We start from the raw sequence: 230,686 nt of genomic DNA, 5'->3' as shown, positions 1-230,686 counted from the left end.
GAACCTCCATAAAGAATAGAAATTGCATCTGCTTTTTCCTCAGAGAAGATTCGAGAAAGAACCTCGCGACAAAACGCGTGAACTTCTTGTACATCTGCAGTTGAAGCAACTTTACCTGTACCTATTGCCCAAACAGGCTCATAAGCGATAATTACAGAAGCAGTCGCAGGAAGCTGAGCTAGGCCTAGTATCAACTGATTAGATAAAATATCTTTTGTTGTTCCTTTCTCTTTGGCTTCTAAAGTCTCTCCAATACATAACACAGGGACAACTCCCTCACGAGATGCAGCCCCAACTTTAAGAGCAATTGTAGCATCTTCTTCATGAAAGATATGACGACATTCTGAATGTCCTAAAAGTACGTAATCTACATTAAATTCTTTAAGCATAGGCAAGGAAACTTCTCCGGTAAAGGCTCCAGAAGTATCTTGGTGCACATTTTGCGCGCCCAACCAAATAGGATAGTTAGAATTTTTTATTACCTCACTACAAGCACTTAATGCCGTGAATGCTGGAGTAATGCCGATTACAGATGCGGGTAATGTTTCTTTAAGAAGTGGACCTAAGACAGCTATGTACTCTTTAGCTTCTTTAACTGTCTTATACATCTTCCAGTTACCAAAAACATAACTCTTACGTCCCATCTATGTCCTCAATTTGTTACTTAATACTCATATCTCACTATAGACACGGATTCACCGCTCTTGCTAGTTTTCTACTAAGAAGGTACTTTATTTTTAAAATAAATAGAACTTGAAACCTCTCGGCATTCCAGAGCATGACAACCTCATCTTCTCCTCAAGCAGTAACAACTCTTACAGAATCTATAAAGAATCTCCTTGAGTCAAATTTTTGCCATATTGTCGTCAAAGGAGAGTTAAGTAATGTCTCACTACAGCCTAGCGGACATTTATATTTCGGAATTAAAGATAGTAAATCTTTTTTAAATGGGGCTTTTTTCCATTTTAAAAGTAAATATTTCGATCGTCGTCCTAAAGATGGTGATTCTGTAATCATTCATGGAAAACTCACTGTATATGCTCCACGAGGTCAATACCAAATTGTAGCCCATGCTTTAGTGTATGCTGGAGAGGGAGATCTTTTACAAAAATTTGAAGAGACTAAGAAGCGTCTCTCTGCTGAAGGTTATTTTGCTATAGAGAAAAAACAGGCCCTTCCTAACATTCCTAAATGTATTGGGGTGATTACCAGCCCTACGGGGGCAGTAATTCAAGATATTTTACGTATTCTTTCTCGTCGCTGTTATCAATACAAACTTCTTATTTATCCTGTAACAGTCCAAGGAACAACCGCAGCAAAAGAGATTTCTCAAGCTATTGAAGTGATGAATCAAGAACAATTAGCTGATGTTCTTATTTTAGCACGCGGTGGTGGCAGCATAGAAGACCTCTGGGCTTTCAATGAAGAAATCATCGTAAAAGCGATAGATGCTAGCTCGATTCCCATCATTTCTGCTGTCGGTCATGAGACTGACTATACATTATGTGATTTTGCTGCAGATGTCCGTGCTCCCACACCTTCTGCTGCTGCAGAAATTGTTTGTCAAAGTAGCCAACAGCAAATCCAAATATTTAAAAGCTATTTGCACTACCTGAATGCGCATTCCCAACAACTTTTTTCAGGAAAAATAAAACAAATTCAGCAATGGAAGCGTTATTTAGATCACGTAGATTTTTTCCGTTCAGCCCAGCAATCTTTAGATTATCTTTGTTTATCCGTAGAGCGGTCTATACAAACAAAACTTTCACAATGCAAACAGCGCTATACGCAATATACGCGATGGCTGCAAAGTGACATACTTCAACGTCTAACATATCGTCTTCATGATCTTTGGAAAATGATCGTTCAGGCTTTTCACAATCGCCTGCTCGCTTTAAAACATCTGTGCGTGCATATGAAAAAAAATCTTGTTTTTCATAATACGCAGCAGTTTTCTCAAAGATTAGATCCTTGGAAACAACAAATTCATAGGGCTTTATATCAACGCTTAAGATATTTTCATCAATCTTTAGCGCATAAGCAAACACTATTAAAACATTTTAAAATTAAATTATATCAGCAATTTATTAAGGAAAAACAAGCTCTTAATCTTTTAAAGAAACGTTTGATCAGTATTTTTATCAATACTGTTTATGAGCATCGAGAACACTATTTTCGCATTCACGAAAATTTTATACTTTCCCTACACCACCTTGTAGAAAGAAATCGGGAAAAATATCACACAGCCTCTAGACAACTGAGTTCATTAAATCCTAAAAATGTTTTAAAACGTGGTTATGCTATGCTCTTTGACTTTAATGAAAATTTCGCTATTATCTCCGCAAAAAGCTTACACAAACATAGTTGTGTAAGATTGCGACTGCAGGACGGGGAAGCCACTCTTACTGTAACGGATATTCAGAATTTTGAAACTCAAGAGTCCTAAATTATGGAAGAAATTCCCTTTGAAAAGGCTATGGAAAGGTTAGAAGAGATCTTAGATCTTATGAATCAACCTTCAACCTCTTTAGATTCTTCTTTAAAACTTTATGAAGAAGCAGATGCGTTAATGCGCATTTGTGAGTCACGTATTCATAAAGCAGAAGAACGTGTGCGTGAGTTATCAGAAAAGCGAAATGAAGATCTTCTTTCTGAAGAAGAATCTTTCGCACATTAACTGTAGAGTGAGCGATGTCGTCTAAGGATTTAAATTCCATAATTCAAGAACTTCGTTCTCTACAAAATTACTTGGATTCTCTTGACTCTTTGGATGATATTTTAGTTACATATGAAAAAATGTTTTCTCTAATACACGAGAGTTTAGATCGGATTCTAGTCAAAGATCAACAATGTTATATTCTTTCCGCACAGCCTAACGGCATTCTAAAAGATACGTTAGACCAGCCTGTTTTAAAAACATTTTCTATGACTATAAAGCCATGACTTCTCAAAATTTCTCTATTTTAAGTCAGATATCCTCCCCCACAGATCTAAAAAAGCTTTCTTTTGCTGAGCTTTCTCTTCTTGCTGAGCAAATGCGTCATAAAATTATTTCTGTTCTCACCAAAACTGGAGGACATCTTGCTTCTAATTTAGGTATCATTGAATTAACGATAGCTTTGCATTATGTATTCTCGTCTCCTGAGGATAAATTTATCTTTGATGTCGGTCACCAAGCCTATCCTCATAAATTACTTACCGGAAGGAATACTACAGAATTCAATCGGATCCGTCATGATCATGGTTTGAGTGGATTTACCTCTCCTTTTGAAAGTGTTCATGACCTTTTCTTCTCAGGTCATGCAGGTAATGCACTTTCGTTAGCTTTAGGGATGGCAAAGGCTACAGAAAATTCTAGAACTCACATTCTTCCTATTCTTGGTGACGCAGCATTTTCTTGCGGATTAACTTTAGAAGCATTGAATAATATACATCCTGACTTATCTAAATTTATTGTCATTTTAAATGACAATAACATGTCCATCTCTCAGAACGTGGGTGTAATGTCCAAGAGTTTATCTCGCTGGATACACCACCCCAAATTCAGCTTACTTTCTAGAAAACTAGAAAAATGGTTAATCAAGATTCCCCGTTATGGCAATAGTATAGCCAGGCGTTCACACAAAGTATCTACCTGCTTGAAATCTTTCTTTTGCCCGATTCCTATTTTTGAGCAGTTTAACTTAGCCTATATGGGACCTGTAGATGGTCACAACATAAAAAAGTTAATATCTTTATTTCAAACGGTACGTGATTTACCTTTCCCTATTCTTATTCATGTCTGTACAAAAAAAGGTAAAGGCCTAGAAATCGCCCAAGAAAATCCTTCTAAGTACCATGGAGTGAAGGCAAATTTTAATGCTACTGCAGAAGATAAGCTACTTCCTACAGTTAAGCCACAGCTTACCTATCCCGATATCTTTGGAAAAACACTGTGCTCTCTTGGAGAAAGCTCTCCGAATTTACACGTTATTACTCCAGCAATGTCTTTGGGATCACGATTAGAAACGTTTAAAGAAAAATTCCCAGAACGTTTTGTTGATGTTGGTATTGCTGAAGGCCATGCGGTAACATTTTCAGCGGGTATCGCTAAAGCTAATACTCCTGTTATTTGTTCTATTTACTCTACATTCTTACATCGTGCTATGGATAATGTATTCCATGATGTATGTTTACAAAATTTACCAGTAATTTTTGCTATAGATCGTGCAGGTTTAGCTTATGGCGATGGTTGTAGCCATCATGGCATTTACGACTTGAGTTTCCTTCGTGCTATGCCCAATATGATTATTTGTCAGCCAAGGAGTGCAATAGTTTTCCAACAGCTCCTTCAATCTTCACTTCAATGGACACGTCCTTCTGCGATTCGCTATCCTAATATCGCAGCACTTCAAGGTGATCCTATAGCTACGGATGTCGACATGTATCGCGATCCGGGATTGGGAGAAATCCTCAGTCAGGGCGAGGATGTATTAATTGTGGGTCTTGGGCATATGTGTAGCGCTGCCCTATCAATAAAATTGCAGCTACTCGCTCATGGAATTTCTGCAACCGTTGTTGACCCTATATTTATCAAACCTTTTGATAATAATCTCTTTAGCATTCTATTAATGCATCATTCTAAAGTCATCATTATAGAAGAGCACTCTATCCGTGGAGGCCTAGCTTCGGAATTTAATGATTTCCTAGCTACCTACAGCTTTAAAGTCGATATCTTACACTTTGGAATTCCTGATGCTATTTTTTCTCATGGGGATAAAGATAACTTATTAAAAAGGGTGGGATTAGATACCGATAGCATGGTTAAACGTATTCTTACACACTTTAACTTCCGCACAAAAACATTTCCGTCTAACAAACTGAGTATTGTCTAAATACGATTTGCTTAGGAATTATGAAATTCTCTAAATAATCTCTCCACCAATTAACCCATCACGGAAGCTACAAATGTAGTTGTTCCACAACAACGGCTAAAGGGTGATAAATATAGAGTAGGAAGACATTGATCCGCTTGCAACATGATTGGGGATAAAATGGGAAGGCAGGGAATATAATTACGCGTACGCACTTTGGAATAATATAACCAAGTCTCCATGAGAAATTCCTAGAGTATTTATTGAAATATTTATTAGAAACAAAATCTTAAGGGGTCAAACCCTATTCTTCTGTAATCTCGACGGAAGATAGTATCATATTGTGCTTTCTATTTCTTTCTTTTTCGTTAAAAAAACGACTTTATAAAATAAAAAAATCACTAATAAAAAGATAAAATTAAAAGTTTATATACTTAATGTGTATTTTAAATATATAAAGTAAAAACCTTCTTTAAGAAGATCCCGAAGCTGACTTAAGAATGCGGAGATAGAAGATAAAAAAGTTTTAGATAATCATCGAGAGAAAGTGTTTCTGGACGAGTTGTTTCAGAAAATTTTAACTGCTTTAGAGCTTCAAAAACTTGTTCCTTAGGATAAAGATCTTTAAGAGAATTCGCTAAGAGCTTTCTTCTCTGTCCAAAAGCTGCCCGAGTGAGGGAAAAAAATTGTGCATGAAGAGAGGTTTCAAGAGGAAAAGTATCTTTCACTGTCATATGGACAACCGCTGAGGATACCTGAGGTTTGGGCAAAAAACAGCCCGGGCTGACTTTAAAAGCGTAGCGCACGTCAGCAAAAAACTGCAAAAAGATAGTCAATGACCCGTATTCTTTCCCTCCTGGCTGAGCGGTAATACGACGGGCAACTTCATCTTGCATCATCACTGTGACTGTTTTCCATTGGTTAGGAATTTCTAAGAACAATTTCGTTAGCAAAGGTGTTGTGATATGATAAGGGAGGTTCGCAACAACTCTTCCCTTCCCCTGGTAACCTTTGGTTTGCAATTGCGATAACGGATATTTACAAGCGTCTGTAATTTCTAAATCTATAGAAAGTTGCTTTAATGTTTCCTCGAACATGGAATCTTTTTCTAAAGCAATAACACGGGCTCCTTGATTAACAAGAACTTCGGTAAGAGCTCCAAATCCTGGCCCTATTTCTAAAACCCAGTCTCCCGCTTCCACACAAGAAACAGAAAGGATTTTTCTTAAAATATTTCCATCTATTAAAAAGTTCTGCGATAGGCCTTTTTTAGGACGACCATGAACCTGAGCTAAAAATTTAGTAAGTTGTTCTGGAGAACTACGTAACAAGCGATCTCCTAAAGCAATGAAAATAACGGTGGAGCTTCTTCAGAAAGCAATTTAGCAATCATAGAAGAGTCAAAGCCATAACGAGAACGTAATTTTATTTTATACTGGCTCTCTATTGTTTCAGCATAGCTCATAAATAATGTTTGCTTAATCTGCGTCTCCATTTCTTCTAAAGACTGCATTGCCATTGCAGATTTATCAAGAAGCACATAAAGCTTGTATCCAGATTTATGTGCTTTAGGCTGACTACAAATAGTTATAGGATACTCTACACTAGATAATTCTGTTTTATGAGCATCAGAAAGCTCTTTATCATTACGCATAAACTCTTCGGAACAGACAAACTGTCCTCCTTGAGAAAGAGCGAGAGCAGATAAACGCTCTTTATTCCAACTTTTTGTTTCATTTAGCCGTGCACATATCTTATCAGCGATCTGACTTGATAATGATTCTGTAGCCGCTTTAATTGTGACTACACGGTATTTCCATACTGTAGTCTTCGCTGCTTCCTGAGCTAATTGATTGTAGTGTTCGCGAATTTTTCCTGGGGTAACTTTTAACATAACTTTAGAGCGTACCATCATCCCCATTACTCTCTGAGCAATCAATGTACGATTTACTACATTGAATATATCCTCGGGAGTCATATCGAAATGTACGTAAAAATAAGACAAATCTCTACCGAACATCGCTTCAATTTCTTGATTCACAGTGGTAGGATCTACATAAATTTTTTTAGCCTTAGCATCAGCAACCATCAAAAACTCATCAATCACGGACTCTAAGACCACCGGCCACATCGCCGTGTAATATTGTGAACGTGCAGGATAAGAATCTATGAGCTGAGGATAAGAGGAAGCAAAAAGAAGATTTAACTTTTGGATAACATCTAAAGTAGTGACGACATTCTCTTCATCAATTTTAAATAGCACACGATCGTGAATAGCAATTCCTGCAGGATCTTCAGGAACTTTTTCCGAAAGATTTTGATACTCGCGTTGCGTAGGAAGAGGACCCTCGTGTCCCAATAAAAATCCCGGCGAACAAACCAAACCCACCAAAGAGAAAACGCCTAGTGTTTTGTTCTTCATGATTTGCTACTCCCTAATGGTTGACGTGTCTAGGGATTAACTATAAGAAATTAACCAAATTTTGACCACTTCGAGAAAAATCTTCATGCGAAATATATGGAACACAAAGAGTTATTTTGAATTTAGATAAGTGCGAAACTCTTCAATATTAGAAAATTTCCTTCCCATTCCTGATTCTAAAAGATAAATAACTGTGGATGTTTGTCCTTCCTTAGGGATTAGACAGTGTTCATATTCAGGAAGAATCTCTTCTAGAGATTCGCGATCTTTTGCACTCATCCAAACAACAGAAACCTGAGGAAGGAATAACCGTGCAAAGCAAGATAAGACAGCTTCACGATCTTGATCATTAGCTAAAGAAATAAGAATTTTTTGATGATTACGGGAAAAATACGCCTGTGCGGCTAATAAATTTCCCAAAGAAGAAAACTTATGCGTATGCCATCGAGCTTGGGCAATCTGTAAAATATCTTCAGCATAGGTAAGATAATGCTTCTTTTCTGTGAGCATATGCAATTTTATCAATGCTTGGCAAACAAGAGCGTTTCCGGATATTGTCTCTCCATCAGAGAGATTCTCCTGTTTTAAAAGTAGAGCAGCATCCCTACCATCTGTGGTGTAAAATCCCCCACTTTCTGAACGGAAAGACAGGATAACCTCTTTCATAAGATCTTCAGCAAGTAGCAACCATTGTGCACCACAGCCTGTCTCATAAAGGGCAAGAGCTCCTAAAATCACTCCTGCGTAATCTTCCAAACCTCCGGAATATTTAGCATCACCATCGCGCCATCGACGCATTAAGGTGGAATGCTTATATAAATTCTTACAGATAAACTCTCCACATTTCTTCGCTATATCTATATAGGAAGAATCTCCAAGGATTCTCCCTGCGTATGCTAGCGTATAGAGCATCCAGCCGTTTTGAAACGTTAAAGATTGATCATCTTTAAAAGGACGCGCTTTAGTATCTCTATGGAGGCGTAATTTTTCTTTTAGCCTATCGATAACTTCGTGAAATTCTTCAACACTACAGCCGTATTTATCTGCAATTTCTTCAATATCGATATGAGAAGGGATATGTAAGATATTCCTCCCATTACAGAAGCCTTCTCTAGAAATCCCATAATATTCACAAAACAGCTCAGCGTTTTCTCCGAGCACCTCGCGAACTTCCTCTCCTGACCAGGTAGCATATCTCCCTTCAGAAGCTCCCCAATGTTCTCCATGTTCTGAGGTATAAAAAGCTCCCACTTCAGGATTATAAAGCTCAGAAAGAATATAGCGTAAGGTTTGCTTAGCAATTGAGATATATTCAGGTTTTTTAAGACATATGCCCGCATCAAGATAATCAATCACTAAGAAGGCATTATCAATAAGGCGTTTTTCGAAACAGGGAATTAACCACTTATCATCTATAGTATAACAGTAAAATCCCCCACCTAAATGATCGAAAATCCCTCCTTTAGCCATCATATCCAAAGAACGATCTACAAAGAATAAACTTCTGTTATCCTGATATTCCACACCATAGCGTAAGAAAAACTGACTTAATAATGCGGGCGGGGTTTTTGGAAATGCCTTCACTCCTCCATAATGAGGATCAACATCCTTGTATAGTGCCTCTACTGTCTTACGCAGAGTCTCCTCTTCTAACATCTCTTTTCTTGAACATCTTTCTATAAATGAAGCGATTTCAAGGATTTTGTGTGCTTGATGAACAAGAATCTCGCGTTCCTCTGGATCCTGCCACATCAAATTCAGCTTCTCTATCGTTTGTGAAAACGAAGGCACTCCTAATTTTATCTCAGATCCCAAGTAATTCGCTGAGAAAAATGGCAATAGATCAGGAGTTAAAAATACATTCAGAGGCCAAGAAGAAGAATTTTGATGCTCCTCAGAAATAGAAAGCATTTGCGCAAGATCAAAATAAAGGTTAGCCACATGAGGAAGCTCCTCTTTATCTACTTTTACATTAATAAAATGCTCATTTAGCATTGCAGCAACTTCAGGATTCTCGAAACTCTCCTGAAGCATCACCTGACACCATCGTGAGTGTGCACAACCAATGGAAAGGAAAATTGGCTTATCTTGTTCTATAGCGAGATCAAAAGCCTCGCCACCCCATGGATACCAATTCACCGGCGTATGAGCATAAAGAAGCAAATACGGAGATTTTTCACTGATAAGTCTGTTCGTATATAGCGGCTGCGACATGATAAAATAAAAAACCAAAAATCTATAATTCATTTTAAATCAAAAAATCTACTTTTAATATGGTTTTTATACGTTTAATTTATTAAATCGCTTATCTATAAACCCATAATTCTAATTAATTTTATTTTATATTCTCCATATAAATAAAAGAGATTCCTATCTCGTTTATTTTCAACAAACTGCCTTAAGAATCTGTTTTAAGATATAGAAATACAAAAATACAAAAAGATAGCCTGACGATCTTGTTTTTAGTACTTTAGGGGGTATAGAGAAAATTATCGTTGAGCTTGATTTCCTAGCAAGGAATGCCTACACTAGTATGTTCACGGAAGAGTGGCAGAGTGGTCGAATGCATCTGATTCGAAATCAGAAGTTCTCTTACAGGAACCGGGGGTTCGAATCCCTTCTCTTCCGTTTTCTATTTTTTAAATGATTAAAAATTAAGGAAAAGTCTCTAGACTTTGTGTCTTAGAAGGCTTTTCCTTAATTTCTTAAGACTTTATCCTTGGCCCTCAGGACCAATCACATAGGTAAGCAAAGATTGAAAATACTTATCGGAAAGTTGGTTGTGGAACTGTAGCCATTGTAGATTCGCAATATCTGATTTATATCCTTTTATACGTTTTACAGCTGGGCTGTAGTGCATACCTATGAAATAGACATTAGCTTGTTTACAAGCCGCCTCTGCAGAGATTAAGTTGTCTTTATTTGCATCTAAATAGATCACTTGCTGTGGCAGTGTCTCTAAAGTTGCAAATAGAGTAGAAAGAACCTCTTCCATGGTAATTCCGTTAATAAGGCCTCCTGTGAAGAGTACCTGATCTTCTATGAACATAGCATGTTGAGGTCTTCCAAATGTTTTTAGATGTTGCATCCATCCGTCACTACGAGCGGGTAAGCATGATGAAAACCCCAACCCTAAAGAAACCGCAGAACGGAGAAAATGGTTTGCCATGGGTATCGGCAATTGGGAAACTCCCATTACCCAGGCTTCAGAGAGTGATAAAGCAGCTATAGCCTTAGGAACTTCGGGATGAATAAGCTCATAGTCTGTAGCGAAAGACACAGCAATTTTCTCGCCAAAAGCTTTCTCCATAGGATCACAATCCGATTCTTCTTTTTTCAAATTTTCCAGACGTTCTTGAAACCATGCTGTTGTCCCTAACATTTGTTTAGGAAATACGATAGTTTCATCTAATGCTAGTAAAACCAAAGAACCTTTTTTTGCGTATTTATTGATAGCTTGTACGTCAGAAACTTTGATGATACTTGCGTCTAGGGAAAATACGGAAAAGAAAAACGTGATAAAAAACACTACCTTCATAGCAACGCTCTCAAAGAAAAAAATCATCTCATTGTACGGAGCATCTCTTTAGGAGGAAATATCTTTTTATATAAAATCGCCCCTAAAATTTTTATCTATTGAATAAAAATTAAAAGGGCCCCAAGCATCCTCTCAGGGGGACAGAGAGGACACTAAAGGCTTGTTTCAAGTAAATGATGTTAACTCTTTTGATTAAGAGAATCTAGAGATAATTGTGCGATAGCATCTGAGATAACTGTCAACGCCTGTTCTTCTTGAATCTCTACGGCTGCTGAATACGGATATACATAAGAAAATAGAGTTTCCGCAGCAGGATAATACACTATACCAAAAAATGTGATTCCAAAATCAACACACTCTCTGCCTAAAGATTTTATCTCTTCAGGATTATCACTCAAAAATACAATATTTTTTGGTATTTTATTCTCATAAATAAATAATTGCTTCATAGCTTCTGATATCTCTGAAGCTCCACAAAACAAGATTCCCTTCTGCACTAACGCAGAATCACTACACTTCGTTTTCGTTCCCAAGAAAAAATCCTCGGTAGGGAATGCTCGAGAATGTATTTCCAGACCGCAGTCTTTAAGATTTTTTAAGGTTGAAGAAACTCCTTCGATTCCTAATAAAGAAATCCCTAATACAGAACATTGACATTCTGAAAGTATACGGGAAAACTGATCAATAACATTAGCTTCTAAACATTCTTTGCTTGTTAGTGTATCTATAATAATCTGCTCTTCATTGACTCGCTTTTTTGCTTGGAAAAAATCTCCATAACGTTTGGATAGCTTAGTCAACCTATTTTGATACCAACCTGGGGAACCTATATACTTATGTTGAATCACGCTATCTACATTAATACAAAATAACGTTTCCTCACTGCTTTTTTCTAAATGTGCAAAAATATCGCCAAAAGAATACGCCATTGTCATCGCCACAGGCTTTTTCTTTGCAGCTTCAGCTGTAGTCAACATGCCTAAGGTAATAACTGTAACCACAGCACACTTAGGAAGATATTTCAGCAATCTCATTACGATTTACCGCATCCTGGTTATAATAAGGGGAAAAGTCATAGGAATTTTTTGAAATAAAATCAACTAAAAAAAATTTTTATCTAAAGAAAATCTTCTCCTATTCACAACCTAGTTTCAACCATTTTTTCTTCCGTTCTCAAAATACAAATTCTACAGAAAAATTTTCACTTCCCCTCTCCACAACCAAATCAAAGTGTAAAGTATTTTTTTGAAAAATATAGATTTTAAAAAAATTATTTGATAATACTTCTCCCCACTTAAAGTGCTGAGGGTCAGAAACAAGAGATTTTTAGAGATAGGAAATTTCTACGAACTCTTCCCCATGAGTGCTTAAAAAAACAAAAAGGTTCGTTTTTAGTTGTGAATTCAAAAGACAGATTTTGGCTGTTTTTCCTTATGTATTTAGAAAGCTAGCTATGCGTAAGAAATACATCACGGGTGCACAGCTTTGAACAACTTTTAAAAGAGGTGATAATATGTGCTTTCCTGGTTTCCCCAATATTCCTGGTTTTTCATTCACTTTTCAGAGAACAACTGAAAATGAAACTGATGAAAATCAACCTGGTACGAGTAATCAATCCGTGCCGTTAGTTACACAACAACCAACTTCCACGCAATCAAAAAGCAAAACAAAAACAGAAGTAAAAATTTCTTTCGGTGGTGGTAATAATGAAGAAAATGAAGAAGGCGGAGTCGAGGGTACCGCCGCGCAAATTCAAACAATAGTAGAGACAACGCAACACATCATTCATAACCCTCAAGTACAAAAAGGCTGTATGGTCTGTTACGATCACTGCAGTGGTCCATGCATTGATCGTTGTGGATGGTTTGGAAGTTGGTTTTGTGCCTGCTTTAAAGCATGCTGTATTTTAGAAACGCCTATGGATACCAATATTCCTGATATTATGAGAGACATGGATAAGCGATATGGTCCCTTAAGCTTAGCTATGGCTGTACAACATTTAGGTTGGGACGTTCCTGATATGGTGAAACGCGGACATGATGTATCGACGGAAGATGAAAAAAATTTAGAAGATGAATGTAAAAAAGCTAAAAAACAACTTACAGGAAGTTTTAATCAACTTTCTCAACAATGTTTCTATGATAAATCTGTAGATATTCTCGATGATGAAAACCTAGAACACGTTTTACCTACTTTACTTAAAATTATAGGAGATCAAGCTTGGAAAGATCCTAAACATAAACCTAATCCTCCAAAATGCTGGGTTTTAGAACCTGCAGCAAAAACTGATTCAACATCACCCACTTCGGTTCCACTCCAGTTAGATTTGCGTAGACCTTCATTATTCCCTCAATCAGAAATAAATGAAAACTATGATCGAGCCACGGCTACAAAATATGATAAGAAAAAAATGACAAAGTGCCTAGCGAATCTTGATGTACTATCACTTGAAACTGGAGCTGTGGGAACACTAGGAGCAAAGGAAGCTCATCTAGTTATTACAATATTTGAACTCTTTCTCTGTTTAGTTGCTGGTGAACATTCCCCTCTAGTACTCAGTGGTGGCTGTGTCTGCTACGATATAAACAAATTTATCAAACTCTTGATGTTAATTTTGCTTTGCTGCGGTTATGTCCCTGTGGATAAAGATGGGGATACCGTCGTAAAACATGATGATGATACTGATCCATTTGTAAAAATATATAAACGATCTCTATGTAGTTATACCCAAAAACAACAGGCAACTGCACCTGCAACAACCGAAAAGCCACTTGGAGCTGTTGGTGGCGCTATAACACATCAACCAATAGCTTTCCCTCTAGGAACATCGAGAAGTTCTCATATTTCTGTAAGAACAATTGTGTCCACGACTTCAACAACGAGTACAGATGGATCTAGCCGATCACAGAGAAGAACACTTCAACGTCAACATAGCATACATAACCCTGTCGATGATTATCAACCCGGGGATGATGATGATTGGCTAAAGAAAATGATTGATGGTAATGATGATGACGATGATGATGATACCGATATTTTCCAACAGAGAATGCTCATCGGCAGCTCTAATGGTCTAAAGGATATATTTGCTGCCATGCAAAAATTTAACAACGGCATATAGCCTCTCTTTATCAAACTTGTTTAAGTGGTTTCTTGAAATGAGAGACCACTTGAATTCAAAAAAATTTTATATACTTAAAATAATTTCTTGAATAATATGTGCGCACCTAAATGCTTGTTAGCACAGAAAATGAGGATAATCCACGCTTTGGTTTCTTAAAAATTTTCTACAAACTTAGCAATGTATACTCCCTAATTTCATAAGGGTGACGAACTCTTATGAACCCTCTTCAAGACGACTTTAAAAGTGCATAAAGCCATTTAGCATGGGATTAAGAATCATCGATAGTATGAGGATTCTTAGTAAAAAACATTGTTATTTATGGAGTAAATTATGTGCTGCCCTGGGATTAACATGAGCTGCCGCTCAAATCAAGATGCCTACACAGAAGAAACAGTTTCTTTAAATGGGATTACAAAACAACCTGGATCCTCTTCAGAATTTAATTTAAAATTTGGTGATCCTTCATTATTAGATACAATCCGAGCTGCTGGAAATCTTGTTTCAGATGCTTTAAATTCTGAGAGAATTCAACGTACAAGCCAGTTCTGTCAAGATTCTTGCCGACCCTGGTGTGCTGATAATTGTTGGAGTCCTTTCCTATGCTTTTTCGATTGCCTTTGCACTTGTATGATCACCCCTGATGATCAAGTGGGATCTGAAGAAAAATATGACGATTTATTTGGATTCATACAAAATCAAAGAGATGAATTTGGTCCTATTTGCGTTGGTGTCGCAATGAAAAATGGGCCTTGGGATATCTTTAAACTATTAGCAGAGGGTCTTACTTTATCCGCAGAACAGAAATACCAATTCTCTGAGAAATGTAGAGAAGCAAAAGACCAGTTAGGAATATGCTTAAAAGGTGGATCTCAACAAGAACTCTTTAAAGTAGCTAATAACGCACATCAACTCCCCTCGAAAGGATCTACAGAAATAGAAAACGTGAGAAAGTCTTTAGAAGAGTCTATTGATGGCGCTTCTATCCCTTCTATTCCTACATGTTTGATTCTTTATCCTTCTGAAGTTAATGAAGGAGCTTCTAATGATCAAAGATCAGGTTACAATCTTAATATCCAAAGATTGCAGCATCAGCTTAGCCAATTAGAAGTTTTAGATTTAAATTCTGAAGATACTGGTTTCTTAGGATTTCAATCTCGAGCTGTTGTAAATGTTTTACAACTCACTTTGAACAAATATGTAGACGAGGCAAAAAATACTTTTGATTCTCCAGGATTTGGCTTAAATATTGAAGAGGCAAAATACCGTACTTTGCTTCTTCTTTCCCTACTATCTTTAGGATTTGTTCCTTTGGGTGCAGAGCAAGAGCAGCCTACATGCTTAGAGCAACTTCAAAATACAAGTAAGGAACTGCGCACAAAAGATAAAACTGCTCCGAAATCCCCAAGACTCGATACACGATTCTTTGGAACGGAAGTACGAGTCAATGCTGGAGCAACTCTTCCTCTACCTAAGTATGGACAAAGAGTTATTCTCAACGGACGTTTACCTGCAAGTGCTGCTGGAGCATCGTGCGTCGATGGAGTAACACCAGGAGCCAAAAATGGTGCTGAGCTTTGGGATCCTACAAATCCTAAATCTCAAGAAGCCCTCTTGAAAACGGCTAAAAGCATCACAGCTATGACTTCAAGTCTATTTCTAAGATAATTATCAACACACGATTTAGAGGCGGCTTCCTCCGCCTCTTCGATCCAACAAGCCCTTCAACTTATACAGATATTCAATAATCTTGACTATGTGAAAATCTATGAATTTTCACACGACTCTGATCCTTGTATCTATCTTTACAACCCTATTGCTCATCTCACAGATTTTCAATGCCTTATCGAAAAAACTCCTAGCCAAAAAAAATCGCATTTTGAGATTATTTTTTATTTTTTAATCACAAAATACAGGCCATGAACATCTTATGCCCTGTCTTTTACTATAATTTCGGAGAAGAGCTATGTGCTGTCCCATTGGGTGTGGTTGTAAATTTACTGTACAAGAAGGTCACCATTCTGGCCAGCAAGAAAACCAACCATTACAGAATCCTATAACTACACAGCCTGGAGGGAAAGCATCTTTAGAGATTAAGCTCGGTGATGGCAATGATATACTAGACAAAATAAAATGTGCAGGACAGATAGTATCTTCAGTATTAAATGCTGCTAGTACACAACGTGGTGCTGGATATTGTAGGGAACATTGTGGGCCCTGGTGTGATAGCCACTGCCCGAATTGGCTATCTCATTGTTTCCAATGTTTATGCACTTGTATTATAAATCCCAGTGATTCTCAAAGAGCAAATCAAGATCTTTCAAAATTCCTATCAGATATGAAAGACAAGCACGGCACTATTGTTTTAGGGATGGGAATGCAACACAATGGAATAGATTTCCCCTATCTTATGTCTGAAGGGAAAACTTTAAATCAGGATCAAAAAAACAATTTCGATAAACAATGTTCAGAAATAAAAGAGAATCTGAAAAAGCTCTTAATGGGTGGTCTTCAAAAAGAGTTATTCGACACCGCTAATGATTCTAAAAAACTCCCAAAAATAAATGAAAACGACACGATCATGACAAAAAGAGGTTATGGCGATGTCATGAGTGGAATACATCATACACCTCCGTCTATTTGGATTCTCTATGATAATGATGAGAACTCTAAAGATGATTCTAAAGGAGCTGCTGGGGGTTCACAGATTCATTATACTAAGCAGTTAGACTGGACAAAACTCCGTCACCAATTAAATCATCTTAGCGTAGTACAATTAGATAGTGGTGAGAAATTTCCTCTAGGAGGGAAAGAAGGGAAAAAAGCCATAGAGGTATTGCGAAATACCTTGTATTGGCTAACTCAAGGAGCATCATGCTTTGAAAAAGGAGAAACGGGCTACGGTCTCACGATTACTTCTGATAAACTATTGAAATTAATCCTTCTTTCTCTTCTATCATTAGGATACTGCCCTACAGATAAAAAGGGCAAGGTTCCTGGTATAACATATGCGGACTTAGAGAGAATTTCAAAATTCTTACGAGAAAACAGAAATCATAATGAGCATCTATTTGGACCAGGCGACCCTAACGATCCATATGACGATACTGAGGTTGATGGTCAACATCAATCAAGCGGCTCCTCATCTTCGACAGATACGGGAAATAATCAAGATGATGACGATTGGTTCTCCAACAAGCATCAAGACGACCTACTCAAGCTTTCTGGAGGAGTAAATAGCTTAGCCGGAATCCTTGGATAAGGAGTTCAAGACAGATTAAAATAGATAAATAAAATAGGCAAAGTTTTGCCTATTTTATATTTTACAATAAGATTTCTCATTATTCTAGAAAATAGATAGTAGGGATCCCAGCCACCAAATTACAATACCGCTTGTTACGATAAGTCCTGCCCACCAAAGATTTGACCAACTACGAATAGCTTTTTCTGGAGAGTTTCTTCCCCCCATAGATTCTAAATCTAAAAGCATTTCCATATTATGTTCTGAAAACTCTTTAAAGATTTTCATAACATAAGGATGGTCTTGAAGAATACGCTCGCTATCTAATCCTAAATAGGCTGCGTATTTCTTTATAAATCCTTGAGCATAAATTGGAGAAATGAGCTTGCCTAAATAGCCATTTTCTATAGCTTCTAAGCATGAATAACGTATAGATGTTGCTGCTTCCACATCTTTTAAGGATAAGGATTGTTCTTCACGTTTCGTGCGAAATATCTCTCCTAAATGTAAAAGCTCTTTATGAATTTGTTCCGCCATAGAGATTCCTTTGCAGGCACCTTAAATAAAAACCTCTAAATATTTTTAGAGGTTTCCTAATTCTCATTTATAGAAAATGAGAAACTCTCCCCTGTTTTAAGATCCTGCCCACTTGCAGGAATATACAGGATTAACGTTTAATTTGTACTTCGAAATCCGCATATACACTATATATCCTTGTGCTATGTATAGCATAACGATAAATATGCCTAGTAAAACATAAGGATAGGAATTTCTATCCTTGGTACGCCAAGATAATTTGACGCTTTCTTTTTATGTCCACACCGTTTGTTACCCAACTATCTCCTTCTTTACACGGCTTACTCAAAGATCGTCTTGAGGAAAAAGGTTTTACTTTAACACAACCTCAATATACGATTTTTCAAGCACGTTCTCCATCAGTAAGCTGCACTCTTTATACTTCAGGGAAACTTGTTGTACAAGGAAAGGGATCTCAAGAATTTATCGAGTTTTTCCTAGAACCTGAAATCTTACTGACCTTTACCCATAACCGTATAGAAGAAGATCTTCGTCCTCGTATAGGTGTAGATGAATCAGGAAAAGGAGATTTTTTCGGTCCTTTATGCATTGCAGGAGTTTATGCTCATGATGAAGACACGCTAAAGAATCTCTATAAGACAAAAATTCAAGATTCAAAAATGCTCAATGATACACAAATTGTATCATTAGCAAAAACTATTCGTGCGTGCTGTAGCTATGATGTCATGATTCTTTACCCTGAAAAATATAATCAGCTCTATGGGAAGTTTCATAATCTCAATATCCTTTTAGCTTGGGCACATGCTACAGTTATTGATAATCTAGCTCCACACCCCTCGGGCGAAGTGTTTGCTATTTCCGATCAATTTGCATCTTCAGAAAGCGTTTTACTCAATGCTTTGAAAAAGAAAAATACCGATATCTCGGTAATTCAGAAAGTACGCGCAGAACAAGATATCATTGTCGCTGCTGCATCTATACTCGCTCGAGAAGCTTTTGTCACTACAATGACAAAGTTAGAACAACGCTTTTCTATTAAGCTTCCGAAAGGCGCTTCAGCACAGGTAAAGACTGCTGGAAAATCTATCCTCAAAACACATGGAAAAGATGTTTTATCTCTTGTTTGCAAGACACATTTTAAAACGTTTGATGAAATTTGTGACTCTACAACCTCTTAAAAACATAGTGTGGAAAGAACGGCGATTGCTATTGAAATAAAAAATACGCTCATCATTAACTCCTGTGAAAATAAGTAGTAATCTATCCTATGAAAGTATAGTCTAACTTTTATTAAGATAGATCAAAATAGCTAAGACTCATTTCCAAAAACCGGGATAGTATCTCTTCCTCTTCACAAGATATTCTAAGAGATATTTCCTGCAGGAGCTGTAAATAGAGATATGTTGAAGTTGTTATTTCATGTGATGACTCTTGCTGGTCATCTACTCTCCACACCCATCTACATTGTTCATGATGCCTGCGGCGTTGATAAAGAAGCTCGTGATGCCTGTCCCAGGCCACGTCCTTTTTCTCTACAAACGCAATATTTACAAGTAGAAAGTGCTGACTTTAAAAAACTCTCCAATCAATCTCTTGGCTATCGCCAATTTGATGCAACTTTCCTTTGTACTCTTCCCCTAACTCCACAATCGGGAATACTATTTTCTACAGGTTATGTAGGGGCAAATATTCTTTGGGATAATACTCAACCCGTACCTGGGGATCCAAATTCTCTAGGATACTATACTTTCCAAGACAAGTCATATTATAGCTATATTTTGCTATCTGCAGGTGCCTACACACTATCCTTAAGAAATTGGCAATGGTCTGTGGTTCTTTCTAGCCTTATCGATCCAGAAAATATGGAAGCAGGCTACGGGCTATATCAAGCAGTACTTTCTGGAAAATATCAAGCTACGCAACAACTTTCTGTGATTTTTGGTGTAATCAATGAAACAGGCTTGCACCAAGAAAAGGCCTGGCCTTTACTAGGTGCCACCTACAAACCTAATGATAAACTCACGATCAACTGCATCTATCCAGTGAACTTCTCCATAGAATATAACTGCACCTCTGTTTGTGATTTTGGAGCCGCCTATCGCCTAACGCGGTTACGAAAGAAACTTCATTCCAACGATCTTGCTTCTTCGGAAGGTATTTTTGAATACCAAGGCCGTGAAATTGAAGGTAATGTAAGACTCTGCCCTTGGCCAGGAAGCTTTATTAAGCTCTTTTATGGATGGTCTATCGGCAGTGACATTTCTCTAGCAGATAGTCACAATAACAACGTGACAAACCATCCTTTTAAATCTTCTGCCTTCTTTGGTGGATCTGCTGTACTTTCTTTCTGAAGAAAAATAAAAAAAATCTTATGCAGTTATATTGTGTATAATTAGTTTTAGTTAGAATTTAGATTGTACTAAATTTTACAACTATCTAAACTTTTTGCATTCTAATGTATAAGTTCATTTTTAGGTTAAAATGAATTGTCGTGAAGTTTGTAAAAAAAGCTCACAAATTTATTTCGATTGCACATTTCCTGAGAGGGTCCTTGCACGTCGCTGTCAAAATAAAGCACAGCAATATCCGAAAACGGCAATGGCTATTGAGGTAGTGGCATCTGTTATTCTTGGGACAATTAAAATTATTACCTTCCCTTTAGCCACATTCTCGGCTTTAGGATTGATTCCTTTTACCTGCGCATTAAAAGCAATTTCTACAAGAAGTTGCAAACATGCTCTTCCTTATCTGGCAGCATGGTTCATCAGCCTTTTGGTCTCTGCTCTTATTATTGGTGCTATTTTTGGCTTAGTTATGGTCGCTCCCGAGGTCGTCTTCTTTATGATCGGTGTCTGCGGAGCTGTAGGCGCCAGCGCTACGCTTTTAAATATCCATAGGGAATTATTTTCTTTAAGATCTTTACAAATCGAAGAGATTAAAACATCCACGACTTCAGAAGAAACTTCATCTTCCTCCTCATCATCTCTGGACCTCTCTCATCCTAGCCGGAAAGGTTCTTCCGAAGTTACGAACCACAACGTGGAAGCTACTTTAGAAAACGGAAATTCCTAATTTTTTTACTGCTTCCATCCCTACTCTTTCTTGGAAAATCGTTACCTAATGTTTCAATAAACATTAGGGTCTTTACCAAAAATTAACATAATTAAAAAAACAAAACTATCACAACTAAACAACAACAACTTTTATAATATAATTAAGTGGTTATGAAATAACGGTTTTAAAAAAGTTATATTCATATCTAAAACAATATAAAAAAACAGAGCTACGTGCATGAGTAATCCTATAGATCCTTTAGGGCAATCACACCGACCGGTTCCTAAAAGTCAGATACCCACGCCACATACGGGCATCGGAAGTCGTATTCGTACTTCTTCCACAGGATTTTTCGGAAGACTTCTCTCTCTCCCCGATCGCAACCCCAAGATGCGCTATGTGTTCGATATTGGGATTATCGCGATTGCTGTTATTTCCATTATTGGTATTCTTGTTGCCTCTCAGGGACAAGGTCTTTTGTTATTTGGGTTAATCCCCGGGTTTATTTTTGGTGCCCTAGGAGTGACTATGCTCATTTCTGATGTTGCCAATACACCAAGATCTCAGAAAATCGCCGACACTATTACTGCTGTTCTCTTACCATTCATTCTTTTGGGAATAGCTTCAGCATTAATTGCTTCAGCATACTTTACAGCTGGAGGAAGTACCCTTATTCTTGCTAACCCGCAATTCCTTATGGGCTTCATGACCATAGGATTGGCTTTAGTCTCATTGAGCAAGGTCACATTCCAGCATTTTAAAACTGAAGCTTTGATTAAAGCTCAGCAAAAGGTTATTGAAGTTTCCGAGCAATCAATAACCCCAACTACACCTTCCGAAAAAGATGTGAAGCGTGTTTCTCAAGAGAGAAGAAGAGATCATGCTGCAGATGCTAGACGTGAGCGCGAAGATCAAGAAACCCGCACGCATACACGTCAGCGACATATCTCTAGAAGCTCGCAGGGAGTGCTTCAACATAGATCGAGAAACCAAATAGAAGTTGAACAAGCTGATCCCGATTATCTATCTTCGGGTGATGAATTTTCCCCTCAAGCACAAGATGACTTTTCTTTTTTACATGATACCTATAACCCATTCTCATCCGTATATCAACCTCCTCAATCTCTAGAAGATTCCTCCTCTGCCATACAAAATGTCCCTTTAGGTCAACCTGTCTCTGGAGACACTACTACAACAGGCCCCGTCACCTCAACACCTCGTAGAGTATCTCGCATAGGAGCTGCAGGATCATCACGATCTAGAAATAGAAATGAGGATGAAGAAAGACAAGAAAGAGATCAAAGTCAAGGTGATGATGAATCTTCAGATCTAGAGAATTCCGATTCACAACGTAAACAAAGTAGAAAAAAGAAAAGAAAGAAAAGCTAGGTTTCTAAAATTTTTCTAATTAAGGATAAAATAAAAAGGCTCTCTTGATGTTTTTCAACCTCAAAAGAGCCATTTTTCCCTTAGATACTCAACAGCTTACAAAAAACCTCGAGATTTTTCAACTATTATTTATCTAATTCAATAAGTAAAAGTTCATTCACTCTATTTGGAGGGGCTTTTCCTTGAGTGCGTTTCATAATTTGCCCAACTAAAAACCCTAAGGCCTTGGTCTTACCACTCTTATAATCAACAACAGATTGCGAATTAGCCCCTAAAACTTCAGCAATAATCGCAACTAAAGCACTTTCATCTGTCATTGGCAACATTTCAGGATGTTCTTTAAGAATATCTTCAGGACTCTTTTCCGGAGATTCCATCATCATATCGGCAAGATCTTTAGCTATCTTCCCAGTAATCACTCCCTTATCAATAAAATTGACAAGCTGAGCTACGCTGCTAGGAAGAATCCCCGAAAAGGCAAGGTTCTTACCTTGTATTTTACAACGTCCTGCAAATTCCACAGTCACCCAATTAGAAAGAGCTCGATAGTTCTTACATTCTGTAGCGGCTAATTCAAAGAAGTTTGCGATATGCTTATCGCTAATTAAAATAGCGGCGATATCCTCAGCAAGAGCATACTCACGCAAATATCTTTGATATTTGTCATAAGGAAGTTCAGGAAGCGTATCACGTATTTCATTGATATACGCTTCTGTTAACTGCAATACAGGAAGATCCGGTTCTATAAAGTATTTGTAATCCTCAGCTCGCTCTTTAAGACGCATCAATACCGTTTTTTTCTTTTCAGGATCCCAACGGTATGTTGCTCCAGGAATGACAGTTTTTGGATCTTTATTAGGATTTTCTAAATAGGCATCTATCTGTCGGCAGCGTTCTGCTTCTAAAGCTTGCGCCATAAAAGCAAACGAGTTCATATTTTTAATTTCTACCTTATTGCGTAATTCTTCACTACCCCGAGGGCGTACAGAAACGTTCACATCGAAACGCACAGATCCCTCTTCCATATTACAATCAGAAATCCCAATGTAATCTAATAAAGATACAAGAGCTGTAGCGTATGCAACAGCATCGTCTGCACAAAACATACAAGGTTTAGAAACAATTTCTATTAAAGGTACACCGGCCCGGTTGTAGTCTACTCCGGCAAATTCTCCGAAATGTTTTAACATCCCTGCGTCATCTTCAATATGCGCTTGCGCAAGTTCAAAATAACGCTCTTCACCCTGAACAATAGCTTTTACATGTCCCCCTCGCACTATAGGATGCTCAAATTGCGTAATTTGAAAATTCCTAGGACTATCGGGATAAAAATAGGACTTTCTATCGAAACGGCTTAATAAAGCTACTTCACCTTGAACTGCACAACCAAATAAAATAGCCTTTCTTACTGCTTCTTTATTCAATACAGGCAAAGACCCTGGCATTCCTGTACACACAGGAGAGATATTCGTATTAGGTTCATCACCAAAACGATTTCGTGCACAGCTAAATAACTTTGATTTGGTATTTAACTCTACGTGGACTTCAAGACCTATGACGGATTCCCAATCAGCATAAACATCGCTCATTATTTCACCTCTCCATCAAAAAGTTTGTTACATCCTTTAGGATATAAATTCTTAATCCCTGCATGTTCTTGGAAACTATAGCCTACCTGACATACCTGCTGATCTTTCCCTTTCTGACCAATCACCTGAAATCCTAAAGGTAAACCTTCTTTAGAAAACCCTGAAGGGACAGCGATAGCAGGTAAATAGGCTAAATTCATAGCAACAGTATAGATATCTTGTAGATACAAAGAGATGGGATCGAGAATATCCCCATCAGCAAATGCAGGACAAGAACATACCGGCATAGCAATTACATCACATTTTTCATAAGCTGTTTGGAAAGCTTGAATGATTTTCGCACGAATTGCTGTACCTTTTTTATAGTATACGCTTTGACGCTCTGCAGATAACACATAGTTTCCTAACAGGATCCTACGCATAACTTCCTTACCAAAACCTTGAACGCGAGAAATAGTATAGACATCTTCCATACTATGAGCTTCTGGAGAGCGGTATCCATAACGGATACCGTCAAATCTTGCGAGATTCGTAGTAGCCTCTGCAGAAGCTACTATGTAGTATACAGAAACAGCGTGATGTAAAATATCGAGGTCTATATCAACGATCCGGCTGCCCTGACGCTCTAAAATATTCAATGATTCAAAGAAGTTCTCTTTAACATCATCTCTCAAGCCTTCTAAAAATCCCATAGGCACGCCAATCAAACTAGGCACTTCTAAGGATAATGCATCTTGGAAAGATCCTGAGAAAAACTTCTGAGAAGTAGCATCTCTTTCATCTTTACCAGAGAAAACGTCCATAGCTAAAGCCACGTCTTCAACAACGGTCGTTAAAGGGCCTATCTGATCTAATGAGGAACCAAAAGCAACTAAACCATAACGAGACACAGCACCGTATGAAGGCTTAAATCCAACGACGCCACAAAATGCTGCGGGCTGACGTATAGAACCTCCGGTATCAGAACCTAAGGCTATAGGACAAAATCTTGCAGAAACAGCAGCTGCAGATCCTCCGGAAGACCCTCCAGGAACACAAGATAAATCCCAAGGATTTTTTGTTGGATGAAAAGCAGAATACTGAGTCGTAGAGCCCATGGCAAACTCATCCATATTGAGCTTACCTAAAATAATCCCATCTTCAGCTTCTATACGTTCAACTACAGTAGCATCAAAAGGTGCTATATAATTTTCCAAAATCTTAGAAGCACAAGTCGTACGCAATCCCATAATATGGATATTATCTTTTATTCCTATGGGTACACCTGCAAGTTTCCCTAAAGGCTCTCCCCTTGCACGTTTCGCATCCACACTAGCAGCTTTTTCATAAGCTCTTTCCTGGCAAAGAGAAAGAAAGGCTCCTATGCGACTATCTTCCGTTTCTATTCTATTATAAAAATACTCTGCTATCGCTGTAGCTGAAGATTCCCCGCTCACTACAGCATTTCTTAACTCTAAGGCACTCTTTTGATACATATTCCTAAAACCGCGATCTCTACTTAATTACTGTGGGTACTTTTACTAATCCCCCTAAAGATTCGGGGACATTAATAAGAAACTCCTCACGAGAGAAACTTGAGGCGACGACATCTTCTCGTAAATCTTCAGGGCTGATGACATGAGATAAACCAACTTCAGTAACTACATCTGTTACATCCATGGAAATAGATGCCTTCATAATGCCGATGACTTCGTTTAACGAAGTCTCATATTCCTGAATAAGCTCTTCACTTAATTCTAAAGCCGAGCTCTTCGCTAAAAGTAAAATTTCTTCTCTAGTTACATAGGGTTGTGTCATTTCCTAATCCCGATAATTTATTGTAATGAAGCTAATGTCCATTTTGAGTTTTTAATGAAAAAACTTCTTGCTCAACTTAACTCCTTGTATGCAAAAAGTCAATGTCTCCCCAAATGCCTGAAAACAAAAAAAAACTTTATTAAATTATAAAAAAGATTAAAAGATGGAATTAAGTATACATCACTTAGGAGAAAAGCAATGCTAGGCAAACTCGTTCGGGGATTATCCTCTCTTATTGTTGTTCTTTGTGCATTGAACGTAGGAATTATAGGATTAACTCATCATAAAGTAAACCTTATTGCTCGACTATGCGGAGGCGCAAGCGCAACAGCAACACAAATCACTTATATTGTTATTGGAATCGCTGGGATTATTTCTTTAATAAGCTATTGTAGTTGTTGTTCTAAGAAGCATCAAGGTGGAGATTGCTGTACAAAGGGTCATACATCTCATCATTGCGATCCTAAAAATTAGACCTTCTCTTCTCAAAACCTGAGATTTCTTCCTAAAATAATTCTCCTAGTTTTATAGACATCAACGAGAAAATCAAAAGCCACATAAAATAATGTGGCTTTTGATGTTTTTCATTTCCAATACTCAAAGTATTTCCCCTCTTTTTCCTTCTCTGTTGTCTCTTGATTTTTTAATTTCCATTTCCTATTTCGTAAAGGAATCTTCCATATCACCAAAAGAACCTTGTTATGAAGTCTTCCGTTCCTTGGTTGTTAATCTCATCAGCAATTACACTTCCATTATCCTCTATTGTTGCTGCCGAAGAAGCAGTTGTAGAAGTTTCTGAACCAAAAGTTTCTCAATCTCAAAATGGAAACGTAAATTTAGGTCCTAGCGATAATTATCCAGGAACAGGAGGTAATGGATCTGGATTTACTTATAAGGAAACCTCAACTCCCACAGGAACTATCTATACACTGACGGGTGACGTATCGATATCTAATGTAACCGCTACCCAAGCACCGGCTTCCAGCAATCAACCTGAAGTTCAGTCTCAGCCTAAAGTTGAATCTATAGAGAAAAATGGTGCTGAATCCGAAAATGGAAAATCTAATAGCGAAAGTGATAAGGAAAATAAGAACGCAAGTTCAGAAGGAGATTCTTCAACCTCTTCAGGAGAGCGTTCAAGTACAGAACCAAAAATAGAAGAATCATCCAGCGCAGAATCTCCACAACCAAGTACTACAGTTGTTAGCACTGAAAACAATTCTAGCTCTAGTTCTGAATCCACTGAAGTTACATCAAATTCTGGAACTGAAACAGTAACAACATCTCGCGTTTCATCTAGATCACTAAGAGCTGATATTGTCGCCTCAGACGCAAGCAGTTCATCTAGCTCCGATTCTTCAAATCCCAATGGATCTCAAGTCTCTCAGACCCCGACTAAAAGTTGTTTCTCAAATACTGCAGGCCCTCTTACTTTTGTTGGAGCTAGTCATTCCCTCATTTTTGATACTGTAACCATAGAAGCTCAAGGAGCTGCTATTAATAATAGTGCTGGATCAGCTTTAACATTGTCAGGATTTAGTAACTTATCCTTCACTAAATCTACAAACCAGGATCAAACAAAAGCAGACAGTGCTATCTATGTAGGACCTAAAAAATCTGAGGTTCCTGCAAACGGAGGTGTTGGAGTGGTTCCTGGAGCTAGTAGTGTTCCTGGAAATTCTGTGAGTAACAGCGCATCAGAACCAAATGCTGCAGCAAGCCTCTGGATGATATCTTCGGATACCAGTGCATCTGAGAAAGGTAGTTCTGGTGAAAACAGTGTTGCCAGTCCAAAAGCTGCTGAAGAAGCTGCATCTACTCCAGCCATTATCCTTAAAGAAAACGTCAATATCACATTTTCTGGTAACTCCTCTAAAAAAGCTGGTGGAGCTATTAATGTTGACGGTGGTTCAGCAACAATAGAAAATAATACGGGAATATGTACCTTCTCAAATAACAATGCTAAAGAACAAGGTGGTGCTGTATCTGTTACTGGAAATTTCGATATCGCTGGAAACAAAACAGTCGTCTTTTCCGGAAATAAAGCCGAAGTTGTTCCGTCACCTACGGAATCACCTGAAGGAAAAGCTGCAGCAGTTGTTTCAAATCAAGCTCAAACACCAGCGACAGGTACCGGTGGAGCCATTCATTGTTTAGCTGGTGATGCCTCTGTTCCCGCTGCTAAAGCTCCAGAAAAAGTTGTTGCCGCTGCCACAGAAGGAGTCCTTCCTTCTATAAGAGCTGTATCGTTATCAGCAGATAGTCCGGCTCCTAAAGTTGAGAAACAAGCGGATGCCGCTGCAGCCGCTGATCCATGTGTAACCATCTCAGGAAATACTACTGTTACATTTGATAATAATTCCTCTACTGTTAGTGGTGGAGCTATTCATACTAAGAAATTAGTTCTATCTTCTGGTGGCGATATCACCTTCTCTAATAACTCTTCCGGAAAAGGTGGAGCTATCTTCATTACTGATGGTGGAGATATCCGCATTACTGCTGCTACAGGATCAATTACTTTCCAAGGCAATACAGTTACAACAGCTGACCCAATCACTATTCCTGCCAAACCACAAGCAGGAGCCGCAGATTCTGCAGTCGCTAGACCAGTCTCTAGTAATGGTCAAGCTGATGCTCCTCAGGCAAATGCTGTTCAACCTGAGGATGGAAAAATTGTAGCTGCGTTTGCAACTTTTGCTAATGCTCAAGTAGATGCTAAAGCTAAGGCAGATCAAAATCAACCTCAAAAACCCTCCCACAATGCTATTCATTTAGGTAGTGGAGCGACAATTTCACAATTACGTGCTGGAACTGGGCAAACGATTTTCTTCTATGATCCTATTACAACTACCAAACCAGCTGCTGCTAGCGCAGGATCGTCTGGATCATCAGGACCTGCAGGCCCGACTGGAGCTTATGGAATAAGAGCTGCCGCAGTTACTGCTGCTGGAGCAGCTCAAGCTGCAACACCTAAAACTCCTCTAAAAATCAATGCTCCTGATGCACAGGAACCAGCATTAAAAGAAGCTCCTGTTTCTGGAGAAACAAAACAAGCCACTTACAATGGTACTATTGTCTTCTCTGGAGAAAAACTCTCAGCCGAAGATGCTAAAAATCCATTGAATGCAATGAGCGTTATTAATACTGATGTATCTCTTGAAGCAGGAACTCTTGTTTTAAGAAGTGGAGCTGGTCTTCTTGTAGACTCTTTTGTACAGAAAGATGGTTCTTTGATCATTATGGATGGTGGAACATCAATTATAACAAATGTTCCAGCTGTTTCAAATCCTAGTTCTAAGGCTGCTTCAGTACCAACAGTTCCTAATAATGTAGTTCCTGTTGTAAATGCGTCCTCTAAATCAGACCTTAAAATTATATCTGATTTAGTAGCCTCCTCTTTAATCAACTTTAAACCAAGAGGTCCTTCTGCATCTGCGCCTGCTGTATCTAACTCACAAGTACAAAATCCAGACGGGTCAATTACAATTACTAATCTTGCTGTTAATTTAGATTCTCTGAGTGGAGGAAAAGTTATCACTCTTGCCGCTACTGGAACAGGAAATGTTACTTTGACAGGAGATTTGAAATTCCAAGATAGCAGTCAGAATTTCTACGATAATCCGATGTTAAACAAAAACTTCTCAGCAAATATCTTAGATATTTCAACAACTACTGGAGGCAAAGTAAATACTGAAGGTTTCAATATGATCCCTCAAGGTTCTACGAGCTCTAATGTTGGTTATCAAGGAAAGTGGGAAGTTAAGGAAGTTAAAGATGCTAGTGGTAAAGTCTCCTTTGAACTTCAATGGATATCCACAGGTTACACACCCACTCCAAATCGCCGTGCAACTTTAGTGCCTAACAGCTTATGGTGTTCTGCTATTGATATTCGTGCTATTCAACAACTTGTTGAAGTTAGCACCCAAGGCGAAGACTTCCATAAGGGTATATGGATTTCAGGAATCTCTAACTTCTTCCATAGAGACTCCATGAAAGTACAGAAAGGGTTTCGTCATATTAGTTCGGGATATGTTGTGGGCGCAAGCACACAACCGATCACTGATAGGGTTATTGATATTGCTTTCTGTCAGATGTTTGGTAAATCTAAAGATTACCATCTTGCAAAAACTAGATCGCATATCTATGCAGCATCTATCCATACGAAACGTGAAAAGCTAATCAATCACTACAAGCTCTCGAATAAGAAAGGTTCTATCCTTAACAAACTCCCTGAGCAAATGCCTGTAATCTTTGATGCTCAACTTAGCTACAGTTTAAGTCATAACTCTATGACTACAAAACACACTCCCGATCCTTCATCAAAAGGTAAATGGAATAACCACTGCGTAGCTGGAGAACTAGGAAGCTATCTTCCTATAGTTATTGATAATCCATTTATTGAAGAGTTCTCTCCATTCATGAAACTTCATGTTGTCTTCGTACAACAAGAAGACTTCAAAGAAACTAAAGGAGGAGATGCAAATAGGAATTTCCAAAGTGCTCACTTTGTAAATATTTCCCTCCCTATTGGTATGAAGTTTGAGAAAACAAACAAATATAACATTTATAATATCAGCCTTATCTATCAGCCTGATATCTATCGTGATGCTCCAAAATCTAAAGTATTCCTACCCTCTACAGATACTGGGTGGTCTACAGGAGCAACAAACTTAGCTAGACAAGCTTTAATAATTGATGGCTGTAATCATCACCATTTAACAGATAGTTTCGAGGTCTTCTGTCATGGAGCTTTCGAACTACGCGAATCTTCTAGAAATTACAACCTTGACCTAGGAGGTAGGTACAAATTCTAAAACCCCGCTCTCTCTGAAACGACCGGGCCTCTTATCAGAAATGAATAAAACATGTCAAGTCTTTTCTGTATTAGACTTGCTTTCTTTTGTACTAATGAGTATTTAACGAAACTGTTTTTTTCATTTCACCACAAGTGTATAAAATGAGGCCTTCTTTATATAAGATTTTAATATCGTCAACCCTGACGATACCATTATCTTTTCACTTCTCGCAATTGCATGCGGAAGTGGCTTTAACTCAAGAATCTATTCTCGATGCAAATGGAGCATTCAGTCCGCAATCTACAAGCACTGCGGGAGGAACTACTTATAACGTTGAGAGTGATATTTCTATTGTAGATGCAGGACAAACAGCAGCTCTTGCTTCCGCTGCTTTTGTTCAAACTGCAGCTGATCTAACTTTCAAAGGAAACGGACATAGCCTATCCATAGAAAACGTAAACTCTGGAGCAAACCCCGGAGGGATTAACGTTTCTACTGCAGATAAAGTCCTTACTCTAACAGATTTCTCTAAGCTAAGTTTCACAAAATGCCCAGAGGCTACGGTAAATACTGGGAAAGGAGCTGTGAAATCCGGAGGAGCATTAAACTTAGCAAATAATACTAGTGTTCTTTTTGATCAGAACCAATCCGCTGAAGATGGTGGAGCTATTTCTTGCAAAGCTTTTTCTCTAACCGGCTCGAGCAAGGAAATTAGCTTCACCACCAACACGACTGCGAAAAAAGGTGGTGCGATTGCTGCTACGGGAGTTACTAACATCTCAGACAACCAAGGAAAAATCGTATTTTCTGGAAATACTGCTGTTAATTCCGGAGGAGCAGTATATGCAGAAGGCAATACGACTATTGCAGAAAACAGCTCTGTTGTTTTTAACAACAATGCTGTTACTGGAACAACAGATGGTTGCGGTGGTGCTATCCATTGTAGCAAAACAGGTTCGACACCGACCCTTACTATAAGAGATAACAAAGTCTTAATTTTTAAGGAAAATACTTCTGCAGCAAAAGGCGGGGCTATTTATGCAGATAAGCTCTATCTAACTTCTGGTGGTCCTACGTTATTTGCAAATAACAAAGCTACCAATGCATCACCTAAAGGTGGGGCTATTGGTATTGCTGCTAACGGAGAATGTAGTATAACAGCTGAACATGGGGATATTACCTTTGAAAATAACCTCACCTCTACAGCAAATAATGCTACGATAAAAAGAAACGCAATTAACATTGAGGGCAATGGAAAATTCATAAATCTACGTGCTGCTTCCGGGAAAACTATTACCTTCTACGATCCTGTAGTTGTTGAAGGCACTGCTGCTGATCTTCTCACTTTAAACAAAGCTGAAGGTGATAAAGTCTACAATGGTAGAATTATCTTTTCTGGAGAAAAGCATACTCAAGAAGAAGCTGCTGTTGCCGACAACTTAAAGACTATATTCACACAGCCTATTACATTAGCAGCTGGTGAGCTGATTTTAAGAAATGGTGTTGAAGTAGAAGCAAAAACTGTTTCGCAAACAGCGGGTTCTCGAATTCTCATGGATACAGGAACAAAGCTATCCGCGAAAACAGAAGACGTCACCTTGACAAACTTAGCCATCAATCCAAATTCTTTGGATGGAAAAAAATTAGCCGTAGTTGTCGCAGATGCAAATGCTAAAAATGTAACTTTGTCAGGGGCTATTGGTGTTATCGATCCTACCGGGAAGTTTTATGAAGATCATAAGCTAAATGAAGCGTTATCTCTTCAAGGAATACAACTTTCTGCAAAAGGAGCTGTAACAACAACAAACGTACCTAGCACTACTGTAGGAACTCCTGAAAGACATTATGGTTATCAAGGGAACTGGTCCGTTGCTTGGGTAAAAGACACTACATCAAATCCTAAAACGCAAACAGCAGTTTTTAAATGGAATAAAACAGGATACATTCCAAATCCTGAGCGTCGTGCTCCCTTAGTATTAAATAGTCTTTGGGGATCCTTCATGGATGTACGTTCTATTCAGGACGTAATGGAACGTAGCGTAGATAGCATATTAGAGACACGTCGTGGTCTTTGGGTTTCTGGAGTGGGAAATTTCTTCCATAGAGATCAAAGTGCGGCAAATCGTAAATTCCGTCATATCAGCTCCGGATATGTACTAGGTGCAACAACAAACACCTCTAAGGAAGATACTCTTAGCGTAGCTTTCTGTCAGCTATTTGGAAAAGATAAGGACTATCTTGTAGCAAAAAATGCTGCGAATATCTATGCAGGTTCTATCTATTATCAACATGTAAGTAAGTTTGATGATCTAACAAGACTATTTAATGGACCAAACACTTGTTGTTCAGGATTCTCTAAAGAAATCCCTATTTTCTTAGATGCTCAAATTACCTATTGTCACTCCGGCAATAATATGACAACTACCTATACAGACTATCCTGAAGTTAAAGGCTCTTGGGGTAATGATACTGTTGGCGTAGCGTTATCTACTAGCGTGCCCATTCCCATATTTAGTTCTTCTTTCTTTGATAGCTATGCACCATTTGCAAAATTGCAAGTTGTCTATGCTCATCAAGAAGATTTCAAAGAACCTACAAGCGAAGGTCGTGTCTTTGAAAGTAGTGATCTTCTCAATATTTCCGTACCTATCGGTATAAAGTTTGAGAAGCTTGTCTATGGAGAAAGAACAGCTTACGATCTTACATTCGTGTATGTACCCGATGTATATCGTCATAACCCAAGCTGTATAACAGGATTAGCTATTAATGACGTTACTTGGTTAACAACAGCTACGAATCTTGCTAGACAAGCTTTCATAGTTCGTGCAGGTAACCATATCGCCTTAACATCTGGATTTGAGATGTTCAGTCAATTTGGTTTCGAATTGCGAAGCTCTTCAAGAAACTATAACGTAGATCTTGGAGCTAAAGTCTCTTTCTAAAAAGCACCCCCCTGCCCATACCTGGGCAGGGCTTCTTCTTTTCAACACTCTCAATCCCCTTGACTTTTAATTATTTTTATGATCGGTTAATACTATCTCAATTCACCCAGAGCATGAAATATGAAACACCCAGTTTACTGGTTCTTAATATCTTCGGGGTTAATCGCCTCGACCTCATTGAGCTTCGCTCAAGGAGAAAGTCAAACTTTGACCCCTGCAGATAGTTATAATGGAAATGGAACATTTACGCCGAAAACCTCAAGCAATTCAACAAGTACAACCTACACCTGTGAAGGCAACGTGTGCATTGCTAATGCAGGCAATTCCTCAGCTCTAACAAGCAGTTGCTTCACCCAGAGCGCAGGCGACCTCCTATTCATAGGAAACGGCTATTCCCTTTGTTTCGAAGGCATCAACACGACGTCTAAGCCAGCTGCTATTGATGCAAGCGCGTCAAACAAAAAATTATCTGTTAATAATTTTTCATTATTTTCATGCTCTTTCTGCCCTCCAGGATCGAATGGAAAAGGTGCTATTAAAATTGTAGGAAATTCAACTTTTAGCAGTAATTCCGACATATTATTTAATAGAAATTGTTCAACAGATAGCGGTGGAGCTATTAATTGCGGTGAAGAATTAATATTTGAAGGAAATAGAAAACTAATTTTCTCTGAAAATTCATCTTCAACTAGTGGTGGAGCTATTTATACAAAAAAGCTAACACTAACTGCGGAAGGCCTTACTTTATTTTCTAATAATTCAGTTTCTAAAGATAGTGATCCAAAGGGTGGTGCCATCTGTTTAAATGACTCAAGTAGTGAATGTAGTTTAAATGCTGCTCTCGGAGATATTATTTTCGATGGAAACAAAATAATAACAACTGGGAATAGTGCGAAAACGGTCAGAAATTCCATAGATCTAGGTACTGGTGGAAAATTCATGAAATTAAATGCCAAAGAAGGTTTTGGTATTTTCTTCTATGATCCTATTTCTAATGGCGATGCTAATTCTGAAATAGAAATTAATAAAACCGAAAACTCTATTAATTATACAGGTCAAATTGTCTTTTCTGGAGAACGTTTAACTAAAGAAGAAAGACAAGTTGCGGACAATCTCAAATCCACCTTCAAACAAAAAGTAAAAATAGGCTCGGGCTCATTAGTTCTTAAAGATGGTGTAACTTTAGAAGCTAAATCCTTCACACAAACGGGTGGGACTGTAGTGATGGATTTGGGTACTAACCTACAGGCTACAAGCACTTCAGGAGAAGATATCACGCTAACCGATCTCGTCATCAATACCGCCTCATTGGGGGGGGGGGGGGTATCCCTTCACCAGCACAAATTTCAGCCGGTACAACCGACAAAAATGTTACAATCCAATCTATTAATCTAGTCGATTCTGACGGAAACGGCTACGAATATCCTATCTTTTCCACAACACAATCCTTTTCGGCAATAGAAGCTAAAGCAAACGGTTCTGGAACAGCCACAAAACCAACAAACAATCTAACTAACTATGTCCCACCTTCACATTATGGCTATCAAGGGGACTGGACAACAACTTGGAAACAAGGATCAACCACTGCCACACAAACAGCCACATTCGATTGGAAACAAACTGGCTATCTCCCCAATCCGGAGCGTCAAGGTCCACTAGTTCCTAATACATTATGGGGGTCTTCCTCGGATGTACGCGCTATTCAGAATCTTATGGATGTTAGCGTCAACGGTGCTGACTATCAGAGAGGCTTCTGGGTATCAGGATTGGCTAACTTCTTACACAAAAGCGGTACAGAAACAAAACGTAAGTTTCGTCACAATAGTGTCGGGTATCTCTTGGGAGCCTTTGCTCAAACACCCTCCGAAGATATCTTCAGCGCTGCTTTCTGTCAGTTGTTTGGAAAAGATAAAGATTACTTAGCATCTAAAAATAGCTCCAATATCTATGCAGGCTCTATCTACTATCAGCATACTTCCTTCTGGAGCGCTTGGGATAGACTGCTACAAAATACTATCGGTGCGCAAGCTCCGTTAGTCCTTAATGCACAACTCACCTACAGTCATACTTCTAATGATATGAAAACGAATATGACTAAAAAATACGCTCCGCAAAACGTCGTCTACTCAGAGATCAAGGGTGATTGGGGTAACGATTGTTTCGGATTAGAACTTGGCGCTGTTGTGCCTATCGAGTCTCAATACTCTACCCTATTCGATATGTATTCTCCATTCTTGAAGTTCCAGCTTGTTCATGCTCACCAAGAAGACTTTAAAGAAAATAGCAGTACTGAAGGAAGATACTTTGAGAGCAGTAATCTTACGAATCTCTCCATGCCTATTGGAGTTAAGTTCGAAAGATTTTCTGCGAACGATAGTGCTTCTTATAATTTAACTCTGGCCTACTCACCAGACATTGCAAGAAGCAATCCTGACTGTACGACGTCTCTGCTAGTTAGCCCAACTACAGCTGTTTGGTTAACTAAAGCGACAAACTTAGCTAGACAAGCCTTCATTGTCCGTGCTGGAAATTACTTATCTTTCAGTCCAAACTTTGAAATCTTTAGTCAGTTCGGTTTCGAGCTCAGAGGCTCTTCCAGAACCTATAATATAGATCTCGGATCTAAAATCCAGTTCTAACTCACCTCCACCTCCCCTGCCCCCACCACGGGGCAGGGCCTACCAACTCTTTCAATATCATTGACTTTTAAAATTTTTTATGATGGTTTTAGTCTATCTAAACCTATCTATGATCTAAAAATATGAAATATCCAGTTTGTTGGTTCTTATCCTCTGGGTTGATAGCCTCGACCTCTTTATGCTTCTCCGCAGCAACAGAAGAAATCTTAACTTCCGAAAATAGTTTCAACGGAAACGATGGCACGAATGCAACATTCACAACACGATCTACATCCAATAATGAGGGAACTATCTATAGATGTAGTGGAGATATTTGTATTGCCTATGCAGGGAAAGGAACTCCTCTAACAACTAGTTGTTTCACCCAGACTGCGGGAGATCTGACATTTATAGGTAATTGGCGTAAATTATGCTTTGAGAATATTACTACTGATACTGGAAATCCAAAACCTGCTGCTATTGATGTAACAGCTGAAAAAACTCTCCTTATTTCAGGATTTTCTTCTTTCTCATGTTCCTACTGTCCACCATCACAGAAATCAGCTATACAAGCAGCAGGAGCTATTAAATCTGTAGGAGAAGTAAAATTTGAAAATACTTTCAATGTTCTATTTCAAAAGAACCAATCTAAAGAAAACGGTGGAGCAATCAATTGTAAAGCCTTCTCGTTAACAGGCGTCACCGGAACTGCTAATTTTACAGACAATCAATCTGTAAAGAGCGGTGGAGCAATTTACGCAACAGGTACAACTACCATTTCTAGTAATAATAAAGTATTTTTTACGAATAATCATTCCGCAACCAATTGCTCCGGGGGAGCTATTAATTGTAGTGATACTACTAATCATCCAGAATTAAAATTAGAGAATAATAAAAATCTCATATTTTCAGATAATATAACCGAAACTAGCGGCGGAGCAATCTATGCTGATAAGTTAACCATTACGTCCGGCGGTCCTACTCTATTTTCTAATAACTCTGTACATCACACTACCTCACCCAAAGGTGGTGCTATTTGCTTAAAAGATTCTGCAGGAGAATGCAGTCTAAGTGCGAATCTTGGTGATATTACTTTTGTAGGGAATACCATAGTCGCTGATCAAAAACCTACTAGAAATTCTATAGATCTTGGTACTGATGGGAAATTCACTCAACTGAGAGCTAAAGACGGTTTTGGTATTTTTTTCTACGATCCTGTGACATCATCAGGAACACAAGCAACCAGCTTAACTATTAATCAGTCAGAAGGGAATTCAACCTATACTGGAAAAATTGTCTTCTCCGGAGAAAAACTAACTCCTCAAGAAAAACAAGAACCTAAAAATCTAAATTCAACATTAAAACAACCCGTCACATTATCTGCAGGATCATTAATTCTCAAAGATGGTGTAACTTTAGAAGCTAAATCTTTCACACAAACGGGCGGTTCTGTTGTTATGGATTTAGGAACTACATTACAGACTCCGAATGCAGATGGAGACAGTATAACCCTTACTAATCTCTTTATTAATGTTGCTTCGTTAGGCAATGGTGGAGTTGCTACTCCTGCTAAAATTAAAGCAACAACAACCGGAAAGAAAGTTACCATTAATTCGGTTAGCTTTGTTGATGATAATGGTAATGGTTATGACTACCCTATACTTGCCACAAACAAGCCTTTCACAGGTATAGAAATTACTGCAGCTACAGCTAGCACTCCTGATATTCCTGCACAAAATCTGACTAATTATGTTCCCCCAACTCACTATGGCTATCAAGGAAACTGGACAGTGACCTGGGCAGGAACCGGGGATACAAAAACCGCAACATTAATCTGGAACAAAACCGGTTACGCTCCCTCTCCTGAACGTCGAGGAACTTTAGTTCCTAATACGTTATGGGGAGCTTTTTCAGATGTAAGAGCAATTCAAAACCTTATGGAAGTTAATGCAAATGGTTCTAACTATCATAGAGGCTTCTGGGTATCAGGATTAGCAAACTTTTTACATAAAAGTGGTACTGCAACAAAACTTAGATTCCGTCACGATAGTGCTGGATACCTCTTGGGAGTATTTAATCAAACACCTTCGGAAGATATATTTAGTGCTGCATTTGGTCAGTTATTTGGTCGAGATAAGGATTATCTCGTCTCAAAAAATACTGCTAATATCTACACAGGATCTATCTACTATCAGCATATCTCATCCCTTGCTGCTTGGGAGAGATTATTAACCAGAGCTTTAGGTCTACAAGTAGCCTTAATTCTTGATGCTCAACTAACTTATAGTCATGCTTCCAATGAGATAAAAACAAATGCTCCTGGAACTGTTCCTCCTCAAGATACTATTTATTCACAAGTTAAAGGCGATTGGGGTAATGACTGCATTGCAGTAGAGCTTGGAGCTACAGCACCTATCGAATTAGGCTACGCTTTCTTTGATACATATGCTCCGTTTATGAAAGTTCAGTTCGTATATGCTCATCAAGAGGACTTTAAAGAACACAACAATGATAGAGGAAGACATTTTGAAAACAGTCATCTAACAAACGTCTCCTTACCTATAGGAATACGATATGAAAAATCTGCTAAAAACAATCGTTCTTCTTACAATCTAACACTTACTTATATTCCTGATATTGTCAGAAGCAATCCTAATTGCACAACCTCTCTTCTATCCAATCCTACTGGAGCTATTTGGACAACAACAGCAACAAACTTAGCCAGACAAGCTTTTGCTATAAGAGCAGGAAATTATAAGTCTTTTAGCAAGAATTTCGAAATCTTCAGTCAATTTAGTTTCGAACTCAGAGACTCTTCTCGAACCTACAATGTAGATCTTGGATCTAAGATCCAGTTCTAATTTCTCTCATCTTCCCTGCCCTATTCCGGGCAGGGGTTCTCTAAACACTCTATGTAATTCTATTGACTTTTAAATATCTTTGTGATCGTTTTAAGAAATCTCAAATCACCCAGAGCATGAATATATGAAACATCCAGTCTACTGGTTCTTAATATCTTCGGGGTTGATAGCCTCAACTTCTATGAGCTTAGCAACCCCCGTAGAGATAACATTACCCTCATCAGATAGTTATAACGGAAACAACTCACCAAACGCTACATTTACACCTAAAGAGACAGCTAATGCCACTGGAACAAAATATATATGTACCGGGGATGTGTGTATCGCAAATATAAGTACTCCTCAAAACAAAAGTTGTTTCTCAGATAGTCAGGGAGATTTAATTTTTCAAGGAAACAATCATTCGTTATGTTTTGAAAATATAAATACAACAACAAAACCGGCCGCTATTGAAGTGACTACTTCTGCAGGTAAAAATTTATCTGTGACAGGATTTTCTATGTTTTCATGCTCTTTCTGTCCACCTGGAACAACGGGTCAAGGAGCAATTAAATCTACGGGAACTACAACTTTTGACAATGATTCCAAGATTCTTTTTCAACAAAACTGCTCAACAGAAAATGGTGGAGCCATTACTTGCAAAGGTTTAACTCTACAAAACTCATCGAATTCTACATTATTTAGCGGTAACACATCTCAGAAACATGGCGGGGCAATACACTCTGAATCGACAACTAATATTATTAATAACAACAATATAGACTTTAGTAATAACAAAACAATCGGGAGTTCAGATTCTTCAGGTGGAGCTATTTATTGTAGTGAAACTTCTAACAACCCGGAGCTAAAATTCGAAGGTAATGGACAGCTAACTTTCCTAGGAAACTCATCCCAAGTTAGCGGGGGAGCCATTTACGCAAAAAAGCTTATTCTAACATCAGGTGGCCCCACCATATTTGCTAATAATTCTGTAACTGCAACAGCTGATCCTAAAGGTGGTGCCATTTGTTTAGACACTAGTGGTGAATGTAGTTTAACTGCCGATCGCGGAAACATTATCTTTGACGGGAATACTGTAACCACTTCCGGAAACTCAGGATCAAGCAAAAGGAATTCTATAGATTTAAATACAAGTGGGAAATTCACGAGATTGAATGCTAGAGATGGATTTGGTATTTTCTTCTATGATCCGATTGCAAATAACGGGGATACTGCTACTACACTAAATATCAATCAAACAGCCGATTCCATTAGTTATACAGGAAAAATTGTTTTCTCAGGAGAGAAACTATCACAGGAAGAAACCGGTAAGCCGGAAAATCTTTCTTCTTATTTTAAACAGCCTGTGACTTTGTCTTCTGGATCATTTATTCTTAAGGAAGGCGTAACTGTAGAAGCTAAGTCTTTCACCCAGACAACAGGATCTTCTGTCATCATGGACATAGGAACTACTCTACAAACTCCTGACAACGGTGGGGACATCATCAATCTCACAAATCTTTCCATTAACGTGACTTCATTCGGGGGGGGGGGGGTCGGCTCTTCTTCAACTGCTAAAGTCCATTCTCAAACAACAAGTAAAGCTGTTACCGTTACAGCTATAAGCTTCGTTGACAACGATGGTAACGGTTACGAATATCCTGTATTTTCTAAAACTCGAGATTTTGTTTCAGCAGTGACAATTCAAGCAGCAACAGGAACTACACCAACTATACCAGTAGCATCTAATTCTCCAGATCTTCCCCCATCGCATTATGGTTACCAAGGATATTGGACTACAGCTTGGAATAATGGCACTGACACCAAGTCAGCTAATCTAACATGGACACAAACCGGTTACCTCCCCAATCCAGAACGCCAAGGACCCTTAGTTCCTAATACATTATGGGGATCATTCTCGGATGTACGAGCTATTCAAAACCTCATGGATGTTAGTGTCAATGGCGCTGATTACCAAAGAGGCTTCTGGGTATCAGGTCTAGCTAACTTCTTACACAAAAGCGGCACTGCTACGAAACGTAAGTTTCGTCACAATAGTGCTGGATATGTTTTAGGAGCGTTTGTAAAAACACCTTCTGAAGACATCTTTAGTGCTGCTTTCTGCCAATTATTTGGTAAAGATAAAGATTACTTAGTATCTAAAAACAGTTCCAACATCTATGCAGGATCTATCTATTATCAGCATACTTCATTCTGGAGTGCCTGGGATAGACTGCTACAAAATACTATCGGTGCGCAAGCTCCGTTAGTACTCAATGCACAGTTAACTTATAGTCATACGTCTAACGATATGAAGACCAACATGACTCAACGTTATGCTCCTCCAAAAACAACATACTCAGAAATAAAGGGTGATTGGGGTAATGATTGTTTTGGAGTAGAGCTCGGAGCTACTGTGCCTATTGAATCTCAATATTCTTCCTTATTTGATATGTACTCACCATTCTTAAGATTCCAATTGGTTCATGCTCACCAAGAAGATTTTAAAGAAAACAGTAGCACTGAAGGAAGATACTTTGAGAGCAGTAATCTCACAAACCTCTCTATGCCTATCGGCGTGAAGTTTGAGAGATTCTCTGACAATGATAATGCTTCTTACAACTTAACTTTGGCTTATGCTCCGGATCTTGCAAGAAGCAACCCTGATTGTACAACTTCTCTGTTAATTAGCCCAACCACAGCTGTTTGGTTAACTAAAGCTACAAACTTAGCTAGACAAGCTTTCATTGTAAGAGCAGGAAATTATCTTTCCTTATCTTCTAACTTTGAAATCTTCAGTCAGTTCGGTTTCGAACTCAGAGGCTCTTCTCGAACCTACAATGTAGATCTTGGATCTAAGATTCAGTTCTAATTCCATCCACCTCCCCTGTCCCATTCCGGGACAGGGCCTCTCGGAACCCCTCTTCAATCTCCTTGACTTTTAAATATTTTTGTGATCGTTTTAGCCTATCTCAAATCACCCAGAGCATGAAATATGAAACATCCAGTCTACTGGTTCTTAATATCTTCGGGGTTAATTGCCTCGACCTCATTGAGTTTTGCTCAAGTAGAAAATCAAACCCTGTCTTCTAACGATAGTTTTAATGGCAACACTGCGGGTAATGATGTATTTAAACCCAAGGAAACCACAGGTGCAGATGGTACAAACTATACATGCGAGGGTGACGTGTGTATTACTAATGCCGGAAATCCGACAGCTTTAACAAGTAGCTGTTTTTCTCAAACGGCAGGGAACTTATCATTCATAGGCAATGGCCATTCCTTATGTGTTGAGTATATCACCACAGCCTCAAACAAACCTGGTGCCATTGAAACAGTTAATGATAAAACATTATCCGCCTCAGGGTTCTCTATGTTTAACTGCTCTTTTTGCCCCCCAGGAGTGACAGGATCAGGTGCTATTAAATCCGGTGGTGCTGCAACTTTCGATAATGATTTTAATATTCTGTTTAAGAAAAACTGTTCTTCAGCCTCTGGCGGGGCAATTTCTTGTAAAGGACTTACTTTGAAGGGAACTTCAGGAACTGCTAATTTCATAGAAAATAAATCTACAGACAATGGTGGCGCAATAGATGCTTCAGGGGTTAGTTCTATTACAGGCAACTCAGGAACTATTAATTTTTCAGGAAATACTTCTGCAAAACAAGGTGGGGCTATTCATTCAAATTCAACCACCACAATTTCTAATAACAATAGATTAGTTTTTTCAAAGAACTCAACTACAGGAGCTTCTACTTCCTCTGGAGGAGCTATCTATTGCAAGGAAGGTAGCGGTAATGCTTCTGAACTGAAACTAGAAGGTAACTCTCAGTTGATCTTCTCAGAAAATTCATCGACAACTAGCGGTGGAGCTATATTTGCAAAAAAGTTAACAATTACTTCTGGTGGAACAACCATATTCGCAAATAATTCTGTAACCCACACAGCCCCTAAAGGTGGAGCTATTTGTCTAGATGATACAAGCAGCGAGTGTAGTTTAACCGCGAAATCCGGCGATATTATCTTTGACGGTAATACCCTAATCACTACTAACGGAGGAGGTAGTACATCAAAAAGAAACTCTATAGATTTGGGAACTAATGGTAAATTCACAAAATTAAGCGCTAAGGATGGATTTGGTATTTTCTTCTATGATCCTATCGCCAATAATGGAGAAGCTTCTACCACGTTAAACATCAACCAGACAGAAAATTCCACTAACTATAATGGAAGAATTGTTTTCTCAGGCGAAACTCTCTCTACTACAGAAAAAACAATAACAGCTAACCTAACTTCAACATTTAAACAACCTGTTACACTTTCTTCCGGTGCTCTCATTCTTAAAGATGGAGTAACTTTAGAAGCAAAATCCTTCACTCAAACAGACGGTTCTGCTGTTATTATGGATGTAGGCACTACCTTACAAACTCCAACTACTGATGGCCAAACTATTACTTTAACAAATTTATCAGTTAACGTCGCCTCGTTGGGGGGGGGGTTACGCCCTCTTCGACTGCTAAAGTCTATTCTCAAACCGCAAGTCAAGACATTACTGTCACAGCTATAAGCTTTGTTGACGAAGATGGCAACGGTTACGAGTATCCCATATTCTCCAAAACTCGCGATTTTGCAAATACCATAACACTTCAAGCTACTACCGCACCAACAGCACCACAAACTCCTTCCATACCACAAACTCCATCAACCCATTATGGCTATCAAGGAAATTGGACTATTGCTTGGGCTAGTGGAACCAGTAATGATCAGCTAGCCACCCTAACCTGGACAGAAACAGGCTATCTCCCCAACCCTGAACGTCAAGCGCAGTTAGTTCCTAATACCTTATGGGGATCTTTCACGGACATGCGCGCGTTGCATCAACTTATGAGCATAAGCGCTACAGGTTTAGAACACGAACGTGGTCTTTGGGGAGCTGCTATTACAGATTTCTTACACAGAAAAAAAACAACGACAAGCAAGAAATACCGTCACGTTGGTGTTGGCTATGCTGTAGGCGCTAGCGTACAAACACCAACTGAAGATCTATTTTCTTTAGCTTTTTGTCAGCTCTTTGATCATGATAAGGATTATGTAGTATCTAAAAACCGTACACATGTGTATGCGGGTTCTTTGTTCTTTGAACATTTTCATATGCTACATCCTCAAGCCTACTTCATTAAAGCGGGATCGAAATTTCCTTCTTCGTTCTTAGCGAAACTTCCTGAAGATGTTCCTATGATTTTCAACATACTGTTTAGCTACAGCCATGCTGAAAATGATATGAAAACACGCTACACAAAGCGTTATTCTCCTAAACCTCTTACATATCCCGAGGTTAAAGGTAGCTGGGGAACTAATTGCTTCGCTGGTGAAATTAGCGGGAGTTTCCCCATGGAGCTTCCTGATTCCTACATCTTTGAGAGATTTGTTCCTTTCATGAAGGTACAGATGATCTACGGTGAACAGGAGAGCTTCCAAGAACCTACAAGTGAAGGACGTTCTTTTGAAAATAGCCATCTTGTGAACTTAGCTTTACCTATCGGAGTGAAGTTTGAAAATGTATCTTCAAATAACAAAGATACTTTCGATCTTACACTTGCCTATTCTCCAGATGTCTATAGGGATAATCCCCACTGCGCAACTTCTTTAGTTGTTACAGGAGCTGCTTGGGAAACAAAAGCTACCAACTTAGCTCGTCATGCTTTTGTAGTTCGTGCTGCTAATAACTTTACCTATTCAGAACATGTAGAGTTATTTGGACACGGAGGATTCGAACTTCGTGGATCTGCATATAGCTACAACTTTGATCTTGGTGGAAAAGTCCGCTTCTAAGATTTTTAATATTCCCTGCTTAACCTAAGCAGGGAATATCCCCCATATTTTCCACATCACTATATAGCAACTCTTGCTTTATTTTCGGATTTCCCCTATGTCCTGTAGAGCCGCAAAATATGCAGGGAATACTAATGAAAAACTCTATTTATGGGGTTTTACTGTTTTCCTCTTTTGCCTTGTCCATTGCTACCGAACTTCTTGCAGATGCCGATACTGTCAATCTTGCAGCTGGATTCAACGGCTCCTCTAGTGAAACTTTCGATGTAAAACAAACAAATAATGCTGACGGAACTACATACAATCTATCCAGTGCGATTTCGTTCTTAAACGTAAGCAAGTTAAATCCAGCAAATACAAGCTGCTTTGCCAATTCCGCTGGAGACCTTACGTTTACGGGGAATCGTCGTCTTCTCTATTTCGATGATATTATATCAACAGCAAAAGGTGCTGCCATCAGCACTACTGCAGATGCTAAGACTCTTACCATATCGGGATGTTTGAGATTAATTTTCCATGCGTGCCCTAGAGCAGAAATAGGAAATGGAGCGATTTATTCAAATAGCTCCATGTTAATAGAAAGCAATCTTGAAGGAAGCTTTGGATATAATAAATCTTCAGGGAAAGGCGGTGTTATTTGTTGTGAGAAAAGCACAACTGTAGGCGCAACATCACCTACATTAACAATGCAAAATAATGGTGAGCTTCTCTTCTTAGGGAACCTAGCCACATCTTCAGGTGGGGCAATTTATGCAGAAAAAATGCTTCTATCTACCGCAGGCAATACGGTTTTTCAATCTAACGTTACTAAAGATAAGGGCGGAGCTATTGCCATTGCTGCTAACGGAGAAATCAGCCTGTCTGCAGATAATGGCAATCTGACTTTTGAGAGAAATATCATAATCACAAATAATCAAACTATCCGTAATGCTATTCATCTAGAAGACGGAGCAAAGTTTCTTCAGCTACGCGCTGCTAAGAATAGATCCATTTACTTCTATGATCCGATTACTACTACAGGAGATATAGCTGATCGCTTAACTATCAATGCCCCTAACGGAGCTAATCCCTATGAAGGGACAGTTGTATTTTCCTCAGCAACATCTTATGTAGATTCACCTATTTCTAAACTCACCTCATTCTCTCAAGATCTTACACTAGCAGCAGGATCCTTAATTTTAGAAAAAGAAGTAAGCATAAAGGCAAAATCTTTCGAGCAGAATCCACAGTCCCTATTGTTCATGCATCCTGGAACCAAATTAGAGACCGTCAATAATATCTCAATAAAGAATCTTCATTTAGATCTTAAAGATATCGCAAATGCTCCTGCAATACTAACCGCAACTGCTGACGGTGCTGCTATTAATATCCGTGGGCCTGTGGTTATGCACCTCAATGATGAGATTTTTTATAATCAGGAAGCTTTGGCTAACACATTATCTTTTGAATGTTTAAATGTTGGTGCACAACATTTGGACAACATTATTATTGATGATATTCCTGACATTCCTACGATCACAATGGAAACTCATCGTGGATATCAAGGGAAATGGACGCTTTCTTGGGAAGAACAACCTGAAATTGTTATTGGTAACGTTGCATTACAACCTAATAAAAAGATGTCTTTAGTTTGGAAACCTTCTGGTTACATTCCTTTTGTAGGAGGCACAGGAGAGTTTAGCTCATCTTTAGTTCCTAATAGCTTATGGAATCTCTTTTTAGATACACGCTTTGCCCAACAGGCTATAGAAACCAACGCTCAATCATCAGGTAATAACCTTTGGATTTCATCACTCACCAACTCTTTCCGTAAAGGCTCTACTGACAATAACCATGGGTTTCGTCATAAGAGTTCGGGATATATTGCAGGAGGGAAACTACACACTCCTCAAGATGATATATTTAGCATAGGGATCTGTCAGCTATTTGGAAGATCTAAAGATTTTGGATCTGCAAAATCTAAAGATAAATTCTTCTCAGGATCATTATATGCTCAGCACTCGAGATATTTACTTCCTATTGCACGTTTCCTTGCGGGAACATCAACATACAAACCAAGATTCTTATTAAATATCCCTAAGGACTTCCCTATCAACTTTGATGCTCTCATAGGCTATAGCTATGGTAGAAATCATATGACAGTAAAATACTCTGATCGCACACGAACAACAAGTTCATGGAATACCTACGGGTATTCTGCCCAAATTGGAAGTTCTTTACCGTTTGCTTTGGATGTTTCCCATACATTTTTCCAATACATCTCTCCATTTATCAAATTACATTGGATTTATGCACATCAAGTCCAATTTCAAGAACAAGGAATAAAACGACGCTCTTTTAGTAATAGTAATTTAAAAAATCTCTCATTGCCAATTGGTTTAAAAATCCAAGGACAATCACTACATCGTCTCTCTTATGAACTCACTGGGATGTATATTGCCGATCTCTATCGTTGCAATCCTGAGAGTGTGACTTCATTAATATCTGGAGGCTTGCTCCCCTGGACAACAACAGCGACAAATCTTGGTAAACAAGCTGCTCTGTTGCAAGGATCAGGCAACCTCTCCCTTACATCACACATCAATATCTTTGCTCAAGGAACTGTAGAATTTCGCCGTTCCTCCTATAGCTACAACATGGATTTTGGCAGTAGGGTGCATTTTTAACAGTGTAAATCCCTGATATCAGGGATCTACACTCTTAATGACACCTTTGATACCGAATTAATCTGCTTTTTTGAGTAGGCATAACTGCTAAGGTTATGCCCACTCCTAAAAGCAGAAAACATTTTTTCCTATAAAACAACAGGGAATATACTATGAAAAACTCTCTCTACGGGTTTTTAATCTTTTCTTCTTTTACCGCATCTATGGCGTTTGCAGACGCTACCGACTTACCATCTTCGACGAGTTTTGATGGTTCTACAGGAGCTGGACAATTTACTCCGAAAGAAACAACAGCCTCTGGAGGAACTAACTTCACACTCACCGGTGACATAACCATTCAACATGTTAAATCAACAACACCAGCAAATACAAGTTGCTTTAAAAATTCTACAGGGAACATTACCTTCGCAGGAGCAAACTATTCTTTAATATTTGAAGATATCATTTCCACAGCTAAAGGAGCTGCTATCAGTAATAATACTGATGCAAAAACACTTACAATGTCAGGATTTAACATCTTATCCTTTATTGCTGCTCCAAAAGCAACCACAGGAAATGCAGCTATTTATAGTGTGGCATCAACAACTATCAAAGAAAATAAGAAGTTAACTTTTGATACAAACCACTCTATAGCAGCAGGCGGAGCTATCCATTGTGCAAAAACAGGATCAACAGCGGCAACGCTAACTCTTCAGCAAAATGAATCTATGATATTCAAAAACAACTCCTCAGCAACTACAGGAGGAGCTATTCATGCGGAGAAACTCGTCCTTAAAGCTGGCGGAGCTACCCTATTTGAAAATAATCACGCCACGCAAAAAGGCGGGGCAATTTCCATTGCTGGATCTGGAGAGATTAGCCTATCTGCAGATGACGGAAGTATTATCTTTAAAGGAAATACCATTACTGACGCAGGAAATAAGGTAAATAACGCAATTCATGTAGGAGCTAACGGGAAATTTTTAAAACTAGAAGCTAAAGAATCTCAGTCTATTCTATTCTATGATCCTGTGGTTGTTGAAGGAACAGCTGCTGATAATTTAGAAATTAATAAAACTTCAGGAGCAACCACCTACACAGGATCTATAATCTTTTCGGGAAGATATATAGAGAGTCCTCACAAAAGGAGAAAACACATTTCTAAATTCACACAACCTCTGACTCTATCCGCAGGATCTTTGGTTTTAGAAAAAGGTGCGCATTTAGAAGCTAAATCTCTAACACAAACTGCAGGATCTAAAGTTATCTTAGATCAAACGTCAAGTATAGAAACTAAAGAAAATATAGATATTAAAGAACTTTGGCTACGTCTTGATGAGTTCAAAAATCCTACAACAGCAACTATCTCCACAACAGGAAGTGCTCATACTGTCACTGTTAAAGGACCTTTAGGTATTTTTGCAGATCATGAAACCTTCTATGACAATCATGCTCTTGCCTATGACGTAAATCAAGAAGTCCTACAACTCTCTGATAAAGATATATCAAAAATTGCTTTAGTAGACATCCCCCAAGCAGTTAGGAAAAATATCGCTTCGCATCGTGGATATCAAGGCGATTGGACTATAGATTGGAAAACGATTCCAGGTTCTACAAATGCAGGCGTTACAACTTTAGGGACAAAAATAGCAACGATACATTGGAGACCTACAGGCTATATCCCTTTTGGAGGAGCTCAAGAAATCACCACTCCTTTAGTGGTTAACACTCTATGGGGAAATTTCTCAGACATTCGTAATTTAGAAAGAACAGTAGAGTCCTTAGCAACAAATTCTCTATCCTCTGAAGGATTCTGGGCTGCAGGAATTAAAAACTTCCTACATTCTAATAGCTCTGCAAAAAATTATGTCTTCCAACATAACAATGCTGGCTATGTCATTGGTATGAATAAACATACACTATCAGACAATGTATTTTCTGCAGCATTTTCCCAGCTATTTGGTAAGGATAGAGATGACGCTAATGGTCAAGTAGATCATCAAACACTTTCAGGATCTTTTTATGCACATCACGTAGGCTCGCTACCTATGTTGCGCTTCCTTTGTGGGGGATCTACAGATTGCCCTCCTGAACTTCAAGCATCTCCGTCTATCCCTGTTATTGTAAACGCTCAGCTAAGCTATAGCCATAGCAATAACCACCTTATAATAAATCACACAGACACAACGAAAACAACAGGCATGTGGTCTAACTATTCCTTAGCTACAGAACTAGGATCGACATTCATCTATACTCTGAGCAAATGCCCTTCTATACTTAAACACATATCTCCATTTGTTAAACTCCAAGGAGTATATTCTGAACAAAGGAAATTCACAGAAGAAGGACTACGTCGCTGCTTATTCTCGAGTACATATCTAGCTAACCTAGCTCTTCCCCTAGGGATTAAGATCCATGGAGTATGTCCTAGAGAACTCCTCGCCTATGATCTATCCGCTATGTATGTCCATGATGTATTTCGCATCGATCCTGAAAGTATGACACTATTTCTAATTGGAGGCTTGGCTCCTTGGGCTACACAAGCCACCAACTTAGATACCAAAGCTGTGGTCGTTCAAGGTTCTGGAAGATTCGCTGTTAGACCAAACATCGAAATTTTCGCAGAAGGTAACTGTGAACTACGCTCCTCATCTCATAGTTATAACTATGATTTTGGCGCTAAAATACATTTCTAGATCTCCCTTACTTCCTGCTCTTTAAGAGCAGGAAGTCCCCCCTTCTCCCCACAAACTCTCTTTGATAAGCTTGAAATTTTTTATTTTTTTATCTATTTCGCGAGATAGTCCCTCATAACCCAAGATACCTTCATGAAACTCTCTGTTTATGGGTTTTTACTCTCGTCATCCTTGCTATCCACCCACATAGCATTTGCTGAGAATGCCTCAGTATCCCCAGCAGTTCCGCAAAATGTTCCCGCAGCAGGAGCTAGTAAAACCATCACTGAGCTAACTGAAGGTTTCGATGGGTCTGTGAATCCACCAAAAGAATTCACATCGAAAGCAACAAGTAATGCGGCAGGGACAACTTATAGCCTAACTACTGATATTTCTTTCACGAATATTACAACACTTACTCCTACGCCTCCTCCACAACCAGCATCTGGGAGTAAAACTAATGAAGGAAGCTGCTTCAGTAATACTGCTGGAGATTTAACTTTTTCAGGAGCCACTCACTCACTCACATTTGAAAATATCTCCCTAACAGCAAAGGGTGCTGCCATTAGCAACACAGCATCTGGAACAACACTACAGTTAACCAATCTTACTAATCTTACTTTCTCCAATTCTCCAGGATCTTCTGTTTCTACAGGTAAGGGAGCTATTTATTGTGAAGGATCCTCACTTAAAGTAATTAACAACGGAAACGTTACGTTTTCAAATAATCATTCCGAAGAAAATGGTGGAGCAATTTGTTATAAAGCAGCAACCGTTTCTCCACCAGTCTCTCCTCCTCCGCAACCTCAGCCACAGCCACAACCATCTCCCATAACAACTGTAACTACGCCCCCAACAACAATTGCACTACCAAATACTCCTATTCTCTCGTCTTCCACTGCACCAACACAACCTCCCGGAGGTAGTGGGAGTCCTGGTAGCCCTAGTGGTCCTGCTCCAGCCCCCGATGTTCCAGGTTCTGGAGCACAACAAGCAGCTCAAAATACATTCACCTTCGGTGGTAATGATAGTCTAACATTTTCAGGCAATTCGTCTGATAAATGTGGTGGGGCGATCTATGCTCATGATTTAATCATTACCGCTACTGGTCAGACATTATTTACTAATAATACCGCTAAAGAGAAGGGTGGCGCCATTGCTATTGCTGATGGAGGTACAATTTACTTATCAGCAGAGGGGGGCGATATTATCTTTGAGGGAAATACAGCAAAAGACAATACGCCCAATGCTATAGATCTTGGATCTACTGCTAAATTTGGAGATTTATGTGCTTTAAAAGGTCGCTCTATAATCTTCTATGACCCAATTACATCAAACGGTACAGATGTTTCTGATAAATTAATAATCAACGGTCCGGTTACACAGCCTGCTCCCTCTCGCGGAGGTTCTTCAACACCAACTGTGAGATCCGCAGCAGCTGTTCAACCAGTACCTAGACTTTATGAAGGCACTATAGTTTTCTCAGGTAAAAAGCAAAATACATCGAAGACTAAAGCATTAACTAATGCCTCTAGCTTAAAACAACCTGTAGAACTAGCTGCTGGAACACTTGTCCTAGAAGATGGAGCTCTATTTTCTGCAAAATCTTTCTCTCAAAAAGATACTACTTCAACAGTTGTATTAGAACAAAACACGCAATTACAGGTATCCGATTCAATAGATTTGAAAAACCTATGGATAGGAGTTACAAATGTAAATTCACCAGATTTTGCAAGAGTTAGTACTACAGGAAGTACCGGAACTGTCAAAGTTACAGGAGCTATCACACTTGCTGTTTCTGATCCTAAATTTTATGAAAATCCAGATCTTGCTAAACAGCTTAATAAAGAATTCATAAAAATATCAGCACAGGGAAGTGTCACTATTACCGACAGCCCTAACACACCTAATCAAGATATCTCCTCACACCTAGGTTATCAGGGTGTGTGGCAATTGACCTGGGCAGATGTTCCATCTGGAGGCTCAGGTCAACCAACTGAAAAAGTAGCCACCTTAGGTTGGCAACCCCAAGGTTACCTCCCCACTCCTGGAGATACACAAAGCTACACCTCTTTAGTTCCTAATAGCTTGTGGGGAATGGTTTCTGATGTTGCTGCTATCCAACGTTTAATTGAAGGAGAAGCAAATTCCGCACAGGGCAAGGACATCTGGGGTGCAGGATTATCTAACTTCTTAAAAGGTAAGAAAACAGATAAGAATCGCAAGTTCAGAAATTTCAGCTCTGGCTATGCTGTAGGAACAAGCTCTCAATCCCTTCATGGTTTTAAATTCAGCTTTGGTTTTTGCCAGCTATTTGGAAGAGCTAAAGATTACGCAGGTGCAAGGATTCATGAGAAAATTCTTTCAGGATCTTTGTATACACAATATGACACAGAGCTATTACCTATTTTAAAATTCCTTGCAGGAACGTCCGTATTCAGACCAAAAATTTTAAAACAGATAACTGATGATTTTCCAGTAACCTTCCAAGCACAATTTGGTTATTTTTACGGAGACAACTCCATGAAAATAAAATACCTCGATGCTACACAAACAAACAGCTCTTGGGAAAACCATTGTTACTCTGGAGATATTGGTACATCTATAGCTATTCCTATACAGAGTAAAGATGGCATTATCCAAATGGCATCGCCGTTTGTAAAAGTACAAAGTGTCTACGTATATCAAAAAGGATTCCATGAAAAAGGCTTAAGACGTAGAGCTTTTGATCATACCTATTTGACAAATATCTCTATACCTTTAGGGCTGAAAGTTTATGGAGATTCTGTATCTAAAGATCTCCATTACGAACTCTCTGCAGCTTATGTAGGTGATGCTTACCGTCATAATCCTAAAAATACAACAACACCAATTGTAACGAATGTTGTTGCTACACCATGGATAACAACCGCCACAAATCTACAAAGACATGCAGCAAGATTCCAAGGTGCTGGAGATTATGCCCTAACCTCATATATCCAGCTATTTGCTCAAGGAAGTATCGAGCTACGTAAATCTGCAAGAAGCTATCACGCTAATGCAGGTAGCTCTATCCATTTCTAAAGGATTTCCTCTGCTCTATAGGAGCAGGGGAAATATATTCATGAAAAATCTATCTGCTCTAATCCTTTAGATATAAATATCTTTAGAAAAACATCCCCTATTAATCTTGATTAATTTCAGAAATTTTTCTATGTGAGGAAAGGCTTTTTCTCATTTCCCTCCCCTAAGCAAAAAAAACATTCTAAAAATATACTTTTATACCATATGACGCAAAGACCTAACCCATGGATTTTTTGCTGCTGTGCTATGTCCTGTTTGTGTTTTTCACCAGCATACTCTGCTGTGTTAAAAACACTCACCTCTGCTGATAATTTTAACGGCATAAACAATGCGGCTTTTTCTATTAAAGCTTCTGACAATGACGAAGGAACAACCTACATCTTATCCGACAATATTTTAATACAAAATGTCGCCGTTACTAAACCTGAAAATAGTAGCTGTTTTAAAAATACCAAAGGAGACCTAATCTTTAATGGCAATAACCGAAATTTAACCTTCGATAAAATTACCACTACAGCCGAAGGGAAAATGATTTGCAATTCTGCGGGAACCTTCCTTACCTTATCATGCTTCTCCAAGCTTGCGTTTTTAGAATCTAACAACTTAAGAACAGGGAAAAGCGCAATCAGATCTAAAGGATCTTTAATGTTTAGATCCAATGATCAGATCATCTTCTCAGAGTGTTACTCATCAGATAAAGGGGGTGCTATCCATTGTATACCTACTCCAGGATCACGAAACACATGTTCCTTATCATTTCATAGAAATCGCGGGATAACATTTTCTAATAATACATCCGTTCAGGGTGGTGGAGCTATTTATGCTAAACAAATGCGTCTAACCGCTATGGGCCCCACTCTATTTCTTAATAATACAGCTTCAGGAGATGTCAACTCAAGACCCGCCGGGGGCGCTATTGCCATTGCTCCTAATGGAGAGCTTTCTTTATTTGCTGAGGAAGGAGATATTATCTTCGAGGGAAATAGGACAATAAGAGGCGGTCATGGCGGCCATATTGAAAGAAATGCTATTCATTTAGAAAATGATGCATTTATTAGCTATATAGGTGCTGCTGAAGGGAAAATCATTAAATTCTATGATGCTATTACTGCCACGTCTTCTTCTGATGTTCCCCTCCTAATCAATCAAATAACAGGCGGGGCCATCTATAAGGGCACAGTGTTTTTCTCTTCAGGGGCATGTACTCATACTTGTTCTTCACTGGCTTCCATAAATATGTCTAGAATTTTACAGGATGTAATACTAGCAGGAGGCACTCTAGACTTAAGTTCAGGTGCCATTCTTGGAGTTTTGAACTTTATTCAACGTCCTGACACAACATTTATTCTAGACCAAAGTACCATGCTTAGAGTACACGGAAACGCTGAACTTTTAAATATTACTATTCCTGTGAAACTTTCTATTTTAAATCCGAAACCAAAAGATCCGAAAATAAAGTTTCATTCCTTATCATATCGACAACCGGGGCAGATTTTAATTCTATCAGGAGATAAGAAAATATCTCTATCGGGATCTATGAATATCGATATTCAAGATGAAGATTTCTATGAAAATATAGAGTTAGCAAAATCTGTAAAAATTCCCCTAATTAAAATTGAAACTCGTGAATTAGATCTTGCACATACAGAAGTTAATCGTATTAATGTTTCAATGGATCCCTATGGGTATCAAGGATCTTGGAAACTCGAATGGTTAGAACAAGCACCGAAACCAATAAATACACGTTCAAGAACGAATGCAGAAAAAATTGCTCATCTTGTCTGGACACCTAAACATTATCGACCACGTCTGATTGATTCCCAGGGAAATTCCTTAGTCCCCAATAGTCTGTGGAATGCTTTCGTAGATATCCGCGGTATCCATAACCTTATGGACACCGTTTCTGATGGCAGCTTATATCGCAATGGCTTATGGGTTTCAGAAATCTCTAATTATTTCCATAAAGATCATCATAAAGATAACCACGGCTTCCGTCATACCAGCGGAGGCTATGCTTTAGGGCTATCACAACAAACTCCCTCTAAGGATATTTTTAGCATAGGCTTTTTCCAAATGTTCGGGGTTTCTAAAGATGCCTCTTTAGCAAAAAATCGTGAAAATATTCTCGCAGGATCTGCATATTTGCAGCATAGCACACCTATAAAACCTATCCTAAATTGGTCTTTAGGGAACCTGTTTGCTCGTCCTGAATTCTTATCCAAGATTTCTTCAGATCTCCCATTAATTTTAAATCTTCAAGCAACGTACAGCCATAGTAAAAATAAACTCACGATAACACGAAAATCTTCAGAAATTACTCATGGGTATTGGAATACCCATTGTGTAGGTGCTGAACTAGGATCTTCTCTATCCTTTGATTTCCACGAAGAGCATAATATCTTCCATCACATCCTTCCCTTTATGAATCTTCAAGGTGTCTATGCCTATCAAAGGAAATTTAAAGAAGAAGGAGAGAAAAAACATGAAATTACCAGTAGTAAATTAGGAAATGTCTCTCTACCTATCGGTATACGTTTGGAAGGACATAACTCGCGTTGGCCTATTTTCTATTCGACATCTGTAGCCTTCATTGCAGATCTATTCCGACAAAATCCATGTTCTACAATTACCTCCACCTACGCACCTTTTGCTACATGGAAAACTTCAGGAACAAATCTCTCAAGGCAAGCACTAGCAGCGCAATTGTCGATGCATTGTGCAATCTTAGATAACATTACGCTATTTTCAAAATGCTGTGCAGAGATACGCAAATCTTCACAATACTATTTAGGAGATATCGGTAGTCAGTTCTTATTTTAAGACATAACATTTAAAAAGCATGACATCTTAAGAAATTCAGAAAAATTTTTTATAAAAAAATTTCTGAATTTCTTCTATGGCTCAACTTGCAATATTTTCGGAAGAATCTCTCATGTAATGATCATTCTCACAGAGAGAAAATCAATAAAAACTCCCATCTACACAATAGATTATCAAACAATATAAAGCTTTTAATGCTAAGCATTTCATTGAAATGCTTTCCTATCCTATTGATCTTTTAATACTTTTTATTTATTAGCAAAATCAATCTTGTTGCATCCTCTTGAGCAAATGAAAGCGTCTCTCCGTAAGTTTCTAATTTCAACAACGCTAACACTTCCTTGTTCATTCCAAGCCTTTTCTTTGGAAATCGTAGTTCCTAACGGAACTTACGATGGTAACCTTAGAGAAATGTTTCCCTATACGATTACATCAAATGCTGAGGGAACTACGGCGATATTGTCAGGAAATCTGAATCTTTTAAATCTTGACAATTCAATGGTAGCAACACCTTCAAGTTGTTTTTTCAACTCCGTTGGGCCCATGACAATTGTGGGTAAAAACCATAATCTAACATTTACAAACCTGCGCACATCGGTAAACGGTGCTGCCCTAAGCTCTATTCCGGCAACAACTCCCGAATCGTTCCCTTATACGATTACGGGGATGAATACCCTGTCGTTTTCTAACTGCGTAGCCTTAATGGCTCGTACCACTCCTGCAAATACTCCAACGAATCCAAAAGGCGGGGCGTTATACTCCAAAGCTCCTGTATTTCTACAGAATATTCAGAATCTGATATTTAAAAATAATAGCGCTGCAGATAATGGTGGTGCTCTATGGGCACAAGTAGTAGGAATTAGCAATATCAAAAAATCTATGCAATTCCTTAGCAACGTCGGTGCAAACGGCGGAGCTATCGGTGCATCTAAAAGTCTAGATGTTACACAATGCCCTTCTATTCTCTTCAGATCAAACTCTGCTGAGAAACTTGGCGGTGCTATTCATTCGGTTGATCCCACTACAGCAGGAAGTCCTCCTCCTCCAGCAAACGGACCAGTAAATACTGTCGTCAGTTTTTCAGGAAATGGTGCCATACAATTTGACGCGAATAATGCGAAATCCGGTGGAGCTATTTATTCCAAAGGGAACATCAACTTCACAAATAACGCACAATTACTCATGCAGAATAACTCTGCATCTCCTGAAGTTGCTGATAATAATGAAGTATTAGGACAAGGTGGGGCTATTTTCTGTATAAAACAGACTACAACACCTCCTGCTCCCACCTCTCCAGAGTTCACAGGATTAACTATAAGCAATCAAAACGAAATCTTCTTTGCTAATAACTTCGCTGCAACCGCAGGTGGAGCTATTTATGGAGAAAAAGTCAGCATTACCTCTTCAGGAAAAACGGTGTTTACAAACAACATCTCAAAAGATGGTGGTGCCATCTATATCCCCTCTGGAGGAACTCTAAGCTTATCTGCTGATTATGGGGATATGATTTTCTATGAAAATCTAAAAAATGATGGCAGTACTACCACAAGAAATGCCATCAACTTAGAAAAGGGAGCAACCATTACATTATTAGCGGCCTCTGGAGATCATAAACTCTGTTTTTATGATCCTATTGTGACTACACTTCCAGAAACAGCTCCTAACGGCAATAATACTCTAACTATCAACCAAGATAGACAACAGAATACTCCTTTTACTAACTACATCGGAACCGTACTATTCTCTGGAGCCCATGTAACTTCTGCGACGGACACAAAGAATTTTGAGTCAACTATCTATCAAAAAGTGGTTCTAGGTGGCGGGAAACTTGTTTTAGCTGATAAAGCAAACCTATCCGTTGTTTCCTTTGAACAAGAAGCTGATTCTATTCTCTTAATGGATAATGGAACTACCCTAGCAATTACAGAGCATTCTCACACAACTGCTGCTGCCGCGGGAGGTGGTGGAGGTGGTGCTGGAGCAGGCGGTGCCGCAGCTCCCACCAATCAAGATAATGCTAACGGAACCATCTCAATAAAAGATCTCCATATCAACGTTAGTTCTCTTACACAACCCGGTGAAGGAGCTAAAATTGAAACAAAAAATACTGCAGGATCTATTACATTAACAGGCCATATATCCCTAGATGATGTCTCAGGAACTGCTTACGAAAATCACGATCTTTTCAATAAAGATACTATTACTCTCAAAGTGCTTTCTCTTTCTACAGCAGGGGATAATAAAACTACTACAGATGCTCTTACACTCACTCCTAGAGGAGATGCTGAGCCCCAATACGGTTATCAAGGATCTTGGAAACTTACATGGGAAGACGGTACAGGTAGTGATGCCAATAAAAAGAAAACCTTAAAAGCCACTTGGACAAAAACAGGATTCATTCCTAGTCCTGAACGTCAAGCATCTTTAGTTCCTAATAGCTTATGGGGAGCTTTCATAGACCTACGTTCTATGAATGCCCTAGCTACAGCAAGCTGTGATGGCTTTGGCTACGGTAAGGGTTTATGGGTGGCTGGTCTTTCCAATGTCTTCCATCATGATCGCAACAGCGTATCCCATGGTTTCCGACGTATTAGCGGGGGCTACGTTATTGGAGCAAATTCACAAACAATTTCTGATTCTGTATTTGGAGTAGCCTTCTCCCAGGTATTCGGTAAATCTAAAGATTACGTAGTCTCCACAACAAAATCACAAGCTATAGTAGGTAGTGCCTACCTATCCATAAAACATCCGTTAAGCAACACTATCTTCACATCCTTTGCTGCAAGAATTAACTACAGCCATACTAACGAAGATATGAAAACACGCTATACCTTCATGCCTGAAGAAGATGGCAATTGGGATAACAATTGTTGGTTAGGAGAAATAGGTGGAAGCTTACCTATTGTTTTACAAACCACTAAATTACATCTAAATCAATTTGTTCCTTTTGTGAATGTTCAGCTTGGCTATGCTGAACATGGATCCTTTAGAGAAAAACTTGCAGAAGCACGCTCATTCTGTTCGTCTCGTTTGATTAACTTAGCGATTCCTTGTGGATTTAAAATTGATAGGCGTTCCCACTCCCATCCGGATTTTTATAGCTTAGCTATATCCTACGTTCCTGATGTATGGAGAAGGAATCCAGGATGTGACACTTTATTACTTGCAAACGGATTCCGCTGGAAAACACCTGCAACAAATCTAGATAGACATGGTTTATTGATGCAAGGATCCACACATACAGCTGTGAACAATAATATTGAAATCTTTAGCCATGGCAGTTGCGAATTACGTAGATCCTCACGCAACTACAATATAAATGTAGGAAGTAAATTTCGATTCTAAATACTACTAACGATAGGGTTGAGGCATGCCTCTTTCTTTAAGATCTTCTTCTTTTTGCTTTTTGGCTTGCTTATGCAGCTCGGGGTGGGTTTCTGCCCAAACCATAAATCAAGCTAAGCTTACGCCTCCTTTGTATGATATAGGAGAAGCTTTCCACCTGACTTCGAATTGTTTCATTGAAGATGCCTATGGAGCTAAGTTCCCCTCATCTTTCTTAGGATCGAGCACAAACTTCACTATATTCGGAAGAAATCGCTCACTAACATTTGCGCAATGTCATGCTCCTGTAAAAGAAGGTTCATCGTTAATCTCAGCTACAGAAGCACTGACATTGACAAATCTTTCTAAGCTTGTTCTTAACGAAAACGTCTCTACAGGAAAGAATGGCCTTATCTCAGGGAAAAATATCTCAGTCACTTCCTCAAGATCCGTAATAGTTACAAATAACAGAACCCCCTATACTCCTGTAGTTACTAGCGTTACCACTCCTAACGCCTCAACCACAGTAAACTGTTTTTGCGGTTCTGCAATTCGTACAGAGACAAAATTAGATATTACGAAAATTCGTGGTAATATTACCTTTGATAGCAACTCCGGAAACTTCGGAGCAGCTCTCCTTAATGATACGGCAGCCACCTGCAACATTGAGAATAACTCCGCAGCAATCTCTTTCTCTCAAAACTTTGCTGCTTGTGGTGGAGGAGCTATTTATGACGGAACGATTACCTTTAAGAATAACTCCGGACCGATTACCCTAGCGGGAAACACTGCAGCAAATGGATTACTAACAACTACTCCCACTCCTGCTAAAGTTATAGGTGCAGGTTGTGGAGGTGCGATTTGCGCACCAACAAAGTCTGTGAGCTTTGCTAATAATACTGGTGAGTGTGCCATAAATTATAACCTTGCTGAAAAAGACGGCGGGGCAATTTATGCGACTACATGTGATCTTACAACTAGTTCTAATACCTATTTAAATAAAAATGCTGCCAAAGGAAACGGTGGAGCTATCTGTACAAAGGCTCTTACTATAAATTCTAAAGGCCCTATGGTGTTCTTTAACAACAGGGCAGAGAAAGGTGGGGCTATTTATGTTGCTTCTACTGTTGGTGAAACTAATAATCCTCCAAATTCAACGTTAAGTTTAACAGCAAGTTCTGGGGATATGGTCTTTATCGGCAATATGCTCGACAATCGTCCAGGAACACGTAATGCTATCCAAGTTGAAGGAGATGGTAAAATCACCTCTCTTAATGCTACAGGATTATCTAATATAATCTTTCATGATCCTATTACAAATAAGGGTCCCACAACTACAAATCCCACAACTTTAGACACGATTAAAATCAACTCTACTGGCTTTGCTGGATCAGTAAAATTCACTTCAGAGACACTTACCATATCAGAGAAGTTAAACCCAGCAAACTCTACAACTTCCTTATTTGGTAAAGTTGTTATTGAAGACGGTCAACTTGTTGTAACTAACAATGCTACAGTCAATGTTCTTGGTTTAACTGCAGAAACAGGCAGACTAACTTTAGGTTCTGGAGCATCTGTTGGCTTGCTTACAACAACAAATAATCAGCCTACTCCAGAAAACTTTAGCATTAAAAAATTAGGTTTTGATGTTAAGTCTTATCTAAATCCCAATTATACCACCGCCACTGTCACAACATCTAATAGTAAGACAATTACATTAGAAGGTTCTTTAGATGTTGTTTCTGAGGATAACGAAGATCTCTATGATAATCCCTTATTGTTAGCCTCATTGTCTATTCCTATAGCTACCTTCACAAGTAATAACGGTAGCGCTACTGATCCAATAAAAACGAACTTCACCGTAGGAGATCTTGCTGTTTCTCAACATTACGGCTATCAAGGAGTGTGGTCATCTACATGGACAACACCATTACTAGCTCCTACACCTAATGGCGGCATCCCAACAGGAACAAATAATCGTACTCTCTATGTTGTATGGAGACCAGATCCCGCCTACCATGCTCCCTATGTTTTAGATCCTGAACGTCGTGGAGAACTTGTATCCAATACCCTATGGACTTCCTTCTTAGCAACGCAGGCATTCTCAGAAGCTTTAGAAGAAACCTTCCTTTCTGAACACGAAGGTGTTCTTGTTTCTGCAAAAGCTATCGGTAGCTATGTCCGTCATCCTGTACAGAAGACACATGATGGATTTAAAGGAAGATACGGAGGTTATCAAGCCTCTATTGGTATCCATTATCCTGATGATGCTTCTGTAGGCTTAGCTTTTGGTCAGCTTTATGGTCAGGTAAAGAGCAAACCTTACGATGCACAAAGTACAGAACAAATCAGTTTAGTTGCTTTCTTCGGGAAATTCCCCGTTGTTACAGAAAATACTGCAACGAGCATCTCCTGGGAAGCTTCATATGGTTACGCAGTAAACCATATGAAAACAAATTACCTAAACTCCATCACGCAAAGAACCAGAAAGTCTAAGGGACGTTGGCATAACAATACATACTATGCTTCCGTATCTGTAGAACATCCGTTCTTAACATGGTGCACTCTTACACGTAAAGTTGCTCGTGATCTTGAGCTCTCAGGATTTATATCCGCAGAGTTTATGGGTGGTTGGCAAAATGCATTTTCTGAAAAAGGTGCGCTACCACGTAGTTTTTCTAGAGGTCGTGGGCACAACATTACCCTACCTATTGGATTTACTTCCGAATGGTACACACCATTTAAAAAGGCACCTTCAACTCTGACATTAAAACTCGCTTATAAGCCTGATGTCTATAGAGTGAACCCACATAACGTAATCACTATCTTAGCTAACGGTGAGAGTATTCCTATAACGGGAGCACAAATCCCTCGTAATGGATTCTACCTACAGATGCATGACAGTGTAGAACTCTCCCAACACGCTACAGGATTCGTAGATTACGTATTTGATTCGAAAAAATCTTATGCAGGCCATCGCATCACGACAGGACTGCAAGGAAGATTTTAAACACCTACCGAGAGAAATTTTCTTTGCCCTAGGGGAATTTCTCTCTCTTTCTTCTGCTTCATTCAACACTCTTTTAATTCACAAGTTACCCGTAATACCACAGAAAATTTAGCTGTTTTTCTCTAACCTTTTGCTAGCAAAGTAAATATCTTCAGTAGGCACTAGACAAAGATCCAAAAAAACTTTATATAGCGGGAAACCATATCCTCTACGACCTTCTCAGATATGTATTTAGCGCCTCTCTCTTTAGTTTTGTTCCTTTGTTTCTGCTCTTACGGATACGGAAAAGAGCATTCTACAACGGATGATAATTCTTCTCTTTCTCATTTCGACTTTCCTATTCCTATGAGGGAATATTCTCCGATAGACAAACGTTTATCGAGAGATGTCTCTAAAGATCTGTCAATATCGAATTATCTTCAGACGGAATTCTTCTCTGATCAATCTAACAGAGATAAGGGGGGCGCGGTTACCTGCAAATCTCTGAATCTAACGAACAATCTGGGGACCATTTTCTTTGTAGGAAATAGGGCTTTACAAAACGGTGGAGCCGTTTATGCCGTAGAAAATGTTTCAATATCCAAAAACACTAGTGTTGTTTTTTCTAAAAACAACTCTTTAGATTTATTTTCTACACCAATGAATTCTACTTGTTTTGGAGGAGCTGTAGCTACAAAGAACTTCGAAGCTTCTTACAACACGAAATCTTTAGAATTCATTGCCAATAGTGCTAAAATGTATGGCGGAGCCATCTATGCAGAAACAAAATGTGCTTTTTCCAACAACTCTGCTGATATTCTTTTTGAAGGGAATCTCTCTACGTTTATGCCTAGTTTTGGTGGGGCAATTTATACAGCAACTTGTGAAATTACTAATAATTCAGGGAAAATCACTTTTATTAATAATGGAGGACAAGGTGGGGCTATTCAAGCCACCACATCAACAACTATCAAAGATAACACTGGCACAATTATTTTTATGAATAATCGTGCATCTATATCTGGTATGAATCCTTTCACAGCCAATGATGAATATTCCGAAGGCGGAGGTATTCTTAGTTCACAAATTACTATAGAAAACAATACCGGACCTATTTACTTCGATGGGAATATGGCTTCTGCTTACGGAGGAGCACTAGATTATACCAACCTTACCATCAAAAATAATGGCCCTGTATATTTCTTAAATAATAGTGCACATCAAGGGGCTGCTTTATATGTAAAAAACGGTAGCGGCACAACCACTATCTCCGCAGATAATGGAGATATTATTTTTGATAATAACGTTATGAATGAAGGCAATCGTCTTCGCCGGTCCATAAATTATTTTCGGGGTTCTCATACTCTATCCTTAGGAGCTCGCCAAGATTATAAAATATGTCTCTATGATACGATAAATACCTCTAATCTCACGACTTTATCTATCAATCCTGAGGCTTACCATATAGGGGCCGTAGTATTTTCAGGAAAGCATGTACAGCCTGCTTTAGCTAATGACATAGAGAATTTTCAAACCAGCTATACTGGAGAAATCACCCTTAAATACGGCACTCTAGCTATAAAGAGCGGTGCTCAGCTTTCCGCATATAAAATTACACAAAGTGAATCTACCTACCTAGCTCTAGGGAAAAATACTGTTGTTAGAACACAAGAGAAAAGTTCTTCTGATAAAACTAGCGTTTTAGAGCTAAAAAATCTCCTCATTGATCTTCCGGAAGTTTTAAGTCCTCAATCTGAACCTCCGATGATATGGATTTATCCAGATACAAATAATAGTAATTTTACGGAAAATACTACGGCGAAAATCACGATAACAGGCTCTGTGGAGCTTTACGACGGGAAAGAAAAAGATTTTTACGACAGTTTAGATCTCTCTCAACCTATCAATGGTGTAGCTTTGCTACACCTTTCCGAGACTTCTGGCAATCCCATTACAACTACAGATTTGAATATCCAAACGATAAATCCTGGTGAGCACTACGGTTATCAAGGTCTTTGGTCTCCCTATTGGGGAGAAATTACAACAGTAACAAACGATGCTAGTGCAGCTACAGCTAATACTAAACATAGATATCTCTATGCTGATTGGACACCGTTAGGCTACACACCAAATCCTTTATACAAAGGAGATCTTGTTCCTAATCTCCTTTGGCAATCTGCCTACCTTATAGCAAATATTCCCTCATCGATGCCTAAAAGCAATCTCGAAGAAAATATGTTTATCGAGGGAGAAGGATTAGGACTCTATATCCATCAAAAGAATAAACATGGAAATTCAGGATTTTCTTCTCGAGCTTATGGCTATGCCGTAAAAGGGCAAGCAAAATCAGCAACAAATCAGTGCTTCGCTTTATCTTTTGCTCAGGTTATTGAGAAAACTCTAGAAAATCAAACGAATCATAAAAGTAACTCCCACAGCTACCTTGCTAGTCTTTCCTACCATGTGCCTTGGTTTGATGAGTCTTTAATTACATCAGCATCTTTTAGATACTGCTATTCAGATCATCATCTGAAAAACTCTTACAATCATGGACAAGAAAAATCACAAGCTGAGTTCTACAATCACGCTTTATGTGCAGTTTTTGGATGGGCTTTACCCGAATGGTATGCTTTTTCTCATTTTTCAATCACACCATTCATGCAGATGATTGCTCTACAAGTAGAGCAAACAAATATAAAAGAAGTTGGGGATCATGCGCGTACATTTTCTAATCAAAATCCCCTAAGAAATATAGCCTTGCCTATAGGAGGAGAAATCTCCGGTTCTTCTTATTCTAAAATTCCTACAACATGGGAATTAGAATTTTCCTATCGGCCAACAATCTATAGAAATAAACCGAAGGTGCTCACCACTTTACTTGCAAGTAAAGGATCATGGACATCTTCAGCAACCTCCGTAACGAAAAATGCCTTCCATGCTAAGGGAAAATATTCCATTGATCCTTTCCCTAATTTACGTGTTTTCTTGAACTACCAACTCGACCTATCTTCATCTACAACAGCACATTATATACATGCAGGAAGTAGGTGGTTATTTTAATTATGAAGCTTAAAAAGATACTCATGCGCAATCTCTCTCTACGTCTACTTGCTCTGTTTTCTCTAACCTTTATTACTTCCTTAGAAGCTAGAGATCTATCTTTCCCCTTCATTATCCCTTCCTTAGGTCTTCCCTCTTTCCCTGATTCTTTAGAAGCTTATATGGAGGAGACAAATTTATTAGGAAATACACGTGGAGCAACTTCCCTTACTTTAGATGGTTATCAAAAACTCATAGCCTCCGCACAACTAACAATTTCACAAGGCGCTGTTTTAGATTGTCACAACTTAGATATTTGCAATACGCAAGGCCCTATGATCTTTGTAAACAACAGTACACAAAAAGCAGGGGGAACATTTTTTGCAAATAAATTGCAGATATCTGGTAACAATGGCTTTATTCTATTTTCCAATAACTCAGCAAGAAATAGCTCTACCGATATCAACGCTAGTATATTTTCTTTGGCAGGAGCTATACGAGCAGACCAACTTGGAATAACTAATAACAAACAACCTGTTTATTTCTTAATGAACTCCTCAGTTACTGATGGAGGGGCTATACAAACAACAAATACCATCACGTTATCAGATAATAAAGCGCCATGTCTCTTTTATAGTAACTTATCCCTATGGGATACGGGTAGAGGTGGGGCTATACGAACAAATAGTTTCGAAAGCTCGAAGAATACTAAAGACATTTTATTTATTGATAATCGTGCAGGAACAGGTGGAGGAATTGCTTCATACGGTGGTTGTACTTTTTCTAACAATCAAGGAAATATCGTCTTTTCAAATAATGTATCTTCTAATCTAGGCGGAACAAATAATTCTAATGGAGGCGGTATAACAGCTAACTCTTTAGGATTTACTGGAAATTCTGGAAAAATCATTTTCCAAAATAATTCCTCCACAGGATCAGGAGGAGCTGTTCAATGTAGCTCTTTAAATATTAGCGAAAATCATGACATATATTTCCTTGATAATTCTGCAGAAAAAGGCGGAGCTATAAGCAGCGGATCTCTATCTATATCTGCAGATTACGGCAATGTAACTTTCAGCAATAACCTTTGTCTTCCTGTTAGTGGGGATATATATAGAAATGCCATAAATGTAGGAAATAACTCTAAAATAGAGTTAGGAGCGAAATACTCCCGAGCTATTCTTTTTTACGATCCTATAGAACATGACGGTACGGGATCTAGTATAGTCATCAATCCCCATAGCGATCATCAAGGCTGTGTGGTTTTTTCAGGAGCTACTGTCTACGAAGATCTGAAAACAGAGAAGAATCTGTTTTCACAATCTAAAACTAAAGTAGAGCTTAAAAATGGGGTTCTTGCCATCGAAGATGGTGCAGGAATAGCTACCTACCAATTTGAGCAAACCGGTGGCAGGTTATGCCTTGGAAGCGGAGGAACTCTCGCAGCAAAAGAACAAAGTGATAGTGTGAAAACTGCTACAGCGACAATAACAGATCTTGGTCTAAACCTTCCTTCACTACTTTCAGGATCACAACCTGCAAAATTATGGATCTATCCTTCAGCTACAACAACAGCTGGGGCCACAACAACATTTGCAGAAAATACTGCAGCTTCCATCACCCTATCGGGAAATCTTACACTAACTGATGAAGAAGGCAATAACCCCTACGATACTCTAGATCTATCTCAAGGTAGGAATCATATTCCCCTACTCTATCTTTGTGATAATACGGCTTCGAAAATTACTTTAGACAACCTCAATGTCAATGCGATTAATGATACAGAGCATTACGGTTATCAGGGATTATGGGCTTTAAAATGGGAAGCTAAGACAACCGTCACAGACAGTACCTCAGCAGATAAAGCCAATACTAATCATAAATACCTGTATGGAGATTGGACACCAACGCACTACCTCCCTAATCCAAAATACCAAACAGTACTTGTTGCTAATGCTCTTTGGGAGACTTTCTATACAACGATGTCAAGCATGCGCACGTTTCCTGATATCATGGAAATTCCCGCTATCTTTGAACTGCAAGGACAGGGATTGATAACATCGATTCATCAAGACAATCGTCTGAAGAAACCTGGATTCCGCATGGAATCCTCAGGATATGCTGTAGGCACATCTTCAGTAAAAGAAACACAACAGAGAATCTCTTTTTCCTTTGCTCAGCATTTTGCCCATCTTAAAGAAAAGGAATCAGAAAATAAGCTTTCTTCGAAAAACTATGTTGCGGGTATGCAGCTGCGCCTTCCTTGGTTTGATAAGGATGTAATTACAACCACAACATTGATTTATAACTATGGCTCTCACAAAACAAAACACAACTATAGAAAAGAGAACAAAATCTCTCGTGGAGATTTCTATAGCCATAGCTTTGCAGCATCTTTCAACACCACATTTGAGCTAAATCCAATTTATGAAGGTTTTGACTGTGCTCTATTCATAGAAGCTATGGCCTTTAGAGGATCATTATCTAGTTTCTCAGAAATCGGAGATTATGCAAGAAGCTTTGCGGTTATTCATCCACTATATAATGTTACCCTACCTATGGGGATTCTCTGCCAATGGTCACATGATGTACATCTTCTATCCTCTTGGAAACTACAACTTGCCTACCATCCTGTGATCTATAGACACTATCCTGAATTGCGCACTACACTATTAACAAGTAAGGGATCTTGGGAATCCGAAGGTACTCACGTTGCACGTAATGCACTAGCGTTTGCTGTAGGCAATGAAACCTATCTATTCTCAAATCTAAAAGTCTTTTTAGATTACCAAGCGAATTTCTCTTCTTCTACATTCTGCAACTATCTAAAAGCAGGTAGTACCCTAGAATTTTAAGAAATGCCAAACTTGTTATAAGAAAGTATTATCTATCCTAAATGAAAAAAGGGCATGGGATCTCAGAAATCGCTTATGAAGTAAAAGTTAATACTTTCTAAATTCTCATAATAACACAGACATCTACTTCACAAAATACACAATAAAAACATTCATTTAGAAAGAATAAAATATAATCTATGTATTCCCAAAATGTTTGATTATCTGTAGATTATTTAGAGTAAATCCCCCATCTCGATTATACGATACTCTAAATACTACGGGGATTATGTTCGCAATCTACATAAGCCCCGAGAGAATGATATGGGATCTAAATTAACGAAATACTTCACATCTATAAGTCTTACTCTTGCACTGTTTAGCAATGCATATGCTGATGATGCAACTCAAACCTCTACAAATCCAACAACTAAAGAAATCGAAATAAAGACAGATCGCAAAGGGGATTTTGTAGGGAATATCTTTTGGCAATCTACCTACGCTGCAACATCTGGAATGAATGCATCCAGGTTATCTTTAGAATCTCTAAGTGATAAATCCTTTTATTTTGATATTGAAGGTGGTGCTTTAGGTCTCTGTCTTTATCAACAAGATATCGGGGAAAAAGTAGGATTCCATATGGATGGTACAGGATACTATACTGGTATCTCCTTTGGATCTCCTTCCCTTTACAAAATTGGTTTTAAATTTGCTTCCCAGCATACCAATGCTAATGCTAATATTGGTCATAATGAAGTAGCATCAGATTATTTATCCTTAGGAAGTTACTGGGAAATCCATTGTTTTAAAGGGAAATTTATCCTATCAGGAAACTATCTCTATACCCAAGGTCTTCATGAGCTAAACTATACTCATCGTCAACTTTTAGGAGCTTGCTATGGCTCATTCGAAAGTCAAACCGTAGGTAGCGCTCTCTCCTTTTACTTCCCTTTAAAGGCTAGAACAAATGATCGTTTGACTATCATTCCATTTTTCCGCTATCAAGCCTTTATCTCAAAACAAGATAGCTTCACAGAAGACGGTGCTCGCGTACGTACTTTCGTAACACCTGATGATCTTGTTGATGTCAGCCTACCCTTCGGATTGCATAATAAATTAGCCTTCCATGGATGCTGCCCATCCATTTGGGAATTAGAAGTTGCTTATAGACCAACACTCCTAAGAAAAACACCTTTAGTGGGTTCCGTATTAGTAGCAGATAACGGCTCTTGGATTTCTTCACCTACAGATGTGAACTATCATGCTTTTTCTATAAATCTTAAAAATGAAACGCGATTATTCAAACATCTACATATAAACTTTGATTATCAATGTGATATCTCTTCATCTACATGTAGCCATTACATACTGGGTGGAGGGAAACTCTCTTTCTAAAACTATAAAGATAAAGTTTAGGAAGCTCTCAATCTGCTAATTTATTTTTAAAAATAAACGATATTAGAAGGTTTGTTTTACTAAAAACAAACCTTCTTCATTTATAGAATAATATTAAAGAAATAGCCTTATATTCTAACAACAAAAGAAACTGGTACTTATCTTTTTATATCTACAATATCAGCAGTAAATTCGTATAGAAATTCTAGACAAAGATAAAAGAAGTATTTTATAGGAGGGAAAACCATATCATAACTATGTTTTTTTTCAGATATGTCTCTAAAATCTCTTCTTTATTCTCTCATCTTATCGACTTGTGCTCACAGCATTATCTATAGCAACGACATTATGATACCTTCTGAGGGGATCCATAAACAACTTTATTATTTAGATTTTGCATTAACTCTTATAAATCAAGCTCCTTTACAAAAGAATTATGGAGTATTGCGTAGTCCTTCAGAAGACATTGTCATCTCCTATGATAAGCAACCTAAAGTATTTATATGCCAATCTAATGTAGATAATGGTGGTGTGATTAGTTGTAGATCTTGCAATCTTACAAACAATACCCAACCTATTTTCTTTGGAGATAATAGAGCTACCAATAATGGTGGAGCGATTTCCTCTACTGAAAATGTAATTATATCAAAAAATGCTCGTATTATCTTTTACCAAAATAGTGCTTTTAATCAGAAGAATGCTTCCGGGAACAGCGCCGGAGGTGCTGTATATGGGAAAAATTTCGAAGCCTCTTTTAATAATAAAGAGTTTTTTTTCATCTCTAACTTAACTAAAACAAATGGCGGCGCTATTTGTTCTTCAGAAACATGTAAATTTCTCGATAATGCTTCCACGATGCGATTTGATAACAACCGCGGTTATCACATAAATGGACTCGGAGGAGCGATTTATACAAAATCCTGTGAATTTACTCGCAACACTGGAGAAATCCTATTTAACAGCAATAAGGCTGGAAAAGGCGGAGCCATTTACTCTACTACTTCTACAAGTATTACCGACAACTATGCGCCTATTACGTTTTTTAGTAACGCTGCTTGTAACGGTACGTCTAATGCAAATGGAAATGGCGGAGCTATCAATAGTGTCTCACTAATCACGATCAAAAATAACAAACAATCTTTGATATTTGATGGAAACTCAGCTGCTCACGCTGGAGGAGCCCTTTCCTATCAGAATTTAACCATCGAAAATAATGGTCCTGTCTACTTTTTCAATAATACGGCTTGTTGGGGAGGTGCATTTTACGGACAAACAGACAACGGCACTACTAAGATCTCAGCTGATCATGGCAATATAATTTTTGATAACAACATTGCAATAGATAGAGTTGGTGTCTGGAGATCAGCTATGTTTTTCTCCTCTAATCATACCCTATCTTTAGGCGCCACTCAAAATCAACATATTTACCTTTTCGATACAATAGATACTAGAAATTTGACTTCTTTTATCATTAACCCTGAAGCCAAGCATACAGGGGCTGTGGTTTTTTCAGGCGCTAAGGTTCAATCTAACTTATCTACAAACGTTAGAAATGTTCAAACTAGCTATGGTGATGAACTGACAATTAAACATGGTATTATATCTGTAGAAAATGGAGCCAGGCTATCAGTATATAAAATTACATCAGAGGACAATACACATTTTTGTTTGGGCAGAGATGTTACCATTAAAACTCAACAAAAAAGCGACGCAATAAAAGACAGTAATCTACAAATAAAAAATGTTGCCATTCTCCTTACGGAAGTTTTGAACAGCAATAGTCCTCCAACTATTTGGATTTATCCAGGAGGATCATCAGGTAGATACACTGAGAATACCGATGCAAAGATTTCCATATTGGGTTCTTTATCTCTTTGGAATGAATATTATCGTGATCCCTATGATAGCGTGGACCTCTCTCAATCCATAGACAGGGTTCCTCTTCTACATCTCTCTGAAATACCAAACAATTTAATCACAACTAACGATTTTGATATTCACTCAATAAATTCTCACAAACATTATGGTCATCAAGGCATATGGACTCCATATTGGGAAGAAATCATAGTACCATCCATCACAACATCATTAGATACGACAAACTCAAAACATAGGTATCTTTATGCTAATTGGATGCCAACAGGATATACAGTCAATCCTCAACACCGTGCTGATTTGGTGGCAAACACTCTCTGGCAAACAGCCTATAGCGCTACAGCTTTCTATCCTTCATTAATAAACGAGTCTTCCCCGTCTTTTTATTTGCAAGGTCAAGGACTAGGAACGCATAGATATCAAAAAGATAAAGATACAATTTTAGGATTCTCCTCGAGATCTTTAGGGTATAGTGGCGAATGTCTTCTTTCTTCAGAAACTAATTGTAGGTTCTTACTCACATTCTCACAAATAAGTGGGAAGATGAAAGAACACATATCAAAAAATAAAATTGACTCTCATAGCTATCTCTTAGGCTTATCTTTGCAAATGCCCTGGTTTAATGAACACCTTATAACTACAGCTTCTCTAAGCTATTGTTATGGCGATCATCATATGCAAAGTTTTTATACACAAAATAAACAATCCAAAACGGAATTTAGAGATCACGCTCTCAGTGCACGTATAGGCTGCTATCTTCATGAAAAGCTTGCTTTTTTGAATCACTACTTCACACCATTTATTCAACTAAGAGGCGTACGCGTAGAGCAAACGAAAATCAATGAAACTGGAGATTTTCCTAGAAAATTCTCTAATCAACACCCATTGATTGACATAGCTTTGCCTATAGGAATACAAACTTTCTGGCTTTCAGATACCTATTTAGCAAATCTTTGGGAATTCCAACTCGCCTATCAGCCCTCAATCTATAGACAAAAGCCAAAAGTCCTCACAACACTACTGGCAAGTAATGGATCCTGGACAACCTCAGGATCCCCAGTAGCACGTCATAACTTGCATGTTGAAGGAAGAAACTCTATCCATCTATTACACAATATAATTGCTTTCTTGAACTACCAACTGGATCTATCTTCATCCACAACCTCCCATTATGTAAACGCCGGGAGTAGAGTGGTATTTTAACAAATTGAGAACTTGAGAAAACTTACTATGAAACATAAGTTTATTAACAATCTTATTCTTTCCACATCATGGTTGGCTTATTTTTATAGTATAGATGCTAGAGAAATAGTTCTTCCCTATCCCACAACCTCTGTAGAATCTCTATATATCCCCAAATCTATAGAGCTATTGCTACAGAAAACAAACTTAACGGGAAAAACGCACTCCTCGGATTCATTGACATTACAAAATTACCCAGAGATATTTTCTATTTCTCAGATTACCAATGACTCAGCAGGAGCTAGTTTAAGATGTAATAAGCTCTACATTCAAGATACTCAAGGACCAATTATCTTAATTGGCAATATTACTCCACGTTCAGGAGGTGGAATTTATACCGATAATAACTTAGAGATCACGAATAGTGATAAGTCCATTATTTTCTCAAATAATCTAGCTAGAAGCACAGCTGTAGAAGTCCGTTCGAATCATGGCGGCGCAATACACACAAGATACCTTGATATTAAAAACAATAAAGAACCTATCTACTTCCTTAGGAACTCAACTTCCGCAAGTGGTGGGGCAATTATGGCAGCGAAGATCTTTAATCTATCGGACAATAAATCTTCCTGTATTTTTTATGATAATCAATCCTTATCAGATACTGGTCTAGGGGGAGCTTTACGACTAGAACACTTTAATTGCACGAATAACTATGGTGATACGCTATTCGTCAATAATCAATCTGGAACAGGCGGGGCGATCTCTGCAATCTATGATTGTCTGTTCTCAGGTAATCAAGGAAACATCATCTTTAAAAATAATGTAGCCTTTTCAACAGGAAATAATGACATTTCTGGTGGAGCTATAGCAGCAAGAAATGTCACCTTAGAAAATAATACAGGAATTACATCTTTCCATAATAATTCTTCCGCAGTTCACGGAGGTGCTTGCAGATGTGTAAAATTTATAGTTCGCAATAGCAATGATGTCTATTTTACAAATAACTCCTCTCAATTAGGAGGAGCGATAATTGTAATGGATAGTGGCTGCGGTATCGAACTATCCGCAGATAAGGGAAATATTGTTTTCAATAATAACTTATCTATAACCCCGACAGATATAATTCGCAGGAACTCTATATATATAGGAAGTAGTAATTCTAGCATTGTTCGATTTGGAGCAAAACTAGGACACCACATTCTTTTCTATGATCCTATTGAACACGAGTTGCCCACCTCTAATAATATGATCATTAATCCTAATATTGAAGACCAAGGCTGTGTGATCTTTTCAGGGGCTACAGTTAGTGATGCTATTAAGACTGAGAATAATTTATTTTCAAAATGCAAAAACACCATAGAGCTTAAAAACGGAGTACTGGCAATCGAAAATGATGCTGCGCTTGCAACATTTAAATTTATACAAACAGGAGGAATCATTTGTTTAGGAACAGGAGGAACTTTAACAACAAGAGAAAAGGACACCAATAATAAAGCTGCCGATCTTCAACTAAGCAACCTGGGATTAATCCTCCCTCAATTACTTACAAGTAAAGCAAAAGCTGCAAAATTATGGATTTATCCAACAAAAACTACACAAAATTCTACCGACTCTTTTCAAGAAAATACAGCAGCAGCCATCTATGTTTCAGGAGATCTTCTACTGACTAATGAAGAAGGACATAGCCCATATGATGATACGGATCTCTCTAGAGGTATCACGCGAATTCCTCTTCTTTATCTTTGTGATAACGCCACAAAGAAAATTAATATCGACTCTCTAAATATTCATGCTATTAATCAAAAAGCTCATTATGGTTATCAAGGCATATGGTCTACTTACTGGGAAGAATACACAACAACAGCAAATTCCACATCAGCATTAACAGCAAATACTTCTCATCGTATACTTTATGCTGACTGGACACCAACAGGCTATGTTCCCAATCCAAAATATACATCAGCTCTAGTCGCTAATGCCCTTTGGGGATCTGTCTATACTACACTCTCAGGAATGCGCACATTACCTTCTCCAGTAAACGCTCGTTCACATTTTGAATTCGGTGGTCAGGGATTGGGAATGACTATTCATCAACGCAATCGCCTGGGCGTGCGTGGATTCCATATGGAATCTGCAGGCTATGCAGCAACCTCGTCTGCTGTCACAAAGATAAATCATAAAATCTCATTTTCATTCTCCCAACAAATTTCTCATATTAAAGAACGTGCGTCATCTAATAAAATCTCCTCGAAAAACTATTTCGGAGGTATGCAGCTGCGTCTTCCCTGGCTAAATGATAGTTTCGTTACTACAGGGTCACTAGCATATAATTATGGGGACCATACAGCAAAACACTTCTATACAGAAGAAAACAAAGCTTCTGAAGGATATTTCTATAGCCATACACTCGGAGCTTGTCTGAGTTGCATATTACAGCTAAGTCCAACAAATCGAGCATTGTCTGTAGCTCCATTTATAGAAGCTTTAGCTTTTAGAGCTACGCTCTCAAGCTTTATAGAACAGGGAGATTTTCCACGGAAATTTACTGTAAATCAGCCTCTACTTAATGTTACTCTTCCTGTGGGAGTATTTATGCAATGGGTTCGTAATGTACATTTACCAACTCTATGGCAAATACAGATCGCTTATCACCCTGTTATTTACAGAGATTATCCTCAGATATTGGCGACATTAACTGCAAGCAATGGAACATGGCCAATACTTGGAACACCTATTACACGCCATGCTCTCGCTTATAAAATAGGAAATGAAACCAAGATCTTTTCTCATTTGAAAGTCTTTCTCAATTATCAAGGAAATATCTCCTCGTCAACCTTTTGCAACTATCTAAAAGCTGGGAGCACATTAGCATTTTGAAAGAATAGTTTTCTCAAAGAAACACAACAATAATCTATTAAGATAAACTTATTAAGTCTCCTATCTATGGATACCTAGAATTAAGAAAACAAATTGCTCATTAACTCTGAATATCTCTGTTTTATAAAAATCTAGACAATCTTACGTTTCTTCGCGTATAGGGAATGGCATGTGTGGTCTCTGATCTTTATTATCCCAGTATGCGCCCCTACACCTATTCATTTTTATGCTTAATTAGCCTGAGTATTTGCTCACAGAAACTCATCTGTCTTGCCAAAGAAAAGAAAGCATGTTCTTTCCACGAGATCACAGAATCTGGCCATATTTGCCCGTGGTCAAGTCCTTATGGAATTGATCAGGTTCTTAAAACATCCCCCATGTCTCATGGGGAACTACATAATAGCAGTGCTGATATAGATATCTCTGGAAAAAAGTATTTCTGTGTCAATTATCAATACAATAGAGGAAGCGGCGGGGCTGTTACAGCTAGAACGCTAAATATCACAAAGAATATCGGGCCTATAGTATTTCGAGAAAATATCTCCAATGATAATGGAGGAGCTGTATCTTCGACAAATTGCAACATTACCTATAATAAACAAGAGTGTTGTTTTATTAATAACATGGCCAATGTTCTGATTGATCAAGCGAATGCTAAATCTGGTGGAGCGATTAAATGCACGCAACTTGAGATCTCTAATAATACTGGAGTTTGTCAATTTTTAAATAATACAGCTTCCCTTTCAGGAGGAGCAATCTTAGCGGATAACAACGTAAACATTTCTAACAATTACGGCGCAATAATTTTAAGAAATAACAAATGCTTAAAAGAAGAAAGTCAGGGTGGATGTATTTATAGTGCTAATTGCTCTATTACATCTAATTATGCTCCCATAACTTTTATAGATAATCAGGCTGGTTCTACCGGAGCTATATATGTGACCGGAGCGTGTACGATCTCTCATAACTCAGGCATCATTAAGTTCCTTAATAATAGCTCAACGCGCCAAAATAATCCTGCTGGAGGAGGGGCTATTTACTCCACCTCTTGCACGATTACTAATAATCCTAAAGGTGTGATTTTTCAAAATAATGCTTCAAAATGCAATGCAGGTTCTATCTATACTCAAAATCTCACTATCAAAGATAATGGACCCATTCTATTTATAAATAACTCCTCAACATGGGGAGCTGCTATTCAAAATCGTGATAGTGGAAATTTTTATCTTTCAGCAGATTATGGGGATATAATATTTAAAAGAAATTTTTGTCTCAACTCCTCAGGAAGTTATAGAAACGCTCTCCACTCAACTCCCAACTTAAATTTACAAATAGGAGCAAGGCAGGGTTATAGCGTTAAATTTTATGATCCTATTGAAAATGGACATCCTTCATCCACGGTTCTTATATTTAATCCAGAAAATTACCATTTAGGAACTGTTTTATTTTCTGGAGCTGATGTATCTCCAAATAACACCAATCTCTCTGATCTCCAAAGTCAAATGAGAAATACGTGTAAAATTGCTCACGGTGTGCTTGCTGTTGAAGATAAAGCTGCTTTGGCAATTTATAAAATTACACAAGATGAAGGAATCTTACGCCTAGGGAATAGCGCAGTTATTACCACTATAAAAAATGCCGCTAATAATCAACAAACAACGGTTGGCTGTACACTCACAATTACTAAACTTGCCCTAAACCTTCCTTCTATTTTAGCAAAAGGTGCTCAAGCTCCTAAAATCTGGATCTATCCTTCTGTTAGTAGCAATAACTATACAGAAGACGACAATCCCACAATCACTATTTCTGGACCTCTAACCCTATTAAATAGTAATAATGAGGATCCCTACGACTCTTTAAATCTTTCAAGCGGTATTACACGTATCCCATTTCTTTATCTTTGTGATACAACCACCAAGAAAATTACCGTGGATGATCTAAACATTGAAGCCATCAATGATAAACAACATTATGGCCATCAAGGAGTCTGGTCTCCTTATTGGGAAGAATATACAACAACAACAAATCCCTCATCCGCATTAACAGCAAATACACATCATAAATATCTCTATGCTGACTGGACACCTACTGGTTATATTCCTAATCCAGAATATCGTGGTGATCTCGTTGCTAATGCTCTCTGGCAATCCGCATACAACGTAATCACCGGTCTACATAACCTACCCCCCCCCCAAACGCAAGCCGTTTAGGGTTTGCTGGAGGTGGATCAGGGGCGTATGTCTCTCAGAAGACTCGCAACTTAAAACCGGGGTTTGATTTATTCTCTAAGGGTTACTCTGCTCGAGCTTCTCGTTCTACAGAAACAAATCATAACTTTGCATTAAGCTTCTCTCAATTCCATAGTGAAATAAAAGAGTCTAAATCGAAAAACAAAGTCTCTTCCAACTATTACTTTGCTGGAACTCAGCTACAAATCCCCTGGTTTGATGAAAATATCCTCACGTCAGCTTCCTTGGGTTACGCTTATTCACACAGTCGTGTAGAAACAAAAAATCAAACTACAAATACCTCTTCCAAAGGACATTTTCATGGGCATACCCTAGGAAGTGAGCTGTGCTGTATGCTGCCTGAAGGCAAAATCTCAAATTTACAATTTCGACCTTTCATAAAAACCTTAGGCATACATGCTGTTCAAGAAAGCTTTACGGAAACTGGAGAACAAATCCGCAGTTTTGAAACAAAAGATCCTCTAATTAACGTGACCTTACCTTTGGGAATTTATTGCTATACGGAAAATGAAGCAAATTTAAAAACGTGTTGGGAAATCCAACTTGCCTATACTCCAACTATCTACAGACAAAAACCTAAAATCACTACTACACGATTGATAAGTAAAGGTTCGTGGATCACCTCAGGAACTCCTGTGGATCATCATGCCGGATCCCTCTCTATGAAAAACACTACAACTTTATTGAACACCATAAGTTTGAGCATTAACTATCATGGAGATTTCTCAAAATCTACATTGTGTAACTTCCTAAACATAACGAGTGAAATCAAATTTTAGACTTAGAAAATAAGTACCTCTATGAAAATATTGCCTTCTATTCTCTTCAGCACTTATCTTCTGACTTCTTCATTTGCTGGTTTATCACTTGTCTTAGAAGCCTCCTCAAAAAAATCTACATGCCCATTTCAGAGTTTCGGTTACGAGCAACTCCTCTGTCCAGAAATCTTCCCTGATATTCCTGATGAACAAAATACTCTTGAAGGGCTCTCACGTTCAACAGGAACTATCACCGTTGAAAACTACAAGAATATTATCTGTTCTCAGCAACTCTCTAATAAAAGTGGCGGGGTTTTCGATGCTGCGTCAGTAATTTTACGAAACATCACAGACGATATAAAATTTATTTCAAACATAACAGCACAAAAAGGTGGTGCTATCTATACTACAGGCAACTGTAGCATTACTGAAAACTCAGCAAAACAATATTTTATTAGCAACCAATCTATTGCCCCAGCTACTACGAGTTCCTCAACAAACTATGGCGGAGCTATCTGTTGTGGAGGAACTCTTGAATTATCTAAGAATCGTGGAGCTATCTGTTTTGCTTATAATACAGCTAGAATTCGCGGAGGAGCCATCTCATCAGATAGAGATTTTAAGATATCAGGAAATTCCGCTCCTATTTTGTTAATGAACAATTTAGCTTTTCATCTTGTTTACGTAAGCAGCGGCAATAAAACAACTAATGCTCAAGGTGGTGCAATCTATTGTCAAAATTGCGAAATTTCAGACAATTCTGCTCCGGTATGTATCACTTCTAATACCTCTCCTGTTGGAGGTGCCTGTCATGCCACCTCTACCGTCACAATTAAAAATAATTCTGATTTGATTTTCTTCGCGAACAATTCTGGTGTATGTGATCGCCCCCTGGGGGCCATAAGCTCAGGTGGAGCTATTTCTGCTACAACTATAAAAATAGAAGATAATTCCGGGCCTATTTGCTTTAACAATAATATTGTAGATCGCAATGGTGGTGCTTTATGGTGCCAAACTTTAACCATTAAAAATAATAGTTCTGTTCAATTTATCAACAACCGAAGTAAATGGGGCGCTGCCTTTCTAATTAAAAATAATGGGACCTGCGATCTATCCGCAGATAATGGGGATATTATCTTTGATAACAATTGTGGAATTACAGGGAATAATCAACTGTATAGAAACACCATACATTGCACGACAGGAACAACGTTAAAAGTCGGTGCAAGAAAAAATTACTGTGTTAAATTCTATGATCCTATTGAGTGTGTGTATCAATCCCCCTTGGTTTCATTTAATGGCGAAGAATATCATGAGGGAACAATTTTATTATCCGGGGTATTCGTTCCTGATTCTTTCAAGGGAGAAGGAAACTTCATTAGCTATATAAGAAATCCTATAACGATCAAAAAAGGTGTTCTTGCAATCGAAGATCGTGCCGGTCTAGCGGTTTATAAGATCACTCAAGAAAACAGCACTTTAAGACTAGGTAATGGTGCTATTCTCAGGACAAATATACAAGCTACTGCAAATAATCAGAATCAAACTACCGCAGGCTCAGAATTCGCAATCACAAGTCTTGCTTTAAATCTCCCTTCTCTTTTACAAAAAGGTGCTCAGGCTCCAAAAATCTGGATCTATCCTACAAGCACTACAAATAGTGGTAATACTACCTATACTGAAGATAATAATCCTGTCGTTACCCTTTCTGGTCCCTTACAACTATTCAATAGTGATAATGAAGACCCCTATGATTCTTTAGATCTCTCTAGTGGAATTACACGTGTACCCTTCTTATATCTTTGCGATAATGCAACGAAAAAAATTACAGCGACAAACTTAGATATCGAAGCTATTAACAAAGCCAAGCGCTACGGTTATCAAGGAGTCTGGTCTCCTTACTGGGAAGAGTATACAACAACAGCAAATACTACATCGGCAGAAACAACAAATACCTCTCACCGTATACTTTATGCAGATTGGACCCCTACAGGGTACATCCCTAATCCAAAGTATAAAACTCCCCTAATTGCTAATGCTCTTTGGGGATCTGTATACTCAACTCTTTCAGGAATGCGTACTCTCCCTTCTCCAATAGCTAATCCTAATTATTTTGAACTCGGTGGTCAGGGATTACTCATGACTGTCCATCAACGCAATCGCCTAGGAATCTGTGGATTCCATATGGAATCTGCCGGTTATGCGGCAACCTCATCGGCTGCAACAGAGACAAATCACAAAATCTCCTTGGCATTTTCTCAGCAAATGTTGCACATCAAAGAGCATGCAACATCTAATAAAGTCTCGTCGAAAAACTACTTTGGAGGCATACAACTGCGTCTCCCTTGGTTAGAAGATGCTTTGGTCACCACAGGATCTCTAGCCTACAATTACGGAGACCATACAGCAAAGCACTTCTATTCAGACAATAATAAGGATTCTGAAGGGTATTTCTATAGCCATACATTCGGAGCTTCTCTAAATTGCATTCTGAATCTCAGCCCAATTAACAATGCTTTTTCCGTATCGCCATTCATAGAAGCTCTAGCCTTTAGAGCTACGCTGTCAAGCTTTATAGAACAGGGTGATTTTGCACGAAAATTTACTGTGAATAGGCCTTTAGAAACTATCACATTGCCTATCGGAATCGTTATGCAATGGAAACGTGATGTACACTTACCAACAATCTGGCAAGTGCAACTTGCTTATCATCCTGTCGTCTATAGACACTACCCTAAGGTGTTGACAACACTACTAGCAAGTAGTGGAACTTGGCCCTCTCTAGGAACACCAATCACACGCCATGCTCTCGCTTATAAAATAGGAAATGAAACTAAGATCTTCTCTCACTTAAAAATCTTCCTAAATTATCAAGGAGAGTTTTCCTCTTCCACCTTCTCTAATTACCTAAAAGCAGGAAGCGCTTTAACTTTTTAAAAAAATAAGGCTATAAATCTCTTTATAGCCTTTTACCAGCACACCTTGATGTCTTACTGCTTATCCTTACGTTGATCTCTAAAAATTTTTGCCCTCTCTTGTACTAGTCTCATCATCTGCATCATTCTACCACTTCCATAAGGAGTCTCTGGGGGGTTTTGCAAAGGAGGAGGCACAGGCAAAGGACGGTTAGTGTTAGGATCATAAGGTCCCTCAGGTCTAGGAGGTAAAGGACGATTAGCTCGAGGATCAAATATTGGAGGTACAGGAACAGAAGGTAAAGGACCACGATTTGTAGCGCCCTCTGCTCTCATTCTAGTTTCTTCAATTAAATTATCAATTTGTTCTGCAAAAGAAACTGCTCCTACGCCATTTCCAAATCCTGGAGTCACTCCAAGAGCAAATCCTAATTGATCGTCTGGAACCATATAGCCATCATCATAAATCTGATTAAATATCTCAGGCCCAGTTCTTGGAGCATCATAGACATTATCCTGAGTTCCTCTTCTTGATGAGCTTATCGGCGTACCATCAGCACCAGGTCGTGGCATGTCATAAATATTGTTGTCATCGTCACCACGTTTTATGGACATTCTATTTTGAAGACTTGGAAGATCATAAATGTGTTCTTCATCTTTTTTACGACGACTCCCTCTTATCTTATCGTATATAGATCCACCGATGTTACGATTTCTATTTACTCTTGTATAAAGACCTTCGGGATCAGGACGTCCTGCCATATTTTCATAATCTGTATCATTTGGATGATTGTCTGGTAAAACAGGACGCATATCCTCATAGCCAGTATTCCCATATGGCAACCAGCTAGCACCGATTATCTCGTACATCCCTTCACGATCATTAACTCGAGTTCTCACAATTTCATGACCAAGAATTCCTCTAACATCAGTAATATAAACAACCTCAGGTTGTCCATTTACCCAAGCGTTCACCATGGAATCAGGAATTATAAGAGTGCCGGGATCATAGGGATCGTCTGATTCGGTGTGTTTCTGAATAAATCTTGCGACTTCCTCAGCATACTCTTGATCTCCGGGGAGGAAGCTATAATGACCGTGTTTACGAACGCAACAGCGCTTTACAAGCTCTCCAAGAGATCGAAGACCTTTTCTTACTAAACGCGCTAGAGCTACCAAGTTAAGTTTAATAATGGTAAGTATGTTGATAATCCCTTGACGCAACTTCTCAAGAGCAGCTTTAATACGCTCTCTTAATGTAGGTGTTACGCTTTCGGATATTCCTGCGTCAAATTGTAAACGCAGTTTATTAGCTTCTTCTAGTACTCGTTTTGCTTCAGGACTGATATCTCCTAAGATACTATCGGCATCATCGCCCTTTTCTACATCATCTAAAAGCACTTCTTCAAATACACTGGATAAATCTGTATCCATATCTAAAAATACAGCTTCTCCAACGCCATCGTTATACTTTTTAGAAGAAGACCTACTTGTATCAATAGAGTCGTCTAACGGATTGAACCTATCTGTAAGTGAGCTAGCTCCTGCACTCAACATCTCATTAACACGAGCTTGATATGCATCACGGTACTTGGTGAACTCCTTCTGCTCTTTTTTATTGTCCGTTTCGGCAATCATCCGATCATACGTTCTGACCATATCGACTAACTCACCAAGAGTCATACCGGTAACTCCATCGGCAGGGGACTCCTGTTTCCTAGTGGCGTAATCCCACCAACCACGAACACGAGCTGCTAATCCACTAGCACCGGATCTTACTGAGGATGTAGAAGCTCTGGAGCTATCTTCTGTATCAATATCTACTAGACGCCCTACAGGAACTTCATCAGTCACATCCGTAACATCTGTATCTCCAGTATCTACTTCTATTGTTGTGTCTGTAGAATCTATTGAAGAACTATCTTGAGAACTTTGATTCCAATATGCTTGCATTGCTCGAGCTTCAGGAAGACGCACCCCATGCTGTTTATATCCCGGAATGATAGGTGAGGAAATTTCCATAGGCTTTTGAGTTTCTTCACTCTTTTTCCCACCTGTGAATATCCCCTTAACAGCTGACCATATACGAGAAAAGAAGCCAGGTTTTGATGTTCCTTCTGGAGAAATAGATGATCTCTGAGTTTCTTCTACCTCTTCAGGAGTAAGCACTTGAAAACCACTCTCCATGAGCATACGAGTTCTTTCCTCTATTGAGCTATCACTACTCGAGCTGCTTGATCTAGAGTGATTACCATCCCCATAAACTATATTATGGCCTCCGAAACTGGCTGATCCAGATTTTTTATCATCATCATTGCCATGAGGAGGGATTTTTCCTGGCCCACCGCCACCTCCAATTCCGCTTACCCCAGCCATATTCGTGCCTCTTTTATATTAAATCTAAAAAATTAAATTATTATAATTTTAATTTTATCAACTTTTTAAAAATTAACAAAACAAAGACGGCACATTTATTTTTAAATAATAATTAAATATAAAAGGATTACCTATTTACAATAACAAAGAGAGAAAAGAAAAGATCTAGTATATTTTTAACGCAAGTCACAAACAGACAAGAGTTTATTCTTCGAAAGCATCGGCAAACACATCGTCATCTCCAACCTCAAGATCAAAATCATCAAAGTTCGCATCAACAACGAGATCTTCTGTAGAGATTTGTAATTTTCCAGAAATATCATTTAGATAGGTTCTTCGTGAACGTAAACGCTCTCTTAGCATAACTAGCTGATCATAGAGCCATGCCGTAAGCTTTTGTAAATACATAGCAGCTCCAATCGTAACTAACGTTGAACCGATCGCCAATACTCCGGCAATAATCGGAGCTAATGCAGGAATCAGAGTAAGGAGCATGACTCCGACACCTGTAGCAATAAAAATTCCCGCAACGATCACACTATTAACACCACGACCTTTTTCAAAAGCGGTAATTTCTTCACGAATAGCACGATCAGTTTCAAGAATCGTATCTTTCCCAACATGTAGCCAAGCTTTATCAATATCTGCTTTAGGGAGATCCGAAGCATTGGCTATGCGTTTTGCAAATTTTGATTTGGCCCTGGCCTCTTTCCAACGCAGTTTAGCAATGCTTAATCGGGACTTACATTGAAATACATTATAAACCAAACCTGAAGAGGCCATAGGCAATACTGTAGAAGCAACCGAAGAACCTACAGCAGCAATAAGAAGTACTTGCAATGCAGGCAATCCTGCAAATCCTGCAGCAACGACAGCAGCCAACCCCGCAAGGACGAGCAATACAGATAAAGCAAATATCACCTTTTGTCTGGGAGTTAGAGATAAACGTTTATCCACTTCCTCAGCGGTAATTCTCTTATTTTCGAAAATCTCTTCAGGATTCTCAACGGTAGAAACCTTCTCTTCTTCTATCTCAATCTCTTTCCTAGAAATCTCTTCTAACGGCTCTTCAACAAGCTCTTTTACAGCTATATCTTCATTACGAATGTTTTTTAACCCTGTATCGGCAAAAAGCATCTGACCTTTTTGCGCTTCTAAAAAGCTCTTCCATTTCCCAATGCTACTATGCAATAACGTCTGAAGAATTAATCCTATTCCTATAGAAATAAAAGGAGGAGCGAGAACAATCAAAGCTGTAGCAGGTGCTCCCCCCAAAAGAATAGTACCCACGATAGCAAGGGCTACCCCCAAAATCACAAAACCAGTACCTATTACTAAAAGACTTAAGCTGATGCGATGTAGCTTCTTAGCCTCTTGCATAATCTCTATACGCGATAAAGGCTCTCCAGAAGCAGCTTTTTCAGAACGGGAAAACTTTACATATATGTAATGCGTGATACTTGCGAATCCCGACTGGCTGCCTTTAGAATACGCAGCTCCTCCCAGGTTCCCGACGACACCTCCGTACCCTCCAGGAATGAAACTCGCACCTACTTTCATAGCCAATCCTAATCCAGTAAATCCAAGCCCTACACCTGCAGCACTTTTTAACCTCTGCCTCTCTGACATTTTAGGAGCGAAAAGATCCCGAACCTTATTAACCACGTTTTTCATAACTGCAAAGCCACCTAGAGATACCCCAGATAAAGCTAACGCTAATACAATACCTTGAGGAACTCCAGGAGCTAAACATGTCAAAGCCACAACAACGATAACCATAGCTAAGGCAAAGACCATCAATCCCGCTAGCAACCCTACAGAATGAGAAAATCTCCTCTTATCCATAGCTGTATTTTCAATACGCATAGGACGGTGTAGGTGTGCACCTACCGTATTACCCTGAGATACTTGAGGGGAAGCTCCCGCTCTTATAAGCCCGGAACGTCTATGATCATCGCCTGGAACTTTAGAAACTGACATAAATTAAAAAACAAAAAATAAAATTCGTTGTTAATTAATTATAATCACAAATTCAGATATCAAACATTGACCAATTAATTAAATAAAACGCAACAAAATCAATGAAAATTATTTAAATATAATTAAAAAATAAAAACGTCTTATTTTGAAAAGACAACTTGAAAAATTAAAGTTGCTAGAGGGGGAAGCTCTATAGCGATTCCCCAAGGAAAGTCATGATCTATACAGAGTATAGGCAAGCGATTGCCTTTTCCTGAGCCACCAAAACTTATATCATCACTATTAAAGAGCAACTTACATGTTTTAATGCCTTGGCAGTGTAAAACATAGGAAGGAAAATATCCTGAGCTAAAATGGTGAATGCAGAGTAATGCACTACTACGATCCTCTCCTGAAAACCTGTAATAAGAAATTACATTATTTTCGGTATCTTTAAAATCTACCCAGAGGAAAGACTCTTGTTTACCATCTCCTTTCCAAAAGTAGGGAAGATCACAGTATAAAGCGTTCATCTTGGCTACACATTTATGCAAAGATGCGTGATAAGGATTGTCTAATAAATGCCAATCTAGAGGGCTATCGGGAGACCACTCTCTCCATTGGGCAAATTCCCCTCCCATAAATACGAGTTTTTTCCCTGGCTGACATAATTGATAGCTTAGCAACAAACGCATATGGGCAAATTTTGTCCAAGTATCTCCGGAGATTTTTTGTAATAGGCTTCCCTTACCGTGAACAACTTCATCGTGAGAGAGAGGCAGAAGGTATCTTTCATTAAAGGCATACCATAGACTAAATGTCAGATCATTATGATGATAAGAACGGAATAAAGGATCCACTTTGATATAGCGAAACGTATCGTGCATCCATCCTAAATTCCATTTATAATCAAATCCTAAACCTCCAGAATTTACGGATTCTGTAACCTTAGGAAAATCTGTAGACTCTTCGGCAAACGTCAACACTCCAGGAAATTCTCTATGCACTACAGAGTTAAAATGTTTAATAAATTCAATAGCATCAAGATTTTCTTTTCCCCCATAAATATTTGGGGACCACTCACCTTCTTTTCTCCCATAGTCTAAATATAGCATCGAGGTCACAGCATCCACACGTAAACCGTCGATATGCATTTTATCTAGCCAAAACAAAGCACTTCCTAAAAGGAAGTTCACAACCTCACTACAGCGATAATCGAAAGTATAAGTATGCCAATGGGGATGTAAGGGTTCTTTATGATCTACCGATTCATAAAGAGCTTCCCCATCGAAAGAAGCTAAAGCAAAAGAATCTGTAGGAAAATGACCTGGCACCCAATCTAAAATTACGCCAATACCCTCACTATGGAGATGGTCCACAAAAAATTGAAAATCTTGGAAAGATCCATACCGCCACGTAGGTGCATAGTATCCCGTTACCTGATAACCCCAAGACTCATTTAAAGGATGCTCCGTAATTGGCAATAGCTCAACATGCGTATAGTGCATTTCTTTACAATATTGGGCCAATCTCTTCGCTAGTTCTCGATAACCTAGAGGTCTACCATCATCCCATTGCCAAGAGCCCACATGCACCTCGTAAATAGCTAAAGGTTGGTCCTTTGCATTGCTACGGCTTTCCATCCATTCTGTATCGTGCCATGTATAGCGATCGCTATTTACAACTCGTGATGTAACTTGGGGAGGGATATCAAAACCTTTCCCGTAAGGATCAGTTTTGATAAGAATTTCTCCGGAAGGACTAATAATTTCCCACTTATACAGCGTTCCTTCATCAAGACCAGGAATAAATAATTCCCAAACTCCAGAATTAGAAACCTTACGTAAAGGATTAACCAAACCATTCCAATAGTTAAAATCTCCAATTACAGAAACACGTTGTGCATGGGGAGCCCATACAACGAAAAGCACTCCTGAAATTCCTCGAACATCACAAGGAATAGCTCCCATATGCTCATAAATTTTATAGTGTGTACCCTGATGAAATAAAAAGGAGTCCATCTCTCCCCATAAAGGAGAAAAAGCATAGGGATCGTGAGCTAATAAGCCATTTTGATGATAAATACGATAATCATGAGGGAGAGTCCCCTTAGGAGTAGCTAGAGAAAATATTCCTGAATGATGATGTGTAGCATGCTCGATATTTCCTTGAAGCTCCACAGCTACAGAATGTGCTCCAGGTCGAAAAAGAATGATTCTATCTTGTGAAGAACTTTCAGAAATAATCCCTAGAAACTTATGAGGATTACTTTGCCTGCCAGAAATTAATAAGGAAATATCTTCAGAATTTAAAATCCTCTCGACCATCAGGAAACTATCTTACTTATGGAAACAATCCCATAAATACGTAGTTCCTGCTTTTATCTCCATACTTTCTCCTAAGCAAATCTTAGAAGAATTTACTAGCTGCTTCTTTTCCCATTGTCGTAAACGACAATGAGATAATTCTGGAGAGAAACCTAAAAGTAGAGGCGTTGCTTCCTGAGCATACAAACAAACACGACGGATTGTCTTTTTACTCCACTCCAAAGAGAACTTTCCTATTCCCTGAAGATACACATTGACGAACCTCCCACAGGGAAACTCTGGAGGTAAGGAGGGAAGGATTTCTACAATTTCTCGATCACGAAAAATAAAGAGATCACGCAGCATAGCCATGCTATAGACAAGCAATGCAAAAGGAATATTCTCGCGTATAGTTTTTTCAGGAAGCTCATTAAGAATTCCCTGATATTCAGTATCGTATACCCTGGGCAAAAGATTCTCAGAAAACCCTGCGAGATATAAAGAAGATAATGCTGAATAGATCTCCATCTTCTTTCTTGCTTGAATCTTTTCATAAGCATCAACGAATAAGATCCCACTTCCCTTCTTTAAATACTCCTCACCTCTTGAAGAAGCGGGAGTAAGAGAACTAAGTCGTAGCAATAAAGGAAGAACCTCTTTTAGATCCCTGCGATAGCGAATCTTATGTAGATCTGCGTGTTTATATACCCCTAAAGAAAGTAGGGGTTCTGCGGAATCTGCACAGGGTAGATGCCCTTTCAAAGAATCTACCTTTTCCCCGGAAGGAAGAATGTAGTATTTATACTGCTCAGAAGCAACAGTTAAACCTCCACGATGCAAATCTTGGAAAACAGCAAAGCGTTTTAAAGGTCCCTGAGCGTCTACGTAACCTTCATTAAGAAGTTCATGAGAAGCTGAAAATACACGCCATAACGTAGGGAATATCTGAGCATAAAGCTCAGATCCTGGAATAGGCATAAATGTTCCTGGGATCAACGTATAAGGCTTAAAACTCTGAGTTATTTTAATCATACACGTTTTCCTTTAAGTACATCTTCTTCGACAGCATCTATACATACATCTATTAACGTATTCACAGCTACATTACGATCTGCAGGAAAGCCTACCATATCAAAATATGGAGAATGACCGTAGGCTATCCCCTCATCAATTCTTTCAACAAGTACAGAAAGCGTTTCTCCAATACGCTGCGCCATCTCCTTATGGGCAACTTCTTTTGCCACACGAGCAAGGTGCTTCTTTCTTTCATTAATTACAGACTGGGGTAGTTGAGAAGAAAACGTGTAAGCCTTTGTTCGTTCTCTAGGACTGAAAGGGAAAATATGTACTTTGATAAAACCCACATCTTCAATAATCCGTAGGGTATCTTCAAAATCCTGATCTGTCTCACCCGGAAAGCCGACAATGACATCTGTCGTGAAAGCATATTTAGGATCCACAGAACGTAAAGCATCTACACAATCTAAAAAATCACTTCTTGAATATTTGCGATTCATGCGTTTTAAAATCGCATTAGATCCCGATTGCAAAACGAGATGCGAAGAATGGCATGTATGTCTTCCTGAAAGCAAAATATCTCTAAGATCTTCCTGAACATCTTCGGGATCTATAGAAGAAATCCGTATTCTTTCTATACCTTCAATCTCGTCTACCTGACGGATAAGATGTGCTAAAGACTTTCCCTCATCTTGATAATCACCAACGTTAATTCCAGCAATTACAACTTCTCGGTACCCCTGAGAAACTAATCCAGAAATCTCCTCAAGGATTTCCTGAATAGGTCGTGAACGTGATCTACCACGCAAATAAGGAATAATACAATACGAACAAAAGGAATTGCACCCATCCTGAACTTTAATGAAAGCTCGAGATTTCCCCTCAAAACTACGAATACGAAACTCAGGAAGATCTTGAATAGAAGGGAAAATCTTCTCCATTAATTGATGTTTTTCCTTATTGGACACAAGAAGGCATTGCCTTTCTAAAGAATTAAAAAATTCTTTATCAGCTTCTCCTAAACAGCCTGTAACGACTAAGAAAGCATCGGGATTCTGTCTACAAACTTGACGTACAGCATGACGTCCTGAACTCTCTGCAGATCCTGTAACAGCACACGTATTGACAATACATAGGTCACAAGGCACCTCAGGATCGGTAATTTCGCGATAGCCTAAGAAATTCAGCTGATCTCGATAACTTTGAATTTCATATTGATTTACACGACATCCTAAACAAACAAGCTTAAACGTTCCCTTTACTTCTACAACTGTCATAAGTTTCTAGTGAGATCTGAAAAAAATAAGAAAACAGTATTCTAAAGTATCCCTACTTTTACTCACTAATCAAAGATTCTCTTTTTCTTATTAGCCTGTAAAAAACTTCCTAGAAAAATCTAATCTTCTTTTTTCTTTTGAGAAGAACGAGAAATAAACGGTTGGTACTTCTTCTCCAATTCTTTTGGTAAATAACTCTCTACAATTAAAATATCATCTTTACAACGATGTGAAAGTACTAATCCTGCATCATAAAGCTCGGTAAATTTCCCATAGTCTTTATAAGAAAATTTTAATGTTACTTCGGGGCATCCTTCGGTAATAATATCTGTCATTACTTCAAGAAGATTTTGAATCCCTTCTCCTGTTTTTGCAGAAACTAACACAGCACGTGGGGATAATAAACGAAGCTTCGTGGATGCTTTACCATCAGGAAGCTCATCGATCTTATTCAATACTGTAATAATTTTAGGATGATCAATTCCCAATTCTTGTAATATTGCTTTCGTTGTTTCTATATGCTCAAAAGCTAGGGGATGTGAAGCATCGACAACATGAAGTAAAACATCTTCATGTAAAGCAGCTTCTAAAGTGCTTTTAAATGCTGCAACAAGAGTGTGGGGTAATTTACGGATAAATCCTACTGTATCTGTAACGAGAACACGCTGCCCGCTGGGAAGAATACATCTACGAGTTTTAGGATCTAGAGTAGCAAATAGTTTGTCTTCTGCATAGGTTTCTGCAGATGTTAAAAGATTCAATAACGTGCTCTTTCCAGAGTTGGTATAACCAATCAAAGCAAACGAAGGAATTCCGCGTTTTTCCTTAGCCTTACGACGCTCTTTCCTTTGCTTTTCTACGGTTTTAAGATCGGAAGTTAATTTGTGAATTCTTTCACGAATCATCCTTCTATCGAGTTCGATTTGTTTCTCTCCCTCTCCTTTAACAAACCCTCCGCCGCTACTACCTCCTGATTTTTGACGTGATAAGTGACCCCACATTCTTTTTAACCGAGGAAGAAGATAACGCGCACGTGCTAACTCTACTTGAAGTCCTGCTTCTGCTGTAAAAGCACGACTAGCGAAGATCTCTAGTATCAACTCTGTACGATCTAAGACAACAAGACCTAAACGTTTTTCCAGATTTCTCTGCTGTGAAGCTGTGATCTCTTCATCAATTATCAATGTGCCAATAGTAGGAAATTCCTTTAGAATCTCTTCTATTTCTAAAAGCTTACCCTCATTTAAGTATGTTGAAGATGAAGGCATACGTAAAATCCACGAATGCGTATCTAAAACTGTGATATCACAAGATTCAGCGAGAGAAACTAACTCATCACTATGTTCCTGGACATTTTTTTGATCAGCTTTTCCTGTATAACAGGAAACTGCTAAAGCTTGAGAAGGATCTTGCTCTTCTCTAGGAAGAGAAAAACGCCATCCTAAAGCGCTCTCACGACTCTTTTTCTCTTCTTTAGGCTTTTTTTTCATTATCTATCCTTATAAAGACCAGGAAACTTCCATACCATCATAAGCACACACCTTATCAGAATAATCTGCGAGCTCTTTTTGTAAATTATGACTAATATGCGTGATTATTAATTTCTTCGCTCCTACATAAGACGCAAAATCTTCCGCCTGACTCATAGTAAAATGTGCATGTCCACGTCCGTAAAAAGCTGGAGGAGGCTGACTAGGAGAAGCTGATAAAATTAAAGTTTCTACACCAGAAAGATAACTGAAAATTTCCTGATCATATCTATTCATATCGGTAAGATACGCGAGATTTCCAAAACGGTATCCCATAACCTCACAAGATTTCTGATAATAGGAAACGTAAGTATAGGGAAGATCTAAAAATGTATTCTCACCATAGGCTTCATTTAAAATAGTGAAATCTAAAGAAGCGGAAAGAGTGGCATCGCCACCTTGGGGGAAAACAATATACTCACGAGACTTACAGAGATATTTATAAGTGTATGCGGAAAGGACAACAGGAAGGGAACGTTGATGCACCACATACCAAACACGCAAATCGTCAATACCTCCAATATGATCGTAATGAGGGTGGGTAAGGAGTACCCCATCGAGTTTTTGAATGTTATTTTCTAACATCTGTTGTCGAAAATCTGGACCAACATCAATAAGAAAATTCTTCCCTGCCCACTCAATAAGCACTGAAGAACGCAAGCGTCGTACTTGTTTTCCTGCACAAATCTCACAGGAACAAAAGGCAACGGGAATCCCTTCGGGATTTCCTGATCCTAAAAAGGTTAATTTACCTGATGAAAAATCTCCCTTAATCTCTTTCTCCACAGACAATCCTCAGCATATTGGCAAAAAATAAAATTGTAGCTGTCTAGAAAATTAAGAAAAAGAAGAAGCAGATTCAGAAATAGGTAGAGGAATCGCTGGAGGAGGAAGAGAATTGTTAGCTAATATAGGATCCAACAAATGACATGATGGGGGAAAATCTGTAAGCACAACATACTTTTCTGTACCATCTTGAACATGAACAAGTTCACAACGTTCTGTATAATCTTTTGAAAGGCTTAGCCATTCCCTTACACGCGCCCGTGAAAAATAATTAAGAATGGCTCCAACTAAACATAGGATTAAGCCAACACCTAATAAAATGGCTGGGAAACACCAATGATGTAAACCAGGGATTACAGGGGAGGAAACAATCACACCAAGAATAATTCCTGAGAGAAATAACACTCCTCCCCCAAGAAAACTCAATAAAGAGCAGATATCTAGATTACGCACTCGAAAACATACATTGCGCATTTGCTCACGAACAGCAATAGCATCGGCATCTTTAGGATGCAACCCCCACAATGTTGTCAAAGGCCCTGAAGAATATGTCCCCTTAATCGGATGTTCTTTACACCGCAAAATAGGAGCCACACCACTAGGATGACCATCACCACCCACGACAAGGACAGAAACCTCACTGGGTTGCACAACACTCTCACAAGAAGAACAGTAAAAATGCGTGTTAGCATACTGAGCGCTATCCTTGAAACCAGGATAACACGGGAAGGAACCAAACATACACAGCCCCTTAAAATAATCAGGAAGAAAAAATAACAAAAAGAACAGAAAAGATCAAATTATAAGAGTTTATAAAAATATACGAATTAATTTTATATAAGATAAGAAACTTAAGAAATAAAAATCAGAATATAAATTTAAAAAGAAAATTACTATTTAAAAGATAGATAAGAAGAATCTTCTAAACCGAAGATTCTTCTTAACAAAAAACGTTAAAAGTTTTTTTGATCCAAACCCCATTTCTTTTCTAGCTCACGAATGGTTCCGTCTGCTTGTAGCTCATCCAAAACCTTTTGGACTTCCTTTACGTGTTCAGGACGATCTTTCGCAATTCCTAAGCCACAACCTAAAACCCACCAATCTTCAGGAAGATCTATAGTTGTCGTATATAAGTCAGGGAACTCTTTCAATACTACACGAGCAACCGAAGGTTCAAGAACAGCTACGGGAGATTTTTTACAACCAACTTCCATCAGCACTTCTAAAGTACTGTCGAAAGAACGCACACAAACCCCAGGTAAAGATAATAGGTAGTCTTCATGGAAAGTTCCTGTTTGTACGGCAACTGAGGAATATCTAGATAGTGGAAGAACATCTTCTTTCCCTATGGGTTGTTTGGACACAATGGTCAACTCACAAACACCCTCTCCATGATAAGGAATCATAGCAATTTCTTTTTGACGCGATCTGGTAATCGACATTCCCGCTAAAATGGCATCTATACGGTGTTTTTTCAAATTTAGGATTAATGCGTCAAAAGAGAATTCCATGACTTTCAATTGCTTATCTAGCCTTTTGCTAATAGCTTCGGCTAGATCCATATCAAAACCCACAACCTTGCCGTTTTCATCGATAAATTCAAAAGGTGGGTAGGTTGCATTCGTCCCTACTATCCAAATTTTATCCCTCTCAGTAGAAGAACTGCAACCCACTAAGAGTAAACAAAATACACAAAACAAGGCTCGGAGGCAAAAAGTAAACTGTTTCATAAAAACTATGCTAGAATAACTAAAAATATGCTATACTTTACATAGAGAATAATAAATCATCAAACTCGAATATGCTTTTAAATTAATTGACATCGATAGCGAGTAAGTATGTAGTTATATAAAAAAATTCAATTATGAGCTCACCATCCTCCACTCCTCCTTCCTGCCCTCCTCCAGGAAGAAATAATCTTTATCATTTACAAACCAATCCACAAGATCCTTTGTGTATCAGGGCCCTGCGTCTGGTAGCCTATGTATTGCTGCATATTATTACCTTAGGCCTTCTTTTGCTTTTTCACTATTGCTCACACCATGCAATAGAAGAGATCACTACACCCGTTATTCCTGTGCAACCACAGCAATCCCCAACACAATCTCCGGGAGCCTCCCCTACCTCTCCAAGGAGAGGGCCAACACCTCCTCCACAACCAGTAGAGACAACGCCTCCTACAGTTCCACCAGCGGACTCTCTTCCAGCAATACAAGCACCAACTCAACCCGCTACACCTCCAACGATACCACAGCCAGCAGACACAACACCACCTGCTCCAGCACCCATTACGAAAGCTTCTCTGGATCTTCCTCCCACACTGCAGCCAACAGATACCACGCAGCCTCCTACAGTTCCACCAGCGGACTCTCTTCCAGCAATACAAGCACCAACTCAACCCACTACGCCTCCAACGATACCACAGCCGGTAGACACAACACCTCCTACGATTCCACCCGCGGACCCTCTTCCAACAATACCAGCGCCGACAACTCCCCGACCGGTAAAAGGGTTGCCTACTTTAAGCGAGATTTTAGATCGCACGCAAAGGCTAGGGGTCTTACCTCCGGGTGTAGACCGAAAATCCTTAGAAGCTATGGCTAATTTTAATGAACAAGGGTTAGCTCCGAATAGCGCGCGTTTAACTATCACACCAGCGCAAATTCTTAACCCCCTATTCGTAGCTACATATCCTAAACGCATTAAATCGAACTTCGCAAATATAATGAAAAATTGGGCAGACATTATAAAGGAAGACCAAGCAAGTCCTCAGGCTGAAAATACCCAAGTCGCTCATCTATTGTTAAATCAATTAAAGCACTTAGATGCCAACTATTATCTTGTCGATGTCCCAGGAGACGGGAACTGTTTCTACCGTTCTTTCTATATAGGCTGGATATGTTCTTTAAACCGATCTGCCAATCCTCAAGCATTCGAAAACGAGGCTCAACGTATTTTAGGGCTACCTTTTGCGCAATCATCAATAAGGAACCGCTTGTTATCCGAGCAAATGGCTCGAATTATTCACTCATGCCAAGGCTATCAAAGTTTCAAGGATCTTTACGATCATATTCTTCTTTCTCCTTTGCATACGCCCGTGGCTATTTCTTATTTAAAAAATCTTGCTCTTTTCACCATGGATGAAAACCGTATAACAAGTATGGGAGGAGAAGAAAACGTTCGTGCTGTAATCTTAAGTCAGATGACAGAAGCTCCAGAGTTGTTAGCGGATTCTTTAAGGAAGATTATCCAAGTAGAACCATCTAGTCCTATTTTAAATCATATCTTCCGCGGCAATACATTGCCGGTTATAGAAGCTGCAAAACAGGGAGAACTTGCTTTAGAGTTCCTATCGCAATTCCTACTCAATGATCAAGATATTCAACAACTACCCCAGGAACAACAGCAGACAGCCGCGCAATTTCAAGCATCATTAAATAAGCTTATGGATACCATGTCTACCGTCTTAGTTGCTGGAAATTTAACTGAAGCAGATATTGCACCCATAATACAAAATTTCCCTCAAGAAATTCAAGGACACTACCAGAAATTCTCTCGCGCTATTGCTGCAACAAGACCCGACATTCAGCTACCTACACAGCTAATTCTTTTTTCTTTCCTTCTTTCTCATCCTTCGTGTGCAGCAAATAACAATCTATGTTCTGACTTCCTAAGACAAGCGAAAACCGTATTTACAAGCCTTTTGGGAGATAATCAAACCCTAACAGAATTTTTAGGATGGCACGGAGAAAAAGCTGCAGCACTTAACGCAAAGTTGCAAGCCTGCTGGTCTCAGAAACAGGCTGGAAGTCTGATTGAGACTGCCCTTGCTCTCTGTGATGGATTCAAGTCTTCAGGAACCATTGTACAATTAGGTTTCACCTATAGAATCATTGCTAAATTAATGCAAGTTACGCCGCAAACTCTTCCTGAAGCACAGTTAAGAACTACTTTAGACACTATTTTGGATTACATTAACCAAAGTGAGAGTTTAGGAACATCATATCTTGAAATGAGCGCATCCCCAATATTTGCGGGATCAGAACTAGAAGCTTCAGCAAACTCTCAAGATAAGGTATATGCAGAGGGAATAAAGATGTTCTTCTTCCTATTGCAATACCCTTCCTTACTTCAAAATCAAGCTACAGAAAATGCTGCAAAGCAAATTATGTTGCTTTATCACCCGCATCTACAACAAGCGTTGCGAAAGAATACGAATTCTCATCGCGTTTTATCTACAGGAGGAAGTATTTTCGGAACCTTCTGCTGGTCTGGTCCTGTATTTGGAAATGACGTTAATACTCAAACTATTGAAGCAACTCTATCTTTCCTAGTTAGAGACCCTACAGCTCTTTCTCTTTGCCAAAGCATGAGAAACGATTTCTTCCAAACTATGGATTTGGGGAATCCAGCAAAAACCTCCGCCTTACTTCAAGATGTACAGACAAACTATCCTGAGCTATGGGAAAACTTTATTCAGCATCTAGATATAGTAGGGCATAAAACCACTCCTCAAAATGCTAACAGACCGTTCAGTCAAACACTTAGTTCGGACATCTTACTCTATAGCTTCTTGAATACACATCCTCAGATTTTAGATAATAATACAGAATTGACAACCAGATTAACTGCTTATATTACTGAGCAAACAACCCGAATTAAAACGAGTATTGTGGACAACTTTGATCGCTGGGTTGTATTGTTCTGGGCAAACTTTGAGAAAATAACCACCTATAATAATTTGCAAAGAGCCTTCCTATTTTCGTTAGTACGCCGAGGAAATGCATACCCAGAAGCATCTCAATCCTTCATCCATGACCTGAGCAATATGGACCTTCGAGATCTTATGCGTATGTTTAACTCAGTAAATACCCAAGCAGAAGATGAGCATATTTCGGCTATTTCTTCCGCTTTAGGCTCTCTAGCACTCTGTCAATATTTAGCAGATGGAAGTTTAACACAAACTGTACGCCAATTGACACCGCTGGCAAATAGCTACGGGTTCTTCCAGGGAGGCCTCACCCCAGAACAACAAGCACAGATTTTTGTTCTGCGTGCTGACAACCATTACAACTGTTTATTACCAAAAGATCCTAACGATACTACAAGAGTAGGAAATACTGGAAATCCATAGAATCAATCATAAATTAAGGGAAGCTTTCTTATTCTTACGACCACCTATCCTCTACCTCACACACTAAAACGATCCCCTAAAGATCCAAATACCATTCTTCCCCTATCTTCGGAAATATCCGTAGGGGAGGGCAACCCTCTCCTCATTGCAGGTCCATGCACACTAGAAAGTTATGAACACACAGTAGCCATAGGCCTTACTGCTAAGGCAGCGGGTGCTACCGTATTGCGAGGATCAATAAGGAAACCTAGAACGAGCCCTTACACCTTCCAAGGGTGGGAAAAAGAAAGAGTTATCTGGCATAAAGAAGCTCAGCGTATTCATGGATTACTCACAGAAACGGAAGTTTTAGACGTCCGAGATATAGAGATCACAGCAGAAAATGTGGATATTCTTCGTATAGGGGCAAGGAATATGCAAAATTTTGTTTTACTTCAAGAAGCTAGCCAAAGTCACCGCCCAATTATCCTCAAACGTCACCCCTCTGCAACCATAGAAGAATGGCTATCCTCAGCTGAATATCTCCTCAACTCTCCGACATGTCCCGGAGTAATTCTTTGTGAGCGCGGTATACGTACTTTTGAAATGTCCACACGTTACACACTAGATCTCAATACCGTTGCCCTACTTAAAGAGATTTGTCCTCTTCCAGTAATTGTTGATCCCTCTCACGCTGCAGGAAAACACTCATTAGTAGTGCCTCTTGCAAAAGCTGCTATGGCTGTGGGTGCTAATGGATTAATGATAGAAATGCATGAATGTCCAGAAAAAGCTCTTTGTGATGGGAAACAGCATATCACTCCCAAAGAACTTACGGCTCTATTCTCCTCTATAAGAGAAGAATACGCTGATACTATGTACCAAAATATTGAGAATTAAAAAAAATCCTCTCATCCCCTATTCAATCTTTAGAAAAGATCTACCTAACCTAGCCCTGCTTATAATTAAATAGAATTAATTTTTAAAAACAATTTAAATTGAAATCGATAATATTAAATCTATTTTAAAAGAAAAATTTAGATTTTTAAATAATTGAATTGAAAAATTTTGTTTGTTTTAACTATTGATTGCCAAACAACAATGAAGAAATAAGAGTATTTTCTTCATGGAGGTATATGGTAACACAAACATGCAAACTCTATCTTTTACAATGTCTATTTTACGCTTTATACTGGCTGATTTACTATTGTAGAAAATTACTCAGAGGCATCCCCGACCATCCCGATGAACCTTTGTTCCAAGCCTTCTTATCCTCTCTTATAGATCTTCTTTCTAGCTTAAAACAACTCCCGAATTCTGATGTAAGATAACCTAATTAATGAAACTCACCTTCTTGTTGAAAAACAAGAAGGTGAACTCAGAGAATATTCTTATTCGCAAGATCAAATTAAGATCTATCTAGAAAAAGACTAAGCTTTCCCCTCCGAAAGCTTTCTACTATATACATAGAAAATTTCAACAAAGACAAATGCTAGCAATGAACATAACCAGGAAATCAAATCTCTAGAGAAAGGGATGGTGATGAAATATCCACAACTATATACGCCTCCGCCTATAAGAACCGCTGCCCAAGCTGCTGCAGAACTAGCTTGATAACGTGTGAGAAGGGCTGCACCTATCGGGACGGAAAGACAACATACTGAAAGGCTATAACTTAATATCAGCAAATCTACGATATTACTAAAGCCCATAGCGGTAAGAGGCGCTAACACAGCAATAACACAAATTAAATAACGATAGTTTATCGAAGATATCTTAGGGACCTCTTCACTGACAAGCTGTGCAACAGCACTGATCAATGAATCTGCTGTAGAAAGTATTGCTACACCAATTGCAGCTGCCATAACAGCTGCTAGTGATGGACCACTAATATAGGCTACAGTATCAATAAGCACGCAACCCTGAGCAATACCAAGTCTTGCTCCTAAAGATCCTAAAAATAAAGGGATAAAGTTGAATAAAAGAATTACAATCCCTGCAAATATTGCTGCCCATTGCAAACGTCGTGGTGATGATGCTGCTACACAACGTTGTGCCATATCTTGTTCAACAATCATGAATACCATGGGCATGAAAATCCATCCTGGAAGCTTACTCGTTGGTAAAGGCTCGAATGTAGAGTTAGAAAGTATGGGGGTAAACTCAGAAGAGCCATACCAAACAGAAATAGCGCAAGTAATCACAGCAATAAGAAGGAAAATTGCTTGAATGATATCTGTTCTTACTACTCCTCGAAATCCTCCTGTGGATGTGTAAAACACTAATGTAATCCAAAAAATAGCTGTTAGATACTTACCATAAGTAAAAACACTGAACAGTTTATCTAAAGCAACAATCTGTGCCACAAGAATAAAAAATAAGGATAGTGCCGAAAGAAGAAAGGCTATTGTGCGTAGCTTTTTTGACTTATAAACACTTTCAAAAAGTGTCACAACAGTGACAATAGATCCTGAAGCCAATTTCCTTCCGGGACCAACACCAAGTAGTATTAATCCTAAAGCCACTCCTAAAGGGTACAAGATCACCATGTAACCATAACGCGCAGCTTCTTCAGCAGCACCCAATAAAACTCCGCCACCAATTTGGGTAGCAATAAATGTCATTGTTAATGAAAACGTTTTTAAACTTCTTCCTGCTAGGAAATATCCCTCACGATCTTGAACCGTAGAACTACCTCTACGACCTACAAATAAACAAAAAGCTTGAACTCCAAGCAAACAACCTAAAAATAATCCAAAATTCATTTCGAAACTCTCAACTGTAAAAAATAAATAGGCCGAAGAGCAACTGTCAAAATAGGACAGAAACAATACAAATCTTCAGCAAAAAAATTACTTTAAAAAACAGTTTAGATTCGATGGAGATAGCGACCGGAATACCGAAAGCTTAAAGAAAATAAAGAAGCGCGAAGCATTTTCAAAGAAAAAGACGATGTTTGCATATCTAAAAATCCTAGCGCTTTAGACTTTCATATAAATGTAAAACAATTACTCTTAAAAATCTATAAAAACTTATAGATTCTCTTTGTATATTAAAAAATATAGAAAAAAATCTTTATTATTTTAAATAAAAGAAGAAAGAAACAAATTAAAATTAATTTATGAAGAATAAAAACATTAAAAAGAATTCTGGAATTTATTTAAAAAAATTTATTTATAATATTATTCATCTTGTAGATGGTTTTTTAGAAGCTCTAGAAAAACAGTGTAAATCTTTATTTTCTAAAGAAGAGTGCGATAGTGCTCTATCTTCATTGATTGAAGAGTTACAAAAGTATAAAGAAAATCTAGATACTGTAGCTAGCGATCCTTCTAATCCTTTGGATAATCTAGTCAAGCTGACGGAAACAGATCTACTTAAATAAAGCAAATAAAGCCCCTGCCGCCGCGCTGCGTAGCGAAGGGGTTTCATGATAACAGCATTCTAGAAGAAAATCCACAGCTTCTGTGTTCTCAGAAAACGCTATACCTTCTAAAATAGCGAGTTTATCTTGCCATCGACTTTTAGGATAAAGACCCTTGGCTTTATATAACGACTCGTTATTTTTTTTCTGACATAATGCAGCTAATGTGGACTCTAATTTAGAAGAAAAACTCTTATCTGCTGTCCATACTTGTGCAGATTGTTCATCTCCTTCTTCCCAAAATACTCCTGAAAAAAAACTCCATCCTTGCTGCTGACGGTTGGAAAGAAAATCTTCTGTAACTTTCTTTACATTACTATATTTTGCCACCGCCAATAAACGTATCAGCTTTCTACTAATTTCCCTCTTTACCATATCAAAATATAGAGGGAGAGCAGCGCTTTTAGGATTCCATTGTGAATCCCAAAGAAATTGTTCTATAGCCCAGCACATTTCAGGATCACAGATAAAATCAGCAATGACATCTCCTGCCTTTTCTATATTTGTACGGCTAACAAGAAGTAAAATCGCAAGATTTGCTGCTGCTTTTCTAGAGGTGACAATATGCAGGTAGTTATTAGCAAGATCTTTTCCGCGTATCCCTAAGGAACACACCGCAGCAGAAGCTGCTTCACAAATAGAAACAAAAGGAGATTGCAAACCTTTAACTAAAAGTTCCTCTCCTAAAGGATCTCCCTGAAGGTACAATATTGCTGCTGCTTGCAAACGAACTTTAGGAAATGGCGAAGTTTGCGCAATATGGCGCACTTGGTCAGCAATTTTCCTTGATTCGCAGCTTACCCTACGCCCACAAGCTAAAGCCGCACGCAGTGCTGTTTCCTGTATTTCAGGATACTGAATAGATAACAAATCTAAGAGGACATCTTCATCTTTTCCATCTCCTTCGTGACGCAAAAGCTCACAGGCAAATAGTGCTTGGTCCATATCTTCTTTTACTTTAGATCCTGTGAGCAGTTGCGGGGTAAGCATCAAAGATGCTTTCCACGCTTCCCGACGCTCCTCACCATCAATAAGCTTATTATTTGCTCGTTCTTGAAGATAGGGCAACAACTCCTCAATGTCTAACATTGCAGCAATCTGATATGCCGTTATCCGCACCTGCATGGATTCATCATGACGAGCAATCTTATAAACAGCATCTTTTAAACTCTGTGTTCCATATTGCAAGACGACCTGCAAAGCTAATGTGCGCACCACAACACTATCATCAGAAAGACTAGATAATACCAAGGGAACTAAACGAAAGTCTCTAGCGAGCCCTATAGCAAGAATACTGACAGCACGAACTGTCATCGAAGGATGTGAGATGCCATCACAGAGAATCTGTTGAGCGAAATCTTCTAACGTATCGCGATCTTTAGCAAGCTGTGGATAGTGTTGACAACACTTATTAAATTCTTGGCTCCAAGTTGCATAATCCTTCCCTTGTGCGAAGGCTTTCAAAGCAAGACGTATTTCGGGAAGCGTGCACTCGCAAGAAGACAAAAGAATCTTAGCTTCCTTGATAGCTTCAGGAAAATCATGAATGAGCAAATGTTGGCGTAAAGACTGCGATCCTTCTGCCACATGTGTAAATAAACAGAGGAAAATTAAGCAATAGCCCCTAAAGAGCTTCCACCTAAAAGATGAATATGTAAATGGAATACGCTCTGCCCCCCTTCGATACCATTATTGATCACGACACGATATCCATCAGCAATACCAAAAGCTTCTGCTAATTGCTGAATAATCTTCCCCGCCTCAGCAAGCAAGGGAAGATCCTCCTCTTGCATATCTTGCACTCTTTCGATGTGCTTCTTAGGAATGATTAATAAGTGAACAGCAGCCTGGGGAAAACGATCTTTAATAGCTATAAAATTCTCATTTTCAAAAACTTTTTCGCACTCTATTGAGCCTTCGATAATTTTTTCAAAAATGGTCATACTAATCCTCGATTTTCTAGTACCAATTGCAGGGCGCGTTGACAATGTTCCTTGTTATCCCAAACAGATAAAAATAGACCCTTATGACAAAAAATTGCTCCAGGAATACCACTTACCTTTTCAAGATCCCTACCAAGAAGCCCTGCCCAGCTTTCTGGGAATGGTACACGAACTTCCATCCGTCTATCTAAGGTTGGAGGGATTCCCCTAAGAATCCATTGATCGCAGGCTGGGAAACACACAAATGCTGCGGGATGTTGTTCTCCGCCTAAAAAAAAGAAATTCTCCTGCCACGCTAAAGGACGATCAAAAAATAAACAGAATTCATCTTTTTCCATAGCAGATCTGACAACATCTCTACACATGCGATCGTAACGGAATTTATTTCTCAAGCGCTTCAGTAAATCTATAGCAAATTTTAATGCGAAGAAGAAATCTGCATCTGAAGAATTCCTGCCTTCTTCAGGATTATATATTTTAATAATATCGGAAAAAGAACAGAAGCCTTCTTTTGAAAAGAATCTTCCGTTATCTTGTTCATCAACACCATGAATCAAGGTTTGATTTAGAAAATGATATTCTTCTAAATCGATAAGCCTTTGCTCTTTAAGATAATCTAATATCATGCCTGCGCTACTCCAAGATCCTTCATAGGATACTTGGTGATGATCAAATCTTTTCTGATCTACAGAATAAATTCCGCCAACATCACACACATATTCACATTCTGCGAGTTTCTCAGGATTTCGCGTACGGATGATCTTCCCTTCATCAACAAGATCAAACAAAATAAGCAATGCACACGCTGTGACCTCATCAGCATGAAAAGAACCGTCGTGTGTACCAACGCTTCTTGGAATTCGCATATTTTCCATCCTTTTTAAAAACCCTCCATTGTATCCAGAGAAAAATAATTCTCAATCGCAAAGACGTTTCTTTCCGTTTTCTTAAAAATCTTTTTCATCTAAAACAAAACCTTCGAGCTAGAAAAGCCGATTTTTTTGGAGGATACATGTATAATTTATTCCACAGGAACCATGATGCGACTTCTCCTGATGGGTATCTAACCTCTCCTTTGCGCATGCTTTCGCCGAATGTCTATGAAGGAGAAATAGAAATACTAAATATCCCCGAGTACTTCTTGGGTTTTCATTTACCTCAGCACTGCTTACATCTCAATCTAAAAAGCTCACTGGCACAGTTAGGCGTAGATGCCAAGATCAAAGAAGCTGAGCTCAGTAAAGAATGCTCCCGAGCCCGTCTATTACTACAAATTAGCAGTCACGATCCCGTAGCCTCCGTTATGCTTACCCTATTAGAACCTGGAGATTACATTGCGAAATTATTTTCTTCTGATGATCGTAGACTAGTGCGCTCTCCACAATACCTAGAGAGAATGCTGAAACATACGGATAAATCAGGCATGCCTTTATTATGTTTTGGCAAAAAATTAGAACACCTAATTTCTTTAGACGTTATCGATGATCGTCTTGTCGTCTCTCTTCCTACCCTTCCTGGAGTGATTCACTATGATCATAAAATTTACGGCCTACTACCTCTAATAGGAAAAGCATTAGGTCAACCCAATATGAGAATAAGAAATTTCCTTTCTCTGTACCAACATAAAGTGGATCGTGAAAAATTACCCCTGCGTGACCGTATACTACTTATAAAAACTGAACCGTTGCATATTCGCACGGTGTTTGCTCGCGTTGTAGACTCTCTTCTTCCTGAAGGAGTAAAACATACTGCAGCAAATATTTTAGAACCCACGACACAAGAGTCTGGAGATATTTACGAGTTTTATGGAACAAGTTCTGTCCCTGTAGAAACAATTCCTTTAGAATTTTTCACTATTGAGCCCTATAAAGAACACTCTTTTTTCTGTTATCGTGATCTACTAAAATCCTCTCTAGAATCTGAACCATGTATTTTTGACATTTTTGAAACTACACCAGGCACCCAAGAAAAAGCCGCAACCTTCATCTCTAAAGGTAGTGAAATTTCAGAACTATCACAAAATTCTTGGTTAGTCGGTTCTGCGAAATCCTTGTATGATAAAACAGAACCCTATCCTACAAATCTGCAAGAATACATAGAAGAACAACCCTGCTTTCCTTTCCTCCAAGCTATGGAAACAGGACACATCACAAGTCAAGGAGTACTTTTCTCCAGATACTTTCCTTCTGCCTGTCTCAAAGGTATGTTACTTTCTTACCATGTAAATTATTATCTAAAGCAAATCTATTTCCAAATACCCTCCTATACCTATGGAGAATATTTCTCTGAACATGACCGTTCATTACTTATGGACTTATACTTTGCAGGGATCTCTACATTCTGGGTAGATAAAGTCTCTAAACGCGTTTTACAATATGTAAAACGTGGTGGGAAAGATTCAGGAATGTTTGTTCCTACTCAACGTGTTCAAGAGTTTCGTTCTGCCTATTTTATTGGTATTCATGGCTCTTGTATCGTTTCAGAAGGTTATAAAGAAGATCTCCGTGCATTTTTAAAAGGAATACACGATCTTACCCAGGCTCTGCCTATTCCTGGATTCCCTCCAAAAACTCCCTTAGCAATTATGACGGGAGGCGGCCCAGGAGCTATGGCCATAGGGAATGAAGTCGCTACAGAACTAAATCTTCTCTCTTGTGGTAATACTGTAGATTTTGAGCAATCTCCAGGAGCACACCAAGCTGCAAATCCTTATACACAAGCAAAAATGACCTACCGGCTCTCTTCTTTAATCCAACGTCAAGAACACTTTCATGTAGACCTTGCTCTATTTGTTACCGGAGGCATGGGAACAGACTTTGAATTTTCTCTTGAACTCATCAGTATAAAAACAGGAAAGAAACCTCCTGTTCCTATATTCCTAATCGGGCCGGCATCCTATTGGAGAGAAAAGGTTACCCCTGCATATCAAAGCAACTGCAAAGCAGGAACAAATCGCGGTTCAGAATGGGTAAGTAATTGCATATTCTGTATTTCTACTCCTCAGGCGGGAATCGAGATTTTCAGAAGATATCTCAATAATACATTACCTATAGGACCGGAATACCCTCCCTATCCTGATGGATTCTTAGAGGTGTGATTTAGAAGCCGTAGGTTAAGCGAAAGCCGTAGTAATTACACGGCTCTCGCACAAATTGACCTTCTTTAGAAAATCCCTGGTGGTACTCAACAAACGCACGGATTTTCCTGCCTACATCACGAAATTTTGACCATTCCATACCTAAAATATAGGTTTGATCTATACCAAAACGCTGCTCTTCCCAAAAACGAAAGTGCATAGCAAAAATAGGTTGTGCGTGTAAATTTCCTTCTCGCAATCCAAAAGGACGTAATTCTGCTCCTGCCTCTATGTATAAAGGGCGCTCAGGAAATGTCAGATCTCGACTGATAATATAGCCTAGACCTCCATAAAGACGCAGCTGCGCATTATAGCGTAAAGAAGCAAAGAAATCGATTCCCTCATCACTAAGATTAAATCTTGGAAAATTCGGATGAGCCAAAAGAAACTCGTCCCCTAAATGTGAGGAAAGATGCCAAAGGCGCAAACGGAAACTCCATTTATCTACAGCAAATCCTAGTAGACCCGCGACGAAAAAGTCAGAGTTTACCATGCACGAATCAGGATGATCTAAATCAAAAACAGAAAAGACACCACCTTGAAGACCAATATCTAAATCCCCATGAAATCTAGAAATATCGAAAAGACGTAGGAGAATAAAATCCCCACCAAAAATAGCAGAACCCACGCGATTTCCGATGACCTTCTCGTTAAAACGAATTCCGGCGCTATTTGTTACCTGACGGGGATCAGCAATTAACGGAGCGAAAAGTATAGTATTTTGCGGCAACCACACGCCCTCTTTACCACAGACAATCTCCGTTCCTAAAGCTTTCTGCTTTGGCAATACAGGACAACCCTCTCTATAACGATTGTAACATTCTTGATATGAACTATCACAAATCTCGACAGCAGTGATGCAGGGTAAATCTTTAATGAAATCTACAATCGCATTGGAAAGGACTGTATCCACAGGAAGGGAAAATACATAAGCAACGTTATCTTCAACAACTACCTGAGTACAGCTATCTAAAAAATGCATATCTACGAGAGCTTGTACATACCCCGTAAGATAACAGCCATTTCCAGATTCTTGGATATTTTCTGGTAACTGATCTGAGCGAGTAACAGCTTTTCTAAAACTCTCACAATCAGGACAACGTGCAGCTTCTTGAGCTACAGTAGTTAAACAAGATGAAAAATAGCAAATAAATACTACGCTGCATAAACAGCAGCTATAACGTAACAGTCTTCCCATGGTATCCACAATCTATAGAAAGAGCTGATTTATTTAGCAACAATCGAACGTAGATTCAAAAAAATCTATCTTATCAAATCGATCTCAAAAATATCCTGAAAGGAATATGTAACTCATAACCAAAGACTCGGCAAGAACAAGAAAAAATAAGACAAAAGAAACAAAAGCTGCATATTTTGAGAGCTAAAACTTCTCTTATGAAGAAGATAAACACAAAAATAATTCTTTTAACAAAGAGGAATTAAATTAATTAAAGTTAAAAAACAGCACGACAAAAATATAAGAATATTTATAAGGAAAAGAACGAGTTTGGAATACTTAAATCACAGGAACAGCCCGCCTGTGACTCCTCTATCACTCCTAAGCTTGTGATTCTAAACGTAAATTTAGCATCACGAAAAAAAAGAAAACTTTCCCTTTCCCATCCAGTTACTCCAGTTAACTGGGTGGGATTTTTATATAAAAAAAGCCACATCCCAATATTTTTAAGATGCAGCTTTTCTACAAAACGAAAATCTAATCAAACGTCAGAGCGTCTATTGTTCAAGAGGCTTGCCTTCTTGATCTGCCCAGCGGATTCCACCCTTACCACCTGTTTTAGGCCCTCCAGATTGTTTAAGAATCCCCTTACTTTTCTGCTCTCGTATGCGCTCAGATTTTCTTGTTCCCTCGGCTTTAGGAGCATCTCCACCGGAAGCCTTAGCTTTGGGGAATATAAACTTTTCAGAACTCACTTTGGTTAAATCCGGGCTAAACTTATACCCCTCATTTTTACCATCTGTTTTTGCCTTTTGTTGTAAACGTGCGGATTTCCTTGTTCCCTCAGCTTTAGAAGGACTAGATTTTCCAATTGGTACTTTAGCTCTAGGGATTGCTACTGGTTTCTTATTCCCTTTTATAGCACCCAAATCTGGGCTAAAACTAGATGAACCTTCATCTATTTTAACTTCAGGTCTAGGAATTTTGAAAGGTTTGCCCAAAGGCTCAGGCGTATACATATCTTGCTTTCTCTTACCTCCAGGAACTAGTTTCCCAACCCTAGCTTTTGCTTCTTTAGCAAGATTTCTCATTTTTATTTGTTCTGGAGTTTTCTTCTCCTTTTTACCACCAAGCTTTTCTTGAATCTTGCTCTTTACTTGCCTTGCAGTGGCAGCTATTTTTCTTCCAGCTCCACTTACGGCACCCCCTACGGCAGATCCCGCTCTTTCCCCAGTTTCTTTAATTTTCTGACCCAATCCTAACACCTTAGCAGCAGCTTCATGAGCTTTCTTCCCACCCGTTCTGCCTATTCTAGATTCGAGATATCCCGAAGCACCTCGCACACCTTTTTGTCCACGAATCGCACCTCTTCTTGTGAATCTTGAACCTCCCCCTACGCCACGAAGAGGATCGTCTTTATTATCTTCGGGGCCACGAGATGGTCCTGCAGCAGAACTTCCGTAAGGGTTAATTGGATTCATAATTAAACCTAAAAAAATCTTTTTAATATTTAATTAAATTATAAAACTTATTTTGAAAATAAGAACCAATTAAAATGCTAAAAACAATGTATTTAATAATAAATTAAGGAATCTTAATGATTTTTCAGAGGGAACGACTTACATTTCTCTAGTGGATCTTAGATAACGAAGAACGTTTGTTTTAGAAAAAACAGAAAGGTATATGAAAAAAGCAGAGCCTTTTTTAAGATGTCTGACATATACCACAGATAACGAAAAAACGCGATGCGAAGAAATAGTAACTTTTCACAATTAGAAACCAACTATCTTTTCTCTGGTATTCGTCAAAAAATCCGTACTTTTCGTGAAGAATTTCCAGAAGCTTCTATTATCGATCTATCTATAGGGGATACCACTCAACCACTACATACGTCAGTCATTGATATCTTTACAAAATCTGTACAGAAATTAGGGAATCCGAAAACCTACCGCGGTTATGGTCCTGAGTTAGGCCTGCCAGCTTTAAGAGAGAAACTCTCTGAGGTTTTCTATAACGGGAAAATTTCTCCCGAAGAGATTTTTATCTCAGACGGAGCAAAAATGGATATTTTCCGTCTACTATCCCTATTCGGTCCTGAGAAAACTGTAGCCATCCAAGACCCTTCCTATCCTGCATATATAGATACAGCACTTCTTGCAGGAGCTAAAAAGATTGTTAAACTTCCCTGTACAAAAGCAACTAATTTCTTTCCTGTGATTCCTCAAGAAGAAGTCATAGATATTTTCTGTTTATGTTCTCCTAACAATCCTACAGGCACTGTATTAACTAAAGAGCAACTGAAAGAACTTATTGCCTATGCTAACTCTAATAGAAGTATAATTCTATTTGATGCTGCCTACAGCGCATTTATCTCTGATCCCTCCCTACCAAAAAGTATCTTTGAAATTCCTGAAGCACGCTCTTGTGCTATAGAAATTAATTCTTTCTCTAAGTCTTTAGGATTTTCAGGAGTACGTTTAGGATGGAATGTAGTCCCCAAAGATCTTCAATACAGCGATGGTCTTTCTGTAATTCGTGATTGGGAACGTTTCCTATATACAACATTCAATGGAGCTTCTTTACCTGTTCAAGAAGCCGCAGTTGCCGGAGTTTCTTTATTTCCAAATTTAGAAACTATCGCGCATTATCGCCATAATAGTTCACTTTTGCGCGAGGCTCTAAAAAAAGCTGAATTTTCTGTATACGGTGGCGAGCACGCTCCCTACCTTTGGGTTGAAGTCCCCGATATTATTCCTGACGAAGATTTTTTTGACTTTTTCTTACACCAGTATCATATTGCCATCACTCCTGGTAAAGGATTTGGCGCGTGCGGAAAAGGTTTTGTTCGCTTTTCTTCTTTAGGAAAAACAGAAGATATTGTTGCAGCTTGCCAACGGTTAACTCTAACATCTGTATATGATAGAATGGTGTTGTCACTATGATTCTTCGTAAAATTGCTCAATATACTTTCTTTCTTTCTATTGTCTGTTCTTTTATTTCTGTAGTTGTTTCTTCACCAAACCCAGAACAAGGATCTCCTAAAGTCGCTGTATTCTTATCTTTTTCCCATTCAATACTCGAAGATTGTAGTCAAAGCTGCATAGATGTTTTAAAAACATTAGAAAATTCTCCAGAAGTTCTTGTTGTGAACGCTGAAGATAGCGTTGTTAAAGCGAGGAAACTCGCTCGCACGTTACATAGTGATCAAGATGTTGTAGCTATTGTCACCCTAGGTTCTATAGCAACAAAAATTATGAGCCAAATCGAAACAAAAAAACCGATTATCTATGCTGCCGTTCCTGAAGGAGAAACATTGACTTTCCCTAAAAAGCAAACAAATATCTACGGTGTTAATGATACTCTAGATATCAATCAATGCTGTTTTGCTATACAAGCAGTAAGAACAAATGCCGAATCTTTAATCTATATAAAACCTGCTGAACCCTTTCCCTCAGCATTGCAAAAAGAAATTGAGAAGAAACTCCATGCATCAGGAATCGCTGTTACAGAAATTACTGTAACACCTGCAAATTTTAAAACACGTATCCAACAGGCTATCGACAAACATCCTTCTGCTATCTTTATTCCTTTTTCCTCTTTAGCACATAAACAAAGAACGACATTTATCGAAGATATCCTTAAAGAAAAAATCCCCGTAATTACCGATGATTTTTCTTTAGTAGCTGAAGGAGCATGCGTTGCTTGTGGTGTCGATTTTAAAAAATCTGGGAAACAAGCAGCCCAAATGGTGTATCATTTACTCAATAGACACCAAGATATCGAGGGATTACGTAAAATCATCGCTGAACCGCTACCACAAACAACAACATTCAACGAAGATGTTATCCGCCGTCTAGGTTTAAAAATCAACAGAGCCGAACGCAAGCAATTCCGTTCTATTATCTTTAAAGATAATAGAGATAAGAAAGCCGCTGTAAAAAGTGATAAGCCAGAGGCTGAAAAAACTTGTAGTCCAGCTTAAAATCTACATTCTCGCCAACTAGAGACTATAGACTCCGTAGCCTTGGGTAATAGAAGTCGCTTTTTCCTGGAGGTCTCCCCTGAAATCAACGTAACATCACGTTTAGGAAGAGATAAAGTTTTGGCTAACAAAGCAATCACTGCTTCGTTAGCCTTTCCTTTTTCTGGAGCTTCGGTGACACGTATTTTCAATACTTCACCTTCAAATCCGACGATTTTATTTTCTTTAGATTTTGGGGTAACTTTTACCTCCAAAATCCAATATTCCTCATTCAAGGATTACTCCTGGGATATTGTAAGATAACCATCAGTTTCACTTGCCCATGCCGCTAAAGAATGTAGACATACTCTAGGAGCCCAATCGTGCTTCAGAATTGCTTGCGCAAATCCAGGGCCAGAAATATCGTATTTTTCCTTATCAAAATGCTTAGTTACCCGAGAACGATCTAAATGGATAAAAGGTTGGCTACTTACAAATAAAATGCGCTCAGAACCATCTCCATGATACGCACGAAGAATTTTTAATGTATCATGACGCGTTCCATACTTTTGACCCTCTGCAGGTTCAGCAACTAGAAATTCTACATCAACACCGCCAGAAGTATCTCTCCACGCAGTAGGAACTACCATCTGCATCCAAACAAACCTAGCGATTTCGTCTTCCGAAGAAGGAAGTTTGTGCTCTCCAGGATTCCAATTTTCTTCTATAGGAAATGGATTATGACGGTTGTCATAAAATTGATCAGGGTTTTCAACCTTGGCATAACGCTCTCTTCTTCCTGATAGGAAAATAATCTTTTTAAAACGTACACCACGATTCCATTCACGAATGAGGAAATCTAAACGCTGACGAATGGTCGCAAGTGTACCACCAAAGACTACAGCGCTTCCATAAGTAGCTGCATAAGCAGGAACTACCTGCGTCATTCTCAATAAAGAAAGATCATTATAAAAAGCATGATCGTCCTTTATTGGCAAAGAATCAAAATCAGCAGCCATACGCTGCTCCCGAGTTAATAATAAAGGCTTTGTTACCTCTACTAATTCCTCAGGGGTCTCTACCTCAGGCAAATCACAAAGTTCTAGAAGATGACTTACAATAGGAAGATACTTTTTAGGAGAACAGGAAGTATTTCTATCTGCAAAGGGACAACAGCCCGTAATTAGCAGAAACATCATCCCCAAACACACTGGTAATGAGCGTTTTCTTTTGATATTCATAAATAAAGGTGTCCTAAACAATCCGTAGTAACAAGAGTGAACATACTAGAGCATTTTAAAAAAGACAACACTCAAACGGACAGTAAGAAGCTTTCTTTACTTATATAATCTTAAGAATCATCCTCAGAGGCTTTCTTGTCCTTCCCATCTTGATTATCAACATCTTGAGTTTCTATAGTGTTATCTTCAGGACGACGTATCGTATCCTCATCAGATAAATCTCCCCTTCCAGAAACCGAAGTTCTTACCGAAGCTGTATTTTGACGTTCCGAAGTAGTTCCTGATGTAGAGGCAAAAGGATTTTCAAATCTAGGATTTTTCTCATTCTTATCTGCAGAAGGAAACTGCAGTTTGCTACGAATCTTTTTCACTATCCAGAATAAGAAAAATAGCATTTTGTCATACAGAGTGTGAAACATCTGTACTAAGGTATTCCATAATGTCTTTAACTTATTGACAAAAGCTTGACAGCAAGAAACTGTTGCTGCTGCTTCCTCCGGTGATTCTGTAGCTGATCGGATGAACTCTTCCTCTGTAGGAATATGCATCTCTTCTAAAAGAAGACGCACATTTTGAATCTCTTGAGATATTTTAGGAATAGCACCTCTAGAGTCAATTTTCCAACCTTCCTCACCTAAACGCAATCCAATGTGATTTAGGTTTGAAATAATTTCCTCATAGCGTCTTCCAAAAGCAGTCTTTAAATCCTCCATAGACATGCTCATTATCTCATGATGCGTATCCCCCAAAGCAGACACCAGACGCACTGCTGTACTTTCCAATGCATTTATACGACCGTTTAACGAGGCCACTCCACGACGCAAATCAAGAAATTGTTCTTCGAGATCACTATCTTGGATAGATTTTCTAGATGATTGTCCTGCAGCACCAAGTTTCGTCTTCTGAAAATCCTCAATCCTTCTTTTCAAGTTATCAACTAAAGTCTTAGTTTCTTCGACGCCATCAAATAAAGCATCTGAAAACAGATCAACCTTACCGAAAAGTTCTTCTTCTTTTTTATGAAGATCACTCACAATTTCTTCGGTGATACCCGCCGCTTCCGCTGATAATGGGGATAAACTAGAGGGCATCCCAACAACGATCACCGAGTTGGCTATATCTTGAATATCAGCAATTGCAGCATCTATGTTCGCCACCTCCCCAGCAGATAAAACCTCAACACTCAATCCTGTTTCAGTAACACCACCAGCTGCGCCTTCCTGATCTTGAGAAGAGCTATCTGTATTATCCACATTATCCAAATGGGCGTTTGGATCCTCTGGAATAGGATTAGGATTTTGACCAGAACTTCCACTTACTGATGACATAAGATTACCGAATAAAAAAATAAAAAAATCTTCTTTTCAACTAATTATATTTATATCTAATTGGATATTTATTTTTTAAAAACAAAAGAGGAATGTAAATAATATTAACTAAAAACAATCATTTGTAGTTAATACTAGCAATTGATCAAGAAAAGCTGCTGTGTTAAGATTTATCGATTCGTAAAGACTTCTATATTTCGATACAGAAAAAGAATATCTATTTCAGTGTCTACTAGTTAAAAATCAAAGATCTGTGATTGCTACCTTATGAAAACTTCCCAGCTTTTTTACAAAACTTCTAAAAATGCAAATAAAGAAGCCGCTGTTTTATCTTATGAGCTTCTAGAAAAAGCTGGATATATTTTCAAAACGGCAAAAGGAATCTATACCTATACTCCATTATTTTGGCGTGTAGCTCTTAAGATGATGGATATTATTCGCGAAGAGTTAAATGCCATTGGAGGTCAAGAACTTGTGCTTCCCATTCTTCATCCTGCAGAACTCTGGCAAAAGACAGGGCGTTGGGAAGCGTTCCGCTCTGAAGGCCTGCTCTATACTCTAAAGGATAGAGAGGATAAAGAACTCTGCCTTGCTCCTACTCATGAAGAAGTCGTTTCCATGTTTGTCTCTCAATGGCTATCAGGAAGAAAACAATTGCCTATCCATCTGTATCAAATCGCAACAAAATTCCGAGACGAAATCCGACCAAGATTCGGATTGATGCGCGCTAGAGAATTCCTAATGGAGGACAGCTATACATTCTCAGATTCTCCGGAACAGATGAATGAGCAATACGCCAAGCTTAGACAAGCCTATCAAAATATATTCGATAGATTGGAAATCAAATATGTTATTGTAGAGGCGGATGGAGGAAAGATTGGCAAGGGGAAATCCGAGGAATTCCATGTTCTCTGTTCCCTAGGAGAAGATACTATTTGTGTGAGTGGTGCTTACGGTGCGAATATTGAAGCTGCGGTTTCACAACCTCAACAATATACGTATGATAAAGAACATCTCCCTATAGAAGAAGTAATCACGCCTGATGTACGAACAATAGAAAATCTCCAGGACTTCTTCTCCCTTCCCCCTCATAAAATCATTAAAACTCTAGTGGTTAAGCTCTCATATGGAGAAAAAGACAAGTTTGCTGCTATAGGCATCCGAGGAGATCGTCAGCTCAATCTGACTAAAATACGCTCTAAACTTAATGCTGATGAGTGCATCCTAGCTTCAGATGAGGAAATTCAAAAACATCTAGGCACAGAAAAAGGCTTTATCGGTCCTTTAAACTGTCCTATCGAATTTTATGCTGATGAAACCACACGCTGTATGACAAACTTTGTCTGTGCAGGGAACACTAAAGATAAACATTACAAAAACGTAAACTGGGATCGAGATATTCCCCGACCTGAATATGCGGATTTCCTTCTTGCTGAGGCGGGAGATCTTTGCCCAGCAAATGGCAATTCTCCCTATGAAATCTTTGAAGGTGTAGAAGTTGCGCATATTTTTAATCTAGGTACACGCTATACAGAATGTTTCGAAGTAGGCTTCCAAAATGAACAGGGTGAACAACAAACCTGTTGGATGGGAACCTATGGCATTGGCATTGGCAGAACCTTAGCTGCTTGTATAGAACAACTTGCCGATGATCGTGGCATCGTCTGGCCTAAAGCGATTGCTCCTTTTGATATCGCTATTCTTTACAATGGTGGTGACTCTGCATCTCAAGAAGCTGCTGAAAAAATCTATAAAGATCTCCAAAATTATGGTTATGCTCCTCTATTAGATGATCGCAATGAAAGACTTGGATTTAAATTAAAGGATAGCGATCTTATTGGAATTCCGTACAAGCTTATTCTAGGCAAAACTTTCCAAAGCTCTGGGATACTTGAAATAGAATCTCGATCCAAAGAAAAGTTTTCCGTAGAACCAAAAGATTTTTTCAACTGGTGTGAGAATTATTTTCCAAAACCCCGTGGTTTCTCCCCCATTTCCTAGAGATAGATTAGCATTCTTTGGAATCGAGTGCTAAATAACCTTGACCTCAGGAGACCGTTTTCCTATAATAGTCACCAGCGAATAGATTACTTATATTGGAAAACTGACATGTCCAGGTCGTGGATCTCAAAACGAGAGTCTAAGGTTCTTTACATACTCTTAACAACAACAGAACTGTATTTAAAAACAGGTCAGCCTGTTGGGTCAAAAACTCTGAAGGAATATGAATCTTCCAATCTAAGTACGGCAACTATTCGTAATTATTTTTCGGAGTTAGAGGCAGAAGGATTTCTAAAAAAGAATCACATCTCCGGGGGTAGGATCCCCACGGATCTAGCTTTTCGTTATTATGTGGACCACTGCGCAGACTTTTCTCAGGAAGAATTACCCGAATCTACAATAAATCTGTTAAATCAATTGCCCGAAGAAAGCCAAAATATCGTCAAAGATTTACAAAAGGCATCAGAACTCTTAGGAGAAGCGCTACAACTGCCTACATGTTTTTCCTCTCCGCGATTTGAAAATGACTCCGTAACTAATATCCAACTTTCTTTGGTGGATGAACAACGCGCTGTTGTCATTCTATCCACAGAATTCGGTCAGGTATTTACAGACACCCTATGGCTATCAGAAACATCAAATCCAGCTTCTTTAAAACGTATCGAAACCTTTCTTCAAAGTTATGTCCGTAAGCAATCCCCAACCGAGATTCTTTCACAAAAAGAAGAAGATCTAGGGATGACTCTATATAACGAAGTCGTAGTACGTTATCTCACCCGTTATTGTAATTTCAGTGAGGAAGATTTATATCAAACAGGATTATCAAAACTCTTAAGATATGAGTCTTTTAAAGATCCCGATATGCTAGCTCTAGGATTATCATTTTTTGAAAACCGACGCCATATGTGTAAACTTTTAGATATTGGTATGCACAGAGACCGACCCACAGCATTTATAGGTAATGAGCTTTCTGATATTTTTGGAACTCCAAACCCACAATGTGCTGTTATTACGACTCCTTACTATATGAATCGCACTCCATTAGGAGCCTTTGGTGTGCTAGGCCCTATCAATCTTCCCTATAAGGAGATTTATAGAACCCTTACACTATTTGCAGAGAAAATCAAAGCAAGCCTGACACAAAGTTTCTATAAGTTTAAATTATCTTTCAGAAGACCTTGTCCTTCCGATCCTAAACTCTCCAAAGAACCTACATTACTGGCAAGATACTCTTCTATAAAACTCTTACCCCCTAAGGAGACGTCATGACAGATTCCTCTAACGAACATGAAGCAGAAAATTCTTCAGTTCCTACTCCCGATAATGAGATTCAGGATCTCCAACAAGAAATAGCCACGTTAAAAGCGGAGCTAAAAGAAAAAAATGATAAATACTTAATGGTCCTTGCGGAATCAGAAAATGCCCGCAAGCGCATGCAAAAAGAACGCCAAGAAATGATGCAATATGCAGTGGAAAATGCTCTCATAGACTTTTTAGTCCCTATAGAAAGCATGGAAAAAGCTTTAGGATTCGCATCACAAATGTCAGATGAAGTGAAAAATTGGGCTTTAGGATTCAATATGATCCTACAACAGTTTAAACAAGTTTTTGAAGAGAAGGGTATCATTGAATACTCCTCAGTAGGACAAAAATTTAATCCATTTTTACATGAAGCAATGGAAACAGAAGAAACTACAAAAGTCCCCGAAGGTACTATCGTGGAAGAATTTTCTAAAGGCTATAAAATCGGAGATCGCCCCATACGTGTTGCGAAAGTCAAAGTAGCGAAGGCACCCGCACCTCAAGGAAAAGAAGAAGTAGAAAAATAAAATAAACCCCCTAGAGATTAGGTAAGAATCATGAGCGAACAAAAAAAATCTAGTAAAATTATAGGGATAGACTTAGGAACGACCAACTCCTGCGTATCTGTAATGGAAGGCGGACAAGCTAAAGTCATTACCTCTTCAGAAGGAACACGCACAACACCTTCTATCGTAGCATTCAAAGGGAACGAAACTTTAGTAGGAATTCCTGCAAAAAGACAGGCTGTCACAAATCCTGAAAAAACATTAGCCTCTACAAAACGTTTCATCGGAAGAAAACATTCTGAAGTAGAATCTGAAATTAAAACAGTACCATATAAGGTAGCTTCAGGATCTAATGGTGATGTCGTCTTCCTAGTAGATGGAAAACAATACACACCTGAAGAAATTGGCGCTCAAGTTCTTATAAAGATGAAAGAGACTGCTGAAGCATATCTTGGAGAACCCGTTACAGAAGCTGTGATTACTGTTCCAGCCTATTTCAACGATTCTCAAAGAGCTTCTACAAAAGATGCTGGACGTATCGCAGGCTTAGATGTCAAACGTATTATTCCTGAACCAACAGCTGCAGCTCTTGCTTATGGAATTGATAAAGCTGGTGATAAGAAAATCGCTGTCTTTGACCTTGGAGGAGGAACTTTCGATATCTCCATCTTAGAGATTGGCGATGGCGTATTTGAAGTGCTTTCCACAAATGGGGACACCCATTTAGGAGGTGATGACTTCGATGAAGTTATTATTAAATGGATGATCGAAGAATTCCAAAAACAAGAAGGTATTGATCTTAGTAAAGATAATATGGCTCTTCAAAGGCTAAAAGATGCTGCTGAAAAAGCAAAAATCGAACTTTCAGGAATGTCTTCCACAGAGATTAATCAGCCGTTTATCACTATGGACGCTAGTGGACCTAAACACTTAACTCTAACATTAACACGTGCTCATTTTGAAAAGTTAGCTTCTAGTTTAATTGAACGCACAAAAGCTCCATGTCAAAAAGCTTTAGCAGATGCGAAACTCTCTGCTAGTGATATTGATGATGTATTGCTCGTTGGGGGCATGTCAAGAATGCCTGCAGTTCAGGAAGTAGTAAAATCCATCTTCGGTAAAGAACCAAATAAAGGTGTAAACCCTGATGAAGTTGTTGCTATCGGAGCAGCTATTCAAGGGGGTGTTCTTGGTGGTGAAGTAAAAGATGTCCTACTTCTCGACGTGATTCCTCTTTCTTTAGGTATCGAAACTCTGGGAGGCGTGATGACTCCTCTCGTAGAGAGAAACACTACGATCCCTACACAAAAAAAACAAATTTTCTCAACAGCTGCAGATAACCAACCTGCAGTAACTATTGTTGTCTTACAAGGGGAACGCCCTATGGCAAAAGACAATAAAGAAATCGGAAGATTTGACCTTACAGATATTCCTCCAGCACCTCGAGGACACCCTCAAATCGAAGTTGCTTTCGATATCGATGCTAATGGAATTCTTCATGTATCTGCAAAAGATGCTGCTAGCGGTCGTGAGCAAAAAATCCGTATCGAAGCAAGTTCTGGATTAAAAGAAGATGAAATCCAAAGAATGATCAATGACGCTGAGAAAAATAAAGAAGAAGATAAAAAACGCCGCGAAGCTTCCGACGTAAGAAACGAAGCTGACAGTATGATCTTCAGAGCTGAAAAAGCCATCAGTGATTATAAAGAAAATATCCCTGAATCTTTAGTCAAAGAAATTGAAGAGCGTATAGAAAAAGTACGTACAGTTCTTAAAGAAGATGCTCCTATTGAGAAAATCAAAGAAGCTTCTGAAGAACTCAGTCGTCATATGCAAAAGATTGGAGAAGCTATGCAATCACAATCTGCATCTGCTGCTGCGTCTTCAGCTGCTAACGCTCAAGGCGGTCCTAATATCAATACAGAAGATTTGAAAAAACATAGCTTCAGTACAAAACCACCTTCAGGAAATTCTGCTTCCTCAAGTTCAAATAATGATAACATTGAAGATGCGGATGTTGAAATCGTAGATAAACCTAACGATTAATATCCTAAAAATCTTATCGTTTATTCCCTATTTCTCTGCAGAGGGATAGGGAATTTTCTTTTTAACCCTATCCATAAAAATATCTTTGCATTAAAAACATCCAACAAAGGCTAGGTAAACCCATGAAAATTATAATTTCAGACATGGAGCAAAGTTGGTGAAAAAAATAAGAAAAAGAAGACCTAAAGGCTTTAGAAGAAGCTCTAAGCAAATCTTAATTTCTGGTGTCCTATTTGTCCATGCCAAGAAAGGTTTTGGATTCGTCACACCTGATCACCCTGAGGAATATCCTTTTGATATTTTTATTCCTGCAAGGGACCTAAAAGGTGCTTTAGACGGAGACCATGTAATTGTCTCTCTTTTCCCAAATTCTAAAGAAGGGGAAAAAAGAAAGGGAGTAATTCACCAAGTTGTATCTAGAGGAAAGACGGTTCTCGTAGGAACTATAACCTCGGTAATTGACGCAACAACTGCTTTCGTTTGTGTTAACGCCTTAGGACCAGATATCCCTGTAAAAGCAAAACTTCTCCCCAAACGCTCCTATAAACTTGGGGATCGTTTATTATTAAGTACCCCTGCATGGAAGGAAAAACCTGAATCTAAAGAACCTCCTCCATTGGAAATGCTCGAATTTATCGGAAATATCTCCAATGCCAAATCAGACTTCCCTTGTATAAAAGCAGAATATGCTATTGAAGAAGACTTCCCAGAAGCTGTTATTGAAGAAACTAGCCATTTCTCCCAAAAGCATATCAGTCAAGCTCTACGATCACGAAAAGACCTTCGCGATCTTTTGTGTTTTACTATTGATTCGATAACCGCAAAAGATTTTGATGATGCCGTATCATTAACTTATGATAACAATGACAATTATATTCTTGGTGTTCATATTGCAGATGTCTCTCACTACGTGACACCACATTCTGCTTTAGATCAAGAAGCGAGTAAAAGATGTAACTCTATTTACTTTCCTGGAAAAGTAATCCCGATGTTGCCTTCAGCACTTTCTGACAACCTTTGCAGCTTAAAACCTAATGTAGATCGGCTTGCAGTGTCGGTATTTATGACTTTTACTAAGGAAGGACATTTATCTGATTACGAAGTATTTCGTAGCGTGATTCGAAGCAAATACCGTATGACCTACGATGAAGTAGATGAGATTGTAGAAAACAAACAGCCTCATCCTATATCAAAAACTCTCCTTGCTATGGCAGAATTAAGCGAGAAATTCGCGGATATTCGAGAAAAACGTGGTTGCATCCGACTCGTTCTACCTTCATTTACTATGTCGTTAGATAATCTTCAAGAACCTGTAGCTCTTATAGAAACACGACAAACTCTATCACATAAACTCATCGAAGAGTTTATGCTTAAAGCTAACGAAGTGATTGCCTATCATATTTCCCATCAGGGAGTCACTCTACCATTTAGAATTCATGAATCTCCAAATGATGAGAGCCTACTCTCATTCCAAGAGATGGCAAAAGCTATGGGTTTTGATATTATCATGACACCGGCTCAAGAACCTGATTACCAATATTTACTACAAGAAAGCACTGCAGGGCATCCTTTAGAATCAATTCTACACTCACAGTTTGTACGGAGTATGAAAACAGCCTCATATTCAACAGAAAATAAGGGGCATTACGGATTAAAACTCGATTTCTATACACATTTTACAAGCCCTATTCGTCGCTACATTGATCTTGTTGTTCATAGACTTCTATTTCATCCTATGTCTATAGAAGAAACTCGCTTAGAACACATCGTAAGAGCCTGCTCAACACAAGAACGCATAGCTGCAAAAGCCGAATTTGCTTTCGAAAATCTTAAGAAGACCCGTTTCTTAGATAAGTTCTTAAAAGAACAACCTGAAACAATTTATAAAGGCTTTATTATTACAACAAATCCTGAAGGAATTTTCTTCACGGTTCCAGAGTTTTGCCAAGAAGGTTGTATCCCAGCAGCGCAACTGCCCAAAGAATATTCCTTGAAAAAGAAAACTTCTCCCGATGATCTTCCAAGCAAAATGCGTCCTGGAGCAATAATAGAGATAAAACTTGCGGAAGTGAACCTTCTTAATCAGGCAATTACCTGGTCTTTGGTAACCAAAACACCAAAAACAGGTAGTAAAAAACAATCTAATCCGGAAAAAAAACCTAGAACTAGAAGAAAAAGGAAAACAGAATAATGCTTCCTGAAAGTTTTTTTCTAAACGATGATGTTCTTTATTTAGCAAAAGAGTTACTAGGACATATTCTCATAACCAAATTCTCAGGGAAAACAACTTCAGGGTTTATCATAGAAACAGAAGCATATCGCGGACCGGACGATAAAGCTTGCCATGCCTATAACTATAGGAAAACAAAAAGAAATATTCCTATGTATAGCCGTGGAGGCATTGCTTATGTCTATCGCTGCTATGGCATGCACTCTTTATTCAATGTAGTAACTGGGGATAAAAATCTTCCTCACGCAGTATTGATTCGGGCTATTCTTCCTCACGAGGGAGAAGATATTATGATTGAAAGACGTCGATGGCAAAATAAACCTAAACACCTGATTGCCAATGGACCAGGAAAAGTTTGTCAAGCACTCAATCTTACCCTTGAACATAATACCCTGTCTCTCACCTCACCAAATCTTCATATAAGCAAAGAAAAAATTTCAGGAACAATTACACAAACACCTCGCATAGGTATTGATTATGCCGAAGAGCACCGTGATCTTCCCTGGAGATTTTTATTAAACATAAAAAATTAAAAAAAAATTTAGAGAAAAAAGCATTGAAAATTGCTAAAAAAAATTAAACATAAAGAATATAAATATTCCAACCTCTGACATGGCAAGAAAAATCTAACAAAATATTATGGAGCCATATCGTAAACTCTGTTCTTATGTTAGTTCAATTAAAACTAGAAATCCTCTAACTCAACAATAGTGATTTATGAAAAAACACTTTATTACAGGCCTGGTTATCCTTCTCCCCCTAGCAATTACTCTTGCTATTGTCGGAATGATAATGAATTTTCTTACTCAGCCGTTTGTTGGCCTGGTTTCAGGATTTTTCGAACGTATCAGCTTTTATTCCAAACACAAAGCTCTACTGAAATTCGTCTTACAGATCATCCTCTTGTTCGGATTATTCTTCGCTACAGTCCTTCTAGGATTTCTTGCACGTTTAATGATCTTCAAATCTCTGCTATCTATTTACGATAAAATTCTTCACAGAATCCCTATTATAAAAACTGTTTATAAGGCTGCTCAACAAGTCATGACAACAATCTTCGGATCCCAATCCGGATCATTCAAACAAGTTGTTATGGTTCCTTTCCCTAATGCACAAACACGTTGTATTGGTCTCGTTGCAGGGGATGCACCAAATATCTGCTCTGATGATCCCGAAGATCCTATGATTACAGTATTTATCCCTACAACACCTAACCCCACTTCAGGTTTTCTCACTCTTTTTAAAAAATCTGATATTACTTTCTTGGATATGAAAATCGAGGATGCTTTCAAATATATTATTTCTTGTGGTGTGCTTACTTCAGGATCAAATACCTCATGTTCCCCAATTACTGAAGCTTTAGGGCAAAATCCTCAGTGATAAATGGGTCATCCTATTGAAAAAAAACGTTCCTTTGATTATCCTTTTCCTTAATTATAAGTCTCCGATCTTTCTCTCGATCACTTTGGAGAATTAAAAAGTTAAATATCGAGTTATCTTATGACACGCATGAGTAAACAAGCTCGTCGAAGAGCAGTGAGTCCAAAAAAGCGTAAACCTGTTTACGCGATTACTCATCCTAAACCCGCTCCAAGAATCGCTTACAAAGCACGTAAAAATGCTGTAAGCAGCGAAAGTATTTTTATTCCACAAATTAGTTAGTTACTAGAGTACCAGTTATGTCACGACATCGTAGTTACGGTAAATCCATTAAAGGGGAAACCAAAAGAAACGTGCTTAAACGTTTTGAACGGATAGACGTTTTGCGTAAACTAGGCCGTTGGAATGATGCTACAGCAAAAAAAGCTACAGGCCTTCCTAAAACTCCTGTAATGAAATAAAAAATCTACGCTGATTTATCTTGAAAGAAGTTCCTATAGAAGTTTGTATTTTCAACAAGCAAAGTGATGTTCCCATTCGGATACAATCAGCGAAAAAACTAGTCCTTTGTTGCCTACAACATTGGAAAATTCAGACAGATCAAATATATGTTTATTTCTTGGAAGATGAAGCTTTAGCACAACTTCACGATGAAATATTCTCCGATCCCTCACTGACGGATACTATTACCCTGCCTATAGATTCCCCTGGAACTACTTCTCAACCTCATATTCTTGGGGAAGCCTTCATTAGCCCGAAAGCCGCTATACGGTTTTTGAAAGATCGTGCTGAAGATTCTGATCTTCTATATGAAGAGATTTCTCGTTATGTTGTTCATTCTCTCCTACACATGCTTGGATATGATGATCTAACTCCTGAAGAAAGAAAAAAAATGAGAGGTAAAGAAAATCAAGCGCTATGTATGTTAAGAGAAAAAGACGCACTTTTATCAGATTAAAATGCTTGATTTCCTATTAGCAATTTCTATCCTCCTTCTCCTTTTCGCGACGGCACTCACACAAAAATCTGTCAAAACACAAGATGAAGATAATAAACAGCACCGACAACACTGCCAATCAAATACTCCTGCTCTTTTAGCCTCCGTATTACTTAGTTTGTACGGAATTTTGGGAATCACTATTTACTCTAAGTATGCATTCTCAACTAAAAGCTTATCTCTTACCTTTTGGGTAATTTATATCCTTGCAGCTCCTTTAGCTTACGGTTTCCTTCCTTATTGTATAAAACTCCATAGAGGAATTAGCTCCGCCCTATGTTTCATCTCTTCTCTATTTCAAGCATTTTTTCTCCCCTTCCAACGCTCCATCAATAACATTGACGACGATCCTAAAATTCATAGTTCAGAAATGGAGAATCAACTGTCTGAAGCTGTATCATCTTTTGATAAATTGATCGTTCGAGAAATTATGATTCCTAAAGTAGATATCTTTGCTATTCAAGAAGATACACCCATCCGCAATGCATTCCCAGCTATCGTAGAAGAAGGCTATAGCCGGATTCCTCTGTATAAAAAAAATATCGATAATATTACTGGCGTACTTCTGGTAAAAGATTTGTTGGCCATGTATCCTAAATCTATAGACTCCTCTCAACCCGTCTCTTCAGTAGCTAAGCCTCCATTGTATGCTCCGGAAATTAAAAAAGCTTCTTCACTACTTCAAGAATTCCGTCAGAAACATCGCCACTTAGCAATCATAGTAAATGAATATGGTGTTACTGAAGGAATCGTCAGCATGGAAGATATCATCGAAGAAATCTTCGGTGAAATTGCTGACGAGTATGACGTTCAAGAAGATATTCCTTATAAAAAAGTTGGAAACTCTTGGATCGTAGATGGACGTATGAATATCTCTGATGCTGAGGAATATTTTAATCTAAAAATCCATCATGAAAATAGCTATGACACCTTAGGAGGACATGTTTTTCATAAAGTTGGTGCTGTCCCACAAAAAGGTATGAAAATTCATCACGAAAACTTTGATATCGAAATTATCACTTGCTCAGAACGTAGTGTAGGCAAACTCAAAATCACCCCAAGAAAAAAGAAACTATCTCCTTCGTAACTTCCTATAATATACAGAGAAACAAAAGAATAGAAAAATCTCTTTGCAAAAAACCTAAAGATTTACGAGAGTTAGGTCTTGAGAAATCACCATAGGTTTGGGAGCATCATCGATAATGAATAACATCCAAAAAGAAGAGCACGGAACCACTGCTGTCTTACATCTCCAAGGAAAACTTGACGGGATCTCTTCTCCGGAAGTACAAGAAAATATCTCACAATCCCTATCTTCAGGAATCAAAAATATCGTGCTTGATTGCGCGAATTTAGACTATATGTCTAGTGCTGGCATTCGAGTTCTTTTACAAAGCTACCACCAAGTAGGAAAACATTCGGGAAAAATTGTTCTTACCTGTGTCCCTAAAACAATAGAGCAAACTTTATACGTTACCGGATTCCTCTCATATTTTAAAATGTTCAATAGCGTACAGGAAGCATTACAAACATTAAGCAAAGACGAAGATTGAGAAAAACCTTTTTCTCGTGTATGATAATGCCTTCAGTTGATTCCAACCCGCTATGTTACTATGCGCAGATCTGTTTGTTATGTTAATCCTTCCGTAGCTAGAGCTGGGCAAATATCCACGTGGAAATTTCTTTACTCTCTAGTTGACTATCTTCCTGAAGGAACAAAACTTAAATTTGACTTGGGATGTCAAGGAAGGCCAATAGATTGGGAAACTCCCTCTATCGATCTAAAACAATCTCGCAATACTATCTATTTAGAAACACCCAGAGGGGATATTCTTACTGCCGTAATGATCCCCATACCCAATAGCCTGGTTCATCAATACGAATTTACCCTCCCCTATGAATTAGAAGCCGGTGAGACTCTTACTATTATTCTCGGGCCTTCTCCAGAACATCCGCAAACAGATGAAGCAGGAAATGGTGCTCAGCTATTTACTCAACGTAGAAAACCTTTCTATCTTTATGTAGATACCGAAGGTAAGGGAAACTATGATGAGCCCGATATCTTTACCATGGATATTCGAGGTAATGTTCTTAAACATATCCAGATTTTTACACCTTCCTATGTTGTAAAGAATAAACGCTTCGATATCACCGTGCGGTTTGAAGATGAGTTCAATAACCTTACGAACTTCTCTCCAGAAAATACACGTATTGAACTCTCCTATGAACATCTAAGAGAAAACCTTAATTGGCAATTATTTATTCCTGAAACTGGATTCGTTATTCTACCTAATCTCTACTTCAACGAACCTGGAATCTATAGAATTCAATTAAAAAACCTTTTAACGAATGAAATCTTCATTTCCGCACCTATAAAATGTTTTTCAGAGTCAGCTCCAAATCTTATGTGGGGTCTACTACACGGAGAATCAGAACGTGTAGATTCTGAAGAAAACATAGAGGCATGTTTAAGACATTTTAGGGATGATTGTGCTTTAAACTTTTATGCGTCGTCCTCTTTCGATAATCAAGAAGGTTTAACTCCTGATCTTTGGAAAATGATCAACCAGACTATAGGAGATTTTAATGAAGAAGATCGTTTTGTCTCTTTATCTGGCGTACAATATTTTGGAGAACCTGGAGAAGAAGGTCTTCGCCAAATTCTCTATATAAAAGAAAATAAATCTTGTTCGAAACATAAAGACTGTAAGATTGCTTCTTTATCAAAACTCTATAAAAGCGCTTCGGGTCACGAAATTATCTCAATACCATGTTTCACTGCATCGAAACATTATGGATTTAACTTTAACAACTTCCATCCGGAATTTGAACGTGTTGTAGAAATTTATAACTCCTGGGGATGCTCAGAACGAACAGAAAAAGAAGGGAATATTTTCCCTATCAAGGGATCTGATTCTGAAGTTGAATCAGGGACATTAATAGAAGCATTAAAACGCAACTTGCGTTTTGGTTTTGTTGCAGGTGGCCTTGATGATCGTGGTATCTATAGCAAATTTTTCGATGTCAACCAACAACAATACACTCCAGGACTCACTGCCATTGTATGTAACAAATACAATCGAGAATCTCTTGTAGAAGCTTTATATCAGCGTCACTGCTACGCAACTACAGGACCAAGAATTATTGTTAGCTTTAACATTACCTCAGCTCCCATGGGTTCTGAGTTGTCAACAACTACAAAACCCGGCCTTGCTGTAAATCGTCATATCTCAGGATATGTTGCAGGAACAGCTCAACTAAAAACTGTTGAGATTATCCGTAACGGGAAAGTTATAAAAACATTCCATCCTGATAGTAACAACCTAGATTACGAATATGATGATATGGAACCTCTATCTAAAGTAACTCTTAAAGATCCTAAAGGAAAAATTCCTTTTGTGTTCTACTATCTCCGAGTAACTCAAATAGACCAATCTATGGCATGGAGTTCTCCTATTTGGGTAGATCTTCATTAATACTACCGATTGAAGGCTGATCTTTTTATGATGACTCTTTTTCTTCTTATTTGCTGCGCTACAGCACTACTAGGAGTAGGCATAGTCATTTTACTCATAGGCTCTTATCTCTTAGGTAGACCTCTATCTAAAGGATGTGGAAAATCGGACTGTTGCCATAAAAAAGCATGCGATAAACAAACTCGATCTGATTCTACAACTAAAGCGCCACCTTATGACGACGACACGCATCCCCCGCATTCTACCTAAAAACTCTTGGTTGAAGCATTTATTCGATAACTATATAGAAGGAGCACGTCTTTCCACAGAAGATGCCTTACGCTTACTTCTCCTCGAAGATGAAGACGATCAGCATGCTTTATGGGCATTTGCAAATATGGTACGTCAAAAATACGTCGGAGATGTCGTTTACTACTCCTCAACGTTTTATTTATATCCTACCAATTTCTGTGAATTCAATTGTACTTTCTGTGCTTTTTATGCAAAACCAGGGGATCCTAAAGGTTGGTTTTATACACCAAATCAGTTAATAGAAAAGATCCGCGCCCTAGATGTTCCCATTACAGAAACACATATCGTTGCTGGATGTTTCCCAGATTGTAATCTAGACTATTATACTGAGCTATTCAGTAAGATTAAGGAAAATTTCCCTCATATCCATATCAAAGCATTAACAGGTATCGAATATGCTTATCTCGCCAATCTGCACAATATTCCTGTTATAGAAGTATTGAAAATCCTAAAGAATGCTGGATTAGATTCTATTCCTGGAGGAGGATTTGATATCCTTGTCGATGAAATACGGCAAATACTAGCTCCAGGACGTTTATCTTCTCAAGATTTCTTAGAAATTCATAAAGAAGCGCACAATCTCGGCATACCTAGTAACAGTACTATGCTATGTTACCATAGAGAACGTCCTGAAGATATCGTCACACATATGAATAAATTACGAAATCTTCAAGACGATACTTTAGGATTTAAGAACTTTGTATTGTTAAAGTTTGCAACAGAAAACAATCCTCTAGGGAAAAGATTACGTAAATTAGGTAGTTCCCATAATATCATGCCAGCATCTATCATTGCTGTAGCAAGATTATTTTTAGATAATTTTAGAAATATAAAAGCCTTGTGGAATTATCTAGGAATCGAGCAAGCTCTACATTTGTTATCCTGTGGAGCCAACGATTTCTCGTCCACACATATCGGAGAAAAGGTTTTTCAAATGGCCTCTTCGAATCAAAATATAAAAATGGATATTGAGGGAATGGCAAGCCTCATCAAAAAACAAGGACGCATACCATGTCTGACAAACTCGAGAGACGTATAACTTTAGGTTGTGTAAGCTATATCAACGCTTTTCCTTTTTCTTTAGAACTTGCCAAACATGAGGATATCCTTCTTCATACAGCACCTCCAGCAGATCTACTTGGGAAACTCCTTGACGGTAGTTTACAATTTGCTCTTACCTCTGCAGTAGGATTGCTAACCCATCCCTTAGGAAAGCTTCCAGGATTTGGCATAGCTGCTTATAAGAAAATTCTTAGTGTAAATCTCTATGCTGCATCGACATTTTTTACCTCAGAAAAACTCCGTATTGCAGCAACAAAAGAAAGCCGCTCTTCAGTAATGTTACTGAATGTTCTTTGTCGTCATTTATGGAATACCCCTCTCCCAGAGATTATTCAGCTCTCTTCCGAGGAAGTGATCGAGAAAGCTGAAGAATATGATGGCTTATTATTAATTGGCGATAAAGCTCTACACCATCCTTACATCGCAGGATTTGCAACTTATGATCTTGCTCAAGGGTGGTATGAACTTACCCAGTTACCTTTTGTTTTTGCTGTTGTCCTGTCCAATAATCCTCAGGGAAGGGATGTTATACAAGCAGCATTAGAAAGCTCATTGAGCTATTTTGAATCTCACCCAGAAACAGCTATAGCAAAAGCTATAGAACGCACCCAGTTGCCAAAAACTCTTATTAAAGAGTATTACTCTCTCTGTCGTTATCGTCTAAGAGAAGAAGACTATGAAGGCTTAGAAAGATTCCGAGAATATCATGCAACCATCTATCAACAAGCCTAATCTTCAGGAGATGTTTGATTCTTTGGCACCTAAATATGATAGGATCAATTCTATCCTATCTTTAGGAATGCATCATTTATGGAATCGTAAGTTTTCAAAAATGTTAGGAAAGTCAGAACGTATTTTAGATCTTTGTTCAGGTACGGGGAAAGTTGCCTATAGATATATTCGGGATTATCCAGGATCAAAAGCAACACTAGTAGATTTCTCGTCGAATATGCTCTTGAAAGCAAAACAACGTTACCCTAACGCTCCTTTCACCTTTATAGAAGGAGATATTATCCAATTGCCTATCAATCAAGAATCACAGCCGTTAGCAGCAATGGCCTATGGATTACGAAACCTTCCTGATTCTAAAAATGCTCTTCATGAAATCTATCGTATTTTAAAACAAGACGGATCCCTAGGAATTTTAGAACTCACCTCACCTTCTAATAATCATCCCCTGTATCTAGCACATCGGTTATATTTAAAATCTTTGGTTCCCTGGCTAGGAAGATTATGTTCTAAAAATAAACAAGCTTATCAATACTTAGCTGAAAGCATTAAGAATCTTCCTAGTGACGATTACCTAGAGCAAATCTTCAAAAATGCCAAATTCCAAATAAACAAAAAAAGAAAACTTGCCTTTGGGGCAGCGACTATTTGGATATTACGAAAGATCTGAAGTCTATGAGGACTTCTTACGGCCACGTTTAGCAGGAGCCTTACTCTTAGGCGCAGGCTTCTCATCATCATCACTATCGTCATCATCTCCAAAGAAATCTCCCGTAGACAGTGAATCATAACCTAATTTTGCAGACAGCTCTTTCAACGAAGCGAATCTTTCTGAAAGATTAGCAAGGTTTAATTGATCTTCAACACGGCCTGATCCACGCAAATGCGCAAGGAACTCTTCTTCAGTATCAAATTTCTCAGAAAATGTGATTGAAGATGCTGAAGTAATTTCTGGAAGGAAAAGAAAACGTCGAGCAACTGCGGGTACCTTAGTATAAATATCACTGGATATCGTAGTCTCAGATTCTACTTTTGCTGATTGCTTCGGAGGGCGTCCTCGTTTAGGACGAGGATTTAGTGCTTCGTTAGAATAATAAACTTTAGCCTTATTCACGAGCAACTGACGTGCTTGTGATAACTCTTTTGATACTTTGGTATCGAAAAGATGAATTTTAAATTGTTCTAAAATATGCTTCGTAAAGTCTAGATCTTCCTCAAAGACAAAATGAAACTTATTATTACGCAACCACTCAATAATACGTATACGAGAACGTTCTACATAAAATTGTTGCCATTTCTCTAATTCAGATTCATGATCGTAAATAAATTCTAAAAACTGTTCCCGAGCATTTTTAGATTGTAAAATTTCAAGAAACTTTTCTTTCGTATCAATATCATAAATTTTTTCATTGATAAACGTCTCCATGATTTTCTTAACTTCATAGAACGTTAACTTAGGAATTAGACAATAACGTTCCGCGTTTACCTCTAATTCTTCATAGATCTTATCCAAGTCTTCTTGATCTTTATCTAAATCAATATAGAGGATAAACCCCTCAACACGATCTAAATAAAAATCTCTCTCATCGTCAGACTTAGAGAAGGCATCCATAAGACGCAGGGCACGTAATAAAAGAGGATTTTGTGGTACAGGATACGTAGTCATAAATCAAGATTATAGAAGAATTGGAGTTAGAGGGCAAGAGATCTATCCTTAAGAAATAAATTCACAATATAGAATCACAGATAGATATTCCTCCTCTCAACTATTTTTGAAGCCTTTTCTATTCAGATTCAATATAAAAATTTGAAAACTCTAATGAAAGACTTCTTTATTTACAGGACCTTCAAGATACACTCGATCGCCATCTAAAAAAATTTTAATTAAAATATCACTCCATGTCCGAATACGCATTTGAGTATTTGATAAATTGTAGCGCCTAGATGCAACAAGAGCTGCTGCTGTAACTCCGGTTCCACAAGCCAAACATTCTCTTTCTAATCCACGTTCATAAGTACGTATTCGAAACTCTTTAGAATTTATTCCTTCAACGAAATTTACATTAGTCCCTTGAGGCAAAAAATCCTCATGGTAACGTAGAAAACTTCCCCAAAGATCTATAGGAACACAAGATACATTATCGACAAAAACGACAAGATGAGGAACTCCCGTGTTTATACTAAAAATTTTTTTAGGAATCTGTGAAATAGTATACGAGAGACTATGACAATGATATTTCCAATCTGGAAGAGTCATATCTACAACAACACGATCCCAAGAATAAAATTTTCCAAAATAGATTCCTGAATCGGTTTCTACAGAAATTTCTTCTTTTCTCAATACTGAAGAAAGATGGGCTATAGCACAACGAAGACCGTTCCCACACATCTTAGGTCGAGAACCATCATCATTAAAAATAATTAGCTTAGCATCAGCAACTGACGAAGGAAGAATAAGTAAAAATCCATCTACTTGTTCCTCCTTACATAAAACGGAGATTGTCGCAATCTCAGGACAGGTCTCACTAAGAATAAAGCGATTTCCTGCCCCAGAGTATAAGTAAGGCTTATAAATCGCTGAACGAGAAAAGGATGCCATCTAATAAACCAAAATCCTTGGCTTCATCTGCTGTCATCCACATGTCCCTATCAATAGCTTTTTCAATGACTTCTCGAGGTTGCCCTGTGGCTTCTAAATACACATCCACGATGCGTTTTTTCGTTTTTAAGATCTCACGGGCATGAATATCTAAATCCGTAGCTTGTCCTGTAATTGGACCTCCTATGGATGGCTGATGAATCATAATACGCGAATGAGGAGTTGCAAAACGACGACCAGGAGCAGCGCATAAACTTAATACCGACCCCATAGAAGCAGCTAATCCTGTAACTACAGTAGTTACTGGAGAGGTCATCATTTTTATCTGATCCCAAACTGCAAACCCTGCATCTACGGATCCTCCAGGACTATTAATTACGAATACTATAGGCTGACCAGGATTGGTAAGTTCTAAATACCAAAGCTTTTTAATAGCATCTGCTGCGCTCTTATCTGTTACAGGTTCTGAAAAGAATACCCGACGGGCATCTAAGATTTTTTTATCTATAACATCTCGTAACTTATTAACTACTTCCCCATCAGGCATAGAACAACATATCTCCTAACTAAACTAAAGTTTCCAGATCAATTTCAGGATAAAGCGGGAACCGCGATAATAAGTCTGCGACTCGTGCTCTTGCTTCTTGAGCAATGTTTTCTGGAAGCTCTCCTTCACTTTTACTAAAACTATCATCAGCATTACGTCTCAAAGTAATATTTCGCAATACTTTCACAATAATATTCGCAACTTCTTCCATTTCATCGCTGCTCATACCAAGAGTTGTTAAAGCAGGTGTTCCCAAACGTATTCCTGAAGTATCCCATTTGCCTACAGCATCCGATGGTATAGTGTTGCGATTTACTGCAATACCTACGGAACTTAAGATATCCTCAGCTATGCGTCCGGAAATACCTAGAGAAGTCAGATCAATAATCAACATATGATTATCTGTACCACCTGTAAGTAAACGTAATCCCTGCTTTTGGAAATGTTCTGCTAAAGTTCTAGCATTGTCCACAACCTGATGAGCATACTTTTTAAAATCCACAGTAAGGGCTTCTTTTAATGCTACAGCCTTCGCAGCAATAACGTGAGGTAAAGGCCCTCCCATCATTAACGGACAAGCTCTATTAATTACCCCATCATATTCCTTAGAGGCTAAAACCAAACCTCCACGGGGCCCGCGCAAAGTTTTATGAGTTGTCGTGGTTACAATATCAGCAAAAGGAATAGGATTTTCTTCTTCAACAAAAACGCCGCCAGCAACAAGACCTGCAAAATGCGCCATATCCACCCATAAAACAGCTCCACAATCATCAGCGATTTGTTTTAGAGTAGAAAAATTTAACCTACGAGAATAGGAAGAATAGCCAGCAATTAATACTGTAGGCTTATGTATCCGCACCAAACGTGCAATCTCAGCATAATCAAAAAGCTCTGTCTTTTTATTAACTTCATAAGGCAAGCAGCGCATTAATTTCGACATCACGTTTAGACGTACGGTTCCATGCGTTAAATGGCCTCCCGAGTTCAATGAAGGACCTAGGCATACATGAGAACCTATCTCAGCTTTTAACTCAGCATACTCCTTATCAGTAAGATCATTGATCGTTTTATAACCTAAACGTTTAACAGCAGGAGCTTGGATTTTCTGAGTGATAATCGCCATTATTGCTAACAAATTTGCATCTGCTCCGGAATGTGGTTGTACAAAAGCACTTTCTGCACCAAAAAGTTCTTTAGCTGTTTCAACACATTCCCACTCAATAGCATCAACATTCTCACAACAAGAATAAAATCGCTTAAATGGGCTCCCCTCACAATATTTATCCGTAAGCAGGTTCCCCATAGCGAGCTGAACCGAAATAGATGCATAATTTTCAGAAGCAATCATCTTTAAACGAGAACGTTGACTCTTTAGTTCATCAATGATGCTCTTCCCAATGGAAGGAAAGGAATGCAAAAGATGGTCTAATGCAGCTAAATATGCGGTAGAAGCCAGATCCTGACCTTTCTTCCCCGAAGCATTTTCTAAAAATTTATGCAACAATGATGCCATTGCCGAACCTCTATTAATAACTATCTACAAACGAAAAACTAAATATAAAGCGAAGCTCTCCGCACTTAACCCAAGAAAGCCTAAGAATTACTGCCATTTTTCCCTTGGAGAAAAAGCTAAGATCTAGAAAAAGACATCCTAGCTCCCACATCGAAAAATGTCAATCCGCTCATCATGCAATCCATGCACCATTAAAAACGAGCATCTTAGATGGTACATTACTATAGTCTCTACTACGACTATTATGAAGATCAAAACTGTTTTCTAGATGCGAAACAATCCTGCGCTATCTAAACTGCATATTTAGATTCATTTCTAGAATAAGATACTTTCATGACCATATATCTAGGATTAAATCAACAAACGGCAAAAAAATATTGTGCTCATTTTGTTCCTATCCTGAAGATCGTTCCGTTTGCAAGAAGTCTACCCCAATTACGCCTTGCTTTTCGCTACCTAGAGAAAACCTCTCACATTTTACTTACCAGTCCCTCTTCAACATCTCTATTTATCTCTAGAATGAGCAGGAAAGTATCTAAAAGAACTTTAGAAAATAAACATTATCTTTGTTTAGGGAAAATCACAGCACATCGTCTTGTAAGACTTCTTCCAAAAGCACCGTATTCTCTAGCTACTATTGAAACAGGAGAGGGAGTCCTCCCTATGATTTCCTCGTTACCCGAGGATGCCCGTATTCTCTACCCTCACTCCGCTCTATCTCGATCTGTTATCAAAGATTTTTTAAAAAAAGAAAGTAGGTATTTTTTTGCTTATCCTCACTACAGGATTCAAGAACTCCGGTTAAAATCAAAAATATTTGATCAATGTAATCGAGTAATTCTAACCAGTCCTTCAGGAGTTAGAGCTTATGCAAAACTTTTCCCTATTCTCCCAAATAGAATACATCTTTGCCAAGGTCCTATCACATTAAAAGAATTTCAAAAAATTTATAGTCATCCTGGAGAACTTCTTCAAGAGGAGAGCTCCGTGGAAAGCTAATGACAAAAAACAGTTTCTACGAGTAAAATTATCTCGCTCCTAAGCTTTTACTCTACAGTATTCTGTATGTCAATTTCAGCAACACCAGCACAAAATCAAGAGCCCCTAAATCTATTCTCCAAGGGAAGTGAGGCCAGAGGCAAACTAATTCATTTTATCGTACACTGTATAATTCAAGCGCTAGTTTTAACAACGCTCACAGCAGGAATCATGGCCCTGGGCTGTTGTATGCACCCCATGTTTTTCATATTTCTTATTGCCATCATCCCTGTTTATATATCCCTTAGAAATTTAGCTGCTGATAAACTTCGCGATCTATACATCGCATTCAAAGTGTATCCCTCTGAGGATAAGATCTATGACATCGTTTTCTTCTAAAGTTAAGAAATTATAAAGAATAAAATCACTAGTCATTGCCATTTAGTTTTAATAAAATTAATTAACAAAAACTAAATATTATTACTTTTTATGCCTAGTATTAACCCGGGTGATTCCCATAACCAAATCGGAAATCGCAACGCGCCGAATTTGACTCCCGCACTCTCTTCCAGAGAGATCTCCACTCAGAAACACAATAAGATACTGAAGATAGCCTCTCTATCTATTCTTGGCGCATTAGCTGTTGGAACCACAATAGCTGGTATTACTCTGGCCGTTGTTTTAGGATCTCCAGTATTTGCTGCTTTAGCCATCGCCTCGGTGTTATTCGCTGGAGTAGCTATACTTGTCCACAAACAGCTAACACAGAAAGCTGATGGAGACTGGGCGCAAGCATTAGATCAAGACTTTAGAGCTCTCCCCTCCCAGACCGCAGATGCGAACTTTGTCACCACACCAGGAACCCGCCTATCCTTCTACCAAAATAAGAAAAATCCTGGGATTAAACTTGGAATCCAAGAAGATACCACTACAGGCTTCTCTATTAAATTCTCCGCTCTTCCTAGATCAAACACTGTGAGAATGGTGACAAGCCAAAGCGGAATAACATTCAATGCAGTAACTCCGGGTCCACAAACAGTTATTACGGCAAATTCAAATCAATCCCGAGCTCTGTTTAGAGAATTAACCTCACTTGGGCAACATTCAAATTGGGGCGCGTCTCAATATCAGGGACAAACCTCTATTAAAATACCATTTGCCCCAACAGAAGCACGCTCTACAGAATTAAATATAAAAGACAACTCGTCCATTCCGCTTTCAGAAAAAGAAAGATATCCAGAATTCATAGGACACATTCGTGGTCCTAAACTTGAAGAATTCTCAGGAAGTGATCAAGAAGTAATGAATGGTTACTATAATCGCGCGCTTTTTGCCTACGAGAACTGTTTAAATGAGGCTATTGAAAAAGGCTGTTCCATAGTTTCTCTCCCTCTATTCTCCTCTGTTTATGAAGTGAATGGAAGAGACCTTTTACCAAGGAGAAATCAAAACTATGAGTGGCTATTAGGTTGCAATGATCTATGTAAAAAAGCGTTAGTTGAAGCTATTAATAACATAGCACTTGCCAATCCGAATTCTTTAAAATTACTTGTTCTTTTACAAGATCCGTTTGCATCCCTTCCCTAGAGAAATACAAAAAGGAGAGTTTTCAATTAGAAATCTCTCCTCTACCATTCAAATAAAAAATTCCCAAAAAAGAACCTTTTATTTTTTTCCTCCCACCATTAACCTACTCTTAGATTCATAAGGATAATAACCCTGTGAATTACGTATTTAGGAAAGAGAACTAAAGAGAAGCTGGGAGCGTTTTAAAGCGGCGGACTGCCTTATACGGCAAAGGAACAAGTTCAAATCATCTTTTAAACTCGCTCTTGGGTTGAACTGGTAAAAATTAATTCACATACTAGTTGGGTGGTTAAACTTTTGCCTTTTCTTAAGTCATTGTCTCTTAGGAATTTCTTTTATTGAAAAAAACGTTCTTTACTTCTTGCTAAAAAAGCAGTAAACTTGCTTTCTTCTTCAGATGTATTCATTCCTAAATCTCATGATTTCGTATCCGTATTTAGGAACCACTAAGCCAAGCAAGGAATAGTTTTCATGCATGAAGCCCTCCAGAGCATTTTAGCCATTCAAGAGCTCGATATTAAAATGATTCGCTTGATGCGAGTCAAGAAAGAGCATCAAAAAGAGCTCGCTAAAGTCCAATCTCTTAAATCTGACATTCGTCGTAAAGTTCAGGAAAAAGAATTGGAGATGGAAAACTTAAAGAATCAGATTAAAGAAGGTGAGAATCGGATTCAAGAGATTTCTGATCAAATTAACAAATTAGAAAGTCAACAAGCAGCTGTGAAGAAGATGGATGAGTTTAATGCGCTCACTCAAGAAATGACCGCAGCAAACAAAGAGCGTCGTGCACTAGAACATCAACTTAGTGATCTTATGGATAAGCAAGCAGGAAGTGAAGACCTGATTGTTTCCCTAAAAGAAAGTCTAACATCTACAGAAAATAGCAGCTTCGCTATTGAAAAAGAAATCTGTGAAAGTATTAAGAATATTAATCAAGAAGGCAGAGCTTTATTACAGCAACGTAGTGAATTAAAAGAAGCTACGGATCCTGAAATGTTTCTTATTTACGAACGTTTATTAAACAATAAAAAAGATCGCGTTGTTGTTCCCATAGAAAATCGTGTTTGTAGTGGATGTCACATAGTTTTAACTCCCCAGCATGAGAATTTAGTCCGCAAAAAAGATCGACTGATTTTCTGTGAACATTGTTCTAGAATTTTATATTGGCGAGAACCTGACACTCTCGCTGCTGATAGCTCTACAGCAAAACGTCGTCGAAGACGCGCCGCTGTATAACAAGTTCATCGGAAGAGAAAGGCAACCGCTTTTTATATCTCTAATAAGGTATATTGAGAGGAAAGTCTGGACTTCATAAGAAGAGATACTGGAGAAACTCCAGGGGCCGTAAGGCTACGGAAAGTGCAACAGAAAACATTCCGCTATAAAAGGGTCTTTTATAGACAGGCTGAAAATTCCTACTTTAAGAGTAGGAGCTGTTAAGGTGACTTAATAGACATGCAAACCCTATCTGAAGCAAGAGAAAAAGTTTTTGTTTCTGCATAGTGAGGAAGTTTCTTCCTCATAGACTTTTTCATAATCGCTTGAGGGGTATAGTAATATATCCCCTAGATGAATGGTTGCCCTCAAGATGGTCTTTTCCATCTTGTAGACAGAATCCGGCTTACTCTCTCTTCCGATATTTTTTTAATTCTTTAGATAAGTCCTGCTTTTGCCAGCGTATGCATCTGAAGCAATCCCACAACATAGCGTTGATCTTTAGCATCTACAACAGGTAGGATAGTTACAGGACTTCCTGTTTCCATCATTTGCAAACCAAGAAGAACATCAGCATCCTCATTGATTACTCTAGGATTTGGAGTCATAACATCTTTAAGCTTCTGCAATAAGATATCCCCTCCATGACGAGATAACGATCTACGTAAATCTCCATCCGTGAATATTCCCAGCATTTCGAATTTTTCATTCACTATGCAAACACAACCACAACCATAAGAAGAAAAAATATCTAAGGAATCTGCGATTGTATTTTCTGGAGAACAAAAAGGAACTTCTGTCTTTGGGAACATATAATCTCGGATTTTCCCAACAACCTTCAAACCAATTTGCCCACCAGGATGATTCTTCCCATAATCCGCTAGAGATATCCCCCGACTACGCAGTAGTGTAATAGCAAGAAGATCTCCAAATAATAACTGGCATGTTGTTGATATCGTGGGAACAAGATTAAAAGGATCTAATTCTTCTATCATGGGTAAGATAATCACATGATCACAAAGAATTGCTAAACTGGAATAAGCAGCAGACGTAATACCTACAGTAAATACACCTCGTTCCTTTAAATAGGGAATCCATTCTAAAAGCTCCCGAGTTTCCCCACTTTTAGAAAAAAGACAAACAATATCTCCAGAGCGAATAATACCAAGATCCCCATGAAGAAGATCTCCTGAAGAAAGAAAAAAAGCACGTTCTCCGAAGGACTGTAAAGTAGCAGCTATCTTCCTTGCAATGCAACCACTTTTCCCCACACCAGAAAAGAATATAGAACCTTGGTGATTCAGTATTTTCTCAGCTAGCAACCAAGTTCCCTCACATTGGAAAGTAGAAAAAAAGCGTTCTAAAGATTCCTTTTGCTTAGCAACAATATCTTGGCATAAATCAATAGCTGTTGTGGGAGAACCCATCCCTTTAATCCTTGGAAAAAATCGTAGTGTGTTAGCTCATCGTAACAGACTCTAACCGATTTTTCAATGAGGTTAAAAATTCACTACCATAAATGCCATCAAGCACCCTATGGTCAAACGTTAAGGTTACGTATACCATTCTTCGGATAGCTAAAGAATCGTCATCGCGAACAACAACACGTTTTTGTATTGTCCCTATTCCTAAAATAGCCACTTCAGGATAACGAATTATAGGCATGCCGATTAAAGCTCCAGTCATACCAAAATTAGTAACTGTGACACTGCCATCTTGAGTTTCTGAAGGATCAAGCTTATTAGCGCGAGATCGTGTCGATAAATCAGCAAGAGTCTTTGCAATACTTACTAAACCGCGGTCTTGACAATTACGAATAACCGGAACGACAACACCCTCTTTATTCAGATTAACAGCAACTCCTACATTTATCGATTTCTTCACAACAATTGTATCCCCGTCTAAAGATCCGTTTAATAACGGGAACTGCTCCAAAGCTTTTGCTAAACATTGGATGATAAAACTTGTTATTGTTAACTTTACACCGTGTGTTGCAAAGAATCGATCTTTCTCTTCGGAAATTAAATTCATCAGATCTGTGACATCAATATCTACAATAAGAGAAGCATGAGGCACCTCATCTGAAGATTTAGATAATGAAGACGCTATGGCCCTACGCAATGGAGACATCGGAATGCGATTTTCATTCGCATTTGTTATTTTTGAATACGAAGGCTCACGCATTTCAGAAATGTAGCTTTCTAAGTCTTTACGGGTCACTCTCCCTTCATTTCCTGTTCCGGAAATTTGCTGGAGCTGCTGGATGCTGATACCTTCACGATGCGCTAAACTAAGAACCGCTGGAGAAAACCATGCTGTAGTATTTCCCGAATCTTGAGAGCAAGAAATCTCAGAACAGGGCTCTTGTAAAACTACCTCTTCTTGAATATCTGATTCCGTATCAATTATAGCTAAAATTTCTCCAGAGGCAACTTCATCGCCTTCATTTACAAGACAACGAATTAACTTTCCTGCTTTAGGAGATGCTAATTCAGTGGCTATCTTATCTGTAGATATCTCAATTATAGGTTCGTCTTTTGCAACATACTCGCCTACTTGCTTAAGCCAACGAACTACAAACCCTCCGGAACCAGTCTCTCCTATTTTCGGAAATCGAAATTCAAACATGCGTAAACTCCCCTACACCGTCTCTCTACTTTCGTCTTCTAAAGCTACCTTGTCTTTTATCGGTGTCGATAGCTCACCTTCTCCAGAAGCCACATAAACAGCTACTACAGCATCTCCAAGGATATTCATAGGAGTTCCTATGATGTCTCGCAATCTATCAATTCCTGCTAAAACAGCGATTCCTTGAATAGGCAAGCCTACAGAGGCTAATACAGACCCTAAAGTGATCATTCCTCCTCCAGGAACACCCGCACTGCCTACAGCAGAGAAAGTTGCTGCAATAACAATCAGTAGCAAACTACTGAAAGGTAAAGGACAGTTATAGGCCTGAGCAATAAACACAGCAGCCATACCTTGAAATATAGCAGTGCCATTCATATTGACAGTAGCACCTAGAGGCAAAACAAAACCAGAAACTTCCGAGGAAACTCCAAGATTTTTAGATACGCAACGCATTGTTACAGGTAATGTTGCCGAACTACTCGAGGTGGATATCGCGCAGGATATCGCATCCATCATCGCAGAAAGAAATTTAGAGAAGGACATCTTACAGCCCATGCGGATAATACCGCCAAAAACAATCACAGCATGAAATAGACATGCGAGGTAGTAAGCTAAGATAAACTTCCCTAACTGCCAAAGAATGACTAAACCATGACTACCAGAAATCCACGCCATACTTGCTCCCACACCATAAGGTGCAAAAGCCATGATCATATTAATCATGCGTAACATGATCTCAGAAAAACCTTCTATGAACTTCGCAACGGGTCGTCCCTGTTCTCCAGAAAGACGCATAGCTATTCCTAAGAAAATAGCGAAGACTATGATTTGTAAAATATTTCCCTCAACGAAAGATCGAACTGGGTTTGAAGGAAAAATTTGAGAAATCAAAGATAAGAAATAGGCAGTATTTTTTTCAGGAGCAACTATAGTTGTTTCGATAACATTTTGTGATAAGTCACAACCCTCTCCGGGGCTAAAAAATTGGGCGAAGCATAAACCTATAACAATGGCTACGCATGTAGTACCTAAATATAGGCCTACACTTTTCATTCCTATCCGGCCTAATTTCTTCATATCACTGATAGAAGCAATACCTAGAACCATGGAACAAAATACCAGAGGGTAGACAACCATGCTTAATAGATTTAGAAAAATGTCTCCTATTGGTTTAAAAAAGATCGCCTTGTCTTCTAAAATTAAACCTAGGGTAACCCCGACAAATAATCCTATAAAGATTTTCATCCATAGTTTCATTAGTTACCTCTTACTATTATGTATTTGATCTATTCTATCCAATAAGGAAGCTGTAGAGCCTTCGTGATCTGAAAAATCAAAATGCATTTGTACCTTACCAATCGGAAGAATCCCTTGCTCATGAATTAAGTTTCCGAGCTTTACGCTATCCTTTTCTGTGCACAATATCCCCTGCCCTTGACGCATAGCTATTTTTGAGCTGAAGTAGTGCAATTCTTTCTTTGTTATTCCCGCGTGGTCAGGCAATAAATATGTTCCTAGTATTTTCACTCCGGCATGTTTCAACATATCAAGAAATCCCTGCGGGAATCCTAGACCACAGAAAACGCCGGCGGCTAGTCCAGAAAGACCGTCCAAAGGAAGTTTCTCCTCACTTGACTCCCAAAACACCTGAGAGATGCGAGGTTCAACAAAAATTTTTAGCGATGGACACCAGGTATTTAAAAGTTTTTGATTCTCTAAGCAACAAGAACCATTAACTATTATAAAATCGGCCTCCTTTAATCTATTAGGAGAATCTCGAAGGCGCCCCCGGGGAAAAAATTTTTCTCCCCCTAGGGGATCTTGACCGTTAACTACGACAATTTCCACGTCCTTGTGTAGTTTATTGTTCTGGAAACCATCGTCCAAAATCAAAATATCAAAATTCCTAGCGGCATCTTTAGCTGAAACTCTCCGATCTTTATGCACAAAAACAGAACCCTCTGGGAGTTTACCCGCCATAAGCAAGGGTTCATCTCCTACATAAGCAGCGTTATGCGTCTTAGGATCGACTATGATGAGCTTTCTCTGACGACTACATTTTCCTTTATATCCGCGAGAAAGAACGGCACAAGAATATCCTCGTGCTTTCAGATTTTCAGCCAACCACAATACTGTGGGCGTCTTACCTGAACCCCCGAGAACAATGTTTCCCACACTGATTACAGTAGAAGACGCGCGGTAGGGTGCTGAACAAAATAGCTTTCGACGAAAGCCTGCAGTGCGGGCAAATATCCAAGATAGGATTTTCCCAAAACACCCCCAACCCAAGATTTTCCCGTAGCTAATTGCTACGGTTAAGCGACGATAAAAAATAAAAAAGGGCGAAGGAAAGCGTGTTTTCATCGAACTTCATTATAACTCACTGATCAATCCATTCAGAAAATTATGATTGTTTAAAACCACAATCTTCGCCGCATCTTGGAAACGTTAAGCATCTCATAAAAAACATTAAAAATCAAGTTTACACAAGAAAATTAAAAAAAACTTATATAACAACTAATAGAATCTATTTTTTAATTAATTCACGTCACAGTGATAAATAATACGAATTATTTTTTGATCTCATAGAAAATGTTTTTCGGGAATTTTTCGTCAAACTAGGATAGCCAGCGTTGTCGAATTACTTCATAAGCAACAGCAGATACGGCTGTGGACAAATTTAAAGAATCCACTTGTCCAAGCATAGGAAGAGAAATTTTTGAAAAATTTCCTTTAAACCAAGAAGAAGTTAGACCATCCTTTTCCGAACCAAAAACTAGAGCTAATGGCTGATTATAATTTTCACAAAAGTACATTGAACTTGCCCTAGGAGAAGTCACAAAAACATGCCATTTTTCCTCTTCAATAGTTTGTAATACCTCATCCAAGGTGGCGGACCAGATAGGAAGAGTAAATACTGTTCCTAGTGAAGAACGGATAAGATTAGGGTTATAAAGGTCAATTATAGGATCACATAAAATCACTCCGTCAGCACCCACTCCATCAGCTATCCTAAGTAGAGCTCCAACATTACCAGGTTTTTCAACCTGTTCTATGATTAAATAAAAAGGTAGGGGATTTTTTTTCTGACTTAAAAACTCTTCTCGAGACCACCAACGTTTTTTCATCACAGCAATAAAATTATCGTGATGCTCTTTATAAGAAAGTTTTGAAAGAGTTTCCTCCAAACAATAGATCTTTTCCAGGGGGGTTTTTTGAATTCGATTTAAAAAAGATTGCTCTTTTTCCGAAATATTAGTTCCACAGAAAATCCGCTCGCATTCATATCCTGAGGTCAGAGCCTTTTGAATTTCTCGAAATCCTTCCAAAATAAAGAGAGAGCCCTTGCGAGAGCGACTTTGTTTTAATGCTATTGCCTCTTTCACTTTAGGGTTATTTTTCCCTACGAACTCCATTTAGCAAATACTCCAGAAGGTAAAGCTTGATTTCCATCACCACAAAAACTTTCTCCAGAAGACCAATACTGTTTATCTAAAGATAAAGCTCTAGTAGCTAAACTATATAAAAAAGCAGGTGTATGACCTGGTGTATGCGAGGTAATCAAAATATAAGAAGAAGAATCGGAAAGTAATTTAGAACATAAAAGCAATAACGGAAAGAAATCCCTGTCTATTTTAAAGACCTCGCCATCAGGTCCTCGGCCGTAAGTAGGCGGGTCTAATAAAATCACCTCGTATTTCTTCCCTCTCCGTATTTCTTTTTGCAGAAAAGAAAATACATCTTCAATAACCCAAAAGATCTTTTTCTCAGACAAGGCGTTATTCTCAACATTCTTTTGTGCCCATTTTACCGCAGATTTCGAAGCATCAACGTGACATACTTTTGCTCCACACTTTGCAGCAAAGATTGACGTAGAACCTGTGTAAGCAAATAAATTTAACACACGACATTCAAAATGTTTTTCTATGCTTTGTTTCAATTCGGGCCAAAAACCGCTATGTTCAGGAAACATACCTATGTGACCGAAAGGAGTGAGTTTTAATGTACAGTCAACGTTATTCAGAATGATTCGCCATTCTTGAGGAACAGAAGATCTGCAATGCCATTGCCCATCTTCACCCGATCTTTGATATTCAGCATGCGCCTTTTTCCATAGAGATGGCGAACTCTTAGGCCAGATTGCCGTGCAAGAGGGTCGGATAAGAGTTATTGGTCCAAAGCTTTCTAACTTCTTCCCATCACCACTATCCAGTAATTTGTAATCCATACTATTTATTTTATTTCGGAGGATATAAACGCCTTAAGGTATCCACTTGTGTTTTTGTTGCCATATCAGGCTCAATATTTACTTTCGCCCCCACCCGTTTATATCCTAAAGTCGTTCGAGATAATGTCTCGGGAATTAATCCTATTGAAAATACATCTTTGTCTATAGTAACAACTGTCAGGCTAATTCCATCTACCGAAACAAATCCCTTCTCAAAAAGATATATAGATAAGGAACTAGGGACACGAAAATAATACCGATTTTTCTCTATACATACAATCTCTCCGACACCACAAACATGACCAGAGACCATATGTCCTCCGATTGCATCAGAGGCTCTTAAAGAGCGTTCAATATTTACACGATCGCCTACAACTCTCTCTCCTATTGTAGTACAAGCAAGAGTTTCAGGAATAATATCAAAAAACATTTTACCTTCTTCTTCAAGTTTAACTACAGTAAGACAAACGCCATCAATAGCAACACTACAACCAATTTCCAACTCGGAAATACATTTCGAAGACCCTCTTACACCTATAGTTAAACCTTCATCTCTCGGCTGAATACTAAATATCTCGCCCAGCTCCTGAACTATTCCAGAAAACATTCTTAATTCCTAAGCAACTAGCATTTACAATAAAACATCCTTGCGGTAAGATAGTATCCTTTCGCAAAAAGAGCGAAAAGTTATCACGCTATCTGCATCTGTCGCAAGCCCTATTTTTATAGATTGGGAAAAAAAATTTGCAACTTATAGTCGCATAGATTTATCCTACGTTAAAATTATTATTTTCTTAGACTACCTTAACCTTAGGAGGTAGCTCCCATGCAGTGTCCTTTTTGCAATCATGGGGAATTAAAAGTTATAGATTCGAGAAATGCGCCAGAAGCAAATGCAATTAAACGCCGACGAGAATGCTTAAATTGTGGTCAAAGGTTCACAACTTTTGAAACCGTTGAGCTAACTCTGCAGGTATTGAAACGCGATGGTCGTTACGAGAATTTCCAAGAATCTAAACTAATTAACGGATTAAATGCCGCCTCTAGTCACACACGTATAGGTCAAGATCAAGTGCATGCAATAGCCTCTAACGTAAAATCTGAACTATTGGGTAAACAAAATAGGGAAATCTCTACCAAAGAAATTGGCGAACTAGTAATGAAATATCTAAAAAAGGCAGACATGATTGCCTACATTAGATTTGCCTGCGTCTATAGAAGATTTAAAGATGTTGGCGAATTAATGGAGGTTTTGCTATCTGCAACTCCGGATATGGAAAAATAGTTATTATTTTAAGGTTAAGGAGAGGAAACTATGCCGTTGTCTGAGGACGAAATAGCCAATTTTAAACAAAGACTTCTAGAAATGAAATATAAATTATCTCATACCCTAGAAGGGAATGCTCAAGAAGTCAAAAAACCTAACGAAGCTACTGGATATTCTCAACATCAAGCTGATCAGGGTACCGATACTTTTGATAGAACTATCAGTTTAGAGGTGACGACTAAAGAATACGAATTATTAAGACAAATTAATCGAGCTCTGGAAAAAATCGAGGAGTCTTCTTACGGGATCTGTGATGTAAGCGGAGAAGAAATCCCTCTAGCTCGTTTAATGGCGATTCCTTATGCTACAATGACGGTCAAAGCTCAATCACAATTCGAGAAAGGCTTACTTTATGGAAACTAACCCCAATGTCTAGTCGCTCCCGATCTACCTTCCTTACTATTTCATTTTTCGTCCTTATTGATTGGGTCACTAAACTAGCTGTTTTGCTGTATCGAGGAAATCTGCCTGAAGCTAGCCCCATACTATACCAATGTAGTTGGGGTAAGCTATTTTTCTGCATTTGTCCCACCTTTAATGAAGGCGCGGCCTTCGGATTATTTTCAAAATATAAATATTTCTTATTCGTTATACGTATAGCAATTATTTTAGGTATTCTTGCCTTTCTTTTTCTAAGAAAGAAAAGAACCTCCCCTTCAATCCGCTTCTCCCTGATTCTCCTTTGTTCCGGAGCTATTGGCAACGTTGGAGACATCCTATTTTACAGGCATGTAGTGGATTTTATTTCTATCGGTTACAAACGTTGGTCCTTTCCAACATTTAATTTTGCCGATATTTTTATCTCTTTAGGAACTTTAATCTTCGTATATAAGCTTTATTTTCCTACTAAACAAAAGATGAAATAGGGATAATAGTTTCCCCATCGTCTTGATGAACAACTGTTTAAATATTTTAATTATTAAAAAAAGTTTTTACCATGAACACAGTCTTGTCTTTACTAGCAGCCTTCGATGACTTCTTCTGGTCATACGTGGCTTTTCTCATGATTATTTTTCTGGGGCTAAGCTTTTCATGGAAATCTGGTTTTTCTCAATTCACCAAGTTTCCTCAATTCTGCAGGCTTTTCTACCAGTATTCGCAGGAGTCTTCCAATAAAAAGGGGAAGGACAGCGAAAGAGGTGTTCATCCATTGAAGGTATTTTTTGCTTCAGCAAGCGGAAATATCGGTATTGGTAATGTTGTAGGCATTGTTACTGCTGCGTGCATTGGTGGTCCCGGAGCCCTATTCTGGGTTTGGATCGCAGGAATTTTTGGTTCTATTGTGAAATACTCCGAAGTGTACTTAGGGATTAAATTCCGCAAAGTAGATAATGATGGTGTTTATCAAGGCGGGCCGATGTACTTCCTAGATAAAGCTTATGGAACCAAACTCATACCTATTATTGTAGCTGTACTACTTTGTATCTACGGCGTGGAAATTTATCAGTTTTCTGTTATTGCCGACACGATTTCTCATTGCTGGAGCATTCCAAAATTGTTCACCATTTTTGGCTTGCTATTTTTAATTCTCTACGCAGTTCAAGGAGGATTACAACGTATTGGAAAAATCTGTGCTTTCGTGCTTCCATTTTTCCTTACCGTGTATTGCGCACTATCTCTATACATACTTGTAAAAGAGTTCCACCAACTTCCTTCCCTATTTTCTGCTGTATTCTCATCAGCATTTACAGGACACGGAGCTATTGGCGGATTTGCCGGCTGTACTTTAGCAACTACAATTCACCAAGGTATCTCTAGAGCGGCTTATTCTGGAGATATTGGTATTGGCTTTGACTCTATTATTCAAAGTGAAAGTTCTGCAAAACGTCCAGAAACACAAGCTCAGTTAAGTATCATAGGACTCGCTATAGATAATCTTATCTGTACTCTAAGCTTACTTATGGTGCTTGCATCAGGATCATGGTCTCTAGGCCTTGACAACGCTTCTCAAGCTGTTGAACATGCTCTAGCAACGTACTTCCCTCTTGTGAAGATCTTACTCCCCACATTCTTCTTTGTGACAGGTTATACAACAATTATTTCGTATTTCCTCGTAGGAAAAAAATGTGCAAAGTTTCTTTACGGAAACGCTGGATCAAAGATCTATACTCTATACGGAGCTGCTATATTACCAGCATTTTGCTTCTTATCGCAAAATACAGCTCTATTGATAATGTCTGTATCCGGAGCTCTTCTCCTATGCTTTAACCTGTTCGGGGTCTTCCTAATGAGAAAAGAGGTGGAATTCCCAACATCCGATAAAGCGATTGAGCTTCACTCATCAGCAGAATAGGAATTTCAAGGGGTTCATTTCCTTTTGAATCCCATCTTATTTATTATCAAGCACATATCCCCAACATCTGTTGGGGATTTTCTTTTCTACGCTTCTAACTTACTTATTAAAAAGTATTTTCTTTAATTTTTTTTAAAATAAACCGAAAATAAGAAGTGAAATTAATTAATAAAAATAAAAATTGTTTTATTCACTTTATATGAATACTTACCTCACGGGAGCAATAATTGTCTGTTGTGTCTTGCTATCAACGTGCATGGTAACAATGTTCGTTTTGACTATTAGCTTATTACACAGGCTCAATAAGATAGTTAAAAATGTCAGTAAAATTACGACAATTTTAAATTTTGAAGCTAAGATCCTAGCTCCTTTATTATTAGGGAAAAAGCTAATTTTCGGTTGGTTGCGCAAACGTAATAAGCGTTTACCTAAAGATATTGAAGATTTCCTCTGTGAGGAAAGTAAGAGCAGTTGGATCGGAAAAATCTGTCGAGGAGCGAAGTGGACTGCTGCAGCTCTACTCGTTTGGTGTGTATTTCGCAAAAAAGATTAATCTGTCGTAGGGGGAAAAAGAAGGTATGTTTAGAAATCACAAGCCCAATAAAAAAACTTGCAAACGTTGGCGTTGGCTCAGAGGTGTACTATTCGGAGGATTTATAGCTACATTGCTTACTTGTTTATTCACTCCAAAAAGTGGTGTGCAGTTGAGGAAAAAACTTTCTAGAGTAAAAACCTCAGGAACGAAAAAAGGCAAAACTTTATTCAAACACTCTAAACAACACACGAAAGCTTTTGCTCAACAAACAAAAATGCTAGCGAAAAACATATCTAAAGAAATCAAAGATTTCACAAAAGCAATGATCGATGAAACTAAAGATTAATTTCGTCTAATTATTCCCTCTATGGCCTCTAAAGAGAAAGATATATATCGTCTTTAGAGGTATGCCTCAACATAGTTAAAGAAAAATAGAATAGACTTTAACTATTCCATTCTTATTAACATACGCTTAGATCAATTTTTTATTTCCATGTATTTATTTTATCTTTCTATGTAAGTTAGATCTCTTACTCTAGACCGTGAAACGACTAGGATTCTGAAACATGAAGCAGATGTTTTTTTGGAAATTCGTACTTCTTTCTTCACTAGTACCATTAGCCTACACTTCTCATTTATCAGGAACGGAGATTGTTCTCCCTTTATCGGGAATGCATACAGGTGAAGACCTTGAATTATTCACCATGTTAACTACATCCCCTCAAGGAACCAATTACACCTTACGAGGTGAGTTTACTCTTAAGGATTTTCTTGGTTACAGTATCCATAAATCGGGAGGAGCATTTCGCAATTTAGAAGGAAATCTTACATTTACAGGTAGCACTCCCCTAGCGACATTAAATTTCACTAATTTACAACTAGGTGGTCAGGGAGCGGGTGTATTTTCTAAATCTTTTCTTACTTTTGAAAATTTAAAAGCAGTCAATGTGGAAAACAATCAAAGCACTGGAGGAGTTCTTACCTCTAGACAGGATATGTTCTTCACTAGAAATACAAATCTACTTTTTCAAAATAATGTAAGCCGTGGCCCAGGAGGTGCGATTCTTCTTACAGGAGCGCAACCAAATCGCATGATATTTAGTGAGCAACGTGGCTTAATTTCTTTTATTAAGAATCGTGCAGAAGTTGTAAAAAATATTACGAATTCAGGTAATGGCGGGGCTATCAGTAGCGAAGTTGCTGGATCTTCTATCTTATTTGATGGGAATCAGGAAATTCTCTTCCAAGAAAATCATGCTAAATCTGGTGGTGGAATCTATAACGCCCAAGGAACTGTTGAGTTCACTAAGAATAAAAATACCATTACCTTCATAGAAAATAGAGCTTTAGAATCCGGAGGTGCTATTTATACGAATCTCTGTAGTATAAATAAGCAATCTGCTCCGATATCTTTCTGCAAAAATAGCGCTCGCAACCTGGGTGGTGCCGTCTATTCTCAACAGATAATTATTAAAAACAATGATGAGTCTATTTTCTTTAGTGAAAATCACGCAGAAGGTGGTGGAGCTATAGCCTCAACAAGCTGCAATCTTACAGCTTCCCAACCAATTATCTTCTCTGAAAATTCATCCGGAAATTTAGGAGGAGGTGCAATTTATTTAAGTGGGCCGCAACCCAAACTACATTTGCATGCACAAAATGCAGATATTGTATTTAACGGAAACATCACAAAGATCTCTACCAAGCACTCTTCAATCACAAATAACAATGCGATTACAATCAAAGGTGCTCCTGAAGCTATCCGGCTCATAGCTAATGAGAACCAATCGATTATTTTCTATGATCCGATTCTTGCAACATCCCAGAGTGTAAATCCTGTAGATATTAACTCTGTTGATAATATTTTCCATTGTGGATCTGTTATCTTTTCAGGAGAAAAACTTGCGATAGATCGCCAAGATAAAAGTAATAAAACTTCTATCTTTAACCAACCTGTATATCTAAATAATGGAACTCTTTCTATTACAAGCGGTGCCATTCTTGCTGTTCAAGAATTTAAGCAATTAGGTGGGACATTAAATCTTAGCCCAGGATCCATGCTAACAAGCTACAATAGCTTAGGAAAAGATCTAATCATTTCTAATATTAGCTTTGGTTTAGACGCCACTCATTCTCATCTGCCTGCTGAAATACGCGCTTCAGGAAATTCAGGCATCCGACTTTCAGGATCTCCGCAAATTCATGATCCCGATAACATCTTCTATGATAATCATGATTTAGCATCTCAGCCATACCAGATGGAAATCATTTTCAAGTCTGATAAAAATATCAATACTGATGGATTTATTCCCGAAGAGATTGCTGTCCAACAAAACGCCTACGGCTATCAAGGCGTATGGAAATTTAATTGGTCTGGTGAAGATTCCAAACGACATAAAACATTAAAAGCTTTATGGATCCCCACGGGAACATTCATTTTGAACCCTGAGAAAGAAGGTTATCTAGTTCCATCTTCTACATGGACAACATTTACAGGCATGCGCTCTGCCAACGATGCTATCCTTGATAACTACTTAAACAACAATATGCTCATGCCTATAAAGCATATTTGTATTTTTGGTGGTATCGTCTCTAGTGTTATGGAACAAAATGGCGAGAACTATAATAACTTTTCGACAACACAAGCTGGTCATAATCTAGGAATTAAGCTTCCTTTTTCACCAAATACTGTTGTGTGTGCCACATTCACACAACTTCATGGATCTAGCTCTCAGGATAATATTCCAGGGAAAAGCCATTCGCATATGCTATTGGGAACAATAGCAGCTTTTAAAAACTGGCGTGCTTTATCCTTTAGATCTTCTGTAAGCTATGCTGAAGAATCTCATGTTATGAAACATCGGTTCTCGAAAAAAGACATTACCCGAGGCTCTTGGAAAAACCAAGGATTCCGAAGTAGTGTTGGCTTATCTTACGCCTATCCAAAGGGAATTCGTTGTCTTAAAATCACTCCATTTGTAGATCTTGAGTATACCGTAATTAATCAAAACCCTTTCATAGAAACAGGATACGATCCGCGATATTTCGCTTCTTCACATTTGAGTAATCTTGCTCTTCCTACAGGAGTTTCTTTGGAAATGCGCTTCTTTGGAGCAAAATATTCTCTTTTCACCCAATTTAGCATGGCTTATATCAAAGACTTACTTAGAGAGAATCCTGTAACAACTGCTTCATTAATCCTCAATCAGCATTCTTGGAAAGTCGGAAGCGTCTTTATAGGACAAGAAGCTATGAACCTAAAGTTCCGCACTACATTCAAATATAGACTAGCTACCGCTTACTTAGGAATTTCAACAATACAACGTGAAGGTAACAATCTCTCCGGAGATGCTTTTGGTGGTTTATCCTTAAGTTTCTAATTTTTCCTTGACTAGGAACTTTGTTAATGATTATGGATAACATTCGTCAAGATATTATAGATGCGCTCTTGTCTCCCTAAAGCTCATCTTTAATATCTTGATCTTTCTTACCCTCTTTTATTATCCCTTGCCTAATTTGCCTTTCTGATTTATCTAACACATATCTAGTCAGTGAATGTTCGCAGTAGGTTTTTGTTCTATGAAGTGGCTATCAGCTACAGCTGTTTTTGCTGCCGTGCTCCCCTCGATTACAGTATTTGGTGAACCCCTTTCGAAAGAATTAAACTCCAGTTATAGAGGATCAGGATCGAGCATTTCAGATTCTCATTCGAATAACTTCACGCAACAAACACAAGATGAAAGCGGAACAACTTACATAGTTTCTGGGAATGTCTCATTTACAACATTCACAAACATTCCCGAGCCTAAGCCAACTCCACCTGCAGAACCAGAGCCAGCACCTGCACCAAGTGATCAAGGTTCCTCAAGCAGCAGCTCAAGTAGTAGTAGCTCATCACAGCCAGCAACAGGCCAAGTTAGTACTGTTGTTCAACCTCGTGAAAAGCTTTATCAATCTATTCTGCAAAGTTTAAACTCTTCATCATTTGCTCCTTTCTCGAGATTACATCAGGGAAATTTTGATCTTAGCAACCTCACATCTGAGAAATCTTTTTCGCTAAGCTTTCCGCGAGCTGCTGCTGCAGTGACTGCAGATAAATCTACCTCTACTCCTACCCCAAAAGGAGGCGGAGCCTTTTACAATGATAAAGGCGGTCCTTTATCGTTTATTACCTACGCGGGAAATCCAGGATCTATCTCCTGTTCTCTAATCAAAATGACAGGAAAAGGAGGAGCGATATACTCCAAAGGTCCTATATCTTTTGATGGATTAGAAAATGTTACCTTCAAGGATAACCTATCCCAAGAATCCGGCGGTGCTCTATTTACAGATTCTACACTGACCATTAGGAATATCCTTAATACTATTGAATTCACAAATAACGCTGCACGCGTTCCTGTTCCTCTCATTCCTCTTCAACCATCCACGCCTCCAGCAGTTCCTGGAGCTGGAGGTGTTGTAGTTCCTAGCGGCTCATACGATACCTATCCTTTCCCCAGATATATCTCCCAAACAGGAAGTGCTGATGCGGGTTCTCAAACACCTGCTCTCCCTACATATAAGACAGAAACAGCAGGAAACGGTGGTGCTGCCTTTGCTAAAGGGGCAATTGTCATCTCTACTTACAAAGATATGACCTTCAGAAGTAACTCTGCAGAATTCCCTCCTATTATCGATTTGATCAAAGAACAAATCGAAGCAAGTAAAAAAGCAAAAGCTGCAGCTCCTAAAGTTTCTAATATCCTGTCTTCAGATGCTGCTGCTTCACCAGTTCCCGCTGCAGAACCTGTTATCAAAGGGTCCGGAGGAGCTATCTTTGGTTTGGATACCATTACTATCAGTGATGGTTCTGAAGACACCCTGTTCATATTAAATACTGCTACAGGAGCTGGAGGAGCTATCTATGGAGATAAAACGATCTCGATTAGTAAGGTTGCTAATTTAAAATTCCAAAGCAACTCTGCGGATACTCGCGGAGGAGCAATTTATTCTAAAGGGAATCTTACAATACAAGATTCCTCTATCCTTACCCAGTTTAATGGAAATAACGGGAAAACTGGTGGTGGAGGTATCTACTGTTTAGGAGATGTCACCCTTACAAACCTTTCTCAAGCACGTTTTGGCGCCAACAAAGCAGGAAATTACGATCTTACTATCACTGTACCAAGCAAAGAAAAACCTGCTGCTTCTGCTGTATCTTCCGCTTCTCAATCACCACCAGCTCCTGTGCCTATCGTCCCTCCTTTAGGGAAAGGTGGAGGTATCTATGTTGAGAAAAACCTTAGTGTATCTAAGATTGCTTCAACTTTAGAATTCTTAAATAACCAAGCTACAGATCATGGTGGAGGCGCCTACGTTAAAGGTACTCTAACATGTACAAATTCTCACAGAATACAATTCACCACAAACACCTCAAAAAAATCTGGTGGTGGTCTGTATTGTGAAAGCGACGTGACATTTACAAACCTTACGGGGAAAACTCTCTTTCAAGGTAACGTTGCCACCGAAGACGGTGGGGGCATCTGCTTAGCTACAAACAAATCTCTAACCTTATCGAATTTAGAGAGCTTTTGTCTGATAAACAACACTTCCAGCAAAAGTGGTGGTGGAGCGAATATCCCTAAAGAACTTATTTTTACATTCCCTAATCCTAATTCAGACTCTTCCCCTACAACACCACCTGCTGTGGTTCCTGTATTTGGAAGTGCTGTTATTACTGGAAACAAAGCTACAGAGCACGGTGGTGGTGTTTACACAACAAAGGCTTCCTTCACTAGTCTTGAGTTAATTGATATTGGTCAAAACGCTGCTAAAAACGGTGCCGGTCTTTGTACACAAACTATACCTGCAGCAGGTGCTGTTGCGGTTGTGGCTGTAGATGGACAACCTGCTCCAGAAGATTTAGACTTTAAAGTTGACTACGTTATTACAACAAACGTTACAAAAAATGCTGCTGTAGAAAGTGGTGGCGGTGTTTATGGTAAAAAAGGAAAAATCTCTCGTCTTGATCATTTAAATATCACAGGAAATTCCGCAGGAAAATCTGGCGGTGGTCTCTATTTTACAGAGGTATTGACTCTTGAAGGTATTGAAGTTTCAAAGATCTCAGAGAATACTGCAAAAGAAGCTGGTGGAGCAATCTATGCCAAAGCACTTACCTGCACTAACCTTCCTGAAGGATTAACTGTAAGTAATAACAAAGTAGAGACTACCTCAACAACTACATCAGATCCAAATGCTGCTAGTGTTCCTACAGCGATTACTGGCGGAGCAATCTATGCAGAAACACTCGTCTTAGAAAAATTAATAGGAAATTGCACATTTTCCGGAAACCAAGCTATTGATAAGAATAACGTAGCGGCAACCAGCAATTCTCCTTTAGAACCAAATATTCAAGGTGGAGCGATTTATGCTAAAAACACCTTCACCCTACAAAATAGCACCGGAAATTTAACATTCTCGGGAAATTCTGTAACAACTAAAAAATCTACAACAACAGGACAGGTAGCCGGTGGAGCTATTTACTCCCCAATCGTTAAAATTGAAAACTGCTCTCAAGCTATTAATTTTGTTAATAACTCGGCTTTATGCACACCAGCAGAACCCCCTACAAATCCTGCTAATGGGGTTACACCAAAGGAAACCTTTGGTGGAGCTATTGCAGGAACCACTAGCGTTACATTTACGGGCAACCAAGCACTATTTTTCAAAGGCAACTCTGCAGATAATGGCTCGGCAATCGGCTGTAAAAATAATGGTTCAAACGGTACGGTAACATTCACTGATTCCGTGTACTGTTCCTTTGAGGAGAATATAGCTAAAAATCGTGGAGCAATCTACGCAGCTACCCTATCTATCCCAAAAGGATATATGAACTTTTCCAATAACAGTTCAGCAAATGACGGTAGTGCAATTTATTTCACAACAAAGGCAGATATTACAGCTGCTTCGTCAATGTTATTTCTCAATAACAAAGTAACATTAGAACAAACTCCAGCACCTGGAGTTGGAGCTCAGCAAGGACAAGCCCAAGTTAAAAATCTAGGCGCGGCGATCTACGGGGAAGGGACAAATAACGCAGATGCAGTATTAAACCTTACGGCTTTAGGCGGTAGTATCACATTTAAAAATAACCAGTGCCTGCCTACAGCAAACAAAGCTGCTACTTCTTCTTTCTGTAGTATAACAGGGAAAGTTAAACTCACGCTAAATGCTGCAGAAAATCAATCGATTAACTTCTATGATGCTGTCAATACTAAAACAGTTAAGACTGCCAATAATTACGAAACCTTAGATATCAATAAAGCAGTCGAAGGAGATAATCCCCAAAAATATACAGGGACTATACTATTCTCTGGAGAATTTCATGAGCATAAATCCTTCATTCCTCAAAAGACTGTCTTAAATGACGGGACATTAATACTAGGGAAAAATACAGAGTTAAATGTTATTTCCTTTGATCAGAAACCTGGATCTTTACTTGTTATGGGACCAGGTGCGGTACTATCTACCCAAAAACCAACGACAGGTAGCGGAGGAACGACCGGAGGTATAGCGATTAATAACCTCACTATTGATTTCAGTGAGATTCTTGCAGAAGACGGAACAGCCTCTCCCCCTTCTCTACAACTAGGTGTTGAACCAACTCGAGCAGCAGCAGGACCTAGAGGTCATAGAAGCAAGAAAAATTCGCTTCCCGAAGCAAATAAAGCTGCACCTAATGTAACTCAGGAAAAAATTTACCTAACAGGAACTCTTACCCTTATCGATCCCTCAGGAGCCTTTTACCAAAATCCCTACTTAGGCGAAGATCGACAAATCGAGTTATTAAAACTCCCTGCAGAGGCTAATAAGGTAGACATTTCGGACTTAACTTTAGCAGGAGATACGAAACCTCAAAAAGGTTATATCGGCACCTGGACATTAGGTACAGCAGATCAAAATGGTAAGCTACAAGCTAACTGGAAGTTTGAAGAATATCGTCGATGGATCTACATTCCTCGTGATAATTACTTCTATGTTAACTCTATTCTCGGTTCTCAAAACTCCCTGATTGCTGTAAAGCAAGGTATCGTCAACAACATGCTTAACAATGCACGTTTCGATGACGCTGCTTACAATAATCTTTGGTTATGCGGTATAGGATCGTTCTTACAAAAAGAACAAGGAGAAGAGGCTAGATCCTTCTCTTATCATAGCCGTGGCTATTCACTTGCTATAGATGCTAAACCGCGTCCTGAATTTATTCTAGGAGCTTCATTTAGCCAGGTCTTTGGACACGCTAAATCCGAAAAAACTGTTGAAAATTACAAGCATAAAGGTTCTGACCACTCCTTCCAAGGAACTCTATATGCCGGTAGAGCCTTCTATTTGCCTCATAGACAAACGAAAGCCCCTCGGCCTATACTTCTTCAGGGTGTAGTGACTTATGGCTATATGAAGCACGATACAACCACCTACTACCCATCCATTCAAGAGCGTAATCTTGGAAATTGGGAAGATCTTGGTTGGCTGTTTGATGTTCGTATGATTATTGATTTAAAAGAGCCTTCAAACAACTCCACAACAAGATTCTCCTTCTACTCAGAAGCAGAATATACAGGAGTACGTCAAAAACAATTTACAGAACTTGACTACGACCCTAGGACATTTGACTCTTTTGCTTATAGAAATCTTGCAACTCCTTTAGGTTTTATTTTCGAAGGAGCTTTGATACAATACGACATCCTAATGTACAACAAGCTCTCTCTTGCTTATGTACCCGTTATCTATAGAAATAAACCGCAATGTACCTACAGAGTTGACTCCACAGGACAAACCGGTGAAGTTTCTGGTGTAATTCCTACAAGGAATGCAGGAAGAATAGAGTATAGCTCGCAAGTATATCTAGGTCCATATTGGACACTCTATGGCACCTATACCGTAGATGCTGGGATGTCTTCATTGGTACAAATGGCCAACTGCGGCGCACGTATGATCTTTTAAAAGTAGAAGCTAAGAAATTCATATATTTGATAATTTGTTTTGTAATTGTAGAACCTCACGGATTCTCAATTACAAAACAAAAGACGGAACAGAAATACGTTCCAAAGAATATAATCTAGATATCTCTATTGCTCATAATAACGACGCATTCTATCAAAGTCCGCAGCATATAATTCATCAAGAAGATAAGCCTTGAATAATCCTGGACCTTCACAGCGTTCACGAGCAAGCATTCCACAAAGAGTAAAATATTCTACGCCTAATCGCGTAGCTTCAAAAGAATCATCTATCACCGATCTAAATGCAGCAAGTACTCCGGTTAAAGAACAGCCCATTCCCGTAACACGAGACATTAACGGGTCTCCAAGCTCTACAGTTGCGCTACGATTCCCATCAGTGATGAAATCTACAGCACCGGTAACAGCAACAGCACAACCACATAAACATTCGTTAGCTAAAGCAATTGCCATGTCTTTAGCATCATGGGTAGTATTCACAGAGTCCACACCGCGTGTTTTTGTAGGGACATCTCCGAAAGAGAGAATTTCACTAGCATTTCCCCGAACAATCGTAGCGTGGGTAAGTAAATGATGAGAAACTTCCGTCCTAATTTTTGTAGCTCCTGAACCTGCAGGATCGAAAATTACAGGCTTATTTTGTCTTAAAGCAATATCTACCGCTCTGTAAGATCTTTGGATAAACAGGTGATCTAGAGTTCCAATATTAAGATAAACAACGGAACTTAATCCTATTAACTCTTCCAGCTCTAAATCAGACACGCTCATAATAGGCGAAGCTCCGATAGCTAGAAAGCAATTCGCAAGAAAATCCATAGAAACGTAATTCGTAATATTCAAAACTACGGGTTTTTCCTTTCTTAAGCGCTGTAAGGCTTCATTCATTCGTTCTAACATCTAAGTCCCCTATCAACAATTTCTCTTAGTGTTTTTGTTACTAAACTTGGATTCTGCGCAGAATGAAATACTCCAATGGCAGCAATACCTGCAGCACCAGATTCCACTACTTCAGCAGCATTACTTTCATCGATGCCACCAATAGCAACTATAGGGTGTTCGCATAGAGAAACAGCCTGCTCTAAACCAGAAAATCCCCAAAGATTGGTAGCATCAGGTTTGCTCTGAGTTGCAAACATCGCGCTTAACCCCAAATAATCAATCGGTAAAGTATTGGCATTGAGAAGCTGATCAAGCGTATTTACATTCCACCCTATAATCTTATCAGGACCTAGAAGCTCTCTAGCCTCTATAACATCTCCGTCGGTTTGCCCTAAATGAACGCCCGAAGCGTCCAAATCTAAACATACAGATACGCTATCACTGATAATTAAAGGAATTTCCAAAGGATCTAGGATCGACTTTAACGCTTCTCCAAAACTTAAAATCTCCCTATGTGAAAGTTCCTTCTCACGAAGTTGAACAGAAGTCACTCCAGATTGTACACAAACAGCTACAAAATCAAGATATTCCTCTATTGAGATGTTCTGTCTATTGGTGATTAGAATAAGTTTGAAAAAGTCTTCTTCCAAAGGTTTCCTCCCTACATATGCACACGTTTACGCAAGAGAGAAGAGGTTAAAATATCCCTAAAGAAAACCCTTAAGAACAGAAATGAACGCAACTCCCTTCGCAAGTATTAACTCGAGCAGGTTCTAAGAACTTTTTTCGTCTAAACAGCAAAGATTCACACGTTTAGAGGTTCTAGAGAATTAAAAAATCAGGACAGGTTAAAACAAATATCCTTGATATACAAGAATAAAAAATACAAAAGGATATTTCTCAACTTTTATTTTCAATTAACAGATTGATGGGGTTAGGAAAAATAGACTGCTAGAAATTGACGGAGAGAGAGGGATTCGAACCCTCGGTACGCGTTAACGCACACACGCTTTCCAAGCGTGCTCCTTAAGCCACTCGGACACCTCTCCACTAGCTAAATAAGGATATTCTTTCGAAAAACTTGAACTGAAGATATCTTAATACATCCATTTTTATCAAGATTCGTCTGAATGCAAAGGATTTTTAAAAAATCTACAAAGCTATTTTGAATTCACTCTTTATTAAAATTGCGGGTCAATAGGATAATAGCTGAATTCATCAATCTATTTAGATCATGCGTAGAATATTCATCCTTATTTCGTTCCTCTTTTGTTGCTCACAAACTTTCGGAGACTCTAAAACAGAACAAAAACATGTCCTTGTTAGTATAGTTCCTTATAAGTTCCTAGTTGAACAAATAGCAGAGGGCACTTGTGAGGTATGCTCTATAGTTACTAACAACTATGATCCTCATACCTACGAGTTATCTCCCCGACATATGGAAAAATTCCTTCGTGCGCAACTTTGGTTCCGTATGGGAGAAAACTTCGAAAAGTCTTGTGAGAAAAATGTTTCTTGCCCTCAAGTAGATCTTAATAAAAATGTTCAAGTAATTCCTGGATACACAGGATGCGCTCATCATTTTCATAGTTTTGATACTCATACCTGGTTAAGTCCCAAAAATTTGAAAATACAAGTAGCTACTATCGTAGAGGCCTTATGCTTGTATTTCCCAGAACACACTGCATTATATCAAAGTAATGGAGAAAAATTACTTAAGACTCTTGAAACCCTAGACATAGAAATTCAAGAAATTACCGCCTCCGCTAAGCAACGTCATATTTTAGTCGCGCATGGAGCTTTTGGCTATTTCTGTAGAGATTACAATTTTTCCCAACATGTTGTGGAAAAAAGTAATCATGCTGATCCCTCTCCGAAAGATGTTGTTCGTGCTGCTCAAAGTATTCGTGAGTACGGGATTTCCTCTATGATTTTACTCCGTCATGCAGGCAAGCGCAGTAGTGCTATGCTCGCTGAACGCTTCCATATGGATACGGTAAACTTAGATCCCTATGAAGAAAATGTTATAAATAATCTGAAAACTATAGCAACAACTCTTGCTAATTTATGACAGTACAAATACTCGTTAAGAATCTTTCCTTTCGCTATGGACCAAAAAGCTCTTGGATTATCAATAATGTATCTTTCATGATTCATGAAGGAGATTTTGTCGGTATTATAGGACCTAACGGTGGCGGGAAAACAACTTTAGCTATGCTCATGTTAGGTTTATTAAAACCTACTTTAGGAACTCTAGAAACATTTTCTACATGTAGAAAAGAATCGGAATTAACTATTGGATGGGTTCCTCAACACTTCTCTTACGATTTTTCCTTCCCTATTTCTGTAAAAGAAGTTGTTCTATCAGGAAGGCTTTCTTTTCTCCGCTGGCATGGGAAATATTCCAAATACGATCATGAATCCGCAGAGCAGGCTTTGGAGACCGTAGATCTTTTACACCATAAAGACACCTGCTTTTCCCACCTATCTGGAGGACAAATACAGAGAGTATTACTCGCTAGAGCCCTGGCATCTCATCCTAAATTACTCATCCTTGATGAACCTACAGCAAATATCGATCCTGAAAATCAACAGCGCATCCTACAGATTCTCACAGAGCTTAACTCCCGATGTACAATTCTAATGATCACACATGATTTGCATCATACAACTAGTCACTTCAATAAAGTATTTTATATGAGCAGAACCCTAACAACACTGACCAATACACCAACGATATCTCAAGAGTTTTGCTGTGATTCTTTCGAAAAAAAGGCTGATCTATGATTTCTTTTTTTGATCATATCCTTCCCTCTCTACTCTTTCCTTCTTTACTTGCAGCTTTAGGAGCATCTATTGCTGGGGGAGTTGTAGGAACTTACATCGTAGTCAAACGTATCGTGTCTATCAGTGGAAGCATCTCCCATTCTATTTTAGGAGGAATTGGGCTTACCTTATGGATTCAATATCGACTAAATCTTGAGTTTTCCCCTATGTACGGAGCTATAGTTGGAGCAATAATCCTGGCAATTTGTATTGGAAAAATTCATCTCAAGTATCAAGAAAGAGAAGATGCTCTTATCGCTATGATTTGGTCTGTAGGAATGGCAATTGGGATTATCTTTATCTCCCAGCTTCCCGCCTTTAATTCAGAGCTAGTGAATTTCCTTTTCGGAAATATTCTTTGGGTAACAACTCATGATCTCTATAGCCTGGGAATATTAGATATTGTTGTTCTTACAACTGTAGCACTCTGTCATACAAGATTCCTTGCATTATGTTTCGATGAAAAATACATGATGCTCAGTCGCTACTCTGTACAGACATGGTATTTCCTGTTACTAATTTTAACAGCAATTACCATCGTCATGCTGATTTACATCATGGGTGTTATCTTGATGCTAAGCATGCTCGTTTTGCCTATATCGATCGCTTGTAGATTTTCCTATAGGATGGTCAATATTATGATCGTTTCCGTTCTCTTAAACATTCTATGCTCATTTTCCGGAATTGTCCTTGCCTATGCCCTGGATTTCCCTGCAGGACCGACAATTGCCATTTTGATGGGTATTGCTTACACAGTAAGTCTATTTGTGAAGAGACTGTTCAATAGATCTACACCTTCCCCAGTAAGTCCGGATAACATCACAAACTTTTCGGAAGGAAAGAGTCTTTGAAAATTCTCTAGGCGTTCCTGTCTCTCATCAGGAAGAAGATCATCGATCTTATTTAAAGCGATGATCCTGCCTTTATCAGCAAGATCTTCTTTATAATGTAAAAGTTCATCCATAAGAATACGTAAATCTTCTTCGGGAGAGGACCTCTCACATCCACAAATATCGATAACAAATAATAACAATCTAGTGCGTTCAATATGCCTTAGAAAATCTAATCCCAAACCACGATTTTGATGAGCGCCTTCTATGATTCCGGGAATATCTGCGATAATCCATGGTTTCTGGTACAATCTTTCCTGACAGGGAATTAGCCCTAATACAGGCTGAAGTGTAGTAAATGGATATGCCCCCACTTTAACTTCTGTTTTAGCAAGAGTATTAAATAACGTGGATTTACCAGCATTCGGGAAGCCTACAAGACCAATATCTGCTATGAGTTTTAACTCTAGCTCGACTTCCCGCACTTCTCCAGGTTTTCCTGGAGTAGCTTTTGTAGGAGCACGATTTGTTGATGTCTTGAAGAAAGTATTTCCTTTCCCGCCTTTGCCTCCACGACAAATAACTAAACGTTCTCCATCTTTGGCAAAATCATAAAGAATCTCTCGAGTCTCTACATCACGTAATAACGTTCCTTCAGGAACTACCAAAACCAAATCTTTTCCGTTTCTCCCAGAACGATTATTAGTTGCTCCAGATTGCCCATCTTCAGCTTTTAAAAAGCGTATATTCCTATAGGATTCAAAAGAGTATACATGCGTAGCTGATTCAATAACAATAGATCCACCAACACCGCCATTACCGCCATAAGGACCGCCTTTCGGTAGGTATTTCTCCTTCCTCCAGGCTACGACACCGTTACCGCCTTTCCCAGCACGCAACTCTATAGTAATTTGATCTAAAAACATTGTATACTTATCCCTAAATCGTAAACGCTGTTAAAATAGAAAAGCCCCGTTTTATGCATGAGCAAAAAACAGAGCTTCCTAGATAATTGGTTTTTGAAGAGCCTTTTAAGACCTATTCTGGAAGAACAGAAATATATGTACGATCTGTCTTCTTAGTGACAACAATGCCGTCTATCAAAGCAAATAAAGTATCGTCACGACCTCTACCTACATTTTGTGAAGGATGCCACTTAGTGCCTCTTTGTCTTACAAGAATACTTCCCGTGGAAACTCTTTGTCCTGCGCCTACTTTCATACCGAGACGCTTTGACTCTGAATCGCGACCGTTACGGCTTGCTCCCTGACCTTTCTTATGTGCCATTTCAAAATCCTTTAGTTATCCACCAGTCGATTACATCACTAGATTACTAATTTTTACTCTAAGGTAATTCTGACGGTGACCAGTCTTACGATGATAATTTTTACGTCTTTTGTATTTATAGGCCGTTACTTTTTCTCCACGAACTCGAGAAAGCAACTGACCTTTTACTACAGCATTCTTTACCGTAGGAGTCCCTAAAGAAACTTTAGATCCATCAAAAGTAAACAACACTTGATCGAAAACAACTTCTTGTCCCTCGGAAACGCCGTCTAACAATTCGACGTCAATTACATCCCCTTCAGTAACCTGATATTGCTTGCTTCCGGTCTGAATTATCGCGTAAGACTTCATTAATTCTTTCCTTATGATTCTTTATTCTGTGCTTAGGACTCAATAGATTTGCCAAATACTTTAGCAAACCCTGAAATTATAAAAAAATACAAAGTCCTTGATTTTAGTTTTCCAAGAAAAACTAGACACGTTGAACGTTAACCGAGTATGGCCGGAGCCGGGGTCGAACCGACGACACAAGGATCTTCAATCCTCTGCTCTACCAACTGAGCTATCCAGCCATTTCAGTAGGTTATCATAGGGAAATATTCGCTTTAAAGCAATGATATTTCTAAGAACATAAACTCTAATCAAAGAGTTTACGAAAAAATCAGACCGGAAGATGCATGACTGCGATCTTGAGGATATTCAGGAAGAATTTGCTCTCTTCTATTTCTAGAAAAAATAATTTTAAAAAATAAACAAAGAATTTTTAGCACTAAGGTAACAATCCCTAGACCACAAAATTCCATTAATCCGGTGACTGTATAAACAAGTATTTTTCTTTTACTTTCGCCGCGTAGATTGACAGACCATACGCTGAATAACTTGATTAACCCAATGATTGAACCAATCACAGGAATCACTGCTAAAGCTGAATTTTTCAAAGCCGTAGGATTCGTTAAATCCCAATCATAAGAGATATCCCATATACCTTCATCATCTCTAGGAAATAACATATAACAACTTCTAGGAAATATTTGTCCTACTCTATCGTCAAAATCCTGATTTGTCTCGAATCTAATCTGCATAACTCTAATTAAAATCTGTGTTATAATAAAAAATTATAACATTATTAACCTTTCTATATTAAAAATAAATCACCTTATCTATTTTTATATAAATTAAAAATATATCTTTAAAAGATTAAAATAATATTTTTACAGACTGGTCAACTCTTACATAGAAGAATTTTTATGTATGTATAGGTGCGTGAATTCTGATTATTTTGTATATTTTCTCACGAGATTCTCAACCACGGTAAAATTGAGCCTACGGCGATTTTACATCCCAATTAAAGAGCGACGATCTCAAAATAAGGAATATTAAAACGGTACAATAAATATGAACGCAGAAAATGACTCTCCTTTGCCTAAACCGCAATGGATTTATCGTGTAGGAATCGGGCAAGATAGCCATCGTTTCCTTTCCGAAAGTTCTGCAAAACCCTGCACTTTAGCTGGGGTAATCTTTGAAAATAGTCCTGGTTTCCAAGCAAATTCTGATGGCGATATTGTCTTCCACGCTATTTGCAACGCCATCTCTTCTGTAACTCATAGAATCATATTAGGAGAAGTTGCCGATGAACTTTTCCATACTCGTGGTATTACCGACAGTAGTGTGTATTTATCCGAAGCTATAAAATCCTTAAAATCGAACCAAATGATTTCTCATGTAGCTATTACTATTGAAGGAAATCGTCCTAAATTTCTTCCAAAACTCTCTGCTATGAGACAAAGTATTGCCTCTGCTTTAAATATTCCTCTAGGATCCGTAGGCATTACTGCAACCTCTGGGGAAGGTTTGAGTGATTTTGGCTGTGGTGATGGTGTACAATGTTTTTGCGTACTCACAGTTATGGAGTATTGCAATTAATAGACATCGATAACATAACGACGCTCTTCCTTCAATTGGGAGAGCTTATCTTTCCCCAAAATATCTTCTAGAGTCTTTTTAACTTCACTTCCCAAAACCTTACTTCCACAAACAAAGAAATACGCCCCCCCTTCATATGCTTTTAAGACCGTATCCGCCTCTTTTCTGAGTAGATCTTGTACATAGATCTTCTGATCCCCATCGCGAGAAAAAGCTAAAAAAAGCTGCAACAACTGGTTTTCAATAGCTTGTTTCCAAAAATCTTGATAATAGAAATTCGCCTTCTCAAATCGTTCTCCAAAAAAGAGTAAGTTCGTTCCTGGATCTTTATTGTAAATACGCTGTTGTAAGAAACCTTTATATGGAGCTATTCCGGTTCCTGAGCCGATCATGACAATGGGTTTATTATGAATGTAATCCCCAATGGTAAAATGTTTGGTAGGCTGTACGTATGCATAACAGCTCTCATCTAGCTCTAATTCCTTACATAAAAAGAAAGAACACACTCCATGACGCTGCTCATACTCCCCAGGATAACTTACAAGCCTAACTAGCAGTTCTATTTTTTTTTCCTGAGGATGTGGAGCAGAGGCTATCGAATAAAAGCGAGGTAGTAGAGGTAAGACACTTTGTACAAATAGCTCTATAGGGATACTAGGTTTATATTTCTGTATAGCATCATAAAAATTTATAGAATCTTCTGTATCAGGGAAAAAGGACCTAAGCTTCGCAGGAAGTTTATCTACATTTGCGTAGCATCTTAAGAAGTCATAGAAGGTAACGTGAGAGGATTCTCGAGTCTGTACCAGTTGTTTTGGAGAATAACTTAAACATTCGAGAATCTTCTCAACAACACTTATAGGATTCTTTGGGAATACGCCCAAAGAATCCCCTACCTTATAAGGTAGATTAGAATCTGTTGTACTAAGAAATAATTGATAGACATGGCCTGCATCAAAAGAAGCAATGGTAGAATCGCAACAAGAAATGAGCTCTCGTGAGAGAAGAGAAACCCTCTGAGCCTTAAATTTCTCTACTAAATGCATGGCCGAGTCAATTTAACCTATGCAGCCTTGATCTTAATATCAACTCCTGCTGGAAGAGCTAACATTTTTAGGGCATCTATAGTTTTTCCTGTAGGATCTAAGATATCTATTAAACGCTTATGCGTACGAATTTCAAACTGCTCCCTAGACTTCTTGTCTACGTGAGGAGAACGCAACACAGTGTACACTTCCCTCTTCGTAGGCAAAGGAATAGGACCTGCTACACGAGCGCCTGTTCTTTTAGCAGTCTCAACAATATCTGCGGTTGATCGATCTAGCTGTCCCTGATCGAATCCTTTCAGACGAATACGAATTTTCTGTTTTTGCTGCTTCATATATTCCTTACTTCTTAACAATCTCTTCTTGAATTTTTTGAGGAACCTTAGCAAAGAAGGCTGGTTCCATTGTTGATGTTGCTCTTCCGGAAGTCAAGGATCTTAAAGATGTTGTGTATCCAAACATTTCACTTAAAGGAACCTCGGCATTTACTTGTGCCATACCTCGTGAAGATTCCTGGCCTAAGATTTTTCCACGACGACGATTCAAATCACCAATAACATCTCCTAAATGATCCTCAGGAGTCGTTACCGCAACTTTCATAATAGGTTCTAGAATCACCGGAGTGGCTTTTCTGCAAGCTTCTTTCACAGCCATTGAACCGCATATTTTAAATGCCATTTCACTGGAATCTACCTCGTGATATGATCCAAACACAATGTTGACCTTAACATCTACCAAACCATAACCAGCAAGAACACCTGTATTTAAGCCTTCTTCTACACCTTTCATAACTGCTGGGATATATTCTCTAGGAATAACACCGCCAACAATTTTGCTGACAACTTCATTGCCCTTCCCTGGTTCATTTGGCTCAATCTCGAGGCAAACGTGAGCATATTGTCCACGACCACCAGACTGTTTCACGTATTTTGTTTCGCTTTTGCCATTCTTGGTAATTGTTTCTTTATAAGAAACTTGAGGCTTGCCAACATTAGCTTCCACTTTAAATTCGCGAATCATACGATCGCGAAGAATATCTAAATGTAGCTCACCCATCCCAGAAATAATTGTTTGTCCTGTCTCCTCGTTTGAAGTAACGCGGAAAGTAGGATCTTCCTCGGAAAGAGCACTCAATGCTTGAGCTAATTTCTCTCTATCTCCCTTAGATTTTGGCTCAATAGCCATATCAATCACAGGTTCAGGAATTTCAATACGCTCAAGAACAATTTCCTGATTATCGTCGCAAAGCGTATCCCCTGTAACTGAATATTTTAAACCTACACAAGCACCGATATCCCCAACGGTAAATTCGTCTCTATCGGTTCTTTCATTAGCGTGCATCTCTAATAAACGAGAAATCCGCTCTTTTTTATCCTTAGTGGAGTTAAGAATAGCTGAACCCTTTTTAAGAGTTCCTGAATAGATACGGATAAAGGTGATACGACCAACATAGGGGTCTGTCATAATTTTGAACGCAAGAGCAGCTAGAGGGCCGTCTTTTCTAGGTTCTAAATGAACTTCTTCGTTGTTCTTTAGATTAATTCCATGGATTACACCACGATCTTTAGGTGAAGGCAACCATCTTACAATAACATTGAGAAGCTGCTGGACACCTTTATTCTTAAAGGCAGTTCCACACAATACGGGATTGATCTTATTTTCAATAACCCCTTTGCGCATCGCATCATGGATTTCTTCTTCGGTAATAGAATTTGGATCTTCGAGAACTTTCATCATGAAAGCTTCATTACTTTCATCTACTGTAGCAAGTTCTTCAAGAAGTGCATACCGAAGTTCTGCACATTTCTCTTTAAGTTCTTCAGGAATTTCTCGTTCTTCCCACTTAGCACCTAGAGTTTCATCTAGAAAATATAGAGCCTTTTGCGAAATCAGATCCACCATTCCAACAAATTGGCTTTCAGCGCCAATAGGACAGTGCACAGGAATGGCATTAGCACCAAGTTTTTCTTTCATAGATTCTACGGCCGCAAAGTAATCCGCACCCATGCGATCCATTTTATTTACGAAAGCAATCCGGGGAACACCGTACTTATTCGCTTGTCTCCACACAGTCTCTGATTGAGGCTCAACTCCAGACACTGCATCAAATACAGCTACGGCACCGTCTAAAACACGAAGAGATCTCTCAACTTCAATAGTGAAGTCCACGTGTCCAGGAGTGTCAATAATATTGATTTTACAATCTAGCCAGAAAACAGTTGTTGCAGCAGAGGTAATAGTAATACCTCTTTCTTGCTCCTGTTCCATCCAGTCCATGGTAGCTCCGCCTTCATGAACCTCACCAATTTTATGAGTTCTTCCAGCGTAATAAAGAATTCTTTCTGTAGTTGTCGTTTTTCCCGCATCGATATGTGCCATGATACCGATGTTTCTAATTTTGCTTAAATCGAATTCCTGATCACTCATGAACTTGTTATGCCTCTTCCAAACCGAGATTAAATATTATTTTACCACTTATAATGAGCAAATGCTTTATTAGCTTCAGCCATACGGTGGGTATCTTCACGTTTTTTAATAGTAGCTCCCTGTTTATTGAAACAATCAATGAGCTCAGTTGCTAATCCCATCTCCATAGATTTTCCAGGCTTTGCTCTAGCGTGTTTAATAATCCATTGCATAGCCAAACAGTCTCTTCGTCCCGAAGCAACTTCTACAGGAACTTGATATGTAGCTCCACCAACACGACGAGAGCGAACTTCAAGCAAAGGCTTTGCATTTTCCAAGGCTTCTTCAAAAGCCTCTAGCACATTCTCCGCTCCTATTTTCTTAGAAAATCTATCTAAAGCAGAATAAACTATCTTCCTAGCGATGCTTTTTTTCCCATGCATCATAACTTTATTAATGAACCTTTCTAGGGTTACGCTTCCATAGATGGGATCTGCTGGAATTACTTTCTTCTCAGCGGCATGTCGTCTTGACATATAAATTAACCTCTAACTTCTCATTCCTAAATAAAGAATAGTCCTACTTAGGACGCTTTGCTCCGTATCGAGAACGGCTTTGTTTTCTATTTTTGACAGCAGCACAGTCTAGAGCTCCACGAACAATATGATAACGAACACCGGGCAAATCTTTAACCCTGCCGCCTTGAACCAAAACAATGCTGTGCTCTTGTAAATTATGGCCTTCACCACCAATGTAAGCGATGACTTCTTGGCCGTTAGACAAGCGCACCCAGGCAACTTTACGCAAAGCTGAGTTCGGCTTTTTAGGAGTCTTTGTCTTCACTTGTAGGCATACACCACGTCTCTGTGGACATTTCTGCAAGGCTGGAGATTTCTTTCTAGACGCGCTAGATTGACGCTTTTTACGTATTAATTGATTAATGGTTGGCATGTATCCTTCTCAATTCAACCTAACTACTATAAGGGGGAAAATATAGAGTAAGGATCCCTTTGTTTGCAAGGGCTTATTTTTAGATGGGAATCAGCATATAATCATCTGATATTCAAAAAAATCATTCTAATATGAAAAACTTATTTTTCAGTTTTAGAATTGAAAAAAAACGAGTCTTCACCTTCATAGGAGAAGAAATTAGGCATTATCAATCAAAAGATCAGCAGAGTGAAAACAATAATCTACTACATTATTGTTAATATAACCAAAAAGAAATCCCAAAACTATTTGCTGGAGATCTTGTTTTGAACAATAAGCTGTTTCTTTTCCGTTTTGGATAAAATAAATATACGATTCATTTTCGGATACATTTTGTACGAATATCATAGGGATAACACGAGAAAGCAAACGTCTTGCTATAGTCGCATTCGAAATACCAGTTAAAGCTTCTATTGAACTCTCAGACAAAAAAAGAACGTTTACGTGGGGTAACAATGACCAAATCCGATCTCTAAACTCATAAGCAATGCGTGAGTTATTGAGATCAAGCATGATTTTCTGCGCCTGGCTTCCAGTCTTTTTTAAAAAACTCTCTATACAGCAGCCAGAAATGAACAATTCACTATCAATCAGAGCATAGCCCCCGTCTGGCGATAGACACAGTTCTGTTGAACATTCGGGAACGTTTTGAAGAAAATAACATAAAGTATCTTCTTGATTCGGACAACGCAAGACTAGACGAAATTGATCTAATTCATTAAATGCGGGGCCATATTCCGTCTGTTTTAGATAATTAAAGTAAGGATTTCCGTTACGCAAACTCGTGATACCCAGGTTTGCGAGCTGATCTTCTGTAAGACTTAGAGGCTCCTTCCTTGTCACTCGGATAGGATTTTCTGGAAAAACTCCTTTATACATAAAAAAAATTTTTTTCACATCAGAAGCACTTATAGTCTGTATCTCCCCGATTTTCAAATTGCAACTTTCAATAAATTCTCCGTGAACATCGAGGACGACATCAATAAAAGGGCTACCGAGTATGGCAAGAGATTTAGGTGCTATCCAAGGAAAATCTTCAGCGTATGCACAAGGAAGGGCTCCAGGAATTAAGAAAGAAGCTATCAATGCGAAAAAATAAAGATAATGCATAAAAGAATCTCAAAAACAATCTAAGTTGCAATATTAGATTTAAAACTTTTATTTTAAGTGTTTTCTTATGTCATTTTTTTTATAATATTTGTTCTTTAGGTCGAAGGGAACCCATGAACACGGAAATTCCAGTCAATTCTTTACGCACAGATTATCAACAACAAGTGTACGCTTCTTCGCGTAATGTTGTGATGATTGCAATGGCTGCTGTATTTTTAATTCTTGCTTTGATTTTTTCTGGTTTAAGTTTCCTTCCCCAAGCAACACTACCTTTTTCCGGAGCCTACTTTGTTATTGGTTCCTTCTTAGTTTTCATTGCAGCCGGAATACTATTGATCAACACCCTTTGTGATGTGTTTAACACATTACGTCCCTTCGCTCCGCCATCTTAGAAAGAATATTTTTTTTTACCAACCTGTTTATTCTAAATAGTTTTTTTTTGAGATTGAAAATCTTCGCTCAAGCCCGAGGATTTTTTGTCGATGTTACGAGTATCCGTGATCAACAAAGATATTTGTAATGATAAAAATACTACGTCTTTGCGCTCTTGTTCTAACATGCTTCCCTAGTCTCTCTTTTGCTTCTGAATTACTGCATGAAGAAGACATCCGGAAAACTGTTGATAAGCTAATTGAATATCATGTGGATGTGCAAGACATCTCTTCTGATATTCTCATACGCTCATTAATAGGATACTCCCAATCATTTGATCCTCACAAAGCTTATCTTACAGAACAAGAAGTAAGTAATTTTATCCAATCTACAGACATCAAAAAGCGCCTATTGAAAAATTATAAAACAAATAATTTTTCGGTGTATCAGAATTTAAATCGTGTAGTTAAAGATAGCATTATTCGAGCACGTCAGTGGCGAACTGAATGGCTATCTGATCCCGAGACCTTGGTTAAAGAAGCCTCCACACATGTACTTATTAGAAAACCTAAGCAATGGGCACAGTCTACCCAAGAGGTAAAAGAGAGGCAGCGTTCTTTACTCCTCTCCTATATTTCTGTATATCTATCGGATAGTTCCAGAGATAGATATCAAGGAAAGGAAGCCTCTTTAACCAGTCTCTGTGTACGTCAACTCGAAGCATATGAGAACCCTTATTTAGGCATCAATGATTATGGAAACCCCATGTCACCTCAAGAGGAGTCTCATCACTTCCATGTTCGTGTCGTCAAGGCTATGGCTCACAGTCTGGATGCCCATACAACATACTTTAGTAAAGATGAAGCCCTTGCTATGCGCATTCAATTGGAAAAAGGAATGTGTGGAATTGGTGTAATCCTAAAAGAAGATATCGATGGAGTTATTGTAAAAGAGATTATTCCTGGAGGACCCGCGGACAAATCTGGCGACTTGCATATTGATGATGTAATTTATCGTGTTGATGGTAGAAGTATAGAGAATCTTCCCTTTAGAGCTGTACTAGACTGTCTTAGAGGTTCTCGAGACTCTGAAGTCATCTTAGATGTGCATAGTCAAGAGCAAAACCGTACGGTGAAATTAAGACGTGAAAAGATCAGTTTAGATGATCGTCGTGTAGATGTTTCCTATGAGTCTTATGGTAACGGGGTTATTGGAAAGATCACTCTACATTCTTTTTATGAGGGTGAAAATCAAATCTCTAGTGAACAAGATCTAAAACGAGCGATTCAAGGTCTACAAGACAAGAATCTCCTAGGGCTAGTTTTAGACATCCGAGAGAATACAGGAGGTTTTCTCTCGCAAGCAATTAAAGTTTCAGGATTGTTTATGACTAACGGAGTTGTCGTTGTATCCCGATATGCAGATGGCAGTATCAAACGTTACCGTACGGTGTCTCCTAAGAAATTCTATGACGGTCCTTTAACCATTCTTGTTTCGAAAAGTTCCGCATCTGCTGCAGAAATTGTTGCTCAAACGTTACAAGATTATGGCGTAGCTATAATTGTTGGTGATGAACAGACTTATGGGAAAGGGACAATCCAACATCAAACAATTACTGCAGATTCTGATAAAGAGGGATTCTTCAAAGTTACTGTAGGGAAATACTACTCTCCTTCTGGAAAGTCTACACAACTTCAAGGTGTGCGCTCTGATATCCATATCGCTTCGCGCTATTTTGAAGAACCTTTAGGAGAACGTTATCTAGAACATCCCCTACCTGCGGATAGCTGTGACAATGTGATGAATGATAATTTAGGAGATCTGGACTCCCATATGCGTCCATGGTTTCAAAAGTACTATACTCCAAATTTACAGAAAGAAGAGACTGTGTGGAGAGAGATGCTTCCTCAGTTAACTGCAAACAGTAAACAACGACTAAGTGAAAATAAAAACTATAAGATCTTTTTAGACGAACTAAAAGATCCCTCAGATGCAGTTCGACCTTTTGGAAGCAATGATTTACAAATGGAAGAATCTGTGAATATTTTAAAAGATATGATTCTTTTAAGACACGGTAAGTCTGCCATTTCTTTAGGAGGCTAAATGCCTCCTAATGTCTCAAGATGTTACAAAGTTAATGACTATTCCGTTTTAACTAGATGTAGATGTACTCGTTGCATCAGTACTTTCCGTAGTGAAAATCGTATTTGATTGGTTAATTTTCCCATCATCTAGAATATCTTCAGTTGTTGCTAAAAGACGTTTGCATAAACGCCATTTTTCTGGAGTACAAGGCTGTTCCATAAACACTGAGGTTGTTAGAAGTTTAATCAAACCGATAACCGCAGGGATTAAGAATAAGAAGGCATTTTTGCCAAGCTGACCTTGCAGTACAAAAGTTAAAGCCAAACCAGCAACAAGTAGGATAACTCCTAGCACGATCATCGTAATTTGAAATGCTCTCGATTGTACAATTTTTGATGTTCTTACTGGATCAACTATATGTACTTTGCACCATCCCAATACGGAATTAATCAAAGTTACCTGGACTGTTTCGTCTTTCATTACATCCTCTAATCCTGGCTTGATTAGATCGACTAAGACATCGCTGCTATTTGATACACCTGTTGTCATGTTAAACTCCTTCTCTAAACACGTAAGACGAAAAAGTTTAACCAACTCCGGTATTAATTAAAATTTTTAATTGAATTTTTTTAGATTTTATAAAGACGGGCCTCCAAGAAATTCAAAAAATTCTTAATAGGCAGAAAACAAAAAAAACCGCCCCAGATAAAATCTAGGACGGCTTTTTCGTTTAAGAACTTTTAAAGGAATTTAAAAGGATTAATAAACGTGTGTGTTTTCCGTATCTGCTACAGGTACTGTTAAAGTATCTGAAGAAAGAATAGCTTCTCCGCGAGCATCTCCAGGAGCAACCCCTTTCAATGTTACAGAAAACTCTACAGATTCTTTAGAACCTAGTTTAGGTAACGCATCAAATACTACTGTATTACCTGTAATAGTTCCTTTTGTTGGACCTGAAGAAGAAACTGGTTGCAATTCCTTAGAAAACTTAAGGATTAATGAAACGTTAGTATCTTCTGCAGAACCGCGGTTGGTTACACAAATACGGTATACGGTATTTTCACCTACACAAATAGGGTCATTGGTATCGATGACGCACATATGAGTAGCTGCGAGACCTTTCCAATGAGTTGTAACTTCTGCGCAAGAAGTGCATGATCCACAATCAGAATTTGTTCTTACTGAAACTTGATTTGTGAATTTTCCTGGGCTTTGAGCTTTAGCAACAACCTTAAACTGGAGAGTTTCTCCTGGGCACATTTCTTTAATGCACCATACAGCTTTGTTACAGCAAATTTCAGCTCCAGCAGCTTCTAAAATTGTAGCTCCTGATGGTGCTGTATCTTCTATAACAACATCGTAAAGTTTAAGATCACCTGGGTTAGATACAACAATTGTGTATTCTACAGGCTTACATACATAAGACCAGTCAGCTCCAGAGATATTTACTTGTACACAAGGCTCGTTAATAACAGTAGTTACATTGGCAGAACATTTATGTCCTCCGCAGTAAGATACGGTAGCAACGTTAGTAACTTTTCCTCTTTTTTGAGGACAAAATTCTACAGTGAATGATTTAAAATCACCAGGACGCATATCTCCTAGGTTAAAGGAAAGAACGCGTTGTCCTGAAGCATGAGTATAACCGTCGGGTACTGGGTTATCAACCACAACACCGCGAGCTATAGCAGAACCTGTGTTGCAAACTTCGATTTTGTAACAAACTGGGCAACGTAAGCAAGCGCAATCAGGGCCTTCTTGCTTAATGCAAATAGCAGGTTGTCCGCATTTGGTATAAGAGCGAAGCTCTGGGCAAGCACATACAGTAGCAGCTGTGAAGCAGCAACCTTCTTTAAGAGGTTTTACCCAAACAGTAATTTTACATTTCTCACCTTGACCTAAGCGATCAATTGTCCAAATCAATTTACTATCGGAAGTAGGTGTTGTAGCAGGATCACTGCTTACAAATTCAACTTCACAAGGAAGTTGTTGAGTGATAACGACATTAACGCAATCTTTTTTACCTACAGCAAGAATTTCAATAGGATAAGGAGATCCTACTGTTGCATATTCAGGTACAGCTTGGCTAATTTCAACGTTACAATCATCATTAACACGCACACAATACATTTTGCCGTAGCAAGACTCTTGTTTTGTATCTACTGATGATTGGCATGAGCCATCTTGACAAGGATAAAATTCTTTATCACAGCAAGGGCCATTATTTTTTTGTTCTTGTTTTTGATTTTTATTACGGCCAAATCTAATTTTCTTGGCTGTTGTCTGCAAGATATTGTCATCTGAGGTGTCAGCATTAGCAATAAATCTTGTAGCAAGAGACTCTGCAGCAGCGGCCTCTATCTTCCCGCTGGCAAATGAACTCGCCATACTAGTTAGCGCGAGGACCGTAACTACTCGTCTGATGAGTTTGGACATAGGGATCTCCTATCGCGTGTGTTATTTTTTCTTCTGCCATCGGGTAGAAAGTTACGAACTCTTACCCTCAACATTTAAGTTTATTTTCATAAAGGCAGTTAGCAGGGAAATAATTTACCTCCTAACTACCTAACCAATTTAAGTAAATAGTTAAGAACCGTTACTTATTGTTTGCATCTACCGTCTGGAGATGTACAACCTTTAGCTTGAGGCCCTTGAACTCCTGGACTACACTCAGAGCCACAAGGCTTGGAGCAAGAAGGTGTATAGGTACCGCAAGGACTGCATGCGTTGTCTTTCTTGTTGAAAGCGTTGCAAGGATTGCAGGACTTAGGTGCACAAGGATCTTCAAAACAGCAATCTACGATACGGCAGCAGCTACTTAAGCCAACAACACCACAACATACTGCAGCTAGTAAAACAGCTTTCTTCATAAGTTTATAACTCCTTTCTAATTAGAAAACTTAACGCGCTTGATTTCTTATTAAAAAACCCTTTCAATTTTTAATAATTAATAAAGCACTTTCCCATGAACAATATTACAATAGAAAATAAAAATTTTATCAATTCTTTTTTCTATTTATATTTTTCTTAAACTAATTATTTTTCTGATAGCAAAAACAAAACTAGAGTATTAACTAAAGTAAGTTCATCAAATAAGACTGTATTATAGAGGAAGCCAGAAGAGGGTTATTATGAATAACTTATGTTCGGCATATTAATGAACAGGAATTTTTTATGCACCCTAAACCCCTGGTTATCAAAAGATTGTATCTTTGTTGTAAAAACAATACTATTAATTAATAGATAATAAAACAAATGTTGTTCTAACATTTAAACAAATAGGGAGTTGAGAGATGAAAAGATTTTCTTTTTTACATATGGTTTTCTTCACATCTCTGTTTGTTTCCAGCTGTTCCTATGCTCCCCCTCCTCGTAGCTACATTCTTGCACAAGGACGTATTCCTCTGACTAAGCAGGCAAACTCTTTAGAGTTCTCCCTAGCTAAGTCAGTATTTCAAGCATCTTATCCACAAAATATATAGTTTTATCTTGCAAACTCTAAATAGTAAGAGCCTTGCCACTCTGTAGAACTAAAATTCTAGGATCTTGCTTTCAAAATCTTCTTCTTTAAGAACCTTATCAATAGCTGTTTGAATCTTCTTAGGGACTCCCCCAAGAAGATTTTGTGCGTGAACCATGCGCATACGTGTACGAGGTTTCCCCAACAACTCCATAGAGTCAAACAAGGGTAATCCCTGTTTTTTCCCAGTAATAGCCACATAAAGAAGTGGTATAATTACTTTCTTATGGTTTAATTGAAAAGCCTCTGAAAGCCATTTAGAACCCAAATAAAACTGATCCTTAACCCATAAATCAGCTTTTTCTAAGTACTTTACATAGCTGTAAAAAACGATAGCAGCCTTCTCTTCAGAAATTGCTGCCGGTAAAAGCTCTTCCTTTGAATACTCAGGAAGAACTGAAAAGAAAAATTCTGTTAGTCCTACAAATTCTGCAAGTGTCGCAATCCGAGATTGACATAGGGGAAGAATTTTTAAGAAAAACCCATCATTGATTAACCAGTCTTTCAGTCTAGCTAATAGACTTTCTGGTGATCCCTCATGATTTAGGTAGTGCTTATTCATCCAATCTAGCTTGCGGGTATCAAAAACCGCTCCAGATTTTCCAATCCGCTTAGGATCAAAATTCTCAATAAGCTTCGCTAAAGAATACACCTCTTCATCTCCTTCCATGCTATAGCCCATGAGAGTAAGGAAATTCATAAAGGCTTCTTTGATATATCCGGCATCACGATAATAAAAGATCGAAGTAGGATTCTTTCTTTTAGATAGCTTTGTTCCATCCGGGTTGAGGAGTAATGGCATATGTAAGAATGTAGGTGGTTCCCAACCGAAGGCTTCATAAAGAAGCAGGTGTTTAGGAGTGGAACTCAGCCATTCTTCTCCACGAAGAACATGTGTAATACCCATAAGATGGTCGTCTACCACGTTAGCGAAGTGATATGTGGGGAAACCATCGGATTTCATAAGAACTTGATCGTCAACATCTGCCCAAGGGAAAACAACTCTGCCCTTGCAATAGTCTTCAAGAATACATTCACCGGTAAGAGGAACTTTTAATCGAATGGTATAAGGCTGACCCTCTCGTGTCCGAGCTTCTATTTCTTCTGGAGAAAGATAACGATAACGGCGATCATACCCTCCACGATATCCCAAAGTAGTGGCAACAGCTCGCATTTCCTCAAGCTCTTTGGGCGTAGCAAAGCATTTATAAGCGTAATCTGTTTTTAAAAGAAGCTCGGCATACTCTCGATAGATTTCTGTGCGCTCTGATTGTCTATAGGGTCCATAAGGACCGCCAACATCTGGTCCCTCATCCCATTGAATACCACACCACTCAAGAGCGGAGAAAATATTCCTCTCGTAATCGTCACGGCTACGTGTTTGATCCGTATCCTCGATTCTCAAGATCATCTTTCCGTTGAATCGTTTTGCAAAGATTTCGTTAAACAAAGCCATATAGGCTGTCCCTACATGGGGATCCCCCGTAGGCGACGGCGCAACTCTAACACGTACGTTTTCCCAAGCCATTCTTTTTTAATCCTAAGACGAAAGAGACTTGATACCTTGAACCTACTTATTTCTTCAAGAGAAATTCTCTCTGGGCGTCTCTATTAACCAAATTAGAAGCGAGCAAAAAAATAAACTCTGCATCCCTAAGTAAAGCTACAGAGTTTCTATGAAAATTTACACGCAGACTTAATCTATCTGCTATAAATAGAAAATAAAAAAAATACGAGGTATTAGAAGGGCGAAAGAGATAAAAGCAATAGCTAAGCTAAGGGGCAAAAGAAGATAAATACGAACTAGTCGTTCTCAAATAAGAGGGTTCCGGAAGAAACAATATCCTCTGGAGTAGCTGTAGCTTGTTCAACCGCAGCATCTTTTATTTTCTTCGCTGTTTGCTTATTCAAATAATCGCTCTTATATCTATCGATCTCTGATTGACTGATAACCCAAGCAGCACCTTTACGCTCTCCTCGCATAGTTCCTGTACGCGTAGCATAATAAACTTTCTGCACAGGAATTCCTAGCATATCAGCCACCTGATTTACAGAATAATATCCTCTATCGTTATCAAAGAGTAGTTCACCTTGATAAAGGGACTTTTTTCTCGAATAACGGTTACGCTTGTAGTCTTCCAAATCCTTAAGATCAATTTCCCATCGGGTTGTTTTAGAAGCCCTTAGTTTCTTTTGTTTGATTGCCACGTAAATTGCTTGACGTGTCACATTATGCAATTTTGCAGCCTGTGTAATAGAAACCATCTCGGTTCCTTCTTGTACCTCAAGTTGCTGTGCATCTTCTCTGTCATCTAAATCGAAACAGCTTTCATGTTGTATGCATTCCATACGTTAGCAAACCTCCCCCCTCAACATATTCTAGAATTAAAACAACCTTAATAGTTAGTAGTTCTTCCTTAATTTTTAGAAATTTTTAAATAAGTATTTTCCTAAGAAAAGCTTTATTAATCAAGATTTTTTGTTAATACAAAGTTGATGTTTTTGGTTTAAATCTTAATAAAACCAAATAACTCCTTCAATTTATTAATATTTCTTAACATTAAAACATAGAGATCTTAGAGACATTGGTTTGCGCAACTACAAACCCTTTCTCCTAAAACACTTGTTAAAATGGAAAAATTTTAGGAAGAGCGGGACGAATCTTATTCCTCCTAAATTCAACAGTCTTTACATAGTTATTTGAAAATAACTATCTCAACCCTTCTGAAAATCAAATAGATAGGTCAGAAAAAACCAGATTTTATCGTAATAGCGTTCATTTTTTCTCCATTAGCTTGTCTGACTATTTTCAAGAGTCTATTCAACTATAGTAGTAAGTTATTCTGAATCGCATTTTGTATCTCAGTAGCTTTATGCGTACTAGTATCCTTAATTTGAAGACAAATTCAAGGCAGAGACAACAGTGCCATAGAGAATCTTTTACGTAAAAGATTCTCTATTGAGCCAAAATACGCTTTCGCATCATCGAAGTTATTCCCTAGAACCTAGTGTTTCAGTCAGATCTTCGGAATCAAAGTGATCTGTGATGTGTTCAACTATCTTCCTCACAGTTGTCTCCTGAAGAACACCCTGATGTACTAGAAGATATTCTCCCATAGAAATTTTCTTTCCAGGAAGATTAGAGGTATTGGAATCTAAAAACGGTGCTGCAAAACAATTATTTCTATTGAACAAACCGTCGCCTATTAACTGAGATTGACTATTTACCCCATGTATAAATAATTCGGGGCAAACAAGAGACTCACTATATTTTGCTGAATTGATCTCCCAACCCAATAATTCTATCACCCATTGACCTAATTTCCCTACCCATTGAGATGCTACTGCTGAAACAGACTTTGGCCCACGGTCTTTAACGACAAACCAACTAACCCCATCACTCCCATCAGTAATTTCCTTACTTAATCCCAGAGCTTGTACTAATGTTCCTAAAGAATAGCCGTAAGCAATGATTTGCTTTGCTTTCGGCCCCCCAGGATGATCACGAAGATAATGAACACATGCCTGATAAGCTTTTCCTAAAGATTCTCGCGAAATAGGACCTTTGCTATGCATCACTCCAGGATAGTTAAATACTAAAACATTAGCTTGTGATTGCTTTGCTACATTCAACATCCAATCATCACCCCGACGAAGAATAGCTCTGTTTTCAAAACATTCGCTATTTCCTAGGGAAATAAGCATCCATCTATCTTTCTTAGCGTTAGGAAATTCAATACGGAGGGTATCAATGAATAAATCATCATTTTGAATAGGAACACGTTCTACAGAACTCACATAGCCACTATCTACCCAATAACCTACACGAATGTGAAAGGCTTCTTGTAATAACCTTTTCACACAGCATAATTGTCCTGAAAATGCACCTCCGGCTGCGGGAAGCAACACATTCTGACAAATTTTCCCCAATATCCAAAATAATCCAACAGGAATAAGCAAAATAATGCGAAAAATTAACTTAACAACTTCACAGATAACATCGATTAAATTGTACAGTAAAGGACACTGCGCTCTCCTCTCATATGCTTTACGAGCAGCTTCTGAGGAAAACATAAAAATTTCAGGTTTTGGGTTCATCGTGAACAGGGGATTACCTATAACAGATGATTGGGTAACTGAGAACATATCTGCTGCAAATATGGGAGTTAAAAGTAAACATTTTAAAAAAAAACATGGAATAAAACAAAGAAAATGTTTCTATTCTGCTATTTTAAATTAAACACTTCTTATTATCAGGAATAATTTTAAAATAAAAAATATAAAGAATTTCATCCTTTATCATACTTACAGCTCCATAAAAAAATCGTCAAAACCACCTTCAGGAATTACTATAAAATTGTTTCGAACCCTTGGCTACTTTATCTCTTTCTATGAGATGTTCCTAGAAAAACTGTTGTGCCGAAGCATTAAGTTGTTTTCATTAGCCAAAATATCCGGAGAAAATAAATTTGAGAGGACACCCATCCATCAATAAAATTGGGTGAACCATTTAAAACAAGCCTGTAGAAAAACTCAAGAAAAAAGTATTAGGAAATAGGAGAATCTAAAGAATGCTGTCTTTGCATCCAAAGAATTAAAACTCGATGTTGGTGTCTTTATAATTTAATGGAAGAATGCGGAAATCTCGAACTAGTAAATGAATAACTCCTCCGTTAGAAGATTGAGACAAACGTGGCGTATAAGCAAGTTCTAAAGGCTTATTCCAATTAGCTTTGAGAGCATCTATCCTATCCCCCAATCCGAAAGCAATACCTTCTAAATTCCTTTCTCCACGACTGAGATAAAGCTTGAGATGGTTCCCCGGCAATAACTTTGGATAACGCACCTGATGCACTACAGTATAAAATACTGGGACGGGGTTACCTTTCCCAAAAGGCTCAAAAAGATCTATAGAAGATAATAAATCATGGTCTATCTCGTCAAAATCAGCTCGAGCATCGAGAGGCAAAGTAAGAACCGCCTTATCCTTTTTTAACGATGAGTTCACAAGATGAATGAACTTCTTTCTAAAAACTTCTATTTGATCTTCATTAATGATGATCCCCGCAGCAAAATCATGCCCTCCATAAGATACAAACAAAGACGCACATTTCTGTAATATACCAAGAAGAGGAAAAGAACCTATAGTCCTCAATGATCCTTTCCCTATACCTCCTTGATTAGAAATAATAGCCACAGGTTTATTATAAGCTTTAGCTAGACGTGCAGAAATGATCGGAATAACCCTTGAGTGCCAATCTTGAGAGGATAATACAATAGCAGCCTGCTTAACTATCTCGGGTTTATTTTTTAAGATTTTTTGTACATCATGGAAAACATCAGCTTCTATCTTCTGCCGTTCTCTATTTATCTTATCAAGGTACTGGATTATCTCATCGGCGGCTTCTGGATCTTCGGTAAGTAAAAGTTCAACACCCTTGGAAGCATCAGAAAGCCTACCCAAGCTGTTCAATTTTGGAGCTATTTTCAAAACAATATCAGTTGAGGTAACTTCTGAAGGCTTTACTCCAGCAAGAAGACATAATTTATGAAGACCTAATCGCGAACTATTAGCTATCTCTTTAATGCCATGGCGTACCATAGTACGATTTTCTCCTAAAAGAGTCCCCACATCAGTCACTGTCCCTAAAGTCACTAAATCCAACAGATGTTTAATATCTATTTTTAATTTCGGGTTTTTTTTCTTTAATGCATTAAGGACACCGCGCGCGAGCTTAAACGCGACGCCTACACCTGTTAATTCTTTATTGGGATAGGCACGATCTCTTAATTTAGGGTTTAATGTTGCTATGCAATGAGGAATTTTACCCGTGGGCATATGATGATCTGTTATAATCACATCAATCCCCTGCTTATTGATATCGCTGACTTCTTTTCCCGCGGTGATCCCACAATCTACTGTAATCAGTAATGAGACATTCTCCTCTTTCATTCTAGCAATCAGTGAGGAGGGTTCTCCGTGGTGTTTTAGTAGAGCTCCCAAAAAGCAGTAGCTGACTTTCATATCTATAGATCTTAAAAACTCTACGAGAAGAGCAACCCCTGTCATTCCATCAACATCACTATCACCATAAATCATGACATGCTCATTGCGTTCTTTAGCAAGAAGCAAACGCTCTATAGCCTTGGACATATCAAGCAAGAGTTCTGGATCATGAAGATTATCTAGATGTACATAAAGAAAATCCCGGACTTCATTCACAGTTTGAAATCCTCGAGAAATAAAGATCTGTGCGGCTATCGGATGAAGATGCAATTCCTTTATAACTGTAGAAAGCAATGCAGGATCCTGCTTAGGGTATACCCAGTTAGGACTGGGTACAGAAGAATTATCTTTACTTGCCATAGATTTTCGCGCCGTAAACTCTTTAAAAATCTACTTTTCTAAAGAGAGTTTTCTCATCCTTCTGTACCAAAACAGGCAATAACTTTTAGCTATGCCTGCTTCTTTCCTCTTTACGAACCATGAATAGAAGAAGAGGTGGTGCTATGTATAGAGATGATAGTGTACCCAAGAGAATACCTATTGTCATGATGAAAGCAAAGTTAAAGATTGACCCGCCACCAACAAACAGTAAAATTAATAATACTGATAGTGTTGTCGCTGTGGTCATTACTGTTCTTCCTAAAGTTTTTTGCAGTGCGTCGTTAATTAGAATCGGCATTGGAGTAAATAATTTTTCCTGACGATCTTCACGAATACGATCGAATATGATTAGAGTATTATTTAATGAATACCCTAAAACTGTCATCAAAGCGCCAACTGCTTGTAAATCAATCTGTATCTTTTGTAAAAAGAAATGTGTAGCTACTAATACCGCACAAGTAGCAACAAGATCATGAACCAGTGCACAGATAGCACTGAATGCGTAACGCCATTCGAAACGCAAGCTTACGTAAAGTAAGATGATGCATAAGGCCCCAATCAATGCTATAAAAGCTTGCCGACGCATCTTGCTAGAGAATTGACCACTAACTTTAAGCCAGAAATTCTGTGTATCTCTAAAATTATCAGAAGATACATCTATTCCCGTATCAGAGAGTATGCTCATGACTATCGATAAATTAGGATCAAGAGTTTCGGATACTTGTTTCTCAGGAGTTTGTACTCGAGTTAACGCATTCTGACTGAAGTATATTTTGATCTTCTCGGAAGAATCAAAAGTCTTAATTTTAAAATCCCTAGGAGACAAGCCTACTTGCTTGAATTTATCCCCTAATTTATTGCGAAATTGAGCAAGATCTACAGTATCCTGGTCCGACATATTCAAGGTGAAAGCATAGCCACCCTTAAAATCCATGCCCAAAACAGAATTCCATGCTCCGAAACATAAAGCAATACATCCTAAAACAATAACACTTCCTGATACCACCCAAAGTCTTTTACACTCTTTCAAAAAATCATGTTTAATACCGATGAATTTATTCATCATATGCAACTGAGTTTCTTGAGTCTTACTCATCCATACCATGAAGAAAAATTTCGTCATGAATAAAGCAGTAAACATCGAAGAGAAAATTCCAAGAATTAAAGTAAGAGCAAATCCCTTAATTGGCCCCGTATCTAAAACCAGAAGGAGTAGCGAAGCTAACACTGTGGTCAGATTAGAATCAAAAATAGCGCTAAAAGCTTTTTTATACCCAGCTTCTACAGATTGAGCAAGACTTCGAGATAATAAATACTCCTCGCGAATTCTCTCGAATACAAGTACATTAGCATCCACAGCCATTCCCATAGCCAGTACAATTCCTGCTAACCCTGTAAGAGTTAATGGAGCATCAAGATACTGTAGAGCTGCCCAAATTAATAGAAGATTTAGAATCACAGCTCCTGAAGCAATAACACCACCGAATTTGTAATAGACACTCATCAAAATTATCAAGACAGCGAGGCCTAAACATATAGAAATGATCCCTTGTGTACGTTGTTGTTTGCCTAATTCAGGAGAAATAACTTCTTCGCTCAAAACTTCAGGAACAAATGACATAGATCCTGATTTTAAATCAGTAGCCAAGCGATTTACTTCGCGATGAGAAAATTTCCCAGAAACACTAGCGTGATCTTTTAAAGGAGCGTTTAATACAGGATCACTGATCACATAGCCATCAAGAACTACAGCCATTCTCCAGCCTCTTCCAGAAGAATATTGGCTATTAGTTGTTCCACTTACTCCTTCCTGACAATAAGCAGCGGTCCAGGCATGAAAACTTTCTGTCGGGGAAATATCATGAACTCTTTGAGCTATTGCAGTATCTTTTACTGAGAAGTTTAAGATATAGCCTTCCCCCACAGCAAATTCCGGACGGATATTTTTTAAAGAAGCTCCATCTAAAGCATAGTTACGGAAAACAATCATCAAAGGATTTGCTTTGCCTTCAACATCTTTTTCAATAGCGATCATTGAATACGTTGTGTCTAAGTGAGAGGAGGAAATCTCTTCATCAACTTCAGGGAAAGCTAGACCTTCTTGTTGTAATTTTGTGATTGCTTCTTTAACACTAGTAGGCAAATGAATTTCTTGATCATTAAAGATGCGACTTGCCAACCTATTAATAGCTTCCGGAGATGTGGTCTCTTGATTTTGTGCTGTGAACCACAGATAATCTAAAAACCTTTGTACTTCATAACGCAATGTAGAATAATGAGAAAATTTCTCATTCACTACATGAAAAGTCATTTGAGAAGTCCCTAAAATCTCTTCAGAAGAAATTTTAGTGGATCCAGGAACACATAGATGTACGTTATCTCCTTCTCTGCGTATCTCGACTTCTGCAACACCCAATTTATTTAAACGAGCATAAAGTTCATCGGAAACTTTAAGGATTCCTTCCTTATCCGTTAATTGCTTTCCTTGATGATCTTTAAAAGCTAAGCGAATCTGTTTTCCTCCGACAAAATCAATCCCCAAGCGTAAAACACTGTCTCCACGAGAGTATTTTCGCAAATTGAGTTTGAGATTTTCAATAAAAGCACTCCGATGAGGCACGGCAGCGCGTATACGCTGTTGATTATCCATAGAACAACTGGATTGCTGGTATTGTTCATGCCAACGCACCCACTCTTCTTGACGATGCTTTTCAATGCGGTTCAACGTTTCTAAACGATCTCGTATATCGCGAACTTCAAGACTAGCAGTTTCACCTTCGTTAGTAACAACAAAGTCCTCGCTCCAAACATCAAAAAATCTCTGTAGAGGATCTCTGACTTCTAAAACTTCATCTTCTCCGATACTCCATGGAGCTACATCTGTGTGAGCAAAACAATTATATAAATTTTGTAGATCCTTATCGAAAATCTTAGCATCTTCTACTTTGCTTTTCTCATATTTCGCTGCAATGGAGCGTAATCCTTTCAAAACTACATAAACAGATCCTTTAGAAAAGTGAGAACAACTCTTCTCTGGGGAGAAAATAAAACAACCAAACGTATCGCTTTCTTTGGGCAAACGACAATGTATAGGAAAATTCTCTCGTATAAGATCGCATGATGTTGCTGGAGGTCTATTCAATGCCAACGTAGCTAGATGTTCAACCATTCCCTGATAGATACGCTGCCCGTGCAAAATAATTTTTCCACTGGCATCTTTATCACTTAGATTAAATGAAAATCCTTGAGAAGATTCTTGAATAGGTTTTTGGAATTTATGTGCCAGTCTTTGTTTTTCTTTAGCCAGCCATGAATCAAAATCCAGACGTTGTTCTACGGATAATTCTTCACGTTTAGTAAGCACATGGGGATCGAGATAGAACACTATTTTTCTTTCCTTAGAGAGAAATTCTACCGAAGAAAAGAATGGAGATACTGCACTACAGTCTAAAGAATTATCTACAATACGTGTAGAAGTTTTTTTCCATCTTTGAGACCTCGTTTTTAAATTATGATATACATCTCGAAAAATAGACTGCTGCTGCTGGGGAAGATCAGAGTCTGTAGATAAACTTTCTAACCGTGATAAAAATGAGGAGTAATCTTTTTCTGAAGAGAAGAAGTAATTAAGTAGAGCCGGCGTTCTTGATTTAGGAAGAATTTCCAAACCCAATGAAAGGTTGTTAGCTAATTGGACTACTCTATCCTTAGATGCTGTATTCCAAATCGAGGTGTAACCGCAGGAACATGAACCAGCGGGGGCTAGAGCAATCAAAGATGAAACAACATTCAAGGTTTCTTTCCCTGATTCAGCATCCTCTCTATTATACGGGACAAAAGAAAAATCATTTTCTGTTAATGCGGTAGTCAAAGATCCAGTGACTTGGACAATACTATTCTCTTTTCTTTCGTATCCTAGGACATACAAGCGTGACGATTTTATGGGGACCGTAGGTTCACCATAAACCATATTTTCAAGAAAAACATAAGCATCCGCATTATCTTTGAAATGAACATTCACTACCCCTGGGATGCTGGGGTGCTGTGTAATATGTCCTCGTAATTTTAATGCGGAAAGAACTGAAGAAACTCTAGGAATAATATCACTACGCACTTCTGAAACTTGATTCGTTAATCTACGAACAATCTGTTGTGCCTCTTTCTCATCAACTTTCTTATTTAATGGTCGAGAGTAATAAAGACATGTGGGCAACACATAGTACAGAGCCAATCCAAAAACAAAAACAATTATACTTAAATTGCGTCCAAATCTCTGTTTCATTGTGTGGCTCTTTTAAATTAGCGAATATTTTGAATAGAAATACTAATGAACTAAAATACCAATTGAAAATAAAATCGTCAAATGGAGACCTGTTTAGGAATTTAAACGAGTAATTGATTGCGAAATTGTCAATGTGATCCTAAAGCCGTAATCTATAAGTTAGGATCATCTATTTTAATTATTATTTTCTAAATCTAGATTTATAAAAAATCCATCTACTCCTGAGAAGTTATTTTCGTCCAGATTAAATCACATGACACCAAGAAGAACTAGACGGCACGAAATCAGAGAAACATAAGCTCTCTCTAGTCGGAAACATGACATTTGTATTCACAGATCTTAGGGGAGCAACACTATCTGGATCAACAAGAGCCACGGTTATTGGAATTTTTGACTTATTTTCTGGAAGGACGACTTCGGTTGCTAAAAATTCTACGGCTTGAAGAAAAGCTGTTTTAGAAAGAATTTTTGCAGAATGTAGAGCTGTATTATCTAATCCTTTTATAACTCCCAAGGGAGAAACTAAAAGACAGATTCCCTCTTTATTTACAAAACGAGAAATCGACACCCTTTCGATTGCTGATTTAAAAGCTTCAACATACGCCTCTGTATAAATAGAAAGTAGAGAGGATTCGGTTTGCGCTTCTTCCTGACGTAATCCGGGGATATGCGTATAAAGCACTTCTTGAGGAGCAGGTCCTTGAAAGCGATCAATCCAAGGAGTAGTGACAATTCTGTCTTGAGAATGACTCGTTCTTAATGAGTTTTTAATACACTCTTGCATAGTAGAAGGAATCTGAAAAACTTCTTGATACAAGGTTTCGGTTTCTAACTGTCCGTTTCTAATCGCGTCTAAATCTAATTCCTGAATTAAAATTGTTCCGTTTTTTTTAACCAATCTTTTCTCTAAAATTTTCTTTAGATTCTCCTTAGTCCCCTCGCAGATATGAATGTTCTTATTTACTTGATGACAGTATGCCCCCGGAGATAGTAAACGCCATGTTCGTAATAAAGAGCGATATTCTTCTTCGGTTGCTGAAGAGACTACGTGTTTCCTATAATGTAATTTCGGAATTTCGATACGTGTCCACGCACTTATGTATTGCTGATAGGCAAAGATGCACAAAAGAATTCCAAGAACTAATAATCCAACACAAGGAAGAAAAGTCTGGCACATACTAGCAGCAAGTACACTACAAGAGAATGCCCCTATACCCAATAATGTGAAAAGCCCAGAAATCATTTTTCTGGCTGCATGGCGAGCCGTAGGAATGTAATGAATATTGCCCTTCTCTTTTGTAGACATAAATGCGGGTTTCGGAAGATACCCAAAACACATTCGAGGCAATTTCATTTAAGATACCTTATAAGTTGGAAGTATTAGTCTCATGACTGAAAAACAACTACTTTATAAATGTAACTAAGTATAACAAATCAAAGAAATAAAAAACCTCTAGGATCTTTCAATAAAAAAATTTTTATTACTTTATAATTAAATAATTGAGAATGTCTTTGACATACGTACTTCAGGATGATTGCTCTATGATTGCTTCAGACAAAAATTAAAATAGTATTCAATAATGTATTTAAAGAATGTACCTACCGATGAAATCGATAAAGTAAATCTGTAGTTACACATCAACGTCTATTTGTAATAATTTTTACAACATTACAGAATGTATACCTTAACTTTTATAGGGGCTCACTTGTTCTGTTCATTATTCTCAATTCAAGAATGTCAACTTGTCAAGATATGGTATTTCTTCTACTATGCCTCTCGGAGATCGCATTTTTTTTAACCCTCATTATTGTTTTGCATTCTGAGAAAATTAAAAAGCTCTTTGTCTATTATTTTAGCTTAAGAAGAGGTTCAGCTGTTGTTTTTGAAACCCCGTCATAACACACTGCCACAACTAACGATGTAGATATGTCTCTCACATTAAAACAGGCGAATCAAGCTGATCTATCCACCCAGTCTTTACCGAGACATGTTGCCATTATTATGGACGGCAATCGCCGCTGGTATCAGCAACATCAAGCACAGTGTACTGTCAAGTATTCCTCGGGGCACTACTATGGAGCTAAAGTCCTACCCAATATTATCGAATCTGCTTTTTCTTTGGGTATTGAGGTTCTTACATTATTTGCTTTCTCTACAGAAAATTTTCTAAGATCGACTGAAGAAGTCGAGGAACTTTTTTATCTTTTCTATTCTCAATTGGACGAACAACTCCCTTATCTTATTGAAAATAAGATTCGGTTGCGTTGTATAGGGAATTTATTGGAACTTCCCCTAAACCTACAACAAAAAATTTCTGAAATCGCCTTAAAAACCCGCCACAATCCACATAGAGATCTTGTGCTAGCAATTAATTATGGTGGAAAGGATGAGCTGGTACGTGCATTTAAGAAACTTCATCAGGATTTGATAGAACAAAAAATATCTTCAGACTCAATTTCGGAAGAGATAATTCGTTCGTATTTAGACACTTCGGAAATGCCTGATCCCGATTTATTAATTCGCACCGGTGGCGAAATGCGTGTCAGTAATTTCCTCTTATGGCAAATAGCATATACAGAGCTATATGTAACCGATGTTTTATGGCCGGATTTCAAACCTGATCATCTTTTAGATGCCATTAAAGCTTACCAACACAGATCACGACGAGGAGGCAAATAGCCATGTTGAAACTGAATAAGTTCAAAACTCCTTTCTATGGAGATCTTTTTCAACGAGTTGTTGTACATTCGTTGGTTCTCACTTTCCTAGTACTTCTTCTTTACAGTTCTCTATTTCCTGTGACATCTTTTGCTTTAGGATTTATCACAGCTCTTTGTAGTGCTGTAGGAACCTATGAATATGGAACTATGGCAAAAGTTAAAATGCATTATGCTTTCCGTTTATATAGCGCCATAGGATCTTTCATTTTTGTTTTAACCAGCTTTATTGCAATTCGCTGGCATCATATATTCCCTGAATTTATTTCTACCATCCCCTGGTGTTTCTTATTTATTTGGATAACCATTAACGTCTTTCGATCGAGAAAAAATAAATGCGGTCCCCTAGAGACTTCGGGTATTACTTTATTTTCTATGCTCTATGTGGGCATTCCTGTGCGTCTATTCTTACATATCCTTTATGGATTTATTCATACAGATGAACCGTTTTTAGGTGTTTGGTGGGCATGTTTCCTCATTGCGACAACGAAAGGAGCGGATATTTTCGGTTATTTCTTTGGGAAAGCATTTGGTGAAAAGAAAATCACTCCTGAAATCAGTCCGCATAAAACTATTGTTGGCTTTGTTTCAGGCTGTTTAGGGGCTACTTTAATTAGCGTGGCATTCTTTTTGCAGATTCCCGCAAGATTTTCTAATTATATCACTATGCCGAGTATTTTAATTGCTTTAGGCGTTATTCTGGGAATTAGTGGATTCTTTGGAGATATTATCGAATCTATTTTCAAACGTGATGCTAAAATCAAAAATAGCAACCAACTAAAAGCTGTAGGCGGCACTCTAGACACCTTAGATTCCCTATTACTTTCTACCCCTATTGTGTATATTCTACTTCTGATTACACAAAAATCCATGTTTCTAAGATGATTATTACAATAGACGGCCCCTCAGGAACGGGGAAAAGCACAATAGCGAAAGCTCTTGCTAAAGACTTAAATTTTAACTATTGCAATACAGGCGCGATGTATCGCACTTTAGCCTACACACACCTACAAGAATTTTGGAAAAATCTATCGATCAAAGAACTTATAGATCACCCCCCGTTTTCATTTTCATTTATTTCAGGGCAACCTTTGGAAGCTTTTTTAGATGGGCAACTCTTATCCGCAGAACTAGGAACTCAAGAAGTAGCAAACGCAGCCTCCAAACTTTCTCAACTCCCTGAAGTGCGGTCTTTTATGCATAAGCTCCAAAGAAAATATGCAGAATTAGGTAATTGTGTTTTTGAAGGCAGGGATATGGGATCTAAGGTTTTCCCCGATGCTGATGTGAAAATCTTTCTTACAGCAAATGCCGAAGTAAGAGCTGCACGAAGGCTAAAAGATCTACCAGAGAATTCTCTTTCAAAAGAGGCTTTACATGCTGAACTTGTAAAGCGTGACGAAGCAGATAGCCAACGCGCCCATGATCCTTTAATCATTCCTGAAGGTGCCATCATTTTAGATTCTTCAGATTTGACAATAAGCCAAGTTCTAGAGAAAATTTTAGCTTTAGTTTCCCCAAAATTGCCATGATATTTACAGTTTGTAAATTCCTTACCAGAGTTGCCTTTACCTTACTCTATAGACATAAAGTGTATGGTGTAAAAAAGAATCTTGTTAAAGGAGCCGCTATCATTGCTTCTAATCATAACTCATATTTAGATCCTATAGCTCTAAATTTATCTGTTCGTGGTTGTCTACATCATCTGGCACGCTCTACATTATTCAGCAATCGATTTACAGGATGGTTACATAAAGAATGGGGATCTTATCCCGTTAAAAGAGGCGGGGGCAATTCCGCAGCATTTAAAGCCGCTTTTGAACTCTTTAAAAAGAAGAAAAAGCTTATTATTTATCCCGAAGGAGAGCGTAGCCCGACTGGCGAGTTGCTTCCTGGAAAAGTTGGGATTGGCTTGATAGCTATTAAAGCTCGAGTTCCTGTAGTTCCCGTCTATGTTGGAGGTACTTACGAGATTTTTAATCGTTATCAAAAACTTCCTAAAATTTGGAAAACAGTTACTTGTGTTTTTGGTACACCACTAACTTTTGACGATTTGATTGATAATGACACTCTAAGCTCTAAAGAAACTTATCAAATAGCTACTGATAGAATTATGAATAAAATAGCTGAGCTAAAAACTTGGTATGAAAATGGCTGTATAGGAGAGGTTCCTTAACTACTATGACTCTGCTGTCTTATTTATCTTCTCTATGTCGAGAAGCAACTCTATTAGCATTCCCTCGATTAGAAAATATTTCTCCTGATATCACTCAATCTACAAAAGACCATTTTGGTCACTATCAATGTAATGATGCGATGAAACTCGCTCGTACATTAAAAATGGCTCCCAAAGCTATTGCAGAAGCCATTGTCAGTCATATTCCCAAAGAGATTTTTGCTTCTATAGAAATTGCTGGCGCAGGTTTTATCAATTTTACATTTTCAAAAGAATTTCTGAATAAAAGTCTAAAAACATTTTCTGAGAATTTAGCTTTAGGATTTCGTGTTAAGAATCCCAAAAAAGTTGTTATTGATTTTTCTTCTCCAAATATTGCTAAAGATATGCATGTGGGACACCTACGCTCCACAATTATCGGAGATTGCTTAGCACGTGTTTTTGCTTTTGTAGGCAATGACGTTTTACGCTTGAATCATATAGGTGATTGGGGAACAGCTTTTGGCATGTTAATCACCTACCTTCAAGAAGAAGCTTCCGAAGATATAGAGAACCTCGAAGATCTAACAGTATTATATAAAAAAGCGCATGCACGCTTTGCTGAAGATACAGAATTTAAAAAACGCTCACAAACGAATGTCGTTGCTTTACAAGCTGGAGATCCTGCCGCTTTAAAATTATGGAAACAAATTTGTGATATTTCTGAGAGAGCCTTTCAAAAGATTTACAATGTTTTAGATATTGCTATCGAAAAACGAGGGGAATCTTTTTATAATCCTTTCCTTTCTGAAATTATTCAAGATTTAGAAAGCAAGAATCTCATTACTATTTCTGATAACGCAAAATGTGTTTTCCATGAGGGCTTTTCCATTCCTCTAATGGTACAGAAAAGCGATGGGGGCTATAACTATGCTACTACGGATTTAGCTGCTATGCGCCATCGCGTAAAAAACGACGGTGCTGATAAAATTATCATTGTCACCGATATGGGACAATCTCTACATTTCCAACTTCTTGAAGCTACAGCATTAGCTGCAGGCTATCTACCTAATAAAGAAACCTTCTCCCACGTAGGTTTTGGTCTTGTTCTTGATTCTGAAGGGAAAAAATTCAAAACACGTTCTGGAGAAAATATAAAACTCAAAGAGTTGTTAGATACTGCTATAGATCAAGCAAAAGCCACCTTAAGAGAACACCGTCCAGAAATGTCTGATGAAGAGATTACAGTACGTGCTCCTATTTTAGGTATTAATGCAATTAAATATGCGGATCTTTCTTCTCATCGCGTGAGTGATTATATCTTTTCTTTTGAAAAGATGCTTCGTTTTGAGGGTAACACTGCAATGTTCCTTCTTTATGCTTATGTACGTATTCAAGGAATAAAGCGGCGTTTGGGGATAGAAAACTTAGATTTAAAATCCGCGGCAAGTATTCAAGAACCTTCTGAAGAAGCCTTAGCTTTAGCACTATTGCGTTTCCCAGAAGCCATTGATCTAACTCTAAAAGAGCTCTGCCCGCATTTCCTAACCGACTACTTATATATGCTTACGAACAAGTTCAACGCCTTCTTTAGAGATTGCCACATTGAAGGGTCCTCCCATCAAAAAGAACGTTTGGATCTTTGTGCTCTTGTTGAAAAGACCCTAGCTGCAGGCATGCACCTATTAGGATTACAGACTTTAGATAGATTGTGAATTAAGAAGCTACAGGATCTAAAGATAATAAATGGATTTTTGCTCCTAACGAATTGAGTTTCTCTACCCAATTATAATACCCACGATCTAATAACTGAGTATTTTCTATTAAGGATGGACCTCCATCAGCAATAAGTGCCGCCATAATATAGGCAAACCCTGCTCGCAAATCAGGAATAACAAGATGCGAAGCTCGTAGGGGCGTCACACCATGAATCACAGCACTATGAGGAAAATTTCCTGTAGCATAGCGACAAGCTTTTGAGCTTAAACACTGATAAAACAACTCACAATTGGCTCCCATCTGTTGTAGACCTCGTAAATAGCCTAAGCGATTCTCGTGAACAGTTTCGTGAATTACCGAAGATCCCTCTGCTTGAGAGAGAAGAATAGAAAATGGTTGTTGCCAATCAGTGAGGAATCCAGGATGCACGTCTGTCTCTAAGACGACGCCTCCTTTTAAAGGCTCATTATAGAAAAATTCTATCCCCGTTTCTGTAACTGAAAATCCTCCACCTATGGATCGTAAAGTTTTAAGGAAGGGAATCATCAGATCTTGCTCAGCATTTTCCACCAAAACACGCCCGCCGGTAAGTACTGCTGCCATACCAAATGAAGCTGCTTCTATCTTATCAGGAATTATCCAATGATCGATCTCATAAAAATCATCGCAACCGAAAATTTCTATAGTTCTATCATTATCTGTAGTGATCTCCACACCGGCTTTTTGTAAAAACAAAATAAGATCAAGAATTTCCACTTCTAAAGCGGCATTTTTAATGATCGTTCTTCCCTGAGCACGTACTGAAGCCAAGATTAAATTTTCTGTAGCTCCTACAGAAGGATAAGGAAGAGTAATATAAGCCCCCACAAGACCTTTAGGAGCAGAGGCTTGATATCCATGCCCATCGTAAGCAACTTTTGCTCCAAGCTGCTCTAAACCCTCAAAATGAAAATTCAGAGTCCTCTCTCCAATAGCATCTCCCCCAACACACGGGACAACAACACCTTCGGGACAACGTGCAAGTAAAGCTCCTAATAATAAAATAGGAATACGATTCACCCTAGAAAATTGAGTAGACACCTCAGACATATGAATTTTAGGTGTGTGAATTTCTATGACTTCTGCTTGCTTATCCCAATGAATTATAGACCCTAAAGATTCGCATAGCTCAACTGTCAAACGTACATCACCAATATCAGGAACATTACGCAAAATACATTTGCGATCAGACAATAACGAAGCAACAAGCAACTTAGTTGTAGAGTTTTTCGCTCCAGACACGCGTACTGAACCTTGTAACACACAACCACCAAAGACTTCTGCTGCCGTCATTCTTTGCTCCTCGTCACCATTTTCCAATCATCTTAAAGAAACGTTAACTCTCCGTAGCGTTATTTTCCATGCAAACTTTTCATTTTTTTTAAAAACAAAGGTCTTTTATTCACAACAATTAAAAACTATTAAAAACGAAAGTTGGTTTATTAACTAAATAAAAACTCGAGATATTAATAAATAATTTGTTTTACAATCTAATTAAATTAGAGTTTTTTTATTTAGTTGTTAAATCATGGCTAGTCCTATTAATAATCCATCTACAACGAATGTCACGACTACTACGACATCAACTCCTGTAGTAACGACATCTACATCCTTTGGGGGTCACGTTGTATCTACCACAGGGACTGGAGCTTTAGAAACAACCGCACAAGCTGTTAATACAACAGCAGAACAAGCGGTGGCTCAGGCAGAATCCGATACGGGATCAGTGATTTTTACAACTCAAAGAGATGTAACTACAACAGCTCCGACTACAGGAGGCGCTGCTGCGACAGCTACAGCAGCCAGCCTATTAGGATCTCGTATTCTTGGAACAGGAAGAGCGAGAACCGATAGTACATCAAGTAGTAGTAGCGATAGCAGTGTCTCCGATACTTCAAGAGCATCTTCGGCTCAAGATGCTGGAGCCACAGGAGGAGCAGAAGGTTCCCAAGGACCTTCTGCTGATGTAGATTTGGGAGATCTTGCTGGTCTACGGGGTTCAGAAGCTGCCGATGGTGCTGAAAGAGCTCAGGGTCCTGGTGGCCTACCAAGTATGGCTCTTCCTAAATATGATCCAACAGATAAAGCTTCGATTATCAAATTCCTATCTGAACCATCTGTACAAGCAAAATTACAGACTAAAGCTAACCATATTGTTTTTATGGATGAAGCTAGGGGAAGCTTTATTTTCGTAAGAAATGGTGATTGGAATACAGCGGAGTCTATAGCCGTAACTAATGGAAAGACAAAAGAGCCCATCACAGATGTTAAAGATTTAGAAATGTGTATTGCTAAATTCTGTGTGGGCTATGAATCCATGCAGGCTGATTGGTCAAATAATATTCAACCACGTATTGCAGGACAAACTGGAGAGACAGGAAATTACGATCACCTACTTATGAGCATGAAGTTTAAAACTACTGTGCTCTACGGTCCTTGGAACTCTAAAGAATCTAGCAGTAATTACACACCTTCAGTATGGCGTCGTGGTACCAAGTGTGATTCCGGACCTATCTGGGGTGATGTTGGTGGTTTGAAAGGAATTAACTGGAATAATTTCACTAAACCAGACGAGGGCACAGCATTCTCAAGAGAAACAGCGACAACTGTTCAACCTCAACCTGGTCCTTACGCTCAACCTGTTATCAATGTTAACTTAGGGGGCATTAGTACTAGCGTAAACGTTACTGGCGGGACTACTACTACCACCGTCAGCTCCTCAACTACCCCTACCGACACTTCTGGAGACGGCGGTCGCGTTACTCATGATCAAGATGCAGGAGCTACAGATTTTGACGATATAGAAACACAAAGTACTAGCACTCAAGATGATGCAGAATTGCACTTTGAAAGTGACGGCGAAGGCGAGGATAGCTTAGCTCCCCTACCTCCTGGCCCTCCTCCACCTCCTGGACCACCACCTGCAGCTCAAGGTGGTGTCAATATCACAGGAATGCCAACAGCTACTTTACAGCAAGTATTGACCAATGCCCGTCAGCATTTAGATACTGTCTATGATCAAAATGGTGTGCATCATCAAGGAAACCAAGACCTAGGTACTGTTGTTAGAACATCAGAAAATGGCACATACACACCTACAGTATTGTTAAATAGCAATCAAGGTGATGGTGGACGTGGGGTACAAAGAAGAGATTCTAATAATGACGATGATGGCAATGAATTAGGTAATATCTTAAGTCATGTCCGTCAGCATTTAGATGTTGTTTATCCTGGAGGCGGTAGAGGAGAGCCTATTCCTGTAAATCAGAATCTCGGAGACGTAATTAAAGCTGTTGAATCAGGAAACACACCAAAGCCTACCCAGCCTGAAGGAGTGTTTTTTGCAAGACGTATCAACATTGGTGGTGATAGCTCAACGACAACGCAAGGAACAGGAGGAAATGACGGTGTATTCTTTGCAAGAAGAGTTAACCTTGATGACAATGGAAATATAGTCGGGGATAATTCAAGAACTTCTTCTGGATCACCAGCAAGTAACTTAATGGGTGCTACAAGTGGAGATGGGCCAGGAGGATTAGAACATCTTTTACCACAGTTGCGATCCCATCTAGATGATGCGTTTGATAAACGAGGGAATCTTATTACTCCCCAAAGAACAAACGTAGGACAGCTCATCAAAGCTTTTCAAGCACGTACAGGATCTGGCGGTCTTACTGCACCTATAGCTGCGCAAGCTACAGTAGTTGCTAGTAGTCCTGTGCAACAACAATCTGCAACTGTGACACCTCTCCCTAAAGCACAGACAGCAGAAACAATCCGTACCGGAGGATCCCCTGATCTTCATGGGGCTGCCAGAGGTGTAGCCAGTAGTTTATCCAATCTATTACAGTCCGCGACACCTTCTACAACAAGCACTACGGTAACCTCCCCGGCTCCGGTGCAAGGTACAGCAACCTCCTCACCTGTAGCAGGAACTAGACAAACAGCAGCTCCAGCAACAGGAGGAATCCGTTCGGGAATCCCTCAAGCAGCCGCAAATGTTACAGCAACATTAAACAATGTTGCTAATAAACTCTTACTGTTTGAAAAAGGTACAAGATTACAAGAAGCTCTTGATAGTGCGGATACAGGATCTACACAAGGTCAACAACTATTGAATGCTGCAAGATTGACAACAACACAGTTGTCAAAAACATTATCTAAAGTTACGGGAGCTCCTCCACCTCCACCTCAAAGGCGCTCCTAAGCAAAACTCTTAAGGCTTTTCTAATATTAGGAAAGCCTTAGGCCATATTATGATAAACCTCGTCAGCATCATCGATTTGTTCTAACCATTCGATTAGAGCAAGATTTGCCTCCCCATCTTTTTCATCACAATCTACGAGACGCAAAGGAACATAGATAAGCTTTTCTTCGGAACACGTGACACCTAATGCAACTAATTTTTCCTTCACAGAAGCTAGCTCTATGGGATCGCAAAGTACAATAAAATGCTCGTCATCATCACTATCGAGATCTTCAGCTCCCACATCAATCACATGAGATAATAGAGTAGCCTCATCTATAGAACTCTTAGGAACATAGCAGGCTCCCTTACGAGCAAAGTTATAAAGAACACTACCAGGTTCCACGAGGGACCCTCCACGCTTATTCACAGCAATGCGCATATCAGAAGCAGTACGATTTTTATTATCCGTCATGGCCTCAACAATAATCCCGACTCCCCCATGGCCATAAAGCTCATAGGTAACATCTTCGAAATTTTTCTGATCCGCTGAGGAAGCTTTCTTCAGGTTTCTTTCGATATTTTCATTGGGAATATTTTGATCTTTGGCTTTTTGTATGACTACGCGTAAACGTGCGTTTGTTTTGGGATCAGGACCTCCCATCTTCACAGCAGCCATTAATTCTTTAATCGTCCGGGAAAAGATCTTTCCCCTTTTATGATCCGCTCTTTCTTTACGGTATTTTGTATTCGCCCACTTACTGTGTCCTGCCATATTTCCTACCTAATCTTGTTTTATATCCTTGCAACAATACATAAATATTCGCCTTTTCCCAAGCTACAGCACTCTCATATAGCGGAAAACGTTTCTCGCATTCTTTAAATTTTTTCCCATGGAAAATTGTTCTCCCCGATGGAGAATATTCACGAGGAACTACGCTATGAACCATTTCATGATAAATAATATATTCCATAAAAAATAATGGAATATCTTCACGATCTAATGAACGGTGTATGCGTATTAGTTGTTCTTCTTCATGATAAGATCCTAAAACAACTCTTTGTGCCTTTCCCGAACGTTCTCGACCAAACCATCCGATCTTTAAATTCAAAGAACCCTCAAACAATCTCAAATTGAGGTCTTGATATATCTTGTTTAGATTATACACTTTTCCAGGAGTATAATCGATAGGAATAGAGGATCTTAAACGAACAGGACTGTAGACCCTTGGTAGATTCATGGAAGAAGACTTGGTAATAAGAAGCGATCGAGAAAGTTTTTTAAGGACCTTACGGATTTTCTGAAATGCCATACAACACTAGGACTTACAAAATAGATTTTAGTACAAACATCTAAAGATCTTTTTCCATAGTAATTTTGGCAAGATATCCTATCTCATCTTTATAAAAACGCCGTTGTCTTCCCACTTCAACAAAACCAAAACGTTTATACAACTCTATAGCAGGATTTTCCTCGTAGACCTCCAAATAGAGAATCTCCAAATGAAAACGACTTTTAGCTAAATGACATAGATTATTTAACAATGCTGTTCCAATACCCTTATTCCGATAAGGCTCTCCAACAATAATAGAAATTAATGAATGGTGGGATACTTTAATATAGGGATTTAAAATAAGAGTGGCCACCCCAGCAACTTCTCCTTCATACACAGCTGTTAAACTACTGTGATATCGATAAAATCCTACCCAAAAATTTACGCTGTCACGAATTTCTGCTTCGGTTTTTAAAGGAAATCCTCGAAGAATCTTAGGATCATTTAACCATTGCTGCATATACACGCCATCGCTAGGAAGTGTATAACGTATTTCTAATCCAGGAACTCCTGTATCTTTGTTCTCTGTCATGAGACTTCTCCATACTCTGCTAAATACGCTTTGACGAAATCATCTAGCAATTCTCCATCCATCATAGCCTGAACATTACCTGTCTCATGTCCTGTACGCACATCCTTGACCAAAGTATAAGGCTGGAAAACATAATTACGAATTTGTGAACCCCAAGCAATTTCTTTTTTATTTTTTCTATCAAGAAGTTGCTTTTCTAACCGTTCTTGGAGAATCTGTTGATACATTCTTGCGCGCAACATCTTCATACAACTTTCACGATTCTGAATTTGGCTACGCTCACTTTGACAAGAAACAATAATTCCTGTGGGAATATGAGTAATTCTCACAGCAGAGTCAGTAACATTGACATGCTGTCCTCCCGCTCCCGAAGACCGATACGTATCAATACGCAAATCATTTGGACGGATATCAATTTCTATCTCATCATCAATTTCAGGATACACATCTACGGAAGCAAAGCTCGTATGACGTTTCGCGTTGCTATCAAAGGGAGAGATACGCACTAATCTATGCACACCACGCTCTGCCTTAGCATAACCATAAGCATAGTCTCCTGAAAACTTTACAGTAATATGCTTAATCCCAGCAACATCCCCTTCTTGACGATCTATAACTTCGACTTTCCATTGATGTTGGGATGCCCAACGAGAATACATCCTAAAAAGCATTTCCACCCAATCACAAGATTCTGTGCCTCCAGCACCCGCATTGACCGTTAAAAAACAGGGGTTTTTATCAACCTCTCCAGAAAGCAAACGTTGCGTTTCCCACTCTGAAAGAATATTTTCACAAATAGAAAACTCTTTTTCCAAATCTTCACGAAGTTCGGGATCTGAAGAAGCTTCACTATCATTTAAGAAAAAAGTCAGATTATCAACCTTACTTTTGAATTCTTCATAATCGGAAATTTGTCGTTTTAACGATGCGACCCGTTCAGAAATTTTTCCCGCACTAGCGACATCTTGCCAGAAGTCCTCTTTCAAAGTTTGATCTTCTAATTTAGCTAACTCTTGTCTCTTACCCTCAAGGTCAAAGAGACCTCCCGGCTAAAGCCAAGCCAGCTACCAGGCATTCTAACCGTTTATCCAAATTCTCGTGCATACATGACTCTTAAAAAGACTTAATATTAGGATTCTAGAAAAGCAAAAAGAATAAAGTCAACGTGTCCTATTTTTGCAAACTTTTATAGAGATTCTCTCCTTATTTCTTCTCATTCTTTATCTCACCAAAACTCCCTCCAGATTGCCACTTAAAGCCTTAATAAAGAGTAAGTGAGGAACGAATTCTGTTTTTTTGTTTTGACGAGAAACCTTCTTGAAAGATAAAAAAGTTGCGATGAAGAGCTTGTGTCTCTTCGTACCACCTTTACTAGGAGTAACCGATGAGTCAAAAAAACAAAAACTCTGCTTTTATGAACCCTGTCAATATTACCCCCGATTTAGCAGCTATCGTTGGCAAGGGACCAATGCCCCGCACTGAAATTGTCAAAAAAGTATGGGACTATATTAAAAAAAACAACCTTCAAGACCCTAAGAATAAAAGAAATATCCTCCCCGATGAAGCCCTAGCTCAAGTCTTTGGTTCTAAGAACCCCATCGATATGTTTCAAATGACAAAAGTTCTTTCCGCTCATATCGTAAAATAAAATTAAGAGTTGGCTCTTTTTCAGGATCCTCGTCCTGTAGGACGAGGAGAAAATATATTTATAGTGTTATTGTGGTCTTAGCTTCTCTATCTTTAGCTGCTGTAGTTCCTCTTGCTGCCTTTTCGTGGGCAAATTTTATAGAGCCGAACTGGTTGCAAACATCTTTGTTAACATGGAAGCTGCCTAAAAAGTATGCTCACCTTCATGGGTTGCGCATTGCTCAAATCTCTGACCTACATTTTCACAAATTCATTCCCAAAAAATTTCTTAAAAAAGTTTCTTCAAAGATCTCGAGATTCTCTCCGGATATTCTCTTATTTTCTGGCGATTTCCTTTGTCGAGCACAAATAGAAGATCGTTCGCGATTAGAAAGTTTTTTAAATACTTTACATGCGCCTTTAGGAACATTTGCCATTCTTGGAAATCACGATTATCAATCTTATATTTCCCGCAATAGTCAGGGAAAAATAGATGTTATTTCTATGAAAAGTAGCCAACCTTTGAAACGGGCTTTCGTTTCAATAACCCAAGGGCTATTCGGCTCTCGAGGTTATGCATATGCTGATAATCTTGAGAAACAAGAACCTAATAAAGAACTTTTAAAATTATTAAAAAACACACCTATTCGCCTGTTACATAATGAAAGTCACTTAATTGCTGATATGATCAATATCGTCGGTCTAGGAGATCTTTTCGCAAAACAATTTGATCCTGAAAAAGCATTTATTAATTATAATCCTTCCTTGCCTGGTATTATTCTTTCTCATAATCCTGACACAGTGCATCAGTTAGAAGCATACCCCGGAGATATGATATTTTCCGGTCATACACATGGGCCGCAAATTTCTATCCCCTGGCCTAAGTTTGCCAATAGGATTATGAACAAAATCTCTGGATTAGAAAATCCAGATCTAGCGCGGGGTCATTTCCTCTTCGGAGAAGGAAAGAGGCAATTATATGTAAATCGCGGACTTGGAGGATTTAAAAGATTGCGCTTTTGTTCTCCTCCAGAAATTTGTTGTGTACGGTGTGTATATGGATCCTAAATGTTCTTTGATTTTACTTAGTGGGGGTAAAGGGGAACGCTTCGGAGCAAATCAACCTAAACAATATTTACCTTTCCACGGTCAGCCTCTCATTCTACATGCATTAAAAACAGCTCTTCATATCCCTGAAATTACTGAAATTATCATTGTTTGTGATGCGAGCTATCATCATATTTTTGAAGGGTATTCTGTAAAATTCGCTCAATCTGGATCACGTCGTCAAGATTCTGTTTTTTCGGGACTTCAATACGTTACTAATCCCTGGGTATTAGTACATGACGGTGTCCGCCCTTTTATTTATGCTGATGAGGTTAGCGAACTTATTGCCTCAGCTCTATTAACAGGAGCTGCAACATTAGTATCCAATGTCCCCTACACAATCAAACAACGCCATCCTGTAAAAACTTTAGATCGTGACGCCCTCTCCATTGTTCATACACCTCAATGTATAAAGACAGAGATACTATTAGCAGGTCTTGAGTTTGCTAATAAGGAAGGGATTACCCTGGTTGATGATACACAGGCTGCAGAACTTCTAAATGTTCCCGTATCTTTAGTATTTAACAAACATCCTCAGATAAAAATCACTTACCCCGAAGATTTAACCATCGCTCTTGCCTTGCTATGACACGAGTCGTTTTACTCTTAGCCTATCAAGGAACTGCTTATGCCGGTTGGCAAAGACAACCTAATGATCTCTCTATTCAAGAAGTGATAGAAAACTCCCTAGAAAGAATTTTAGGGAAACGTGTCGTTGTAACCTCTTCAGGACGCACTGATTCTGGAGTTCATGCTTTTGGTCAAGTAGCGCATTTTTCACAACCCGACCATCCGCTGTTTTCACAAGTTCGGGGCATAAAAAAAATGCTCAACGCTATTTTACCCAAAGATATTGTTGTTCGTGATGTTGTTCTTGCTGATGACAATTTTCATTCTCGCTTTGCAGCTATCGCTAAAGAATACCACTATTCTCTCACAAGATCTCAGAAACCTCTTCCTTGGGAGCGTCATTTTTCCTATTATCCACGGCATCTTTTAAATGTAGATCTTATGCAAAAAGGAACTAATTACCTATTAGGGACTCATGATTTTGCCTCTTTCGCAAATCATGGAAGAGATTATAGCTCTACGATAAGAACATTATTCAAACTAGAGATTATAGATAAGGAAGAAACAGTAACCATTATTTGCAAAGGGAATGGTTTTTTGTATAAAATGGTAAGGAACATCGTTGGATCTCTTTTAGATATTAGCAAAGGAAAATATCCTCCTGATTATATCCAGGAGATCCTAGAAAAGAAAAATCGTAGACAGGGACCACCAACAGCCCCAAGCTATGCGTTATCTTTGCATCATGTATGTTATCCTAAACCTTATAATTGGTTTTGCAATCCGGAATGTGCGATCAATTCATTGAAAGACGCGAAATAGTGAAAATCTTTCTCACAAAAATCTTCATGACTATCTCGAGATAGGGGCGAAATCGCATTCACGGCAACTAATGTTGCTGGAATCCCTGCAAGAGCGCGCAACCCCTTTATACTATCTTCAAAACCTACAACCTTCTCTCCTTCTTGAACAAACGCTTCATAGGCATGTTGATAACTATCGGGATAAGGTTTGGAACGTTCATAATCTTCACGAGTTACCCAAAATTGAAACCGATTGAGCGTAGGAAGCACCCCTCGAAAATGTCGGACAAGCTCTTCTGAAGAATTTGTAACCACACCTACGGTTTTATTTTCAGCTAATAGCAACCCTAGAAAATCTTCAACACCAGGAAATAAAGAAGGGACCTCAGTTTGTATTAATTCTCTATAGATACGTTCTCGATCGTGAAAACATTGTGGAAAAAAAGATTCTGTATTCGGGTAAATCTCTAAGAATTTCTGTTTGAAAACTTCTCTCCCCAACATTGAAAATAAATAATATGTAGAGAAATCCATAGCAACATCGAGACCATACTCTCTAGATGCTTCTAAAAATGCCCTATAATATAAAGGTTCAGTATCGATAACCAAACCATCTAAATCAAAAAAGAAAACCTGATAATCATTGATATTCATGGCTATCCTAACCCCACCCTATTATATTTTTTCGCTAATTGAATATAGTAAATCTACAACGCAATGAAATAAGCTTTAGAATTTATACTTTATTTCCTTAAAACAACTAAAAACATTAGGTGAGATTCTAGCCTGTGCACAGGATTCTTATTAAGATAAGTTTTGGATTATTTTTATTTCCCTTGCTTTGTAGTTGTACAAATTCTACAGAAACACCGTGTAGGCATATACGTGCAGGGAGAATCACCTCACAACAAGGACATTCTGTCGTTATTTATCCCAAAAAACAGGATCGCTCCTTACCTAACTATTCCTGGCCCACTCCACAACAACGGGTAATCACCGGATATTCGTTTCATTGCCACGGATCCTTAATTTCTATAGAAACGGAGAAAGGCACCCTCTATGATTGTGATGGATTGAACCATAGCCTGTGTAAAATCTTTCCCATTCATTCAAGAATTATTGACATTACACGTTTATTAAATACACTCAATACTATCTCCATAATCGAAGGATTTTGTTGTCATAAACATTTCCGTTTTCTGAAAGCTTCAGGGGAAATGCTATCTACTAAGCATCTTCATGGAAATGCTGCTCTTTTATTCACCGATAAAGAACTTTCTATAGATACTCTGAGTTCCCTCTTACGATCTCTCTACAAAAAGAAACGCATCTATCCGTGTTCTATAGATTTTATAACCTCAGAAAAATCTCTAGGAAATGAGGAGTTTCTCATAACTTTATTACGAAAAGATAAAGGGACCTACCTAGCTATAGAAATGCTCTATGATCTAGAAAAAAATCAGCCTATAGAGACTCCCCCATCTCCCCTATCTTAAGAGATTTCCCTTGCGCTTATTAGAAAAGAACACGTACAGTGTAGACGCACTTTATGCCGGCGTGGCGGAATGGTAGACGCGGTAGACTCAAAATCTACTCTTAGCAATAAGGTGTTGGTTCGAGTCCAATCGCCGGCATAAGTTTTCTTTCTAAGTTTTTTCAGGTTGCTAATAAATTCGTTAGTAGTTTTTTTTAAGAAAAGCTACATGCCGAACCCCTTGCTTCCTATGAAAGAACAAGCTCTCCTACTCCTCCTTAAAAAAAAGAAAGGCTTTTTCTTAGCTATTCTTGATCTTACTGAAACAGAGCCTTCATTAACTCCTTTAGAACTCGAAAAAGTATTACAACAGAAAAAAACACTTCTATCTTGTATAGACAAAGTTGATAACCAGATTAAAGAATTTCGGCATTGTTTTACTTCGGTATTACCTCAAGACATTCAAGAAGAACTCTCGGATATTCGAGAAATCATCACGAAAATTCTTGATACAGACAAACTCAACTATCTGCAGAGAAAAAAAGAGTTAGGGATTTATGAGCAGCAACGATTGTAAATCATGTTCTTCAACCCAAGAATTGATAGAGATCAAATCTCGTATCACCCAATCTTATAAAGAAGCGGATACTATTCTTACAGCCATTCCTGATGGGATTATCCTACTCTCAGAAACAGGCAACATTTTAATTTGTAATTCACAAGCTCGTGAAATTTTAGGTATTCCTGAAGAATTAGAAATATTGCAAAAACCTTTCACAGATTTTTTCCCAGAAACTTTCTTTGGATTTTCTATAAATGAAGCGCTGCAATCTTTACTCTCTCCAAAAACAGTACGCCTAACATTATCGAAAAATGATCAAGATCGTGATGCAGAGATCTTCGTAAGAAGAAACTCTTTAAATGGTTACCTCTTTCTATTAATTCGAGATCGCTCAGAATATAAACAACTAGAAAATGCTATTGAAAGATATAAAAATATAGCTGAACTAGGAAAGATGACAGCAACCCTAGCTCATGAAATTCGTAACCCCCTAAGTGGTATTGCAGGATTCGCCTCTCTATTAAAAGAAGAGCTCTCCTCCCCACGTCATCAGCGTATGCTTTCCTCAATCATTGATGGAACACGTTCTTTAAACACTTTAGTTTCTTCAATGTTAGAGTATACAAAATCCCAACCGCTAAATCTAAAAGCTATAGACCTACAAGATTTTTTTTCATCACTTATTCCGCTATTATCAATCACGTTTCCCTTTTGCAAATTCGAACGTGAAACTTCAATTTCTATAATACGTTCTATAGATCCTGATAGAATGAATAGTGTAGTGTGGAATCTTGTAAAAAATGCTGCTGAAGCAACGGAATCCCCTATGACAGTCATCCTACATTCGTCGGGAGATATTTCGGTGACAAATCCTGGTCAGCTCTCTCAAGAGATTTTTGATAAGCTATTTATTCCATTTTTTACAACTAAAGCTCAAGGAAATGGTTTAGGATTGGCAGAAGCTTTAAAGATCATGCGTTTGCACTGTGGTGATATTCACGTAGAAAATGCTAACGCAAATATCACCTTCACTCTAAAGATTCCCCAACCCTAAAACAAAGAATTAAAGATCGTTTGGAGGATTCCATCTAGTTGGTTGGAACTGTCGAGTTAACATGTCAGTATAAACTCCAGCAGTTACGGTCCTCACAGCGCTTTCACAAATATCATGCACTTCTAAGATAAACGGACCATTAAGACCGCTTCTCACAGATAAAAGCTGCTCTACAACTCTTATTAAACGATTCCATGTAATATTTCCCAGATTCTCATAGTTCAAATCTCCTAAAGGATTTGCGGCTCCTGGTGTTGTACCCTCACCATGACCAATACTTCCTAAAACTAAAGGAATCTTACCAGAGAAATTAGACATAGCTCTCAAGAAGTTATCTTCTTCTTCAGAGTAATTCTCTAACATGCCTCCTGCTCCTCTATGCATTTTCTGCAACATTGAGAATAAGAAACCTGTCCAACGTGGATAATCACTGAAAATCTGTAGGTCTGTCACGTAGCTATAGCAATTTGATAACCATTCGGTAAGCGTTCCCGAAGAAGTGCGGATTTCAGGGAATGCTTCGGCCAATTCATTAAATAGCTCATCCAAATGTGGTTGTCCCTGAGATTCTGCAACTAATGCATTAGCTCTTTGCGATATCGCTTCTATTTGATCTATAGTGAAGAAGCCCAGCAATGCTAAAAACCATTCACGCAAACAACGTTGTTCTATAACAGCACGTTTTTGAGCATCTGTAGCATCCTCTGGTAGTTCTGCTTCTAAATATACTCCAGGACGTAATTGCCTGCAGGAAATACCTGTTCCTATGTGACCGAAAAATCTTGGAGCAGTAAAAGCAAGCATCTCTGAAAATTCGAGACGTTGAGTTTCAGTTTTTTTCCTTTGCTTAATGTTGGAGGATAACGCGATTAACTGTGTAGCCAGCATCTGCATAGCCCCTTCCTCGCTATGTTCAGCTATTCTATTTGCATCTCTGAGAAGATCTTCTAGCTGATTTTTTTCTAATTTCAATCGCGAGGTCTCTTCTGTATGCTGTAGATGACGATCCTGCATAGTCTGTTGTAGTTGAGCTATCTCCTCTCGTAAAGCAGTCTTCTCTTGATCGTGTCGTATGCGTAAACCTTGTATCTCCTGAACAAGTCTTTCCTTCTCCTCCTCACTTTGTTGTAGCAATGCTATATTTGTACGGTTTTGCTCAACCGCATCCAACAGACGTGCATTAAGATTAAGTTTTTCTTGCTCTAATCTATCAATCTCATTTCTTAAGATATCTATAGAATTTCTTAATTCTACCTCGCCTCGTAAAGAGCGATGTAGGTTATCAACATCGTTATCGTAAGCACGGATATCCGTACGGAGTCTATCAATTTCTATTTTAAGACCCACTATTTCCTCATCCTTAGCTAGGACTTCTTCTCTAAGGGTTGCGTAGCGCAATTGCAAATTTGTTAATTGTGTACGTGTAATAGAAAGAGCTTCTGAGAGATCTGCTCGTTCTTTAATAACGGCTTCTAAATCTACTGTTAATCTTCGAATTTCTTTTTGAAGAGCCTCTATTTGAGCACTAGAGCCAGGATTGCTCTCTGCTGTTAATACCAGATCTCGCAATTCTTTGTTTTCCAGACGTAGACGTTGTTTTTCTGCTTCGTGTCTATCAATGTCCCCTTGTAGCGCAAGAATCTTCGTATTTAAGATTCCCTCTCTCTGTTCTAAAGCTGCAATTTGTAAAGCTCGTCTTTCGTTCTCTTGAGTCCCTTGAGAGATGCGGCTATTAACAGCAGCTGCCTCATCAATAAGCTGTCTATATCTTACAACTTGTTCTTGAAGCTGCTCAATCACTGCTTCTTTAACACTTATGGTATTGCGGTAATGATCAATATCTTCTTGAGTATATTCTCCGCCCAACTGCCGATTGCGAAGCCGTTCTACTTCTTCAGTTAATGCTTCTATTTCCTGGGTAAGTCCCAGAAGTGTTGCTTCTTTTTCACGTAGGTTATTCGTTAATTGATTTATGGTTCCTGCAGAACGTAGATATTTATCTTTATATTCCCGATTAAAGGTTATCCTCTCAGTTGTAGATTCAATAAGGCATTGAATTTCTTTCTCTAAATCAATACGTCGATTAGTTAAGTTCTCATCACGTATGGATAAATTAATTAACGCTTCATACGCTTGAGAGAGCCTAGATAATAAAATATTTTGCTCTTGCAACAGAGGTTGTAGCCCCGTCACCAATCCTGTATGTTGCTGACCGCTATTAGCATCAGCAGTAATTTGATTCTCTAATGATCTGATACGTTGGATAAGAGTATTTAAAGTGGTCTGTAAATTCGCAATAGCCTCTGTTTGATTTGCTTTTTCAATACCTACACCAGCAAGATCTTGGATGAGCAAATCTCTCTCTTGATATAGCTCCATCAAGCGCCTATCGTGTCCCGTATCTCGCGTTCCTGTTATATGCTGATTATAAGAACGATATAAGAGCTCAAGCTCCTCACTGATTCGCTCTTGCATTTCACGAAATTCTGATAAATTAGACAAAGCACGATGTCTATTTTCTGTTTCAGAAGATATGAGACGGTATAAATCCACTTCTTTTTTACGCAAATCTCTATCGAATTTTGCTAATAGATTCTCTCGTCCTTGAATTATTAATTTTGGATCGCCATTAGAATCAAAACCGTTTATAGCTAAACCACGAGCATCCGTTGTCGCTAACAGACCCTGAAGTTGGGTCTGTAAATCTTGAATATTTACCCGCTGCGCTACCGTTTTCTTATTGGGCCGTGTTGAAAAGTGTAGTAACAAACTCGTAACCAGCAAAACACTGCCAAGAGCAATAAATGCTATCCCAATAAACATGGGGGTGGCTGGCAATAAAGTTAGAACTAAAGTTCCGGCACAAATAGCAAGAAGAGATAAACAAAACAGCCCAATACATGAGGCAAGCTGACATCGTGCTTTCCAAGCAGAGGAAATCTCCCCTCTCTCTAGAGGAGTTAAATCTGAAAATAAGGATAAACGAGATTGTGTGATTTCTGGATTCAACGAAGAAACCAAAGAATTTGGTGTTGGAGAAGAAGCCATGCTATAGGTGCTCTAAATAAAATTAAGTCGAAAGATTTTACTATCTTAAACAACTAAAAATCAATTAAAAAAACATTAATTACAGAAGTAAAGAGAAACTAAGAATAAATAAATCTTTCTTTACACAGATTAATTCTATTTAGTAATAAGAAATCTTAACTTAAAAATTAATAAAACGCCCAATGACTATAGAAAGAGTGTTAGTAGTAGATGATGAGCCCTTACTCAGAGATTTTCTTTCTGAACTTCTTTTATCCAGAGGATTTTCACCATTTACAGCGGATAATGTTAAGCAGGGTTGCCACAAGATACGTTCAGAGAAATACGACCTGATTATATCGGATATGAATATGCCCGATGGTAGTGGTATTGATATTATCAAAATAGCTAAAGAATACTCTCCTGGAACTCCTGTCTTAGTGATTACTGCTTATGGAACTATAGAAAACGCCGTAAAGGCGATGCACCATGGAGCATTTAACTATCTCACTAAGCCTTTCTCTTCAGAAGCTCTATTTGCTTTTATAGCAAAAGCTGAAGAGCTACAAGATCTTGTAAATGAGAATCTTTTGCTAAAATCGCAAATTTCATCGGAATCTCATCCTCTAATTGCTGAAAGTCCTTCTATGAAGGATTTGTTGTCCAAAGCAAAAAAAGCTGCTGACAGCTCTGCAAACATCTTTATTCACGGAGAGTCGGGTTGTGGGAAAGAAGTACTTTCTTTTTTCATTCATAGAAACTCTCCTAGAGCTTGCCAACCTTACATAAAGGTTAATTGCGCAGCTATTCCAGAAACCCTATTAGAATCGGAATTTTTCGGTCATGAAAAAGGAGCATTTACTGGAGCTACAGCAAAAAAAGCCGGACGTTTTGAACTTGCACATACAGGAACTCTATTGTTGGATGAAATTACAGAAGTACCTGTCAATCTTCAAGCAAAACTCCTGAGAGTAATTCAGGAAAAAGAATTCGAACATCTCGGAGGAACAAAAACTCTATCTGTAGATGTGCGCATCCTAGCCACATCAAATCGTAATCTTAGAGAAGCTGTTGACCAAAAGATCTTCAGACAAGACTTATTTTATCGTCTCAATGTTATCCCCCTCTACCTCCCCCCTCTAAGAGAAAGAAAAGAAGATATTCTCCCCTTATCTCAATACTTCTTAGAAAAATTTTGTAGATTAAACAATAAACCTATAAAAACTCTCTCGGAAAGCGCCAAGACTGCGCTTCTTGACTATGCCTGGCCTGGAAATATCCGAGAACTCTCTAATGTATTGGAAAGGGTGGTTATCCTAGAAAGCCCGACCTATCTCACCGACACGATGCTGGCTCTATGCTAAAAACTCCAATCCGGTAAGAGGGGGAGTTTTTCTTGAGTTTCAGAGAAACTTCTGTTAAGCTTTCTATTCTCAAAGGTCTCAGATTCCCTGGAACAGGGCTGCCTTAGGCACCGATAGCTCAATCGGATAGAGTACCTGGCTTCGGACCAGGTGGTTAGAGGTTCGAGCCCTCTTCGGTGCGTTAAAAACTTTCTAGAATAAAGAGCTTCCCTACTATAATACAAATAGGAGAATCTCTTTTTCTTTTTTTCGATTTTTTCATCTCCATATGTTGTATAAATCTTTTCACCATAAGGAGACGGCATGCACAATCCTCAACGTCGGTCAGCAAGGCAGAGAAAAATCCCAAGAGACGAGGTTGCCAATCTAGAAATTACGGGTAAATCTTTTCATATTTCCCAACCTCTACGTCAGCTGATCATTGAAAAGAGCGGTCAATTACCTGCAGTAGACTCTATTCATGTGGTATTGACATCGCATAAAGAGAAACAAGGAACCGAAGTGCATCTAACCGTAACTACAGGGAAAGAGACATTCCAAGTAAAAACACAACACAGCAATGCTTATAGCGCTGTGATTTCTGCCTTTAAAAAAATTCGCACTTTAGCAAATAAACATCTGAAAATACGCCAAGACAAGAAGAAACACGATACAGGACTATCAAAAAAAGAGGAGCACATCGTTGAGCTCCAAGAAGCTATGCATCTTTATGATGATATGTTGCCCATAGAAACTATGGATGCGTGGGATTCTTTAAAACAGTATGGTTATATCCCAGGATCTGCGAAAAAGACTCTCTCTAGGAAAAAAATTAATTTGCCTGTTCTTTCTGAAGATGAAGCTATTAAGAAATTCGAAGCTTCCAGAGATAAAGTACTAGTCTTCCTAAATGAAAAAGAGCATAAAATCCAGCTAATCCATAAACAAAACGACGACAACTATGTCCTCATCGAGCCTATCATCGCCCCAGGATTTCACATCTTCTAATGAGCAGATATCTACAAATCCCGATTCTTTAAAGATCTTCGATCCCATACGGCATAAGATCTTGGCATCAACACCTGAAGAGAAGGTCCGCCAGGAGCTTATTGCCTTTCTCATCGAAGAATTGCTCTACCCCCCATCTTTGATTATCGTAGAAAAAGGGCTTAAAACCCTATTCCCCCTTCTTACTCGTAAGGATATCCGCCTCCCGCGCCGTCGTCCAGATCTTCTTATTATCACGCCAGCGACTTATACAAATCTTGAAGGGGAAACTTATAATTTAGGAAATCCAAAACCGCTTTTGCTTATTGAATGCAAAGCGCGAGTGATCAACCAACAAACAATAAACCAGCTGTTAAGCTATAACTATATTATTGGAGCCCCGTGTCTTTCTGTCGTATGTTATAGAAAACAACAAACAGGATTTTTAAATCCTAAAACACAGACCCTAGATTTTTATCCAGGGCTCCCTAGCTACCCTCAGCTACTTTCTTATTACCTCAAATTAAACTCTGCACAATCTATAAACTAAAGACATGCACACCCTTACTCCGGCTATTGCACTACAAAATCTTCCCTTAGGGAAAAACCATTGTGTGACCACAGTATTTTCCCCTCTGGGGCTCCTTACATTTTTTGCAAAGCAAGGCCAATCCATTTATTGCGATTTCAGAGAGGCTCTTATTCCCCTGTCTTTGGGGATTTATAGTCTCGATTACTCTCCGCCAAAAATGCGCAAGCTAATCTGTGCAGAGATAAAAAATACCTTTTCAGAAATCAAATCCTCTCTTCCTCTACTACAAGCAGCAGGGAAAATGGCTCAAGGTATTTTAGAATCACAGTGGCAAGAAAAGCCCTCTCAAGAACTTTTTTCCTTATTTTTAAATTTCTTATATCTCTTACCGGAAAGTAAAAATCCTGAAATGTTTTCAGCAACTTTCTTACTTAAACTTTTACAATATGAAGGGGTTCTAGACCTATCCTCAGCATGCACATACTGTAAAAAAACTATTATTTCCCCAAATTTCTATCGTTATAAAGGCTTAAAATTCTGTCTAGACCACGGTCCTGAGGGTGCCGTCATGATAGAAAATGAAGAAGAGCAAGTTCTTTTTGCTCTTATCCATGCTAAAAAATTCCAAGATCTCTTACATCTATCAGATTTTCACTTGGGATTTTCAGAAAAGATTATGCGAATGTTTGAAAGTACAATTCATGAAGATAGGAATAAGACTTTATCGGAGAGTAATCGTTCCCCCAGAGCCACTGTGAACTTCAAAGACTAAGGTAATAGGAGCTATACCCACTAAAGAATTGTGATACGTTTTATTCCAAATACCACGGCCACGTTTTTCAAAATCTCCCTCTAAAACTACCTTTCCCTTTGTAGATACTTTCGTATGCACAATCACGCCTACGTTCTTAGGGAAAGTTAATGTAAGAGGTTCTGACTCATTACTCACGGAAATCGTAGTATTTTTATGCCAATTTCCTCGGAAATCTAAATCCATTTTACATGATGAACAGGTGAATACTAAGGAAGTGAGCCCAGGATAATTCCCCGTCAACTTGGCTCGCAAAAATCCAAATGACCCATTGTAAACAATAGATTCTAATTTTGGGAATTCTCCAGAAGCATCAAAATGCACCCGTTTTTTTCTCTGTGCATGAATTTCCATAGTTTCCATATCGGGAAACTCTCCGGAAAAATTAAATCGATCTATATAAAATTTTTCGTCCTCGGAAATATAATGCTCAGAAAAGACGGGGAGGCTTACCGATAACAATGATGAGAATATAAAGAAAAAAATCGAAAGAAACCGCAAGGTTTACACCCCAAACTTGAAACTATGCTCACTATGAAAATTCAAGATAAAGAAATCAAGAAGAAGAGGCCTATGAGCAACTTCTATTGCGAAAGAGGGGACTCGAACCCCTAAGGAAAGCTCCACTACCACCTCAAGATAGCGCGTATACCAATTCCGCCACTTCCGCAAAAAAAATAGCTTAGCTAGGAAATCCCCTTTACCTCAAGAAAAAAAATGTTTCCGACTGAGTAAAAATGAAGTACATTAGAGAAAGATTTAACAATAGTTTCTAAGAATCATGCGTTGTACTGCCCATTGCACAGCTTCATCCTATAACTTGCACGTGCTCTTTCACTTACTAAAAACCCGCTTCCCCACAGTCTTATCTAGGGAATATGTTTTAGTGTCTTCGGAAAATCCCGATGAATGTGACAAGATTGCCGTATTTTTCCCCTTTGGAGTTGCTGTATTTTGGGGTTGGGAAGAATTTGAAGAAATCAAAGTCCTACAATCTATTGTTACAGCTTCTCCAGAAATCCTTCCCCAACCAGAAATCGATTGTTACAATTTCCATTATGGAGAGAAACTTCAAATACGTAGGGATAGATTGATCTTAGCAGATTCGCAACTCAATACAAAGCTGGCTATATCTTTTGGTCTTGCTCAATCAGTAAAGCTCACCATATTTGAAGCTACTATTTATAAAACTATTGAAGACTCAAAACGCTTGCCTCAAGACCTGGCTACAAAAGGAAAAATCTCCATGCCAAGGAAGGCAATAGCAAAAAAAATTGGTAAATTATTTTTAGATAAAGCCTCTGTAAATCTTCATTCTGATATTCTTGATGAGCCTGACTTTTTCTGGGAACATCCGCAAACACAACCCATTTATATTGACGTTCTTAATTGCTTGGATATTAACTCCAGAATTAATGTTCTCAATCATAGATTAACAATCCTTGGAGACGTATTGGAAATTTTAAATGACCAACTCAATCACCAACACTCCTCATCATTAGAATGGACAATTATTTGGTTAATTATGCTAGAAGTTTCTGTTGCTCTACTTAAAGACGTATTTAATGTCATTTAAATTGCTTGTTAAAAACCTGCCCATGCATCTATGTCGTGCTCTTATCCATATTTATAGATGGACAATTTCCCCTTTGTTAGGAAATCCATGTAGGTTTTTCCCGACTTGCTCACAATATGGCCTACAGGCTCTAAAACATCATGGATGTATCAAAGGTCTCGGATTAACAATAAAAAGAATAGGAAAATGTGGCCCCTGGCATCCAGGAGGAATAGATCTTGTTCCTATGACGACTTTAGAGGAAGCTTTAGACGTTTCCCCGGTAATAGACGATGATGATTCATCTGATTCACACGCATAATCTCATCAATAGTCACTCCAAAACGACGTGCTATCAACCATAAAGAATCTCCATCTTTTACAATATAATCTTCGCAAATAGGCTCTTGTGTATCTGTAACGAATGTTTTTGTCATACTGGCGTCATTTGCAACAAAAGAACGTGGCGTTGAGGTGACACGAGAAATAAAATTTTGACTATAAGGAGATTCTTTAGGAAGAAGATCAATAAATCTTTTTAAGTCCTCATCTGTAAACTCATGAATCACCCAATCTTCATCATGAACGAGTAATAATAAAGCTGCTAAAGGCTCTCCTAAATTCATATAAGCAGATAAAATTTTTTGTCGTTGTTGATCAGAAATTTCCGTAACACGGCTGTTTTCGTTACATAGAGAAAAAAATACTTGCTCTTCATTACGTATTACCATTCTTGCTAAGGAAGCAACAGAGGCCACCTGCTCATCAGCACCACAAAGTAACGTACGCAAATAGAGAAATTCAGGAGTATGACAAAAATGATATAAACAGTCTTCGTCAACAACACCTTTCTCTAAATTTTTAGAAATAGAAACAAACAAACCTCGAGATGTAAAAGGATAACGCTCGCGAGATAAATAACGACGCACTAAGCCGTACTCTCTCTCATCGATATTCGGAAGTAACCAGGTTTTCCCATTACTACGCAATTGTGTGAATGTCAAAGGATGAGAAAGCGCACTACCTACATCCACATCATAAGTATGGATAGCTACACTTAATGCCCATAATTTTAGCGGACGCCCATAAAGTAAATGATCTTCATCCAATAAACGATACAATTCCTCGAGGGAAGCTTCTGATAAATTCTCTAGGAAATCTTGGGGAATATATTTCACACGGCAACTCTTAGCCACTAAAGGACCGGAAAATAAACGTAGTTTATAAATATCCTTTTGAAAGATAGTTGAGTAAAATAAAAGTAAGAAAACAATATTCAATACCGCACTTAAAACTAATGCTTGCCCTAGCCATCGAGTCGTTTTTTGCGAAGTCATTAAAGATTACTCCTAAAACTCAGCTGCTCTCTGAACATTAAAATACTTGCCACTATACACTCCTCCTCGTAAAATCTGTCATAAAAACGTCTCATCTTTAATATCCATGCGAGTTTCTTTATCCTCATTACAAAGATTTTTTTCTTCTCCTTTACCTATAAAACAAATTATAGAAGCTTGTGATCATATAGGAATAGAAACTGAAATAGAAACACTTCTTACATGCTCGTTTTCTTCTATCGTCACAGCAAAAATACTAAAAACAGTTCCCCATCCTAATGCAGATAAACTCGTAGTTGCTACTCTTTTTGATGGACAACAAGAACATCAAATAGTTTGTGGAGCTCCTAATTGTCATCCTGATATCATAGTTCCTTTAGCCCTTCCAGGAGCAAAACTGCATGATCACGAAGGCAACGTGTACACAATAAAAAAATCCAAACTGCGAGGTGTAGAATCCCAGGGTATGTGTTGCGGCGCAGATGAATTAGGCTTTGCTCATCTACAGACAACAGAAAGAGGCCTCTTTGAATTTCCCCAAAACACGCCTTTAGGAGAAAGTGCCTGCGCTCTTCTTGCCGATACATTTATCGAATGTTCTTTAACTCCTAACTTAGGTCATTGTGCCTCACTTCTAGGGCTTGCTAGAGAAATTACCCATATAACAGATGTAGATCTTACTCTACCTCCAGAATTTGTGTTTACTCCCCTGGAAACAACTACAAAAGAACGTCCATCACAAGATCAGAATCTTTGTCCTATCTTCTGCTGTGTAAAAATTTCTGGAGTTTCTGCAAAGGTTTCTTCTCAAGATCTACAAAATGCTCTTGGAGAACTCAAACAAAAGTCTATTAATTCCATCATAGACATCACTAATTACATTATGTTGTCTTTAGGACAGCCTCTACATGTTTATGATGCTAAAACTGTGGATATTGATTCCCTGCATGTTCAAAATGCGCAAAAAGATGAATATTTAAAACTTCTAAATAATGAAGAAGTCCTTGTCCCTCAGGGAACAGCTATCATCTGTGACAAAGATCGTATGGTAGGTTTAGCGGGTGTGATGGGAAGTCTAGATTCATCATTCAATGATTCAACAACAGAGATTATACTAGAAGCCGCTTATTTTCTTCCGAAAGTCATACGTGCTTCTCAAACACGTATTCCTCTACATTCTGAAGCTGCATATCGTTTCACAAGAGGCATTGATCCAAATAATGTTTTACCTTCTCTCTATGCAGCCATTCATTATATACAAAAGATTTTCCCTAATGCTCAGGTATCCCCTATTCATGTCTTGGGTACTGCACCTCAATCTCCCAATGTATCCTTACGTACAGAACTCATTGAGAAAGTTCTCGGAATATCTCTAAACCCTTCTCAAATAAGTAAGGAACTGACTTCCTTAGGATTTAGCATTACTTCTAAAGAAAATGCTATTTTATCCGTAAAAGTTCCTTCTTATCGCCATGACATCCATGAAGAGATTGATCTTGTTGAAGAAATCTACAGAACACAACCATGGAAAATAGAGAATAAGAAAGCTCCTGCTATTTATAGTTCTATGTACTCCCTTAAACGAGAGATTGTAGACTTTTTAGCAAATTCAGGATTGCAACAGTTTTTCACATGTGATCTTCTAGATACAGAAATAGCTGCATTCTCTAGAGAAGAAACTGATCGCATCTCTTTACAGGGATCCAAACAAGCTACTGTATTGCGTGATTCTTTGCTTCCCGGATTATTAAAAAGTACAGCAACGAATCTCAATAGACAAGCGCCCTATGTACACGCTTTTGAGTTGGGGACAACTTACACAAAGAAAGATTCGAAATATCAAGAAACACAAAGTCTAGGAATCATCCTATCAGGGCAAGCAGAAGAGTTATCTTGGATATCTCATGAACGTCCTTTATCATTTTATTCAATAAAAGGTTGGATTGAAAAACTATTCCAACATCTACATGTTTCTTCACAGGCCTATACAATCCAACCTAGTGATCATGCGAATTTCCACCCTTACCAACAAGCACAGATTTATCTTCATAAACATGTATTAGGCCGATTTGGAACATTACATCCCCAGCTGTGTAAAAAAGCCCAAATCAAACACACTGTATTCTTTGCCGAACTTTCGTTAGATTCTCTTCTACATACACAAAAGAAATCTATACACTTATATAAACCCTATCCTATTTATCCCTCTTCATTCCGGGATATAACATTGACAGTTCATGAGTCTGTACCAGCGGATTCTTTACGAAAGAAACTTTTAAGTTTCCATTCTAAATGGCTTGAAAGTGTTTCCATTATCAGTATATATCAAAATAAGAACCCTACTACTCAGAATAAGAATGTTTCCCTACGTCTTGTATTTCAAGACAAGGAAAGAACATTATCTAATCAAGAAATAGAAGAAGAACATGAGCGTTTACTTGCTATGCTTAATATGCAAATAAACGATACAAAAGGAACGATCGATTCATGAAACAGCTGCTTTTTTGCGTTTGCGCACTCTCTTTCTCATGCTTTACCTATGGGTCAGCTCTAAAACAAGATTCTTCAGTTATGAAGGAGACCTTCCGCAATAACTATGGAATTATTGTATCAGGAAGAGATTGGGTAAAACGGGGTTGTGATGGAACAATCACCAAAGTTTTAAAGGATGGATCTACCCTTTATGAAATTTATGTTCAAGGCCTTCTTCATGGAGAAATAACGTTAACCTTCCCCCATTCCACAACTCTTTCTGTAGTGAAGACTTATGATCAAGGGAGGCTCGTTTCCTATAAAACGTTCTTTTCTAACGGTCTGCCTTCTCAAGAAGAAATCTTTCAAGAAGATGGATCTCTTATTGTCACTCGCTGGCCAGATAATAAAAATAACGATACTATTACTGAGCCTTATTTCACTGAGACCACATATCAAGGTCGTGTAATTGAAGGAAGCTATTCCTCATTTAATGGAAAATATACGTCAACAATTCGCAATGGAGAAGGTATACGGTCTAACTTTTCTCCAAATAATGTCCTTCTTTCCGAAGAAGCTTTTAACGACGGTACCATGGTCAAAAGAACCACCTTCTACGCTACTAGAGATCCTGAAACTGTCACTCACTACACTAATGGACAACCTCATGGATTGCGTTTAACTTATCTTCCAGGAGGAATTCCTAGTACTATTGAAGAATGGCGTTATGGATATCAAGATGGTACTACAACGGTATTTAAAAACGGTTGTAAAGCAGCTGAGATTCCTTTTGTAAAAGGATCTAAGGAAGGATGTGAATTACGCTATAATGAAGATGAAGTTATAGCAGAAGAAGTGTCTTGGAGAAATAATTTCCCTCATGGTATGAGAAAAATCTACGCTGGCGGTGTCTATAAATGTGAATGGTATCACCGTGGACGTTTAGTCTCAAAAACAAAATTTGAGAGACTTAATAATGCGGGATAATATAGTTTGCTTTCATGTCCGAGAATTTTTACTTAGTTTCTGACGATTCTAAATTTTCTCTATCGCAAGCCTGTTCTCAAGGCTTGCAGATAGCTAAACGTCCCCCTCTACAAGTCATTGTTCATTTTCATAATAATGCCGTTATAAAAACTCAACTTTCCGTAGCTCCTGTTTTCTGTTGCTTATTTCTTGGCCCAGGATCACATAAAGCTATGGAAGAAATTGTTCTATTGTGTGCCAAATATTCGCAAAAACTAAACACTCCACGTTCTTCTTACATCAATACATCTATTTTATCTGAACAGCAAAAAATAATACTCGATTGCGTTGCAAACATCCCTTTTGGACAAACACGCACGTACGGAGAGATCGCTAGAGAAACAGACACGCATCCACGCACTGTAGGATCAGCTTGTAAAAACAATCCCTTTCTTCTATTTTTTCCTTGTCATAGGGTAATTGGAAGTAATGGGGAGCGTCATTACTGCGCAGGAGAACAAATCCAAAACATCCTTCTTAATTTCGAGAGATCTTTAAGTTAATCCTGCAATTTAGGATCTAAGGCATCGCGAATACCATCTCCTATCAATGCTATGGCAATCAGCAATGCTGTAAGCATAATAGCTGGGGGCCAAAGAATAGCGCTTTCTGAAGGGAAAGCTGTGACACCTTCTTTCATAAGATTTCCCCAAGATGCAGAACTTTCCTCACCAAGCCCTAAAAATGTTAGTCCTGCTTCACAACTAATCATCGCCATCATAGAAAATGGCAATAAGGAAATAATAGGAACAATTGCATTAGGAAGTATCTGATGGACCATAATATGATAGTGGCTATAGCACATATTCGTCGCAGCTAGTACATAGGACATATTGCGCTGCTTCAGAGTCTCTATTCTAATATACCTGCTAAACCCTGTCCAACCAAAACAACCGAGTAGTATTGTATCTAAGATTAAAGATTTTTGCTGCGTTATTGAGACAACAAGCATCAAAATAAATAGCATAGGCATAGTTTCCCAAATCTCAGTAAATCTAGAAAGAACCATATCTGTAGTTCCTCCAAAATATCCAGAAATTAAGCCTATGACTGTACCAATAAATAATGCAATAGCAACGGAAACTCCCCCGACAACTAAAGCTATACGAATACCAAAAATTAAAGAGGCTAGAAGATCTTTACGGTTAATGCGCGTAAGTTGCCACCAACGCACATACTTATTCATCTCACGAGATCCCCCTGCATCATCTTCCCAATGAAATGTAGTTAGTAGCGGATTAATAAGAATACGCAGCCTTTCGGATTCTTCATTAATCCATGCACGTTTATCCTGAATAAAGTTAATCGCACTATGAATTTTACTATATTCTTCAAGAACCTGACGTGTCTTTATCAAATGTTTACGGAAAGGTTCTGCTTCTTCTTCTATCGAAGAATGTGCCGAAAGTAAACTTTCATGCTGATCTTTATTATATAAAGCTAAGTTTAAATCGTGCTCAACACGAGTAAGTGCCATAAGAAAAGGACGATACTCATCAATCGCCCTATACCAAGTTTGCAAAGAAGATTCGTAGGATGAGCTCAAATTCTGCAGTCTTCTTTGTAAACGCTCCAAACACACCTGCTCATTTTTTATCTGGGAATGATGCAATGTAGGTATTTGCGAGCCTTTATATCCTTCATAGGATACACAATATTTTTGTAATTTCTCATGCTGTAGTTTACGGTATTTCGACTTTATCAAAATGCCTAATTGTTCGTATTTACTCATATACGTCTTTTCTAATTCCCAAGTACGCATATCTTTAGGAAGTAAAACTATAGTCTCTGCTCTACTATTGGCAATTTGTGAAAGGATTTTTTCAGCACGTAATTTTTTAAGATTTTCATCTCCTGAAGGATCCTGAATATTTCCACGATATACAAAAATAAATCCTGAAATCTGAATAATAGCTAAAATTCCAATAATCGCCTTACGAAGGCCTCCCTTAGAAAACTTACAGCCTATAAAGAAAAAAGGTAGTGTTACCATGAACACATTAAAAAAAAGATCGATCGGCTTAGTGTAAAAACCAGGAAACCATAAATACCTAAATAAAGGGAAAAAAAGAGAACCCTCCCATTTCACTAAAATAGGCTTGCTACTAGCAAACAAAGGTGCGTAAATACCTACAAGTGATAAAAATATGACAAACTTCCAAGACAGTGAGGCAAGAAAATTCTTATGATATGCCTGAAAAAATCTGCGATAAAAAGAAGTATGGGATTGCATAGTTTTAAATCCTCTTCTTTCCTAGCTGTACTCTAGGATCCAATAGCACGTAGCAAATATCACCGATTAAATAACCTAATAAAGATAAAGCCGATCCAACAAGAACAGAAAATAACACTACGTTATGATCACGATTCAAAATAGCTTGATAGAAAAATCTTCCGAATCCATCGATATCAAACAAAGTCTCTACAACTAAAGCTCCTCCTAATATTGCTCCTAAAGATGAGGCAAGGGAAGTGATTAATGAGGATGCTGCGTTCTTCCCTACATGTTTTACAAGAATATCATAACGAGATACTCCGCGAGCTCGCGCTGCACAAATATAATCTTCACCTAGTATTTCTAAAAATATAGATCTGCTTAATCTTGATTGAGAAGCAAACGCTCCATAGCTTACAGCACAGAAAGGAAGGAAGCTATGCGTTATGGTATCTACAAGCTTCCCGAAAGAACTCAACTGATTAAAAATTTCCGGAGAAGATCTTAGTCCGCTATATGGCATCGGAATAGAGGTAAATGGTATGGTTTTATTGATGACAAAATTATCAATAATCCACGGAACAGCAACAAAAACAGGAACAGAAAATAGAAATAGGAAAATAAAATTTAATGTGTGATCTAACCAACGATTCCTATTTAAAGCCATAATCATTCCAAATACTTGGCATAAAATAAATACCAAGATCATAGGCAAAACAGATAGCGTTAATGATGAACGCAACCGTTTAATAACTTCAGAAACTACTGTTTTATGAGAATCATTCCGTAAGGTTCCAAAATCCAGACGCAAAACACGTGACATATAACGAGCAAAGCGAGTTTCTAAAAGGAACGTCTTCCAAGAGAAACGTTTGTAAGAGAAGGTTTCCATACCACCCTCTTTACGAAACCATTCCTTTAATGCTTCAACTTTAGTCCCTATATCTTCCTCAGAAAGCAGTTTTACAAGCAAAGCATTGTTCTTAGACACCTTCTCATTATATGCATACTGTTCCGAAGATAAACCTGAACCTATGATACCCTGACGGATAGCACCCCGAATGAACAGGTCTGCTGCAATATGACGATAGGAAGAATTTTTCGTATTATCGCTAGCCTCAAACAATAATGCCGGCATAATAAATTTTGCACGATCACCCCAGTAAACTTTTAGCTTGGAAAATGATTGCTTTTTAGATTTTTTATTCTGGAAATTATCTATTATCTCCTGGATTCCCGTTTTCACCTTAGCGTGTGACATACTAGGGCGAGTATTAAAGAAAATAGGTAGAGTCAAACCATAATATTCTCGAAACTGCAAGTAACGATCTGGACCTTTATACGTACGAATCTTATCTGATTTTCCTGCATCTCCGTGAGCATCGACAGATTGATCTTCAATAACGTCTCCTGGAGCTGCATTCAGTATGATAAAATTAATCGAAACAATTGCAAAAAGTGTCAGGGGGATCAATATCAGACGTTTTAAGATATACTTGAGCACTCTTCCTCCTTCCTGTCTAACCAAACCATATGAAGATTAACCATTTCGTCTTGAGCATCGGGTATCAAATCTGTCCTCTGTTTAGGGACAAAGACGTTTTTCACGTAATCTTTATAGAGTAAAGAATAGGTACGAGAGAATAGGAAAGCATAGGGGGACTCTTCATGAATAACTTCGTGGAAACGATGATATAAATCCATACGTTTACCGGCATCATATTCATAACTAAGTTGATCTATAATTTTATCAGCTTCGGGATTATGGAAACCAACAACATTGGCAGATCCTTTTTCCATTGCACCCTCGGAATGCCAAAGAGCCCGAGGATCCTCTGGAGGAGATCCTAGACACCAGCCGGTAAGCAAGGCGTCGAAATTCTTTTCTTCAAATGCTTGAGAAAGGTCGGCGGTATCTAATCCTAATAAACTACACTCAATGCCTATCTCTTTACAGACAGTAGCCACATATTCTGCAATAGTACGGCCTGTGATACTTTTAACATAATAACACAAACGGAAGCGGAAAGGAATTACGGCTCCATCTATAACTTTTTCTCGAATGCCATCACCATCAGAATCTATCCAACCTTCTTCTTCCAATATACGAGCAGCCTCTTCTGGAGAATAGTGCCAACCTTCTACTTTTTGGTTATAGGAAGGAGAAAAAGGTGAGAAGGGCCCGCTGATTATATGAGCACGACCATCTAGACATTCTTCTATAATCCTATCGCGATCTATGAGCATATTCATAGCACGTCGTACTTGACGATTCTCAAAAAACAACGAGTAACAATTCCAACCAATATAGGCGTAAGAACGATCTGGATAGATCATTTCACGAATAGCCTCGCCTTTAGAAGCTTGATTTTTATAAGCGGGAGTTCTCATAAAACTCGCTAGATTATCCACATGATTCGGGGGTAGATAAGCTAAATCTAGTTTTCCCGCTTTGAAATCTTGAAATAAGGAGTCCGAATTATCCTTAATATAGACATAACGTTTCTCAACTAGAGCTTCCTTAAGATTGTAATGGTTTGGATTTCTCGTGAAAACTAGCTTTTCGTCATCCATTCCAGAGAAGTAAAAAGCTCCACAACTAACAAGATAATTCATTGACCAATGTGTGGAGAAATTCTGCGCCCAAACGGAATCCTTACGATAGATATCAGGGTCAGAATCATCTTTAACGATCTTCTCTCCATTTGCAAAATACTGGTATACGAAGCAAGGTAAGGGTTGCAAACATAGAGTATTAAAGAAAGCAGAATATAGAACTTTTTTCTCTTCTTTTCCTTCTTCATTTACAAGATCATGGGCTTTCCAACGAACTATAAATTTCAAATCACCTTCTACGGTAAGGGAGACAATATCTTCAAAATACGAACGCAAAGCTACGGCACGCATTTCTGCAATATAGGGATTCATTACCGCATCATAGTAAAATTTGAAATCATGTGCCGTCACAGGATGAGGCTGCATAAAATCATCAGCTAGTTGCACATGTTTAGGAAAACGTGATGGATCTATAGGCACCCAAAATACATTAGGGCGTAAATAAATATGAAATTCACGATCCCCAGAGCCATCCTCAACGCTATGCTCCTCTATTTTCAGAGCTAATCCTGGGGAAAATTCTTCGTATTTCCCCACATGTGCGTTTGCCAATCCTGGGACACATAAATCATATAGCTTCACAATATAATCGTAACCATTAAAAGGACTCAAATTATCTGGTTTACCAACATGAGCTGTGCGCAAAATACCCTTAGGAGTAAAATCATCCCCTACAAGATTCCCTAGGGTTTTTTCCATATAAGGATCTGGAGAAAGTAAGTTTGGATAGCGAGGATCTCCAACTTCTACAAAGTTACAGCATGTAGTTACGGATAATGACGAGGGATATGGCGCGTTAGAAGACCGTGTAGCGTTATTTTGCTTTACGATACTAAGTAATTCCTGGATGTCTTGTTGTACATCTCGAACATTCATTTTGATTAACTTGATATCTTTTTCAAGCAAATCAGATGACCAGTATAACAAAACCAAAGAGGCAACAACTACACACTTTAAAATTTTGTCTATTACACACCGTTTATTCATATAAAACAGATCCTCTGCCAAAGACTACTACACTCTGACAGTTCCTGAAAAACATGTCTTTCAGCCTTTAAGCTTTTCAAGACTCTATCACTAGATCATTATAGCAAAACTCAACAAAAGCAGCTAAAAATTTTGATCCAATAGAGTTCTATCAAACGATAAAAATTATTTACTTTTTAAAATAGCGCAAAAAACGCTCCGCATGTACTTTTTAAAAAGATTATCCCCTTTGACACTTATCTCGTTGCCTCAGACTCCAGTTTAATCGCGAAACCTAACAAGAAAAATTTACACTACTCACTAGAAAGTCCCTCATAGCGCTGGGTTTTTAAGACAATCTGGATGTAAAATTATAATTTTACTCCTAGCCGCCTCTTTCTATTCTTCCCTACACGCTTAAAACGTGATCTATTTTCGTCCTATTTGAATCAAACATTATGTATATTATAACCGTGAATCAAATAAAGAGTCTAAAAATGCTACTTTATCTGATCTTAAACAAAATGAAAAATCCTTTTGAAGACGTTTTAAATAATCTTCTTTATTAATGCAATAATTTTAATCCAGACCGAAACCTTCTCTGTAATATATCAAGAGCCCTTATTCCTCTTTTAAGAATTTAAAAACAAAAAAAAAGATTGTATAAAAAATAGACTCACCCACTTTCACAAATGCGTGGGGATGATTACAGCTATTAAAATACGGTTAATCATCTTTTTTAGAGAAAAATCCGTAATCAAAGGCTCTATAAATCTACAAGGGTTACTTTTGTGATCTGTGGGGAGAAATTGGTGCTCTATGATTTTCAACTTAAATTGAAAGTGAGCGTTGAAATCACTTCGTGAAGCTAATGACTAGCTGTTTTAAATACTGATGAGAAACAGGGGTCTTCCCCTGTTTCCTCAACACAAGAGAAAAACTCTTATTCGTGAGTTTCGGAATTCTCGTTTCCGCTTTCGTTTCCGGATTCATTTCCAGAATCGCCGTTATCGCTTACCTTCACATCATCACTCTCATCAGCAAAAACAGCTGTTACACAAGCACATGAAGAAGCTAAAAGAAGCGCTAAGATTAATTTTTTCATTTTTATTCTCCTTGTTGTATATGCCAGATGAAAATATCTCTTCGCCATGTCTAGAAAAACTAAAAACATGGGAAAAATCGATACTGGCATAAAGGTTTCCATAAACCTTATGAGAAACTAAGAATAATGCGCAATTAAAAAACTATAACGATCCAGATGTTAACTATATGTTTCTCTCTGTTTCAGGAATAAATAAACCCCGCATTATCTTGTGAATTAAACTGTTAGATTTTTCATGTTTTCTGATTTTATTTATTCGAAAAAAATACCCTTCAGAGGCCATTTTCAGACTTATTTTTAACATCGAAAAAGATAACACTCTTATCCACTATAAGGCATAGGTTTATGTCTATAATATGGATGTCCATCCAAGTATATAATCTCCTGATCAGGATTTTCACTTCGTTCTAATTCATTTTCAGGACTATTACCAGCCACCTTCACATCATCACTCTCATCAGCAAAAATAAACGTCTCACAAGCACATGAGACAGATAAAAGCAGCGCTAAGATTAATTTCTTCATTTAATTCTCTTTACTATATATTCAAAATAAAAACACCTTATCCGTATACCTAGAACAACTAAAGACGTAAGAATAATAGTGTGGAAATTATCTAATCTTCCCAGCATTCTCCTCCTGAGCAAGAACCACCTTCACATCCACCTTCTTCTTTTTCCTCACCCTCTTCTGAACAAGAAATTTTATCAAAAGACGCCTCTAGGCTAAATACACGTTGTGTTGCACAAGAAGTTAATAATAAAAATGCTATTATGAGTTTTTTCATTTTACTCCCTTTCATTTAATTTAAGTGAATCGCATGCACACTATATTCTTAGAACAAATTAAATATAGTGAATGCTTTTAAGAAACAAATATCGTTTTCTCTTCTTTCTGCTGTGGTAATAGGTAGATCCCATAGAGAAGAATCAAAATACCCAACAGCAAGGAAAGTATCGCAACAGGAATGGGTATTAACCCTAACGAAATACATCCTTGAATAAACATCTCAGAAATTGCACATGATGTAAAAACAAGATAGACAGCTCCAGACCCACATAAAGCTAGGACAAGACCAAAAATAGCCACAGCGCTGGCTATTTCGTAACGAGTCCGAACAGAAAAACGTGCTCGCCACGAAACGCTCATCCTATCACAAAGACTGTTTCGCATTATTGTATCATTACCGATATCAATACTTTTCATAAATAAGATGCTCTATAAACTAGGATAACTATTATAAAGAACAATAAGAAAAATTAATAACTATTGTATTCTATTCCATAGAATTTAATTAGTTTTCTTGATTTTTTGTAATCTCTTTTTTTCAATTCTTCATATATACGCAAGCCCTTAGCATTCATTCCTTGTTGAAAATAGAGAATGCCTAGCTTGGTCATAGTCTCCACGTCAGTAGGTTTTAACTTGAGAATCATCTCATACTCTTGAATCTCTTCTAGAGGCATCTGCAAATCATGATAACTGTAAGCTAATTGAGCATGTACCCAAGCATTACCCGGAGCATATTCATTTAAAATTTTGAATTCCTCTATCGCACGTTGTGCTGTTGTGAAAAATTTTTCTTGAACTTCTTCTCCATATCTCCCTGGGGGAACCCAGTAATTAGCATCAAATTCAGGATATTTCCTTGGATCAGCATAGAGACCAGAAAGAGCTACATAGGCATCCGCTAAGGATACGTGTGCTCCGAGATCTACAGGAATAGATTGTACAACTTTAATGTAGGCATCTATAGACTTCTGCAATAGGCATTCTCGAAACAGAAAATAATCTTTCCAAAAGCAAAAACAACTAAACTTCCTTATAAAATCATGTTGAGGAAGAAAATTCAGTATACTAGATAAGAGTGTGTATTCTTGATTTTGTAAGTCTATAGCAAGCTTTGTCGCAGAGGACGCTAAGTGCGTTTGCTCTTCAACCACATTTTGTTTCCCCTTGAACAAGGCTTGCGCATTTCTTAAATAACTTATTGCTAGATCTTCAAAAAAATCTGGCTTCCCTGACAATATGTATAAACGTACAACAAGACAAACAAACAGAGTTAAAAAGAAACAAGCAAGACAAAATGCTGGAACAATAGTTTTCCCAGAAAATAAGAAAAAATAAAGAAATACACCGAGTTCGACAGCCATTAATAATAAACATCCGAGTAACAATAAACTATGTCGGATAAGATATTGACGTAATTTTTGGTGTGTTTTTTTACATAAAGCTTCTAAAGTTGGGAGAGCATTATTTAACTTCATGTATCTTACAAACTCATCTTAATTTTATGGGAAATTATGCAAGTAATTGTTTTAATGCAATAGCTCCAATATTATTAAATAATAAAGCTTGTTACTATGGTCTCTGCTTACCTATTAGCAAATTTTGGCGGTCCTCGTCATCCTAATGACATTGAAGTTTTCTTAACTTCATTACTTACAGACCGTGATGTTACCGGAGGATTTCTTCCTTCTTTCATCCATAAACGTTTATTTTCATTCATAGCTAAAAAACGTACCCCTAAGATTCTTCCCCAATACAATTGCATCGGCGGGTTCTCTCCTATATATCAAGATACAGAATCACTTGCAGAAACTCTATC

At 38.3% G+C, this 230,686-nt stretch carries 177 protein-coding genes, 6 tRNA genes, 1 other RNA gene and 3 pseudogenes (2 of these 187 only partly in view); 106 read left to right on the top strand and 81 right to left on the bottom strand.

The features are described 5' to 3' along the window. A protein-coding gene (tpiA, locus tag H9Q19_RS04030; protein ID WP_213240541.1) for a triose-phosphate isomerase crosses the window boundary here: on the bottom strand, positions 1-644 show its 5' portion. The gene continues 121 nt to the left of window position 1, outside the view; 644 of the gene's 765 nt are visible here — the first part of the coding sequence; its start codon is at positions 642-644; its stop codon lies off the left edge, out of view. Positions 645-778: 134 nt separating this feature from the next. Here tpiA and xseA point away from each other — a divergent pair, with 134 nt between their 5' ends. The 4 genes from xseA to H9Q19_RS04010 are packed head-to-tail and all read left to right on the top strand — an operon-like array spanning position 779 to position 4,874. Next, positions 779-2,446, top strand: a complete 1,668-nt coding sequence (gene xseA / locus H9Q19_RS04025) for an exodeoxyribonuclease VII large subunit (RefSeq protein WP_213240539.1) — start codon at positions 779-781, stop codon at positions 2,444-2,446. A gap of 3 nt (positions 2,447-2,449) precedes the next feature. Beyond that, positions 2,450-2,677, top strand: a complete 228-nt coding sequence (locus H9Q19_RS04020; protein WP_213240537.1) for an exodeoxyribonuclease VII small subunit — start codon at positions 2,450-2,452, stop codon at positions 2,675-2,677. A gap of 14 nt (positions 2,678-2,691) precedes the next feature. Next, positions 2,692-2,943 carry a hypothetical protein gene (locus tag H9Q19_RS04015; RefSeq protein ID WP_213240535.1) on the top strand — a complete coding sequence of 84 codons (252 nt, stop codon included), beginning with the start codon at positions 2,692-2,694 and terminating at the stop codon, positions 2,941-2,943. Beyond that, positions 2,940-4,874, top strand: a complete 1,935-nt coding sequence (locus H9Q19_RS04010) for a 1-deoxy-D-xylulose-5-phosphate synthase (protein ID WP_213240533.1) — start codon at positions 2,940-2,942, stop codon at positions 4,872-4,874. Before H9Q19_RS04015 ends, H9Q19_RS04010 begins: the two co-directional genes overlap by 4 nt. Positions 4,875-4,924: 50 nt before the next feature. On the opposite strand, the gene H9Q19_RS04005 is transcribed toward H9Q19_RS04010, so the two are convergent. The 4 genes from H9Q19_RS04005 to H9Q19_RS03990 form a co-directional block, all read right to left on the bottom strand. After that, complete coding sequence (locus tag H9Q19_RS04005; protein WP_213240532.1) at positions 4,925-5,095, bottom strand: hypothetical protein; 171 nt, start codon at positions 5,093-5,095, stop codon at positions 4,925-4,927. Positions 5,096-5,347: 252 nt separating this feature from the next. Next, positions 5,348-6,184 carry a 16S rRNA (adenine(1518)-N(6)/adenine(1519)-N(6))-dimethyltransferase RsmA gene (rsmA, locus tag H9Q19_RS04000; RefSeq protein WP_213240530.1) on the bottom strand — a complete coding sequence of 279 codons (837 nt, stop codon included), beginning with the start codon at positions 6,182-6,184 and terminating at the stop codon, positions 5,348-5,350. A gap of 8 nt (positions 6,185-6,192) precedes the next feature. Beyond that, the gene (locus tag H9Q19_RS03995) at positions 6,193-7,275 is read right to left on the bottom strand and encodes a hypothetical protein (protein ID WP_213240528.1); all 1,083 of its coding nucleotides are present in this window, start codon (positions 7,273-7,275) and stop codon (positions 6,193-6,195) included. 111 nt (positions 7,276-7,386) lie between these two features. Further along, the gene (locus H9Q19_RS03990; RefSeq protein ID WP_213240525.1) at positions 7,387-9,489 is read right to left on the bottom strand and encodes a thioredoxin domain-containing protein; all 2,103 of its coding nucleotides are present in this window, start codon (positions 9,487-9,489) and stop codon (positions 7,387-7,389) included. A 327-nt stretch (positions 9,490-9,816) separates the two neighbouring features. Here H9Q19_RS03990 and H9Q19_RS03985 point away from each other — a divergent pair. After that, a tRNA-Ser gene (locus H9Q19_RS03985) sits at positions 9,817-9,903 on the top strand. An 85-nt stretch (positions 9,904-9,988) separates the two neighbouring features. Here the strand turns inward: H9Q19_RS03985 and H9Q19_RS03980 are convergent. Next, positions 9,989-10,813, bottom strand: a complete 825-nt coding sequence (locus H9Q19_RS03980) for a DUF2608 domain-containing protein (RefSeq protein WP_213240523.1) — start codon at positions 10,811-10,813, stop codon at positions 9,989-9,991. Between the two features lie 179 nt (positions 10,814-10,992). Further along, positions 10,993-11,847, bottom strand: coding sequence for a DUF2608 domain-containing protein (locus H9Q19_RS03975; RefSeq protein WP_213240521.1), 855 nt, complete (start codon positions 11,845-11,847; stop codon positions 10,993-10,995). 479 nt (positions 11,848-12,326) lie between these two features. On the opposite strand from H9Q19_RS03975, the gene H9Q19_RS03970 reads away from it, so the two are divergent. The 3 genes from H9Q19_RS03970 to H9Q19_RS03960 all read left to right on the top strand — a co-directional run bounded on the left by H9Q19_RS03970 (position 12,327) and on the right by H9Q19_RS03960 (position 17,196). Beyond that, a complete protein-coding gene (locus tag H9Q19_RS03970) occupies positions 12,327-13,934 on the top strand; it encodes a hypothetical protein (protein ID WP_213240519.1) in 1,608 nt (535 codons plus the stop codon). Between the two features lie 333 nt (positions 13,935-14,267). Then, entirely contained in the window at positions 14,268-15,602 is a 1,335-nt protein-coding gene (locus tag H9Q19_RS03965) for a hypothetical protein (protein WP_213240517.1), read from the top strand. A gap of 298 nt (positions 15,603-15,900) precedes the next feature. Beyond that, entirely contained in the window at positions 15,901-17,196 is a 1,296-nt protein-coding gene (locus H9Q19_RS03960; RefSeq protein WP_213240514.1) for a hypothetical protein, read from the top strand. A gap of 84 nt (positions 17,197-17,280) precedes the next feature. Here the strand turns inward: H9Q19_RS03960 and H9Q19_RS03955 are convergent, their stop codons facing one another. Beyond that, on the bottom strand, positions 17,281-17,712 hold the full coding sequence (locus H9Q19_RS03955) for a helix-turn-helix domain-containing protein (RefSeq protein ID WP_213240512.1): 432 nt from the start codon (positions 17,710-17,712) through the stop codon (positions 17,281-17,283). Between the two features lie 275 nt (positions 17,713-17,987). Between H9Q19_RS03955 and rnhC the strand changes: the two genes are divergently transcribed. The 4 genes from rnhC to H9Q19_RS03935 all read left to right on the top strand — a co-directional run bounded on the left by rnhC (position 17,988) and on the right by H9Q19_RS03935 (position 22,155). Further along, the gene (rnhC, locus tag H9Q19_RS03950) at positions 17,988-18,890 is read left to right on the top strand and encodes a ribonuclease HIII (RefSeq protein ID WP_213240510.1); all 903 of its coding nucleotides are present in this window, start codon (positions 17,988-17,990) and stop codon (positions 18,888-18,890) included. 222 nt (positions 18,891-19,112) lie between these two features. Further along, entirely contained in the window at positions 19,113-20,063 is a 951-nt protein-coding gene (locus H9Q19_RS03945; RefSeq protein WP_213240508.1) for a hypothetical protein, read from the top strand. A gap of 130 nt (positions 20,064-20,193) precedes the next feature. After that, positions 20,194-20,784: a DUF5422 family protein gene (locus H9Q19_RS03940; RefSeq protein ID WP_213240506.1), complete on the top strand. Its 591-nt coding sequence runs from the start codon at positions 20,194-20,196 to the stop codon at positions 20,782-20,784. 219 nt (positions 20,785-21,003) lie between these two features. Continuing rightward, complete coding sequence (locus tag H9Q19_RS03935; RefSeq protein WP_213240504.1) at positions 21,004-22,155, top strand: IncV family inclusion membrane protein; 1,152 nt, start codon at positions 21,004-21,006, stop codon at positions 22,153-22,155. A gap of 125 nt (positions 22,156-22,280) precedes the next feature. Here the strand turns inward: H9Q19_RS03935 and gatB are convergent, their stop codons facing one another. The 3 genes from gatB to gatC are packed head-to-tail and all read right to left on the bottom strand — an operon-like array spanning position 22,281 to position 25,541. Continuing rightward, a complete protein-coding gene (gatB, locus tag H9Q19_RS03930) occupies positions 22,281-23,744 on the bottom strand; it encodes an Asp-tRNA(Asn)/Glu-tRNA(Gln) amidotransferase subunit GatB (RefSeq protein ID WP_213240502.1) in 1,464 nt (487 codons plus the stop codon). Beyond that, positions 23,744-25,219, bottom strand: a complete 1,476-nt coding sequence (gatA, locus tag H9Q19_RS03925) for an Asp-tRNA(Asn)/Glu-tRNA(Gln) amidotransferase subunit GatA (protein WP_213240500.1) — start codon at positions 25,217-25,219, stop codon at positions 23,744-23,746. Before gatA ends, gatB begins: the two co-directional genes overlap by 1 nt. Positions 25,220-25,238: 19 nt before the next feature. Further along, the gene (gene gatC / locus H9Q19_RS03920; RefSeq protein ID WP_117274059.1) at positions 25,239-25,541 is read right to left on the bottom strand and encodes an Asp-tRNA(Asn)/Glu-tRNA(Gln) amidotransferase subunit GatC; all 303 of its coding nucleotides are present in this window, start codon (positions 25,539-25,541) and stop codon (positions 25,239-25,241) included. A 198-nt stretch (positions 25,542-25,739) separates the two neighbouring features. Here gatC and H9Q19_RS03915 point away from each other — a divergent pair, with 198 nt between their 5' ends. From H9Q19_RS03915 to H9Q19_RS03815, 25 genes and pseudogenes are all read left to right on the top strand, one after another. Further along, on the top strand, positions 25,740-26,015 hold the full coding sequence (locus H9Q19_RS03915) for a DUF378 domain-containing protein (protein ID WP_213240498.1): 276 nt from the start codon (positions 25,740-25,742) through the stop codon (positions 26,013-26,015). Positions 26,016-26,242: 227 nt separating this feature from the next. Continuing rightward, positions 26,243-30,355, top strand: coding sequence for a polymorphic outer membrane protein middle domain-containing protein (locus H9Q19_RS03910; protein WP_213240495.1), 4,113 nt, complete (start codon positions 26,243-26,245; stop codon positions 30,353-30,355). Between the two features lie 143 nt (positions 30,356-30,498). Beyond that, positions 30,499-33,279, top strand: coding sequence for a polymorphic outer membrane protein middle domain-containing protein (locus tag H9Q19_RS03905; RefSeq protein WP_213240493.1), 2,781 nt, complete (start codon positions 30,499-30,501; stop codon positions 33,277-33,279). Positions 33,280-33,399: 120 nt separating this feature from the next. Next, positions 33,400-34,674, top strand: coding sequence for a polymorphic outer membrane protein middle domain-containing protein (locus H9Q19_RS05375; protein ID WP_407644854.1), 1,275 nt, complete (start codon positions 33,400-33,402; stop codon positions 34,672-34,674). Further along, a pseudogene (locus H9Q19_RS05415) lies at positions 34,587-34,835 on the top strand (autotransporter domain-containing protein); the annotation flags it as partial. The gene H9Q19_RS05375 and the pseudogene H9Q19_RS05415, both read left to right, overlap by 88 nt. A 156-nt stretch (positions 34,836-34,991) precedes the next feature. Then, the gene (locus tag H9Q19_RS05370) at positions 34,992-35,918 is read left to right on the top strand and encodes an autotransporter outer membrane beta-barrel domain-containing protein (protein ID WP_249324532.1); all 927 of its coding nucleotides are present in this window, start codon (positions 34,992-34,994) and stop codon (positions 35,916-35,918) included. 122 nt (positions 35,919-36,040) lie between these two features. Continuing rightward, complete coding sequence (locus tag H9Q19_RS03895; protein ID WP_213240491.1) at positions 36,041-38,758, top strand: autotransporter domain-containing protein; 2,718 nt, start codon at positions 36,041-36,043, stop codon at positions 38,756-38,758. Positions 38,759-38,882: 124 nt separating this feature from the next. Continuing rightward, entirely contained in the window at positions 38,883-41,609 is a 2,727-nt protein-coding gene (locus tag H9Q19_RS03890) for an autotransporter domain-containing protein (RefSeq protein WP_213240489.1), read from the top strand. Positions 41,610-41,732: 123 nt separating this feature from the next. Then, entirely contained in the window at positions 41,733-43,304 is a 1,572-nt protein-coding gene (locus H9Q19_RS03885; protein WP_213240487.1) for an autotransporter outer membrane beta-barrel domain-containing protein, read from the top strand. After that, positions 43,286-43,462: pseudogene (locus H9Q19_RS05390) on the top strand (autotransporter domain-containing protein); the annotation flags it as partial. The gene H9Q19_RS03885 and the pseudogene H9Q19_RS05390, both read left to right, overlap by 19 nt. Positions 43,463-43,600: 138 nt before the next feature. Then, positions 43,601-44,569 carry an autotransporter outer membrane beta-barrel domain-containing protein gene (locus tag H9Q19_RS03880; protein WP_249324541.1) on the top strand — a complete coding sequence of 323 codons (969 nt, stop codon included), beginning with the start codon at positions 43,601-43,603 and terminating at the stop codon, positions 44,567-44,569. A 134-nt stretch (positions 44,570-44,703) separates the two neighbouring features. Then, entirely contained in the window at positions 44,704-47,235 is a 2,532-nt protein-coding gene (locus H9Q19_RS03875) for an autotransporter domain-containing protein (RefSeq protein ID WP_213240485.1), read from the top strand. Between the two features lie 152 nt (positions 47,236-47,387). Then, on the top strand, positions 47,388-49,910 hold the full coding sequence (locus H9Q19_RS03870; RefSeq protein ID WP_213240483.1) for a polymorphic outer membrane protein middle domain-containing protein: 2,523 nt from the start codon (positions 47,388-47,390) through the stop codon (positions 49,908-49,910). Between the two features lie 132 nt (positions 49,911-50,042). Further along, entirely contained in the window at positions 50,043-52,952 is a 2,910-nt protein-coding gene (locus tag H9Q19_RS03865; protein WP_213240481.1) for a polymorphic outer membrane protein middle domain-containing protein, read from the top strand. A 255-nt stretch (positions 52,953-53,207) separates the two neighbouring features. Next, positions 53,208-55,772 (top strand): polymorphic outer membrane protein middle domain-containing protein, encoded by a 2,565-nt coding sequence (locus H9Q19_RS03860; RefSeq protein ID WP_249324531.1) that lies wholly within the window; start codon positions 53,208-53,210, stop codon positions 55,770-55,772. Positions 55,773-56,063: 291 nt separating this feature from the next. Then, positions 56,064-59,117: a polymorphic outer membrane protein middle domain-containing protein gene (locus tag H9Q19_RS03855; RefSeq protein ID WP_213240477.1), complete on the top strand. Its 3,054-nt coding sequence runs from the start codon at positions 56,064-56,066 to the stop codon at positions 59,115-59,117. A 25-nt stretch (positions 59,118-59,142) separates the two neighbouring features. Beyond that, on the top strand, positions 59,143-62,106 hold the full coding sequence (locus H9Q19_RS03850) for a polymorphic outer membrane protein middle domain-containing protein (protein ID WP_213240475.1): 2,964 nt from the start codon (positions 59,143-59,145) through the stop codon (positions 62,104-62,106). Positions 62,107-62,331: 225 nt separating this feature from the next. Beyond that, complete coding sequence (locus tag H9Q19_RS03845; RefSeq protein WP_213240473.1) at positions 62,332-65,145, top strand: polymorphic outer membrane protein middle domain-containing protein; 2,814 nt, start codon at positions 62,332-62,334, stop codon at positions 65,143-65,145. Between the two features lie 2 nt (positions 65,146-65,147). Beyond that, on the top strand, positions 65,148-67,979 hold the full coding sequence (locus tag H9Q19_RS03840) for a polymorphic outer membrane protein middle domain-containing protein (protein WP_213240471.1): 2,832 nt from the start codon (positions 65,148-65,150) through the stop codon (positions 67,977-67,979). A gap of 303 nt (positions 67,980-68,282) precedes the next feature. Beyond that, a complete protein-coding gene (locus H9Q19_RS03835; protein ID WP_213240469.1) occupies positions 68,283-69,353 on the top strand; it encodes an autotransporter outer membrane beta-barrel domain-containing protein in 1,071 nt (356 codons plus the stop codon). A 348-nt stretch (positions 69,354-69,701) separates the two neighbouring features. Further along, a complete protein-coding gene (locus tag H9Q19_RS03830; RefSeq protein WP_213240467.1) occupies positions 69,702-72,431 on the top strand; it encodes a polymorphic outer membrane protein middle domain-containing protein in 2,730 nt (909 codons plus the stop codon). 27 nt (positions 72,432-72,458) lie between these two features. Further along, a complete protein-coding gene (locus H9Q19_RS03825) occupies positions 72,459-75,290 on the top strand; it encodes a polymorphic outer membrane protein middle domain-containing protein (RefSeq protein WP_213240464.1) in 2,832 nt (943 codons plus the stop codon). A 173-nt stretch (positions 75,291-75,463) separates the two neighbouring features. Next, positions 75,464-77,500 carry a polymorphic outer membrane protein middle domain-containing protein gene (locus H9Q19_RS03820; RefSeq protein ID WP_407644853.1) on the top strand — a complete coding sequence of 679 codons (2,037 nt, stop codon included), beginning with the start codon at positions 75,464-75,466 and terminating at the stop codon, positions 77,498-77,500. A gap of 71 nt (positions 77,501-77,571) precedes the next feature. Next, a pseudogene (locus H9Q19_RS05410) lies at positions 77,572-78,318 on the top strand (autotransporter outer membrane beta-barrel domain-containing protein); the annotation flags it as partial. A gap of 21 nt (positions 78,319-78,339) precedes the next feature. After that, positions 78,340-81,234, top strand: a complete 2,895-nt coding sequence (locus tag H9Q19_RS03815; RefSeq protein ID WP_213240462.1) for a polymorphic outer membrane protein middle domain-containing protein — start codon at positions 78,340-78,342, stop codon at positions 81,232-81,234. A 53-nt stretch (positions 81,235-81,287) separates the two neighbouring features. Here the strand turns inward: H9Q19_RS03815 and H9Q19_RS03810 are convergent, their stop codons facing one another. The 9 genes from H9Q19_RS03810 to H9Q19_RS03770 form a co-directional block, all read right to left on the bottom strand. Then, positions 81,288-83,588 (bottom strand): hypothetical protein, encoded by a 2,301-nt coding sequence (locus H9Q19_RS03810; protein ID WP_213240460.1) that lies wholly within the window; start codon positions 83,586-83,588, stop codon positions 81,288-81,290. A 204-nt stretch (positions 83,589-83,792) separates the two neighbouring features. Next, the gene (locus H9Q19_RS03805) at positions 83,793-85,568 is read right to left on the bottom strand and encodes a hypothetical protein (RefSeq protein WP_213240458.1); all 1,776 of its coding nucleotides are present in this window, start codon (positions 85,566-85,568) and stop codon (positions 83,793-83,795) included. Positions 85,569-85,708: 140 nt separating this feature from the next. Then, positions 85,709-87,874 carry a 1,4-alpha-glucan branching protein GlgB gene (gene glgB, locus H9Q19_RS03800; RefSeq protein ID WP_213240456.1) on the bottom strand — a complete coding sequence of 722 codons (2,166 nt, stop codon included), beginning with the start codon at positions 87,872-87,874 and terminating at the stop codon, positions 85,709-85,711. A gap of 12 nt (positions 87,875-87,886) precedes the next feature. Further along, entirely contained in the window at positions 87,887-88,885 is a 999-nt protein-coding gene (locus H9Q19_RS03795) for a hypothetical protein (RefSeq protein WP_213240453.1), read from the bottom strand. Then, positions 88,882-90,147 carry a tRNA (N(6)-L-threonylcarbamoyladenosine(37)-C(2))-methylthiotransferase MtaB gene (gene mtaB, locus H9Q19_RS03790; protein WP_213240451.1) on the bottom strand — a complete coding sequence of 422 codons (1,266 nt, stop codon included), beginning with the start codon at positions 90,145-90,147 and terminating at the stop codon, positions 88,882-88,884. The genes H9Q19_RS03795 and mtaB overlap by 4 nt, the downstream gene beginning before the upstream one ends. A 119-nt stretch (positions 90,148-90,266) precedes the next feature. Continuing rightward, on the bottom strand, positions 90,267-91,637 hold the full coding sequence (gene hflX / locus H9Q19_RS03785; protein ID WP_213240449.1) for a GTPase HflX: 1,371 nt from the start codon (positions 91,635-91,637) through the stop codon (positions 90,267-90,269). Between the two features lie 9 nt (positions 91,638-91,646). Next, the gene (locus tag H9Q19_RS03780) at positions 91,647-92,462 is read right to left on the bottom strand and encodes an MBL fold metallo-hydrolase (protein ID WP_213240447.1); all 816 of its coding nucleotides are present in this window, start codon (positions 92,460-92,462) and stop codon (positions 91,647-91,649) included. A 51-nt stretch (positions 92,463-92,513) separates the two neighbouring features. Further along, on the bottom strand, positions 92,514-93,203 hold the full coding sequence (locus tag H9Q19_RS03775) for a hypothetical protein (protein WP_213240445.1): 690 nt from the start codon (positions 93,201-93,203) through the stop codon (positions 92,514-92,516). A gap of 212 nt (positions 93,204-93,415) precedes the next feature. After that, entirely contained in the window at positions 93,416-94,192 is a 777-nt protein-coding gene (locus H9Q19_RS03770) for a transporter substrate-binding domain-containing protein (RefSeq protein ID WP_213240443.1), read from the bottom strand. Positions 94,193-94,326: 134 nt separating this feature from the next. Here H9Q19_RS03770 and H9Q19_RS03765 point away from each other — a divergent pair, with 134 nt between their 5' ends. From H9Q19_RS03765 to H9Q19_RS03755, 3 genes are all read left to right on the top strand, one after another. Beyond that, positions 94,327-97,596 (top strand): OTU domain-containing protein, encoded by a 3,270-nt coding sequence (locus H9Q19_RS03765; protein WP_213240441.1) that lies wholly within the window; start codon positions 94,327-94,329, stop codon positions 97,594-97,596. A gap of 30 nt (positions 97,597-97,626) precedes the next feature. After that, a complete protein-coding gene (aroF, locus tag H9Q19_RS03760; protein WP_213242049.1) occupies positions 97,627-98,475 on the top strand; it encodes a 3-deoxy-7-phosphoheptulonate synthase in 849 nt (282 codons plus the stop codon). A 236-nt stretch (positions 98,476-98,711) separates the two neighbouring features. Further along, complete coding sequence (locus H9Q19_RS03755; protein WP_213240439.1) at positions 98,712-98,906, top strand: hypothetical protein; 195 nt, start codon at positions 98,712-98,714, stop codon at positions 98,904-98,906. A 99-nt stretch (positions 98,907-99,005) separates the two neighbouring features. Here H9Q19_RS03755 and H9Q19_RS03750 read toward each other — a convergent pair whose 3' ends face one another. Beyond that, positions 99,006-100,340 (bottom strand): sodium:solute symporter family protein, encoded by a 1,335-nt coding sequence (locus tag H9Q19_RS03750; protein ID WP_213240437.1) that lies wholly within the window; start codon positions 100,338-100,340, stop codon positions 99,006-99,008. A 356-nt stretch (positions 100,341-100,696) separates the two neighbouring features. Between H9Q19_RS03750 and H9Q19_RS03745 the strand changes: the two genes are divergently transcribed. Continuing rightward, positions 100,697-100,960 (top strand): hypothetical protein, encoded by a 264-nt coding sequence (locus H9Q19_RS03745; RefSeq protein WP_213240435.1) that lies wholly within the window; start codon positions 100,697-100,699, stop codon positions 100,958-100,960. Here H9Q19_RS03745 and H9Q19_RS03740 read toward each other — a convergent pair. From H9Q19_RS03740 to H9Q19_RS03730, 3 genes are read right to left on the bottom strand one after another with little or no spacing between them, the layout of a single operon-like run. Then, entirely contained in the window at positions 100,949-102,586 is a 1,638-nt protein-coding gene (locus tag H9Q19_RS03740) for a HEAT repeat domain-containing protein (protein ID WP_213240433.1), read from the bottom strand. The two genes, H9Q19_RS03745 and H9Q19_RS03740, sit on opposite strands and share 12 nt — an antisense overlap. A gap of 23 nt (positions 102,587-102,609) precedes the next feature. Next, positions 102,610-102,942, bottom strand: a complete 333-nt coding sequence (locus H9Q19_RS03735) for a histidine triad nucleotide-binding protein (protein WP_213240431.1) — start codon at positions 102,940-102,942, stop codon at positions 102,610-102,612. After that, complete coding sequence (locus tag H9Q19_RS03730) at positions 102,939-103,808, bottom strand: MYG1 family protein (protein ID WP_213240429.1); 870 nt, start codon at positions 103,806-103,808, stop codon at positions 102,939-102,941. The genes H9Q19_RS03735 and H9Q19_RS03730 overlap by 4 nt, the downstream gene beginning before the upstream one ends. A gap of 146 nt (positions 103,809-103,954) precedes the next feature. Here H9Q19_RS03730 and H9Q19_RS03725 point away from each other — a divergent pair, with 146 nt between their 5' ends. Next, positions 103,955-106,039: an LOG family protein gene (locus H9Q19_RS03725; RefSeq protein WP_213240427.1), complete on the top strand. Its 2,085-nt coding sequence runs from the start codon at positions 103,955-103,957 to the stop codon at positions 106,037-106,039. Between the two features lies 1 nt (position 106,040). Here the strand turns inward: H9Q19_RS03725 and H9Q19_RS03720 are convergent, their stop codons facing one another. Both H9Q19_RS03720 and H9Q19_RS03715 read right to left on the bottom strand, forming a co-directional pair. Continuing rightward, a complete protein-coding gene (locus H9Q19_RS03720; protein WP_213240425.1) occupies positions 106,041-107,276 on the bottom strand; it encodes a DUF1207 domain-containing protein in 1,236 nt (411 codons plus the stop codon). A gap of 536 nt (positions 107,277-107,812) precedes the next feature. Next, on the bottom strand, positions 107,813-108,736 hold the full coding sequence (locus H9Q19_RS03715; RefSeq protein ID WP_213240423.1) for a hypothetical protein: 924 nt from the start codon (positions 108,734-108,736) through the stop codon (positions 107,813-107,815). Between the two features lie 264 nt (positions 108,737-109,000). On the opposite strand from H9Q19_RS03715, the gene H9Q19_RS03710 reads away from it, so the two are divergent. Further along, positions 109,001-110,197, top strand: a complete 1,197-nt coding sequence (locus tag H9Q19_RS03710) for an LL-diaminopimelate aminotransferase (protein ID WP_213240421.1) — start codon at positions 109,001-109,003, stop codon at positions 110,195-110,197. Further along, the gene (locus H9Q19_RS03705; RefSeq protein WP_213240419.1) at positions 110,194-111,237 is read left to right on the top strand and encodes an ABC transporter substrate-binding protein; all 1,044 of its coding nucleotides are present in this window, start codon (positions 110,194-110,196) and stop codon (positions 111,235-111,237) included. The genes H9Q19_RS03710 and H9Q19_RS03705 overlap by 4 nt, the downstream gene beginning before the upstream one ends. On the opposite strand, the gene H9Q19_RS03700 is transcribed toward H9Q19_RS03705, so the two are convergent. The 3 genes from H9Q19_RS03700 to H9Q19_RS03690 form a co-directional block, all read right to left on the bottom strand. After that, positions 111,234-111,512 carry a DUF167 family protein gene (locus H9Q19_RS03700; RefSeq protein ID WP_213240417.1) on the bottom strand — a complete coding sequence of 93 codons (279 nt, stop codon included), beginning with the start codon at positions 111,510-111,512 and terminating at the stop codon, positions 111,234-111,236. The genes H9Q19_RS03705 and H9Q19_RS03700 overlap by 4 nt on opposite strands. 3 nt (positions 111,513-111,515) lie before the next feature. Then, a complete protein-coding gene (locus H9Q19_RS03695; RefSeq protein ID WP_213240415.1) occupies positions 111,516-112,457 on the bottom strand; it encodes a hypothetical protein in 942 nt (313 codons plus the stop codon). Positions 112,458-112,567: 110 nt separating this feature from the next. Then, a complete protein-coding gene (locus tag H9Q19_RS03690) occupies positions 112,568-113,785 on the bottom strand; it encodes a CT392 family protein (RefSeq protein ID WP_213240413.1) in 1,218 nt (405 codons plus the stop codon). A gap of 267 nt (positions 113,786-114,052) precedes the next feature. Here H9Q19_RS03690 and H9Q19_RS03685 point away from each other — a divergent pair, with 267 nt between their 5' ends. From H9Q19_RS03685 to ubiE, 17 genes are all read left to right on the top strand, one after another. Then, complete coding sequence (locus H9Q19_RS03685; RefSeq protein WP_213240411.1) at positions 114,053-115,786, top strand: proline--tRNA ligase; 1,734 nt, start codon at positions 114,053-114,055, stop codon at positions 115,784-115,786. 108 nt (positions 115,787-115,894) lie between these two features. After that, positions 115,895-117,055 (top strand): heat-inducible transcriptional repressor HrcA, encoded by a 1,161-nt coding sequence (gene hrcA, locus H9Q19_RS03680; RefSeq protein WP_213240409.1) that lies wholly within the window; start codon positions 115,895-115,897, stop codon positions 117,053-117,055. Beyond that, positions 117,052-117,615 (top strand): nucleotide exchange factor GrpE, encoded by a 564-nt coding sequence (locus H9Q19_RS03675; protein ID WP_213240407.1) that lies wholly within the window; start codon positions 117,052-117,054, stop codon positions 117,613-117,615. Before hrcA ends, H9Q19_RS03675 begins: the two co-directional genes overlap by 4 nt. A gap of 30 nt (positions 117,616-117,645) precedes the next feature. Next, complete coding sequence (gene dnaK, locus H9Q19_RS03670; RefSeq protein WP_213240404.1) at positions 117,646-119,640, top strand: molecular chaperone DnaK; 1,995 nt, start codon at positions 117,646-117,648, stop codon at positions 119,638-119,640. Positions 119,641-119,806: 166 nt separating this feature from the next. Further along, the gene (locus H9Q19_RS03665; RefSeq protein ID WP_407644858.1) at positions 119,807-121,831 is read left to right on the top strand and encodes a ribonuclease R family protein; all 2,025 of its coding nucleotides are present in this window, start codon (positions 119,807-119,809) and stop codon (positions 121,829-121,831) included. After that, positions 121,831-122,403 (top strand): DNA-3-methyladenine glycosylase, encoded by a 573-nt coding sequence (locus H9Q19_RS03660; RefSeq protein WP_213240400.1) that lies wholly within the window; start codon positions 121,831-121,833, stop codon positions 122,401-122,403. The genes H9Q19_RS03665 and H9Q19_RS03660 overlap by 1 nt, the downstream gene beginning before the upstream one ends. A gap of 184 nt (positions 122,404-122,587) precedes the next feature. Next, positions 122,588-123,250: a DUF502 domain-containing protein gene (locus H9Q19_RS03655; protein ID WP_213240397.1), complete on the top strand. Its 663-nt coding sequence runs from the start codon at positions 122,588-122,590 to the stop codon at positions 123,248-123,250. Positions 123,251-123,370: 120 nt separating this feature from the next. Continuing rightward, entirely contained in the window at positions 123,371-123,532 is a 162-nt protein-coding gene (locus tag H9Q19_RS03650) for a hypothetical protein (RefSeq protein ID WP_213240395.1), read from the top strand. 17 nt (positions 123,533-123,549) lie between these two features. Next, complete coding sequence (locus tag H9Q19_RS03645) at positions 123,550-123,711, top strand: small basic protein (protein WP_117273925.1); 162 nt, start codon at positions 123,550-123,552, stop codon at positions 123,709-123,711. Positions 123,712-123,731: 20 nt separating this feature from the next. Continuing rightward, entirely contained in the window at positions 123,732-124,208 is a 477-nt protein-coding gene (gene ybeY, locus H9Q19_RS03640) for an rRNA maturation RNase YbeY (RefSeq protein WP_213240393.1), read from the top strand. A gap of 1 nt (position 124,209) precedes the next feature. After that, positions 124,210-125,334 carry a hemolysin family protein gene (locus H9Q19_RS03635; RefSeq protein ID WP_213240391.1) on the top strand — a complete coding sequence of 375 codons (1,125 nt, stop codon included), beginning with the start codon at positions 124,210-124,212 and terminating at the stop codon, positions 125,332-125,334. 115 nt (positions 125,335-125,449) lie between these two features. Continuing rightward, entirely contained in the window at positions 125,450-125,800 is a 351-nt protein-coding gene (locus H9Q19_RS03630; RefSeq protein ID WP_213240389.1) for an anti-sigma factor antagonist, read from the top strand. A 60-nt stretch (positions 125,801-125,860) separates the two neighbouring features. Next, positions 125,861-127,723 carry a DUF3604 domain-containing protein gene (locus H9Q19_RS03625; RefSeq protein ID WP_213240386.1) on the top strand — a complete coding sequence of 621 codons (1,863 nt, stop codon included), beginning with the start codon at positions 125,861-125,863 and terminating at the stop codon, positions 127,721-127,723. 27 nt (positions 127,724-127,750) lie between these two features. After that, a complete protein-coding gene (locus H9Q19_RS03620) occupies positions 127,751-127,972 on the top strand; it encodes a hypothetical protein (protein ID WP_213240384.1) in 222 nt (73 codons plus the stop codon). Further along, entirely contained in the window at positions 127,938-129,053 is a 1,116-nt protein-coding gene (locus tag H9Q19_RS03615) for a CofH family radical SAM protein (RefSeq protein ID WP_213240382.1), read from the top strand. The genes H9Q19_RS03620 and H9Q19_RS03615 overlap by 35 nt, the downstream gene beginning before the upstream one ends. Beyond that, on the top strand, positions 129,026-129,808 hold the full coding sequence (locus H9Q19_RS03610; RefSeq protein ID WP_213240380.1) for a menaquinone biosynthesis protein: 783 nt from the start codon (positions 129,026-129,028) through the stop codon (positions 129,806-129,808). The genes H9Q19_RS03615 and H9Q19_RS03610 overlap by 28 nt, the downstream gene beginning before the upstream one ends. Beyond that, positions 129,783-130,475 (top strand): bifunctional demethylmenaquinone methyltransferase/2-methoxy-6-polyprenyl-1,4-benzoquinol methylase UbiE, encoded by a 693-nt coding sequence (gene ubiE, locus H9Q19_RS03605; RefSeq protein ID WP_213240378.1) that lies wholly within the window; start codon positions 129,783-129,785, stop codon positions 130,473-130,475. Before H9Q19_RS03610 ends, ubiE begins: the two co-directional genes overlap by 26 nt. Positions 130,476-130,478: 3 nt before the next feature. Here ubiE and H9Q19_RS03600 read toward each other — a convergent pair whose 3' ends face one another. The 4 genes from H9Q19_RS03600 to H9Q19_RS03585 all read right to left on the bottom strand — a co-directional run bounded on the left by H9Q19_RS03600 (position 130,479) and on the right by H9Q19_RS03585 (position 134,464). Beyond that, complete coding sequence (locus H9Q19_RS03600; RefSeq protein WP_213240376.1) at positions 130,479-131,471, bottom strand: UPF0158 family protein; 993 nt, start codon at positions 131,469-131,471, stop codon at positions 130,479-130,481. A gap of 150 nt (positions 131,472-131,621) precedes the next feature. Then, entirely contained in the window at positions 131,622-132,404 is a 783-nt protein-coding gene (dapF, locus tag H9Q19_RS03595; RefSeq protein ID WP_213240374.1) for a bifunctional diaminopimelate epimerase/glutamate racemase, read from the bottom strand. Continuing rightward, positions 132,373-132,951 carry an ATP-dependent Clp protease proteolytic subunit gene (locus tag H9Q19_RS03590; RefSeq protein WP_213240372.1) on the bottom strand — a complete coding sequence of 193 codons (579 nt, stop codon included), beginning with the start codon at positions 132,949-132,951 and terminating at the stop codon, positions 132,373-132,375. Before H9Q19_RS03590 ends, dapF begins: the two co-directional genes overlap by 32 nt. Positions 132,952-132,970: 19 nt before the next feature. Next, entirely contained in the window at positions 132,971-134,464 is a 1,494-nt protein-coding gene (locus H9Q19_RS03585; RefSeq protein WP_213240370.1) for a glycine hydroxymethyltransferase, read from the bottom strand. Between the two features lie 333 nt (positions 134,465-134,797). On the opposite strand from H9Q19_RS03585, the gene H9Q19_RS03580 reads away from it, so the two are divergent. From H9Q19_RS03580 to rnpB, 5 genes are all read left to right on the top strand, one after another. Further along, positions 134,798-135,463, top strand: a complete 666-nt coding sequence (locus H9Q19_RS03580) for a uroporphyrinogen-III synthase (RefSeq protein ID WP_213240368.1) — start codon at positions 134,798-134,800, stop codon at positions 135,461-135,463. A gap of 66 nt (positions 135,464-135,529) precedes the next feature. After that, positions 135,530-135,841 carry a hypothetical protein gene (locus tag H9Q19_RS03575; RefSeq protein ID WP_213240366.1) on the top strand — a complete coding sequence of 104 codons (312 nt, stop codon included), beginning with the start codon at positions 135,530-135,532 and terminating at the stop codon, positions 135,839-135,841. A 90-nt stretch (positions 135,842-135,931) separates the two neighbouring features. Further along, on the top strand, positions 135,932-137,029 hold the full coding sequence (locus H9Q19_RS03570; protein ID WP_213240364.1) for a hypothetical protein: 1,098 nt from the start codon (positions 135,932-135,934) through the stop codon (positions 137,027-137,029). A gap of 471 nt (positions 137,030-137,500) precedes the next feature. Then, entirely contained in the window at positions 137,501-138,265 is a 765-nt protein-coding gene (gene cdsZ / locus H9Q19_RS03565; RefSeq protein WP_213240362.1) for a zinc ribbon domain regulatory protein CdsZ, read from the top strand. 9 nt (positions 138,266-138,274) lie between these two features. Next, positions 138,275-138,669: RNase P RNA component class A (gene rnpB / locus H9Q19_RS03560), an RNA gene on the top strand. Positions 138,670-138,681: 12 nt separating this feature from the next. On the opposite strand, the gene H9Q19_RS03555 is transcribed toward rnpB, so the two are convergent. From H9Q19_RS03555 to H9Q19_RS03525, 7 genes are all read right to left on the bottom strand, one after another. Continuing rightward, on the bottom strand, positions 138,682-139,671 hold the full coding sequence (locus H9Q19_RS03555) for a KpsF/GutQ family sugar-phosphate isomerase (protein WP_213240360.1): 990 nt from the start codon (positions 139,669-139,671) through the stop codon (positions 138,682-138,684). A gap of 31 nt (positions 139,672-139,702) precedes the next feature. Then, positions 139,703-140,872, bottom strand: a complete 1,170-nt coding sequence (locus H9Q19_RS03550; RefSeq protein ID WP_213240358.1) for a dihydrolipoamide acetyltransferase family protein — start codon at positions 140,870-140,872, stop codon at positions 139,703-139,705. Positions 140,873-140,884: 12 nt separating this feature from the next. Then, on the bottom strand, positions 140,885-142,132 hold the full coding sequence (locus H9Q19_RS03545; protein ID WP_213240356.1) for a dicarboxylate/amino acid:cation symporter: 1,248 nt from the start codon (positions 142,130-142,132) through the stop codon (positions 140,885-140,887). 3 nt (positions 142,133-142,135) lie between these two features. Next, a complete protein-coding gene (gene lpxK, locus H9Q19_RS03540) occupies positions 142,136-143,239 on the bottom strand; it encodes a tetraacyldisaccharide 4'-kinase (protein WP_213240354.1) in 1,104 nt (367 codons plus the stop codon). Between the two features lie 254 nt (positions 143,240-143,493). Continuing rightward, the gene (locus H9Q19_RS03535; protein ID WP_213240352.1) at positions 143,494-144,291 is read right to left on the bottom strand and encodes an RNA methyltransferase; all 798 of its coding nucleotides are present in this window, start codon (positions 144,289-144,291) and stop codon (positions 143,494-143,496) included. Continuing rightward, a complete protein-coding gene (locus H9Q19_RS03530) occupies positions 144,279-145,103 on the bottom strand; it encodes a class I SAM-dependent methyltransferase (protein WP_213240350.1) in 825 nt (274 codons plus the stop codon). Before H9Q19_RS03530 ends, H9Q19_RS03535 begins: the two co-directional genes overlap by 13 nt. 10 nt (positions 145,104-145,113) lie before the next feature. Beyond that, positions 145,114-145,710: a riboflavin synthase subunit alpha gene (locus tag H9Q19_RS03525; protein WP_213240348.1), complete on the bottom strand. Its 597-nt coding sequence runs from the start codon at positions 145,708-145,710 to the stop codon at positions 145,114-145,116. A gap of 219 nt (positions 145,711-145,929) precedes the next feature. On the opposite strand from H9Q19_RS03525, the gene nrdR reads away from it, so the two are divergent. The 8 genes from nrdR to H9Q19_RS03485 all read left to right on the top strand — a co-directional run bounded on the left by nrdR (position 145,930) and on the right by H9Q19_RS03485 (position 158,243). Next, positions 145,930-146,388 (top strand): transcriptional regulator NrdR, encoded by a 459-nt coding sequence (nrdR, locus tag H9Q19_RS03520; RefSeq protein WP_006342890.1) that lies wholly within the window; start codon positions 145,930-145,932, stop codon positions 146,386-146,388. Positions 146,389-146,418: 30 nt separating this feature from the next. Continuing rightward, positions 146,419-146,793 carry a TraR/DksA family transcriptional regulator gene (locus H9Q19_RS03515; RefSeq protein WP_006342889.1) on the top strand — a complete coding sequence of 125 codons (375 nt, stop codon included), beginning with the start codon at positions 146,419-146,421 and terminating at the stop codon, positions 146,791-146,793. A 5-nt stretch (positions 146,794-146,798) separates the two neighbouring features. Next, complete coding sequence (gene lspA / locus H9Q19_RS03510) at positions 146,799-147,296, top strand: signal peptidase II (protein ID WP_213240346.1); 498 nt, start codon at positions 146,799-146,801, stop codon at positions 147,294-147,296. 71 nt (positions 147,297-147,367) lie between these two features. After that, positions 147,368-148,723: an amino acid carrier protein gene (locus H9Q19_RS03505; RefSeq protein ID WP_213240345.1), complete on the top strand. Its 1,356-nt coding sequence runs from the start codon at positions 147,368-147,370 to the stop codon at positions 148,721-148,723. A gap of 199 nt (positions 148,724-148,922) precedes the next feature. Then, positions 148,923-149,276 carry a hypothetical protein gene (locus H9Q19_RS03500; RefSeq protein WP_213240343.1) on the top strand — a complete coding sequence of 118 codons (354 nt, stop codon included), beginning with the start codon at positions 148,923-148,925 and terminating at the stop codon, positions 149,274-149,276. A 25-nt stretch (positions 149,277-149,301) separates the two neighbouring features. Next, complete coding sequence (locus H9Q19_RS03495) at positions 149,302-149,604, top strand: YtxH domain-containing protein (protein WP_213240341.1); 303 nt, start codon at positions 149,302-149,304, stop codon at positions 149,602-149,604. Positions 149,605-149,824: 220 nt separating this feature from the next. Further along, entirely contained in the window at positions 149,825-152,638 is a 2,814-nt protein-coding gene (locus tag H9Q19_RS03490) for a polymorphic outer membrane protein middle domain-containing protein (protein WP_213240339.1), read from the top strand. 199 nt (positions 152,639-152,837) lie between these two features. Next, positions 152,838-158,243, top strand: a complete 5,406-nt coding sequence (locus H9Q19_RS03485; RefSeq protein WP_213240337.1) for a polymorphic outer membrane protein middle domain-containing protein — start codon at positions 152,838-152,840, stop codon at positions 158,241-158,243. Positions 158,244-158,368: 125 nt separating this feature from the next. On the opposite strand, the gene thiM is transcribed toward H9Q19_RS03485, so the two are convergent. From thiM to H9Q19_RS03470, 3 genes are all read right to left on the bottom strand, one after another. Next, positions 158,369-159,157, bottom strand: coding sequence for a hydroxyethylthiazole kinase (thiM, locus tag H9Q19_RS03480; RefSeq protein ID WP_213240335.1), 789 nt, complete (start codon positions 159,155-159,157; stop codon positions 158,369-158,371). Next, on the bottom strand, positions 159,151-159,789 hold the full coding sequence (gene thiE, locus H9Q19_RS03475; RefSeq protein WP_213240333.1) for a thiamine phosphate synthase: 639 nt from the start codon (positions 159,787-159,789) through the stop codon (positions 159,151-159,153). The genes thiM and thiE overlap by 7 nt, the downstream gene beginning before the upstream one ends. 312 nt (positions 159,790-160,101) lie before the next feature. Further along, positions 160,102-160,188: transfer RNA gene (locus H9Q19_RS03470), tRNA-Ser, on the bottom strand. Positions 160,189-160,373: 185 nt separating this feature from the next. On the opposite strand from H9Q19_RS03470, the gene H9Q19_RS03465 reads away from it, so the two are divergent. The 3 genes from H9Q19_RS03465 to H9Q19_RS03455 are packed head-to-tail and all read left to right on the top strand — an operon-like array spanning position 160,374 to position 162,816. Continuing rightward, the gene (locus H9Q19_RS03465; RefSeq protein ID WP_213240330.1) at positions 160,374-161,210 is read left to right on the top strand and encodes a metal ABC transporter solute-binding protein, Zn/Mn family; all 837 of its coding nucleotides are present in this window, start codon (positions 160,374-160,376) and stop codon (positions 161,208-161,210) included. Continuing rightward, positions 161,207-161,926 carry a metal ABC transporter ATP-binding protein gene (locus H9Q19_RS03460; RefSeq protein WP_213240328.1) on the top strand — a complete coding sequence of 240 codons (720 nt, stop codon included), beginning with the start codon at positions 161,207-161,209 and terminating at the stop codon, positions 161,924-161,926. Before H9Q19_RS03465 ends, H9Q19_RS03460 begins: the two co-directional genes overlap by 4 nt. Next, complete coding sequence (locus tag H9Q19_RS03455; protein ID WP_213240326.1) at positions 161,923-162,816, top strand: metal ABC transporter permease; 894 nt, start codon at positions 161,923-161,925, stop codon at positions 162,814-162,816. The genes H9Q19_RS03460 and H9Q19_RS03455 overlap by 4 nt, the downstream gene beginning before the upstream one ends. Here H9Q19_RS03455 and obgE read toward each other — a convergent pair. From obgE to H9Q19_RS03430, 5 genes are all read right to left on the bottom strand, one after another. After that, positions 162,714-163,721 carry a GTPase ObgE gene (gene obgE / locus H9Q19_RS03450; RefSeq protein ID WP_213240324.1) on the bottom strand — a complete coding sequence of 336 codons (1,008 nt, stop codon included), beginning with the start codon at positions 163,719-163,721 and terminating at the stop codon, positions 162,714-162,716. The two genes, H9Q19_RS03455 and obgE, sit on opposite strands and share 103 nt — an antisense overlap. 112 nt (positions 163,722-163,833) lie before the next feature. After that, the gene (gene rpmA, locus H9Q19_RS03445; RefSeq protein WP_117273882.1) at positions 163,834-164,082 is read right to left on the bottom strand and encodes a 50S ribosomal protein L27; all 249 of its coding nucleotides are present in this window, start codon (positions 164,080-164,082) and stop codon (positions 163,834-163,836) included. 30 nt (positions 164,083-164,112) lie between these two features. After that, on the bottom strand, positions 164,113-164,433 hold the full coding sequence (rplU, locus tag H9Q19_RS03440) for a 50S ribosomal protein L21 (protein ID WP_213240322.1): 321 nt from the start codon (positions 164,431-164,433) through the stop codon (positions 164,113-164,115). Positions 164,434-164,581: 148 nt separating this feature from the next. Next, a tRNA-Phe gene (locus H9Q19_RS03435) sits at positions 164,582-164,654 on the bottom strand. A 78-nt stretch (positions 164,655-164,732) separates the two neighbouring features. Continuing rightward, the gene (locus tag H9Q19_RS03430) at positions 164,733-165,164 is read right to left on the bottom strand and encodes a hypothetical protein (protein ID WP_213240320.1); all 432 of its coding nucleotides are present in this window, start codon (positions 165,162-165,164) and stop codon (positions 164,733-164,735) included. Between the two features lie 313 nt (positions 165,165-165,477). Between H9Q19_RS03430 and ispF the strand changes: the two genes are divergently transcribed. After that, a complete protein-coding gene (ispF, locus tag H9Q19_RS03425) occupies positions 165,478-166,008 on the top strand; it encodes a 2-C-methyl-D-erythritol 2,4-cyclodiphosphate synthase (RefSeq protein WP_213240318.1) in 531 nt (176 codons plus the stop codon). On the opposite strand, the gene H9Q19_RS03420 is transcribed toward ispF, so the two are convergent. The 6 genes from H9Q19_RS03420 to H9Q19_RS03395 form a co-directional block, all read right to left on the bottom strand. Further along, complete coding sequence (locus H9Q19_RS03420; RefSeq protein WP_213240316.1) at positions 166,005-167,054, bottom strand: ferredoxin reductase domain-containing protein; 1,050 nt, start codon at positions 167,052-167,054, stop codon at positions 166,005-166,007. The two genes, ispF and H9Q19_RS03420, sit on opposite strands and share 4 nt — an antisense overlap. Before the next feature lie 17 nt (positions 167,055-167,071). Further along, positions 167,072-167,389 (bottom strand): 30S ribosomal protein S10, encoded by a 318-nt coding sequence (gene rpsJ, locus H9Q19_RS03415; RefSeq protein ID WP_006342871.1) that lies wholly within the window; start codon positions 167,387-167,389, stop codon positions 167,072-167,074. A 7-nt stretch (positions 167,390-167,396) separates the two neighbouring features. Continuing rightward, on the bottom strand, positions 167,397-169,481 hold the full coding sequence (gene fusA, locus H9Q19_RS03410; protein WP_213240314.1) for an elongation factor G: 2,085 nt from the start codon (positions 169,479-169,481) through the stop codon (positions 167,397-167,399). A gap of 41 nt (positions 169,482-169,522) precedes the next feature. Further along, positions 169,523-169,996: a 30S ribosomal protein S7 gene (gene rpsG, locus H9Q19_RS03405; RefSeq protein WP_213240312.1), complete on the bottom strand. Its 474-nt coding sequence runs from the start codon at positions 169,994-169,996 to the stop codon at positions 169,523-169,525. Between the two features lie 43 nt (positions 169,997-170,039). Beyond that, positions 170,040-170,411, bottom strand: a complete 372-nt coding sequence (gene rpsL / locus H9Q19_RS03400; protein WP_006342868.1) for a 30S ribosomal protein S12 — start codon at positions 170,409-170,411, stop codon at positions 170,040-170,042. Positions 170,412-170,609: 198 nt separating this feature from the next. After that, positions 170,610-171,560 (bottom strand): carbohydrate kinase family protein, encoded by a 951-nt coding sequence (locus H9Q19_RS03395; protein ID WP_213240310.1) that lies wholly within the window; start codon positions 171,558-171,560, stop codon positions 170,610-170,612. Positions 171,561-171,673: 113 nt separating this feature from the next. On the opposite strand from H9Q19_RS03395, the gene H9Q19_RS03390 reads away from it, so the two are divergent. Both H9Q19_RS03390 and tsp read left to right on the top strand, forming a co-directional pair. Continuing rightward, a complete protein-coding gene (locus H9Q19_RS03390) occupies positions 171,674-171,952 on the top strand; it encodes a hypothetical protein (protein WP_213240308.1) in 279 nt (92 codons plus the stop codon). A gap of 127 nt (positions 171,953-172,079) precedes the next feature. Further along, on the top strand, positions 172,080-174,035 hold the full coding sequence (tsp, locus tag H9Q19_RS03385) for a tail-specific protease Tsp (RefSeq protein ID WP_213240306.1): 1,956 nt from the start codon (positions 172,080-172,082) through the stop codon (positions 174,033-174,035). A 48-nt stretch (positions 174,036-174,083) separates the two neighbouring features. Here the strand turns inward: tsp and H9Q19_RS03380 are convergent, their stop codons facing one another. The 3 genes from H9Q19_RS03380 to H9Q19_RS03370 all read right to left on the bottom strand — a co-directional run bounded on the left by H9Q19_RS03380 (position 174,084) and on the right by H9Q19_RS03370 (position 176,887). Further along, a complete protein-coding gene (locus H9Q19_RS03380; RefSeq protein WP_213240304.1) occupies positions 174,084-174,566 on the bottom strand; it encodes a cysteine-rich outer membrane protein in 483 nt (160 codons plus the stop codon). 210 nt (positions 174,567-174,776) lie between these two features. Beyond that, a complete protein-coding gene (gene omcB, locus H9Q19_RS03375) occupies positions 174,777-176,453 on the bottom strand; it encodes an outer membrane complex protein OmcB (RefSeq protein WP_213240301.1) in 1,677 nt (558 codons plus the stop codon). 164 nt (positions 176,454-176,617) lie between these two features. Further along, complete coding sequence (locus H9Q19_RS03370; protein WP_213240299.1) at positions 176,618-176,887, bottom strand: small cysteine-rich outer membrane protein; 270 nt, start codon at positions 176,885-176,887, stop codon at positions 176,618-176,620. A gap of 423 nt (positions 176,888-177,310) precedes the next feature. On the opposite strand from H9Q19_RS03370, the gene H9Q19_RS03365 reads away from it, so the two are divergent. Beyond that, positions 177,311-177,499, top strand: coding sequence for a hypothetical protein (locus H9Q19_RS03365; protein WP_213240297.1), 189 nt, complete (start codon positions 177,311-177,313; stop codon positions 177,497-177,499). Positions 177,500-177,547: 48 nt separating this feature from the next. Here H9Q19_RS03365 and gltX read toward each other — a convergent pair whose 3' ends face one another. From gltX to H9Q19_RS03335, 6 genes are all read right to left on the bottom strand, one after another. After that, positions 177,548-179,065 (bottom strand): glutamate--tRNA ligase, encoded by a 1,518-nt coding sequence (gltX, locus tag H9Q19_RS03360; RefSeq protein ID WP_213240295.1) that lies wholly within the window; start codon positions 179,063-179,065, stop codon positions 177,548-177,550. Positions 179,066-179,340: 275 nt separating this feature from the next. After that, on the bottom strand, positions 179,341-179,886 hold the full coding sequence (locus H9Q19_RS03355) for a helix-turn-helix domain-containing protein (protein ID WP_213240293.1): 546 nt from the start codon (positions 179,884-179,886) through the stop codon (positions 179,341-179,343). 642 nt (positions 179,887-180,528) lie between these two features. Beyond that, entirely contained in the window at positions 180,529-181,635 is a 1,107-nt protein-coding gene (locus H9Q19_RS03350) for a CPn0927/CPn0928 family alpha/beta hydrolase fold protein (RefSeq protein WP_213240291.1), read from the bottom strand. A 496-nt stretch (positions 181,636-182,131) separates the two neighbouring features. Then, positions 182,132-183,904 carry a single-stranded-DNA-specific exonuclease RecJ gene (gene recJ, locus H9Q19_RS03345; protein ID WP_213240289.1) on the bottom strand — a complete coding sequence of 591 codons (1,773 nt, stop codon included), beginning with the start codon at positions 183,902-183,904 and terminating at the stop codon, positions 182,132-182,134. Positions 183,905-183,989: 85 nt separating this feature from the next. Next, positions 183,990-188,207, bottom strand: a complete 4,218-nt coding sequence (secD, locus tag H9Q19_RS03340; protein WP_213240287.1) for a protein translocase subunit SecD — start codon at positions 188,205-188,207, stop codon at positions 183,990-183,992. Between the two features lie 244 nt (positions 188,208-188,451). Beyond that, complete coding sequence (locus H9Q19_RS03335; protein WP_213240285.1) at positions 188,452-189,561, bottom strand: hypothetical protein; 1,110 nt, start codon at positions 189,559-189,561, stop codon at positions 188,452-188,454. A 573-nt stretch (positions 189,562-190,134) separates the two neighbouring features. Between H9Q19_RS03335 and H9Q19_RS03330 the strand changes: the two genes are divergently transcribed. The 5 genes from H9Q19_RS03330 to argS are packed head-to-tail and all read left to right on the top strand — an operon-like array spanning position 190,135 to position 194,795. Then, a complete protein-coding gene (locus H9Q19_RS03330) occupies positions 190,135-190,887 on the top strand; it encodes an isoprenyl transferase (RefSeq protein ID WP_213240283.1) in 753 nt (250 codons plus the stop codon). A 2-nt stretch (positions 190,888-190,889) separates the two neighbouring features. After that, positions 190,890-191,810, top strand: a complete 921-nt coding sequence (locus H9Q19_RS03325) for a phosphatidate cytidylyltransferase (protein WP_213240281.1) — start codon at positions 190,890-190,892, stop codon at positions 191,808-191,810. Further along, a complete protein-coding gene (gene cmk / locus H9Q19_RS03320) occupies positions 191,807-192,457 on the top strand; it encodes a (d)CMP kinase (RefSeq protein ID WP_213240279.1) in 651 nt (216 codons plus the stop codon). The genes H9Q19_RS03325 and cmk overlap by 4 nt, the downstream gene beginning before the upstream one ends. Then, positions 192,454-193,101 (top strand): lysophospholipid acyltransferase family protein, encoded by a 648-nt coding sequence (locus H9Q19_RS03315; RefSeq protein ID WP_213240277.1) that lies wholly within the window; start codon positions 192,454-192,456, stop codon positions 193,099-193,101. The genes cmk and H9Q19_RS03315 overlap by 4 nt, the downstream gene beginning before the upstream one ends. 5 nt (positions 193,102-193,106) lie before the next feature. Beyond that, entirely contained in the window at positions 193,107-194,795 is a 1,689-nt protein-coding gene (argS, locus tag H9Q19_RS03310; protein WP_213240275.1) for an arginine--tRNA ligase, read from the top strand. Between the two features lies 1 nt (position 194,796). Here argS and murA read toward each other — a convergent pair whose 3' ends face one another. After that, entirely contained in the window at positions 194,797-196,131 is a 1,335-nt protein-coding gene (gene murA / locus H9Q19_RS03305; protein ID WP_213240273.1) for a UDP-N-acetylglucosamine 1-carboxyvinyltransferase, read from the bottom strand. A 235-nt stretch (positions 196,132-196,366) separates the two neighbouring features. Here murA and tarP point away from each other — a divergent pair, with 235 nt between their 5' ends. After that, a complete protein-coding gene (tarP, locus tag H9Q19_RS03300) occupies positions 196,367-199,045 on the top strand; it encodes a type III secretion system actin-recruiting effector Tarp (RefSeq protein ID WP_213240270.1) in 2,679 nt (892 codons plus the stop codon). A 37-nt stretch (positions 199,046-199,082) separates the two neighbouring features. Here the strand turns inward: tarP and H9Q19_RS03295 are convergent, their stop codons facing one another. The 4 genes from H9Q19_RS03295 to prfB form a co-directional block, all read right to left on the bottom strand. Next, positions 199,083-199,799: a YebC/PmpR family DNA-binding transcriptional regulator gene (locus H9Q19_RS03295; protein ID WP_213240268.1), complete on the bottom strand. Its 717-nt coding sequence runs from the start codon at positions 199,797-199,799 to the stop codon at positions 199,083-199,085. Further along, positions 199,783-200,337, bottom strand: a complete 555-nt coding sequence (locus H9Q19_RS03290; protein ID WP_213240266.1) for a hypothetical protein — start codon at positions 200,335-200,337, stop codon at positions 199,783-199,785. The genes H9Q19_RS03295 and H9Q19_RS03290 overlap by 17 nt, the downstream gene beginning before the upstream one ends. A gap of 40 nt (positions 200,338-200,377) precedes the next feature. Beyond that, entirely contained in the window at positions 200,378-200,890 is a 513-nt protein-coding gene (locus tag H9Q19_RS03285; protein ID WP_213240264.1) for a GNAT family N-acetyltransferase, read from the bottom strand. Continuing rightward, positions 200,887-201,994 (bottom strand): peptide chain release factor 2 gene (prfB, locus tag H9Q19_RS03280; RefSeq protein ID WP_213240262.1). Its coding sequence is split into 2 segments (ribosomal slippage): positions 200,887-201,924 and positions 201,926-201,994, totalling 1,107 coding nucleotides; the frame shifts between segments, so codons are not numbered across the junction. The genes H9Q19_RS03285 and prfB overlap by 4 nt, the downstream gene beginning before the upstream one ends. Before the next feature lie 280 nt (positions 201,995-202,274). Between prfB and H9Q19_RS03275 the strand changes: the two genes are divergently transcribed. The 4 genes from H9Q19_RS03275 (at position 202,275) to truA (ending at position 205,015) form a co-directional block, all read left to right on the top strand. Continuing rightward, the gene (locus H9Q19_RS03275; protein ID WP_213240260.1) at positions 202,275-202,538 is read left to right on the top strand and encodes an SWIB/MDM2 domain-containing protein; all 264 of its coding nucleotides are present in this window, start codon (positions 202,275-202,277) and stop codon (positions 202,536-202,538) included. A gap of 71 nt (positions 202,539-202,609) precedes the next feature. After that, positions 202,610-203,584 (top strand): UDP-2,3-diacylglucosamine diphosphatase LpxG, encoded by a 975-nt coding sequence (gene lpxG / locus H9Q19_RS03270; RefSeq protein WP_213240258.1) that lies wholly within the window; start codon positions 202,610-202,612, stop codon positions 203,582-203,584. Further along, entirely contained in the window at positions 203,574-204,212 is a 639-nt protein-coding gene (ispD, locus tag H9Q19_RS03265) for a 2-C-methyl-D-erythritol 4-phosphate cytidylyltransferase (RefSeq protein ID WP_213240256.1), read from the top strand. Before lpxG ends, ispD begins: the two co-directional genes overlap by 11 nt. Beyond that, complete coding sequence (gene truA / locus H9Q19_RS03260; RefSeq protein WP_213240254.1) at positions 204,209-205,015, top strand: tRNA pseudouridine(38-40) synthase TruA; 807 nt, start codon at positions 204,209-204,211, stop codon at positions 205,013-205,015. The genes ispD and truA overlap by 4 nt, the downstream gene beginning before the upstream one ends. Here the strand turns inward: truA and H9Q19_RS03255 are convergent. Then, positions 204,958-205,650, bottom strand: coding sequence for an HAD family hydrolase (locus H9Q19_RS03255; RefSeq protein ID WP_213240251.1), 693 nt, complete (start codon positions 205,648-205,650; stop codon positions 204,958-204,960). The genes truA and H9Q19_RS03255 overlap by 58 nt on opposite strands. Before the next feature lie 134 nt (positions 205,651-205,784). Here H9Q19_RS03255 and H9Q19_RS03250 point away from each other — a divergent pair, with 134 nt between their 5' ends. The 4 genes from H9Q19_RS03250 to H9Q19_RS03235 all read left to right on the top strand — a co-directional run bounded on the left by H9Q19_RS03250 (position 205,785) and on the right by H9Q19_RS03235 (position 208,086). Further along, positions 205,785-206,492 carry a hypothetical protein gene (locus tag H9Q19_RS03250; protein ID WP_213240249.1) on the top strand — a complete coding sequence of 236 codons (708 nt, stop codon included), beginning with the start codon at positions 205,785-205,787 and terminating at the stop codon, positions 206,490-206,492. Between the two features lie 55 nt (positions 206,493-206,547). Next, a tRNA-Leu gene (locus H9Q19_RS03245) sits at positions 206,548-206,630 on the top strand. A gap of 90 nt (positions 206,631-206,720) precedes the next feature. Next, positions 206,721-207,047 carry a hypothetical protein gene (locus H9Q19_RS03240; RefSeq protein ID WP_213242047.1) on the top strand — a complete coding sequence of 109 codons (327 nt, stop codon included), beginning with the start codon at positions 206,721-206,723 and terminating at the stop codon, positions 207,045-207,047. Next, positions 207,028-208,086 carry a two-component system sensor histidine kinase NtrB gene (locus H9Q19_RS03235; protein ID WP_213240247.1) on the top strand — a complete coding sequence of 353 codons (1,059 nt, stop codon included), beginning with the start codon at positions 207,028-207,030 and terminating at the stop codon, positions 208,084-208,086. The genes H9Q19_RS03240 and H9Q19_RS03235 overlap by 20 nt, the downstream gene beginning before the upstream one ends. A 9-nt stretch (positions 208,087-208,095) precedes the next feature. Here H9Q19_RS03235 and H9Q19_RS03230 read toward each other — a convergent pair whose 3' ends face one another. Continuing rightward, entirely contained in the window at positions 208,096-211,134 is a 3,039-nt protein-coding gene (locus tag H9Q19_RS03230) for a hypothetical protein (RefSeq protein WP_213240245.1), read from the bottom strand. A 182-nt stretch (positions 211,135-211,316) separates the two neighbouring features. On the opposite strand from H9Q19_RS03230, the gene H9Q19_RS03225 reads away from it, so the two are divergent. From H9Q19_RS03225 to recO, 5 genes are all read left to right on the top strand, one after another. Then, on the top strand, positions 211,317-212,477 hold the full coding sequence (locus tag H9Q19_RS03225) for a sigma-54-dependent transcriptional regulator (protein ID WP_213240243.1): 1,161 nt from the start codon (positions 211,317-211,319) through the stop codon (positions 212,475-212,477). A 107-nt stretch (positions 212,478-212,584) separates the two neighbouring features. Then, a tRNA-Arg gene (locus tag H9Q19_RS03220) sits at positions 212,585-212,658 on the top strand. Positions 212,659-212,780: 122 nt separating this feature from the next. After that, entirely contained in the window at positions 212,781-213,464 is a 684-nt protein-coding gene (locus tag H9Q19_RS03215) for an HPF/RaiA family ribosome-associated protein (RefSeq protein WP_213240241.1), read from the top strand. Next, entirely contained in the window at positions 213,418-213,993 is a 576-nt protein-coding gene (locus H9Q19_RS03210) for a type I restriction enzyme HsdR N-terminal domain-containing protein (RefSeq protein ID WP_213240239.1), read from the top strand. Before H9Q19_RS03215 ends, H9Q19_RS03210 begins: the two co-directional genes overlap by 47 nt. Before the next feature lie 4 nt (positions 213,994-213,997). After that, entirely contained in the window at positions 213,998-214,747 is a 750-nt protein-coding gene (gene recO, locus H9Q19_RS03205) for a DNA repair protein RecO (RefSeq protein WP_213240237.1), read from the top strand. Here recO and H9Q19_RS03200 read toward each other — a convergent pair. Together H9Q19_RS03200 and H9Q19_RS03195 are read right to left on the bottom strand one after the other, a co-directional pair. Beyond that, positions 214,697-215,287: a hypothetical protein gene (locus tag H9Q19_RS03200; RefSeq protein ID WP_213240235.1), complete on the bottom strand. Its 591-nt coding sequence runs from the start codon at positions 215,285-215,287 to the stop codon at positions 214,697-214,699. The two genes, recO and H9Q19_RS03200, sit on opposite strands and share 51 nt — an antisense overlap. Before the next feature lie 87 nt (positions 215,288-215,374). Continuing rightward, positions 215,375-215,456: transfer RNA gene (locus tag H9Q19_RS03195), tRNA-Leu, on the bottom strand. 111 nt (positions 215,457-215,567) lie between these two features. Here H9Q19_RS03195 and H9Q19_RS03190 point away from each other — a divergent pair. Both H9Q19_RS03190 and yidD read left to right on the top strand, forming a co-directional pair. Further along, positions 215,568-216,362, top strand: coding sequence for an RMD1 family protein (locus H9Q19_RS03190; protein WP_213240233.1), 795 nt, complete (start codon positions 215,568-215,570; stop codon positions 216,360-216,362). Beyond that, on the top strand, positions 216,352-216,663 hold the full coding sequence (gene yidD / locus H9Q19_RS03185; protein WP_213240231.1) for a membrane protein insertion efficiency factor YidD: 312 nt from the start codon (positions 216,352-216,354) through the stop codon (positions 216,661-216,663). Before H9Q19_RS03190 ends, yidD begins: the two co-directional genes overlap by 11 nt. Here yidD and H9Q19_RS03180 read toward each other — a convergent pair. Then, a complete protein-coding gene (locus H9Q19_RS03180; RefSeq protein ID WP_213240229.1) occupies positions 216,587-217,678 on the bottom strand; it encodes a LysM peptidoglycan-binding domain-containing protein in 1,092 nt (363 codons plus the stop codon). The two genes, yidD and H9Q19_RS03180, sit on opposite strands and share 77 nt — an antisense overlap. A 106-nt stretch (positions 217,679-217,784) precedes the next feature. Between H9Q19_RS03180 and pheT the strand changes: the two genes are divergently transcribed. From pheT to H9Q19_RS03165, 3 genes are read left to right on the top strand one after another with little or no spacing between them, the layout of a single operon-like run. Next, a complete protein-coding gene (gene pheT, locus H9Q19_RS03175) occupies positions 217,785-220,169 on the top strand; it encodes a phenylalanine--tRNA ligase subunit beta (protein ID WP_213242045.1) in 2,385 nt (794 codons plus the stop codon). After that, positions 220,166-221,137 (top strand): toxin-antitoxin system YwqK family antitoxin, encoded by a 972-nt coding sequence (locus H9Q19_RS03170; RefSeq protein WP_213240227.1) that lies wholly within the window; start codon positions 220,166-220,168, stop codon positions 221,135-221,137. Before pheT ends, H9Q19_RS03170 begins: the two co-directional genes overlap by 4 nt. Positions 221,138-221,151: 14 nt before the next feature. Continuing rightward, a complete protein-coding gene (locus tag H9Q19_RS03165) occupies positions 221,152-221,679 on the top strand; it encodes an MGMT family protein (protein ID WP_213240224.1) in 528 nt (175 codons plus the stop codon). On the opposite strand, the gene H9Q19_RS03160 is transcribed toward H9Q19_RS03165, so the two are convergent. The 8 genes from H9Q19_RS03160 to H9Q19_RS03125 form a co-directional block, all read right to left on the bottom strand. After that, positions 221,676-223,409, bottom strand: coding sequence for an ABC transporter permease (locus tag H9Q19_RS03160; RefSeq protein ID WP_213240222.1), 1,734 nt, complete (start codon positions 223,407-223,409; stop codon positions 221,676-221,678). The genes H9Q19_RS03165 and H9Q19_RS03160 overlap by 4 nt on opposite strands. Before the next feature lie 4 nt (positions 223,410-223,413). Continuing rightward, entirely contained in the window at positions 223,414-224,895 is a 1,482-nt protein-coding gene (locus H9Q19_RS03155; RefSeq protein WP_213240220.1) for an ABC transporter permease, read from the bottom strand. After that, on the bottom strand, positions 224,877-226,994 hold the full coding sequence (locus H9Q19_RS03150) for an ABC transporter substrate-binding protein (protein WP_213240218.1): 2,118 nt from the start codon (positions 226,992-226,994) through the stop codon (positions 224,877-224,879). Before H9Q19_RS03150 ends, H9Q19_RS03155 begins: the two co-directional genes overlap by 19 nt. A gap of 922 nt (positions 226,995-227,916) precedes the next feature. Further along, positions 227,917-228,078 carry a hypothetical protein gene (locus H9Q19_RS03145; RefSeq protein WP_213240217.1) on the bottom strand — a complete coding sequence of 54 codons (162 nt, stop codon included), beginning with the start codon at positions 228,076-228,078 and terminating at the stop codon, positions 227,917-227,919. 321 nt (positions 228,079-228,399) lie between these two features. Further along, positions 228,400-228,603, bottom strand: a complete 204-nt coding sequence (locus tag H9Q19_RS03140) for a hypothetical protein (protein ID WP_213240216.1) — start codon at positions 228,601-228,603, stop codon at positions 228,400-228,402. A 91-nt stretch (positions 228,604-228,694) separates the two neighbouring features. Next, positions 228,695-228,865, bottom strand: a complete 171-nt coding sequence (locus tag H9Q19_RS03135; RefSeq protein WP_213240215.1) for a hypothetical protein — start codon at positions 228,863-228,865, stop codon at positions 228,695-228,697. 77 nt (positions 228,866-228,942) lie between these two features. Beyond that, positions 228,943-229,284 carry a hypothetical protein gene (locus H9Q19_RS03130; RefSeq protein WP_213240213.1) on the bottom strand — a complete coding sequence of 114 codons (342 nt, stop codon included), beginning with the start codon at positions 229,282-229,284 and terminating at the stop codon, positions 228,943-228,945. Between the two features lie 53 nt (positions 229,285-229,337). Next, positions 229,338-230,345: a tetratricopeptide repeat protein gene (locus H9Q19_RS03125; RefSeq protein WP_213240210.1), complete on the bottom strand. Its 1,008-nt coding sequence runs from the start codon at positions 230,343-230,345 to the stop codon at positions 229,338-229,340. A 96-nt stretch (positions 230,346-230,441) separates the two neighbouring features. Between H9Q19_RS03125 and hemH the strand changes: the two genes are divergently transcribed. After that, positions 230,442-230,686, top strand: the beginning of a protein-coding gene (gene hemH / locus H9Q19_RS03120) for a ferrochelatase (protein WP_213240208.1). Its footprint extends 712 nt past the window's final position; only the first 245 of its 957 coding nucleotides appear in the window; it begins with the start codon at positions 230,442-230,444; its stop codon lies off the right edge, out of view.

This window comes from Chlamydia crocodili (assembly GCF_018343815.1).
GTDB classification, from domain to species: Bacteria; Chlamydiota; Chlamydiia; order Chlamydiales; family Chlamydiaceae; genus Chlamydia; species Chlamydia crocodili.
This window is presented reverse-complemented; position numbering and strand designations above follow the sequence as displayed.

What these genes read in the sequence shown, in the direction of transcription:
- H9Q19_RS03915 (WP_213240498.1), top strand. Translation starts at nt 25,740, where the DNA reads ATGCTAGGCAAACTCGTTCGGGGATTATCCTCTCTTATTGTTGTTCTT.
- rnhC (WP_213240510.1), top strand. Translation starts at nt 17,988, where the DNA reads ATGTCCACACCGTTTGTTACCCAACTATCTCCTTCTTTACACGGCTTA.
- H9Q19_RS03170 (WP_213240227.1), top strand. Translation starts at nt 220,166, where the DNA reads ATGAAACAGCTGCTTTTTTGCGTTTGCGCACTCTCTTTCTCATGCTTT.
- xseA (WP_213240539.1), top strand. Translation starts at nt 779, where the DNA reads ATGACAACCTCATCTTCTCCTCAAGCAGTAACAACTCTTACAGAATCT.
- H9Q19_RS03325 (WP_213240281.1), top strand. Translation starts at nt 190,890, where the DNA reads ATGTTGAAACTGAATAAGTTCAAAACTCCTTTCTATGGAGATCTTTTT.
- H9Q19_RS03980 (WP_213240523.1), bottom strand. Translation starts at nt 10,813, where the DNA reads ATGAAGGTAGTGTTTTTTATCACGTTTTTCTTTTCCGTATTTTCCCTA.
- H9Q19_RS03770 (WP_213240443.1), bottom strand. Translation starts at nt 94,192, where the DNA reads ATGAAACAGTTTACTTTTTGCCTCCGAGCCTTGTTTTGTGTATTTTGT.
- H9Q19_RS03580 (WP_213240368.1), top strand. Translation starts at nt 134,798, where the DNA reads ATGACCATATATCTAGGATTAAATCAACAAACGGCAAAAAAATATTGT.
- pheT (WP_213242045.1), top strand. Translation starts at nt 217,785, where the DNA reads ATGCGAGTTTCTTTATCCTCATTACAAAGATTTTTTTCTTCTCCTTTA.
- H9Q19_RS03225 (WP_213240243.1), top strand. Translation starts at nt 211,317, where the DNA reads ATGACTATAGAAAGAGTGTTAGTAGTAGATGATGAGCCCTTACTCAGA.
- H9Q19_RS03150 (WP_213240218.1), bottom strand. Translation starts at nt 226,994, where the DNA reads ATGAATAAACGGTGTGTAATAGACAAAATTTTAAAGTGTGTAGTTGTT.
- H9Q19_RS03940 (WP_213240506.1), top strand. Translation starts at nt 20,194, where the DNA reads ATGAATTGTCGTGAAGTTTGTAAAAAAAGCTCACAAATTTATTTCGAT.
- H9Q19_RS03395 (WP_213240310.1), bottom strand. Translation starts at nt 171,560, where the DNA reads ATGCATTATCTTTATTTTTTCGCATTGATAGCTTCTTTCTTAATTCCT.
- H9Q19_RS03965 (WP_213240517.1), top strand. Translation starts at nt 14,268, where the DNA reads ATGTGCTGCCCTGGGATTAACATGAGCTGCCGCTCAAATCAAGATGCC.
- H9Q19_RS03885 (WP_213240487.1), top strand. Translation starts at nt 41,733, where the DNA reads ATGAAACATCCAGTCTACTGGTTCTTAATATCTTCGGGGTTAATTGCC.
- hrcA (WP_213240409.1), top strand. Translation starts at nt 115,895, where the DNA reads ATGTCCAGGTCGTGGATCTCAAAACGAGAGTCTAAGGTTCTTTACATA.
- ispD (WP_213240256.1), top strand. Translation starts at nt 203,574, where the DNA reads ATGGATCCTAAATGTTCTTTGATTTTACTTAGTGGGGGTAAAGGGGAA.
- H9Q19_RS03795 (WP_213240453.1), bottom strand. Translation starts at nt 88,885, where the DNA reads ATGATTAAAATAACTCAGAGTTTTAAGCCTTATACGTTGATCCCAGGA.
- H9Q19_RS03715 (WP_213240423.1), bottom strand. Translation starts at nt 108,736, where the DNA reads ATGAATCCAATTAACCCTTACGGAAGTTCTGCTGCAGGACCATCTCGT.
- H9Q19_RS03745 (WP_213240435.1), top strand. Translation starts at nt 100,697, where the DNA reads ATGAAGAATAAAAACATTAAAAAGAATTCTGGAATTTATTTAAAAAAA.
- tarP (WP_213240270.1), top strand. Translation starts at nt 196,367, where the DNA reads ATGGCTAGTCCTATTAATAATCCATCTACAACGAATGTCACGACTACT.
- H9Q19_RS03685 (WP_213240411.1), top strand. Translation starts at nt 114,053, where the DNA reads ATGAAAACTTCCCAGCTTTTTTACAAAACTTCTAAAAATGCAAATAAA.
- H9Q19_RS03765 (WP_213240441.1), top strand. Translation starts at nt 94,327, where the DNA reads ATGAGCTCACCATCCTCCACTCCTCCTTCCTGCCCTCCTCCAGGAAGA.
- rpsL (WP_006342868.1), bottom strand. Translation starts at nt 170,411, where the DNA reads ATGCCAACCATTAATCAATTAATACGTAAAAAGCGTCAATCTAGCGCG.
- H9Q19_RS03825 (WP_213240464.1), top strand. Translation starts at nt 72,459, where the DNA reads ATGAAACATAAGTTTATTAACAATCTTATTCTTTCCACATCATGGTTG.
- murA (WP_213240273.1), bottom strand. Translation starts at nt 196,131, where the DNA reads ATGACGGCAGCAGAAGTCTTTGGTGGTTGTGTGTTACAAGGTTCAGTA.
- rpsG (WP_213240312.1), bottom strand. Translation starts at nt 169,996, where the DNA reads ATGTCAAGACGACATGCCGCTGAGAAGAAAGTAATTCCAGCAGATCCC.
- H9Q19_RS03990 (WP_213240525.1), bottom strand. Translation starts at nt 9,489, where the DNA reads ATGTCGCAGCCGCTATATACGAACAGACTTATCAGTGAAAAATCTCCG.
- H9Q19_RS03895 (WP_213240491.1), top strand. Translation starts at nt 36,041, where the DNA reads ATGAAATATCCAGTTTGTTGGTTCTTATCCTCTGGGTTGATAGCCTCG.
- H9Q19_RS03995 (WP_213240528.1), bottom strand. Translation starts at nt 7,275, where the DNA reads ATGAAGAACAAAACACTAGGCGTTTTCTCTTTGGTGGGTTTGGTTTGT.
- thiM (WP_213240335.1), bottom strand. Translation starts at nt 159,157, where the DNA reads ATGTTAGAACGAATGAATGAAGCCTTACAGCGCTTAAGAAAGGAAAAA.
- fusA (WP_213240314.1), bottom strand. Translation starts at nt 169,481, where the DNA reads ATGAGTGATCAGGAATTCGATTTAAGCAAAATTAGAAACATCGGTATC.
- H9Q19_RS03390 (WP_213240308.1), top strand. Translation starts at nt 171,674, where the DNA reads ATGAACACGGAAATTCCAGTCAATTCTTTACGCACAGATTATCAACAA.
- gatC (WP_117274059.1), bottom strand. Translation starts at nt 25,541, where the DNA reads ATGACACAACCCTATGTAACTAGAGAAGAAATTTTACTTTTAGCGAAG.
- H9Q19_RS03810 (WP_213240460.1), bottom strand. Translation starts at nt 83,588, where the DNA reads ATGGCTGGGGTAAGCGGAATTGGAGGTGGCGGTGGGCCAGGAAAAATC.
- H9Q19_RS03210 (WP_213240239.1), top strand. Translation starts at nt 213,418, where the DNA reads ATGTCCTCATCGAGCCTATCATCGCCCCAGGATTTCACATCTTCTAAT.
- H9Q19_RS03610 (WP_213240380.1), top strand. Translation starts at nt 129,026, where the DNA reads ATGTCTGACAAACTCGAGAGACGTATAACTTTAGGTTGTGTAAGCTAT.
- H9Q19_RS03165 (WP_213240224.1), top strand. Translation starts at nt 221,152, where the DNA reads ATGTCCGAGAATTTTTACTTAGTTTCTGACGATTCTAAATTTTCTCTA.
- H9Q19_RS03355 (WP_213240293.1), bottom strand. Translation starts at nt 179,886, where the DNA reads ATGGAATGCATACAACATGAAAGCTGTTTCGATTTAGATGACAGAGAA.
- H9Q19_RS03840 (WP_213240471.1), top strand. Translation starts at nt 65,148, where the DNA reads ATGAAGCTTAAAAAGATACTCATGCGCAATCTCTCTCTACGTCTACTT.
- H9Q19_RS03630 (WP_213240389.1), top strand. Translation starts at nt 125,450, where the DNA reads ATGAATAACATCCAAAAAGAAGAGCACGGAACCACTGCTGTCTTACAT.
- H9Q19_RS03870 (WP_213240483.1), top strand. Translation starts at nt 47,388, where the DNA reads ATGAAAAACTCTCTCTACGGGTTTTTAATCTTTTCTTCTTTTACCGCA.
- H9Q19_RS03160 (WP_213240222.1), bottom strand. Translation starts at nt 223,409, where the DNA reads ATGCAATCCCATACTTCTTTTTATCGCAGATTTTTTCAGGCATATCAT.
- H9Q19_RS03500 (WP_213240343.1), top strand. Translation starts at nt 148,923, where the DNA reads ATGAATACTTACCTCACGGGAGCAATAATTGTCTGTTGTGTCTTGCTA.
- hflX (WP_213240449.1), bottom strand. Translation starts at nt 91,637, where the DNA reads ATGAAAAAAAAGCCTAAAGAAGAGAAAAAGAGTCGTGAGAGCGCTTTA.
- H9Q19_RS03420 (WP_213240316.1), bottom strand. Translation starts at nt 167,054, where the DNA reads ATGCATTTAGTAGAGAAATTTAAGGCTCAGAGGGTTTCTCTTCTCTCA.
- H9Q19_RS03235 (WP_213240247.1), top strand. Translation starts at nt 207,028, where the DNA reads ATGAGCAGCAACGATTGTAAATCATGTTCTTCAACCCAAGAATTGATA.
- H9Q19_RS03600 (WP_213240376.1), bottom strand. Translation starts at nt 131,471, where the DNA reads ATGACTACGTATCCTGTACCACAAAATCCTCTTTTATTACGTGCCCTG.
- H9Q19_RS03655 (WP_213240397.1), top strand. Translation starts at nt 122,588, where the DNA reads ATGAAAAAACACTTTATTACAGGCCTGGTTATCCTTCTCCCCCTAGCA.
- H9Q19_RS03135 (WP_213240215.1), bottom strand. Translation starts at nt 228,865, where the DNA reads ATGAAAAAACTCATAATAGCATTTTTATTATTAACTTCTTGTGCAACA.
- H9Q19_RS03240 (WP_213242047.1), top strand. Translation starts at nt 206,721, where the DNA reads ATGAAAGAACAAGCTCTCCTACTCCTCCTTAAAAAAAAGAAAGGCTTT.
- H9Q19_RS03485 (WP_213240337.1), top strand. Translation starts at nt 152,838, where the DNA reads ATGAAGTGGCTATCAGCTACAGCTGTTTTTGCTGCCGTGCTCCCCTCG.
- H9Q19_RS03255 (WP_213240251.1), bottom strand. Translation starts at nt 205,650, where the DNA reads ATGAATATCAATGATTATCAGGTTTTCTTTTTTGATTTAGATGGTTTG.
- H9Q19_RS03720 (WP_213240425.1), bottom strand. Translation starts at nt 107,276, where the DNA reads ATGGGAAGACTGTTACGTTATAGCTGCTGTTTATGCAGCGTAGTATTT.
- H9Q19_RS03285 (WP_213240264.1), bottom strand. Translation starts at nt 200,890, where the DNA reads ATGACAGAGAACAAAGATACAGGAGTTCCTGGATTAGAAATACGTTAT.
- H9Q19_RS03490 (WP_213240339.1), top strand. Translation starts at nt 149,825, where the DNA reads ATGAAGCAGATGTTTTTTTGGAAATTCGTACTTCTTTCTTCACTAGTA.
- lpxK (WP_213240354.1), bottom strand. Translation starts at nt 143,239, where the DNA reads ATGAAAACACGCTTTCCTTCGCCCTTTTTTATTTTTTATCGTCGCTTA.
- H9Q19_RS05375 (WP_407644854.1), top strand. Translation starts at nt 33,400, where the DNA reads ATGAAACACCCAGTTTACTGGTTCTTAATATCTTCGGGGTTAATCGCC.
- H9Q19_RS03125 (WP_213240210.1), bottom strand. Translation starts at nt 230,345, where the DNA reads ATGAAGTTAAATAATGCTCTCCCAACTTTAGAAGCTTTATGTAAAAAA.
- H9Q19_RS03730 (WP_213240429.1), bottom strand. Translation starts at nt 103,808, where the DNA reads ATGCGAATTCCAAGAAGCGTTGGTACACACGACGGTTCTTTTCATGCT.
- recJ (WP_213240289.1), bottom strand. Translation starts at nt 183,904, where the DNA reads ATGGCAAGTAAAGATAATTCTTCTGTACCCAGTCCTAACTGGGTATAC.
- H9Q19_RS03145 (WP_213240217.1), bottom strand. Translation starts at nt 228,078, where the DNA reads ATGAAAAAATTAATCTTAGCGCTTCTTTTAGCTTCTTCATGTGCTTGT.
- lspA (WP_213240346.1), top strand. Translation starts at nt 146,799, where the DNA reads ATGTCTAGTCGCTCCCGATCTACCTTCCTTACTATTTCATTTTTCGTC.
- H9Q19_RS03230 (WP_213240245.1), bottom strand. Translation starts at nt 211,134, where the DNA reads ATGGCTTCTTCTCCAACACCAAATTCTTTGGTTTCTTCGTTGAATCCA.
- H9Q19_RS03455 (WP_213240326.1), top strand. Translation starts at nt 161,923, where the DNA reads ATGATTTCTTTTTTTGATCATATCCTTCCCTCTCTACTCTTTCCTTCT.
- H9Q19_RS03955 (WP_213240512.1), bottom strand. Translation starts at nt 17,712, where the DNA reads ATGGCGGAACAAATTCATAAAGAGCTTTTACATTTAGGAGAGATATTT.
- H9Q19_RS03910 (WP_213240495.1), top strand. Translation starts at nt 26,243, where the DNA reads ATGAAGTCTTCCGTTCCTTGGTTGTTAATCTCATCAGCAATTACACTT.
- H9Q19_RS03835 (WP_213240469.1), top strand. Translation starts at nt 68,283, where the DNA reads ATGGGATCTAAATTAACGAAATACTTCACATCTATAAGTCTTACTCTT.
- obgE (WP_213240324.1), bottom strand. Translation starts at nt 163,721, where the DNA reads ATGTTTTTAGATCAAATTACTATAGAGTTGCGTGCTGGGAAAGGCGGT.
- H9Q19_RS03515 (WP_006342889.1), top strand. Translation starts at nt 146,419, where the DNA reads ATGCCGTTGTCTGAGGACGAAATAGCCAATTTTAAACAAAGACTTCTA.
- H9Q19_RS03830 (WP_213240467.1), top strand. Translation starts at nt 69,702, where the DNA reads ATGATACCTTCTGAGGGGATCCATAAACAACTTTATTATTTAGATTTT.
- H9Q19_RS03130 (WP_213240213.1), bottom strand. Translation starts at nt 229,284, where the DNA reads ATGAAAAGTATTGATATCGGTAATGATACAATAATGCGAAACAGTCTT.
- H9Q19_RS03650 (WP_213240395.1), top strand. Translation starts at nt 123,371, where the DNA reads ATGACACGCATGAGTAAACAAGCTCGTCGAAGAGCAGTGAGTCCAAAA.
- H9Q19_RS03505 (WP_213240345.1), top strand. Translation starts at nt 147,368, where the DNA reads ATGAACACAGTCTTGTCTTTACTAGCAGCCTTCGATGACTTCTTCTGG.
- H9Q19_RS03295 (WP_213240268.1), bottom strand. Translation starts at nt 199,799, where the DNA reads ATGGCAGGACACAGTAAGTGGGCGAATACAAAATACCGTAAAGAAAGA.
- tsp (WP_213240306.1), top strand. Translation starts at nt 172,080, where the DNA reads ATGATAAAAATACTACGTCTTTGCGCTCTTGTTCTAACATGCTTCCCT.
- H9Q19_RS04005 (WP_213240532.1), bottom strand. Translation starts at nt 5,095, where the DNA reads ATGGAGACTTGGTTATATTATTCCAAAGTGCGTACGCGTAATTATATT.
- H9Q19_RS04010 (WP_213240533.1), top strand. Translation starts at nt 2,940, where the DNA reads ATGACTTCTCAAAATTTCTCTATTTTAAGTCAGATATCCTCCCCCACA.
- H9Q19_RS04020 (WP_213240537.1), top strand. Translation starts at nt 2,450, where the DNA reads ATGGAAGAAATTCCCTTTGAAAAGGCTATGGAAAGGTTAGAAGAGATC.
- H9Q19_RS03215 (WP_213240241.1), top strand. Translation starts at nt 212,781, where the DNA reads ATGCACAATCCTCAACGTCGGTCAGCAAGGCAGAGAAAAATCCCAAGA.
- H9Q19_RS03465 (WP_213240330.1), top strand. Translation starts at nt 160,374, where the DNA reads ATGCGTAGAATATTCATCCTTATTTCGTTCCTCTTTTGTTGCTCACAA.
- ubiE (WP_213240378.1), top strand. Translation starts at nt 129,783, where the DNA reads ATGCAACCATCTATCAACAAGCCTAATCTTCAGGAGATGTTTGATTCT.
- H9Q19_RS03615 (WP_213240382.1), top strand. Translation starts at nt 127,938, where the DNA reads ATGACGACGACACGCATCCCCCGCATTCTACCTAAAAACTCTTGGTTG.
- omcB (WP_213240301.1), bottom strand. Translation starts at nt 176,453, where the DNA reads ATGTCCAAACTCATCAGACGAGTAGTTACGGTCCTCGCGCTAACTAGT.
- H9Q19_RS03755 (WP_213240439.1), top strand. Translation starts at nt 98,712, where the DNA reads ATGGTAACACAAACATGCAAACTCTATCTTTTACAATGTCTATTTTAC.
- H9Q19_RS03645 (WP_117273925.1), top strand. Translation starts at nt 123,550, where the DNA reads ATGTCACGACATCGTAGTTACGGTAAATCCATTAAAGGGGAAACCAAA.
- H9Q19_RS03585 (WP_213240370.1), bottom strand. Translation starts at nt 134,464, where the DNA reads ATGGCATCATTGTTGCATAAATTTTTAGAAAATGCTTCGGGGAAGAAA.
- H9Q19_RS03525 (WP_213240348.1), bottom strand. Translation starts at nt 145,710, where the DNA reads ATGTTTTCTGGAATAGTTCAGGAGCTGGGCGAGATATTTAGTATTCAG.
- H9Q19_RS03960 (WP_213240514.1), top strand. Translation starts at nt 15,901, where the DNA reads ATGTGCTGTCCCATTGGGTGTGGTTGTAAATTTACTGTACAAGAAGGT.
- H9Q19_RS03855 (WP_213240477.1), top strand. Translation starts at nt 56,064, where the DNA reads ATGAAAGCGTCTCTCCGTAAGTTTCTAATTTCAACAACGCTAACACTT.
- nrdR (WP_006342890.1), top strand. Translation starts at nt 145,930, where the DNA reads ATGCAGTGTCCTTTTTGCAATCATGGGGAATTAAAAGTTATAGATTCG.
- H9Q19_RS03140 (WP_213240216.1), bottom strand. Translation starts at nt 228,603, where the DNA reads ATGAAGAAATTAATCTTAGCGCTGCTTTTATCTGTCTCATGTGCTTGT.
- H9Q19_RS03550 (WP_213240358.1), bottom strand. Translation starts at nt 140,872, where the DNA reads ATGTTTGAATTTCGATTTCCGAAAATAGGAGAGACTGGTTCCGGAGGG.
- H9Q19_RS03620 (WP_213240384.1), top strand. Translation starts at nt 127,751, where the DNA reads ATGATGACTCTTTTTCTTCTTATTTGCTGCGCTACAGCACTACTAGGA.
- H9Q19_RS03590 (WP_213240372.1), bottom strand. Translation starts at nt 132,951, where the DNA reads ATGCCTGATGGGGAAGTAGTTAATAAGTTACGAGATGTTATAGATAAA.
- H9Q19_RS03625 (WP_213240386.1), top strand. Translation starts at nt 125,861, where the DNA reads ATGCGCAGATCTGTTTGTTATGTTAATCCTTCCGTAGCTAGAGCTGGG.
- ispF (WP_213240318.1), top strand. Translation starts at nt 165,478, where the DNA reads ATGAACGCAGAAAATGACTCTCCTTTGCCTAAACCGCAATGGATTTAT.
- H9Q19_RS03705 (WP_213240419.1), top strand. Translation starts at nt 110,194, where the DNA reads ATGATTCTTCGTAAAATTGCTCAATATACTTTCTTTCTTTCTATTGTC.
- gatB (WP_213240502.1), bottom strand. Translation starts at nt 23,744, where the DNA reads ATGAGCGATGTTTATGCTGATTGGGAATCCGTCATAGGTCTTGAAGTC.
- H9Q19_RS03315 (WP_213240277.1), top strand. Translation starts at nt 192,454, where the DNA reads ATGATATTTACAGTTTGTAAATTCCTTACCAGAGTTGCCTTTACCTTA.
- H9Q19_RS03365 (WP_213240297.1), top strand. Translation starts at nt 177,311, where the DNA reads ATGAAAAGATTTTCTTTTTTACATATGGTTTTCTTCACATCTCTGTTT.
- mtaB (WP_213240451.1), bottom strand. Translation starts at nt 90,147, where the DNA reads ATGACAGTTGTAGAAGTAAAGGGAACGTTTAAGCTTGTTTGTTTAGGA.
- H9Q19_RS03815 (WP_213240462.1), top strand. Translation starts at nt 78,340, where the DNA reads ATGAAAATATTGCCTTCTATTCTCTTCAGCACTTATCTTCTGACTTCT.
- H9Q19_RS03845 (WP_213240473.1), top strand. Translation starts at nt 62,332, where the DNA reads ATGTATTTAGCGCCTCTCTCTTTAGTTTTGTTCCTTTGTTTCTGCTCT.
- recO (WP_213240237.1), top strand. Translation starts at nt 213,998, where the DNA reads ATGCACACCCTTACTCCGGCTATTGCACTACAAAATCTTCCCTTAGGG.
- cmk (WP_213240279.1), top strand. Translation starts at nt 191,807, where the DNA reads ATGATTATTACAATAGACGGCCCCTCAGGAACGGGGAAAAGCACAATA.
- rpsJ (WP_006342871.1), bottom strand. Translation starts at nt 167,389, where the DNA reads ATGAAGCAGCAAAAACAGAAAATTCGTATTCGTCTGAAAGGATTCGAT.
- truA (WP_213240254.1), top strand. Translation starts at nt 204,209, where the DNA reads ATGACACGAGTCGTTTTACTCTTAGCCTATCAAGGAACTGCTTATGCC.
- rpmA (WP_117273882.1), bottom strand. Translation starts at nt 164,082, where the DNA reads ATGGCACATAAGAAAGGTCAGGGAGCAAGCCGTAACGGTCGCGATTCA.
- H9Q19_RS03880 (WP_249324541.1), top strand. Translation starts at nt 43,601, where the DNA reads ATGCGCGCGTTGCATCAACTTATGAGCATAAGCGCTACAGGTTTAGAA.
- H9Q19_RS03575 (WP_213240366.1), top strand. Translation starts at nt 135,530, where the DNA reads ATGTCAATTTCAGCAACACCAGCACAAAATCAAGAGCCCCTAAATCTA.
- H9Q19_RS03750 (WP_213240437.1), bottom strand. Translation starts at nt 100,340, where the DNA reads ATGAATTTTGGATTATTTTTAGGTTGTTTGCTTGGAGTTCAAGCTTTT.
- rplU (WP_213240322.1), bottom strand. Translation starts at nt 164,433, where the DNA reads ATGAAGTCTTACGCGATAATTCAGACCGGAAGCAAGCAATATCAGGTT.
- H9Q19_RS03695 (WP_213240415.1), bottom strand. Translation starts at nt 112,457, where the DNA reads ATGAATATCAAAAGAAAACGCTCATTACCAGTGTGTTTGGGGATGATG.
- H9Q19_RS05370 (WP_249324532.1), top strand. Translation starts at nt 34,992, where the DNA reads ATGGATGTTAGCGTCAACGGTGCTGACTATCAGAGAGGCTTCTGGGTA.
- H9Q19_RS03555 (WP_213240360.1), bottom strand. Translation starts at nt 139,671, where the DNA reads ATGGGTTCTCCCACAACAGCTATTGATTTATGCCAAGATATTGTTGCT.
- H9Q19_RS03545 (WP_213240356.1), bottom strand. Translation starts at nt 142,132, where the DNA reads ATGAAACTATGGATGAAAATCTTTATAGGATTATTTGTCGGGGTTACC.
- H9Q19_RS03710 (WP_213240421.1), top strand. Translation starts at nt 109,001, where the DNA reads ATGCGAAGAAATAGTAACTTTTCACAATTAGAAACCAACTATCTTTTC.
- H9Q19_RS03460 (WP_213240328.1), top strand. Translation starts at nt 161,207, where the DNA reads ATGACAGTACAAATACTCGTTAAGAATCTTTCCTTTCGCTATGGACCA.
- dnaK (WP_213240404.1), top strand. Translation starts at nt 117,646, where the DNA reads ATGAGCGAACAAAAAAAATCTAGTAAAATTATAGGGATAGACTTAGGA.
- H9Q19_RS03180 (WP_213240229.1), bottom strand. Translation starts at nt 217,678, where the DNA reads ATGACTTCGCAAAAAACGACTCGATGGCTAGGGCAAGCATTAGTTTTA.
- H9Q19_RS03675 (WP_213240407.1), top strand. Translation starts at nt 117,052, where the DNA reads ATGACAGATTCCTCTAACGAACATGAAGCAGAAAATTCTTCAGTTCCT.
- H9Q19_RS03370 (WP_213240299.1), bottom strand. Translation starts at nt 176,887, where the DNA reads ATGAAGAAAGCTGTTTTACTAGCTGCAGTATGTTGTGGTGTTGTTGGC.
- H9Q19_RS03725 (WP_213240427.1), top strand. Translation starts at nt 103,955, where the DNA reads ATGTATAATTTATTCCACAGGAACCATGATGCGACTTCTCCTGATGGG.
- H9Q19_RS03890 (WP_213240489.1), top strand. Translation starts at nt 38,883, where the DNA reads ATGAAACATCCAGTCTACTGGTTCTTAATATCTTCGGGGTTGATAGCC.
- H9Q19_RS03735 (WP_213240431.1), bottom strand. Translation starts at nt 102,942, where the DNA reads ATGACCATTTTTGAAAAAATTATCGAAGGCTCAATAGAGTGCGAAAAA.
- H9Q19_RS03660 (WP_213240400.1), top strand. Translation starts at nt 121,831, where the DNA reads ATGCTTCCTGAAAGTTTTTTTCTAAACGATGATGTTCTTTATTTAGCA.
- dapF (WP_213240374.1), bottom strand. Translation starts at nt 132,404, where the DNA reads ATGGCATCCTTTTCTCGTTCAGCGATTTATAAGCCTTACTTATACTCT.
- H9Q19_RS03190 (WP_213240233.1), top strand. Translation starts at nt 215,568, where the DNA reads ATGCGTTGTACTGCCCATTGCACAGCTTCATCCTATAACTTGCACGTG.
- H9Q19_RS03290 (WP_213240266.1), bottom strand. Translation starts at nt 200,337, where the DNA reads ATGGCATTTCAGAAAATCCGTAAGGTCCTTAAAAAACTTTCTCGATCG.
- H9Q19_RS03975 (WP_213240521.1), bottom strand. Translation starts at nt 11,847, where the DNA reads ATGAGATTGCTGAAATATCTTCCTAAGTGTGCTGTGGTTACAGTTATT.
- H9Q19_RS03775 (WP_213240445.1), bottom strand. Translation starts at nt 93,203, where the DNA reads ATGTTTGGTTCCTTCCCGTGTTATCCTGGTTTCAAGGATAGCGCTCAG.
- H9Q19_RS03805 (WP_213240458.1), bottom strand. Translation starts at nt 85,568, where the DNA reads ATGTCAGTTTCTAAAGTTCCAGGCGATGATCATAGACGTTCCGGGCTT.
- H9Q19_RS03430 (WP_213240320.1), bottom strand. Translation starts at nt 165,164, where the DNA reads ATGCAGATTAGATTCGAGACAAATCAGGATTTTGACGATAGAGTAGGA.
- H9Q19_RS03850 (WP_213240475.1), top strand. Translation starts at nt 59,143, where the DNA reads ATGCCTCTTTCTTTAAGATCTTCTTCTTTTTGCTTTTTGGCTTGCTTA.
- argS (WP_213240275.1), top strand. Translation starts at nt 193,107, where the DNA reads ATGACTCTGCTGTCTTATTTATCTTCTCTATGTCGAGAAGCAACTCTA.
- H9Q19_RS03875 (WP_213240485.1), top strand. Translation starts at nt 44,704, where the DNA reads ATGAAAAACTCTATTTATGGGGTTTTACTGTTTTCCTCTTTTGCCTTG.
- H9Q19_RS03690 (WP_213240413.1), bottom strand. Translation starts at nt 113,785, where the DNA reads ATGTCATCAGTAAGTGGAAGTTCTGGTCAAAATCCTAATCCTATTCCA.
- H9Q19_RS03905 (WP_213240493.1), top strand. Translation starts at nt 30,499, where the DNA reads ATGAGGCCTTCTTTATATAAGATTTTAATATCGTCAACCCTGACGATA.
- cdsZ (WP_213240362.1), top strand. Translation starts at nt 137,501, where the DNA reads ATGCATGAAGCCCTCCAGAGCATTTTAGCCATTCAAGAGCTCGATATT.
- H9Q19_RS04015 (WP_213240535.1), top strand. Translation starts at nt 2,692, where the DNA reads ATGTCGTCTAAGGATTTAAATTCCATAATTCAAGAACTTCGTTCTCTA.
- yidD (WP_213240231.1), top strand. Translation starts at nt 216,352, where the DNA reads ATGTCATTTAAATTGCTTGTTAAAAACCTGCCCATGCATCTATGTCGT.
- secD (WP_213240287.1), bottom strand. Translation starts at nt 188,207, where the DNA reads ATGAAACAGAGATTTGGACGCAATTTAAGTATAATTGTTTTTGTTTTT.
- H9Q19_RS03330 (WP_213240283.1), top strand. Translation starts at nt 190,135, where the DNA reads ATGTCTCTCACATTAAAACAGGCGAATCAAGCTGATCTATCCACCCAG.
- H9Q19_RS03635 (WP_213240391.1), top strand. Translation starts at nt 124,210, where the DNA reads ATGCTTGATTTCCTATTAGCAATTTCTATCCTCCTTCTCCTTTTCGCG.
- H9Q19_RS03970 (WP_213240519.1), top strand. Translation starts at nt 12,327, where the DNA reads ATGTGCTTTCCTGGTTTCCCCAATATTCCTGGTTTTTCATTCACTTTT.
- glgB (WP_213240456.1), bottom strand. Translation starts at nt 87,874, where the DNA reads ATGGTCGAGAGGATTTTAAATTCTGAAGATATTTCCTTATTAATTTCT.
- H9Q19_RS03535 (WP_213240352.1), bottom strand. Translation starts at nt 144,291, where the DNA reads ATGGAGTTCGTAGGGAAAAATAACCCTAAAGTGAAAGAGGCAATAGCA.
- H9Q19_RS03570 (WP_213240364.1), top strand. Translation starts at nt 135,932, where the DNA reads ATGCCTAGTATTAACCCGGGTGATTCCCATAACCAAATCGGAAATCGC.
- H9Q19_RS03495 (WP_213240341.1), top strand. Translation starts at nt 149,302, where the DNA reads ATGTTTAGAAATCACAAGCCCAATAAAAAAACTTGCAAACGTTGGCGT.
- H9Q19_RS03380 (WP_213240304.1), bottom strand. Translation starts at nt 174,566, where the DNA reads ATGACAACAGGTGTATCAAATAGCAGCGATGTCTTAGTCGATCTAATC.
- H9Q19_RS03865 (WP_213240481.1), top strand. Translation starts at nt 50,043, where the DNA reads ATGAAACTCTCTGTTTATGGGTTTTTACTCTCGTCATCCTTGCTATCC.
- H9Q19_RS03945 (WP_213240508.1), top strand. Translation starts at nt 19,113, where the DNA reads ATGTTGAAGTTGTTATTTCATGTGATGACTCTTGCTGGTCATCTACTC.
- H9Q19_RS03335 (WP_213240285.1), bottom strand. Translation starts at nt 189,561, where the DNA reads ATGAAATTGCCTCGAATGTGTTTTGGGTATCTTCCGAAACCCGCATTT.
- gatA (WP_213240500.1), bottom strand. Translation starts at nt 25,219, where the DNA reads ATGTATCAAAAGAGTGCCTTAGAGTTAAGAAATGCTGTAGTGAGCGGG.
- gltX (WP_213240295.1), bottom strand. Translation starts at nt 179,065, where the DNA reads ATGGCTTGGGAAAACGTACGTGTTAGAGTTGCGCCGTCGCCTACGGGG.
- H9Q19_RS03275 (WP_213240260.1), top strand. Translation starts at nt 202,275, where the DNA reads ATGAGTCAAAAAAACAAAAACTCTGCTTTTATGAACCCTGTCAATATT.
- H9Q19_RS03935 (WP_213240504.1), top strand. Translation starts at nt 21,004, where the DNA reads ATGAGTAATCCTATAGATCCTTTAGGGCAATCACACCGACCGGTTCCT.
- H9Q19_RS03350 (WP_213240291.1), bottom strand. Translation starts at nt 181,635, where the DNA reads ATGAACCCAAAACCTGAAATTTTTATGTTTTCCTCAGAAGCTGCTCGT.
- H9Q19_RS03530 (WP_213240350.1), bottom strand. Translation starts at nt 145,103, where the DNA reads ATGGATTACAAATTACTGGATAGTGGTGATGGGAAGAAGTTAGAAAGC.